212 protein-coding genes and 1 pseudogene (2 of these 213 only partly in view) are annotated in these 227,731 nt (G+C 69.9%); 124 read left to right on the top strand and 89 right to left on the bottom strand.

Annotation, left to right across the window (positions count from 1 at the left end; translation table 11 throughout):
* From JNB61_RS11505 to JNB61_RS11495, 3 genes are all read right to left on the bottom strand, one after another.
* Nucleotides 1–36 carry the start of a cupin domain-containing protein gene (locus JNB61_RS11505; protein WP_220289208.1) on the bottom strand. The gene continues 573 nt to the left of window position 1, outside the view, so only the first 36 of its 609 coding nucleotides appear in the window; it begins with the start codon at nt 34–36; its stop codon lies beyond the left edge, outside the window.
* Nucleotides 33–1,049 (bottom strand): fumarylacetoacetate hydrolase family protein, encoded by a 1,017-nt coding sequence (locus tag JNB61_RS11500; RefSeq protein WP_220339721.1) that lies wholly within the window; start codon nt 1,047–1,049, stop codon nt 33–35. The genes JNB61_RS11505 and JNB61_RS11500 overlap by 4 nt, the downstream gene beginning before the upstream one ends.
* 96 nt (nt 1,050–1,145) lie before the next feature.
* A complete protein-coding gene (locus tag JNB61_RS11495) occupies nt 1,146–2,399 on the bottom strand; it encodes a substrate-binding domain-containing protein (RefSeq protein ID WP_220289206.1) in 1,254 nt (417 codons plus the stop codon).
* Between the two features lie 121 nt (nt 2,400–2,520).
* Here JNB61_RS11495 and JNB61_RS11490 point away from each other — a divergent pair, with 121 nt between their 5' ends.
* From JNB61_RS11490 to JNB61_RS11475, 4 genes are read left to right on the top strand one after another with little or no spacing between them, the layout of a single operon-like run.
* Nucleotides 2,521–4,026, top strand: coding sequence for a sugar ABC transporter ATP-binding protein (locus JNB61_RS11490; protein ID WP_220339720.1), 1,506 nt, complete (start codon nt 2,521–2,523; stop codon nt 4,024–4,026).
* On the top strand, nt 4,023–4,982 hold the full coding sequence (locus JNB61_RS11485) for an ABC transporter permease (RefSeq protein WP_220289204.1): 960 nt from the start codon (nt 4,023–4,025) through the stop codon (nt 4,980–4,982). The genes JNB61_RS11490 and JNB61_RS11485 overlap by 4 nt, the downstream gene beginning before the upstream one ends.
* A complete protein-coding gene (locus JNB61_RS11480) occupies nt 4,979–6,010 on the top strand; it encodes an ABC transporter permease (RefSeq protein ID WP_220339719.1) in 1,032 nt (343 codons plus the stop codon). Before JNB61_RS11485 ends, JNB61_RS11480 begins: the two co-directional genes overlap by 4 nt.
* 51 nt (nt 6,011–6,061) lie before the next feature.
* The gene (locus JNB61_RS11475) at nt 6,062–6,799 is read left to right on the top strand and encodes a glucose 1-dehydrogenase (protein ID WP_220289202.1); all 738 of its coding nucleotides are present in this window, start codon (nt 6,062–6,064) and stop codon (nt 6,797–6,799) included.
* Nucleotides 6,800–6,865: 66 nt separating this feature from the next.
* On the opposite strand, the gene JNB61_RS11470 is transcribed toward JNB61_RS11475, so the two are convergent.
* The 10 genes from JNB61_RS11470 to JNB61_RS11425 form a co-directional block, all read right to left on the bottom strand.
* Entirely contained in the window at nt 6,866–7,606 is a 741-nt protein-coding gene (locus tag JNB61_RS11470) for an EthD domain-containing protein (protein ID WP_220339718.1), read from the bottom strand.
* A gap of 25 nt (nt 7,607–7,631) precedes the next feature.
* Entirely contained in the window at nt 7,632–8,849 is a 1,218-nt protein-coding gene (locus JNB61_RS11465) for an oxidoreductase (protein WP_220339717.1), read from the bottom strand.
* Between the two features lie 18 nt (nt 8,850–8,867).
* On the bottom strand, nt 8,868–10,634 hold the full coding sequence (locus tag JNB61_RS11460) for an FAD-dependent oxidoreductase (RefSeq protein WP_220339716.1): 1,767 nt from the start codon (nt 10,632–10,634) through the stop codon (nt 8,868–8,870).
* Nucleotides 10,631–12,442, bottom strand: a complete 1,812-nt coding sequence (locus JNB61_RS11455; protein WP_220339715.1) for an FAD-dependent oxidoreductase — start codon at nt 12,440–12,442, stop codon at nt 10,631–10,633. The genes JNB61_RS11460 and JNB61_RS11455 overlap by 4 nt, the downstream gene beginning before the upstream one ends.
* A complete protein-coding gene (locus JNB61_RS11450) occupies nt 12,427–13,389 on the bottom strand; it encodes an SDR family NAD(P)-dependent oxidoreductase (RefSeq protein ID WP_220339714.1) in 963 nt (320 codons plus the stop codon). The genes JNB61_RS11455 and JNB61_RS11450 overlap by 16 nt, the downstream gene beginning before the upstream one ends.
* 76 nt (nt 13,390–13,465) lie before the next feature.
* Complete coding sequence (locus JNB61_RS11445) at nt 13,466–14,173, bottom strand: EthD domain-containing protein (RefSeq protein WP_220339713.1); 708 nt, start codon at nt 14,171–14,173, stop codon at nt 13,466–13,468.
* A gap of 10 nt (nt 14,174–14,183) precedes the next feature.
* Nucleotides 14,184–15,473 (bottom strand): oxidoreductase, encoded by a 1,290-nt coding sequence (locus tag JNB61_RS11440; RefSeq protein ID WP_220339712.1) that lies wholly within the window; start codon nt 15,471–15,473, stop codon nt 14,184–14,186.
* 67 nt (nt 15,474–15,540) lie between these two features.
* Nucleotides 15,541–17,109: an MDR family MFS transporter gene (locus tag JNB61_RS11435; RefSeq protein WP_308291256.1), complete on the bottom strand. Its 1,569-nt coding sequence runs from the start codon at nt 17,107–17,109 to the stop codon at nt 15,541–15,543.
* 86 nt (nt 17,110–17,195) lie between these two features.
* Entirely contained in the window at nt 17,196–17,861 is a 666-nt protein-coding gene (locus JNB61_RS11430; protein WP_220339710.1) for a response regulator, read from the bottom strand.
* A complete protein-coding gene (locus JNB61_RS11425; RefSeq protein WP_308291255.1) occupies nt 17,858–19,048 on the bottom strand; it encodes a sensor histidine kinase in 1,191 nt (396 codons plus the stop codon). Before JNB61_RS11425 ends, JNB61_RS11430 begins: the two co-directional genes overlap by 4 nt.
* A 159-nt stretch (nt 19,049–19,207) precedes the next feature.
* On the opposite strand from JNB61_RS11425, the gene JNB61_RS11420 reads away from it, so the two are divergent.
* A complete protein-coding gene (locus JNB61_RS11420) occupies nt 19,208–19,912 on the top strand; it encodes an ABC transporter ATP-binding protein (RefSeq protein ID WP_220339709.1) in 705 nt (234 codons plus the stop codon).
* Nucleotides 19,909–21,213 carry an ABC transporter permease gene (locus tag JNB61_RS11415; RefSeq protein WP_220339708.1) on the top strand — a complete coding sequence of 435 codons (1,305 nt, stop codon included), beginning with the start codon at nt 19,909–19,911 and terminating at the stop codon, nt 21,211–21,213. The genes JNB61_RS11420 and JNB61_RS11415 overlap by 4 nt, the downstream gene beginning before the upstream one ends.
* Nucleotides 21,214–21,245: 32 nt before the next feature.
* On the opposite strand, the gene JNB61_RS11410 is transcribed toward JNB61_RS11415, so the two are convergent.
* The 6 genes from JNB61_RS11410 to JNB61_RS11385 all read right to left on the bottom strand — a co-directional run bounded on the left by JNB61_RS11410 (nt 21,246) and on the right by JNB61_RS11385 (nt 27,997).
* Nucleotides 21,246–22,073 carry an ABC transporter substrate-binding protein gene (locus JNB61_RS11410; protein WP_220339707.1) on the bottom strand — a complete coding sequence of 276 codons (828 nt, stop codon included), beginning with the start codon at nt 22,071–22,073 and terminating at the stop codon, nt 21,246–21,248.
* Entirely contained in the window at nt 22,070–23,071 is a 1,002-nt protein-coding gene (locus JNB61_RS11405) for a fumarylacetoacetate hydrolase family protein (RefSeq protein ID WP_220339706.1), read from the bottom strand. Before JNB61_RS11405 ends, JNB61_RS11410 begins: the two co-directional genes overlap by 4 nt.
* 9 nt (nt 23,072–23,080) lie before the next feature.
* The gene (locus tag JNB61_RS11400; protein WP_220339705.1) at nt 23,081–24,022 is read right to left on the bottom strand and encodes a VOC family protein; all 942 of its coding nucleotides are present in this window, start codon (nt 24,020–24,022) and stop codon (nt 23,081–23,083) included.
* 9 nt (nt 24,023–24,031) lie between these two features.
* Nucleotides 24,032–25,537, bottom strand: coding sequence for a bifunctional 3-(3-hydroxy-phenyl)propionate/3-hydroxycinnamic acid hydroxylase (locus JNB61_RS11395; protein WP_220339704.1), 1,506 nt, complete (start codon nt 25,535–25,537; stop codon nt 24,032–24,034).
* A gap of 123 nt (nt 25,538–25,660) precedes the next feature.
* On the bottom strand, nt 25,661–26,575 hold the full coding sequence (locus JNB61_RS11390; protein ID WP_220339703.1) for a LysR family transcriptional regulator: 915 nt from the start codon (nt 26,573–26,575) through the stop codon (nt 25,661–25,663).
* Nucleotides 26,576–26,620: 45 nt separating this feature from the next.
* Complete coding sequence (locus JNB61_RS11385; protein ID WP_220339702.1) at nt 26,621–27,997, bottom strand: aldehyde dehydrogenase family protein; 1,377 nt, start codon at nt 27,995–27,997, stop codon at nt 26,621–26,623.
* Between the two features lie 108 nt (nt 27,998–28,105).
* Here JNB61_RS11385 and JNB61_RS11380 point away from each other — a divergent pair, with 108 nt between their 5' ends.
* Entirely contained in the window at nt 28,106–29,119 is a 1,014-nt protein-coding gene (locus JNB61_RS11380) for an ornithine cyclodeaminase family protein (protein ID WP_220339701.1), read from the top strand.
* 17 nt (nt 29,120–29,136) lie between these two features.
* Nucleotides 29,137–30,156 (top strand): dihydrodipicolinate synthase family protein, encoded by a 1,020-nt coding sequence (locus JNB61_RS11375; RefSeq protein WP_220339700.1) that lies wholly within the window; start codon nt 29,137–29,139, stop codon nt 30,154–30,156.
* Nucleotides 30,157–30,197: 41 nt separating this feature from the next.
* On the opposite strand, the gene JNB61_RS11370 is transcribed toward JNB61_RS11375, so the two are convergent.
* The 3 genes from JNB61_RS11370 to JNB61_RS11360 form a co-directional block, all read right to left on the bottom strand.
* Nucleotides 30,198–30,599, bottom strand: coding sequence for a PaaI family thioesterase (locus JNB61_RS11370; RefSeq protein WP_220339699.1), 402 nt, complete (start codon nt 30,597–30,599; stop codon nt 30,198–30,200).
* A gap of 2 nt (nt 30,600–30,601) precedes the next feature.
* Nucleotides 30,602–31,819, bottom strand: a complete 1,218-nt coding sequence (locus tag JNB61_RS11365; RefSeq protein WP_220339698.1) for an acetyl-CoA C-acyltransferase — start codon at nt 31,817–31,819, stop codon at nt 30,602–30,604.
* 167 nt (nt 31,820–31,986) lie between these two features.
* A complete protein-coding gene (locus JNB61_RS11360; protein WP_220339697.1) occupies nt 31,987–32,574 on the bottom strand; it encodes a TetR/AcrR family transcriptional regulator in 588 nt (195 codons plus the stop codon).
* 105 nt (nt 32,575–32,679) lie between these two features.
* Here JNB61_RS11360 and JNB61_RS11355 point away from each other — a divergent pair, with 105 nt between their 5' ends.
* The 4 genes from JNB61_RS11355 (at nt 32,680) to JNB61_RS11340 (ending at nt 38,134) form a co-directional block, all read left to right on the top strand.
* Nucleotides 32,680–34,830, top strand: a complete 2,151-nt coding sequence (locus JNB61_RS11355) for a hypothetical protein (RefSeq protein ID WP_220339696.1) — start codon at nt 32,680–32,682, stop codon at nt 34,828–34,830.
* A 174-nt stretch (nt 34,831–35,004) separates the two neighbouring features.
* Nucleotides 35,005–36,297, top strand: coding sequence for an ABC transporter substrate-binding protein (locus JNB61_RS11350; protein ID WP_220339695.1), 1,293 nt, complete (start codon nt 35,005–35,007; stop codon nt 36,295–36,297).
* Nucleotides 36,294–37,226 (top strand): carbohydrate ABC transporter permease, encoded by a 933-nt coding sequence (locus JNB61_RS11345; RefSeq protein WP_220339694.1) that lies wholly within the window; start codon nt 36,294–36,296, stop codon nt 37,224–37,226. The genes JNB61_RS11350 and JNB61_RS11345 overlap by 4 nt, the downstream gene beginning before the upstream one ends.
* Nucleotides 37,223–38,134 carry a carbohydrate ABC transporter permease gene (locus JNB61_RS11340; protein ID WP_220339693.1) on the top strand — a complete coding sequence of 304 codons (912 nt, stop codon included), beginning with the start codon at nt 37,223–37,225 and terminating at the stop codon, nt 38,132–38,134. The genes JNB61_RS11345 and JNB61_RS11340 overlap by 4 nt, the downstream gene beginning before the upstream one ends.
* Here the strand turns inward: JNB61_RS11340 and JNB61_RS11335 are convergent.
* Entirely contained in the window at nt 38,127–38,606 is a 480-nt protein-coding gene (locus JNB61_RS11335) for a MarR family winged helix-turn-helix transcriptional regulator (protein ID WP_220339692.1), read from the bottom strand. The two genes, JNB61_RS11340 and JNB61_RS11335, sit on opposite strands and share 8 nt — an antisense overlap.
* Nucleotides 38,607–38,751: 145 nt before the next feature.
* On the opposite strand from JNB61_RS11335, the gene JNB61_RS11330 reads away from it, so the two are divergent.
* Both JNB61_RS11330 and JNB61_RS11325 read left to right on the top strand, forming a co-directional pair.
* Nucleotides 38,752–40,584, top strand: a complete 1,833-nt coding sequence (locus JNB61_RS11330) for a flavin-containing monooxygenase (RefSeq protein WP_220339691.1) — start codon at nt 38,752–38,754, stop codon at nt 40,582–40,584.
* 32 nt (nt 40,585–40,616) lie between these two features.
* Nucleotides 40,617–41,588, top strand: coding sequence for an SMP-30/gluconolactonase/LRE family protein (locus tag JNB61_RS11325; RefSeq protein ID WP_220339690.1), 972 nt, complete (start codon nt 40,617–40,619; stop codon nt 41,586–41,588).
* 164 nt (nt 41,589–41,752) lie between these two features.
* On the opposite strand, the gene JNB61_RS11320 is transcribed toward JNB61_RS11325, so the two are convergent.
* On the bottom strand, nt 41,753–43,363 hold the full coding sequence (locus tag JNB61_RS11320; RefSeq protein ID WP_220339689.1) for a GH35 family beta-galactosidase: 1,611 nt from the start codon (nt 43,361–43,363) through the stop codon (nt 41,753–41,755).
* Nucleotides 43,364–43,674: 311 nt separating this feature from the next.
* Between JNB61_RS11320 and uxaC the strand changes: the two genes are divergently transcribed.
* The 13 genes from uxaC (at nt 43,675) to JNB61_RS11255 (ending at nt 60,136) form a co-directional block, all read left to right on the top strand.
* Nucleotides 43,675–45,102 (top strand): glucuronate isomerase, encoded by a 1,428-nt coding sequence (uxaC, locus tag JNB61_RS11315; protein WP_374226640.1) that lies wholly within the window; start codon nt 43,675–43,677, stop codon nt 45,100–45,102.
* A gap of 47 nt (nt 45,103–45,149) precedes the next feature.
* Nucleotides 45,150–46,424 (top strand): mannitol dehydrogenase family protein, encoded by a 1,275-nt coding sequence (locus JNB61_RS11310; protein WP_308291254.1) that lies wholly within the window; start codon nt 45,150–45,152, stop codon nt 46,422–46,424.
* 165 nt (nt 46,425–46,589) lie between these two features.
* Complete coding sequence (locus tag JNB61_RS11305) at nt 46,590–48,149, top strand: ABC transporter substrate-binding protein (protein WP_220339687.1); 1,560 nt, start codon at nt 46,590–46,592, stop codon at nt 48,147–48,149.
* A 58-nt stretch (nt 48,150–48,207) separates the two neighbouring features.
* Nucleotides 48,208–49,149 carry an ABC transporter permease gene (locus JNB61_RS11300; RefSeq protein ID WP_220339686.1) on the top strand — a complete coding sequence of 314 codons (942 nt, stop codon included), beginning with the start codon at nt 48,208–48,210 and terminating at the stop codon, nt 49,147–49,149.
* A gap of 20 nt (nt 49,150–49,169) precedes the next feature.
* Nucleotides 49,170–50,966 (top strand): dipeptide/oligopeptide/nickel ABC transporter permease/ATP-binding protein, encoded by a 1,797-nt coding sequence (locus JNB61_RS11295; protein ID WP_223214776.1) that lies wholly within the window; start codon nt 49,170–49,172, stop codon nt 50,964–50,966.
* Entirely contained in the window at nt 50,963–51,784 is an 822-nt protein-coding gene (locus JNB61_RS11290; RefSeq protein ID WP_220339685.1) for an ATP-binding cassette domain-containing protein, read from the top strand. Before JNB61_RS11295 ends, JNB61_RS11290 begins: the two co-directional genes overlap by 4 nt.
* A gap of 55 nt (nt 51,785–51,839) precedes the next feature.
* A complete protein-coding gene (gene uidA, locus JNB61_RS11285) occupies nt 51,840–53,633 on the top strand; it encodes a beta-glucuronidase (protein ID WP_220339684.1) in 1,794 nt (597 codons plus the stop codon).
* Between the two features lie 19 nt (nt 53,634–53,652).
* A complete protein-coding gene (gene manD / locus JNB61_RS11280; RefSeq protein WP_220339683.1) occupies nt 53,653–54,891 on the top strand; it encodes a D-mannonate dehydratase ManD in 1,239 nt (412 codons plus the stop codon).
* The gene (locus JNB61_RS11275; protein ID WP_220339682.1) at nt 54,881–55,432 is read left to right on the top strand and encodes a gluconokinase; all 552 of its coding nucleotides are present in this window, start codon (nt 54,881–54,883) and stop codon (nt 55,430–55,432) included. Before manD ends, JNB61_RS11275 begins: the two co-directional genes overlap by 11 nt.
* On the top strand, nt 55,422–56,480 hold the full coding sequence (locus JNB61_RS11270) for a LacI family DNA-binding transcriptional regulator (protein WP_220339681.1): 1,059 nt from the start codon (nt 55,422–55,424) through the stop codon (nt 56,478–56,480). Before JNB61_RS11275 ends, JNB61_RS11270 begins: the two co-directional genes overlap by 11 nt.
* A 105-nt stretch (nt 56,481–56,585) precedes the next feature.
* On the top strand, nt 56,586–57,575 hold the full coding sequence (locus JNB61_RS11265; RefSeq protein ID WP_220339680.1) for a Gfo/Idh/MocA family protein: 990 nt from the start codon (nt 56,586–56,588) through the stop codon (nt 57,573–57,575).
* Nucleotides 57,572–59,314: a family 43 glycosylhydrolase gene (locus JNB61_RS11260; RefSeq protein ID WP_220339679.1), complete on the top strand. Its 1,743-nt coding sequence runs from the start codon at nt 57,572–57,574 to the stop codon at nt 59,312–59,314. Before JNB61_RS11265 ends, JNB61_RS11260 begins: the two co-directional genes overlap by 4 nt.
* 24 nt (nt 59,315–59,338) lie before the next feature.
* Complete coding sequence (locus JNB61_RS11255) at nt 59,339–60,136, top strand: SDR family NAD(P)-dependent oxidoreductase (protein ID WP_220289157.1); 798 nt, start codon at nt 59,339–59,341, stop codon at nt 60,134–60,136.
* Between the two features lie 34 nt (nt 60,137–60,170).
* On the opposite strand, the gene JNB61_RS11250 is transcribed toward JNB61_RS11255, so the two are convergent.
* Complete coding sequence (locus JNB61_RS11250; RefSeq protein WP_220339678.1) at nt 60,171–61,196, bottom strand: LacI family DNA-binding transcriptional regulator; 1,026 nt, start codon at nt 61,194–61,196, stop codon at nt 60,171–60,173.
* A gap of 36 nt (nt 61,197–61,232) precedes the next feature.
* A complete protein-coding gene (locus JNB61_RS11245) occupies nt 61,233–61,880 on the bottom strand; it encodes a TetR/AcrR family transcriptional regulator (RefSeq protein ID WP_220289155.1) in 648 nt (215 codons plus the stop codon).
* 105 nt (nt 61,881–61,985) lie between these two features.
* Between JNB61_RS11245 and JNB61_RS11240 the strand changes: the two genes are divergently transcribed.
* From JNB61_RS11240 to JNB61_RS11220, 5 genes are all read left to right on the top strand, one after another.
* Nucleotides 61,986–63,338 (top strand): MFS transporter, encoded by a 1,353-nt coding sequence (locus JNB61_RS11240; protein ID WP_220339677.1) that lies wholly within the window; start codon nt 61,986–61,988, stop codon nt 63,336–63,338.
* Complete coding sequence (locus JNB61_RS11235; RefSeq protein ID WP_220339676.1) at nt 63,335–66,040, top strand: alpha-L-rhamnosidase; 2,706 nt, start codon at nt 63,335–63,337, stop codon at nt 66,038–66,040. The genes JNB61_RS11240 and JNB61_RS11235 overlap by 4 nt, the downstream gene beginning before the upstream one ends.
* A complete protein-coding gene (locus JNB61_RS11230) occupies nt 66,037–67,269 on the top strand; it encodes a glycoside hydrolase family 1 protein (RefSeq protein WP_220339675.1) in 1,233 nt (410 codons plus the stop codon). The genes JNB61_RS11235 and JNB61_RS11230 overlap by 4 nt, the downstream gene beginning before the upstream one ends.
* A 29-nt stretch (nt 67,270–67,298) precedes the next feature.
* Entirely contained in the window at nt 67,299–68,126 is an 828-nt protein-coding gene (locus tag JNB61_RS11225) for an SDR family NAD(P)-dependent oxidoreductase (RefSeq protein ID WP_220339674.1), read from the top strand.
* Between the two features lie 94 nt (nt 68,127–68,220).
* Nucleotides 68,221–69,834: a hypothetical protein gene (locus JNB61_RS11220; RefSeq protein ID WP_220339673.1), complete on the top strand. Its 1,614-nt coding sequence runs from the start codon at nt 68,221–68,223 to the stop codon at nt 69,832–69,834.
* Nucleotides 69,835–69,887: 53 nt separating this feature from the next.
* Here JNB61_RS11220 and JNB61_RS11215 read toward each other — a convergent pair whose 3' ends face one another.
* Nucleotides 69,888–70,760, bottom strand: coding sequence for an SDR family NAD(P)-dependent oxidoreductase (locus JNB61_RS11215; protein ID WP_220339672.1), 873 nt, complete (start codon nt 70,758–70,760; stop codon nt 69,888–69,890).
* Nucleotides 70,747–71,565 (bottom strand): sugar phosphate isomerase/epimerase family protein, encoded by an 819-nt coding sequence (locus JNB61_RS11210; RefSeq protein ID WP_220339671.1) that lies wholly within the window; start codon nt 71,563–71,565, stop codon nt 70,747–70,749. The genes JNB61_RS11215 and JNB61_RS11210 overlap by 14 nt, the downstream gene beginning before the upstream one ends.
* Nucleotides 71,566–71,832: 267 nt before the next feature.
* Between JNB61_RS11210 and JNB61_RS11205 the strand changes: the two genes are divergently transcribed.
* Nucleotides 71,833–73,329 carry an MFS transporter gene (locus tag JNB61_RS11205; RefSeq protein WP_220339670.1) on the top strand — a complete coding sequence of 499 codons (1,497 nt, stop codon included), beginning with the start codon at nt 71,833–71,835 and terminating at the stop codon, nt 73,327–73,329.
* A 69-nt stretch (nt 73,330–73,398) separates the two neighbouring features.
* On the opposite strand, the gene JNB61_RS11200 is transcribed toward JNB61_RS11205, so the two are convergent.
* Entirely contained in the window at nt 73,399–74,607 is a 1,209-nt protein-coding gene (locus tag JNB61_RS11200; protein WP_220339669.1) for a helix-turn-helix transcriptional regulator, read from the bottom strand.
* A 140-nt stretch (nt 74,608–74,747) separates the two neighbouring features.
* Here JNB61_RS11200 and JNB61_RS11195 point away from each other — a divergent pair, with 140 nt between their 5' ends.
* On the top strand, nt 74,748–76,991 hold the full coding sequence (locus tag JNB61_RS11195) for a glycoside hydrolase family 2 protein (protein WP_220339668.1): 2,244 nt from the start codon (nt 74,748–74,750) through the stop codon (nt 76,989–76,991).
* 1,020 nt (nt 76,992–78,011) lie between these two features.
* On the opposite strand, the gene JNB61_RS11190 is transcribed toward JNB61_RS11195, so the two are convergent.
* On the bottom strand, nt 78,012–78,995 hold the full coding sequence (locus JNB61_RS11190; protein WP_308291253.1) for a LacI family DNA-binding transcriptional regulator: 984 nt from the start codon (nt 78,993–78,995) through the stop codon (nt 78,012–78,014).
* A gap of 170 nt (nt 78,996–79,165) precedes the next feature.
* On the opposite strand from JNB61_RS11190, the gene JNB61_RS11185 reads away from it, so the two are divergent.
* The 6 genes from JNB61_RS11185 (at nt 79,166) to JNB61_RS11160 (ending at nt 86,547) form a co-directional block, all read left to right on the top strand.
* Nucleotides 79,166–80,101, top strand: coding sequence for a dihydrodipicolinate synthase family protein (locus JNB61_RS11185; protein ID WP_220339666.1), 936 nt, complete (start codon nt 79,166–79,168; stop codon nt 80,099–80,101).
* Between the two features lie 130 nt (nt 80,102–80,231).
* Nucleotides 80,232–81,542, top strand: coding sequence for an Nramp family divalent metal transporter (locus tag JNB61_RS11180; protein ID WP_220339665.1), 1,311 nt, complete (start codon nt 80,232–80,234; stop codon nt 81,540–81,542).
* A 258-nt stretch (nt 81,543–81,800) separates the two neighbouring features.
* Nucleotides 81,801–82,448, top strand: coding sequence for a hypothetical protein (locus tag JNB61_RS11175; RefSeq protein WP_220339664.1), 648 nt, complete (start codon nt 81,801–81,803; stop codon nt 82,446–82,448).
* A 178-nt stretch (nt 82,449–82,626) separates the two neighbouring features.
* A complete protein-coding gene (locus JNB61_RS11170) occupies nt 82,627–84,633 on the top strand; it encodes an ATP-dependent helicase (protein WP_220339663.1) in 2,007 nt (668 codons plus the stop codon).
* Between the two features lie 222 nt (nt 84,634–84,855).
* Nucleotides 84,856–85,242 carry a YciI family protein gene (locus JNB61_RS11165; protein WP_159842013.1) on the top strand — a complete coding sequence of 129 codons (387 nt, stop codon included), beginning with the start codon at nt 84,856–84,858 and terminating at the stop codon, nt 85,240–85,242.
* Nucleotides 85,243–85,302: 60 nt separating this feature from the next.
* Entirely contained in the window at nt 85,303–86,547 is a 1,245-nt protein-coding gene (locus JNB61_RS11160; RefSeq protein ID WP_220339662.1) for an RNA polymerase sigma factor, read from the top strand.
* An 87-nt stretch (nt 86,548–86,634) separates the two neighbouring features.
* On the opposite strand, the gene JNB61_RS11155 is transcribed toward JNB61_RS11160, so the two are convergent.
* Entirely contained in the window at nt 86,635–87,471 is an 837-nt protein-coding gene (locus JNB61_RS11155; RefSeq protein WP_220339661.1) for a hypothetical protein, read from the bottom strand.
* A 180-nt stretch (nt 87,472–87,651) separates the two neighbouring features.
* Nucleotides 87,652–88,647 (bottom strand): LacI family DNA-binding transcriptional regulator, encoded by a 996-nt coding sequence (locus JNB61_RS11150; RefSeq protein WP_220289140.1) that lies wholly within the window; start codon nt 88,645–88,647, stop codon nt 87,652–87,654.
* A 118-nt stretch (nt 88,648–88,765) separates the two neighbouring features.
* On the opposite strand from JNB61_RS11150, the gene JNB61_RS11145 reads away from it, so the two are divergent.
* The 8 genes from JNB61_RS11145 (at nt 88,766) to JNB61_RS11110 (ending at nt 96,531) form a co-directional block, all read left to right on the top strand.
* Nucleotides 88,766–89,899, top strand: coding sequence for a Gfo/Idh/MocA family protein (locus JNB61_RS11145; RefSeq protein WP_220339660.1), 1,134 nt, complete (start codon nt 88,766–88,768; stop codon nt 89,897–89,899).
* Nucleotides 89,896–90,624, top strand: coding sequence for a cupin domain-containing protein (locus tag JNB61_RS11140; RefSeq protein ID WP_220339659.1), 729 nt, complete (start codon nt 89,896–89,898; stop codon nt 90,622–90,624). The genes JNB61_RS11145 and JNB61_RS11140 overlap by 4 nt, the downstream gene beginning before the upstream one ends.
* The gene (locus JNB61_RS11135; protein WP_220339658.1) at nt 90,621–91,682 is read left to right on the top strand and encodes a Gfo/Idh/MocA family protein; all 1,062 of its coding nucleotides are present in this window, start codon (nt 90,621–90,623) and stop codon (nt 91,680–91,682) included. Before JNB61_RS11140 ends, JNB61_RS11135 begins: the two co-directional genes overlap by 4 nt.
* A gap of 33 nt (nt 91,683–91,715) precedes the next feature.
* A complete protein-coding gene (locus tag JNB61_RS11130) occupies nt 91,716–92,744 on the top strand; it encodes an ABC transporter permease (protein WP_220339657.1) in 1,029 nt (342 codons plus the stop codon).
* Entirely contained in the window at nt 92,738–93,667 is a 930-nt protein-coding gene (locus JNB61_RS11125) for a carbohydrate ABC transporter permease (RefSeq protein ID WP_220289135.1), read from the top strand. Before JNB61_RS11130 ends, JNB61_RS11125 begins: the two co-directional genes overlap by 7 nt.
* 60 nt (nt 93,668–93,727) lie before the next feature.
* Entirely contained in the window at nt 93,728–95,404 is a 1,677-nt protein-coding gene (locus JNB61_RS11120) for an ABC transporter substrate-binding protein (RefSeq protein WP_220339656.1), read from the top strand.
* 62 nt (nt 95,405–95,466) lie between these two features.
* On the top strand, nt 95,467–96,174 hold the full coding sequence (locus JNB61_RS11115) for a glycosyltransferase (RefSeq protein ID WP_220339655.1): 708 nt from the start codon (nt 95,467–95,469) through the stop codon (nt 96,172–96,174).
* An 87-nt stretch (nt 96,175–96,261) separates the two neighbouring features.
* Nucleotides 96,262–96,531 carry a hypothetical protein gene (locus JNB61_RS11110; protein WP_159842035.1) on the top strand — a complete coding sequence of 90 codons (270 nt, stop codon included), beginning with the start codon at nt 96,262–96,264 and terminating at the stop codon, nt 96,529–96,531.
* Nucleotides 96,532–96,571: 40 nt separating this feature from the next.
* On the opposite strand, the gene JNB61_RS11105 is transcribed toward JNB61_RS11110, so the two are convergent.
* From JNB61_RS11105 to JNB61_RS11095, 3 genes are read right to left on the bottom strand one after another with little or no spacing between them, the layout of a single operon-like run.
* Complete coding sequence (locus JNB61_RS11105; RefSeq protein ID WP_220339654.1) at nt 96,572–97,033, bottom strand: SRPBCC domain-containing protein; 462 nt, start codon at nt 97,031–97,033, stop codon at nt 96,572–96,574.
* Entirely contained in the window at nt 97,030–97,689 is a 660-nt protein-coding gene (locus JNB61_RS11100) for a dihydrofolate reductase family protein (protein WP_220339653.1), read from the bottom strand. Before JNB61_RS11100 ends, JNB61_RS11105 begins: the two co-directional genes overlap by 4 nt.
* A gap of 1 nt (nt 97,690) precedes the next feature.
* Nucleotides 97,691–98,029: an ArsR/SmtB family transcription factor gene (locus JNB61_RS11095; protein WP_220289130.1), complete on the bottom strand. Its 339-nt coding sequence runs from the start codon at nt 98,027–98,029 to the stop codon at nt 97,691–97,693.
* Between the two features lie 121 nt (nt 98,030–98,150).
* On the opposite strand from JNB61_RS11095, the gene JNB61_RS11090 reads away from it, so the two are divergent.
* The 4 genes from JNB61_RS11090 to JNB61_RS11075 all read left to right on the top strand — a co-directional run bounded on the left by JNB61_RS11090 (nt 98,151) and on the right by JNB61_RS11075 (nt 101,255).
* On the top strand, nt 98,151–98,378 hold the full coding sequence (locus tag JNB61_RS11090) for an RNA-binding S4 domain-containing protein (protein WP_159842043.1): 228 nt from the start codon (nt 98,151–98,153) through the stop codon (nt 98,376–98,378).
* A gap of 42 nt (nt 98,379–98,420) precedes the next feature.
* The gene (locus tag JNB61_RS11085) at nt 98,421–99,506 is read left to right on the top strand and encodes a winged helix DNA-binding domain-containing protein (RefSeq protein WP_220339652.1); all 1,086 of its coding nucleotides are present in this window, start codon (nt 98,421–98,423) and stop codon (nt 99,504–99,506) included.
* Between the two features lie 200 nt (nt 99,507–99,706).
* On the top strand, nt 99,707–100,432 hold the full coding sequence (locus JNB61_RS11080) for a histidine phosphatase family protein (RefSeq protein ID WP_220339651.1): 726 nt from the start codon (nt 99,707–99,709) through the stop codon (nt 100,430–100,432).
* Nucleotides 100,416–101,255: an ADP-dependent NAD(P)H-hydrate dehydratase gene (locus JNB61_RS11075; RefSeq protein ID WP_220339650.1), complete on the top strand. Its 840-nt coding sequence runs from the start codon at nt 100,416–100,418 to the stop codon at nt 101,253–101,255. The genes JNB61_RS11080 and JNB61_RS11075 overlap by 17 nt, the downstream gene beginning before the upstream one ends.
* 54 nt (nt 101,256–101,309) lie before the next feature.
* Here JNB61_RS11075 and JNB61_RS11070 read toward each other — a convergent pair whose 3' ends face one another.
* Nucleotides 101,310–101,474, bottom strand: coding sequence for a hypothetical protein (locus JNB61_RS11070; RefSeq protein WP_220289126.1), 165 nt, complete (start codon nt 101,472–101,474; stop codon nt 101,310–101,312).
* A 105-nt stretch (nt 101,475–101,579) separates the two neighbouring features.
* Between JNB61_RS11070 and JNB61_RS11065 the strand changes: the two genes are divergently transcribed.
* From JNB61_RS11065 to JNB61_RS11055, 3 genes are all read left to right on the top strand, one after another.
* The gene (locus tag JNB61_RS11065; RefSeq protein WP_220339649.1) at nt 101,580–101,948 is read left to right on the top strand and encodes a VOC family protein; all 369 of its coding nucleotides are present in this window, start codon (nt 101,580–101,582) and stop codon (nt 101,946–101,948) included.
* 104 nt (nt 101,949–102,052) lie between these two features.
* Nucleotides 102,053–103,636, top strand: a complete 1,584-nt coding sequence (locus JNB61_RS11060; RefSeq protein ID WP_220339648.1) for an L-serine ammonia-lyase, iron-sulfur-dependent, subunit alpha — start codon at nt 102,053–102,055, stop codon at nt 103,634–103,636.
* Between the two features lie 133 nt (nt 103,637–103,769).
* Nucleotides 103,770–104,222, top strand: a complete 453-nt coding sequence (locus JNB61_RS11055; protein ID WP_220339647.1) for an Hsp20/alpha crystallin family protein — start codon at nt 103,770–103,772, stop codon at nt 104,220–104,222.
* A gap of 58 nt (nt 104,223–104,280) precedes the next feature.
* Here JNB61_RS11055 and JNB61_RS11050 read toward each other — a convergent pair whose 3' ends face one another.
* Nucleotides 104,281–104,865 (bottom strand): thymidine kinase, encoded by a 585-nt coding sequence (locus tag JNB61_RS11050; protein ID WP_220339646.1) that lies wholly within the window; start codon nt 104,863–104,865, stop codon nt 104,281–104,283.
* Nucleotides 104,866–105,040: 175 nt separating this feature from the next.
* Here JNB61_RS11050 and JNB61_RS11045 point away from each other — a divergent pair, with 175 nt between their 5' ends.
* Complete coding sequence (locus JNB61_RS11045; RefSeq protein ID WP_220339645.1) at nt 105,041–105,865, top strand: ABC transporter ATP-binding protein; 825 nt, start codon at nt 105,041–105,043, stop codon at nt 105,863–105,865.
* Nucleotides 105,862–106,596, top strand: a complete 735-nt coding sequence (locus JNB61_RS11040) for an ABC transporter permease (RefSeq protein ID WP_220289120.1) — start codon at nt 105,862–105,864, stop codon at nt 106,594–106,596. The genes JNB61_RS11045 and JNB61_RS11040 overlap by 4 nt, the downstream gene beginning before the upstream one ends.
* A gap of 18 nt (nt 106,597–106,614) precedes the next feature.
* Here the strand turns inward: JNB61_RS11040 and JNB61_RS11035 are convergent, their stop codons facing one another.
* Nucleotides 106,615–107,055 (bottom strand): MarR family winged helix-turn-helix transcriptional regulator, encoded by a 441-nt coding sequence (locus tag JNB61_RS11035; RefSeq protein ID WP_220289119.1) that lies wholly within the window; start codon nt 107,053–107,055, stop codon nt 106,615–106,617.
* 42 nt (nt 107,056–107,097) lie between these two features.
* Here JNB61_RS11035 and JNB61_RS11030 point away from each other — a divergent pair, with 42 nt between their 5' ends.
* Nucleotides 107,098–108,897 carry a DUF2207 domain-containing protein gene (locus JNB61_RS11030; RefSeq protein ID WP_220339644.1) on the top strand — a complete coding sequence of 600 codons (1,800 nt, stop codon included), beginning with the start codon at nt 107,098–107,100 and terminating at the stop codon, nt 108,895–108,897.
* 31 nt (nt 108,898–108,928) lie between these two features.
* Here JNB61_RS11030 and JNB61_RS11025 read toward each other — a convergent pair whose 3' ends face one another.
* Genes JNB61_RS11025 through JNB61_RS11010 form a run of 4 tightly spaced genes read right to left on the bottom strand, consistent with a single transcriptional unit; the run spans nt 108,929 to nt 112,795 of the window.
* Nucleotides 108,929–110,410: a sodium/solute symporter gene (locus tag JNB61_RS11025; RefSeq protein ID WP_220339643.1), complete on the bottom strand. Its 1,482-nt coding sequence runs from the start codon at nt 110,408–110,410 to the stop codon at nt 108,929–108,931.
* Nucleotides 110,407–110,820 carry a hypothetical protein gene (locus JNB61_RS11020; RefSeq protein WP_220339642.1) on the bottom strand — a complete coding sequence of 138 codons (414 nt, stop codon included), beginning with the start codon at nt 110,818–110,820 and terminating at the stop codon, nt 110,407–110,409. Before JNB61_RS11020 ends, JNB61_RS11025 begins: the two co-directional genes overlap by 4 nt.
* Nucleotides 110,817–111,560, bottom strand: coding sequence for a LytR/AlgR family response regulator transcription factor (locus tag JNB61_RS11015; RefSeq protein WP_220289115.1), 744 nt, complete (start codon nt 111,558–111,560; stop codon nt 110,817–110,819). Before JNB61_RS11015 ends, JNB61_RS11020 begins: the two co-directional genes overlap by 4 nt.
* Nucleotides 111,557–112,795 carry a sensor histidine kinase gene (locus JNB61_RS11010; RefSeq protein ID WP_220289114.1) on the bottom strand — a complete coding sequence of 413 codons (1,239 nt, stop codon included), beginning with the start codon at nt 112,793–112,795 and terminating at the stop codon, nt 111,557–111,559. Before JNB61_RS11010 ends, JNB61_RS11015 begins: the two co-directional genes overlap by 4 nt.
* Before the next feature lie 180 nt (nt 112,796–112,975).
* Between JNB61_RS11010 and JNB61_RS11005 the strand changes: the two genes are divergently transcribed.
* The 3 genes from JNB61_RS11005 to JNB61_RS10995 all read left to right on the top strand — a co-directional run bounded on the left by JNB61_RS11005 (nt 112,976) and on the right by JNB61_RS10995 (nt 116,222).
* A complete protein-coding gene (locus JNB61_RS11005) occupies nt 112,976–113,359 on the top strand; it encodes a DUF485 domain-containing protein (RefSeq protein WP_220289113.1) in 384 nt (127 codons plus the stop codon).
* Nucleotides 113,359–114,975 (top strand): solute symporter family protein, encoded by a 1,617-nt coding sequence (locus tag JNB61_RS11000; RefSeq protein ID WP_220339641.1) that lies wholly within the window; start codon nt 113,359–113,361, stop codon nt 114,973–114,975. Before JNB61_RS11005 ends, JNB61_RS11000 begins: the two co-directional genes overlap by 1 nt.
* A gap of 539 nt (nt 114,976–115,514) precedes the next feature.
* The gene (locus JNB61_RS10995) at nt 115,515–116,222 is read left to right on the top strand and encodes a DUF899 domain-containing protein (RefSeq protein ID WP_220289111.1); all 708 of its coding nucleotides are present in this window, start codon (nt 115,515–115,517) and stop codon (nt 116,220–116,222) included.
* Nucleotides 116,223–116,287: 65 nt separating this feature from the next.
* On the opposite strand, the gene JNB61_RS10990 is transcribed toward JNB61_RS10995, so the two are convergent.
* Nucleotides 116,288–117,181, bottom strand: a complete 894-nt coding sequence (locus JNB61_RS10990; RefSeq protein ID WP_220339640.1) for a phospholipase — start codon at nt 117,179–117,181, stop codon at nt 116,288–116,290.
* A gap of 379 nt (nt 117,182–117,560) precedes the next feature.
* Here JNB61_RS10990 and JNB61_RS10985 point away from each other — a divergent pair, with 379 nt between their 5' ends.
* Together JNB61_RS10985 and JNB61_RS10980 are read left to right on the top strand one after the other, a co-directional pair.
* Nucleotides 117,561–119,663: a glucose PTS transporter subunit IIA gene (locus tag JNB61_RS10985; protein ID WP_220339639.1), complete on the top strand. Its 2,103-nt coding sequence runs from the start codon at nt 117,561–117,563 to the stop codon at nt 119,661–119,663.
* Between the two features lie 342 nt (nt 119,664–120,005).
* On the top strand, nt 120,006–120,242 hold the full coding sequence (locus tag JNB61_RS10980; RefSeq protein WP_220339638.1) for a hypothetical protein: 237 nt from the start codon (nt 120,006–120,008) through the stop codon (nt 120,240–120,242).
* A gap of 141 nt (nt 120,243–120,383) precedes the next feature.
* Here the strand turns inward: JNB61_RS10980 and JNB61_RS10975 are convergent, their stop codons facing one another.
* Entirely contained in the window at nt 120,384–122,234 is a 1,851-nt protein-coding gene (locus JNB61_RS10975; protein WP_220339637.1) for a flavin-containing monooxygenase, read from the bottom strand.
* Between the two features lie 122 nt (nt 122,235–122,356).
* Here JNB61_RS10975 and JNB61_RS10970 point away from each other — a divergent pair, with 122 nt between their 5' ends.
* Nucleotides 122,357–123,556 carry a GAF domain-containing protein gene (locus JNB61_RS10970; RefSeq protein WP_222855354.1) on the top strand — a complete coding sequence of 400 codons (1,200 nt, stop codon included), beginning with the start codon at nt 122,357–122,359 and terminating at the stop codon, nt 123,554–123,556.
* 33 nt (nt 123,557–123,589) lie between these two features.
* Here JNB61_RS10970 and pgi read toward each other — a convergent pair whose 3' ends face one another.
* Entirely contained in the window at nt 123,590–125,272 is a 1,683-nt protein-coding gene (gene pgi, locus JNB61_RS10965; protein WP_220339636.1) for a glucose-6-phosphate isomerase, read from the bottom strand.
* A 123-nt stretch (nt 125,273–125,395) separates the two neighbouring features.
* Here pgi and JNB61_RS10960 point away from each other — a divergent pair, with 123 nt between their 5' ends.
* The 3 genes from JNB61_RS10960 to JNB61_RS10950 all read left to right on the top strand — a co-directional run bounded on the left by JNB61_RS10960 (nt 125,396) and on the right by JNB61_RS10950 (nt 127,212).
* The gene (locus JNB61_RS10960; RefSeq protein ID WP_220339635.1) at nt 125,396–126,226 is read left to right on the top strand and encodes a Cof-type HAD-IIB family hydrolase; all 831 of its coding nucleotides are present in this window, start codon (nt 125,396–125,398) and stop codon (nt 126,224–126,226) included.
* A gap of 147 nt (nt 126,227–126,373) precedes the next feature.
* Nucleotides 126,374–126,742, top strand: a complete 369-nt coding sequence (locus tag JNB61_RS10955; protein ID WP_220289104.1) for an HNH endonuclease — start codon at nt 126,374–126,376, stop codon at nt 126,740–126,742.
* Complete coding sequence (locus JNB61_RS10950; protein ID WP_220339634.1) at nt 126,739–127,212, top strand: GNAT family N-acetyltransferase; 474 nt, start codon at nt 126,739–126,741, stop codon at nt 127,210–127,212. Before JNB61_RS10955 ends, JNB61_RS10950 begins: the two co-directional genes overlap by 4 nt.
* Before the next feature lie 73 nt (nt 127,213–127,285).
* Here the strand turns inward: JNB61_RS10950 and JNB61_RS10945 are convergent, their stop codons facing one another.
* On the bottom strand, nt 127,286–128,041 hold the full coding sequence (locus JNB61_RS10945; RefSeq protein ID WP_220339633.1) for an SDR family NAD(P)-dependent oxidoreductase: 756 nt from the start codon (nt 128,039–128,041) through the stop codon (nt 127,286–127,288).
* Between the two features lie 107 nt (nt 128,042–128,148).
* On the opposite strand from JNB61_RS10945, the gene JNB61_RS10940 reads away from it, so the two are divergent.
* The gene (locus JNB61_RS10940; RefSeq protein WP_220339632.1) at nt 128,149–128,730 is read left to right on the top strand and encodes a TetR/AcrR family transcriptional regulator; all 582 of its coding nucleotides are present in this window, start codon (nt 128,149–128,151) and stop codon (nt 128,728–128,730) included.
* A gap of 7 nt (nt 128,731–128,737) precedes the next feature.
* Here the strand turns inward: JNB61_RS10940 and JNB61_RS10935 are convergent, their stop codons facing one another.
* Nucleotides 128,738–129,580: an esterase/lipase family protein gene (locus JNB61_RS10935; protein WP_220339631.1), complete on the bottom strand. Its 843-nt coding sequence runs from the start codon at nt 129,578–129,580 to the stop codon at nt 128,738–128,740.
* A gap of 9 nt (nt 129,581–129,589) precedes the next feature.
* Complete coding sequence (locus JNB61_RS10930) at nt 129,590–130,225, bottom strand: TetR/AcrR family transcriptional regulator (protein ID WP_308289164.1); 636 nt, start codon at nt 130,223–130,225, stop codon at nt 129,590–129,592.
* Between the two features lie 126 nt (nt 130,226–130,351).
* On the opposite strand from JNB61_RS10930, the gene JNB61_RS10925 reads away from it, so the two are divergent.
* Nucleotides 130,352–131,827 (top strand): MFS transporter, encoded by a 1,476-nt coding sequence (locus JNB61_RS10925; protein ID WP_275952227.1) that lies wholly within the window; start codon nt 130,352–130,354, stop codon nt 131,825–131,827.
* Between the two features lie 7 nt (nt 131,828–131,834).
* Here JNB61_RS10925 and JNB61_RS10920 read toward each other — a convergent pair whose 3' ends face one another.
* Nucleotides 131,835–132,968: a helix-turn-helix transcriptional regulator gene (locus tag JNB61_RS10920; RefSeq protein ID WP_220339630.1), complete on the bottom strand. Its 1,134-nt coding sequence runs from the start codon at nt 132,966–132,968 to the stop codon at nt 131,835–131,837.
* A 137-nt stretch (nt 132,969–133,105) separates the two neighbouring features.
* On the opposite strand from JNB61_RS10920, the gene JNB61_RS10915 reads away from it, so the two are divergent.
* The gene (locus tag JNB61_RS10915) at nt 133,106–134,839 is read left to right on the top strand and encodes an FAD-binding oxidoreductase (RefSeq protein ID WP_308291252.1); all 1,734 of its coding nucleotides are present in this window, start codon (nt 133,106–133,108) and stop codon (nt 134,837–134,839) included.
* 146 nt (nt 134,840–134,985) lie between these two features.
* Here JNB61_RS10915 and JNB61_RS10910 read toward each other — a convergent pair whose 3' ends face one another.
* Genes JNB61_RS10910 through JNB61_RS10900 form a run of 3 tightly spaced genes read right to left on the bottom strand, consistent with a single transcriptional unit; the run spans nt 134,986 to nt 138,820 of the window.
* Nucleotides 134,986–136,056 carry a C45 family autoproteolytic acyltransferase/hydolase gene (locus JNB61_RS10910; RefSeq protein ID WP_220339629.1) on the bottom strand — a complete coding sequence of 357 codons (1,071 nt, stop codon included), beginning with the start codon at nt 136,054–136,056 and terminating at the stop codon, nt 134,986–134,988.
* A 2-nt stretch (nt 136,057–136,058) separates the two neighbouring features.
* Entirely contained in the window at nt 136,059–137,789 is a 1,731-nt protein-coding gene (locus JNB61_RS10905; RefSeq protein ID WP_220339628.1) for an amidase, read from the bottom strand.
* Nucleotides 137,786–138,820, bottom strand: a complete 1,035-nt coding sequence (locus JNB61_RS10900; RefSeq protein WP_220339627.1) for an agmatine deiminase family protein — start codon at nt 138,818–138,820, stop codon at nt 137,786–137,788. The genes JNB61_RS10905 and JNB61_RS10900 overlap by 4 nt, the downstream gene beginning before the upstream one ends.
* A gap of 100 nt (nt 138,821–138,920) precedes the next feature.
* Between JNB61_RS10900 and JNB61_RS10895 the strand changes: the two genes are divergently transcribed.
* From JNB61_RS10895 to JNB61_RS10885, 3 genes are all read left to right on the top strand, one after another.
* Nucleotides 138,921–139,550: a TetR/AcrR family transcriptional regulator gene (locus JNB61_RS10895; RefSeq protein WP_220339626.1), complete on the top strand. Its 630-nt coding sequence runs from the start codon at nt 138,921–138,923 to the stop codon at nt 139,548–139,550.
* A gap of 80 nt (nt 139,551–139,630) precedes the next feature.
* Entirely contained in the window at nt 139,631–139,849 is a 219-nt protein-coding gene (locus JNB61_RS10890; protein ID WP_159842105.1) for a hypothetical protein, read from the top strand.
* A gap of 53 nt (nt 139,850–139,902) precedes the next feature.
* Nucleotides 139,903–140,736 carry an aldo/keto reductase gene (locus JNB61_RS10885; protein WP_220339625.1) on the top strand — a complete coding sequence of 278 codons (834 nt, stop codon included), beginning with the start codon at nt 139,903–139,905 and terminating at the stop codon, nt 140,734–140,736.
* Between the two features lie 52 nt (nt 140,737–140,788).
* Here JNB61_RS10885 and JNB61_RS10880 read toward each other — a convergent pair whose 3' ends face one another.
* Nucleotides 140,789–141,535: an SDR family oxidoreductase gene (locus tag JNB61_RS10880; protein WP_220289092.1), complete on the bottom strand. Its 747-nt coding sequence runs from the start codon at nt 141,533–141,535 to the stop codon at nt 140,789–140,791.
* Nucleotides 141,536–141,616: 81 nt separating this feature from the next.
* Entirely contained in the window at nt 141,617–142,360 is a 744-nt protein-coding gene (locus JNB61_RS10875) for an SDR family oxidoreductase (RefSeq protein WP_220289091.1), read from the bottom strand.
* A gap of 126 nt (nt 142,361–142,486) precedes the next feature.
* Between JNB61_RS10875 and sigJ the strand changes: the two genes are divergently transcribed.
* Together sigJ and JNB61_RS10865 are read left to right on the top strand one after the other, a co-directional pair.
* Nucleotides 142,487–143,365, top strand: a complete 879-nt coding sequence (gene sigJ / locus JNB61_RS10870; protein WP_220339624.1) for an RNA polymerase sigma factor SigJ — start codon at nt 142,487–142,489, stop codon at nt 143,363–143,365.
* A 44-nt stretch (nt 143,366–143,409) separates the two neighbouring features.
* Nucleotides 143,410–145,557, top strand: a complete 2,148-nt coding sequence (locus JNB61_RS10865; protein WP_220339623.1) for a S9 family peptidase — start codon at nt 143,410–143,412, stop codon at nt 145,555–145,557.
* Nucleotides 145,558–145,580: 23 nt separating this feature from the next.
* Here JNB61_RS10865 and JNB61_RS10860 read toward each other — a convergent pair whose 3' ends face one another.
* The 3 genes from JNB61_RS10860 to JNB61_RS10850 all read right to left on the bottom strand — a co-directional run bounded on the left by JNB61_RS10860 (nt 145,581) and on the right by JNB61_RS10850 (nt 146,588).
* Nucleotides 145,581–145,766, bottom strand: a complete 186-nt coding sequence (locus JNB61_RS10860; RefSeq protein ID WP_159842117.1) for a DUF1918 domain-containing protein — start codon at nt 145,764–145,766, stop codon at nt 145,581–145,583.
* Between the two features lie 67 nt (nt 145,767–145,833).
* Complete coding sequence (locus JNB61_RS10855; protein WP_159842119.1) at nt 145,834–146,058, bottom strand: hypothetical protein; 225 nt, start codon at nt 146,056–146,058, stop codon at nt 145,834–145,836.
* Nucleotides 146,059–146,171: 113 nt separating this feature from the next.
* Entirely contained in the window at nt 146,172–146,588 is a 417-nt protein-coding gene (locus JNB61_RS10850) for a VOC family protein (protein WP_159842121.1), read from the bottom strand.
* A 467-nt stretch (nt 146,589–147,055) separates the two neighbouring features.
* Here JNB61_RS10850 and JNB61_RS10845 point away from each other — a divergent pair, with 467 nt between their 5' ends.
* Nucleotides 147,056–148,225: an RtcB family protein gene (locus JNB61_RS10845; protein WP_220339622.1), complete on the top strand. Its 1,170-nt coding sequence runs from the start codon at nt 147,056–147,058 to the stop codon at nt 148,223–148,225.
* 62 nt (nt 148,226–148,287) lie between these two features.
* On the opposite strand, the gene JNB61_RS10840 is transcribed toward JNB61_RS10845, so the two are convergent.
* Both JNB61_RS10840 and JNB61_RS10835 read right to left on the bottom strand, forming a co-directional pair.
* Nucleotides 148,288–149,295, bottom strand: a complete 1,008-nt coding sequence (locus tag JNB61_RS10840) for a DNA-3-methyladenine glycosylase family protein (protein ID WP_220339621.1) — start codon at nt 149,293–149,295, stop codon at nt 148,288–148,290.
* A 91-nt stretch (nt 149,296–149,386) separates the two neighbouring features.
* The gene (locus JNB61_RS10835) at nt 149,387–150,136 is read right to left on the bottom strand and encodes a winged helix-turn-helix domain-containing protein (RefSeq protein ID WP_159842125.1); all 750 of its coding nucleotides are present in this window, start codon (nt 150,134–150,136) and stop codon (nt 149,387–149,389) included.
* A 512-nt stretch (nt 150,137–150,648) separates the two neighbouring features.
* On the opposite strand from JNB61_RS10835, the gene JNB61_RS10830 reads away from it, so the two are divergent.
* The 4 genes from JNB61_RS10830 to JNB61_RS10815 all read left to right on the top strand — a co-directional run bounded on the left by JNB61_RS10830 (nt 150,649) and on the right by JNB61_RS10815 (nt 152,408).
* A complete protein-coding gene (locus JNB61_RS10830; RefSeq protein ID WP_159842127.1) occupies nt 150,649–150,942 on the top strand; it encodes a GNAT family N-acetyltransferase in 294 nt (97 codons plus the stop codon).
* Between the two features lie 97 nt (nt 150,943–151,039).
* Complete coding sequence (locus JNB61_RS10825) at nt 151,040–151,279, top strand: hypothetical protein (protein ID WP_159842129.1); 240 nt, start codon at nt 151,040–151,042, stop codon at nt 151,277–151,279.
* A complete protein-coding gene (locus JNB61_RS10820) occupies nt 151,279–151,905 on the top strand; it encodes a hypothetical protein (RefSeq protein ID WP_220339620.1) in 627 nt (208 codons plus the stop codon). Before JNB61_RS10825 ends, JNB61_RS10820 begins: the two co-directional genes overlap by 1 nt.
* A gap of 56 nt (nt 151,906–151,961) precedes the next feature.
* A complete protein-coding gene (locus tag JNB61_RS10815; RefSeq protein WP_220290617.1) occupies nt 151,962–152,408 on the top strand; it encodes a DUF1622 domain-containing protein in 447 nt (148 codons plus the stop codon).
* A 10-nt stretch (nt 152,409–152,418) separates the two neighbouring features.
* Here the strand turns inward: JNB61_RS10815 and JNB61_RS10810 are convergent, their stop codons facing one another.
* From JNB61_RS10810 to JNB61_RS10795, 4 genes are all read right to left on the bottom strand, one after another.
* Entirely contained in the window at nt 152,419–152,637 is a 219-nt protein-coding gene (locus tag JNB61_RS10810) for a hypothetical protein (RefSeq protein WP_159842133.1), read from the bottom strand.
* A 110-nt stretch (nt 152,638–152,747) separates the two neighbouring features.
* Nucleotides 152,748–153,479 (bottom strand): alpha/beta fold hydrolase, encoded by a 732-nt coding sequence (locus JNB61_RS10805; RefSeq protein ID WP_220339619.1) that lies wholly within the window; start codon nt 153,477–153,479, stop codon nt 152,748–152,750.
* 3 nt (nt 153,480–153,482) lie between these two features.
* Nucleotides 153,483–154,043, bottom strand: a complete 561-nt coding sequence (locus tag JNB61_RS10800; protein ID WP_220290591.1) for a hypothetical protein — start codon at nt 154,041–154,043, stop codon at nt 153,483–153,485.
* 101 nt (nt 154,044–154,144) lie between these two features.
* On the bottom strand, nt 154,145–154,618 hold the full coding sequence (locus JNB61_RS10795) for an 8-oxo-dGTP diphosphatase (RefSeq protein ID WP_220339618.1): 474 nt from the start codon (nt 154,616–154,618) through the stop codon (nt 154,145–154,147).
* A gap of 110 nt (nt 154,619–154,728) precedes the next feature.
* Between JNB61_RS10795 and JNB61_RS10790 the strand changes: the two genes are divergently transcribed.
* The 3 genes from JNB61_RS10790 (at nt 154,729) to JNB61_RS10780 (ending at nt 159,927) form a co-directional block, all read left to right on the top strand.
* Nucleotides 154,729–155,877 carry an exonuclease SbcCD subunit D gene (locus tag JNB61_RS10790; protein ID WP_220290587.1) on the top strand — a complete coding sequence of 383 codons (1,149 nt, stop codon included), beginning with the start codon at nt 154,729–154,731 and terminating at the stop codon, nt 155,875–155,877.
* Nucleotides 155,874–158,882, top strand: coding sequence for an AAA family ATPase (locus JNB61_RS10785; RefSeq protein WP_220339617.1), 3,009 nt, complete (start codon nt 155,874–155,876; stop codon nt 158,880–158,882). Before JNB61_RS10790 ends, JNB61_RS10785 begins: the two co-directional genes overlap by 4 nt.
* A 193-nt stretch (nt 158,883–159,075) precedes the next feature.
* Nucleotides 159,076–159,927 carry an SGNH/GDSL hydrolase family protein gene (locus tag JNB61_RS10780; protein WP_220339616.1) on the top strand — a complete coding sequence of 284 codons (852 nt, stop codon included), beginning with the start codon at nt 159,076–159,078 and terminating at the stop codon, nt 159,925–159,927.
* Between the two features lie 3 nt (nt 159,928–159,930).
* Here the strand turns inward: JNB61_RS10780 and JNB61_RS20485 are convergent, their stop codons facing one another.
* On the bottom strand, nt 159,931–160,488 hold the full coding sequence (locus tag JNB61_RS20485; protein WP_220339615.1) for a phosphorylase family protein: 558 nt from the start codon (nt 160,486–160,488) through the stop codon (nt 159,931–159,933).
* A 68-nt stretch (nt 160,489–160,556) separates the two neighbouring features.
* Here JNB61_RS20485 and JNB61_RS10770 point away from each other — a divergent pair, with 68 nt between their 5' ends.
* Nucleotides 160,557–162,107, top strand: a complete 1,551-nt coding sequence (locus JNB61_RS10770) for an MFS transporter (protein WP_220339614.1) — start codon at nt 160,557–160,559, stop codon at nt 162,105–162,107.
* On the opposite strand, the gene JNB61_RS10765 is transcribed toward JNB61_RS10770, so the two are convergent.
* Together JNB61_RS10765 and JNB61_RS10760 are read right to left on the bottom strand one after the other, a co-directional pair.
* Complete coding sequence (locus JNB61_RS10765) at nt 162,076–163,563, bottom strand: lipase maturation factor family protein (RefSeq protein WP_220290579.1); 1,488 nt, start codon at nt 163,561–163,563, stop codon at nt 162,076–162,078. The two genes, JNB61_RS10770 and JNB61_RS10765, sit on opposite strands and share 32 nt — an antisense overlap.
* Nucleotides 163,564–163,567: 4 nt before the next feature.
* A complete protein-coding gene (locus JNB61_RS10760) occupies nt 163,568–165,043 on the bottom strand; it encodes a phytoene desaturase family protein (RefSeq protein WP_220339613.1) in 1,476 nt (491 codons plus the stop codon).
* A gap of 134 nt (nt 165,044–165,177) precedes the next feature.
* Here JNB61_RS10760 and JNB61_RS10755 point away from each other — a divergent pair, with 134 nt between their 5' ends.
* Nucleotides 165,178–165,756, top strand: coding sequence for a hypothetical protein (locus JNB61_RS10755; RefSeq protein WP_220290575.1), 579 nt, complete (start codon nt 165,178–165,180; stop codon nt 165,754–165,756).
* A 48-nt stretch (nt 165,757–165,804) separates the two neighbouring features.
* Here JNB61_RS10755 and JNB61_RS10750 read toward each other — a convergent pair whose 3' ends face one another.
* Nucleotides 165,805–167,883, bottom strand: coding sequence for an NAD(+) synthase (locus tag JNB61_RS10750; RefSeq protein WP_220339612.1), 2,079 nt, complete (start codon nt 167,881–167,883; stop codon nt 165,805–165,807).
* Between the two features lie 164 nt (nt 167,884–168,047).
* On the opposite strand from JNB61_RS10750, the gene JNB61_RS10745 reads away from it, so the two are divergent.
* The 4 genes from JNB61_RS10745 to JNB61_RS10730 all read left to right on the top strand — a co-directional run bounded on the left by JNB61_RS10745 (nt 168,048) and on the right by JNB61_RS10730 (nt 174,130).
* Nucleotides 168,048–171,668 (top strand): TM0106 family RecB-like putative nuclease, encoded by a 3,621-nt coding sequence (locus JNB61_RS10745; protein ID WP_220339611.1) that lies wholly within the window; start codon nt 168,048–168,050, stop codon nt 171,666–171,668.
* Nucleotides 171,669–171,770: 102 nt separating this feature from the next.
* Nucleotides 171,771–172,091: a DUF3467 domain-containing protein gene (locus JNB61_RS10740; RefSeq protein ID WP_159842159.1), complete on the top strand. Its 321-nt coding sequence runs from the start codon at nt 171,771–171,773 to the stop codon at nt 172,089–172,091.
* Nucleotides 172,092–172,310: 219 nt separating this feature from the next.
* The gene (locus JNB61_RS10735; RefSeq protein WP_220339610.1) at nt 172,311–172,871 is read left to right on the top strand and encodes a hypothetical protein; all 561 of its coding nucleotides are present in this window, start codon (nt 172,311–172,313) and stop codon (nt 172,869–172,871) included.
* On the top strand, nt 172,868–174,130 hold the full coding sequence (locus tag JNB61_RS10730; protein WP_220339609.1) for a type III PLP-dependent enzyme: 1,263 nt from the start codon (nt 172,868–172,870) through the stop codon (nt 174,128–174,130). Before JNB61_RS10735 ends, JNB61_RS10730 begins: the two co-directional genes overlap by 4 nt.
* A gap of 7 nt (nt 174,131–174,137) precedes the next feature.
* Here JNB61_RS10730 and upp read toward each other — a convergent pair whose 3' ends face one another.
* Nucleotides 174,138–174,770 (bottom strand): uracil phosphoribosyltransferase, encoded by a 633-nt coding sequence (gene upp / locus JNB61_RS10725; RefSeq protein WP_159842165.1) that lies wholly within the window; start codon nt 174,768–174,770, stop codon nt 174,138–174,140.
* 98 nt (nt 174,771–174,868) lie between these two features.
* Between upp and JNB61_RS10720 the strand changes: the two genes are divergently transcribed.
* The 3 genes from JNB61_RS10720 (at nt 174,869) to JNB61_RS10710 (ending at nt 176,559) form a co-directional block, all read left to right on the top strand.
* Entirely contained in the window at nt 174,869–175,300 is a 432-nt protein-coding gene (locus JNB61_RS10720) for a nucleoside deaminase (RefSeq protein ID WP_220290615.1), read from the top strand.
* 228 nt (nt 175,301–175,528) lie between these two features.
* Nucleotides 175,529–176,254: a DUF2306 domain-containing protein gene (locus JNB61_RS10715; protein WP_220339608.1), complete on the top strand. Its 726-nt coding sequence runs from the start codon at nt 175,529–175,531 to the stop codon at nt 176,252–176,254.
* Between the two features lie 98 nt (nt 176,255–176,352).
* Nucleotides 176,353–176,559, top strand: a complete 207-nt coding sequence (locus JNB61_RS10710; RefSeq protein ID WP_220339607.1) for a hypothetical protein — start codon at nt 176,353–176,355, stop codon at nt 176,557–176,559.
* Between the two features lie 18 nt (nt 176,560–176,577).
* On the opposite strand, the gene JNB61_RS10705 is transcribed toward JNB61_RS10710, so the two are convergent.
* The 5 genes from JNB61_RS10705 to JNB61_RS10685 all read right to left on the bottom strand — a co-directional run bounded on the left by JNB61_RS10705 (nt 176,578) and on the right by JNB61_RS10685 (nt 180,876).
* The gene (locus tag JNB61_RS10705; RefSeq protein ID WP_220339606.1) at nt 176,578–177,504 is read right to left on the bottom strand and encodes an LLM class F420-dependent oxidoreductase; all 927 of its coding nucleotides are present in this window, start codon (nt 177,502–177,504) and stop codon (nt 176,578–176,580) included.
* A 25-nt stretch (nt 177,505–177,529) separates the two neighbouring features.
* A complete protein-coding gene (locus tag JNB61_RS10700; protein WP_220339605.1) occupies nt 177,530–178,495 on the bottom strand; it encodes a cation diffusion facilitator family transporter in 966 nt (321 codons plus the stop codon).
* A gap of 65 nt (nt 178,496–178,560) precedes the next feature.
* On the bottom strand, nt 178,561–179,673 hold the full coding sequence (locus tag JNB61_RS10695; protein ID WP_220339604.1) for an alpha/beta fold hydrolase: 1,113 nt from the start codon (nt 179,671–179,673) through the stop codon (nt 178,561–178,563).
* A 122-nt stretch (nt 179,674–179,795) separates the two neighbouring features.
* Nucleotides 179,796–180,467, bottom strand: coding sequence for an SRPBCC domain-containing protein (locus JNB61_RS10690; RefSeq protein ID WP_220339603.1), 672 nt, complete (start codon nt 180,465–180,467; stop codon nt 179,796–179,798).
* 1 nt (nt 180,468) lies between these two features.
* Nucleotides 180,469–180,876 (bottom strand): ArsR/SmtB family transcription factor, encoded by a 408-nt coding sequence (locus JNB61_RS10685; RefSeq protein WP_220339602.1) that lies wholly within the window; start codon nt 180,874–180,876, stop codon nt 180,469–180,471.
* Nucleotides 180,877–180,982: 106 nt separating this feature from the next.
* Between JNB61_RS10685 and proC the strand changes: the two genes are divergently transcribed.
* A complete protein-coding gene (gene proC / locus JNB61_RS10680) occupies nt 180,983–181,828 on the top strand; it encodes a pyrroline-5-carboxylate reductase (RefSeq protein WP_220339601.1) in 846 nt (281 codons plus the stop codon).
* Here the strand turns inward: proC and JNB61_RS10675 are convergent.
* The 3 genes from JNB61_RS10675 to JNB61_RS10665 are packed head-to-tail and all read right to left on the bottom strand — an operon-like array spanning nt 181,825 to nt 184,342.
* Nucleotides 181,825–182,217: a YybH family protein gene (locus JNB61_RS10675; RefSeq protein WP_220339600.1), complete on the bottom strand. Its 393-nt coding sequence runs from the start codon at nt 182,215–182,217 to the stop codon at nt 181,825–181,827. The genes proC and JNB61_RS10675 overlap by 4 nt on opposite strands.
* 48 nt (nt 182,218–182,265) lie before the next feature.
* Nucleotides 182,266–182,925 (bottom strand): potassium channel family protein, encoded by a 660-nt coding sequence (locus JNB61_RS10670; RefSeq protein WP_374226639.1) that lies wholly within the window; start codon nt 182,923–182,925, stop codon nt 182,266–182,268.
* Nucleotides 182,926–182,929: 4 nt separating this feature from the next.
* Nucleotides 182,930–184,342, bottom strand: coding sequence for a TrkH family potassium uptake protein (locus JNB61_RS10665; protein ID WP_220339599.1), 1,413 nt, complete (start codon nt 184,340–184,342; stop codon nt 182,930–182,932).
* 127 nt (nt 184,343–184,469) lie between these two features.
* Here JNB61_RS10665 and JNB61_RS10660 point away from each other — a divergent pair, with 127 nt between their 5' ends.
* A complete protein-coding gene (locus JNB61_RS10660; RefSeq protein ID WP_159842187.1) occupies nt 184,470–184,880 on the top strand; it encodes an ArsR/SmtB family transcription factor in 411 nt (136 codons plus the stop codon).
* Nucleotides 184,881–184,941: 61 nt separating this feature from the next.
* Here the strand turns inward: JNB61_RS10660 and JNB61_RS10655 are convergent, their stop codons facing one another.
* Nucleotides 184,942–185,727, bottom strand: coding sequence for an ABC transporter permease (locus JNB61_RS10655; RefSeq protein ID WP_220290538.1), 786 nt, complete (start codon nt 185,725–185,727; stop codon nt 184,942–184,944).
* Entirely contained in the window at nt 185,724–186,617 is an 894-nt protein-coding gene (locus JNB61_RS10650; protein ID WP_220339598.1) for an ATP-binding cassette domain-containing protein, read from the bottom strand. The genes JNB61_RS10655 and JNB61_RS10650 overlap by 4 nt, the downstream gene beginning before the upstream one ends.
* A gap of 106 nt (nt 186,618–186,723) precedes the next feature.
* Here JNB61_RS10650 and JNB61_RS10645 point away from each other — a divergent pair, with 106 nt between their 5' ends.
* From JNB61_RS10645 to JNB61_RS10625, 5 genes are all read left to right on the top strand, one after another.
* The gene (locus JNB61_RS10645) at nt 186,724–187,653 is read left to right on the top strand and encodes a TetR/AcrR family transcriptional regulator (RefSeq protein ID WP_220339597.1); all 930 of its coding nucleotides are present in this window, start codon (nt 186,724–186,726) and stop codon (nt 187,651–187,653) included.
* Between the two features lie 109 nt (nt 187,654–187,762).
* Nucleotides 187,763–187,954: a helix-turn-helix domain-containing protein gene (locus tag JNB61_RS10640; RefSeq protein ID WP_019182077.1), complete on the top strand. Its 192-nt coding sequence runs from the start codon at nt 187,763–187,765 to the stop codon at nt 187,952–187,954.
* Between the two features lie 82 nt (nt 187,955–188,036).
* Nucleotides 188,037–188,135, top strand: coding sequence for a 30S ribosomal protein bS22 (locus JNB61_RS10635; RefSeq protein WP_003792170.1), 99 nt, complete (start codon nt 188,037–188,039; stop codon nt 188,133–188,135).
* 88 nt (nt 188,136–188,223) lie between these two features.
* Nucleotides 188,224–188,517 carry a rhodanese-like domain-containing protein gene (locus JNB61_RS10630; RefSeq protein WP_159842195.1) on the top strand — a complete coding sequence of 98 codons (294 nt, stop codon included), beginning with the start codon at nt 188,224–188,226 and terminating at the stop codon, nt 188,515–188,517.
* An 11-nt stretch (nt 188,518–188,528) separates the two neighbouring features.
* Entirely contained in the window at nt 188,529–188,774 is a 246-nt protein-coding gene (locus tag JNB61_RS10625) for a glutaredoxin family protein (RefSeq protein WP_220339596.1), read from the top strand.
* Between the two features lie 246 nt (nt 188,775–189,020).
* Here the strand turns inward: JNB61_RS10625 and aspS are convergent, their stop codons facing one another.
* Nucleotides 189,021–190,361, bottom strand: coding sequence for an aspartate--tRNA(Asn) ligase (gene aspS, locus JNB61_RS10620; RefSeq protein ID WP_220339595.1), 1,341 nt, complete (start codon nt 190,359–190,361; stop codon nt 189,021–189,023).
* Between the two features lie 72 nt (nt 190,362–190,433).
* On the opposite strand from aspS, the gene JNB61_RS10615 reads away from it, so the two are divergent.
* The 7 genes from JNB61_RS10615 (at nt 190,434) to ccsB (ending at nt 196,695) form a co-directional block, all read left to right on the top strand.
* The gene (locus JNB61_RS10615) at nt 190,434–190,883 is read left to right on the top strand and encodes a DUF6264 family protein (RefSeq protein ID WP_220290527.1); all 450 of its coding nucleotides are present in this window, start codon (nt 190,434–190,436) and stop codon (nt 190,881–190,883) included.
* 145 nt (nt 190,884–191,028) lie between these two features.
* The gene (locus tag JNB61_RS10610) at nt 191,029–191,706 is read left to right on the top strand and encodes a DedA family protein (protein ID WP_220290526.1); all 678 of its coding nucleotides are present in this window, start codon (nt 191,029–191,031) and stop codon (nt 191,704–191,706) included.
* A gap of 77 nt (nt 191,707–191,783) precedes the next feature.
* Nucleotides 191,784–192,413 (top strand): histidine phosphatase family protein, encoded by a 630-nt coding sequence (locus tag JNB61_RS10605; RefSeq protein ID WP_220339594.1) that lies wholly within the window; start codon nt 191,784–191,786, stop codon nt 192,411–192,413.
* Entirely contained in the window at nt 192,410–193,021 is a 612-nt protein-coding gene (locus JNB61_RS10600; protein WP_220339593.1) for a TlpA family protein disulfide reductase, read from the top strand. The genes JNB61_RS10605 and JNB61_RS10600 overlap by 4 nt, the downstream gene beginning before the upstream one ends.
* On the top strand, nt 193,018–193,869 hold the full coding sequence (locus JNB61_RS10595; protein ID WP_220290520.1) for a cytochrome c biogenesis CcdA family protein: 852 nt from the start codon (nt 193,018–193,020) through the stop codon (nt 193,867–193,869). Before JNB61_RS10600 ends, JNB61_RS10595 begins: the two co-directional genes overlap by 4 nt.
* A gap of 28 nt (nt 193,870–193,897) precedes the next feature.
* Nucleotides 193,898–195,598 carry a cytochrome c biogenesis protein ResB gene (gene resB / locus JNB61_RS10590; RefSeq protein ID WP_220339592.1) on the top strand — a complete coding sequence of 567 codons (1,701 nt, stop codon included), beginning with the start codon at nt 193,898–193,900 and terminating at the stop codon, nt 195,596–195,598.
* Between the two features lie 5 nt (nt 195,599–195,603).
* The gene (gene ccsB / locus JNB61_RS10585; RefSeq protein ID WP_159842215.1) at nt 195,604–196,695 is read left to right on the top strand and encodes a c-type cytochrome biogenesis protein CcsB; all 1,092 of its coding nucleotides are present in this window, start codon (nt 195,604–195,606) and stop codon (nt 196,693–196,695) included.
* Between the two features lie 9 nt (nt 196,696–196,704).
* Here ccsB and JNB61_RS10580 read toward each other — a convergent pair whose 3' ends face one another.
* From JNB61_RS10580 to JNB61_RS10565, 4 genes are all read right to left on the bottom strand, one after another.
* A complete protein-coding gene (locus JNB61_RS10580; protein WP_220339591.1) occupies nt 196,705–197,649 on the bottom strand; it encodes a hypothetical protein in 945 nt (314 codons plus the stop codon).
* Between the two features lie 154 nt (nt 197,650–197,803).
* Entirely contained in the window at nt 197,804–198,310 is a 507-nt protein-coding gene (locus JNB61_RS10575) for a nitroreductase/quinone reductase family protein (protein ID WP_220339590.1), read from the bottom strand.
* Nucleotides 198,311–198,526: 216 nt separating this feature from the next.
* Nucleotides 198,527–200,620, bottom strand: coding sequence for a YhgE/Pip family protein (locus JNB61_RS10570; protein WP_220339589.1), 2,094 nt, complete (start codon nt 200,618–200,620; stop codon nt 198,527–198,529).
* The gene (locus JNB61_RS10565; protein ID WP_220339588.1) at nt 200,617–203,523 is read right to left on the bottom strand and encodes an MMPL family transporter; all 2,907 of its coding nucleotides are present in this window, start codon (nt 203,521–203,523) and stop codon (nt 200,617–200,619) included. The genes JNB61_RS10570 and JNB61_RS10565 overlap by 4 nt, the downstream gene beginning before the upstream one ends.
* 135 nt (nt 203,524–203,658) lie before the next feature.
* Between JNB61_RS10565 and JNB61_RS10560 the strand changes: the two genes are divergently transcribed.
* Nucleotides 203,659–204,297, top strand: coding sequence for a TetR/AcrR family transcriptional regulator (locus JNB61_RS10560; RefSeq protein WP_220339587.1), 639 nt, complete (start codon nt 203,659–203,661; stop codon nt 204,295–204,297).
* Between the two features lie 4 nt (nt 204,298–204,301).
* Here the strand turns inward: JNB61_RS10560 and JNB61_RS10555 are convergent, their stop codons facing one another.
* On the bottom strand, nt 204,302–205,297 hold the full coding sequence (locus JNB61_RS10555) for an o-succinylbenzoate synthase (RefSeq protein ID WP_308291251.1): 996 nt from the start codon (nt 205,295–205,297) through the stop codon (nt 204,302–204,304).
* Nucleotides 205,298–205,375: 78 nt separating this feature from the next.
* On the opposite strand from JNB61_RS10555, the gene JNB61_RS10550 reads away from it, so the two are divergent.
* From JNB61_RS10550 to metH, 4 genes are all read left to right on the top strand, one after another.
* Nucleotides 205,376–205,720 (top strand): PadR family transcriptional regulator, encoded by a 345-nt coding sequence (locus tag JNB61_RS10550; protein WP_159842227.1) that lies wholly within the window; start codon nt 205,376–205,378, stop codon nt 205,718–205,720.
* Nucleotides 205,721–205,731: 11 nt separating this feature from the next.
* On the top strand, nt 205,732–206,706 hold the full coding sequence (locus tag JNB61_RS10545; protein WP_220339585.1) for a permease prefix domain 1-containing protein: 975 nt from the start codon (nt 205,732–205,734) through the stop codon (nt 206,704–206,706).
* 103 nt (nt 206,707–206,809) lie between these two features.
* Nucleotides 206,810–207,607 (top strand): LLM class F420-dependent oxidoreductase, encoded by a 798-nt coding sequence (locus tag JNB61_RS10540; protein WP_220339584.1) that lies wholly within the window; start codon nt 206,810–206,812, stop codon nt 207,605–207,607.
* 101 nt (nt 207,608–207,708) lie between these two features.
* Nucleotides 207,709–211,341 (top strand): methionine synthase, encoded by a 3,633-nt coding sequence (gene metH, locus JNB61_RS10535; RefSeq protein ID WP_220339583.1) that lies wholly within the window; start codon nt 207,709–207,711, stop codon nt 211,339–211,341.
* A 19-nt stretch (nt 211,342–211,360) separates the two neighbouring features.
* Here the strand turns inward: metH and JNB61_RS10530 are convergent, their stop codons facing one another.
* Both JNB61_RS10530 and JNB61_RS10525 read right to left on the bottom strand, forming a co-directional pair.
* The gene (locus JNB61_RS10530; protein WP_220339582.1) at nt 211,361–214,288 is read right to left on the bottom strand and encodes an ATP-binding cassette domain-containing protein; all 2,928 of its coding nucleotides are present in this window, start codon (nt 214,286–214,288) and stop codon (nt 211,361–211,363) included.
* 1 nt (nt 214,289) lies between these two features.
* Complete coding sequence (locus JNB61_RS10525) at nt 214,290–214,835, bottom strand: hypothetical protein (RefSeq protein ID WP_159842236.1); 546 nt, start codon at nt 214,833–214,835, stop codon at nt 214,290–214,292.
* A 76-nt stretch (nt 214,836–214,911) separates the two neighbouring features.
* On the opposite strand from JNB61_RS10525, the gene JNB61_RS10520 reads away from it, so the two are divergent.
* On the top strand, nt 214,912–215,826 hold the full coding sequence (locus JNB61_RS10520; RefSeq protein ID WP_220339581.1) for a 1,4-dihydroxy-2-naphthoyl-CoA synthase: 915 nt from the start codon (nt 214,912–214,914) through the stop codon (nt 215,824–215,826).
* A gap of 13 nt (nt 215,827–215,839) precedes the next feature.
* Nucleotides 215,840–216,994 (top strand): AMP-binding protein, encoded by a 1,155-nt coding sequence (locus JNB61_RS10515; protein WP_220339580.1) that lies wholly within the window; start codon nt 215,840–215,842, stop codon nt 216,992–216,994.
* Nucleotides 216,995–217,007: 13 nt separating this feature from the next.
* On the opposite strand, the gene JNB61_RS10510 is transcribed toward JNB61_RS10515, so the two are convergent.
* Nucleotides 217,008–217,391 (bottom strand): VOC family protein, encoded by a 384-nt coding sequence (locus JNB61_RS10510; RefSeq protein WP_159842242.1) that lies wholly within the window; start codon nt 217,389–217,391, stop codon nt 217,008–217,010.
* Between the two features lie 88 nt (nt 217,392–217,479).
* Here JNB61_RS10510 and JNB61_RS10505 point away from each other — a divergent pair, with 88 nt between their 5' ends.
* On the top strand, nt 217,480–218,463 hold the full coding sequence (locus JNB61_RS10505; RefSeq protein WP_220290482.1) for a 1,4-dihydroxy-2-naphthoate polyprenyltransferase: 984 nt from the start codon (nt 217,480–217,482) through the stop codon (nt 218,461–218,463).
* Nucleotides 218,464–218,583: 120 nt separating this feature from the next.
* Here JNB61_RS10505 and JNB61_RS10500 read toward each other — a convergent pair whose 3' ends face one another.
* Entirely contained in the window at nt 218,584–218,892 is a 309-nt protein-coding gene (locus tag JNB61_RS10500) for a DUF4229 domain-containing protein (protein WP_220290480.1), read from the bottom strand.
* Between the two features lie 103 nt (nt 218,893–218,995).
* On the opposite strand from JNB61_RS10500, the gene JNB61_RS10495 reads away from it, so the two are divergent.
* From JNB61_RS10495 to JNB61_RS10470, 6 genes and pseudogenes are all read left to right on the top strand, one after another.
* Complete coding sequence (locus JNB61_RS10495) at nt 218,996–219,490, top strand: PLDc N-terminal domain-containing protein (RefSeq protein WP_159842248.1); 495 nt, start codon at nt 218,996–218,998, stop codon at nt 219,488–219,490.
* Between the two features lies 1 nt (nt 219,491).
* Nucleotides 219,492–221,315, top strand: a complete 1,824-nt coding sequence (menD, locus tag JNB61_RS10490) for a 2-succinyl-5-enolpyruvyl-6-hydroxy-3-cyclohexene-1-carboxylic-acid synthase (RefSeq protein ID WP_220290478.1) — start codon at nt 219,492–219,494, stop codon at nt 221,313–221,315.
* Between the two features lie 26 nt (nt 221,316–221,341).
* Nucleotides 221,342–222,205 carry a polyphosphate kinase 2 family protein gene (locus tag JNB61_RS10485; protein ID WP_220339579.1) on the top strand — a complete coding sequence of 288 codons (864 nt, stop codon included), beginning with the start codon at nt 221,342–221,344 and terminating at the stop codon, nt 222,203–222,205.
* Between the two features lie 132 nt (nt 222,206–222,337).
* Nucleotides 222,338–222,691 (top strand): PadR family transcriptional regulator, encoded by a 354-nt coding sequence (locus tag JNB61_RS10480; RefSeq protein ID WP_159842254.1) that lies wholly within the window; start codon nt 222,338–222,340, stop codon nt 222,689–222,691.
* Nucleotides 222,688–222,873 (top strand): annotated as a pseudogene (locus tag JNB61_RS20645) (permease prefix domain 1-containing protein); the annotation flags it as partial. The gene JNB61_RS10480 and the pseudogene JNB61_RS20645, both read left to right, overlap by 4 nt.
* 22 nt (nt 222,874–222,895) lie before the next feature.
* Complete coding sequence (locus tag JNB61_RS10470) at nt 222,896–223,579, top strand: hypothetical protein (RefSeq protein ID WP_220339578.1); 684 nt, start codon at nt 222,896–222,898, stop codon at nt 223,577–223,579.
* Between the two features lie 82 nt (nt 223,580–223,661).
* On the opposite strand, the gene JNB61_RS10465 is transcribed toward JNB61_RS10470, so the two are convergent.
* The gene (locus JNB61_RS10465) at nt 223,662–224,960 is read right to left on the bottom strand and encodes an isochorismate synthase (RefSeq protein ID WP_308291250.1); all 1,299 of its coding nucleotides are present in this window, start codon (nt 224,958–224,960) and stop codon (nt 223,662–223,664) included.
* A 113-nt stretch (nt 224,961–225,073) separates the two neighbouring features.
* Between JNB61_RS10465 and JNB61_RS10460 the strand changes: the two genes are divergently transcribed.
* The 4 genes from JNB61_RS10460 to JNB61_RS10445 all read left to right on the top strand — a co-directional run.
* Nucleotides 225,074–225,712: a DUF402 domain-containing protein gene (locus JNB61_RS10460; RefSeq protein WP_308289209.1), complete on the top strand. Its 639-nt coding sequence runs from the start codon at nt 225,074–225,076 to the stop codon at nt 225,710–225,712.
* 10 nt (nt 225,713–225,722) lie between these two features.
* Nucleotides 225,723–226,457: a demethylmenaquinone methyltransferase gene (locus JNB61_RS10455; RefSeq protein ID WP_220290469.1), complete on the top strand. Its 735-nt coding sequence runs from the start codon at nt 225,723–225,725 to the stop codon at nt 226,455–226,457.
* Between the two features lie 55 nt (nt 226,458–226,512).
* Complete coding sequence (locus tag JNB61_RS10450; protein WP_220290459.1) at nt 226,513–227,568, top strand: polyprenyl synthetase family protein; 1,056 nt, start codon at nt 226,513–226,515, stop codon at nt 227,566–227,568.
* Between the two features lie 86 nt (nt 227,569–227,654).
* Nucleotides 227,655–227,731, top strand: the 5' portion of a protein-coding gene (locus tag JNB61_RS10445) for an FAD-dependent oxidoreductase (RefSeq protein WP_220339577.1). The gene runs 1,297 nt beyond the window's last position; 77 of the gene's 1,374 nt are visible here — the first part of the coding sequence; its start codon is at nt 227,655–227,657; its stop codon lies off the right edge, out of view.

Here is a 227,731-nt window from a genome sequence, read left to right as displayed (position 1 = left end):
GGTGACGACGCGGCGCACCTGGGGGGACGAGGTCATGCGCTCGCGCCTTCCTCGAACGGGAACGGCTGCGGGCTCGGCCACCAGGACGGGGTCTCCTTCTGCGCGGCGATCGGCGAGCGGAGCACGCCGACCTTCTCGAGCTCGAGCTCGAGAAGGTCGCCCGGCTGTAGGAAGCGCCGCAGCTCGGCCCCGGCTCCGAACGCCATCGTCCCCGAGCCGATCAGGTCGCCCGGCTGCAGGCCGTCGAGCTGCGAGACGTACGAGACCGTCTCCTCCGGCGTCCAGATGAAGTCCTCGACGCGCGTGTCCGACCACACCTCGCCGTTCACCCGCACCTGGCCGGTGAGTCCGATGATCGACGGGATCTCGTCCATCGTCACGATCCACGGACCGATGCCGTAAGCGAAGTCCTTCGAGTGCTGCGCGCCCATCCCGATGGGGCTCTCGAGCACCTGCACGTCGCGCAGGCTGAAGTCGTTGAAGATCGTGATGCCGAACACATGGTCGAACGCGTTCTCAGGCGTGATGTTGCGGCCGGGCTTGCCGATGACGTATCCGATCTCGAGCTCGTAGTCCAGCTGCTCGGTGATGCTCGGGTACGGGATCGTCTCCCCGGTGCCGTAGATCGTCGCGGTGGAGCCCTTGAAGAAGCCGGGCCGCTCGTAGACGGCGCGCGTCGGCGTCGTCTTCATGACGTTGCCGAAGAAGTTCTTGATGTGGCCGTTGAAGGTGAGGCTGTCGCGCAGCACCGGCGGCTTGATCGCCGCCACGAAGGAGGCGTCGTCGAGCGGCGCGGACGCGTCGGCGGCTGCCGTCAGCGCGTGGTGGGCGGCGTCGACGAAGAAGTCGCCGGTCGAGATGCCCCGCGTCAGATCGCCGAAGGTCGCCGCGGCCAGATGGCGCGCTCCGTCCTCTGTCGCACCGCCCCGCTGCAGGGCGAGAGCGTACGCCCGCCGCAGGTCGACGACGCGGTTGTTCTCGGGCTCCGCCGCGATGACGCGAATCTGGCGGCCATCGGGGGAGTCGACGGCGATTCGTCCGAACTTCATAGTGTGCTTCCTCCGGTTATGCGATACGCAACGTATTGTATCGGAACGATGGACCGAGAAGGGGTGGTGGACGGCTCTGCCGCCCACCCCTTGTGGTCATTCGGCCGTCTTCGGGCCGAGGTCGGGGTTGGTGAAGAACTCCGCGATCTGGTCGTCAGTGAGGTAGACGCCGTCCACCGTCAGGTCGGTGCCGTCCGACTCGGACCACGACGGGTCGACGACGTCGCCGATGTTGTCCTGGTCGACCACGTAGGGGGCCCACACGATCTGGTTGACCTTCGGGCCCGCGCCCGCGAGCACCTTGAGCCCGATCTGCGCCGCGGCCTTCGCGGCGGGGATCGGCGGGGTCGCGGTGCCGTAGTACGGGTAGTCCGGGTTCGCCGCCGCGTACGCGGCCATGCCCTGCGACGCGTTGATGTCCTGGATCGGCGGCACCGGCAGGCCCGCCTGGGTAAAGGCGTCACGGATCGCCCAGCCCATTGAGCCGGCCTGGAACACGGCGTCCACCCCCGCGGGATTGGTGGCGAGATACTGGACGACGGCCTGCTGGGCGGCCGGGGGCTGGAAAAAGCCCTGCACCTGACCGGCGATCGTCACGTCGGGGCACAGCTCGAGCGCGTTGGCGATGCCGTCCTCCCAGAACAGCTGCGGAGGGATGCCCGGAACGCCGTCGACCTGCAGCACGGTGCCCTTCCCGCCGATCGCCCCGAGGACGCCGGCGGCGGTCTCCATCGCCTGGAGGTTCGAGTTGTTGGCCACGCTGATGGCGTAGGGGGAGTCGAGCGGGACGACGGTCGAGATCACCGGGACGCCTGCGTCGTGCGCCTGGGCGACGAGATCGACCGCGGCCTCCGGCGCCGCCGGGTTGAGGAAGATGATGTCAGGCTTCAGCGAGAGCGCCTGGTTGAACATCTGGATCTGGCCCGGCACATCGGTGGGGTCGTTGGGGGCGAGGTTGGCGACGACCTCGACGTCCTGCGCCTCGAGCGATTCCAGCAGCTGCGCCTGATACGTCGCGATGTACGGGGCGGCCGGGGCCTGCCCGACGATCGCGGCAGTGAAGCCCTCCGTCTTCTCAGACTTCCAGTCCGCCCAGGCCGACTCCTGGATCTCGATGTCGTAGGCGTTGTAGCCGTCCTTCAGCTCGGGGCTGAGGCTGTCCAGGAGACCGTTCGGGTCGTTCGCGCCGAGCTGGGGGATGGAGCCGCAGCCGTCTGCGGCGGGGGTCGATGCGCTGTCGCTGGGCGTGTCGCTCGCGGCGGGCGAGCAGCCGGCGAGGCCGAGTGCTCCGATGGTGACGAGTGCTGTGGCGACGGTCCCCAACCGCGCCGTGCGTGCGGGCTTGAGCATGTGTGCAACTCCTCTTCGAGTGGGCGCATCCGTTGCGCCAGCTCAGGATAGACACATCCGATACGGTTCGTCTAGTATCTGATCACCAACCCCGTGCGGGTGAGCTCGATGAGGAGTCAGGATGTCGGTTGCCGCGAGTGGGCTGAGGCTCACCGGGATCAGCAAGCACTTCGGTGCGACGCGCGCGCTCGTGGATGCGGAACTCGACCTCCGTCCCGGCGAGGTGCACACGCTCCTGGGCGAGAACGGCTCGGGCAAGTCGACGCTCGTCAAGATCATCGGCGGCGTTCACCGCCCCGACTCCGGCTCGCTCACGATGGGCGAGGCCTCGCTTGCGCTCCGCAGCCCCCGACAGGCTCACCGGAGGGGGATCGCCGTCGTGTTCCAGGAGGTGCTCACCGCCACGAGCCAGTCGGTGCTCGACAACATCTGGCTCGGCACCGACGGCGTGTTCGTCCGGCGACTTGCCCGTCCGGCGCAACGCCGCATCGCGACCGAGACTCTCGGACGGCTCATCGACGGGGTCGACCTCGACGCCCCGGCCGGCAGTCTCTCGCTGTCCGAGCGGCAGGCGATCTGCATCACGAGGGCACTCGTGCGCGAGCCCGGCATTCTCGTTCTCGACGAGTCGACGGCCGCGCTGGACGTGCGGACCCGCGACCGGCTCTTCGCCGAGATCCGCCGTCTCACCGCCGACGGGGTCGGGGTGCTCTTCATCTCGCACCGCATGGACGAGGTCCAGGAGATCTCGGACCGCGTCTCGGTGCTCAGGTCGGGGCGCACCGTCTCGACCGTGGACCGTGCCGACGTCGCGGTGGATCGCCTCATCGCCGACATGACCGGATCGAGCGGTGTCGTCCAAGGCCTCGACCACGACCGCCCGATCGGCGACCCGACCTTGCGCGCTGACGGCGTGACGCTCGCCCCCGGCGCGGCGCCGATCGACCTCACGCTCAGGGCGGGGGAACTCGTGGGACTCGCGGGCCTCGAGGGGCACGGTCAGGACGCGTTCCTCAAGCGCCTCGCAGGCGTGACCGAGGGGGAGGGAACCGTGACCCGCGTGCTGAGCCCGGACATCGGCATCCGTCCCGGTAACGGCGCCGAACTCGGGGTGGCCTACCTGCCGCGCGAGCGCCGGGGGGAATCGCTCTTCGAGTCGATGTCCATCCGCGACAACTTCGCCCTCCCGACGCTGCAGCAGGATCGCCGGGGCCCCCTCTTGAGCGCCGGGCGCATGAGGGAGCGGTTCGCGGAGTTCGTCACGGCGCTGAAGGTCCGCCTCGGCACGCAGGAGGACCCGATCTCGAGCCTGTCTGGCGGGAGCCAGCAGAAGGTGGTCCTCGCCAGATGGCTGGCCACCGAGCCGAAGGTGCTGCTGCTGAACGACCCGACGCGAGGAGTGGACATCATGACCAAGCGCGAGATCTACGCGACCCTCGACCGGCTGTGCGCCGACGGCATGAGCATCGTCCTGCTCTCGAGCGAGGTGGAGGAACTGGTCGAGCTCGTCGATCGCGTGCTCGTGTTCCGCGATCAGTCCGTGTTCGCGGAGATCCCCCGGGAGGGCCTCACGAGCGAGGCCGTCGTCGCCGCCTACTTCGGCCAGCGAGCGGGAGCGGTCGCATGAGCCGTGTCCAGGACTTCCTCCAGCGGCGAAGCTGGGCGTTCGCCTTCGTGCTCGCGCTGATCCTGCTCATCGTCAACCTCGTCGTGAGCCCGAGCTTCCTCTCGCCCGAGCGGCTGCCCGCGACGTTCGCGACCCTCGCGCCGTTCGTCCTCGTCGGATTCGCCTCGACGCCGGCGATCCTCTCGGGTGGCATCGACATCTCGGTCGGGCCGCTGGCGACCCTCATCAACTGCCTCTTCATCGCGGTGCTTCTGCCTGCCGGCTGGGGCGAGTGGTACATCGCGGTGCCGATCCTGCTGCTCACCTCGGCTGCCGTCGGCACGGTCACCGGCGTCCTCGTGGCGGTGGTGCGGCTGCACCCCGTCGTCGCCTCGATCGGCGTGTTCTTCGTGCTGGTGGGAGCCGCCGTGACGATCTCGAAGCAACCCGTGTCGGCTCCCGCGAACTGGAGCGACGCGCTCGCCGGTTCGTGGGGCTGGTTCCCCGCCGCTGCCCTCACCATGGGCATCGTGGCGCTCGCCTGGTTCGCTCTGCGGCGGACCGCATTCGTGAGCAACCTGCTCGCCACCGGCGAGAGCGACATCTCGGCGTACGGCTCGGGGGTGGACGTCACGCTCGTCCGCGTTCTCGCCTACACGCTCGGCGGCGTCTTCGCCGGCGTGGGAGGCATCGCGCTCTCGGCGCTCCTGCAGTCGTCGCAGTCCTCGCTTGCCACGACCTACGCGCTGCTGGGCATCGCCGCGGCGGTGCTGGGCGGCGCCAGCCTCGGCGGCGGGCGCGGCGGACTGCTGGGCACCTTCCTGGGTGCCGTCGTCATCTACCTGGTGCAGCAGCTGCTGACGGCGGCCGGCGTGCAGCCCAGCCTCATCCAGGTCACCTACGGACTGGTGCTGGTGCTCGGCGTGCTGCTGGGGGCCACACTCCTCTCCCCGCGACTGAGAAGGAGCCGCGCATGACCGATCCCTCGACGGGCATCACGCGATCCCTGACCGTGCCCCTTCCGCCCGCCCGAGGGTGGGCGCGGATGCGCCGGTGGGCCGTAGACACCCCCTTCGTCCAGATGCTCGTGCTGATCGTGCTCGTCGCGATCCTCGTCGCCCTCATCCCCGCCTTCGTCGCGCGGCCCCAGGCTGCCGTGGCGATCCTGGTGCTCGCTTCTCTCCTTGCGCTCGCCGCGATGGGACAGACGCTCGTGGTCATCCTGGGCGGAATGGACCTCGCCGTCGCCGGCTACATCCTCTTCGGGGCGATGATCGCCTCGAACGCCACCAGCAGGCTCGGCTGGCCGACGTGGTTCGCGCTGCTGGTCACCGTCGTCGTGTGCGGCGGGATCGGGGCGCTGGTCGGCGCGGCATGCCACCGGCTGCACATCCAGCCCTTGGTGTTCACGCTCGGCGTCGGGGCGATCCTCGCCGGGGGAGCGATGTTCCTCGTCAACGGCGACTACAACGGGCAGCCGCCGGCGGACCTGCGGTCGCTGGCTCAGCTCACGGGAACGACGTTCGGCCTCCCGATCCCGCCGATCATCCCGATCGTGGTCCTCCTGGGCATCGTCCTGTGGCTGTTCCTCTCGCGCACCGCCACGGGGCGCCGGCTCTACGCCACGGGCGTCAACCCGCAGGCGGCAGCGCTGACCCGCGTGAACACGGCGGTGATCTGGACCGGCGTGTTCGCCCTCTCGGGCGCGCTGGCCGGCATCGCGGGCATGTTCGTCGCGGCGTTCGGCTCGGGGTGGGCGCAGGGCACGGGCGATCCGTATCTCTTCTCCGGCTTGGCAGCGGTGCTGGTCGGCGGAACGACATTCGGGTCCGTGCGCGGCAGCTTCACCCGCACCGCACTCGGCGCCCTGATCCTGACGGTCGTCGCGACCATCATCACCAGCCGCGGTCTCGCCGAGGCGCAGAGCAGGATCGTGTACGGCATCATCATCCTCGCCGTGGTCGCGCTCTACGGAAGGGAGCGTCATGTGCGGGACCGCTTCTGAGCCGGTGCTCGCGGGCGCGTGCGCCCCGCGGCACCTGCGGAGGGCGGGGTCATGAGCGGGCGGCTGGCCGGAAAGGTCGCGCTGGTGACCGGCGGGTGCGGCGGCATGGGCGTGTCGCACGCACGGGCGATCGCCCGTGAAGGCGGGCGCGTCCTCATCGCGGATCTCGACGAACTGGGCGGCGCGGAGGTCGCCGCCATGCTCGGCGACGCCGTGTCGTACCTCCGCCTCGACGTCACGAGCACGCTCCAGTGGGCGGCCGTGGTTGCCCATATCGAGAACACGTTCGGGCGCCTCGACGTGCTCGTCAACAACGCCGGGATCCTCGACTTCGCGCCGATCGACGAGTACGAGGACGCCGCGTGGGACCGCATCATCGCGATCAACCTGACCGGAGCATTCAAGGGCATCCGAGCGGTGACGCCCCTGATGACGGCCGCCGGTTCGGCATCCATCGTCAACATCTCGTCGACGGCCGGCCTGCGCGGCTTCGCCCGGGTCGCCGGCTACAACGCCTCCAAATTCGGGCTGCGCGGCCTGACGAAGTCGGCCGCGATGGAGCTCGCACCGCGGGGCATCCGCGTCAACTCGATCCATCCCGGCAACATCCAGACGCCCATGATCGACGGCTTCTTCGACAGTTTCCCGCACGTGCCGATGCACCGCGCCGGCCGCCCGGAGGAGATCTCGGAGCTGGTCGTCTACCTCGCCTCAGACGAGAGCTCGTTCGCGACCGGCGCCGAGTTCGTGATCGACGGCGGCGAGACGGCGGGGCTCCCCGCGGAATAGGCGCGGCGGGGCGGTCGGTCGCCGGCACCCGCTTTCATCGCGCACCGTGCGGCCGCGGCATCCGCGTCAGGCGACGATGATCCGCTCGTGCGCGACCAGCGTCGTCGAGCGCCCGGCGTCGACCACGTCGCCCACCAGCAGGCGTCGCGCCGCGTCGGGCTGCGTCGCGAGCGCCTCGCGCATCGCGCGCCCGTCCTGCCACCACAGCTCGTGGACCCCGTCGTACCCTTCGGGATCGGATGCCGCCTCCCGCGCGTCTGGACCGGTCTCGGCCTCGCGCGCCACATGGCCGATCGCCGGGCATCGCACGTGCCGGGTGACGCCCAGTCGGCGTCCGAGGTCCCTGTCGTCGTGGGCGGGCGGTTGCCAGCGGTCCGCGAAGGCGCGCGCGCTCACCTCGGGCCGACGCCGAACGAAGACGAGGAGCTTCACGCCGCGGGTGCGGGGATCGAAGTCGTCCTCATCGATGAGGTGTTCCTCGGACTGGATCAGATGGCGGGGTCGTGTCAGGTCGAGGAAGTTGCGCTCGTCGGCCATCAGCTCCTCGAAGCGCGGCTCGCCGGGCATCGCGAGCACCGAGGCTGGCGTGGCATGCCACGTCTCGGCGCATCCGTCCCATCCGGACGGCTCGAACAGCTCGCCGAGCAGGGCGGGCGTGTCGTCGAGGCGCACGCTCTGCACGTAGCGCGTGATGCGACGGAAGTCCTTGACGATCTCGGCGTGATACGTGATCCAGTGGTGCGAGAACTCGGCGCGCGAGAGGTCTGTGCGACGCGAGAACGGGTCGAAGAGCTTGATGCCGGGCATAGTGCGTCCCGCGGCTGGCCGGCGGTCAGTCCTTCTTGCGCGATTGCGCCACGATCTGCCCCACGTGGATGAAGTGCTCGTCCACACCGGCCAGGTCGCGCGCCTTGCGGAAACTGCGCACGGCGCCGAGTTCACCCGACAGTACCCGCGACACCAGGTCGGGATTGGCGATCTGCGAGCGGCCGGCCCCGATGAGGTCGAACTCGCCGGCCTCCAGGCCGCGCCGGACGCGATCGATGTCATGCTCGGCCTGCGAGCGGGGCTCCTCGTTCTCGAGGATGTCGTGGGCGAAGTCGGTGGACAGGCCCACGCTGCCGATCGCCAGCACGGGGGCGTCGGTGAACGTCTTCACCCAGGCGGGCAAGGTCCGCGTTGCGTCGAGCTCGGGCCACGCGACGGTGTCGAACCGCCGAGTCGAGACGTTGAAGAGATCCACGCCCGCCGTGCGCATCCGCTCGAGGAACGGGCCGAGCTCATCGGGATGCTGCGCGATGCGTGCGGTGTAGTCGACCTCCTTCCACTGCGAGAACCGGAACGAGATGACGAAGTTGGGCCCGGTCGCCTCCCGGATCGCGGCCACGACTTCGGCCGGGTAGGCGGCGCGTTCCGCCAGCGTGGCGCCGCCGTATGCGTCGGTGCGCTTGTTGGTCTCGTGCCAGAGGAACTGATCGAGGAAGTAGCCGTGGCACGCGTGCACCTCGACGCCGTGCGCGCCGAGGTCGCGTGCGATGAGCGCGCTGCGCACGTAGGCGTCGCGCGTCTCGCGCAACTCCTGCGCCGACATCGCGCGCCCGTTGCGCCGCCCCTCCTGCACCAGGCCCGACGGGCTGAGCGTGGGCTGATCGGGGTACGGGTTGCGCATGGCGTCGGTCACGAGCCGGATCGCCCCCGGGTGCCACAGCTGCATGAGGAACAGCACGCCGGGCGTGGCGAGCACGGCGCCCGCCACCTCGCACCACTCGGGCACGGTGTCGTCTCCGATGACGCTGAATACCTGCTGCCAGTAGGCGGCGGGATGATCGGGTGACGAGCCCTCCGAGATGATCAGGCCACAGCCGCCTTCGGCGACCGCGCGAAGAGTAGGCGCCATCCGCGGCGTGGGGCGGAAGTCGAGCGAGGCTCGCTGCATCGCCGGCAGTGCGAACCGGTTGCGGGCGGTGTGCCCGTTGATCGTGATCGGGGTGAACAGCGGGTCGGGCGTGGCGATGCCGTCGAGGACGGGGCTGGCAGCAGGGTCGTGCATGCGTGCTCCTTCGTGGGCTCAGACGAGGACGCGGGCGGTGTCGCGCCCGGCGCCGACGTGCTTCTCGGGTTCGCCGACGATGCTCCGGGCGGCGATGTAGCCGAAGGTCAGGTACGGGCCCCATGTGCAGCCGGCGGACCAGTAGGCCTGGCCAGACGCCGACGCGACGCAGTTGCCGAGCCCGTAGAGACCGGGCACCGGTCGCCCGTCTCCGTCGAGCACCTGCAGTGTGGCGTTCACCTTGGGCCCGCCCTTGGTGTCGAGGACCCCGGGCGCCAGGATGATGCCGTAGTACGGGCCCTCGTCCGCGAGCGGGTGCAGCGTGGGGTCGAGCTGTCCGGCGCTGTCGTCGGGGTCCGCCTCGGCGGGCCGCAGCTGGTTGTCGAGCCCCATGAAGAACTGCTCGATCGCCGTCTGACCCCGGTGGAAGTCGTCGTCGCGCCCCTGGCGCGCGAAGCCGTTGAAGCGCTCGATGGAGCTGCGGAGGCTCTCGGCGAAGTCTTCGGCGAGGCGCGTGCCGGCGGCCTCGTCCGGGTGCTGTGCGAGCCGTTCGGCGAACCGCTCCGCCAGCTCCTCGAGGGTCGCGCCCTCGAGGAAATACGGCGAGGTCTCGCCGACGCGCGGGATGAAGTTGCCGGCCGTGAGGTCGATGAACCCGTCGTAGCCGTATCGATCGCGGCAGCGCTTGTCCATCACGACGAACTGAAGGAAGTTCGGGTACTCGACGAGGGTCGGATCCCACAGGAAGTGCGACCGCGTGCGGTCGTGGTAGGTGACCTTCTCGTTCGCGATCCGGTCGCCGTACTTGTTGACCACCAGCATGCTGTCGCCCGCGCAGTTGAAGTTCGCGATCAACGTCGGGTCGTGCGCGAGCGCCTGCTCCCACACGACCGGCGCCCAGAAGGCCTCGTCCATCTGGTGCAGGGGCAGGCCGAGGCTCTTGGCGATCTGCAGGAAGTCGCCGGTGTTCGTCACGGCCGCGCAGCCGCCGACGATGCGGCCGTTCATGTACTCCCGCGTCAACGGCGTGTTGTGCGTGAAGCCGCCGCTGGCGAACACCACCGCCTTGCGAGCGCGGATCGATCGCGAGGCCGCGCCGTCGTGCCCGCGCACGCCGACGACGGCGCCCGCGTCGTTGACGTAGACGCCGTCGACACGGAATCCGAGCCGCACCTCGACGCCGAGCTCGTCGAGCGTGCGCATCATCCGCTCGATCGCGTTGCGCCCGTTGGACATCTCGCCGGCGTCGTCCTGCGGCACGACGTAGCGCCCGCGCGGCATCCGGTCCTCGGGCACGTCGCTGTAGCTGGGCCAGCCGGCGATGTGCATGACGCGCAGCGCGCCGAGCTCCTCCAGACGTGTGAGCGCTTCCCCGGCGTGGTCGAAGTAGGCCTCGATGAGGTCGTACTCCCACTGCGGCAGACCGAAGGTGGGGTGGGATGCCGAGTAGAGCAGCGGCCGCCCGACCCGGGCGAGGAAGGCGATGAAGTCCTCCTTGGACTCCACGTCGCCGAGGGCGCGCTGGTAGCTGTTGTTGGGCACCATCATGCCGCCGCCGGACTTCGCGCTGGTCCCACCCGGCGCGGCAGACTTCTCGAGCATGATCACGGAGGCGCCGAGGTCGGCGCAATGGATGGCGGTCGTGTCTCCGGCGACGCCGGTGCCGACGACGATGACGTCGGCCTCGGCATCCCATGTCTGATCGTCCGCCGGTCGCAGGACGGCCGGCTCGACGGGGAGGTGTTCGCTCGGGGACATGTCGGTGTGCTCCTGGATGTCGGTCATCGGGTCGCCTCGGCAGCGATGGCGATGGCGACGGCGTCGGCGGCGGCCGACGCGGCGATGTGATGACCGGCCAGCCACGCGAAGGTGATCATGGGGCCGAGCGTGCCGCCGGCACCCCAGTACGCGTGCGCCGAGGGCGATGCCGCGCAGTTGCCGACCGCGTAGAGGCCGCGGATGGGGCGCGAGAGATGGTCGAGCACCCGCCCGTGGAGATCGGTCTTCGGGCCGCCCTTGGTGTCGAGCGTGCCCGGCACCAGCAGGGCGGCGTAGTACGGGCCTTCGTCGGCGAGGGGGGCGAACGTGGCACTCGCGACCCCGGCGCCGGGAACGCGTTCCGCCAGGAGACCCTGCGGCGCCTCCTGGCCGTCGACGGTCCACGACTGCGACTGCAGCGACGAGTTCGCCTCCATGAAGCCTGCGCCCTCGCCGATCGATGCGGCGGCCTCCTGCAGGGACTGCAGGTACTGCTCGATGGGTGCCTCGCCGCGGTGGAAGTCCTCGTCGCGCCCGGCGCGCCCGAACTCGTTGAACCGCTCGATCGTCTCCGCCAGCCGCTCCTCGAAGTCTGCGGCGGGCGAGACGCCGCCGATGTGGCCGGCGTACGTGGCGAAACGCTCGCGGATGCCCTGCGCGAGCTCGTCGAGCGTCGCTCCCGAGATCACGTGCGCGCGCTCGGCCTCGCTCGCGCCCGCGGGCGGCATCATGCCGCCGTCGAGCATCAGGCCGCCGAACTCGTCGGCGTTGGCTTGGTCCCATACCGCGATCAGCGGCAGGTTCGGGTACTCGGCGCGCGTGCCGTCCCACTCGGCGAGCACGGCGTACGACTCGGAGTAGATCTGCTTCTCGTTCGCGACGCGTCTTCCCGCGCGGTTGACGAGCAGGATGCTGCGCCCGACGATCTCGAAGGTAGCCACCATGATCGGGTCGTCGGCGACCGCGTGCTCCAGCAGCACCATCGAGTTCCACGCGTTGTTCATGTTTCGCAGCGGCGCGCCGAGGCTCTCGGCGATCGGGATGAAGTCCCCCTCGTTCGTGGTCACGGCACACCCGCTGAAGACCGGATGAGGCAGGAAGTTGTCGCGCAGCTCGGGGTTGTGCGTGAATCCGCCAGACGCGAAGACCACCCCTTGGCGTGCGCGCAGCGCGACGTCGCCGTCGGGCGTGGCCGCGATCACTCCGACCACCACGTCATCGTCGACGACCGCGCTGACCACCCGATGCGCGACCCGGGTATCGCCGCCGCGCTCATCGAATGCGGTGCTCAGCTGCCGGATCAGCTCGACGCCCTGGCCGGCAGCGCCGTCGGGCTGGATCGGCACGAGCACGCGGCCCGTGGTCAGGTGGCCGTCGACGAGCTGGGGGTAGTAGTCGGGGAAGGCCGGCATCCACATCGTCTGGATCGCGCCCATGTCCTCGAGCGCGTCGAAGGCCCGGCCGGCGTGGTGGGTGAAGGTGTGGAGCAGGTCGTACTCCCACTGCTCCAGTCCGAGGGTCGGGCTCGACGGGGCGAAGCGGTGCGGCCGCGACGTGCGGGCCTGGAACACCAGGCACCGGTCGAGCGGGTCGGCGATGCCGGCCGCGCGCATGTGCCTGTTCGCCGGCACCCACATGCCGGCGCCCGACTTCGCCGACGTGCCGCCGATCGCGTCTGCCTTCTCGAGGAGAAGGACGCGCAAGCCCGCATCTGCGGCGACCAGCCCCGCGGTGAATCCGGAGGCGCCACCGCCGACGACGATGACGTCGGCCTCGTTCATCCAGGGGCCGACCTCCGATGCGGCGACCACGGGCGGGTTCATAGATGCGGGCATGGACGACTCCTCTTCGAGCTGTTCACCGACACGACCTGCGGCGAGCGCCGCGATAGGAAACGATACGTACCGATTATAATTCGCGATCGACCCCGCGCGTCAACCCTCGGACGGGGACAGGAAGGCGTGCACGAGGTCGAGCACATCGCCGCCGCCCGCCCCGGCGTAGATGGACGTCGCGCCCCCGTCGACGGGGAGCACGATGCCGGTGACGAACGTCGAGGCGTCGCTGCCGAGCCACAGCGCGCGGCCTCGGCGATGTCGCTCGGAAGGCCGAGGCGCCCGATGGGCTGCAGCGGCCCGTGGCGTTCGTTGAGGAACTCCGCGAACTCGTCCGCGCGTTCCAGCGGTACCCCGAAGCTGCGCGCCATGATCGGCGTGCGGATGATGCCCGGGGCGATGGCATTGACACGGATGCCGTGGGGCCCGAGTTCGGCGGCCGACTGACGCGTCACGCCGATCACGGCGTGCTTGCCGATGGAGTATCCGGCGGTGCTCCGGCCGCCCTGGAGTCCCGCGGAGCTTGCGGTGTTGATGATCGACCCCGCCGAATCCTGGGCGCGGAACCGCTGCGCCGCGAACCGCGTTCCCAGCAGTGCCGACCGTGCGAGCATCGCAAGGGTGCGGTCGAATCCCGCGGCGGTGAGCTCCAGCACGGGCGCAGGGTCGCCGGGAGCGCCCGCGTTGTTGAACATGATGTCGAGCCGGCCGAACTCTTCCGCGGCGGCGTCGACCACAGCGGCGATGTCGGTCTCACTCGTGACATCGGCGTGGCGATAGCGCAACCGGTCGCCGTGTGCGCCGTCCAGCTCCGCGCCGTGCTCGTCGTCGATGTCGGCGGCGATGACGCGCGCACCCTCCGCCACGAACAGCTCGGCGGTCGCGCGCCCGATTCCGCTCGCCGCCCCGGTGATGACGGCGACCTTGCCCTCCAGCCTTCCAGCCATGGTCCAGCCCCTTCCGGTCGCTGCATCGGCCCGTGGCGCCGCGGGCGACCGCGCGGACACCGGGTTGGAAAGAACGTCAGATCCGGGAGATCTCCCGCGTGAGGATGCCCGCCGAGAACTCCGGTTCGGTGAACACGAGCTCGTCTGCGGCGAGCTTCTCGCGGTAGTGCTCGGTGGCGAACTCTGCCTCCAGCGCGTCGATCGACGCGAAGGTGAGGGCTCCCACGCCGTCGTAGCGGCCGCGCTCGAGGCGGGTGCTGACGGCCAGGGGTGCGGGGGTGTCCTCCAGGCGGAGCAGGCGCTCACGAGTGCCGGGCCCATCGAGCGCGAGCTGCGCGTGAGGGCCGGTCCAGTGCTCGCTGAATTCCGCGAAGCTCAGGCGCCGCCGCGACACCGGCAGCGTGAAGACCTTGACGGCCTGGGGGGGCACCGGCGCATCGCTCTCCCACAGCAACTGCGGTGCTCCTCCGATGCCGGTGGGTCGCACCGCGAGGAGGTCCTGACGTCGCGGGAGCCACTCCTCACTGAACGCGCGGGAGACGACCCAGTCGGCGGCGTCGTTCTTGCGCGCCCACCACGTCTCGAACGCGGCGTCGAACGGCGCGGCGCCGATGTGCGAGATGGGGACGCGGCCGGCGACCGGCGCGTTGAAGGCCGCAGCGACGAGGCCGGATGCCTCGAGCGGGTGTTCGGCATCGAGCCGCGACCAGGCCTGGGTGAAGGCGTCGGCGTCGTGCGCGTCGGACGAGCGCAGCAGCAGCACGAGCTTGAAAGCGGGGGCCATCGCGTCTCCTTCAGTGAGTCCGCTTGGCGGGGAGCATCCGCGCGGTGGTGTCGGCGATCTTCATCAGCACCGCGTTGCCAGCCGCCCAGATGAAGGCGTTCTGAAGCGCGCCCGCCCGCGCCGCGCGCGGATCCTCGCGCCCCATCTCGCGGTTCTTGTGGCACGCGACGGGCACGTTCGTCATCAGGCGCCTGAGGCACGAGTTGGCGTGGTCGCACCACACGATCTCAGACCGGCGGGCGCCGAGCACCTTGATGGCGTAGTCGGGATCTGCCAGCAGCTGGCGCGCGAGCATGGAGGCGTCGGCGTGGCCGGCGGCGATCGCATCGGCGGCCTGCTGCGGATGGGGCGTGCTGGAGAGGAAGAGCGGGATGTCGCCCAATCCGGCGCGGAAGGTCTGGGGCTCGCCGTGCGCGAGCATGGTGCCCGACGTGGAGGGAACGTTGACCCCCATCGACTCGTAGTTTGCCTCGCTCAGCGACACGAAGTCCAGGCCCGCCGGCGCGATATGCGCAACCACCTCGGCGAATCCCTCGGGGCCCTGGCCGCCCGGCATGTGGTCGTTGACGCTCACACGGATGCCGATCGGAAAGTGCGGCCCGACCGCCGCGCGCGTGGCGGCCACCGCATCGCGCAGGGCGCGTGCGCGGTTCTCGGCGCTGCCGCCGTACTGGTCGGTGCGCTGGTTCGCGAGCGGTGAGAGGAACGACGAGTAGAAGTAGCACATGTGGGCGCCGATCTCGACGCCGTCGAATCCCGCTGCTCTGGCCCGCCGCGCGGCGGCGACGGTGTGGGCCTGGATCTCGGCGATGTCGTCGATGGTGGCTTCGTCGGGCACCGGCGTTGTTCGTCCGCCGGGGACGTAGACGTGGTCGGGAAGACCCTGAGCCCCCAGGACGACCGGTTTCGGGCTGGCGGCGACCAGCCTCGCGCCGTCACGCGGCACCCCCATGCGTCCGAAGCTCGGGAAGATCTGCGCGAAGACCTTCGCGCCCGCGGCGTGCACTGCGTCCACGAGCCGCGCGAGGTCGGGAACGAACTCGTCCTTGTCGAAGCGGATGTTGGGCGAGAACGGCGACTCGTTCCAGCCCCGCTCGCTCGCGACGGTTCCGCCGACGATGACGAGTCCGACGCCGCCTCGCGCCCGGCGCTCGAGGAAGGCGATCGACTGGTCGCTCACGCGCCCGTCCTCGGTCGGCCGCAGTACCGCCATCGGGCCGAGGATGATCCGGTTCTTGATCGTCACCGAGTTGATGCGGAGCGGAACTCCGAGAGCATGGGCGATGCCGGCAGACGTCATGGCCATCCCTTCGTCCGGCGTGCGGTCGGTGGGTAAGCATACGCTACGGACCGTGTCGGACCAACCGCTACATCGTGACCTTTGCGCCTGCTTCCTCGGTTGCGTCGAGGGTGGCGCGCAGCGGAACCTCCTTCAGGAACACGACGAGCAGCAGGCCTGCGGCCAGAAGCGGGATCAGCATGGCGAAGACGGGGGTCAGTGCGTCGTTGTAGGCCCCGACGATGATGTCGCGGATCTCATCGGGCAGCGCGCTGACGGCCGCCGGGGTGAACGAGTCGGTGTCGCCCGCGGCCCCTCCCGCCGGCATCCGCTCCGCCAGAAGGCCGGTAAGCCGTGCGGTGAAGAGTGCTCCGACGACGGCACCGCCCAGCGACGCCCCGATCTCGCGGAAGAAGTTGTTCGAGGCCGTGGCCGTGCCGACCTGCGAGTCAGGAAACGAGTTCTGCACGATCAGGACGAGGATCTGCATCGAGAGCCCGATGCCGGCGCCCAGCACGAACAAGTAGGCCATAAGCGCCCACAGCGGGGTATCGACGGTGAGCGTGGACAGCAGCCACAGTCCGACGGCCACGACGATCATGCTCGCGATCGGCATCCACTTGTACCGGCCGGTCCGCGACGCCAGGAACCCGGTTGTGATCGCGGTCGACATGAGCCCCGCGATCATCGGCAGCATGAGCAGACCCGACGAGGTGGCGTTCACTCCGGTCACCATCTGGAGGTATGTCGGCAAGTACGCCAGCGCCCCGAACATGGCGACCCCGAGCACCAGTCCTGCCGCAGTCGCCAGCACGAAGTTGCGGCTGGCGAACAGGGAGAGGGGGATGATCGGCTCGGCCGCGCGATGCTCTGCGAGCACGAACAGGGCGGCGAAGACGACAGCGGTCGCGATGAGGGCGAGCATCGTGGGTGAATCCCAGTCGTATTCGGTGCCGCCCCACGACGCGACGAGGATGATGGCGGTCACCGAGATCGCCATCGTCACCGTTCCCCAGACGTCGAACGTGACCTTGGTCGCGCGCTTCGGGATCTTCAGGAACACCGCAGCGAGGAGGATGGCGACCAGCCCGAGCGGAATGTTGATCCAGAAGGCCCAGCGCCATCCGACGCCTTCGGTGAACCACCCGCCCAGCAACGGACCGGCGATCGACGAGATGCCGAACACGGCGCCCATGATGCCCATGTACTTCGAGCGCTCCCGCACGGGGACGACGTCGGCGATGATCGCCTGCGACAGGATCATCAGGCCGCCGCCGCCCACGCCCTGCACGGTACGTCCGACGATGAGCCATGTCATGTCGGGCGCGGCGCCTCCGATGACCGAGCCGATGAGGAACACCGTGAGCGCACCGATGAACAGCCCCTTGCGCCCGATCAGGTCGCCCAGCTTCCCATAGATGGGCATCATGATGGTCGCCGCGACCAGATAACCGGTCGTCACCCAGAGCATGTGGCTCACGCCGTGGAGTTCGCCGACGATCGTGGGGAGGGCGGTCGAGAAGATCGTCTGATCCAGCGAGGACAGCAGCATCGCCACCAGCAGTCCGGCGAACACCAGCAGGATGCGGCGGCGGTCGGTGGCGGGCGGGTCGCCGGCCTGATCGGCGACGGAAGAGGAGACGGTGTGATCGGTCACCCTGTCATGCTCCTCGCGTGCGCCGCAGTGCGCGTCCTCCTCGCGCGGCATCTTGGCGTACCGCGGGCGCGGTACGCCAAGCGGGGCTACTCTCTGGGCGTATGCAGCCCCGACTCGTAGGCGAGGATCACGAGCTGTGCGCGGTCGTGGGCGTGGACCTTCGTCATGATCCGGTTCACATGCGTCTTCGCGGTGTGCGGGGAGATGAACAGCTCGTCGGCGATCTCCTGGTTGGAGCGTCCCTTGGCCACCATGCGGAGAACCTCCTGCTCCCGCTCGGTGAGTGATGAGATGAGCGGCGACGACTCCAGGCGCGCGGCGGGCGGCGTCGCGACGAATCGGTCGATGAGAGCGCGGGTGGCCAGCGGCGAGAGCAGGGCATCGCCGGCGTGCACGGCGCGGACGGCGCGGACGATGTCGTCCGGCTCGGAGCCCTTGCCGATGAAGCCGCTCGCACCCGCGCGGAGCGCCGCCACGAGGTACTCGTCCTCCTCGAAGGTGGTCAGCACGAGCACCTTCGTGTCGGCCAGGCCGGGGTCGGCGCAGATCGCGGCCGTCGCCTGGATGCCGTCGAGATGCGGCATCCGGATGTCCATCACGACCACATCCGGGTGCAATGCCCGCGCGATCTCGACCGCCTCTTGCCCGTCGGCGGCCTGGCCGACCACGGCGATCTCGTCGTGGTCCGCGAGGATGTCGGCAACCGCCTGGCGGATCAGCGTCTGGTCGTCGACGATGAGCACCGTGATCATGCGGCCCCCTCCCGCGTCAGAGGCAGGCGGGCCTCGACCTTGAAACCGGCCGGAGCGAGACCCGCGTTCACCGCGCCGCGGACCGATGCGACGCGCTCGCGAAGCCCGATCAACCCCAGGCCCGACCCCTGCTCGGCAGGGCTCTCGGGCGCACCCGAGCGGACGGGGTTGGTCACGGTGACGACCACCTCGTCCGTGTCGGTGCGGATCAGCACATGCGCGCGGTGCTGAGCGCCGTGCTTGTGCGCGTTGGTGAGCGCCTCCTGGATCACACGGTAAGCAACCACGTCGACCACACCCGTCACTCGGTCGAGGTCCCCCTCGAGGCGCGTGCGCACCTCGAGTCCCGAGGCGGCGAACTGCGCGACGAGCTCGTCGAGTTGTCTCAGCCCCGGCTGCGGGCTGGGACGGGATCCGTCCGGCACGTCAGCGCGGAGCATCGTGAGGAGGTCGCCGATCTCGCCGAGGACCGTGCGCGCGGCGGAGCGGATCGTCTGCAGCGACTCTTTGGCGCGCTCGGGCCGCGTGTCGATGGCGGAGCTGGCGACGCCGGCGTTCAGGCTGATGACGGCGATCTGGTGTGCGACGGTGTCGTGCAGGTCGCGCGCGATCCGCAGACGCTCCTCGCTGACGCGCCGGCTAGCCTCCGCCTCCCGCGTCTGCACCGCGCGTTCCGCGCGCTCCGTGATCGCAGCGATGTATGCGCGCCGCGACCGTGCCCCGTCGCCCGCGGCCGCACCGAGGGCGACGATGAACCCGAACTGGAGCACGCGCGGATCGACCATGCTGTAGACCGAGGCGAGCAGCGCCAGCAGCATGATCGTCACGGTTGCGCATGCGCCGATGATGAACCCGCGCCGCCGACTGCTGCGCAGCGCGATCTGGAAAGTCGCCACGCCGATCGCGATCGCGATGCCGGGGGAGAGCGTCCCCGCGACGGCGGTGAGCCCGAACACCACCAGCAGCACCACGAGAACGCCCAGCGGCCAGCGCCGGCGCCAAGGCAGGATAACGATCGGAGACAGCACCAGTGCGGTGGTCAGGGGTCCCGTCGGGAGGAACTCCGGGACCGGCGAGGGGATGAACGCGAGAGTGACCACGACCAAGGTCACGAGCGCGTCGGGCAACCAGCGCGGTGCCGGGTGCGGATCCGCGGGCACCTCGGGGAGGTCGGCCTGCTGCGTCACGCCACCAGTGTGCCGGATGGGCCAGGGTGGAGCATCCGGCGGCGGCTGTAGGCGGCATACCGCGGACGCGGTATCGAAGTGTCTCTTCAGGGAGGACGCGGGCGTGGGGGCGCGACGCGAGGCTGGAGGGACGACGATCAGGAACGGAGCGCCCTCGCCATGTCCACCCCCATCCTTCAGGTCTCGGGCTTGCGCAAGACCTACGGCCGCGGCCAAAACCGATTCGAGGCGCTCCGGGGGGTGAGTCTGGATATCGGAGAGGGCGAGTCCCTCGCGATCGTCGGCAAGAGCGGCTCGGGAAAGTCGACTCTCATGCATCTGCTGGCCCTGCTCGACGTCCCCGACTCGGGTCGTATCCTGCTCGAGGGGAACGACACCGCCGGCCTGCGCGGCGCGAGGCTCAATCGGACCCGCAACAAGACCTTCGGCTTCGTGTTCCAGCAGTTCTTCCTCACGGGCAAGGACAGCGTCGTCGAGAACGTCGTCCTGCCGTTGAAGATCGCCGGTGTCGGTCGTCGCGAGCGCCGACGGCGCGGCCTGGCGGCACTCGAGCAACTCGATCTCGCAGACAAGGCTGGGAACAAGGCGCTGGATCTGTCGGGAGGTCAGAAGCAGCGGGTGGTCATCGCCCGCGCACTCGTCAACAACCCGCGGATCATCTTCGCGGATGAACCGACCGGCAACCTCGACACCGCCACGGGCTCCGTGGTCGAGGACATCCTCTTCACGCTGAACCGGGAGCATGGGATCACGCTCGTGATCGTCACTCACGACGACGACCTCGCCGCCCGCTGCGATCGCCGTGTCGTCATCCGTGACGGGATCCTCGTCGAAGAACTCGCGGTGACGGAGGCCCGGGCATGAAGATCTCCGACCTGATCGGCTCTGCCGTCTCCAACACCTTCCGCTCAAAGACCCGCACGATCCTCACGATCCTCGCGATCTTCGTGGGCGCCTTCACCCTCACACTCACCAGCGGGCTCGGCACCGGCATCAACGCCTACATCGACGACACCGTATCGGGGGTGGGCGCCTCTGATGCGATGTCGGTCACCCGTGCCGACGAGAGCGCCGCGGGCCTGCCCGGGGCGAGTTCCGGCGAGCCGCGCGAGTACGACCCCGACGCGATGTCCAGCGGCGTCCCGGGCATCAGCGTGGTCGCGCTCACACCCCACGACATCGCCACCCTCGAGGGGATCGATGGCGTGCTGGACGTCGACGCCGTGCGCACCATCACGCCCGACTACATCCAAGCAGGCGACGGGACTCGCTTCGTCGCTTCCGTGGGCAGCCTCATCCCCGGGCAGACGGTCGTTCTCGCCGAGGGGGCCGAACCCGACCCCGACACTGCCGAGCTCGAGGTGGCGCTCCCGGCGGCCTACGTCGACGCGTTGGGGTTCACCAGCAACACTGACGCCATCGGGGGAGCAGTCACGATCGGGATCACCGACGCGCTGCGCGCCTCCCACACCGTCGACGCCACGATCGTCGGAGTCGTCGAAGATGCGTTGGCCAGTCCCACCGGATCCAGCATCCTCGTCAACGACGCACTCAGCGACGCGCTGTTCGACGCGCAGAGCACCGGTCTGACGGCGGACCAGGCCGACCGCTATGCCTCCGCGACCGTGTGGTTCGATCCCAATGCGACCGCCGCCGAGGTCCAGGCCCTCAAGGACCGCCTCGCCGACGAGGGTTTCACCGGCACCACGGTCGCGGACCAACTCGGCGCGATCACCACCGTCATCGACGGCATCGTGCTCGTGCTCAACGCGTTCGCGGTCATCGCCCTCCTCGCGGCTGCGTTCGGCATCGTGAACACGCTGTTCATGTCGGTTCAGGAGCGCACCCGCGAGATCGGGCTGATGAAGGCGATGGGCATGGGTTCGGGTCGTGTCTTCACGCTCTTCAGCCTCGAGGCCGCGTTCCTGGGTCTCCTCGGCAGTGCGATCGGGGCGGCGATCGCCATGCTCGCCGGCAGCGGGATCAGCGCCGCCCTCGCCGACGGGCTGTTGTCAGATCTGCCGGGACTCACGCTCATCGCCTTCGACCCGGCCTCGATCGCCACGATCGTGCTGCTCGTGATGGTGATCGCCTTCCTCTCGGGGACGCTACCTGCCGCTCGCGCGGCACGAGCTGACCCGGTCGACTCGCTTCGCTACGAGTAGACGGATACGGCTGGCGGCCTGTGCCGAACGACTCACTCCTGGAGGATGCCGGGCACGCACAGGTCAGCCAGCCGAACTCCCGGCGGCAGCATCCCGAGATCCGCGCGGACGCGCGTGATCACGTCGAGGCCGGGGGCCGGCACACGCAGCGTGCGCGGACGGGTCGCCCACGCGGATGCCGCGGCCTTGCCGAAACCCGCGGCGACGAGCATGTCGATCCCTTCCGCGTCTTCGATCCGGTTCGAGATCGTCGTGGCCTCGTGCAGGGCGTCGAGGTACGCCGCGACATCTTCCGATCCGCAAGCGTCGGCGCGGGCGACGAGGCCTTGGCCGGGAAAACCAGGGAGCATCTCCGGCACCCTGCCCAGCAGCACGGCCCCGCTCTCGACCGCCGTGGCGTCGAACGGAGGCCCGAGCAGTGTGGCGTCGACGACGCCGTCGAGCAGCGCACCCAGGCGCTCTCTCACACCGCCCACTTCTGCGTAGTCCACGCCGCCCACCCCGGCGCTCTCCAGAAGCCAGCGCGCTGCCAGCGCGAACCCGTTGCCTGCGGCGTCCACCCCGAAGCGTCGGCCGGTCAGCTGCGCCAGCGACGATGGCCCGCCGATCGCGAAGATCCCGAGGGCTGTGGTGCTCTCCATCTGCGCCACCAGTTGCACGTCGGCTCCGGCAGGAACCCAGGCGAACAGGTTGTCGATCGCCGTCACGGCGAGATCGATGTCTCCGGCGAGCAGACCGGCGAGCTGATGCGGGCTTCCTGTCGTCCGGCGGGCGTCGACGTCCACGCGATCCAGCAGACCGTTGGCCTCGGCGACGATCAGCGGAACCGGCGGGACGAACTGGCTCTGCCGCAGCGTCATCGACTCGCCTGCCAGGGCGGCAGCTCTCCGCTCGCGCCGCGGACGACGGTGCGCTGGGCTCCGAGACCCTCGATCTCGGCATCCATCACGTCACCGTCTGTCAGGAATCGCCCCCAGTGGGAGCCGTTGCCTGCGGGCGACCCGGTGATGAGCAGGTCGCCGGGCTGCAGCACCGCCACCGAGGACGCATAGCTGATCAGCGCGGGGACGTCGAAGGCCAGGTCCGCACTCGAGGAGTCCTGCATCACCTCCCCGTTGAGCCGGAGTCGCATCGCGAGCGCGCCGGGATCGGGCACGAAGCGGGCGGGCACGAGCCACGGCCCGGTCGGGAAGAAGCCGGGCTGATTCTTGGCGCGGAACCAGTCGGTGCCGATCTTCGCCATGTCGTTGCGGGGGACGAGCGAGCGCACGGTCAGGTCGTTGACGATCGTGTACCCCGCGACGTGCCGCAGCGCGTCGTCGGCGCCCACACGGTGCGCGGTGCGACCGAGATAGACGCCGAGCTCGATCTCCCAGTCGACGTCGTGCCCGACATCGGGCAGCACCACGTCGTCGCGGGCGCCGGACACCGCCGATGCCAGGCCCGTCCAGATGTAGGGATCGCCCGTGCGGATGCGCTCGTCCATCTCGGCGGCCGCCTCGGCGCGCAGCTGCTGCGGCGACGCCCCGTCGGAGCCCAGGCCGTGGGCGACGCTCATCTGGATGATGTGCTCTCGGTAATTAGCCCCCGCGGCGATCACAGGACCCACCGGCTGCACAGGTGGCAGCATCCGTCCCCTGCGGTCGGCGAGGAGCGTCTCGATACCGCCGGCGGGAGCGGCACCGCGGTCGAGGTGGTCGGCGAGGAGGTCGAGGTTGCGGTCCCAGTCACCGAACAGGTCGGCGGTGCGTGCGACGGCGGGCAGCGCCGTCCGGATGTCGTACACGAGCTCGTCACGGATGACGGCGGGCACGACCTCTCCGTCGAGCAGGAGCGAAGCGATGGCGAAGGCGGTCATCGTCGTCCGTCACAGCGGCGGGGCGACGAACAGGTGGCGGTCATCGGAGTCGTTGAACATCTCCTTGGTGATGAACTCGTCCATGTCGCCGCCGGTTCCCCACTGGTCGGACGTCTCGGGCTGCTGCACGTCGTAGATGTGCGGGTGCCAGGTGTCTTCGTCCAGCTCCTCCAGCTCGGTCGTCAGCTCCATGGTGTTGCCGTTGGGGTCGATGAAGTATGTGAAGGTGTTGTCGCCGGCGCGGTGACGGCCGGGTCCCCAGATCTTGCGATAGCCGGCGCGGATCATGCGTCCGCTGCCGTACATGTACTCGTCGATGCCGCGCATCTCGAACGACGCGTGCTGCAGCGACGCGTGCGGCCCACGGGCGATGGCCATCGAGTGGTGCTGCGAGCTGCAGCGCATGAAGTAGAAGAGGTCCCCCGCGTGCGGGTGGTTGAGGGTGTCGGAGAGGCGGAATCCGAGGTGCCTCTCGTACCAGGCGCGCATGGCCTCGGGCTGGTTGGAGTTGAGAACGACGTGCGACAGGCGCACCGGGATCGCCTCGCGCTTCTCGATCTTGCGGTGCTGCCGGACCTCGACGTCGGTGGAGACCTCGACCGTGCGCCCCTCCAGGTCGAAGAAGCGGAAGCCGTACCCGCCGCCGAGCGTCTGCAGGTCGGTGGGCTCGAACACGAGCGGCACGCCGGCGGTGGCGAGCTTCTCGGCGAGGCCGTCGACCGCCTCGCGGTCTGCGGCGCCGAAGGCCACGAGGTCGAGGCGCTTGTCGGCGGAGCGGCGGACCCGCGTGATGTACTGCTCGGGCGACCCTTCCGCGGCGAAGTACACGACGTCTCCGTCGTCGTGCTGCACCGTCAGGCCCCAGTGGTTCTTGTAGAACTCGACCTGCTTCTCGAAGTCGGGGACGGCGATGTCGAAATGACGGATATGGGTGATGGGGCTGAACGACATGGTGTGCTCCTAACGCGATTCAGCGGTGAGATCGGCGGTGCCGGTGAGGGAGGGGACCTGCAGCAGCAGCCGCTCGAGCTCTGCGGCGGTCCCGGCCGTGCCGAGGATGTAGTGATCGGGGCGCAGGACCGCGGCGCGGGCGCCGATGGTGGCGAGCAGGGCTGACACCTTGGCCGGGTCCAGCAGTGTGACGACGTCGCCGTCGTCGTCGAGTGCGGCGCGCAGTGCGGGCGCGAGGTCGTCGTAGACGGCGCGCTCGGCGGCGACGAGGAAGTGGGAGCCGACCATGTCGTCCAGCCGGATGCCGTCCGCGAGGATCGGCTGGGGTCCGAGCCTTCCGCCGCGGTCCTGCCCGGCGTGCAGCCCGGGCCCGAGCGCCGGCGGCTCGGGAACCGCCGACGCGCCCGGGTTGGCGCGGATGTACTCGTCGCGACCGTGGGCGACCTGAGGGTCGGTGGTCTGGATGATGACGGCCTGGTTGGCCGCGGTCTCGACCCAGAAGGTCGCGTGCGGCTTCCGCTCGCTCTCGTACGTGTCCAGAAGGCTCTCGTCCGCCACGCCGCGAGCGACCAGGTCCAGCTTCCAGACGAGGTTGGCGGCATCGCGGATGCCGGCGCACAGACCCTGCCCGAAGAGAGGAGGCGCCTGATGAGCGGCGTCGCCGGCGAGGAAGATGTTGCCGCGACGCCACTGACGGGCGATGCGACCGCGGAACGTGTAGATGGCCTGGCGGTCGGGGGTGAACTTGTCGGCCGGAAGTGCGCCCCGGCTGATGCGCTCGACGGCGGCTGGCGTGACGATCTCGGCAGGGTCGTCGTCGGGCATCAGCATGAACTCCATGCGGACGCGGTGGCGGGGCAGTCGCAGCCACAGGGCGGGCCGGGTGTGCCGGCCGAACTGGATCATGTCCGCCTCGTAGCCGGGGGCGTCCACCAGCTGGCCGTCCACGACGAGCCACGGCGTGTCTTCACCGTACTTGTCGCTCTCGATGCCGAGCCGATGGCGGATCTCCGACCGTGCGCCGTCCGCCACGATCGCCCAGCGGGCACGCGTCGTGCGCACCTCGCCCGCGGCGTCGGAGGAGGTGACGACGACGCCGTCGTCCGTGGTCTCGACGTCGGTCACCGTCTCTCCGCAGCGCAGCTCGATGCCCGGGGTCTCGGCGACGACCTCGCGGAGGAGCTGCTCGATGTCGGGCTGGTGGAAGCTGATGTGGTCGTTCCACCCTTGCTCGCCGATCCGATCGGTCGGTGCGTGGACGAGCACCTCGCCCGCCTCGTTCAGGATGGCGACGTTGCGCATCGGGATCGTGACGTGCTGGAATCGCTCGGCGACGCCGAGGCCCTGCAGCGTTCGCATCGTCTCGCCGTCGAAGTGCACGGCGCGCGCGGTCGGCCAGAGCCGGACATCCTTCTCGAAGGCGATCGCGCGAAGCCCCGCGCGGCCGCAGAGGGCGAGCGCGGTAGTGCCGACGGGGCCGCCGCCTACGATGACGACGTCGACATCGTGTGTCACGGAAACACTCCTTCGTGTTCAGTACGAATCGTATCGCATCGCGGATACAAGATCCTGGTCCCCACTATGGAGGCGGCCGCGTCATCGGGGAAGAGCCGGCTGCGCATAACCGTCATCTGATTGTCAGATGATGGTCGCCGCGACCCTTGCCAGCAGTCCGCGCAGCCAGATGTGCTCGGCGTCGTGCTCCCGGTCGGCCAGCCACCAGAAGGCGTCGTGCACCGGCGCGAGGTCCAGCGGCGGCAGCACGACGCGCAGGCGCGGGAACATGGCTACAGCCATCGATGCCAGTCCTTCCGGCACCACCGCCACGCGGTCGGTGCCGACGATCAGGGACGGGATCACCAAGAAATGCGGGGTGACGGCGGCGACGCTGATCTCGATCCCGCGGAACTGCAGCTGCCGGCGCGCCGGATTCATGTCCTCGCGTGCGGCGAGGTTCTGCACCCACGGGCGGGTCAGCAGCTCGTCGGCGGTGGGCGATTCGGAGATCCCGGATGCTGCGTCCACGAGGCACACCCAGCGCTCCAGGGGCAGATCGATATGCGGCTGGTCGACCACGTAACCGTGGGGAAGGATGACGGCGTCGAGTGTGCGCAGGGAGTCCGGGAGCCTGTTGACCAGGCGCGTGTCGACGGGAGGGAACTCGAACCGGATGTTGGGGGCTTCGCGCGTCGCGAGCACGCTCAGCGTCGGGGCGACCCGGGCGACCGCGTAGTCCACGCCGGCGATCGTGAACGTTCGCGAGCTCGTCACCGGGTCGAACCTCGACTGCAGGCGGAAGAACTGCTCGGTCTCGGCGAGCACGTGCGGGAGCGCGGCGAGCAGGCGCTCGGCCAGCGGGGTCAGGCTGTGCTGATTCCCGCGCCGCACGAGCAGCACGTCGTCGTAGTGGGCGCGCAGGCGTGCGAGGTGACTCGACATGACGGGCTGCGACACGTGGAGGCGTGCCGCCGCGCGAGTCACGTTGCGCTCCTCCAGCAGTGCGCGCAGCGGCTTCAGAAGGTTGTAGTCGACGGGCGCCACCACGGCCTCCACCCCCTCATCCGTGTGGGGCCGCGTCGACCCGCACGGGTCTTCAGGCTATGCCTTCCACACCGTCTTCAGATTGCAGAACTCGCGCTGGCCGACCGCGGCGAGTTCCCGGCCGAATCCCGACCGCTTGATTCCGCCGAAGGGCAGTTCCTGGTACGACACCGTCATGCCGTTCACGAAGACGGCGCCGGCGTCGATCCCCGCGATGAAGCGGGCCTCCTCCTCGGCATCCGTCGTCCACACTGCGCTCGAAAGGCCGAATCCGGTCTGATTGGCCAGGCGCAGGGCGTCCTCGTCGTCGCGGGCACGGTAGAGCGAGGCCACGGGGCCGAAGGCCTCTTCCTGGATCAGGCGCGCGTCGTCGGGCAGGTCGGCGATCACCGTCGGCAGGTAGAACCAGCCGTCGAGGTCGGGGGCGCTGCCGCCCGTCAGGATTGAGGCGCCCTTGTCCCGGGCGTCTTCGACAAGCTCGGCGAGTTCGGTGCGTCCGGACTCCGTGGCCAGTGGTCCGACCTCGGTCGCCGCGTCGAGCGGGTCGCCGACGGTGAGACCGGCCATGAGGCGCGTGAACTCCCGCGCGAACTCGTCGTAGACGTCGGTGTGGACGATGAACCGCTTGGCCGCGATGCAGGACTGCCCGTTGTTGTTGATGCGCGCCCGCACCGCCGTCCGCGCGGCTTCCGCCACGTCGGCCGACGCGAGCACGATGAACGGGTCCGATCCGCCGAGCTCGAGGACGGCCTTCTTGATGTGCTGCCCTGCGATTGCGGCCACCGACCGGCCCGCCGGTTCGGAACCGGTGAGCGTCACCGCTGCGATGCGGGGATCGGCGATCACCGGTGCCACCTCGGAACCGCCGATCAGCAGCGTGCGCAAGGAGCCGGCGGGGAACCCGGCATTCTCGAAGAGCGCGTCGAGCGCCATGGCGCACTGCGGCACGTTGGAGGCGTGCTTCAGCACGCCGGCGTTGCCGGCCATGAGGGCGGGCGCGGCGAAGCGGATCACCTGCCACAGCGGGTAGTTCCAGGGCATCACCGCAAGGATGACGCCCAGCGGCTCGTAGCGCGTCCAGGCGCTGCCGGCGCCCACCGCCGCCGGGTCGGCGAGCGGGGCATCAGCCAGGAACTGCTCGGCATGATCGGCGTAGAACCGCATCGCCTTGGCGCATTTCGCTACTTCGGCGACCGACTGCGCGATGGGCTTTCCCATCTCCACGGTGATCAGCTCGCCGAGCCCTTCGGCGTTCTCCTCGAGGAACGCCGCCGCGCGGCGCATCCACTCGGCGCGCTGGGCGAAGGTCGTCTCGCGCAGCGCCGCGGCGGCGCGGTGGGCCTGGCCGATACGGGCGTCGACCTCGCGCGGAGCGTGCGGCTCGAGGATCACCTCGGTCTTGCCGCTGGTGGGATTGACGGTCGCGATCGTCATGCGGGACTCTCCTCCGGTCGGGTGTATCCGCTACCGTACCGCGAATAGATACGAAACGTACCGTGTATGATGAACTCGCCACGACGGCGACCACGAAGGAGTGACGCAATGAGCCACGAGTCCGAAGCCTCCGCGCGCCCCGTGGTGTTCCTCACCGACGCCGATGTGGAGCAGCTCGCAGACCTGCCACGCGCGATCGCTGCGCTGCGCGGCGCGTACAGTGCGCCCGCCGACGAGCGCCGGAATCCGGGCAGGATCTTCGCCGACTCGGGCCGTGAGTGGATGCGGGTCATGCCCTCCGTGCCGGCCAGCGGCCGCCTCTTCGGCGCGAAGTCGATCAACGGCTCCTTCGCCGACGGCCTCCGCGTGAGCTACCTGATCTCGCTGTTCGACAAGGAGACCGCCGACCTGGTGGCTCTTGTCGACGGCAATCGCGTGACCGGGCTGCGCACTGCGGCGACGACCGCGGTGGCGACCGAGCAGCTCGTACGCGGCGGGCCGCTGCGCGTGGGCGTGATCGGCTCGGGTTTCGAGGCGCAGTCGCACGCCACGGCGCTGGCCCTGGTGGCCGACTTCGCGTCGGTGGCGGTGTACAGCCCCACGCCGGCCAATCGCGAGCGGCTCGCGGGGCTGCTGTCGGGGTCGATCGGAGTGACGGCCTCGGCCGTCGCGTCGGCCGAGGAAGCAGTGCGCGGCGCGGACCTGGTGCTGTGCGCCGCGCGCTCGCGCGACGAGAGCCCGACGATCCGGGCCGACTGGGTCGGCGACGACGCGACCGTGGTGTCGATCGGCTCCACCACGCCTGCACAGCGCGAGCTCCCGGCCGAACTGATCGCCCGCGCAGCGGTGATCGTCGCGGACGGCGTGGACGAGGTCGTCCGTGGCAGCGGCGACCTCATCGCCGCGCGCGCCGCGGGAATCGATGTCGACGCGATCACCGTGTCGCTCAACGAAGTGCTGCTCGGCGAGCGATCCGTCGACCGCGGTCGCGGCATCCGTGTCTACAAATCCACCGGTTCCGGCCTGCAGGACATCGTCGTGGCCGAAGCGCTCGTCGATCTCGCGCGCGAGCGCGGCGTGGGCACGCTTCTTCCGGTCGGCATCGTCACCACCCGCAAGTGAGAAGGAGCAACGCACACATGGTCGACTACACGAAGAGCGAGGCGCGCGACTGGGCGCGGGAGCACTGGAAGGGCGCGATCGCCGTCACGATCCCGTCGTACTCGGCGGACTTCGCGCGGATCAACGACGACGCCATCCGTCACGACATCCTCAAGCTCAAGGAGCTCGGCTTCGCCGGGACGCTGCTGGTCACCGAGGTGAACATCACCCCCGAAGAGAACGCGCGTGTCACCGCCGTCGCTCGCGAGGCGGCCGGGCCCGGCTTCCACCTCTTCTTCCACGCCGCCTTCAACACCCTCGAGGAGAACATCCACGCGCTCGCCCTCGCCGAGAAGGCGGGCGTCGACAGCGTCCTGCTCTCGTACCCCACGGCCTTCTGGCCGACCTCGCTCGACGAGGTGTTCGACTACACCAAGCAGCTGGCCGACTCGACCGACCGCGGGGTCATGCTGTTCGGGCTTCCGGCCTGGGGTTTCGAGCGCATCGACAACGCCGGGATGCCGGTGCCGTGGGTGCGCACCGTGCTCGACCAGATCCCCAACATCGTCGCCATCAAGGCCGAGCAGGGCAACCCGGGGATCCCGGGCGTGATGGAGATGTACCACCATTTCCGCGATGAGGTGGTGATCTCGTGCCCCATCGAGGGCGAGACTATCCCGCTCATGTCGGTGCTCGACTTCCAGTTGTCGGGTACCAGCAACACGAACTGGATGAGCGATTACTTCCCCCGCGCCTTCGAGCTCGCCCGCACCGGGCGCTGGGAGGAGGCCATGCGGCTGTGGTGGCAGGTGGCGCCGGCGCGGGCGGCGAACACGGCGATCCTCACCGGATCGGCCATCGGCACCACGGTCATCAACCGCACCGGGTGGAAGTACCAGGAGTGGCTCGCCGGGTTCAACGGCGGCGCGCTGCGTGCCCCGGCTCCTCGCATTCCGGACCGTTTGATGAAGCAGGCGCGCCAGGCGCTGATCGCGTCGGGGCTGCCCGTCACCGACCTGCCCGACAGCGAGTTCGTGCGAGGCCGCACCCCCGCCTGATCCTCGCGCCCTTCCGGGCGGCCCGCGCGCTGCCCGGAAGGCTACGCGCGCCGGGTCGCCCGGGCGGTCCCGCGGTAGATCGCGACGACGCGATCGGCGGCGACGACCTCGACGTCGACCACCGCGCGTCGCTCATCGTGGTACGTCGTGTGTGCGCGCGCGGTGAGCAGGTCGCCCGCGCGGCTCGGAGCGAGGTACTGGATCGTCGCGTCGGCGGTGGCCGCATAGCGCAGCACGGTGTTCGCGGCCATGGCGAACGCCTGGTCGGCGAGGGCGAAGACGACGCCGCCGTGGGCCATGCGGTTGCCGTTCACCTGCTGCGGGTCCACGGTCAGCGTGATCGTCGCCATCCCGGCGTGAGCCTCCACGATCGTCATGCCGAACCATTCGAGCACCGGCTCGTCCGAGGTAAGCTCCCGGATGAAGGGATCGACTCTGCCCATCGTCAGTGGAGCCGCTCGACGACGAGGGCCATGCCCTGCCCGCCTCCGACGCACAGCGTCGCCAGGCCGATCTGACCGTCCCGCTCGCGCAGCGCGTTGATGAGCGTGCCCGTCAGGCGCACACCGGTGGCACCGAAGGGGTGGCCGAGAGCGATCGCGCCGCCGTGGACGTTCACCCGCTCCGGGTTCAGCCCCAGATCGCGCACCACCGGGACGACCTGCGCGGCGAACGCCTCGTTCAGCTCCACCAGGTCGATGTCGTCGACCGTCATGCCGAGCCGTCTCAGCACGCGCTGCGTGGCCGCGATCGGGCCGAGCCCCATGATCTCGGGCGACAGGGCGCTCGCGGCGGCGCCGAGCACCCGCGCCAGCGGTCTGAGCCCCAGGTCCTTCGCGCGCCGTGCGCTCATCACGACTGCCGCCGACGCGCCGTCGTTGAGCGGGCTGGCGTTGCCCGCGGTGACCGTTCCGGACTCGAGGAACGCGGGGCTGAGCGCCGCCAGTTTCTCGAGGGTCGTGTCGGGGCGCGGTCCGTCGTCGTGAGTCACCATGGTGCCGTCGACACGAGCGTGCGGCGCGATCTCATGCTGGAAATACCCGGAGACCACGGCGGCGGCCGCGCGCTGCTGCGAATTCAGCGCCCACTCGTCCTGGTCGGCTCGTGACGTACCGCTGAGGCGGGCGACGAGCTCGGCGGTCTTGCCCATGGCGACGTAGACGTCCGGTTCGAGACCGGACTCCCGCGGGTCCTGCCACGGCGCATCCGAGGCGAGGAGCGCATCGACGCGCGCGGCCGCGGCGTCGCGCCCGGGGTAGGTGTGGTGCGACACCGGCGGAGCGCTGCTGGTCGACTCGACACCGCCCACCAGATACGCGTCGCCGTCGCGTGCGCGGATGGCCCGTGCCGCAGAGGCGAGCGCCTGCAGCGACGAGGCGCAGAAGCGGTTGACGGTCGCCCCCGGAAGGCTGTCGTAACCCGCCAGGACGGCGACCCGACGGGCGATGTTGTCGCCCTGGGCGCCCTCGGGCACGGCCGTGCCCAGCAAGAAGTCGTCGAGGGCCGCGGCATCCACTTCCGGGACGTCGGCGAGGGCGGCCCGCACCGCGGTCAGCGCCAGGTCCTCAGGCCGTTCATCGGCGAAGGAGCCCTTGCGCGCGCGACCGAAAGGGGTGCGCCGGTAGGCGACGATCACCGCGTCGCCCTGTGTCGCGCCGGTCATCAGCGCCCCGCATTCGTCAGCATCATATTCGAATCGTATCGTATCGATGCGCGAGCTCACGAAGATCAGGCGCTCCGGCCTGTCCGTCGGTACGTCGGATGCGTCCACGACCCCGCTCGAGTCGCTCCCCCCGGGCTGCGTTCGGGCGGTACGGCCGCGCCCGGCGCTCAGTCGATCGCGTGCGGACCGAGCAACGCCCGGATGTGAGACTCGATGAGGGCCCGGATATCGAACGGCGGACCTTGCATCCATTGCAGCTGGAGGCCCTCCCATGCCGCCAGCAGCAGATGCGCTGCGTCGTCCGCATCGATGTCCTCGGGCACCCGCCCGAGTTCCTGAAGGCGGCGGATGTCGGCGGCGACCACCGCGACCGAGCGTGACCAGCGTTCGCGGAAGAACGTGTTGGCCGGATGCGCGGGATCGGCCGCGGCGCCGGCGAGCTCGTTGTACAACCGGGCGTAGTTCGTGCGCTGGACGCCCGCCTCGGCGCGACCTCCCATCTCCGCGATGGGCCCCGCCTCGTCACCGCGCGTGCGATTGTTCTCGTCGTCATGCTGCTGGAGCGCCGCGATCAGGAGGCTCTCCTTAGTGGGGAAGTGGTAGTACACGGTCGGCTCGCTCGTCTCGGCGAACTCCGCGATCTCGGAGATGGCGACGTTGCGGTGGCCCTTCTCTCGCACCAGCTCGAGCGCCGCCGCGCTCAGGGAGCGACGTCGCGCATCGGATTTCGCATATGGTCCGCGCTTGGTCGACATCCGGGCTCCCCCTCCGCGCCGGCAGGGCGCCTCGCCAGCAATGTTATGCTCGACCGAAATTAATAGTTGGCTCAGAATTCAGTCTACCGAAGGCGAGGAAGCCGAGTGACCATCGACCGCCGCCGGCTCGTGCGCGCGCACAACCCCGTGTACACCTCCGCCCACCCGACCGCTGTGCTCACGCTAGGCAATGGCGACTTCGCGATGTCCGTCGACGTCTCGGGCCTGCAGACGTTTGCGCGCTTCCATGAGATCGTGCCCGATCCTCGTCGTGTGGTCACGGACGGCGTCTCCGGGTTGCCGGAGCAGCAGGTGCGGGCGTTCGACGTCGACGATTTCCAGATCCCGCTGCGGACGCAGGCAGACTGGGGCTGGTACCGAACTCGGGCGACGCGGGACTTCCGGCTCGAAGAGACCGAGACCGTCTACGACACGAACCGGGGGCCGGTTCCGTACCTGGATCGGATGGGACTGCAGCGCCCCGCAGACCCCATCGCAGAAGAGTTCGAGGCCGGCGCCTGGTTCCACTACAACCCCCGCCGGGCGCACCTGGGACGACTGGCGCTGGTGGGTCCGGACGGGGCGGAGCCGCAGCATCCGTCGCTCCTCGTCGATGTGAGGACGGAACTCGATCTCTGGTCGGCGACGGTGCGGGCGGAGTACTCCCTGGAAGGGGAACGCGTCTCGGTGACCACCGTCGCGGACCCCGCTGGCGACGTGCTGGCCGTGGACGTCGAATCAGGGCTGCTCCAGCGGGGCTGGGGCGTGGCCTGGGTCTTCGACGCGCAGCCGGACGATCTCGCAGCGTTCGAGCTTCCTGTCGAGCATACGACATCGTGGAGTCCGGACGGGACGCGGCGCGGCGTCGCCCAACGCACAGTCGAGTCCACGACCTACGTCGTGCAGATCCAGACGTCCGGTGCGCTCGTGGATGGCGGCGATCGTATCCTCGCGAGCGCGGCCGGCCTGTCCCACCTGGACGTGGTCGTCGCGCTGGCTCCTGGAAAGTCGGCGGCGTCACTCGACCCCGCGTCGTTCGACGAGGTGCGAGCCCGTGCCGAGGGCTGGTGGCAGCGGTACTGGCAGGACGGCGCGGCCGTCAGCTTCGGCGGCAGCACGGATCCTCGAGCGCAGGAACTGGAGCGGCGCGTCGTGCTGTCGCAGTACCTGCTCGCGGTGAACAGCGCGGGATCGACCCCGCCCGCGGAATCCGGGCTCACCTACAACACGTGGACCGGCAAGTTCCACCTCGAGATGCACTGGTGGCACGCGGCGCACTTCCCGCTCTGGGGGCGTGGGCACCTTCTCGAGCGAAGCCTCCCGTGGTATCACCACGCTCTCGAGCGAGCCCGCGAGACGGCTGCGCGGCAAGGGTATCGCGGCGCGCGCTGGCCCAAGCAGACCGATCCGTCGGCGCGCGAGTCGCCGAGCAACATCGGCGTCTTCCTGGTCTGGCAGCAGCCCCACCTGATCCATCTGCTGGAGCTGCTGCGCGAAGAGGGCCGAGACGACGACTTCCTGAGGCGGCACTACCCGCTGATCGAGGCGACGGCCGACTTCATGGCGGACTTCGTCGAGGAACGCGACGGCGCCTATGTGCTGCCGGCTCCGCTGATACCCGCGCAGGAGAGCTATCTGGCCAACCGTGCCACGAGTGAGAGCCCGACCTTCGAACTCGCGTACTGGTCGTGGGCCCTCCTGTGTGCGAATGAGTGGCGGCGGCGCATCGGGCTGGAGCCGCGCGAGGACTGGCAGCGAGTCGCAGCGAACATGCGCCCGCCTCATGTGCTGGCCGATGGCACATACGCGGCGATCGCGACGCCGCCGTATCTCATCCGCAAGGATCACCCGTCGATGCTGATGGCGGCGGGGTGGTTGCCGGATACCGGCATCATCGACCTCGGGATCATGCGCGCGACCCTCGACGCGGTATGGAGCGATTGGGACCTGCAGTCCAGCTGGGGGTGGGACTACCCCGTGATGGCGATGACCGCGACCCGGCTGGGCGACATCCCGCGCGCGCTGGATGCCCTGCTGCACGCGTCTGCGAAGAACGTCTTCCTCCCGAACGGCCACAATCCACAGATGCCCGGCTTTCTGACGCTCTACCTGCCCGCCAATGGGGGCCTCCTCGCTGCGGTCGCCCACGTGGCTGCCGCGGTGCGGGCCGGCGCGGCAATGCCCGAGGGATGGATCGCCGAGAGCGAAGGCGCGTGGGCGGGAGCACCCGCTCCCAATTTGAGAGTTGTCTATTGATTTTGACCGTGCCTTCATGAACAATGGGGCGTGGCAACCGATTGACAGACGGGATGCTGCGCCACGAGGCAATACACATCACCCCATAGCGAAGGCAACCCGGCGGTCTTCCCTCGCTCCGCGACCGAAGCTTCCGGCGGTGCCTTCCCGGCTTTCAAAGATGAGGACCATTCCATGACCGCACTCATGACTAGGGGACGCCGCGGTGCGATTCTCGCCGGCTCGCTCGTGATCGCGACGGCGCTCACTCTCAGCGGATGCTCGCAGGCCGCACCGGAAGCTGACCCCACCGCCGCTGAGGACATCGAACTGACCTTCTTGAATCAGTCACGTGGTCAGGAGGCGGCGCTGAACCAGCTCGCGGAGCAGTACACAGAGCAGACGGGGGTCAAGGTCACGATCGACTCTCCCGGCCCCGCCGACTATCTGCCGAAGCTCCAGGCGCGCGCGCAGTCGGGCGACATGCCCGACATCTACTCGTCGTTCGCCGCAACGGACATGGCGCCCTTCTACAAGGCCGGCTGGGCGATGGACCTCACGGACGAGCTCGAGGGAGGGTGGAGCGAGGACTTCACCTCCGAGGTCATCGAGATGTCCACATTCGAGGACGGCAACAACCTCGGCATCCCGGCGGGTGTCTACAGCGCCCACTGGGAGACGCAGACCTACGGCATGATGGTCAACCCCGCTCTGGCCGACATGACCGTCGACGATTCTCCGGCGACCATGGAGGACTTCATCGACGCGAACGAGGGCGACGGCAGCTTCTCGATCGCCGCATCGCTCACCCCGCAGCTGATTCAGGGGCTCGCCTCGAATTGGCTCACCGACGAGGAGATCGCCGCGACCTTGAACGGTGATGAGAGCTGGGAGAGCGAAGCCTGGCAGAAGGCCTTCCAGTTCCTCGTCGATCTCAAGGAGGCCGGCGTCATCGCGAACGGTGCGCTCCCGGGCGGTCAGGACGACAACCCGACGGTCGAGACGGCCTTCTTCACGCAGACGCTGGGCTCGATCTTCGACGCCTCGCCCGGCGTGTCGGTCGGCTTCCGCACCAACCCCGAGTTCACGGAATACTTCTCGATCGGCATCCTCGGCGCCGAGGATGCGCCGCTGGACCCGCGCTCGCCCGGCATCCCCGGCAAGGGCGCCGTCATCAACCCGAAGGGTGAGCACCCCCAGGCTGCGCTCGACTTCGTCAAGTGGCTCACCGAGCCCGAACAGCAGCAGGTGTTCGCCGAGGTCGGGCTGATCCTCCCGACCAACCCCGAATTGCTCGCCAGCGGCCAGGTGCCCGAGCAGCTGGTCGGCTATGCGGCCGGCGTGGAGTCCCTGCAGGTGATGTCGACCACCTTCAGCACCGACGTCCGCACCGCCATCGTGGCCGAGGCTCAGCGGCTGGTGCTGGGAGAGACGACGGTCGACGACGCGCTGGCGGCGATCCAGGCGGCGCAGGATCGGTCGTCGTGACTGCACAGCTCCACATCCCTGTGCGGCGCCGCCTGTCGGCGCCGCACAGGCGGCGCGGTGTACGCCGCAACATCATCGGCTGGATGTTCCTCGCACCGGCCATCGTCCTGATCGGCGTCTTCACCATCACGCCGTTCGCCCAGGCGATCCTGTTGAGCTTCCAGTCGTGGGACGGCGTCAGTCCCGACACGCCATGGGTCGGGCTCGCCAACTACGAGTTCGTCATGAGCGATCCGGTGTTCTGGGCGTCGATGCGCAACGTCCTCTTCTTCGGCGTCATCGGATTCGTCATCGGCAACGGCCTTGCGCTCGGGCTCGCACTCGCCGTCAACGCCACCACGCGCGGCACGACCTTCTTCCGCACGGTGTTCTACCTCCCGGGCGTCCTGTCGGTGGTCGTCGTCGGGCTCCTGTTCGGGTTCATCCTGGCACCCGGCACGGGTGTGCTGAACCGCCTTCTCGAGTCCGCGGGCCTCGGCGCGCTGGCCCAGAACTGGCTCGGCGACCCGGCCTTCGCCCTCATCTCGGTCGCCGCGGTCTTCGTCTGGTACCACTGGGGCTTCGCGTTCCTGCTGTTCCTGGCGGGCCTGCAGGACGTGCCCAAGGAGCTGTACGAGGCGGCGGAGCTGGACGGCGCGAACCGCTGGACGAAGTTCCGCTACGTCACCTGGCCGCAACTGGCACCCGTGACCTCCATCGTGAGCCTGCTCACCCTGCTCGGAGCGCTGCAGATCTTCGGAACGGTGCAGGTGCTCACCAACGGCGGGCCCGGCTATCACACGATGGTGCCGACGCTCGCGATCTACAACGAGGCATTCGTCAACTGGCGCTACGGCAGCGCGGCCGCGATGTCAGTGATCTTCGGCGGCGCTCTCATACTGTTGTCGCTCATCCAGCTGGCGATCGCGGGACGGAGGTCGCGGGTATGACACTCATCAATGACACGGCCGGAGCCGACGCTCCCCTCGTCACCGAACGCACCGATCGCGGAGGACCGCGCTCGCGGTCACCCCGCCGTCGCGTTCCCGCCCACAAGATCGGCCTCTACGGACTTCTCGGGATCGCCGCGCTGACCGCCCTGCTCCCGCTCCTATGGATGTTGTCCGGATCCTTGCAGTCGCTCACTGAACTGCTCACGAATCAGAGATTCCTCCCGCGCGACCCGCAGTGGGGCAATTACGTCACGGCATGGGTGCAGGGTGATCTCGCCACCTACCTCCGCAACAGTGTGATCTACACCGGTGCGGCCGTGCTCGGAATCCTGCTGGTCTCCAGCCTCGCCGGTTATGCCCTGGCGCGCCTGGAGTTCGCGGGCAAGGGTGCATTCACGTTCGTAATCCTCGCAGTCATGATCATCCCGGCACCGGCGATGTTCCTGGCGCAGTACAAGCTGCTCATCTCGCTGGGGCTCACCAACAACCCCATCGGCTACGTGCTGATCCTCATCACGTCCGGCATCCCGATGTCGACGCTCATCATGCGCAGCTTCTTCGTGAGCCAGCCGCGCGACCTCGAGGAGGCCGCGGCGCTCGACGGCGCGGGACCGCTGCGCGTCTTCTGGAGCGTGATCCTCCCGCTCGCCCGACCCGGCCTCGCCGCCGTCGCCGTCATCCAGGGCCTGGGAGCCTGGAACGAGTACCTCATGGCACTCGTGCTGTTCGACGACAACGAGCTCATGCCGATCCAGCGGGGCCTCACGGCGTTCACGTCGGCCGAGACGCCGCAGCAGCAGATCCTTCTCGCCGCAACGACGATCTCGATCGTGCCGGTGATCGTCTTCTACCTGATGGCGCAGCGGCACATCGTGAAGGGGATCGGCGCGGGCGCGATCAAGTGACCGGCCTGTTCGTCGTCGAGCCGGGGCTGAGCCTCTGGATCTCACGGTTGACTGCCCGCAGGCCAGTCTCGAGTGCTTCCAGCTCCGCGAGGTCGAGCCCGCGCAGGACGTCCGCTCCCATCTCCGGGCGCGCAGCCATCAGCTCTGCGATCACCTGTCGGCCGAGATTCGTCGGCACTAGTCGACGAACCCGGTGGTCCGCCCCGTCGACCACGCGCTCCACGAGCGCCTGGTCCACGAGCCGGTCGACGAGCTTGGACATGGTGGCTTTGGAGACCGCGAAGGACGCCGCCAGTTCGCTGGTGCTGCTGATGTCGGTCACCACCACTCCGGTGAGCACCTTCAGCTGCTGGATGCTCAGATCGGTCTTGAGCAGCGAACCCACCATGAGCGGGAGCGAGCGCACCGAGATCGCCAGCGTCAGCACCTCGATGCGCTGCAGCGCGGAGGTGGCGGGATCGCCGTGGGTCACAAAAGTACCGTAGCGCCCCTCAGCGGATTCCCAGCTCAAGATAGTTAGTTCCGAGCTAACCTTTCCTTGCGTGCATCACCGGCCTCCCGCAGGCCGCGGGTGGACTCCCCACCACCCGACCGCGCGCGAGACGAAAGGACCCGCAATGCCCACAGGCCCGGACCGCATCTCCCCGGCGGAACTGACCGACATCCGGCAGCGCTATGCGGCCGAACGCGCGCGCCGCCTGCGCCCCGACGGCGCTCGCCAGTACCGATCCGCGAACGGACAGTTCGGCTACTACGCGAAGGATCCCTACACCGAGCGCGCGCCACGCGACCCGCTCACCGACCGGGTCGAGGTGCTCGTGATCGGCGCCGGATTCGGAGGACTTCTCACGGCGGCGTTCCTCACCCGCGCAGGCGTGCCATCCGTTCGAATGATGGACGAGGCCGGTGACGTCGGCGGTACCTGGTACTGGAACCGGTACCCCGGCGTACGGTGCGACATCGAGTCATACGTGTACATGCCGCTGCTCGAGGAGACCGGCTACATGCCCACAGAGCGCTACGCGACGGGCGAGGAGATCCGCCGCCACGCGGTCCGGATCGCGGAGCACTACGGCCTGTATCGCGACTTCGTCTCTCATACCCGCGCCACCGCGATGACGTGGGACGAGAGCCTCGACGAGTGGGAGATCACGACCGATCGCGGCGATCGGTTCCGGGCGCGCTACGTCGTGACCTCGTCGGGAACGCTGACCCAGCCCAAGCTTCCCGGAATCCCCGGCATCGAGAGTTTCGCAGGCCACACCTTCCACACCAGCCGTTGGGACTATGGATACACCGGCGGCTCACCGGCGGGGGGACTGTCGGGACTGGCCGACAAACGAGTGGCCGTGGTCGGCACCGGCGCGACGGCCCTTCAGATCGTGCCGGCGCTCGCCGAGAGTGCGGGCGAACTCGTGGTCTTCCAGCGAACCCCGTCCAGCGTCGACGTGCGGGACAACCGCCCGACCGACCCTGAGTGGGCCGCCTCGCTCCGGCCCGGGTGGCAGCGCGAGCGCATGGAGAACTTCCTGTCGGTGCTCTCAGGAGAGCCCGTCCACGAGCTGCTCGTGACCGACGCCTGGACCGCCACCGCCGACCTCCAGCGCAACTATCTCACCGGCGCGGCGGAGCTCGACGACCAGCGCCGGCTGCGCAACGAGCTCGAAGACGCTGCGACCATGAACCGCCTTCGATCCCGTGTCGACGAGATCGTCGCCGATCCGGCAACCGCGGAGGCGCTCAAGCCCTGGTATCGCTACATGTGCAAGCGGCCGGGATTCAGCGACCATTATCTGCAGGCGTTCAACCTGCCCCACGTCAGGCTCGTCGACACCGCTGACACGCATGGGATCACCGCGATGTCCGCGTCCGAGGTCTGCGTCGGCGACGATCGATACGAGGTCGACTGCGTCATCTTCGCGACCGGCTTCGAGACCGGGGTCTCAGGTGTCGTGTCAGGCACCCTCCCCGTCGTCGGCCGCGGCGGCCGATCGCTGCTGGAGACGTGGGCGTTCGGTCCGCGAACGCTGCATGGGTTCTTCACGCATGGCTTCCCGAACCTGTTCCAGCTCGGGGCGGTGCAGAATGCGAACTCGGTGAACTTCGTACACATCCTCCAGGAGCAGGCCGAGCACATCGCCGCGATCGTCGCGAGGGCCGACGCCGAGGGCGCATCCCGCGTCGAGCCGACACGCGAATCCGAGGCCGCCTGGGTGCAGACCGTCCGCGAGTCGTCACGGGATTCCTCCGCGTTCCAGGCGGCGTGCACACCGGGGTACTACAACGCGGAGGGCGTCGGCGTCGCTTCGGGCTTCTCCTACTCGCCGGGTCCCGTAGCCTTCCATCGCCTCCTCGCCGACTGGCGAGAGGGAGACATGGCGGAGGTGCTCGTCCGCAGCGAGGAGGATGCACGCGTCCGTGAAGCCGAGCATGCGGGGGTGGCCGGGTGAGACGTGCGGTACCGGTAGTCGCTGGCACCGCGATGCTGTCCGCCCTGCTCGTCGGGTGCGTCGACACGCCAGATCAACCCGCGCCCGAATCGCTGTCGGTGGGCGGGGTCCAGGTCGCCGAGGAGCTCGTCCAGGTCACCTCGCCGCACGAGGTGACGGGCGGAACGCTCCTGGAAGGACCGACGTTCTCCGCGGATGGCACCTTGCACGTCGTAGACGTGATGGCGCCCGCCGGTGAGCCGAAAGTGCTGAGGATCGATGTGGAAGACAAGACCGTCCAACCGCTCTACACCGACGACGTGAGCGCCTTCACCTCCGCGCAGGTCAGCCCGCTGGACGGTCGGATCTACCTGACCGATTTCCTCGGGAGCCGCATCGTCAGTATCACCCAGGACGGCGAGGACACCCGCACCCACTTCGCAGGACAGGTGGACGGTCGCCCGGTGCTGGCCGATGACATCGCGTTCGATCCGGAGGGGAACATGTTCGTCACGGACACGACGGGGATGGACGGTCCGGGATGGGTGACGCCCGGTCGTGTGATCCGAATCGGTGTGGACGGAGCGGTCAGCGTGCTCGCGGAAGACCTCCCGTCTCCGAACGGGATCGTCTTCGACGAGAACGATGTCGGGCTGTGGGTCGCGCAGTACAACGCGAACCGCATCGACTACTACCAGCTCGATGCGTCGCGAACGAGTGTGCTCTCCGCATTCCCCGCCATCCATGTCGACGCCGGTGCCTCGCGGATCGACTCGACGGCTGTGGACGCGGCGGGCAACGTGTATCAGGCGTTCCACATGAAGCCGGAGATCGCGGTGTACAGCCGTACGGGGGCGCTCGTGGAGACGATCCGGATCCCTGGCGAGGGGCTTCACACGGCCACGAACGTCGCCATCCTCCCTGGGACGACGCGCGGATTCATCACCGTCAGCGGCGCCGCGGGCGGGTTCGACTACACCTTCGAAGCCGCCGCCCGGGGCATCCGCCAGTCCAACGGCGGCTGAGGTCGAGAGCCGAGCGCGGGGAGCGGGCCCGAGGACCGCACTCCGCGCGCAGCCGAACACATCTCAGCGAGCGTGGAGCGGGGCACGGTCAGCGGCGGGCCTCCGACGATCGTGCGGGCCGGCGACCACGCAAGGCACCGATCCCGCCGTCCCCCGGGCGGGCCTCAGTGATGCCCGACGGCGCGGCGCAGCAGCGAGATCCGCACCGTGCGCACGTCATCGCTGCGGAACATGAAGTGCCGCTCGTCTCCGTTGAGCGTCCGCCGCGGCGCCCACGTCCCGTCGCGATAGGTTCCCTCGAGCAGCCGGTCGAACTCGACGACCGCGTCTGCGCGGCTGAAGGTGACCGACGCGTGCCGCGCGACGACGACGAAGTCGTCCGCGTCGACCTGCATGATCAGCCCATAGCCGACGACCTCGTCGGCGGCGGCGCCCGTGCCCTCCCCGAAGAGGCCGAACGTCTGGAACGAGCCGGAGATCGTGATCTCGAAGCCCCCGATCGTCGCCGTTTGCCGTTCCCCGGTCCGGACGCGGAAGCCGTGGATCCGATCGTTCGCCTGTGCCTCGAGAATCAGGTCGGTCATCTCGTTTAGCACCGCGTACGCGCGGAACAGCTCGCTGTCGTCGGGCACGGATTCGATGCCGAACGGGTGGAAGCCGATCGCCTTGTGGGCACCCAAGGCGACGAAGGCGAGAGCGGCGTCGGGGCGCGCCTCAGGGACGAAGATCGGATTCCCGTTGACGTCGTACTGCGCGAGCGTGCCCTCGAAGTCGTCGATGTAGATGTCGGGCGACAGGAACGCCAGGCTCGGCGCGCCGATCTGCCAGACATCGAGCATGCGGGCGACCGGGCCGCCGCTCGGATACTGGCCCGGTGCCTGCGCGTTGGGCTGCGGCCCCAGCCATGCGTTCGTGAACACGGGGAGCCCGTGCGCGGCGACGCCCGCCTGCGCGACGCGGTCCACATAGCGGCTGAAGCCCCAGCTCATGAAGACTTCGTCGCCGTCGCCGTTCGCACCGAACACCTCCGCCCACGTGCCGGCCGTGCGGCCGCCTGCGGCCGTCCAGACCTCGCGCAGCCAGGGGTGCAGCGTATCGCCGCGCCGGCCCAGTCCCTCCAGGAGCTCCTGCGGTACCTGTCGTTCGTATGCGGCGGTCGCGAGGGGCGAGCGGTCGCGGCTGTCGCCCAGGAGCCCGACCTCGTTCTCGACCTGCACCGCGATGACCGTGTGGTCGGTGTCGATCTCGGCGAGATGAGCCATCAGCGCGGTGAACGCACGGGCATCGGCTGCGACAAGGTCCTCGCCGAACACGCTGAGGATCGGAGCGTCGAGCGTGAATCGACCGACCAACAGGTTCTGCTGATCCCGCTCGGCACGGGGGAAACGCGCCTCGTCACGACGCACCCAGGACGGCGCATACGTGGACTCCGCGTTCTTGTACGCGCCGAACCAGATGAGGACGAGTCGGATGCCGCGTGCGCGCGCCTGCTCGATCTGATCGTCGACGGCCGCGAAGTCGAAGCGTCCCTCCTCGGGCTCGACGAGCTGCCAGCTGGCGACGCCGATGACCGTCCGGACACCGTTGCTTGCGAGCTTGTCCCAGATGGGCGCCATGTACTCGGGACTCGACGCGCTGGAGTTGTGCAGCTCGCCGCCCAATGCGAGGTAGGGCTTGCCGTCCACGATGAGCTGACTCGTCTTTCCGGCGCGCCGCAGAAGGGGAAGGGGTCCGGTCGTTCCGCCTGGCTGCTGGTCGTCGATGACCGATTCCATCGTGAGTCCTCCTCGAAAGCGCGCGGCGACGCCGACGACGCCGACACATCCGATGCTCACAGGATGACAACCGATTGTCAAACACTGCTCCCGCATTCGACGCGGCTGGCAAGTCGCAGCCAACGGCGAGTCCCGTCCGCTTGCGGTCGACTTGCGGGCAAAGTAGTGTGCAATCGGTTGCCAGTTTCGTCCGGCCGCCCTGATCACCGAAAGACGACGATGACTTCTGCCCTCCACGATTGTGCGACCGCCCCGGAGCCGGCGGGGGTGGCCCCTTGAATACACGCAGCGGTAATGGTCTGCGCCTCACCGTGATCGATCCGCGCCGCGGCCGCGTCGCGACCAGCGGCGCCCCGACCCGCGATCCGGAGCGCCTGTTCCCCGCCGAGGCCCGCACCCGTGACATCGCGCGAGGTCTGTACGAGCGCGTCGCGACGGCGCCGATCGTCTCACCGCACGGTCACGTACCGGTGGAATGGATCGCGCACGATGAACCGTTCACCGATCCCACAGCGCTGCTCGTCACGCACGATCACTATGTGACCCGACTGCTGCACGCGTCGGGAGTGGATCTGGCCGACCTCGGTGTCGGCGGGCATCCGATCGATCCTCGCGAGGCATGGCGTATCTTCGCCGAGGAGTGGCGTGTGTTCGCGGGCACCGCCATGGGCTACTGGCTCGAGGAAGAGCTGCACTCGGTTCTCGGTATAGATCTCGAGCCGTCTGCTGAGACCGCGGACCTGCTTTTCGACAGCATCCAGGCCAAGCTCGACACACCGCCCTTCCGTCCGCGCGCGCTCTTCGAGCGGTTCGGCATCGATGTGCTCGCCACGACAGACGATCCGCTCGACGATCTGCATCTCCACGCCGAGATCGCCGCGAGTGGCCTCGCCGGGCGAGTGCTGCCTACATTCCGCCCCGACCGTTATCTTGATCCCGACGCGCCGGGCTTCACCTCGGACGTGGGTCGCCTCCTCGGCCACGAGGGACAGGCGACGACCTTCCCCGGATACCTCGAGGCATTGCGCGCTCGCAGGGCACATTTCATCCGCCACGGGGCGACCTCCGCCGACCACGGAGTCGAGGATCCCCACACGGTCGACATGACGCGCGAGGAGGCGGCCAGTCTCTTCCAAGCGGTGGTCGCGGGTCGTGCGGACGCGCGCCAGCGTCGAGCGTTCCGCGGTCACATGCTGCTGCAGATGGCGCGGATGAGCGTCGAGGACGGTCTGGTGATGACGCTCCACGCCGGCGTGGTCCGCAACCACAGCACGGCGACCTTCGAGCGGTTCGGCCCCGACACCGGTCACGACTTCCCGCGGCGCACCGACTTCGTGAGGGGTCTCAGGCCCTTGCTCGAACGGTTCGGATTGGACAAGTCGTTCCATCTCGTGCTGTTCGCCGTCGACGAGACCGTGTACTCGCGCGAGATCGCTCCGATGGCGAGCTTTTACCCGAGCGTCTACATCGGCGCGCCGTGGTGGTTCCTCGACGCGCCCGACGCGATGGCTCGTTTCAGGTCGGCGGTCACCGAGTCTGCGGGCTTCTCGCGCGGCTCCGGCTTCATCGATGACACGCGCGCGTTCCTCTCGATCCCCGCGCGTCACGACACGGCAAGGCGGGCGGATGCCTCGTTCCTTGCGCGTCTCGTCCGAGAGGGCAGGCTCACCGAGGCCGCCGCGGGCTCGATCCTCGATGACATCGTCGGTCCTCAGCCGAAGCGGGTGTTCAAGCTATGACGTGTCCCCATGATGACGAGCCGACGCGCTCGCGGCCCGCACCGCCGGTGCGGATCGTCCACCTCGGGCTCGGGGCCTTCAGTCGGTCGCATACGGCGTGGTACACCAGCCGCGCCGACGACGCGGCGCAGTGGGGGATCGCGGCCTACACCGGTCGAAGCGCCGGTCTCGCCGACGCCCTCACCGCCCAGGACGGCGTGTACTCGCTGGTCACCCGTTCGGCCGCAGGCGACCGTCAAGAGGTGGTTGAAAGCATTGTGCGTGCCCATCCGGGCGACGACATGGCGTCACTTCTCGCAGATCTCTCCGCCCCCGCGACGGTGATCGTGACGCTCACGATCACCGAGGCGGGCTACCGGACGGGCGCCGACGGACTGCCCGACGACCTGGATCCGCTCGTCGTCGCCGACCGCCGGCTGCTGGCGCGCGTCGCGGAAGGTGACGTCGACGCCGCGCGGGGGATGCGGACGGCCCTGGGGCGGCTGGTCGCCGGGCTCGACGCGCGTCGGCGGGCAGGCGCCGGACCGCTGGCGGTCGTCTCGTGCGACAACCTCCCCGACAACGGCGGGCATCTGTCGCGAGCAGTGTTCGGGCTGGCAGCATCCGTTCCTGAGACCGCCCGTTGGTGCGCGGACCAGGTGTCCTTCGTCTCGTGTTCGGTCGATCGCATCACCCCTCGTGTCGAGCCCGCTGAGCTGGCGCGACTCACTGCGCGGTACGGGGATGCTGCTCCCGTCGTCGCGGAGGACTTCAGCGACTGGGTCATATCGGGTGAGTTCCCCGCCGGCCGGCCGGCCTGGGAGACCGCGGGAGCGCGATTCACCGTCGACCTGGAGCCCTGGGAGGCGCGCAAGCTGTGGCTCCTCAATGGGGCGCACACGATCCTGGCGTGCCTTGGCCCGCTGCGGGGCCACGACCTCGTATCCGAGGCGATCTCCGATGAGGTCTGCCGGGATGCGGTGGAACACTTCTGGGACGATGCGCAGCGGAGCCTTCCTGGGGGCCTGGGCCTGCCCGCCTATCGCCACGCGCTGCTCGAGCGCTTCGCGAACCCGCGCATCGCGCACCCGCTGGCGCAGATCGCGCTCGACACCGCGACCAAAGTGCGACTGCGAATCGTACCCGTGGCCGAACGTGAGCGCGCTGCCGGCCGGCCCGCATCGGGCGCAGCTGGGGCGCTGGCCGCATGGCTCGCGAGCGACGGTGCGATCCGAGCTACCGCTACCGGTCTCGCCAGGGTCAGCGCTTCGCTAGCGGAGGACGACGAGTTCGTGGCGGAGGTCACCCGAGCAATCGGTCGTGCCGCCGCCCCGAGCCGCTGAGCGAGGATCACGAAACGGATACGTTTAAAAACAATCTTGGCAATCGGTTGTCACCACGGCAACTGGGTGGTTTACTTGCCTCGACGCACACCGTGTGACTCTTCGCCCGAAGAATCTGTCAAGCGGTTGCACGGCCACCGCATTCATTCAAAGGAGTCTGGATACATGTCGATTTCCCGCCCCGGCCGCATGCCGCGCCGTCTCGCATTCGCGTGCGCTGCGACGCTGACGGCCGTGCTGACCCTGTCGGCCTGCGCCGGCTCCCCGGACGCCGCACCGAGCGGGTCCTCCAGCCCCGTCGTGGAGAAGGACCTCGCCATCGCGGCGGTATCGGGGCCGAACTCGCTCGACCCCGCACAGCTCGTCGACGGGCAGCAGATGTTCGTCTGGTCGTCGATCCTCGACACGCTGCTGGCGAAGGAGAACAACACCGGCGAGCTCATTCCTAACGCCGCCGAGAGCTGGGAGTACAACGAAGACGGCACCGAGCTGACGCTCAAGCTGCGCGAAGGAATGACCTTCAGCAGCGGCGACCCCGTGAACGCCGACGCTGTCGTCACCACGATGCTTCGCAATAAGAACACCCCCGGGATCGTGCAGGTCAAGTACGGCGCCGTCTCCGACGTCACCGCCGAAGACGACCTCACCGTCGTCGTGCACTTCACGCATTTCGACCCCCAGTTCCTCGCCAACCTCGCACAGAGCACGGGCGCGATCGGCGATCCGGCGACGATCGACGACGAGCGCACCGCGACCGATCCCGTGGGCTCCGGTCCGTTCACGCTTGACACGACGAAGACCGTGCCGGGCAGCACCTACGTCCTGAACAAACGCGACGACTACTGGAACGCGGACGCGATCCCGTTCAAGACCTTCACGGTGCGGGTGCTGCAGGACCCGACGGCGTCGTTCAACGCGCTGCAGGCAGGAGAGATCAACGCGGGGACCGTGCAGACGCAGCTGCTGGGCCAGCTCGGCGACGAGTATGCCATCCAGCCGATCGAGGCCCAGGCCGTGGCCTACCTCGACATCCTCGATCGCGGGGGCGAGCAGTGGCCATGCCTCGGCGACCAGCGCGTGCGTCAGGCGATCAACTACGCCATCGACCGCGAGGGCGTGCTCGAAGGTCTCTTTGCCGGCGTCGGCAAGGTGACGGAGCAGGTCTTCAGCCCGTTTGGCCAGGTCTACGACGAGGAGCTCAACGAGACCTACGACTACGACCCCGAGAAGGGCGCCGAACTCGTCGAGGAGGCGGGCTGCGCCGGCGAGAGTTTCCAGATCCCGAGCACGTTCCTGTCGACCTCGCTCGAACCGACCTTCACGCAGGCGTTCGCCGATATCGGTCTGACGCTGGAATGGGTGCCGGTGCCGCCGCAGCAGGCGCAGTCCGCCCACCTGTCGGGCGACTACCCGCTCAGCTTCCAGATCACCGGATTCAATTCGGACCCGGCGGACGCGGCGTCGCACTACAGCACGAGCGGCTACTCCAACCCGCGCGGCTACACCGATCCGACGATCGACGCGCTGTTCGAGACCATCAACACGACGGTCGACTTCGACGCGGCGCTCCCGGCCTACCAGGAGCTCAACGCGTACGCCGTCGACCAGGCCTTCGAGGCGCCGATCGTCTTCGTCGGTGGAACGTGGGCCGCTCGTGACGGCATCGTCGTCATCGACGACGGCCGCTCCGTCCCCACCGTGCGCCAGTTCGGCGTCAGCGAGTAATGCCGTCCGGGGATGGGGGCACCCGCCCGCATCCCCGGACCGATCCCAGGGAACGACGATGACCTCGTACATCCTGCGCCGGCTCGGTGCCGGCCTCGTGCTCGCGGTGCTGGTGACCTTCATCACCTTCCTTCTGCTGAGCACCTCCTTCCAGGACGTCGCGAAGACGATCCTCGGCCAGTCGGCGACCCCCGAGACCACCGAGGCTCTCATGCAGTCCAAGGGGTGGGACCAGCCCGTCGTGGCTCAGTACTTCAACTGGCTCGCGGGAGCCGTCCAGGGCGACTTCGGCACCTCGGTGTACACCTCTCTTCCCGTGGCCCCCACGGTGCTGCAGCGCCTCGCCGTCACACTGTCCGTGATCCTGCCCGCCCTCATCCTGACCGTGATCATGTCGACGATCCTCGGTGTCTGGGCTGCGTCGCGCGGCGGAGCGGCTGACCGCGTGTCCCAGGGGATCTCCCTCATCGGCTACATCATCCCCGGGCTCCTGTTGGCCATCGGCCTGGTGGTGATCTTCGCGGTGCAGCTCAAATGGCTTCCGGCGACCGGCTACACGCCTCCCGGCGAGGATCCGGCCGCCTGGGCGCGCAGCATCACCATTCCGGTGATCGTGCTCACCATCGGCGGCGTGGCGAATATGGCGGCCCAGGTGCGCGGTCGCATGATCGACGAGCTTCGCCGCGACTACGTGCGCACTCTCCGTACCCGCGGAGTGTCGACCACCTCGATCGTGGTCAGGCATGCGCTCCGCAACGCGGCGAGCCCTGCGCTGACGGTCATGTCACTGGAGTTCATCGCCATGTTCGGCGGCGCGCTCATCATCGAGAACGTCTTCGCGCTGCCCGGCTACGGCAGCTTCGCCTTCAACGCGTCGCTCCAGGGCGACATCCCTGTGATCATGGGCATCACCGCCTTCGGCGTGCTGCTCGTCACCGTGGTCAACCTCCTCACGGACCTGGCCAACGGTTGGCTGAACCCGAAAGCGAGAGTCCATTGAGCGACGAACGTGGAACCCTCATGAATGAGATGACGGCGCCCAGCACCGAGCTCATCGTCGCCCTCGAAGACGCGGCGACCGCCTCGCGGACGCCGATGTGGAGGCGGCTGCTCAAGGACCCGCAGTTCGTCATCACGACGGGCATCCTGCTGGCCATCTTCCTGCTCGGCATCCTCACTCCCGTCCTCACCCAGCATGGGCCGAACGACGCGGATCTCGCGATGGTCAACGCGCCCGTCGGCACTCCGGGGTACCCGCTCGGAGCCGACGAGACGGGGCGCGACATCTGGACACGACTGCTGCACTCCATCAACACTGCGGCGATCTCGGCCCTCATCGGCGCCGGCGTCGCGCTCATCGTCGGTGTGGTCGCGGGGCTGGTCGGCGGCTACTTCGGATCGGTCACGCGGGCGTCGACCGAGTGGCTGTTCAGTCTCATCATGACGTTCCCCGGCATCCTGCTGCTGATCATCCTGATGCCCGTCACGGGCGGGGACTACCGCTTCACCATGCTGATCTTCGGTGTGCTGCTGTCTCCGGGGATCTACCGGATCGTCCGCAACCTCGTCGTCGGGGTGAAGAACGAGCTCTACGTCGACGCCGCTCGTGTATCGGGCCTGGGCGATCTGCGGATCCTGGGCCGACACGTCCTGTTCGTCGTGCGCGGGCCGATCATCATCGCCGCCGCCTTCCTCGCCGGCTCCGCGATCGCGGTCCAGTCGGGGCTTGCGTTCCTCGGCGTCGGGTCGCTGCAGATCCCGAGCTTCGGCGCGATGATCTCGTCCGGCTTCCGAAACCTCTATATCGCGCCGACGCAGTTCCTGTGGCCGAGCCTCATGCTCGGCGTCATCACCGCAGCGCTCGTGCTGCTCGGCAACGCCTTGCGCGACACGCTCGAGGGCTCCAAACCCACGCCGGTCAAGGTCGGCGACGGACAGCGCGTGGCAGGTGAGGGGACCGCCGGCCGAGTTGCGGGGACGGGACTGCTCGACATCGCCGATCTCGGCATCGCCTACCGGGGTCCCAGCGGCGACCCCCGCGAGGTCGTCCGAGGCGTGTCGCTGTCGATCGCGCGTGGTCAGGTCGTGGGGCTGGTCGGAGAGTCTGGATCGGGAAAGACCCAGACCGCCTTCGCGAGCCTGGGCGTGCTGCCTCCCGAAGCGGTCATCACCCGCGGCTCGATCCGTTTCGACGGCGAGGAGCTCGTCGGACTGAGCGACGCCGAGATGCGGCCGCTCCGCGGAAAGGCGATCGCGTACATCCCGCAGGAGCCGATGTCGAATCTCGATCCGTCATACCGGGTCGGCGCGCAGCTCGTCGAGGGTGTGCGCGCGGCGCTGAAGATCTCGAAGAAGGAGGCGAAGGAGCGCGTGCTCGCCCTGCTGGAGCGTTGCGGCATCGCCGACCCTCAGCGCACCTTCGACTCCTACCCGCACCAGATCTCCGGCGGCATGGCGCAGCGCGTGCTCATCGCCGGTGCGGTCGCGAGCGGGCCGAAGCTGCTGATCGCCGACGAGCCCACGACGGCGCTCGACGTGACGGTTCAAGCCGAGATCCTCGATCTGCTCCGCGATCTTCAGGCGGAACTCGACATGGCGATCCTGCTCGTCACCCACAACTTCGGCGTCGTCGCCGACATCTGCGACCGCATCGTCGTGATGCAGAAGGGCGCCGTCGTCGAAGCGGGGCCGGCGATGGAGATCTTCCGCAATCCCCAGCACGAGTACACCAGGATGCTGCTCGGCGCGATCCTCGACGAGAGCGTGGTCCGCTCCGACGCGCCGGTCGCTGCGGCATCGGAAGGAGCCGTCGGATGAGCCTCCTCAAGATCGCCGACCTTCGGGTCAGTTTCCCCGGCCGGGGATGGCGCGCGAAGCCCGTCGAAGTACTGCACGGGGTCTCCCTCGATGTCACGCCGGGCGAGACACTCGGTCTCGTCGGTGAGTCGGGGTCGGGCAAGACGACGATCGGTCGCGCGGTGCTCGGTCTGGTCAAGCCTTCAGGTGGTGAGATCTCGTTTCAGGGCGAGACGATCAGCCGCCTCACCCCGCGGGCGCGCCGGCGCCTCAGCAAGGACATCCAGGTCGTCTTCCAAGACCCGTACACCTCGCTGAACCCCTCGCTCACCATCGGGGACATCCTCGCGGAGCCGCTGGTGGTGCAGGGAGCCACCGCGAAGGATGCCCGGGCGAGGGTGCGCACCCTGCTCGACCAGGTCGGGCTACCTGCGGACGCCGCGGATCGCCTGCCGCGCGAGTTCTCGGGTGGGCAGCGCCAGCGCGTCGCCATCGCGCGGGCGCTCGCTCCCCAGCCGAAGCTGATCGTCTGCGACGAACCGGTGAGCGCCCTCGATCTGTCCACGCAGGAGCGCGTTCTCGACCTCTTCATCGAGATCCAGCGATCCACCGGGGTGGCGTATCTCTTCGTGTCGCACGACCTCTCGGTCGTCCGCCACATAAGCCACCGGGTCGCCGTCCTCTACCGGGGCGACATCGTCGAGACCGGTCCCGCCGCGACGGTCACGTCCACACCGCACCACCCCTATACGCAGCGGCTGCTGCTGGCGGCGCCGGTGGCCGACCCGGTCGTCCAGCAGCAGCGGCGCGAGGACCGTCGCCGGCTGCTGGCGGCGTGATCGACCTCTGATCTCCCGAACCGTTACAGCGCAGAGAAGCGCAGGAAGGCCATCGATGCTCAAGCCCACGCCCACCCCCACCCGTGAACTCGTGAGTCTGGACGGCGTCTGGCGGTTCGGGATCGACACGCGACTGGCCGAGCAGCCGTGGATCGCGGCGCTCGACTCGCCGCTCGAGGCCGCCGTGCCCGCGAGCTACAACGATCTGTTCACCGATCCTGAGATTCGCGACCACGTCGGATGGGTTTACTACCAGCGCGAGGTTCGCGTGCCGCGCGGCTGGGGCGGCGAACGCATCCTGCTCCGGTTCGATGCGGCCACGCATGCGGCGCGGGTGTACGTGGACGACGCGCTCGTGGGGGAGCACGTCGGCGGGTACACGCCGTTCGACATCGACATCACCGACGCCGTCGAGGCCGGCGGCGCCTTCCGGCTGACGGTCGCCGTGAGCGCAGATCTCTCGAAGGAGACGATCCCGCCCGGCAAGATCGAGGTCGGCATGACGGGCAAGCGCGTCCAGACGTACTTCCACGACTTCTACAACTACGCCGGGCTGGCGCGATCGGTGTGGCTGTACTCGCTGCCGGCCACGCGCATCGACGACGTCACCGTCGTGACCGGCTTCGAGGGCTCGACCGGCATTGTCGACTACCGGGTCGAGGTCGTGGGCGACGCTGACGTGCGCGTGCGGGTGACGGATGCGGCCGGCGCCGTCGTCGCGGAGGGCTCGGGGCTCGAGGGTGCTCTCCAGGTACCCGACGTCGTGCTGTGGAAGCCGGGGGCCGCCTATCTCTACGAACTGACCGTGGAGGCGGTGCAGCGCGACACAGTCGTGGACTCGTACCCCGTCGTGGTCGGCGTGCGCACCGTGGAGGTGCGCGGCCACGAGTTCCTCATCAACGGCGAGCCGTTCTATTTCACCGGCTTCGGCAAGCACGAAGACACCGCGATCCGCGGCAAGGGCCACGACAACGCCTACATGGTGCACGACTTCCAGCTTCTCGAGTGGTCGGGGGCGAACTCGTTCCGTACCTCGCACTACCCGTACGCCGAAGACGTCCTCGACTTCGCCGACCGGCACGGAATCGTCGTCATCGACGAGACCGCGGCCGTCGGACTCAACATGGGCGTCGTGGGCGGTCTGAGCGGCACGCCGCCCTTTCCCACGTTTTCGGAGCAGTACGCCGGTGCCGCGACGCAGGCCGCGCACGCGCAGCACCTGCGCGAGCTCATCGGCCGCGACAAGAACCACCCGTCTGTGGTCATGTGGTGCATCGCGAACGAGCCGGCGTCGAACGAGGACGGCTCGCGCGAGTACTTCGAACCGCTCGTGAACCTCGCGCGCGAGCTCGATCCGACGCGTCCGCTCACCTACTCGCTGGTCATGTTCGCGACGTTCAAGAACGACCAGATCGTCGACCTGTTCGACGTGGTGAGCATGAATCGCTACTACGGCTGGTACATCAACGCCGGCGATCTCGCGACGGCCGAGCTCTACCTGCAGGGCGATATCCAGGGCTGGGTCGACCGGACGGGCAAGCCCATCATGATGACCGAGTACGGTGCCGACACCATGCCGGGTCTCCACTCCGTCTGGGACCAGGTCTGGACCGAGGAGTACCAGACCGACCTGCTGGAGATGTACCACCGCGTGTTCGACCGCTTCCCGCAGTTCGTCGGCGAGCAGGTCTGGAACTTCTCGGACTTCGCGACGACCAATGGCCTGCACCGAGTGGGGGGCAACAAGAAGGGCATCTTCACGCGGGACCGCAAGCCGAAGTCAGCCGCATTCGCACTGCGCCGCCGCTGGCGCGGGCTCGACGGCCGCAAGCCCGGAACCGAATCCTGACACCGAGCGGAGCATTCCCATGATCATCGACAAAGCCGAAGTCATCGTCACCAGCCCCGACCGTAACTTCGTGACCCTGAAGCTCACGACGTCCGACGGTGTCACGGGATTGGGGGACGCCACCCTCAACGGACGCGAGCTGGCGGTCGTCGCCTACCTCAAGGACCATGTCGCCCAGCTGCTCATCGGGCGCGACGCGTCGCGCATCGAGGACACCTGGCAGTTCCTGTACCGCAGCGCCTACTGGCGCCGCGGCCCCGTCACCATGGCGGCGATCGCCGCCGTCGACATGGCGCTGTGGGACATCAAGGGCAAGGCCGCAGGCATGCCGGTGTACCAGCTGCTCGGCGGCGCGTCTCGCACCGGCCTGCTCGCCTACGGACACGCGTCTGGCAAGGAGCTCCCCGAACTGTTCGACAGCATCCGGTCGCATCAGGAACAGGGCTACAGGGCGATCCGCGTGCAGACCGGCGTGCCCGGCCTGAAGTCGATCTACGGGATCGCCTCGAACGCGACCTTCGAAGCGAATACGGGTGTGCGCTACGACCACGAACCCGCTCAGCGCGGCGCGTTCCCCGCGGAGGAGGACTGGGACACCCGCTCCTACCTGCGCCACATCCCGACCGTGTTCGAGGCGGTGCGCCACGAGTTCGGGTCCGAGCTGCCGCTGCTGCACGACGCCCATCACCGGCTCACGCCGATCCAGGCGGCGAAGCTCGGCAAGTCGATCGAGCCGTACGACTTGTTCTGGCTCGAGGACTGCACGCCCGCCGAGAACCAGGAGGCGCTGCGCCTCGTGCGTCAGCACACCACCACGCCGCTCGCGATCGGCGAGATCTTCAACACCGTCTGGGACTACCAGCAGATCATCCGCGAGCAGCTCATCGACTACGTCCGCTCCGCTGTCACCCACACCGGCGGCATCACGCACCTGAAGAAGGTGCTCGACTACGCGTCGCAGTATCAGATCAAGTCGGGCATGCACGGTCCGACCGACATCTCGCCAGTCGGAATGGCCGCCGCGATGCACCTGGGCCTCGCGATCCACAACTTCGGCATCCAGGAGTACATGCGCCACGGTGAGAAGACCGACCAGACCTTCGAGCAGTCCTTCACCTGGAACGACGGATTCCTGCACCCGGGTGATAAGCCCGGACTAGGTGTCGAGCTGAACATCGACGAGGCCGGCAAGTACCCCTACGAGCAGGCCTACCTGCCGTACAACCGGCTCGCGGACGGCACTGTCCATGACTGGTGAGCTGCTCGTGAGCGCGGGCGAGGACGGACGAGCGGATGCTGCCGCCCGCGCTCGCGTCGTGGTCATGGGTGTCTCGGCGTCGGGGAAGTCGTCGGTCGGCGCCGAGCTCGCGCGTCTGATCGGCGCACGATTCGTGGATGCCGACGACCTGCACCCGGCCGCGAACGTCGCGAAGATGGCGGCAGGCATCCCCCTGGAGGACGAGGACAGATGGCCGTGGCTGGATGCCGTCGCAGCGACGATCACCGACGCCGAGCGGACGGTGGTCGCGTGCTCGGCGCTCAAGCGGTCGTATCGCGACCGGCTTCGAGACGCGGCGCCAGGCGTGGTCTTCGTCCACCTCACGGGGTCTCCCGAACTGCTGGCCGCCCGCGCCGGCGGTCGCGAGGGGCATTTCATGCCGCCTGCCCTGCTGAGCTCTCAGCTCGACACGCTCCAGCCGTTGGGAGACGACGAGGTGGGAGTCGCCCTGGACGTGACTGCGCCGGTCGCCGATCTTGCGCGTGCCGCGCGGGGATGGTTGGACGCGCGTGCACGCTGACGACACCATCACGAGATCGGGCGAGGCGCCGCCTCCCGAACTCGTCGCTCGCATCCGGCGTCGAGGCGGCGCGGCGACGATCTACGACGTCGCCGAGCTCGCCGGAGTCAATCCGTCGACCGTCTCCCGGGCCCTCAGCAAGCCGGGCCGCATCAGCGAGAAGACCGGGGCGAAGATCCGCGACGCCGCCGAGCGGCTCGACTTCAGATTCAACCCGATGGCGCGGGCACTGCCGACCGGACGCAGCCAGACGATCGGGCTGCTGGTCGCCGACATCACCAACCCCGTCGTGTTCGGCATCGTGCGGGGGGCCGAGCACGCTGCCGCGCGCGCGGGCTACACCCTGGTGATCGCCGAGTCGCAGGAGTCGGGGCAGGCGGAGGAGCAGGCGATCTCCCGCATGCTGCCCAGCGTGGACGGCCTGGTGCTGGCCACGACACGTCTGGCCGACGAGAAGATCGGGGCGCTCGCCCAGCGCAAGCCCATGGTGCTCATCAACCGTCGCGTCGGCGCCGTCGAGGAAGTCCTCCCCGACCTCGAAAGCGGTGTCAACGCGATGATGGACCATCTCGTCGAGCTGCGTCACACGTCGATCGTCTACCTGGCGGGTCCCGAGACGTCCTGGATCAGCCGTCGTCGGTGGGAGTCGCTTCTCGACGCCGCTGAGCGCCTCGAGTGCGGAATGGTCGAGATCGGGCCGAACATTCCCACCATCGAGGGAGGCCGTGCGGCCCTGCGCCGAGTGCTCGCCGCGCGCGCGACCGCGGTCATCGCCTTCAACGACCTGATGGCGATCGGCCTCATGCAGGCGGCCGCGTCCGCGGGCGTGGACGTGCCCGGGGCGCTGAGTGTCGCGGGCTTCGACGACATCTTCGGCAGCGAGCTGATCGTGCCGCCGCTGACGACGGTGCAGGCGCAGCTCGAGCGAGCAGGGGAGAGGGCCGTCGAGAAGGTGCTCTCCCAACTCGGCAACGACGTCGATGAGAACGACGACGGCCCGTTGCCGACCCGCCTGATCGTGCGGGGCAGCACCGGACCGCGCGCGTGAGCCGTTGCCGGCTCATCAGCGGGCATCGCAGCACCATCACACACCACTTCGACAATCGGCTATCGCTCGGGTTCCCCTGACGGCGAGACGCCGAGGAAGGCAGACATGCACAGATGGGCCATCATCGGCACCGGCGACATCTCGGATCGGCTCGTGCCGGATCTGCAGGCGGTGGCGCCCGGCGCCATCACCGCGGCCTGGGGGAGGACACCGGAACGGGCGTCGACATTCGCCGCCGCCCACGGCATCCCCTTCTCCACCCACTCGCGCGAGGAGCTGCTGCAGCGCACCGACGTCGACGTCGTCTATATCGCCACGCCGGCGCACACCCACGCCGACATCGCGATCGAGGCGCTCGAAGCCGGCAAACACGTGCTGATCGAGAAGCCCATCGCGACCACTGAGGGCGAAGCGGAGCGCATCTTCGACGTCGCGCGCCGCACGCGGCTGTTCGCGATGGAGGCCATGTGGATGAGGTTCAACCCTCTCCACGTGGAGATCCTCGATCGCATCTCGGGTGGACTCCTGGGCGAGGTCAGCAGCGTGCGTGCGAGCTTCGGCACGCCGTTCCAGGCGCGCGGTCGCACGCTCACCCCGGCGCAGGGAGGCAGCATCCTTCGAGACCGCGGGATCTACCCGGTCGCCCTCGCCCAGTGGTTCCTGGGCGAACCCCGCCGCGTGCAGGCGTCGGGGGAGTTCATGGACGGCACGGATGTCCACGGCTATGCCACGTTCGAGGCCGCGGACGGATTCGCGCAGCTCGCGTGGTCGGGAGTCCGGTTCCTCGACCTCTCCGCGACCGTCAGCGGTGAGCGCGGATGGGTCACACTCGCCCCCATGTTCTGGGCGGGGACCCGCGCCCGCGTGCATGCGGGGTCGGCCGAGCGGATCTTCGGGGCGCCCGAGATCGTCGAGCACCCGCGTGAGGGCAACGGGTACCGGCAGATGCTGGCCGCCGTCATCGGGGCGTTGGACGACGGGCTGCTCGAGCACCCCTGGCACGGCCGCGATGACACCCTGGCGCTGGCGCGGACGATGGATGCGGTGCTCGCCGACATGCACGCCTGCGCGGTGGCCGAGGAGGTGTTCCGGTGAACCGTGTCGTCTGCAATCCGGTCGATCTCGCGTACCGGTACCAGGATGTACGGATGCCGTTCGGTGGGCGCTCCGTCCACCGTGAGGCCGCAGATCCCACCGTCGTGCACTATCGCGGGCGCTACTACATGTTCGCCTCGATGACTCGCGGCTTCTGGCACTCCGAGGACCTGGTCGAGTGGGAGCTGCAGCACAGCGACCGGATCCCGGCGACCGACTATGCGCCCGACGTGCGCGAGGTCGACGGTGCACTCCTGTTCACGGCATCTCGTCGCGCGAAGGGTCGCTTCTTCCGCAGCGTCAACCCGCTCGCCGACGACTTCCAGGAGGTCGCTTCGAGCGAGATCGCCTTCTGGGATCCCGCCACGTTCCAGGACGACGACGGACGGCTGTATCTCTACTGGGGCTGCTCGCACAATCAGCCCATCCGTGGCGTGGAGCTCGACCGCGAATCACTGCAGCAGATCGGTGAGGCGGTGCCCCTCATCGAGGCGGACGCCGCGGTCCGTGGGTGGGAACGCCCCGGCGACGACTATGTACCCGTGGTGCGACGCGGGATCGCAGGCAAGATCATGGATGCCTACATCGGCGACTCGCCCTTCATCGAGGGCGCCTACCTGAACCGCGTCGCCGGGCGCTACCACCTCCAGTACGCGGGCCCGGGCACGCAGTACAACACGTACGCCGACGGCTCCTACACCGGAACGGGGCCGCTTGGTCCCTTCGAGTACGACCAGAACAGCCCGTTCTCGTCGAAGCCGGGAGGGTTCATCACCGGCGCCGGGCACGGCAGCACCTTCCAGGACCGGCACGGAAACTGGTGGCACGTGGCCACGATGCGGATCTCGGTCAATGCCGACTTCGAACGGCGGATCGGTCTGTTCCCCGCGGGATTCGACGACGACGGCGTGCTGTTCTGCAATCAGAACTTCGCCGACTTCCCGATGTCGATTCCCGACCGCGCCTTCGACCCGTGGACCGAGGCGTCTCCCGGCTGGATGCTGCTCTCGTATCGGGCCGAGGCCACGGCATCGTCCTTCCTTGCGGAGCACGAGCCGAAGCTCGCGACCGACGAGTCGGTGCGCACGTGGTGGGTGGCCGGCTCCCGAGAACACGGCGAATGGCTGAGCATCGATCTCGGCGCGGTGATGACTGTTCACGCGCTGCAGGTGAATCTCGCCGACCACAAGCTCGAGCAGCATGCGCCGAAGCTTCGTGATCTGGCGAAGGGCACCGTGAGCAAGCGCGGCATCTTCCCACACTCGTACCCCACGGAGTTCCGCGTCGAGGTCTCGGTCGACGGTGCAGAGTGGACGCTCGTCCACAACACCGCCGACGCGGGGGAAGACAGGCCGCACGCGTTCATCGTGCCGCCCGCGCCCCACGAGGTTAGGTACGTGCGCGTGACCGCCGGCGCCATGCCGTTCGGTGGGCCCTTCGCGCTCAGCGGTCTACGGGTGTTCGGGCACGCCGATGTGGCGAAGCCGGCGGCGGTCACGCCGACGGCGACCCGGCCCGATGCACGCACGGCCGTCCTCGCCTGGGACGCGGTGCCCGGCGCCGTCGGCTACAACATCCGCTACGGCATCGCGCCGGAGAAGCTGTACCACAGCTGGCTGGTCTACGACCGCACGGAGCTCGAGATCGGCTCGCTTAACGCGGACCCCACGTACTGGGCGGCGGTCGACAGCTTCAACGAAGCGGGGGTCACTCCCGGGCCCATCGTGCGGATCGACTGACCGACGAACGAAAGGAAAACGAACATGGACATCCCCAACAAGGTTTTCGTCGTGACGGGAGCCGGCAACGGCATCGGACGCGAAGTGTCCCGGCAGCTACTCGTTGCGGGAGCATCGGTCGCCGGCGTCGACCTCAGCGAGGCTGGTCTGAAGGAGACGGCGCGTCTCGCGAACGCCGGCGGGCGCTTCTCCGCCCATGTGGTCAACATCACCGACCGCGAGGCGGTCGAGGCGCTGCCCCCTGCGGTCGAGACCGTCCACGGTCGCGTCGACGGGCTCATCAATGTCGCCGGTGTGATCCAAAAGTTCGTCAAGGTCAACGACCTGCCGTTCGCGGAGATCGAGAAGGTGATGAACGTCAACTTCTGGGGCACGATCTACATGTGCAAGGCGTTCCTGCCGACGCTCCTCTCGCGCCCTGCCGCCGCCCTCGTGAACATTGCCAGCATGGGCGCCTACGCCCCCGTGCCCGGCCAGGCGGTCTACGGCGCGTCGAAGGCGGCGGTGAAGATCCTCACCGAAGCGCTCTACGCCGAACTGCTCGACACGAACGTCTCCGTCACGGTGGTTTTCCCGGGCGCCATCGGCACCGACATCGCCGCGAACTCCGGCGTGGCCCTGGGGGATGCCTCGGCCGAGGCGCCCGCGTTCAAGACCACTGCACCTGCGGACGCTGCGAAGGTCATCGTCGACGCGGTGCGCAAGGGCAAGTTCCGCGCGACGATCGGCGCCGACGCCGCAACGATGGACCGCCTCTCCCGGCTGAGCCCCAAGCATGCGACGACAATGATCGCGAAGCAGATGGGCGCTCTCCTGAATTGAGCGGGGGCACCGTACCGCCGCCGTTGCTGTGAGCTCAGGCGGCGCCGGGCGGGCCTGTCGACTCCCGGACGACGAGCGAGGTCTCGAGCAGGCCGGCCGCGGCCTCCGCTTCGCGGTCCAGTTCCCCGAGCAGTCGCCGCATGGCGGCCTCGCCCACCTCGGTGGAGGGGGTGCCGATGCTCGTCAGCGTCGGTGTCGTGAGGTCCGCGCCGAAGACGTTGTCGAAGCCGACGATGCTGAGCCCGCCCGGGACGTCGATCCTCGCGGCGCGAGCGGTTCTGAGCAGTCCGAGCGCGACGAGGTCGTTGTAAGTCAGCACCGCGGTGACCCCCGAAGCGAGCACGCGCGGCAGCGCGGCCTCACCGCCGGCCATCGTCGCGTCCCCGATGGGGATCTCGACGACGGTCAGCCCACGCGCGACCGCGCTCTCGAACACGACCTCCCACCGTCGCCTGTTCATCCATGATGTGGCCGGGCCGGACACGTAGCCGATCGAGCGGTGACCCAGACTCTGAAGATGGTCGACCGCCTGGCGTATCCCGACAGTGACTTCGGGCACGATCGCCGGAACTCCCTCGACTTCGCGATTGGCTAGCACGACCGGCTTGATCTCTGCCAGGTCGAGGATCTGGTCGTCGGTGAGGCGCGAGCCGAACAGCAGCATGCCGTCCACCGAGGGCAGCAGGCGGCGCGCCGTCGAGAGCTCGAGTGCGGGATCCTCCTGCGACTCGGCGAAGACGAGCGTCAGCTCACTCGACGTCGCCACGTGTTCGGCGCCGCGGAGGAGCTGCAGGTATACGGGGTTCGTGATGTCGGAGATGAGCACGGCCATCGTGTCGGTGCGCCCGGTCGGCAGCGCCCGCGCCATCGGGTTGAGCTGATACCCGATGCTCGCCGCGGCATCACGGATGCGCTCCTCGGTCTTGGCGTTGATGCGACCCGGCTTGTTCAGCGCTCGCGACACGGTCGACGCGCTGAACCCAGTGAGCTTTGCGACGTCGTAGATCGTCGGGGGTGCCTTGCGTCTGACTGGTCGGGCGTCCGTCTCCGCTTCTTCCACGCGCTCCTCATCCCTGTGTCGCTGCCGCTCATCGTCTCATAGCGGGCCCACCGACACCTTCAGGCGCGTGTGCTCCTCGTCAGCGGGGCCACCGAAGAGCTTCATGAAGAGCTCGAGCAGCGACAGCGCATCGCGGGAGGGATCGAGCAGCCACTGGATGCGCAACCCGTCGACCATCGCGAGCACGAGCGTCGCCTTCTCGTCGGCGGTCGTCTCTCCGGTCTCGCGCGCGAGCGGCAGCGGACCGCTCGTGAAGCGCCCCCGCATGCGCTCGCGGCGGCCCACGAAGAACTCGTGCGCGGGATGAGCGGGGTTCGTCGCGGCGACGGTCAGCGCCATCCAGTTGCGCTGGTAGTCCGGATCCGCAAACTCGTCTTCGAGCACGACGCCGAGGATCTTCTCGGCCGGCATGTTCGACGCCCCGATGCGCGCCGCCATCTCCTCCTCGTCGGCTTCTCGCTGCGCGAGCGCGGCGAGGAGCAGCTCGTCCTTACCCGAGAAGTGGCGCAGCAGGGCGGCGTGCGTGAGGTCGGCGCGGGTGGCGATGTCGCGCAGGGATGCGCGTTCGTAGCCGTGCTCGGCGAAGCTCGCGAGCGCGGCCTTCACGATCTGGCGACGCCGTTCCGGCGTCGAGGCGTGCTCCCGTCGAGGCGTGCGCTCGGCTGCGCGAGGACGCGAAGTCATGCTGTCTCGTTTCTGTACTTGCATTCTTGTTACCACTGTGGTTACCTTTTGTCGATCTTGCAACCGGTTGCCACCGTAGCCCGGGTGAATCACAAAGGAGTCGAAATGAGCGAGAACATGTCAGAGCGGGGGGCCGTCGACGACGTCGCCGCCTCTCTCGCCATCGCCGATGAGACGGGCGCGGCAGCCCCGGACGAGACGACGACGGATGCCGCCGCCTCGGCGATGCCGCGGGTCAGCGGTGGGTACGTCTTCTGGCTGATGGCCGCGAGCTTCGGCGCCTCCATCGCGATGATGGTGCCCTTGGCCTACGGCCTCGCTCTGCGCATCACCGAGCTCGCTCCCGGCCACGAGGAGGTGCTTGGCTACGTCACCGGTTCGGCCCAGCTGGTGTTCCTCATCCTCAGCCCGATGATCGGCATCTGGAGCGACCGCACGCGCTCGCGGCTCGGTCGACGCACGCCGTTCCTCTTCCTCGGAGCGGTGCTCGGCGTGATCGGGGCGCTGATCATCGGCGTCGCACCGAACCTCCTTCTGGTGGGTGCGGGCTGGGCGGTCGCGATGGTCGGCTGGTCGACCGCCGGTGCCGCCATCCAGACCATCCAGGCCGACAAGCTGCCGGAGGAGCAACGCGGCAAGGTGTCCGCGCTGACCGGCGTCATGACGCAGATCGCCCCCGTGATCGGCATCGGCATCGCCTACGCGGTGTCGTCGAGCACCATGCTCGTCTTCCTGGTCCCCGCGATCATCGGCACGGTCCTGCTCGTCCTCTTCCCCGTCTTCAAGCCCGAGGGCAGCTCCAAGGACCTTCCCGTCGACTCGTCGGTGACGCTCAAGAAGATCGTCTCGAGCTACGGCTTCAGCGTGCGCCGCTACCCGGCCTTCGCGTGGAACTGGCTCGGACGGTTCGTCTTCTTCTTCGGTCTGTACTTCAACACCACGTTCGGCACCTTCTTCTACGCGCAGCGCCTGGATCTCCCGGTGCGCGAGGTTGCCGGCGTCGTGGCCACCATCGGCATGCTGGGCATCGTCGCGGCGACCGCCGGTGCGCTCGCCGGCGGCTTCCTCTCCGACAAGCTCAAGCGGCGCCGCCTGTTCGTCATGATCGCAGCCCTGCTCTTCGTCGGCGGCGCCATCACCGAGGCGTTCGCGTGGTCTCTGCCGCAGCTCATCGTCGGCGCCGTGCTCATGCAGATGGCGATCGCGGTCTTCGCGACCGTCGACCAGGCCATCGTCTACGCGATCCTGCCCGACCGCGCCGAGGCGGGACGCTACATGGCGGTGGTCGCCTTCGCACAGAAGATCCCGAGCGCCCTGGCCCCGCTCCTCGCACCTCTCATCATCACGATCGGGGCAGTCGGCGGCGACAAGAACTACACGCTGCTCTACCTCAGCGGTGCGGTGCTCGCCCTCGTAGGCGGACTCATCATCCTGCTCAAGGTCAAGGCCGTCCGATGACCTCGATCGAGACCGTCGCGGCAGCGACGCGGACGGATGCCGCACCCTCAGGCCTGGCGGTCGACGTCGGTGGCGACCAGTTCATCGTGTCCGGCCCCACGCCGCGGCTGTCGTGGCTGCTTCCGCGCGGGGCCACGCACCAGGAGAGGTACGAACTCGAGGCGACGGTCGACGGTGAGCCGGTCGGCATCGTCATCCGTCATACCCGCGAGCACCTGCGTGCGTCGTGGCCCTGGGCGCCCCTGCGAAGCACGCAGCGCGTGCAGTGGCGTGTGCGCACGACGACCGATCTCGGCACATCCGGGTGGTCGGAGTGGTCGCGGTTCGAGGCCGGCCTGTTCGACGAGGACTGGACCGCCCGATGGATCTCGCCGGCCGAGAGCGACCATGCGGGCTACGGTCGCCGCCCCGCGCACGTGCTCGCCACCACCGTCGAGGTCCCCGAGGGTGTCGCCTCGGCCCGCCTGTACGCCACCGCGCTCGGCGTGTACGAGGCGTTCATCAACGGCGAGCGCGTCGGCACGGCAGAACTGTCGCCCGGCGCCACCTCCTACGACCGCACCCTGTACGCACAGGCCTCGGACGTGGGCGAGAGCCTCCGTCCGGGTGCGAACACCCTCGAGGTCGTCCTCTCCGACGGCTGGTTCCGCGGTCAGGTGGGCGCTTTCCGCGAGCCTGCGGGATGGGGCACAGTGCTCGGCGCGCGCGCAGAGCTGCACGTGGACTTCGCCGACGGCTCCACCCGCACCATCGTCACCGACGGGGAGTGGACGAGCAGCCGAAGCGAGATCGTCCAGGCCGACCTCATGGCCGGGCAGATGACCGATTTCTCGTCCGGACACGAAGCCGCAGCATCCGTTCTCGTCGATGTCGTTCACGCGCCGCCGGCGATCAGCTGGTCGCCCGCGCCGCCCGTGCGCATCGTCGACACACGCCCTGCCGTGAGCCTCACCGAGGTGGCCGATGGAACGTGGGTCGCCGACTTCGGGCAGAACGCGTCGGGCTGGATCCGCCTCGCGGACCTCGGCCCCGCCGGCACGCGTACGGTCATCGACTACGGCGAGTTCGTCGGCCCCGACGGCGACCTCTCGACCACCCACCTCGACTCGGTGCGTCCGGGCGAGCCCGCGCGGCCGTTCGTGCAGCGTGACGAGGTCGTCTCGAGCGGGGGTGCGGAGGTCTTCGAACCCCGCCACACGGTGCACGGCTTCCAGTACGCCCGCATCACCCGTGAGGGCGGGACGCTGGATGCCTCGTCCCTCGAGATGCGCGTGGTGCACACCGACTTCCGCCAGACCGGCACGTTCGCCTCGAGCAACGACGACCTCAATCGGCTGCACGAGCTGGCGAGGTGGAGCTGGCTGGGCAACGCCGTCGACATCCCGACGGACTGCCCGACCCGTGAGCGCCTCGGCTGGACCGGCGACTACCAGATCTTCGTGCCGACAGCCACGCGGCTGTACGACGTGCTCGGCTTCAGCCGCAAATGGCTGCAGTCGGTGCGCGACGACCAGCTCGACGACGGGCGCATCGCCAACTTCTCGCCCGACGGCCGTCGCATCAAGCACAACCTGCAGCACCAGCTCGCGATGATGACGGGTTCCGCGGGCTGGGGCGACGCGATCGTCGCCGTGCCGTGGGAGCTGTACCTCTCCTACGGCGACCGGGAACTGCTCGCCGAGAATTGGGACGCGATGGTCCGCTGGGTCGAATGGGCCCTCGGCACCGCGCGGACCGCGCGCCACCAGTCGCGCGTCGAGCGCTCACCGGAGGAGCAGCCGCACGAGCAGTACCTGTGGGACGGCTCCTTCCACTGGGGGGAGTGGATCGAGCCGAAGCCGCGCGCGGCAGACGGCAGTCTGATCGACCTGATCCACTCGAACCCGATGGCCTGGTTCATGTCAGACAAGGGAGAAGTCGGCACCGCCTACCTCTATCGTTCGACCGCCACCCTCGCCCAGATCGCTCAGATCCTCGGACGGGTGACGGATGCTGCGACATATGCCGCGACGGCCGAGAAGGTCCGCGACGCGTGGCGCACCGAGTTCCTGCTTCCGGGCGGTCGCACCGTCGCCGACACGCAGGCCGCGTACGTGCGCGCGCTGTCGTTCGGGCTCATCCCCGACGACCAGCGCCAGGACGCGGCATCCCGTCTCGTCCAGCTCATCCGCGAGGCGGGTCTGCACCTCGGCACGGGCTTTCTCTCGACGGGCGACCTGCTCCCGGTGCTCACCGACCTGGGCCACGCCGACATCGCGTACGCGGTCCTCTTCCAGCGCACCTCGCCGTCGTGGCTCGCGATGGTCGACAGAGGCGCGACGACAATCTGGGAGGACTGGGACGGCATCGACGAGAACGGCGTCGCCCACGACTCGCTGAACCACTACAGCAAGGGCGCCGTCGTGCGCTACCTGCACACTCACGTCGTGGGGCTCCGGCAGGCCGAGAGCAGCGTCGCCTGGACCGACATCGTCGTGCAGCCGATCCCGACCCCCGAGGTGACCTGGGCACGCGGCACGCACGACTCGCCCCAGGGCCTGATCGCGGTCGAGTGGCGGACCGAGGGCGACGAGATCGAGGTCTCGGTCGATGCCCCGGCCAGCGTCGGCGTACGCATCGTGCTGCCCGACGGCACCACCAGCGACGCCCGCGGACCGCACCGCGCGCGAGGACTTCACCGCAACCGAGAGGACGAACGATGACCACCTTCCCCGAGGGCTTCCTGTGGGGCGCGTCCACGGCGCCGCACCAGATCGAGGGCAACAACGTCAACAGCGACTGGTGGGCACAGGAGCAGGTGACCCCCGGCATGGAGCTCTCCGGCGACGCCGTCGACAGCTACCACCGCTGGCGCGAAGACATCACACTGCTCGCCGAGGCCGGTCTGAACTCCTACCGTTTCGGCATTGAGTGGGCGCGCATCGAGCCGCTGCCCGGCCGGTTCTCGAAGGCCGAGCTCGCGCACTACCGGCGCCAGATCGAGTTCTGCTTCGAGCTCGGCATCACGCCGGTGATCACGCTGCAGCACTTCACGACACCGCAGTGGTTCGCAAAGGACGGCAGCTGGTCAGCTCCCGACGCGTCGGACAAGTTCACCCGCTTCGTCACCGAGGCCACCACCATCCTCGACGGCGTCGCGTGGGTCGCGACGATGAACGAGCCCAACATGCAGGCCGCGATCATGACGGCCATGGCCCGCATGGCGGCCCAGGCGGGCGGTCAGTGGCAGAGTCCCACGGTCGAGGCGGAGTACGCGAGCGACGAGGAGCGCGAGCAGGCCGCGCGCAACAACTTCCTCGCTTACGCAGACCCCGAGATCGGGCGGAAGTTCGTCGACATCCACCACGCGGCGCGCGAGATCGTCCGGGCCCGCACCGGCGCGAAGGTCGGCTGGACCATCGCCGCGGGTGCCCTCACCGCACAGCCCGGCGGCGAGGCGAAGCTGGAGGAGATCCGCTACGGCAAGGAGGACATCTTCTGGGAGGGTAGCCGCGGCGACGACTTCGCCGGCGTACAGGCGTACTCGAGCCAGGAAGTCGACGCCAACGGCCTCGTGCCCCACCCGAAGCTCCCCGACAACACCCTCGTCGGTACGACGTTCCGTCCCGACTCGCTCGAGATGGCGGTGCGCCACGCCACCGAGGTCACGCAGGGCGTGCCGATCCTCGTGACGGAGAACGGCATCGCGACCGGCGACGACACCGAGCGCGTCCGCTACACCGATGCGGCGTTGCGCGGCCTCCACAACGCCATCGCCGACGGCATCGACGTGCGCGGCTACCTGCACTGGACCCTGCTCGACAACTTCGAATGGGGCCACTGGGAGCCGACCTTCGGTCTCATCGCCGTCGACCGCGAGACGTTCGTGCGCACGCCGAAGCCGAGCCTCGGCTGGCTCGGCGAGATCGCCAAGCGCAACGGCCTGGCCTGACCCGCACCCCACCCGAAACGGAGACACCGATGTCCTTCCCCTTCGCCGACGTCTCGGCGCAGCCACTGACCGACCTCCTCTCACTCGCCGACCGGCGAGCCGTCGTCACGGGAGGTGCGCAGGGCCTCGGAAAGGCGATCGCATTGCGCCTCGCTGAAGCCGGTGCATCGGTCGCGATCGCGGACCTCGACCAGGCGGCGGCCGCCGCGGCCGCCGCCGACATCGAGCACCATCACGGCGGCCGCGCGGTCGGCGTGGCCATGGACGTGACGGATGCCGGCGCCGTCGCTGCCGCGACCGACGACGTGGTCGCGGCGCTGGGCGGCGTCGACATCTGGATCAACAACGCCGGCATCTTCCCCAGCGCACGCCTGCTCGATATGCCCGACGAGCTCTGGGAGGCCGTGTTCGCGGTCAACACGCGCGGTGTTCGAAACGGCGCCCGCGAGGCCGCACGCCGGATGGACGAGGGCGGTGTCATCGTCAACATCGTCTCGACCGCCGGCTTCCGCGGCGTCGCGCAGGGACTCTCGGCGTACGTCGCCTCGAAGCACGCCGCGCGAGGGCTCACCCGTCAGCTCGCGCTCGAGCTTGCGCCCCGAGGCATCCGCGTCCTGGGCGTCGCTCCGAGCTACGTGCCCACCGAGGGGAACATCGCGGCCGCCCAGGCGGCAATGGCGGCCATGGCCGAAGCGGGCATCAACCCGAGCGGCGTGCCGAGCGCCATGACGCAGAGCCTCATCGGCCGTCTCGGTACGCCGGACGACATCGCCCGAGTCGTGCTGTTCGCCGCCAGCGACCTGTCGATCGTCATGACGGGAAGCACCCTGCTCGCCGACGCCGGCGAAACCCTCTGACGGCGTGCGGGCCCTTCGGGGCCCGCACGCCTCACCCTGGGACGACGTCGTCCCGACCGAACCGCGCAACGCTGCGCGAGGAAGGCACACAGCCATGCGGGAGCCCGCACCCACCTCGGTTCGAACCGGGGAGTTCGGCCGCATCGATATCTCCGACGTCCCGGTTCCCGCCCATGTGCGCACCGGGACAGCCACTTATACGCCGTCGGGCAGGGTGTTCCTGCTCTACCGGCACGACGACGATCCCCACGGCGAGGACTACTACCGCGCGGCGGTCGTGGACGACGACGGCGACGGCTTCCGGGAGATCTTCGCGGGGCGCATCCCGCAGTCGCCCACCGCGAACGGCATCCGTCACATGCCGTTCGTCGACAACCGTCGGGTGCTCCTCGGGGACCACGTGCTCGAGGCGACTCCGGACCTGGACTCCTGCGAAAACGCAGATCTCGTCGGGGTCGAGTACCCGTGGGGTCTCGCGGCCGACCCGCGTGTGTCGCACCACTGGTCGGAGATCATCGTGTCGCCGGACGAGCGCATCGCGTGGACCACGCTGCGCAAGGACTTCACGGCCTTCGCGGCCCTCGGGAGGCTGCGCCGCACCGAGAAGGGCTACGTGATCGACGGGCCGACCGTCATCAGCAGCGCCGAGACGTTCGTACCGGATCCGGCGCGCGCCGGGTTCAGTCGGGTGCGGCCCACTCTCGGCGGCGAGGTGAAGCAGTTCGTCCGCGGGGGCACGGCGATCTCGTCGGTGGGCGATGGTGGGCGCGTGCTGACCGACTCGGTGATCCAGGACCTCACGGAGGAGTTAGTGGTGCCGGTGACACGCGCACCCGGTTACGACGAGACGACGATCCTCTCGCCCGATGAGCAACTGGGCATCGTGATGTCGACGAGGGCATCGGCGACGACCGATCTCGCGGTACTGGGTCTGGTCCCGCGTCCCTACGCGAACCTGATCGGCCGCGAACTCGCGTGGGCCGCCTACATCTATGCCGTGGGCGGGGTGCGGGAGTTCCGGCCCGGGAACGTCGGACCCGTGCTGGTCGACATCGAGCGGTCGTCCACCGATCCCTCATACCTCGGCGTCCCCCTCATCAGCGACGATGACGACTGGGTGTACTGCTCACCGATGTCATGGCACCCCGACGGCACGAAGGTGATGTGGATGGAGATGGTCCGCGGCAGCGGACGCGGCGGGGATCCCACGATGCGCATCCGCGTGGCGCACCTCGTCGACCGCCCCCCGTCCGACCCCGTGCCTGCCGCAGCAGAGGTTCCCGCCGTACCGTATGGCGTGACCGGGACGGATGCCGAGCGCTGGCTCGCCACCGATTCCCGAGATGTGCGCTCCGCTCGCATCGCCGGTCGCCACTCGGGCTACGTCGAGTACGAGCGCGAGCCCGCGGCGCATCCGGAGGTGGCGTCTCGAGCGGAGCTGCACTTCGTGGACTTCAGCGACGATGGTCGGAGTGTCTGCACCGGCTGGGAGCGCGTCACGTCTTCCCCGGTGGACGGCACGGTCTACGAAGCGGACCTGTTGGTGCGTGGCGACGTAGGCGGGGAGATGAAGCTCCGTCTCGAGTGGTCAGGGCTGGCCGACGGCGCCCGGATCCGCTTCGAGCCCGATGAGTCGGGCCGCCCGCGGAGCTCCGGCCACGCCCGCTGCGGCGACCGCCTGATCAGGGTGGAGGACCTCACCGCGTGACCGCTCGGGAGATGCGCTGAGCTGAAGCTCGGCGTCATCTCCCTGAGTCGTTCTCACTGCCTGCGGCGAGAGGAGCCGTCTGCCGCGGTCGCCGCATCCTTCGCCGCCATGTCCAGCCCGATGCGCATCATGCGCTCACTGAGGGAGAGGCCGAGCCGGCGCGGCATCCGTCCGAGCAGGGGAGCGGAGAACGCGTTGCCCCGGCCGGGAACGACCACGAGCGGGGGGCGCGAACGGTCCAGCGCGCGCAGCGTCGCCGAGACGACAACCGCCGGAGTGAGGTAGGCGCTGTCGGGCCCGACCTTGCCGCCGGAGCGGTCGAAGAACTCCGTGCGGGTCGGCCCGGGCAGCACCGTCAGCGCGGCGACTCCGTGCGGACGAAACTCGGCGTCAAGCGCCTGGGTGAAGCTCTGCACGTACGCCTTGGTGGCGCCGTACACAGCCATGTGGGGCGCTGGCAGCAACGCGGTGAGGCTCGCAACGTTGACGACCGCGCCACGTCGGCTGGCAACCATGTCCCCGCCGAAACGGCGCGACAAAGCGGTGAGCGCGGTGACGTTCAGGGCGATCACGTCGTCGAGCGTCGCGGGGTCGGTGTCGACGACGTCGCCCAGCGTGCCGAAGCCCGCGTTGTTGACGAGGAGGTCGACCGCGATCCCGCGGCGCGCGAGCTCGGCGTGCAGCGACTCCGCGGCATCCCGCGGGATGAGGTCGAGGTCGATGCAGGTCACCTCCACGCCCGAGTCGGCACGGACGTCATGGGCAAGCTGTTCGAGCCGTCCGGCACGCCGCGCCACGAGGACCAGGTTCACGTTCCGCGCGCCCAGCTGACGGGCGAACTCGGCCCCGAGGCCCGAGCTGGCGCCGGTGATCAGCGCAGTGCCGCCCAGTACCAGGAAGGGCCCGGCGAGGTCACGACGCGACATCGGGAACTCGCTCCAGGTACGCCAGCGACGCCGCGATCGCCTCGAAGACATCGCCGTCGACCTGGTCGAACTCGATGACGTCGAGGCGATCCGCGGGCGCGGCGTCCATGATCCCGCGGATGTCGAGCTGTCCCTCGCCGAGCGGGCGCTGCGCGAGTTCCTCGGCGGGCAGGCCCGCCGCCGATGCGAACGGATCGCGGTCGAGCGGGCCGTCCTTCAGGTGGAGAGCGACGACGCGATCCCCGAGGCGTCGCAGGAGGGCGGCGACGTCCTGCCCCGCCACCGCCGCCCAGTAGACGTCGACCTCGAGGGCGACGGCGGGGTCCACAAGCGACACGAAGTGCTCGTAGGCGCTGAGCCCCGCGACCTGGTGATGGAACTCGAACGAGTGATTGTGATATCCGACCCGGATGCCGGCGCTCGCCGCCTCGGCTGCGGCGGCGTTGAAACGGTCCGCGGTGCGAGCGATGTCGTCGGGGGTGCGCCACCGTTCAGCAGGCACCATGGGGTCCACGAGAATCTCGATCCCGAGCGCGTCGGCGGCCTGCAGCGTCACGGCGAGCGGAGGTAACGGGACGATCTTGCCCTGGTACTGGATCTCGTCGGACAGGAACGGTGCGTGAGCGCTGGGAGCGCGCAGGCCATGACGTTGCATCGCCGGAATCAGCTCCGTTGTCCGATCGAAGATGGAGAAGGGCTCGACGCGCCGGATGCCGAGGGCGGCGACGCGCTCCAAGGTCCCGTCGAGATCGCTCAGCTGCGTGCGCAGGCTATACAGCTGGAGGGAGGATCGGGGCGCGGACATGAGTTCCTCTCGACGTGACGGATCGCCCGATAAGTAGACCATTCTCTGGAGCCAATGACAATCGATTGCCAACGAGCTCGATGGACATTCGCGACCTCACGCCATGGCGCTGGTGAGCGCGCGGGAAACCTGCTGATCCTCTTCTACTAGTCGCGCTCCGCTTCTACTCGTCGTCCGATTGCCGTCGTAACGTTGCCGTCGTCTCCGGCAGCCTCGAGCGGAATGAGCCGCGGCAGTCGAAGATCGACCCGAAGGAGTGTTGACGCGATGGCGCGTATCCCCAAGCAGACAGCCAGCGAAGCCGACGGTGTGCAGTATCGCCGAGCCCGCACCTGGGAGATCGCATTCTCCCAGCTGAACAACGGCTCGGCGATGGTCTTCTACGTCCTCGTCGGTCTCATGAGCTACTTGCAGAACGCCGGCTACGGCATCGCGGTCGCGGTCGCCGGCATCATCCTCACCGTCACCCGGGTGTTCGACGGTGTGATCGATCCGCTCGTCGGGCTGGTCATCGAGAAGGTGCGGTTCCGGTTCGGCAAGCTGCGCTTCTTCATGCTGACCGGTTGGGCCATCCGCTCTCTGGCCATCCTCATGCTGTTCGTGTGGGGTTCCGATGCGGGGCTCGGCGCTGCGTTCTTCATCGCTCTCTACATCGTCTACATCATCGGCTCGTCGATGAATGACATCGCCGGTCAGATGTCCGGACCTGTGCTCACCAACGACCCTCGCCAACGGCCGACGGTGCAGGTGTGGGCGACGGTGTACGCCTATCTGATCCCCTCGATCTTCACGATCATCTCGACCGTCGTCTTCCTGCCGCGCCATGCCAACGAGTTCACGGTCGGAATGCTCCGCGAGACCGCCATCACCTATGTGGCCTGCTCGCTCGTCTTCCAGATCCTCGCCTGCATCGGCGTGGCGCGTGTCGACAAGCCGGAGAGTTTCGCCCATATTGCGACGACGAAGAAGGGTGCCGAAGTCTCGGTGCGCGACATGTGGAACGTGCTCGCTCACAATGGCCCTTTCTTGCGCTACCTGATCAGCGGTGCATCCGACAAGCTCGCCCAGGTCGTGAAGTCCCAGGCCGTGATCGGAACCCTGATGTGGGGCATCCTCCTCGGCAACATGCAGCTCGGCACCACCCTCAGCCTGGTCGCCATTCTTCCCGGCATCGTGTTCGCGATCTTCGGTGCCCGCTATACAGGCAGGCGCGGTTCGAAAGCCGCGACCGTGACGTGGACATGGATCTGCCTCATGCTCGCCGGCGTGCTTGCCGCGTTCTGCCTGGTGGTGGACCTGCGCGCGGTGCTCGGCAGCCTGCCCCTCACCATCGTCTTCTTCCTCGTGTACCTGCTGCTCAATGGCGCGTCGATGGTGGTCACGGTCGCGGCAGGTGCGATGCGCGCCGACGTCATCGACTATGAGCTCGACCGGTCAGGCAAATTCCTGCCCGCCACGGTCACGGCAACCTATAACTTCGTCGACCAGATCATCTCGTCACTGGGCTCGACGCTCGCGCTCGGTGCGGTTGCGCTCATCGGCTTCTCGACGGTCATGCCACAGCCGACCGACAGTCCAAACACGGCGATCCTTCTCATGACGATCCTGCTGTTCTTCGGTCTGCCGATTTTGGGCTGGATCTGCACACTGATCGCGATGCGCGGCTACAAGCTCGACCGGGTCGAGATGATCGAGGTGCAGAAGCGCGTCGCGAGCCGCAAGACCGAGCTGCAGGCCGAGGCGCCTGCGGAGGCCGTCGCCTGACGGCGTGCCGTCGCCGGCGGACCGGGGCCGCGAAGGCGAGAGGGCAAGCGCTCGCCTTCGCTGCCTCGGTCATCTCGCGTGCAGGTCGCGGTACGCCGTCGGCGTCATGCCGTACTCAGCGCGGAACACCTTGACGAAGTAGTTGGCATCGTCGTACCCGACGAACATCGCGATGTCGCGCACACTCTGCGCGGTCGTGGCGAGCAACCGCGCCGCACGCTCGGCTCGACGCTGCGCGACGTAACCCGAAAGGGTGGTGCCGGTCGCGTCCTTGAACCGCCGTGCCAGCGTCGACGTCGACACGCCGAGGCGCTCGGCAAGATCGGCGGTCGAGGGCTGCCTGCTCAGATGCAGGTCGATCTCGTCGGTCACGCGCCGCACGAGCGGCGGGTACGCCCGCTGGCGATGGCGCCGCACCGCATCGCAGAAGTCGGTGACCAACTGCGACGTGAAGCCCAGGGCGTGGTGGGGGTCGGAGGTATGCCCCACACGATGCAAGCGCTGGGCGTACTCCTGTGAGATCGCGTCGATCGTCACCGGGGGCAGCCCGCCGCGCTGCGCTGCGACCCGCGCCATGACGCGGAGGATCGTCGCCCCGAGAAACGGCGTGTTGAGATAGCCGCTGATGCGCGGCATCCCCGACAGCCCGTGCAGCGCCGCCAGCGCGCGATCTGTGGCGCCGTCTGCGACGGCGTCCATGAAGTCCTGCTCGTGGCGATACCGCTCCTCAATCACCGCGAACGATCCCGATTGTGGGGCGTCGGCCTGGCTGGGCGCAATGGTTCCGCCCTCGGCCTTCACGTGCTGCAGCGAGCCGACGAGATCATCTCGCCCGGCCCCGCGCAGCGCCGCCGAGGCGCTGCGGTGCACGTACTCGGCATCGACGATCGCGTACCGGGTGCGATACAGCTTGTATGCCGACAGGTAGGCGGTCGGGATCGCGAGCCGACTCAGCACCTCTTCGGCGGTACCCGGGTACATTTGCCCGTGCGTGTAGGGGCCGATGAGGAGCAGGCGATCGTCCCACCGCGCAATAGTCACAGCCATGCCCAGCGGCTCTTCGATCTCGTGGACGACCTGAGCCGGCATGCCCTGCACGAACTCGTGCAGGGCAGCCGCGGTGAACGCGGGCTGGATCTGCGGATCGAGGCAGTGCGCCTCCTGGAACGCCGCAAGTGCCTCGGGGACGTTCGATGTGACCAGCACAGGGCAGCTGAGTACCTCCGCGAGCGCGTCGACGATCGTGCCGACGCGGTCAGTTCCGCCCGTCGTCATCATCTCGACCCTTTGGATGTTCGGCAGTTCTGCAGAATGAGTGCTGTTCTTGCTCAACCAGTTCTATCACCCCCCGTCCGGCCGCCCTAGCGTGAGGAGAGTCCGGCGTTCGCCGGTGCGCTGTGCGCCAAAGGAGACCACACATGTCAGAAACCTCCGCCCGCTCCTCCCGCCGGATGACGCCGATCATCGACGACTGGGCGTTCGCGCCCGCGGCGCTTCCCGCTGCGAGCTGGGACGAGGTGGCCGCGGCCGGGTCGACGGTCACTCTGCCGCATACGTGGAACGCGGTCGACGGGCAGGCGGGGGGCGATTACCGCCGTGGCCGGTCGACATATGCCCGGCGGGTGAGCGCCGAGACGGATGCCGCCGAGACGTGGATCGAGTTCGCCGGGGCGAACTCCTCGGCTGAGGTGTTCGTAGGTGGGGAGCTGCTCTCGCGCCACGATGGCGGGTACTCCACGTTCCGGGTGGATCTCACCCCCCATCTCGTGGATGGCACCGCGACCGTGGTGGTCGTCGTCGACAACTCAGCGAATCAGACCGTGTACCCGCAGCAGGCCGATTTCACATTCTACGGCGGCATCTATCGAGAGGTCCGGCAGATCAGTGTGGGCGCAACCCACTTCGTGCTCGACGACCATGGGGGCCCGGGGCTGACGATCACCCCGACACTCTCGGGAGATCGTGCAGAGGTCGCGCTGAATGCGCGCGTCGTCGGTGCGGCGTCCAGCGCGGCATCCGTTCGATTCGTCATTGACGGCCAGGAGTCGAGTGTTGTCCCGGTCACGGCGGGTGAGGCGTCGACCGAGCTCACGATTGTGCAGGTGCGCCGCTGGCACGGCCTGCGGGACCCCCATCTGTATACAGCGCGCGCCGAGCTGCTCGAGGGCGAGACCGTGATCGACAGAGTCGAACTGCGGTTCGGATGCCGCGAGTTCGCGGTCGACCCGGAGCGAGGCTTCCTGCTCAATGGCGAGGAGTATCCACTGCGCGGGGTCTCACGTCACCAGGACTTCGAGGGCGTCGGCAACGCGATCACCGAGGACATGAAGCAAACGGACCTCGCGCTGATCCGCGAGATCGGTGCGACTACCGTGCGGCTCGCGCATTACCAGCACGACCAGCGGTTCTACGACCTGTGCGACGAGGTCGGCCTCGTAGTCTGGGCCGAGATCCCGCAGATCACGGTCTTCCTGCCTGGTGGGGTCGACAACGCCCGTGAGCAGCTCACCGAACTGATCGTGCAGAACCGTCACCACGCCAGCATCGTCTGCTGGGGGCTGTCGAACGAGATCACCCTTGCCGGCGCGGGCGATGACGTGCTCGCGGCCCACCGGGAGCTCAACAACCTCGCGCACCGTCTCGACCCCACGCGGCTGACGGCGATGGCGAACCTGTTCCTGCTCGAGACCGACCACCCGCTCATCACTCTTCCGGACGTCATGTCGTACAACCTGTACTTCGGATGGTACGTCGGTGAATCGGCGGACAACGACAGCTGGCTCGACGACTTCCACAGCTCGTACCCCGATATCGCGATCGGCCTGTCGGAATACGGCGCCGATGCCAACGCGCAGTTTCAGTCCGCCGACCCCACGAAGGGCGACTACACCGAGAGCTACCAGGCGCTGTACCACGAGCACATGGTTGCGATGATCGAGGAGCGGCCGTGGCTGTGGGCTACGCATGTGTGGAACCTCGCCGACTTCGGTTCGGCGGGCCGGGACGAGGGCGGCGTCGCCGGGCGAAACCAGAAGGGGCTGGTGTCGTTCGACCGCTCGCTGAAGAAGGATGCGTTCTACGTCTACAAGGCGGCGTGGGCGACGGAGCCCTTCGTCCACGTAGCGGGCCGGCGGCGCGCCGATCGCGCTGAAGACGTGACGGAGGTGATTGTGTACTCCAACCAGCCGGAAGTGACGCTCCTCGTGGACGGTGCTCCGGTCGGGACGGCCTCCGGCGTCAGGGCGTTCCGATTCGAGATCCCGCTGACCGGCGAGCACGAGATCACCGCCCGCGCCGCCGACGCGACCGACTCGATCCGTCTGCGCAAGGTCGACGAGGTGCCGCCAGCCTCCATCATGCCCACCACCAGCATCGCGAACTGGTTCGACGACGCACCGCTGCCCACTCCCGACGGCTTCTTCTCGATCCATGACTCGCTGGCCGACATTAAGCGCTCGGAGGAGGGTGCCCGCGTGATCGCATCGGTGCTCGAGGCCGTCTCGACCAGCCGGGGTGAAGTCGGCCGAGGCGTCGAGATCCCGCCGGCGATGCACGCGATCGTCGACCGCATGAGCGTCGCCAAACTCATCAAGCAGGCAGGGGGAGTTCCCGTTGAGGAGGTCGCCGCGCTCAACGCCCAGCTCAACCTGATCGCCAAGTGACCTTCGAGGCCCGTGTCGCATCAGCGGCATCGGGGTGGTGCACGGGCTGACCGGGCTGGTCGAGGATCGGACCCGTCTCCGTCCGCCCATTGTCCGAGTCGAACAGGCTCGATCTTGTGGACTCGGACGGCGGGGTGCGGTCTCATAGGGTGGTGTCACTTCCCACGGGGTCCTCGTCGTCTAGATGTAAGGGTGCCATCGTGGGAGACCCGTTGTTTCGGGCAAGAAGCGAAGAAGTGATCCCACGATGGCACGGGATCCGCCTGCCTTGACGACCCTGATTGCCGAGGTCCTTGCCGAGCCGGAGCTCGCGTATTCGGACGTGTTCAGCCGGATGCTGTGCTGACTCCCGTGACTACGGATGACAAAGCGCTGGGAGGACCCCTCGCTTCGGCGGGTGCGTGCGCGGGCTCACAGCGGAACGGCCAAACCACAACGCCACGAAGCTCGAGGCCCGCCCATCCTGCCCACGTCGTGCCCACATCCCTCCCGGATCGAGGGCGAATGGAGAGCATTCATGGCACAGTGCACCACCTCACAGTCGCAGAATTCGCGGACTCCGGTCGAGCCGGATTCAGACGGATCGGGGCGTCCTGGGTTCAAATCCCACCGTCACCGCCAATCATCGATCGTGCACGAGCAACGGGCCCCGAGTGTCATCCGGGCCTGTTGTGTAACGTCGCTCTCAAGCGGGCGAGCTTGCTTCATGCATCGGCCGCTTCACACGCGAGCACCGAGCCGGATAGCACGACTGAGTCGATGACACGCATGTGTGCACCAATGTGTGCACTGAGGGCGTCGATCCCAGTGTCCGCAAGGGCTTCGCGGCACTTCCCGCTTGACTACGGATCAGAAGGTTAGGGGTTCGAGTCCCTTCGGGCGCGCACTGTGTTGAGACAGTAACCTTGAGAAAAGCGCCGGTTTACCGGCGCTTTTCTTGTTTCTGCGTTTTGCGGACCGAGCTCGGATACGTGATGTCGCTGCGGACGATCCCCGATTCTTCGAGGATGTGGCGGACTGTCAACGGGGGAGGGCTGTCGACGCTCGTGGGATCAGGGAGGGAAGGAACCGCCGCAGCTGCCCGGCGGGCGCGTGGGTGAGCAGTTGGTCCACAGCCGATGCGGCGATCTGGTCGAACGGGACGCGCACCGAGCTCAGTGGCACGGGCAGCTGAGCCGCGAGCGGGATGTCGTTGTACCCGACGACGGAGAGGTCCTGCCCGACGATCAGTCCTCGCTTCGTTGCCGCCGTGATGACGCCGAGCGCGAGGTTGTCGTTGGCGGCGAAGATCGCCGTCGGTCGCGTCTTGGCCTCCAGCAGTTCGTGCCCCGCAGTCACTCCCGCCTCGACGCCGTAGCCGGTCGACAGGACGCGGTCATCCGGCAGCGGTGATCCGGTTTCAGTGAGAGCGCGGCGGGCGCCGGCGAGCCGGTCCTGGGCACTGGAGGTGAAGGACGGACCGGTGATCACCGCGATGTCTCGGTGCCCGAGATCGACCAGATGCCGCACCGCGAAGTAGCCGCCCGCGACGTCGTCACCCAGCGACGACGGGCTCACCCCGTCCGTGCGCAGCACCAGTGCGTGCCGGATGTCGCGGGCGCGCAGCGAGGCCGGCAAGGCGTCATCAAGTCGTGCGGTCGCGAGGATCAACCCGTCCACGCCTCGGTCCAGCAGGCGTTCGGTGGCTTCGCGTTCCTCGTCGGGGTCGTCCCCGCAGGTCGCGACGACGGCGAAGTATCCGCGTGATCGGGCGGTTCGCTCGATCGCTTCGAACATCAGCGCCATGACGGTGTCCGCCAGGCGCGGCACGAGCGCCCCGATCGTTCCCGTCTCGCCGCGCCGGAGGCTCGATGCGAAGACATTGCGCCGGTATCCCAGCTCGTCGGCGATCTTGCGCACCTTCTCCGCCGTCGCCGACCGCGAGGGCCGGACCCGCTCGTCGAGCACCCGACTCACCGTCGAAACGCTGACTCCCGCGGCGACGGCGACGTCGCGCAAAGTCACTACCTGAGCTTCGCTCACTCCGCACCTTCCGACCTGTGGTCTGAAACCTGTCTACACGTTCGCTTGACATTCTCTCCCGCGACGCGCGATACTTGCAATCGTTCTTGCAAACGTTCCCGCTAACGTTCGCAAGATCCTTATCACTCAGACGTTCATCAGAGGAGCCACCGATGTCCCTTGATCTCCGCGGCCTGAACCCCGCACCCGTCACCCCGTTCACCACCGAAGGCAACGTGGACTACGACGCCATCCAGCGACTCGGGTCGTGGCTCGGCTCGATCGACGGAGTGAAGAGCCTCGTCGTGCTCGGTCACGCCGGCGAAGGCACCTTCCTCACCGACGAAGAGCAGCTCGACGTCATCCGCGCGTTCGTCGCATCGACCGACGGCCGCGTGCCGGTGATCGCCGGCATCACCAAGGAAGGCAACAAGACCGCCGCCCTCGAGGCGAAGAAGGCCGTCGAGGCTGGCGCCGCCGCCGGCCTCGTCTACCCCTCGCACGGCTGGCTGCGCTTCGGCTACCAGGACGGCGCACCCCAGTCCCGGTACCAGGAGATCTACGAGGAGTCGGGCTTGCCGCTCATCCTCTTCCAGTACCCCGACAACACCAAGGCGTCTTACAACCTCGACACCCAGCTCGAGATCGCCGGCCAGGAAGGCGTGTTCGCCACCAAGAACGGCGTCCGCAACATGCGCCGCTGGTACACCGAGATCCCCGCTCTGCGCGCCGCTTACCCCGAGCTGCAGATCCTCTCGTGCCATGACGAGTACCTGCTGCCGACGATGTTCGACGTCGACGGCCTGCTCGTCGGCTACGGCAACATCGCCCCGGAGGCGCTCATCGAGCTCATCGACGCCGGCAAGGCGCAGGACTACCCCCGCGCACACGCCATCCACGAGCGACTGCTGCCGGTCACCAAGAACGTGTATCACCGCGGCTCGCACATGGAAGGCACCGTCGCGCTGAAGTGGGGCCTCGTCAACCGAGGCATCCTGGACCACGCCACCGTGCGCACCCCGCTGCTGCCGCTGCCCGACGGCGCCGACGCCGAGATCGCCGCGGCGTTCGCCTCCGCGGGCCTGGGCAAAGTCGCCGTTCCCGCGTGATCACCTGCCGGGGTGGGGCGCAACGCCCCGCCCCGGCCCCTGGGGTTCACCCCGCCGCCGCCTCAGCGGCACCCTAGTCAACGAAGACTTCTCGGCTCACGCCGACGCCTCCAATGAAGGAGCACGAACCATGGCTGACCGCACCAACACCCGTCACACCTCCACGACTCCCGGGACCGGCTACGGCCGCGTATCCACCGAGACGATGAAGAGCATCGTCAACGCCCACGGCAAGCGCCGCTCCTTCTGGCAGCAGCTCGCCCTCATCGGCCCCGCCTTCGTCGCCGGCGCCTGGCAGTTCGGCCCCGGGAACCTCACCACCGCCGTGCAAGCCGGAAGCGGCTACCAGTACGCCCTGATCTGGGTCATCGTCATCTCCACGATCCTGATGATCTTCCTCACCGACATGAGCGTGCGACTCGGCATCAAATCGCCCGTCTCGCTCATCGCCTCCATCAAAGCCCACCTCGGCACCTGGGTCGGCGTCCTCGCCGGCATCGGCATCTTCCTGATCACTTTGTGCTTCTCCGTCGGCAACGCCGTCGGGTCCGGTCTCGGACTGTCCATGCTGTTCGGCGGAAACCCTGTCATGTGGACCGTGATCTGCACGGTCGCCGTCGCCGCACTGCTCCTTCTCCGCAACGTCTACCGCGTCATCGAGAAGGTCCTCGTCGCCATCGTCGCGCTCATGGCCATCGCGTTCATCGTCTCGGCCTTCGTGTCGAACCCCGACTGGGCGGCCGCCGCGACCGGATTCATCCCGACCTTCCCTGAAGGTTCATGGCTGCTGATCGTCGCGCTGGTGGGGACGAACTTCTCGATCAACGCCGCGTTTTATACCTCCTACGGCACGAAGGAGCGCGGACGCACCGAGAGCGACTACCGTGACGTCACCATCGTCGACACGATCCCGGGGATCGTCGCGCCCGGCATCATGACCGCGCTCGTCATCGTCGTCGCGGCCGCTGTGCTCGGCAAGACCGGAGAAGCAGCCCCGACCATCGTCGCCCTCGCCGGCATCTTCGAACCCCTCGCCGGGCCGATCGGGTCCACCGTGTTCGCCCTCGGGTTCTTCGGCGCCGCGTTCTCCTCGATGATCGCCAACGCCACCGCGGGTGGGACCATGCTGTCCGACGGCCTCGGGCGAGGTGCCTCGTCGAGTTCGCTCACCGCCAAGATCATCAGCGGCAGCATCCTCGCCTTCGGCGTGATCGTGGCGCTGATCTTCCAGACCTCGCCGGTCCAGCTCATCGTCATCGCGCAGGCGCTCACCGTTCTCGTCGCACCGATCCTCGCCGCCCTGATCATCATCATGGCCAACCGCCGCAGTCTCATGGGGGAGATGCGCAACCGGTGGTGGCAGAATCTGCTGGGCATCATCGGACTCGCCGCCGTTCTCGCACTCTCGGTACGCCTCCTCCTCACCCTGATCGGCGCATAAGAGTGCGATCAGTCGTCAGCGAAGAGGCGCCTAGCCTCTTCGCTGACGGCTACTCGAGGACCCCGACGCGCGACAACGGCGGCGCCTTCCTCGGACGCCGACACAGCACGCTTCCCACTTGATTACGGATCAGAGGGTAAGGGTTCGAGTCCCTTCGGGCGCGCACTGTCTTGAGACAGCAACCATTGAAAACCCGCGGAAGTGCGCGGCTCTTCATGTTTCTGCGGAGATTGCGATGTGAGCGCGAGCTTGCGGGCCGTGGCAGTCTGGCGTCCGGCAACTGAGACGAGGAACGATGACATCGTGAGCACAGCTGGGCATGGCTATCCCGACCTGCTTCGGCGTACCCGCAAGCTGATCGCGGAGATCGATCGTCCGATCATTGTCGCGATCGGCGGTCATGGTGGGGCGGGAAAGTCGACGCTGTCGCTTCGGCTCGCTGATGACCTCGGGGTCAGCCCGCGGCAGGTGGTGCCCACCGACCGGCTGTACGCGGCTGTCGACACTCGGCGAGCTGCCCTGTTCGAGCTTCAGGACTGGCCGGCGATCCTCGATCTCCTCCGTCGAGTGAGAACCGGAGCCGAGTCGCGATTACGGTATCGAGCTCGTGATTACGATGGGCGGGAAGCGCTCGTCGACGAGCCGATGCCCGCCGCGCTCATCGTCGAGGGAATCCGGATCCTTCGACCGGAGACATTGCCGCTGATCGATCTCCCCGTCTGGATCGACCTCGGTCCTCAGCTCGCGGGCGAACGTGCGAAGACCCGGAACCGGGGCCAGGGCGACAGCGCGGCTGAGATCGCCCTCTGGGACACCAAGTGGATCCCCGAGGGAGTGGAGTATGAACAGCAAGTGGGCCCTCAGCGGCTCGCCCACATCGTCTTGCATCCGGCCGATCTCATCTGAGGGGTTCGTCCGCTGAAGAGCCGACGCCATGGTCGACCGTGCAGGCTTCGTTCAGCGGCCAGGACACGGTCGAAGGCTCTGTCCAAGATGGATGCTGCTTTCCAGCCCGAGCGCTCGATCGTCTCCCCAGGGCTCGGATGACGGCTGGATGTCCGGGGGTCTGAGTACCGTCACCTCCGTGGCAATAGGTGATGCGCTTGCCGGGCTGGATCCCGCGCAGCTTGCGGCCGTCGAGCACGGCGACGGGCCGCTGGTGGTCGCGGCGGGGGCGGGCACCGGGAAGACGCGGGTGCTGACGGCAAGGGTGGCGCGGCTGCTGCACGCGGGAGTGGCTCCGGAGCGGATCATGCTGTTGACGTTCACCCGGCGCGCGGCATCCGCGATGCTCTCTCGAGCCGCCGCGATGTGCGGCGATGCGCAGGCTGCGCAGCGGATCGCCGGCGGCACGTTCCATGCCGTCGCGCATCGCATCGTCGCCGAGCACGCACAGCACCTGGGATTGGAGGACGTGACGGTCATCGATCCCGATGACGTCGTCGATCTGATCGACCTGCTGCGCGCGGAGCATGGGCTCGATGGCACCGAGGTGCGGCTGCCCACGACACGTACCATCGCCGACATCGCCTCCCGCGTGATCAACAGCGCCACCCCGGTGCGCGCCGTCATCGAAGAGCAGTTCCCCTGGGCGCTGGAGCAGGCCGACCGGATCGCCGGCCTGTTGCGCCATTACCGTGACCGCAAGCGCGAGCGCGGCCTGCTCGACCTGGATGATCTGCTCGTCGCGTTGCGGGCGCTGGTATCTGATCCCGATGTCGGGGCACGGCTGCGGGCGCGCTGGGACTGGGTGCTGGTCGACGAGTACCAGGACGTCAACCAGCTTCAGGTCGATATCGTGCGCGGGCTCAGTCCCGAAGGCCGCGGACTCACGGTCGTCGGCGACGATGCCCAGGCGATCTACGCGTTCCGTGGCGCGAGCGCCGGGCACTTGCTCGAGCTCATCGAGGCGTACCCCGGCGCGACTCTGGTTCGCCTCGAACGCAACTTCCGTTCCACACAGCCGATTCTCGACCTTGCGAACCAGGTGCGTCCGGGCGAGCTCAGGCTGCGCCTGGTCGCCGACCGTCCGCAGCAGGGCACCCGGCCCACGCTGGTCACCTGCCGCAACGCCGACGATGAGGCCCGCACCATCGCCGACCGCATCCTCGCCGCCCACGTCGATGGCACGCCGCTGCGTTCCCAGGCCGTGCTGATGCGCACCGGATCGCACAGCGCGCAACTCGAGGTCGAGCTCAAGGTGCGGGGGATCCCCTTCCACAAATTCGGCGGGATCGGCTATCTCGAGACATCGCATGTACGCGACCTGCTCGCGAGCTTCCGTGTGGTGCTCAACCCGGCCGACGAGGTGTCGTGGTACCGCCTGCTCATCCGGCACCGCGCGATCGGCAAGGCGAGTGCACGCGGACTCGCGGGCATCCTCGCGGACGGCGGAGCGGATCGCGCGGCCGACGCCGTCGCGGCGGCACCGGCGAAGGCGCGCACCGGGCTCACGTCGACCCTGTCCGTGCTCGGCGCCGTCGACGCCGCGACCGCCGTGCCGGAGCTGGTCGAGGCATGCCGAGGCGCGGTGGATCCGCTGCTGCGCGCGCACTACCCGGATTGGCACCGTCGGGTGAGCGAAGTCGACGCCATCGCGCAGGCCGCCGCAATGCAGCGCGATCTCCGCACGTTCGTGAGCGAGCAGGCGATCGACCCCGTGAACGTCGCCGGCGACTGGGCGAAACAGCCACACCTCGACGAGGACTGGCTGACCCTGTCGACGATCCACTCCGCGAAGGGCCTGGAATGGGACACGGTGCACCTCATGCGGGCGAACGACGGCGCGATGCCCTCGGACATGGCACTCACCTCGTCCGCGGGCCTTGCCGAAGAGCAGCGACTCTTCTACGTGGCGCTGACCCGCGCCCGCGACGCCCTTGACGTGTACGTGCCCTCGCAGCTTCCCACGCATCCCACCGCGTTTCTCGCCAAACATGTCGCCGCCAAGCCCAGCAGGTTCCTGACCGAGCCGGCGCGCGCGCTGATGGAGTCAATCAGCACCGCCGCCGTCATCCCCGAGCCTGCGACCATGCGTGCCGCCGCGGCGCCCCGCGTGCGTACAGACGCGTTCGACGAGCTCTTCGCCTGATTCGCATCAGCCGGTCTCGCCGCGAGTGTCCTGCAACGCCCGCTCCCGCGATCGCTGTCCTCTCGGCGGCGTGAATCCGCACGAACGCCATCGGTTCGAAAATTCTCAGGGATAGTGTCGTATCTGAGCGTTGCTGTTCGTGGATGAGGTGTGCGACCTGATTCGGGTCGCCGGACGGAGGAGTCACGACGTGGCCCCTGGTCCCGACGAGAGGAGACGTCAGTGCCGAAATACCTGATCGCATTCAACGACGAGTGGGTGCCGGAGCACACCCCCGATGAACTGCGCAGCAAGGGCGAGGCCTCGCGGGCCGTGCTCGACGACATGCAGGCAGAGGGCGTGTTCCTCTTCGCCGATGGCGGGATCGATGCCTCGACCGTGGTCTGCAGCGTTGTGAGCAAGGACGGAAAGCCGGTCTTCACCGATGGACCGTTCATCGAGACCAAGGAGCACCTCGGCGGGTTCACCGTCGTCGATGTGGCGGACGATGCGGCCGCTCGCTATTGGGCAGGACGACTGGCGGTGGCACTGGACTGGCCCCAGGAGGTGCACCGATTCCCGTCGGATGTCGGGGAGATCATTGAACGCCAATCGTCTGCGACCGTGTGAGATGGGTCGATCCCTGTTGCCCGAGTCGGAGTCGACATCAGGCCGGGTTCTCCTGGCGTCGTGATCGCGTCCCCGGCCGACCAGGCCATCGTCCGCGCTCACCACGAGGAGTGGGCGCGGGTGGTGGCAGGCCTCACCCGGCGGTTCGGCGACCTGGACCTTGCCGAGGATGCAGCCGCGGAGGCATTCGTTGCGGCGGTGGAGAGGTGGCCGCGCGACGGCGTACCACCGAACCCGGGTGCGTGGCTCACGACCACCGCGGCCCGCAAGGCGATCGACCGGCTGCGTCGTGAATCGCATCGCGAACACAAACATCAGGCGGCTCACATGCTGTCCGACGACACGCCTCCCGAGCCGACCGGACCGGTGGAGGACGACCGGCTCCGGCTGGTCTTCACCTGCTGTCATCCCGCCCTCGCCATGGAGGCCCGGGTCGCTCTGACCTTGCGCATGCTGGGTGGGCTCACCGTCGCGGAGATCGCACACGCCTTCCTGGTGCCGCCGGCCACGATGGCGCAACGGATCACCCGCGCAAAGGCGAAGATCAAGGCAGCGCACATTCCCTTCCGGGCGCCGTCGGCGACCGACATCCGGGAACGGCTCGCCGGTGTGCTCGCGGTGATCTATCTCATCTTCAACGAGGGCTATCTGGCCACCGCCGGGGAGGCCTCGCTGCGCGTGGACCTCACCGAAGAGGCGATCCGCCTGGGCCGCCTCCTGCGGTCGCTCTTTCCCGATGAGGGCGAGGTGACCGGCCTTCTCGCCCTGATGCTGCTCGCTGACGCGAGGCGCGCCGCGCGCTTCACCCGATCAGGTGAGCTGGTGACCCTCGACGAGCAAGACCGCGGCGCGTGGAGCCGTGACCTGATCATCGAGGGTCACGCCCTGGTCCGCGAGCGGATCGCCGCGGTCGCCGCCGGTGCGAAGCCACCAGGGCGATATCAACTCCTGGCGGCGATCAACGCGGTGCACACCGACGCCTCGTCCTCGGGCGATACAGACTGGTCACAGATCGTCGCTCTGTATGACCGTCTGATCGAGATCGAACCCTCCCCGATCGTACGACTGAACCGTGCGATCGCTGTCGCCGAACTGCATGGCCCCGACAAGGCGCTCGCCGAGATCGACGAACTCAGCGAGACCCTCGACAGTTACCACGCCTACCACGCCGCGCGCGCCGATCTCCTCAGGCGGGTCGGACGAAGCGAGGACTCGCGGACGGCGTACGACAGGGCTCTCCGACTCGCGGGCAACCCCGGCGAGCGAGCGTACCTGGATCGCCGCCGCCGCCAACTCGTGTGGTGACGGGTGTCGCAGCGAGGGAAATGGGAAGCTCGACCCCCCTCGATCCGAGCGAGGCTCGGCGTGCCCTGGGCTCGCGGGTGGCGCAGTTCAGTTCTCGGGCACGCCCGAGGCGAGCAGGGGCAGCAGTTGAAGGCCGATGGCGCTTGCGACGAACCGCTGACGCCGATTGCTGGTGAGCTGCGCGACCCAGTCGAAGACGCCGAGGTCGATCCACTCCCGGAGCACCCCGTCCTGACTGTGCACGCCGAAGAGGACCCGGAGGCCGCCGTAGTATGCCGACTCGAGAGGCAGGAGTCGTACCTCGACGTCAGACTGGTCTGCGACGAGCGCAGCCGCGGCGCGGTCCGCCAGTGCAGGGAGCCTGTCATCCGTGTGCACGGAGGCGACCGGTCGATCCCAGACAAGGCCGTTCGTGCGCGTAGCCACGTCCAGGATTCGGCGGTACGCGGCGAGCTGCGCGACGATCGCGTTGACCTCGAACCCGTCGTCGGGAAGACCAGGGCCTGCGTCGGCCAGCGAGAAGAGCCGGAAGTGCCGGGTATGTCCCAGTCCGGGAGGCACCGGCTGCATGCGCACGACCTGGTGCGCGGTGCACAGTCGCACCGGCCGGCGCGGGTCCAGCAGGAGCCGGCGCGCGCATTCCAGCGCAAGGACGTTCGTGGGGTCGGACACCACCTCGCTTCCACGGATGGTGGTGAGCGTACGATCCTGCGATGTCGGCGCGACCACCGAGTTGGTGCCGATGGGAGCCACGGGAGAAAGCAGGATGGCCTCGTAATCCGCAGCGGCCGCCAGGGCGAGCGCATCGTACGCGGTGGAGGTGCGCAGATCCGTCTGCGACGGCTGCACCGTAGCGTCGGCCATCCACTGGGCGATGAGGTCCGACGGACGACGCGACGCGGCCTGATCACGCGCGAGAGACATGAGTTCGCCCCGCCGATCGCTCGGCGACGCCCCGCGTCGGGTCGAACCCCCGTTCATGCTGTCATCCTGCCAGCCTGCTCCGCCGAGCGCGGATCACCGTGGTCACGGTCCCGTCTCACGGACCTGGAAGGTCGACGACGACTGCGACACCGGCTTCTGCGAACCCTCGGCGAGGTGATCTCATCGAGCGCGCGGCGCGGCGACGGATTCCCGCCAGACGACCTTCTGCAGGGCCTCCTCCTGGGCGGGCGGCTCGGTTCCGCGGATCGCGGCGAGAAGTCGCTGCATCGAGGACGACCCGAGGCGGTGGCGATCCTGGAACACGGTGGTGAGGGAGGGGATGAAATGGGCGCTCATGATGAGGTCGTCCCAGCCGGTCACGCTCACATCCCCCGGAACCGTCCAGCCGCGCGAGACCGCACCGCGGATCGCCCCGGCGGCGAGGACATCGTTGGCCGCGATGATCGCCAGCGGGGGTGTGTCGTCGGGCAGATCCTGCACACAGTGATTCGCCGTGAGCCCGCTCCAGTCGCCGCCCACCACACCGAGTGAGTCGAGGCCCAGCCGTTCGACGGTAGTGAGATAGAGGTCTCGGCGAGCGACTGCGGCCGGGTAGTCGGGGGGTCCTGCGATGTGCAGGAACCTTCGGTGGCCGAGTTCTGCGAGCTTCTCCATGATCTCGGCCACGGGACGGGCGTCACTGAACGCACCGGTGGCGTGCATGTTCTCGTCGAATTCGGAGAGGGACAGCAGCACGGGCGCAGAGTCGGTCGACGTCGGCTGGGGCGCCCGGATAGGAGTGAACGAGAGGATGCCCTCGTATTCGCCGGACTCGGCGACCGAAGCGAGATCGTCTGCGCGCTCCTCGGGTGAGGACGAGAGGCTGATCACTTCGACGACGTAGCCGGCGTCTCGCGCCGTGGCAGCAGCCCCTTCGAGCACGGGGAAGAGATTCAGTCCCGAGACAGGGATGACGACGGCGAGCCGTCCTGTCCGATGGGTTCGCATGGATCGGGCGGCAAGATTCGGGCGGTAGTTCAGTTCAGCCGCTGCCGCGAGCACGCGCTCGCGCGTTGCGGCCGAGATGCCGCTGCGGCCCGTGAAGACGAATGAGACCGTCGTCTGCGAGACGCCCGCGCGACGGGCGACATCGTGACTTGTCGGACGTTTCCCCATGTGTTGATCCCCCATCTCCGCCATCCTGCCCCTCGAAAAAGGACTTGACCGTGCGGACGTTGCTTCCATACTATCTACTACGTCTTAGTAATACGTAGTAAAAACTTGAGAGGAAGCAATGCTCAGAATCGGAATCATCGGCACCGGCAGCATCGCCAGTGCCCACATCAGTGGGTATCTGGCCTTCCCCGGGCAATGCGAGATCGTCGCGCTCGCCGATGTCATGCCGGGCAAGGCGGCCGAGAAGGCCGAGGCGTCCGGACTGACGGACGCAATCGGCTACGACGATCCGCTCCGGATGATCGCCGAGGCGCGCCTCGATCTCGTCAGCATCGCGACGCCGCCCTCGTCGCACGCTGCGCTCGCGATCGCCGCTCTGGACGCGGGCGTGAACGTCCTCGTGGAGAAGCCGATGGCGCCCTCTCTGGAGGAGTGCGATGCGATGCTCGCCGCACAGGAGCGTTCGGGAAAGCTGCTCTCGGTCGTCGCGCAGAATCGCTTCCGCGACGACCTCGCCACCCTCAAGAGCGTGGTCGAATCCGGGCTCCTCGGTCCGATCTCCCACGTGCGCGTGGACTCCGCCTGGTGGCGAGGTCTGCCGTACTACGACCTGTGGTGGCGCGGCACGTGGGAGAAGGAGGGTGGCGGCAGCACGCTCAACCACGCCATCCACCACATCGACCTGCTCCTGTGGCTCCTGGGCCGCCCGACGGAGATCACGGCGATGATCGCGAACGCGCAGCACCACAACAGCGAGGTCGAGGATCTCTCCGTCGCGGTGTTCCGGTATGAGCGGGGCCTCGCCCAGCTGACGAGCTCGGTGGTGCATCACGGCGAAGAGCAGGAGATCGTCGTCCAGGGGGAGAGCGCCCGCGTCTCCCAGCCCTGGAAGGTCATCGCGGAGCGAGCGGACGGCGGGGGGTTCCCCGCCGAGGGCGGCGACCCCGACATCGTCGCCGCCATCGAGGCCATCGCCGCGCAGCGAGAGCCCCTGCGCCACCGCGGACACGAGGGGCAGATCGGCGACCTGCTCGCCGCCGTCCGCGACGGGAGGGAACCCCTCGCGGATGGGCGGGACGGCCGCAACGCGATCGAGGTGGTCACGGCGATCTACAAGGCGGGTATCGAGCGCACGTTCGTATCGCTGCCTCTCAAGGCGGACGACCCCTACTACCGTGCCGGCCAGCTCGTTGCGCATGCGCCGCGCTTCTTCGAGAAGCAGACGTCGCTGGTCGAGGTGGCCGCGTCATGAGCGTCTCGTCCTTCCCGGGCGGCACATCACTGTCGCGCCTCGACATCTACGCGGATGCCGCACCGGACGGCGTGTGCGGCGGAAGCCCGCACATGCACCTCGTCTCGACCGAGGCCTACGTCGTGGTCGAAGGGCGTGGCGCCCTGCAGACGATCGACCGCGAGGGGTTCCGTGAGACCGAGCTCCACGCGGGATCGGTCGTATGGTTCACGCCCGGGACGATCCACCGAGCCGTGAACCACGGCGGGTTGCGGGTGATCGTCCTGATGAGCAACGCGGGGCTCCCTGAGGCCGGCGACGCGGTGATGACCTTCCCCGCCGACATCGTGGCCGATCCCGACGCGTACGCTGCGGCTGCGTCCCTCGGCGAGCCGGACGGTCGTGAGGAGCGTGCGTCGCGCCGTCGCGATCTCGCGGTGACCGGCTTCGACGCGATGCGCGACGCCGTCACCGCCGGTGATCGCGGACCTGTTGAGCGCTTCTACCAGGCGGCCGGCGCGCTCGTCCTCGGCAGCGCCACCGGGTGGGTGCAGCTCGTGCAGGAGGGCCCTCTCGCCCAAGCTGAGCGGTCGCTCGCGCTCGCGGAGGCGATCGCGAGCGGCGACGTCATGCACCTCCGCGACGCGCGTGTGCGCGAAGCGCCGGCAGCCGACGAGCGGCGCTTCGGCATGTGCGGACTCATCCGCGCCTATGACGTCACCGACCTCGAGGAGAATCCCCGATGAACCACCCGTACACCTTCGATCCCCTCCCGCAGCCGGTCGTCGCGCCCGGCGAGTTCGCCTTCGCCGCCGTCGGCCTCGACCACGGCCACATCTTCGGCATGACCGACGGCCTCATCGGAGCGGGAGCGACCGTGAAGTGGGTGTTCGACGAGAACCCGGACCGGGTGGCGTCGTTCACCGAACGGTACCCCACCGCCCGCGTGGCATCGTCGGAGCGAGAGGTGCTCGACGATCCCGATGTGCGCCTGGTCGCGACAGCGGCCATCGCCTCGGAGCGCGCACCGATCGGCCTCCGCGCGATCGAGGCAGGCAAGGACGCGTTCGTCGACAAGGCGCCGCTCACCACGTTCGGCCAGCTGGACGCCGTCCGTGAGGCCACAGCGCGCACCGGTCGCAAATACGCGGTCTACTACGGCGAGCGCGTGCATTCGGAAGCCGCGATCCTCGCCGGCCAGCTCATCGAACGCGGAGCGATCGGCACCGTCCTGCAGGTGGTCTGCTTCGGACCGCACCGCATCGGGGGAGGGCGACCGGACTGGTTCTACGACCCGGAGCAGTACGGCGGCATCCTGTGCGACATCGGCAGCCACAACTTCGAGCAGATGCTGTTCTACACGGGTGCCACTGACGGGCGGGTGTCGACCTCGACTGTCGCGAACTACGCGCACTCCGACACCCCCGGGCTGCAGGACTTCGGCGACGCGCACGTCGTGCTCGACAACGGCACGACCGGCTACGTCCGCGTCGACTGGTTCACCCCGGACGGTCTCGGCGTGTTCGGCGACGGGCGCACGCTGCTCTTGGGGACAGACGGCTACATCGAGCTGCGCAAGTACATCGACATCGCAACTGACAACGGCGGCGGCCAGGTCATCCTCGTCAACCAGGAAGGCCAATACCGGTTCGATGCGAACGGCATGACCGGATTCCCCTACTTCGGGCAGCTCGTGCGCGACTGCATCGACCGCACCGAGACGGCCATGACCCAAGCCCACGCGCTCAAGGCCGCGGAACTCAGCCTTCAGGCGCAGGGCGAAGCGCTCGTGCTCGCTCCCTGACAGCCATCTGAACCACGACGATGTGGAGTTCTCATGACGCAGTCCCTTGAAAGACCTCTGTCGCTGGCGGGTGACCCGCCGCCGGGCAACGACACGCGGGTGATCACGACGGCACCGGCCAAGCGACGGCTTTTCCGACGCGACCGCACACCTCGTGCCAAGCAGACGTGGCGCCGAGCTCTCACCCGCGACTGGCGGCTCTACACCTTTCTCATCGCGCCGCTGGTCTTCCTGCTGGTGTTCAGATACGTCCCGATGCTGGGCAACATCATCGCCTTTCGTCGATTCCGTCCCGGAGGATCGATCTTCGGAGACGAATGGGTGGGGTTCTACTACTTCCAGACGTTCATCTCGAACCAGCAGTTCTGGACGGTGTTCTGGAACACCGTGATCCTCGGAGCCCTCACGCTCCTCATCACGTTCCCGCTGCCGATCATCCTGGCGCTCATGCTCAACGAGCTGCGGTCACGGCGGTTCAAGCGGATCGCGCAGACCATCTCGTACCTGCCACACTTCATGTCCGTCGTGATCGTCGCGGGGCTCGTCCTCCAGTTGACGGCACTCAATGGAACGGTCAACCAGGTGGTCGAGGCGATGGGCGCCGACCCCGTGCCGTTCATGCAGAGGCCGGAGTGGTTCCGCGCGATCTACGTGTCCTCCGAGGTGTGGCAGACCGTCGGCTGGGGCACGATCCTCTACCTCGCGGCCCTCACGACGATCGACGACCAGCTCTACGAGGCGGCGCGGATCGACGGCGCGAACCGTTGGCAGCAGACGTGGCACATCACGCTCCCCGGAATCCGCCCGACGATGATGGTGCTCCTCATCCTGAACATCGGCACGTTCATGTCCGTCGGATTCGAGAAGGTGCTGCTGCTGCAGAACCCGCTGATCTACTCAACGGCCGATGTGATCGCCACCTACCTCTACCGCGTCGGGATCCAGTCGGCCCAGTTCTCCTACGGGACGGCCATCGGGCTCTTCGAGGCGCTCATCGGCCTCGTGCTCGTGCTCGGCGCGAACGCGCTCTCTCGTCGAATGGTGGGAACCTCGCTATGGTGACCGAACCCCTGTCGCAGAAGCCGGACATCGCCCATGTCCGGAGGGAAGCCGGAGTCATCCGGGAGTCGCGCGCCAGCCAGGCGTTCCGCGCGGTCAACGTGATCTGCATCCTGCTCATCTGCGCCGTCACGCTGTACCCGTTCATCAACCTGATCGCGAAGGCGTTCTCCTCCGAGGGCTACATCGCGGCCGGCGAGGTCAACCTCATTCCCCTCGGCTTCAACCTCGACACGTTCCGCGTCGTGCTGAGCGATCAGCTGTTCTGGACGAACTACGCGAACACGTTCCTCTACACGATCGTCGGAACGATCATCGCGATGGCGATGACGACCACGTACGCGTACGCGCTCAGCAAGCCCTACCTCAAGGGCCGTACGTTCTTCGTCGGGGTCGCGGTCTTCACCATGTTCTTCGGCGGCGGACTGATCCCGAACTACATCCTCATTGCCAATTACCTCGGCTGGCGCAACAGCATCTGGGCCATCGTCGTGCCGGGTGCTCTGAGCGTGTTCAACCTCCTCGTCATGAAGTCGTTCTTCGAGAACTTCCCCACAGATCTCGAGGAGGCGGCAGCGATCGACGGGTTGTCGACCTACGGCATCTTCTTCCGCATCGTCCTGCCGCTGTCCAAAGCGGTGATCGCGACGATGACGCTCTTCTACGCGGTGAGCCTCTGGAACTCCTGGTTCAGCGCGTTCCTGTTCATGGACGACAAGGCCCGGTTCCCTGTCACGGTGTACCTCCGCAACCTCATCGCCGCGGCGACGGGAACCCAGGACGCGACCGGCGGCGAGGCCGTTCAGATCGCGTCCAACATCCAGGCCGTCACGATGCTGCTCACCATCCTCCCGATCATCTGCCTCTACCCCTTCATCCAGCGCTACTTCGTCTCGGGCGTGATGCTCGGGTCGGTCAAGGGCTGATGAAGCGCCTCTCTCGAATCCCATCCCCCGAACGACGACGTTCAAGAACAGGAGACAATCATGACCATCACTCGCAAAGCGCTCGCGGGCTTCGCGGGCCTCGCCATCTGCGCGGTCGCGCTCGCCGCATGCTCGAACAGCCCGACCGACACTCCCGCCGCGGATGACGGCGGAGTGAGCATCGACGAGGCCCACTCCGTCGGAGCGATGGAGGACTTCGGGGTCGGCGTCACCTTCAGGGCGACGGAGCCCGTCGACTTCTCGATCATGTACCGCGACCATCCGAACTACCCGGTCAAGGACGATTGGTCGATCTTCCAGCATTTCGCGGACGACCAGAACGTCACCTTCTCGCGCACCGACATCCCGATGGCCGACTTCGATCAGAAGAAGGCCTTGCTGATCGGAAGCGGTGAGGCGACCGACATCATCTCGTCGACGTACGCGGGCAGCGAGACGCAATTCGTGTCGGGTGGCGCGCTCCTGCCCGTCTCGGACTACTTCGACTATCTGCCCAACTTCATGCAGAAGATCGAGGAGTGGGGTCTGGAGGACGACCTCGACAACCGCAGGCAGGCCGACGGGAAGATCTACCACCTCCCGGGTCTGCGTGAGGCGCCGGACGTCCAGTACTCGGTGGTGATCCGCGAGGACCTGTGGGAGAAGGCCGGGATCACCGAGGACCCGGCGACGTGGGACGAGTATCTCGAGCAGCTCGAGAAGGTGAAGCAGGCCAATCCCGAGATCGACTACGCGATGTCGGACCGCTGGACGGACTCGCAGCCGCTGGGCTCGCTGCTGAGCGTCATGGCTCCGAATTACGGCACGGCCGCCGGATGGGGCTACTCGAACACCTGGTACGACACCAAGGCCGAGAAGTACGTCTTCACAGGGACGACCGACGAGTACAAGGATGTCGTGACCTACGCCGCGGACCTCGTGGCGGCCGGGGTGCTCGACCCCGAGATCACGCAGAGCGACGACCAGGCGGTCCAGAAGTTCGTCTCCGGGCGATCGGCCGCCATCTCGGGGAACACCCAGGCTCTCGCCGAATACCGCGCCAAGCTGTCGGACGCCGGCCGGGGCGACGTCCCCATCCGCCTGATCTCGGTGCCGGGTGGACCGGCCGGATCCAATATGGCGAGCGGTCGTTTCACATCGGGGCTGCTGATCGGCAGCGAGGCAGCCGACAAGCCGTACTTCAAGGCGCTCCTGCAGTTCATCGACTGGCTCTACTACTCCGACGAGGGACTCGAGTTCGCTCAGTGGGGTGTCGAAGGCGAGACCTTCACCCGTGAGGCGGACGGCACGCGGAAGCTGAACGACGACATCGCCTGGAGCTCGATCAACGCGGGGGCGCCCAAGCTACTCAATGCCGACTTCGGCTACAGCAACGGGGTGTTCCTGCTGGCTAACGGGTCCTCGCGCGACCTTGTGCTCTCGATGATGACCGATGAGATCGCACAGTGGACCGAGGAGCAGCTCGACGCGAAGGAGCAGCTGCCGACAGCGCCCGCTCCGCTTCTGGACGAGATCGAGCTCGAGCAGACGTCGCTTCTGCAGACGCAGCTCACCGACGCGGTGCAGTCCGCGACTGCGTCGTTCATCACGGGTCAGCGATCGATCGAGGACGACTGGGACACGTACGCCAGCGAGATGGAGAGCCTCGGGGCGAGCCAGCTCATCGACACCGTCAACACCGCGCTCGAGCGCGGCCGCAACACGTCCGCAGAGTGAGGATCGGCGGGTCGGCCGGCTCCGTGCCGCCGACCCGCCATCCCTTCCGAAGGAGAGGCGACATGAGCGTCGGTCACCAGCCGCACCGCGCCGTCATGGCAGATGAGATCGGGCGCGGACCGCTCTCCCGCGCCGCCACCGTGGTGTACAGGATGCTGGTGCTCGAGCTCCAGCTCCTGCTCGCGATACTTCCCACCATCGGTGCCGTCATGCTGCTCGACCGCGACCCGTCCAACCTGCCGCTGTTCGTCCTTGCTCTTCTGCCGATCGTTCCGGCGCTCGTCGCCGGGGTGTCGGCTCTTCGCGACGCGGCCCGCTCCGACGACCTCGCGCCGGGGAGGTACTTCTTCCGCGCGTATCGTCGAGACCTCGGTGCGACGCTCGCGTGGGCTGCTCCCGCGAGCTTCGTGCTCGCGATACTGACGTTCAATCTGATCCATCTCGACGACGTCGACGGCGGAGCGGCGCTGCGTCCCGTCGTACTCCTGCTGGCGGCGCTCATCATCGTCTGGGCCGGCCACATGCTCGTCCTCACGGCAGGGTTCCGCTTCCGCGCCCGGGATGCGGCGCGCATCGCGCTCGCCGAGATCGTCCCGCGCTGGAGCTATTCACTCGGCGTGCTGTCGCTCGTCGTCGTCGCCGCGTTCGTCGTTCTTCTCGCGTCGGAAGTGGTCCTGCTGCTCGTGCTGTGGGCGGTCGTCGGTCTCCTCGCGCTGATGGCGCGGCCTGTCTTCCACGATGTCACCGAGAGGTTCACCGACCGTCGCTGACCTTCGATGGCGCGCGCTACCGGGGCTTTTCGCGTTTCTCGTGAGCCGCGCGCCGCAGGTCATCGCACGGCACGACATGATGGGGCTATGTCATCCTCCGTCGAGCGTCAATCCAACCCCACTGCGTGGGCCGCGTTCTGGTTCGCGCTGGCGGGCCTCGTGCTCATGCCGATCCCATTGTTCATCGGGCTGATCCTGGGCGGCGCGCTTTCGATCATCGCCGCCGTGCTCGCCGTCATCGGCCTCTTCAAAGGGCTCGCGCGCAACGGCAAGGGCATCGCGCCGGTCGTCTTCGCCGCGATCTTCATCGCGCTGACGTGGGGCGGCATCTCGATCGGCGGCGGCACCGTCTGGTAGGTCCTCGCAGGCGCCGGGCGCAGCATCCTGCGCGTGATCGCTATTCGAGGTGACGGGCCAGGGCCTCGAGCAGGCCTCGGGTGCCCTCTTCGCGATTCGGGCCGTCGGCCCAGAACTGATCGAAGAAGACCCCGTGTTCGACGTGCGTGAGCCGGGTGCCGCCAGAGATCTCCTCGAACTCGAAGGACGCGACCGACGTGGACATGTGGGTGCCGTCGAGCCACATGTCGTAGGTCGTGACGATCCGGACGTGCTCGACGATGTCGGTGTAGACGGCCTCGTACCGTGAGCGCGGTCCGCCGTGGAACTTCGCCTCGTCGACGTCGCGTCCGCCGACCCGGAAGTCGAACCTCCACTCGCCGGGCTCGAACGCGTCCCCGTCGCTGAGCCAGCGGCGCTTCTGCTCGCCGTCGGCGAAGGCCTGCCAGACGCTGCCGACGGGTACGGGGTAGTCGCGGGTGAGCGTGAATCCGGAGTGGGCGAGGCGGCGATCGATCGTCATGGGGTCTCCTTGCGGGTGAAGGTGACGTGGATCGTGCCGCTCTCGGCGACCCGGGTCTCGACGCTGTGGGTCGATTCGAGGCCTCGCAGGTCGTCCCACACGCGGATGCCCCGACCGAGCACGATCGGTGCGATCGCGACGTGGAGGTCGTCGACGAGTCCAGCGCGGAGGAACTCGCGCGCGGTGCGGACGCCTCCGCCGACCCGCACATCGAGACCGCCCGCGGCGGCGGTCGCCTCGGCGAGCACGTCCTCGATCGCGCCGCTGCGGAACTCGAACGTCGTCCCGCCGGCCATCCGGATCGACGGCCGGGGCGCGGAGTGCGTGAGCACGAAGACGGGGCAGCCGAACGGCGGCTGGTCGCCCCACCAGCCCTTCCACTCCAGGTCGTCCGGATGGGCGTGCAGGCCGAACATCGCGGCTCCCATGATCTCGGCACCCACGCCCTCGAAGAACGCGGCGGCGAACGACTCATCGAGCCCGGTCGTCCCCGCGCCGGTGGTGTCGCCGAAGACCTTCTGCCGGAAGGTGCGGGTCGCCGCGTAGGCCGCGGTCAACGGGCCCCAGTCGTCGCCCATAGGGTTGTCGGCCTCGGGGTCGGGCGCAGACGTGTATCCGTCGAGCGACGAGAACAGGTCGATGCGAACGCGGGTCATTTCAGATCTCCTTCGTGGTCGTGCGGGCGAGGTGCACGCCGAGGCGGTCTGCCTGGCGTTCCGCAGAGGTTCGCTGCTCGCCGAGCCAGAGGTGCAGGACGTCGAGCGCGCCGGGTCGTAAGCTCACGGTCCGCACTCGCCCCTGCTTGCTGGAGGTCACGACTCTGGCGTCCTCGAGGATGCGCAGGTGCTGCAGCAGCGAAGGCAGCGCCATCGAGAACGGTGCCGACAGGTCGGACACGACGGCGGGGGATTTCGCCAGTCGCTCGACGACCGCGCGGCGAGTGGGGTCCGCGAGAGCGCGGAGTACCGCGTCCAGCTCTCCGGAATAGTTAGGCATATGCCTAACTATTCCGGAGAGCGGACAACGCGTCAACCGTCCGTCCGTATCCCGCCGCTGCCCCGAGGAGGCGGGGGAGGCTCTCGATCCGACCGGCCAGGAGGTCGGCTAACATTCGGGGATGACGAATCCGGCGCCGATCGACGACGTCCCGATCGGCGGCGAATCCATACGCCTCGGGCAGTTCCTCAAGTTCGCAGGGCTCCTCGACTCCGGCGGGAACGTGAAGGAAGCCATCATCGACGGCTACGTGCTCGTGAACGACGAGGTCGATCGCCGCCGCGGACGGCAACTGCAGCTCGGCGACGTCGTCAGCTTCGACGGGCGCAGGGTTCGCGTCTGCCCGTAGGTTTCACCGGTCGGACGCGCCTCCACCGCATACGCTCGTCGTGTGCTCACCGATCGTGACATCGCACGCTGGCGACTGCACTCGCAGCATCTGGCGGCACCCGTGGACGGAGCGGAGAACGTCGTGCGGTCGCTCCTGGCCGTGCAGGCGGAGAATCCGTCGCAGTCCGCGTGGGCCGTGGCCACGCGCACGCACGACCCACGCCATGATGACCTCGCCGGCCTGCTGGCGCGCGGACGCGTGCTGAGGACGCATGTCCTGCGTCCGACGTGGCACTACGTCCACGCCGACGACGCCTTGTGGCTGCTGGAGCTCACCCGCGATCGGGTGCTGCCCACGGTGGATCAGCAGCTCGTTCCGCTCGGCGATCGTCTGACCGCCGTCACCGATGCCGTGCTGGCGGCCCTCGCCGAGTCGCCGGACCGCACGCGTGCCGAGCTCGCCGACGCGCTCGCGGCGCGCGGTCACCAGCTGACCGGGATGCAGCTCATGCTGCTGGCAGCCCATCTGGAGCTGCATGCGCTGATCTGCAGCGGCGTCCCGCGCGACGGAGAGCACACGTACGCGCTGTTCTCGGACCGGGTCGGCGCGCCGCGACGACTGTCTCGTGATGAGGCGCTCGTCGAGCTCGCCCTCCGCTACTTCGCCTCGCACGGGCCGGCGACGGCGCGCGATCTCGCCTACTGGGCCACGCTCACGCTCACCGACGTGCGTCGCGGACTCGCGGGCGCTGCGGACCGACTCGAGTCGTTCGATCATGACGATCGCACCTACTGGCACGCGCCCGGGCGGGCCGCAGCATCCGCTTCGCCGAAGGGCCACCTGCTGCAGGTGCTCGACGAGATGTATCGCGGCTATCAGGACTCGCGCTGGGTGCTCGACGCCGAGGGGCTGCTGTCGCGGGGCCGCGAGACCGCGATCGGAATGGCGCTCGTCGACGGTCAGGTGGTCGCGGGCATGAAGCGCACGCTCACGACGCGGGCGGTGACCTTCGAGATCCGCAGGCTCCGGCGGCTCGGTCCCGATGAAGAGAACGCGATCCAGGATGCTGCGGCCCGCTGCGCCCGCTACCTCGAACTCGAGCCGCGACTGGTGTGGCAGGAGCCGCCGGGCGTCGGTCGCGGGTGACGGGCACGGTCGCTGCAGCTGCCGCCCTCGCGTCAGGACGCAGTCCTCGTGCTGCCCGATACCGGAGGGGCGCGCGACGTGTCGGCGCCACCGTGGGGGCGCGACACCGTGCTGGACGATCCCCACGATGTCTCGCGACGCGGGGGCCGGTCGCTGTCAATGGGTACCTGCAGCCGGGTGCGGGTGCCTAGCCTGGGGCGATGGCAGTGAGAGAGCTGTGGCTCGTGCGGCACGGTGAGAGCATCGGGAACATCGCGGCGACGCGGGCCGAGATAGAAGGGCTCGACGTGATCCCGCTCGACGTGCGGGACGCCGACGTGCCGCTGTCGGCGACCGGACAGGAGCAGGCGGCAGCACTCGGAGCATGGCTCGCCGATCACCGTGACGACATCGACCTGTACTGGGTCTCGCCGTATGCGCGCGCACGGGAGACGCTTGCTCTCGCCCTGGGGGATGCGGCGGCGGGTCAGACGATCTTCGTCGACGAACGACTGCGCGACCGCGAGCTCGGCATCCTGGATCTGCTCACGAGACAGGGTGTTGCGCGCCTGCACCCGGAAGAGTTCTCGCGACGTCGCCACCTCGGCAAGTTCTACCATCGACCCCCCGGCGGGGAGTCCTGGGCGGACGTGGCGCTGCGACTGCGGTCATTCCTCCGCGAGGTGCTCGAGAGTGGGGCCGAGACGGCGATGCTCGTCGTGCACGATGCGGTGGTCATGCTGCTTCTGTACATCCTGCTGCCGCTGCGGGAGGACGAACTGCTCGGCTTCGCGGACGATCACACCGTCTTGAACGCCTCGATCACCCACCTGGTGCGGGCGGAGGGCGGTTGGGAGCTGGCCGCCTTCTCGGATGTCGCGCACCTCCAGCGCGAGGGCGCCGATGTCACCGCCCATCCCGGGGATCCCGATGTCCAGCCGCGCTGAACCCGTCACCGAGACGCTCCTGCGGAAGTGGGGCCTGCCCGACCCCGGCGACTCCAAGAAGTCCCGCGGCGACGTCGTGGTCGTCGGCGGATCCCGCACCTCACCCGGGGCCGTGCTCCTCGCCGGGGAGTCGGCGCTGCGGGTGGGTGCGGGCCGCGTGGCTCTGGCGGTGCCGCAGTCGATCGACGCTCAGGTCGGCATCGCGCTGCCCGAAGCCGGCATCCTCGCCCTTCCCGATGATGCCGAGGCGCCGCTGAACGGCGAGCTGGGCGAGCGGATCGCGTCCGCCGACGCCGTGCTCATCGGGCCGGGCTTCAGTGACGCCGACGAGACGCGGGCGACGCTCCTCGCCGTGGCTGGGGCGGGCCCACGTCTCGTCGTGCTCGACGCCTTCGCGCTGGGGGTGCTTCCCGAGATCGACCGGGGCAGCCTTCCCGACGACCTCATCCTGAATCCCAACAAGGACGAGGCGAAGATCCTGCTCGGTCACGAGCTCGCCGACGACGTGGCCGATGTCGGCGAGATCGCCGGGGCCTTCGACGCGGTCGTGAACTGCTACGGCGTGGTGGCTGACCCGGACGGGCACGCGTGGCGGCTCGACGACGGCGACGGCGGATTGGGCACCTCCGGCAGCGGCGATGTGCTCGCCGGCGCCATCGCAGGTTTCGCCGCACGCGGCGTGGATCCCGCTCGTGCCGCGGTGTGGGGATCCTGGGCTCACGCTCGAGCGGGTGTCCGCCTCGGGGAGCGGGTCGGTCTCGGCTACCTCGCGCGCGATCTCGCGCGCGAGCTGACCTCGGCCGTCCATAGCGTCAGGGGATGACGAGCCCACGATCGGCGCGGCATCCCGTGAACCCGGGTGCCGAATCGAGCGTGCTCAGCGCCGCTGTTCGAACGCGCTCGCCGTGATCGGAACAGCCACCGCGGCCGCGATGCAGAGCACGCCCAGCACGAACATGAGTGCGGGCAGAGGCAGGGCGAACGACAGGCCCACGAGGGCCATGCCGCCGACCAACAGGATCAGATAGACCACGAAGAGCATCGTCAACCTCCAGGGATCGCCTCCCTCATTGATACTCCACCGCGCGGGGAGATCGGAAGGACGACATCACTGGCGCGACGTGCAGGTGCGGGCGACAATGACGCCATGAGACTCGTTCAGGTCGCCCAGCATGCCGACGACCTCGATCGCGCGGCCGCCTTCTACTCCACGCTCCTCGACACCGAGCCCATGGCGGTGTTCGATCCACCGGGGCTGTTGTTCTTCGATCTCGACGGGATCCGGCTGCTGCTCGATCGCAATGCGCCCACCGCCCTGCACTACCTGTCCGTCGCCGACGTCGCGGCCGCGCTCGAGCGCATCGGCGACCGCGCGGAGGTCGTCGCGCCGCCGCACAAGATCTTCACGCATGAAGACGACACACTCGGTCCGGCGGGGTACGACGAGTGGCAGGCGTTCGTCAAGGACTCCGAGGGCAACACCGTTGGCCTCGTCTCGTTCCGCCCCGTCTCCTGAGCGCGCCATGATGATCCATCGCGCTCATGCGCGTCAGGCATCTTGCTCATACCGAGTCGGTAACGTCGCTCATATTGCCTGCGGGAGCGGTTAACCTGGTGGCGATGAGCGCCTACGTCTCGGCGTTCGAGCTGTTCTCCATCGGCGTAGGACCCTCGAGCTCCCACACGGTCGGTCCCATGCGGGCCGCCCACGATTTCGTCGTCCGTCTCCGCGAGAGCGGCGTTCTCCCGCGTGTCGGCCGCGTCACCTGCACGCTGTACGGCTCGCTCGGCGCGACGGGCATCGGCCACGGCACTCCCGATGCGGTCGTGGCAGGCCTGCAGGGTCTCGCGCCGGAGACGGTGGATCCGGATGCTGTGCGCTCGGCGTGGTCCGGCTGGCCCGACGGCCGCGCGCTCGAGCTGGGCGGCACGCACGCGGTGCCGTTCGAACGGGGCGACGTCGTGTTCGCTCCCCGCACGCGCCTGCCCGGCCACCCGAACGCGATGACGCTGGAGGCGTGGACCTCACCCGACGTCGGTCCGGCACGCGCCCTCTCGGCGTCCGGCGTACGCGAGACCGGCTCCACGGCGGTGATGGAGCCGGTCGCGGGGACGGATGCCGGACTCCTCGTCCGCGAGACCTACTACTCCGTCGGCGGCGGCTTCATCCGCCGCGACGGCGAGCCGGCACAGGTGCGCGCGCACGCGTTCCCGCTGGAGTACTCGAGCGCCGAGCAGCTGCTCTCCCTGTGCGACGAGCGGGGAATCAGCATCGCCGAGGCCGCACGCATCAACGAGGAGGCGCTGCGCCCCGACGAGGAGATCGCCGAAGGTCTCGACGCGATCTGGGACGCGATGGCGGCGTGCGTCGAGACAGGTCTCCAGTCGGCAGGCGTGCTCCCCGGGGTGCTGGGCGTCAAGCGCCGCGCCGCCTCCATCCGCGAGCAGCTCGAGGCCGCCGAGGCCGACGGCCGCCGAGAGCTCCCCGGGGAGTGGCTGGGCGCCTTCGCCCTCGCGGTGAACGAGGAGAACGCCGCGGGCGGGCGGGTCGTGACCGCGCCGACGAACGGCGCCGCCGGCATCCTGCCCGCCGTCGCGATGTACTGGTGGCGGTTTCTCGCCGACTCGGGTCTCGGCGCCGGCAACGCGGTGACGCCCTACGGCGAACTGGTCGGCAGCGCCCTCCTCGGCTATCACGGACACGCCGCGACGACGGAGGAAGCGGCCGGGTGGGACGACGAGCGGGTCGCCGAGGCGAACCGTCGCCGAGGCATCCGTCGATTCCTCCTCACCGCCACGGCGCTGGGATCGCTGTTCAAGGCGAACGCGTCGATCTCCGGCGCCGAAGGCGGCTGCCAGGCCGAGGTCGGGTCGGCGTGCGCGATGGCCGCGGGCGGACTCACCGCGGTGATGGGCGGCACCAACCGGCAGATCGAGAACGCCGCCGAGATCGCGATGGAGCACCACCTCGGCCTCACCTGCGACCCCGTCGGCGGCCTCGTGCAGATCCCGTGCATCGAGCGCAACGCGATCGCCGCGTCGACGGCGGTGACGGCTGCGCGCCTGGCGCTGCGCGGCGACGGGAGCCATTACGTCTCACTCGACGCGGTCGTCGAGACCATGCGCCAGACCGGCATCGACATGTCGCACAAGTACAAGGAGACGAGCGAGGGCGGCCTCGCGGTGAACGTCATCGAGTGCTGAGCCCCGGCCCTTGAGCGGGGGGAGCTTGTTCGTTCAGGGCGAACGGAAGACCGCTTAGCACTCGGCGTAGGAGAGTGCTAACCTGAACCTAGTTGAGCCGCTGTGGCTCAACTTCGCAAGAGAGGAGACAACCTTGGCAACCTACGACCCCTTCCGGGACCTCGACCGCCTTGCCGCCGGACTCTTCGACACGCGCCGCGGCCCGCGCCGCATGCCGATGGACCTGTACCGCGACGGCGACCACTACGTCCTGACTGCCGACCTTCCCGGCATCGACCCGGGCTCGGTCGACATCGACGTCGACGGCCAGCTGCTGACGATCCGCGCCGAGCGGACGCTGACGAGCGGCGAGGACGTCAAGTGGATCACCCGCGAGCGTGAGGCCGCGAGCTTCCTGCGCCAGCTCAACCTGGGTCAGGGCGTCGACACCGGGCGCATCTCGGCAAGCTACAACAACGGCGTGCTGAGCGTGACGATCCCGGTGAGCGAGAAGGCGAAGCCGCGCAAGATCGAGGTCATGTCCGAGGGCGGCGCGCCCACGATCAAGGCACACGAATCGGACGCGCCCCAGCCGATCGAACAGTAGGGCTGTTCCCGAGCGGATGCCTCGCCCCCACCGAGCGGCGAGGCATCCGCTCTGTCGTCTACGGCCGGGCAGCCCCGGTGAAGTGCCGGCGGCAGCGGGCCTGGTAGGACTCGATCCCGCCGACGTGCGCGGGCGTGGGGACGTCCGCCTCGCCGGCGGCAACCCCGGCGATGCGCTGGTGGAATGCGGCATCCTCGCCACAGATCGCGCAGACCGCCGTGAGCTTGAGGACATCCTCGGCCATCGCCATCAGCGCGGGCAGCGGCTCGAACGGCCTGCCGTCGAACGTGATGCACAGCCCCGACACCACGACGGTCACCCCGCCGGCGACGAGCTCGTCGACCGCCGGGACGAGCCCCGGGCCGAAGAACTGCGCCTCGTCGATCGCGACCAGGTCGAGGCCCCGCGCCTGCACTGCCGCGATGAGGGCGGGCACATCGGGCACCGAGCGCGACGGCACGCTCAGCCCCGAGTGCGAGCTCACGAGTCCGTCGCCGCGACGGTCGTCGAGGGCGTGGCTCACCACCTCCACCTCGAGCCCCGCGATGCGCGCCCGGCGGACGCGGCGCAGCAGCTCCTCCGACTTTCCGGCGAACATCGGACCGGCGACGACCTGCAGCCTGGCCTGGGCGCGCGTGTGCATGGCGCCAGACTACGTCCGCGTCGGATCCACCACCCGACTCGGACCGTCAGCAAGGATGCCGATGGTGGTCTCGTTCGACGGGATCGTGGGCTTCGCCGAGCACGTTCACAACCGCTGGTGATCCCCACCGCGCGGCTCGTTGACGACGAGGTGGCGGGGGCGCCATATTCATCACGTGACGAACAGTGCGGAAACGGATGCCGTGCGCGTGCGTGGTCTGCGCGTCCGGCGGGGGAGGACCGAAGTCTTCAGTGGGCTCGATCTCGACATCCCGCGTGGGCAGATCACCGGGCTCCTCGGCCCGTCGGGGTGCGGCAAGACCACGCTGATGCGCTCGATCGTGGGCGTGCAGAAAGTGGCCGGCGGCGACGTGACGGTGCTCGGCGAGCCCGCGGGCGCGAGCGCGCTGCGCAAGCGGGTCGCGTACGACACCCAGGCGGCGTCGGTCTACGGCGACCTGACGATCCTGCAGAACCTGCGCTACTTCGCGCGACTCGTCGACGCACCCCGCACCGACGTCGACCGCGTCATCGAGCAGGTGGGCCTGGCCGATCAGCGCGACCAGACGATCGACTCGCTCTCCGGCGGACAGGAGAGCCGCGTCTCGCTCGCGGTCGCGATGCTGGGCGTGCCTGAGCTGCTGGTGCTGGATGAACCGACCGTAGGTCTCGACCCGCTGCTGCGGGCGGAGCTGTGGGAGGTCTTCCGCGGCCTCGCCGACGCGGGTGCGACGCTCATCGTCTCGAGCCACGTCATGGACGAGGCCCTCCGCTGCGACCGCCTCGTGCTCATGCGTGCGGGCCGCATCATCGCCGACACGACACCCGACGGACTCTTCGCCGACACCGGGACCACGGATCCGGATGCCGCGTTCCTCACGCTCATCGAGCGAGACGCGCACGCCCGGACGGAGGCCGGGACGCAGCATCCGCTCACCCGCCGCGAAGCGCGCGAACAGGCCGAGCATGGGGAGCACCCCCACCACGGGAGCGCATCGTGAACGGGGTGCTGACCCTCGCGACGGCAGGCCGCGTGCTGCGGCAGCTCAGCCACGATCCGCGCTCCATCGCCCTCATGCTCGTGGCACCGAGCCTGCTCGTCGGACTGTTCGCGTGGCTGTTCAGCGATCAGGAGGGCGTCTTCGACCAGTTCGGCGGGCCGATCCTGGCGCTGTTCCCGTTCATCGTGATGTTCTTGATCACCTCGATCACGACGCTGCGGGAGCGCCGGTCGGGAACGCTCGAGAGGCTCATGACGACGCCGATCGCGAAGGCCGACTTCATCCTCGGGTACGGGCTCGCCTTCGGGCTCATGGCGACGCTGCAGGCGGTCATCACGGTGACCTTCGCGGTGTGGGTGTGCGGGCTCGAGGTCGACGGGCCGCTGTGGCAGCTCGGGCTGGTGGCCGTGGTCGATGCGATCCTGGGCACCGCGCTCGGCCTGCTCGCCAGCGCCTTCGCGCGGACCGAGTTCCAGGCGGTGCAGTTCATGCCGCTGATCGTGTTCCCGCAGATCATCCTGGGCGGTCTGTTCATGCCGCGCGAGGACATGCCCGAGGCGCTGTACCAGATCTCGAAGATCCTGCCGCTCAGCTACGCGATCGACACGATCAACGCGGTGACGGATGGCGACGAGGGCTGGGAGGTCTTCGGGCCGCTGCTCATCGTGGTCGCGTTCGCGGTGGGCGCGCTGATCCTCGCGTCGCTCACGTTGCGCCGCCGGACGCCGTAGCCGCGACCGGGAGAGAGGTCAGCAGCTGGGCTGCTTCTTGCGCAGCTTGGCGGTGAGGTCGCGAAGCTGGCAGAGCTCGTCGTCCGACAGGAGCGACATGCGCTCGGCGATGGCCTTGCCGTGGGCACTGGCGATGCGGCGGAACAGCGACGCCCCGGCATCCGTCGCGTGCACGAGCGCTCCGCGCCCGTCGTCGGGGTCGGCGCACTTGGTGAGCAGGCCCCGCGCGACCATGCGGTCGACGAGGCGCGAGACGCTCGGCTGGCTGATCAGCATGTTCGCCGTCACGTCGCGCAGGCGTGCGGTGAGGTCGTCGGCGCGGGTGACCGTGAGGAGCACGTCGTACTCGGCCTGGCTCAGCGTCTCGTCGTCGAAGTCGTCGTTGATGTCGCCGAACACCTCGTGCTGCGCGCGGAAGAGACTCTCCCACGCGTCGATGGCGAGACGGCGATCGGTCATAGCGTCAAGATTAGAGCCTCGCACCGACCCTAGGCTGGCCCCATGGCGTCTTCTGCAGCCGCGTCATCGCGCGCGCATCGTCTCGGGGTCGTGGGTCTCGTGCTCGCCGTGCTCGCCGGCCTGGCCCTCACGGGGCTCGACCAGGGCCCGGCTCACGCGGGCGTCGACGACTTCTCGTTCGAGAGTCTCGACGTCGAGTACCGCCTCGGCCGCGCCGACGACGGCACGAGCACCCTGACGGTCGTCGAGACGTTCGTCGCGGTCTTCCCCGAATTCGACCAGAACCGGGGCATGCGGCGCATCATCCCCGACAACTACCAGGGGGCGCCCCTGCGCCCCGATCTCGTGTCGATCACCGACGAGACCGGCGCGTCCCGTGCCGAGGAGACCGAGTCCGAGGACGGCTCCTACATCATGACGTCGCGCGCCGACGACTATGTCCACGGCCGCCAGACCTACGTCTTCACGTACACGCTCGAGAACGTCACGCGGTACTTCGCCGACACCGGCGCCGACGAGTTCTACTGGGACGTCAACGGCGTCGCCTGGCCGCAGCCGTTCGGTCGCATCACCGCTCGCGTGAGCATGCCCGACGACCTCACCGACGCGCGCACCGGCACGCAGTCCTGCTACGTCGGCTACCAGGGCTCGACCCAGACGTGCCCCATCGGCGACGCCGACGGCGCGGTCGTGGCATCGGTCCTCGACGTCCAGCCCTACCAGACGATGACCATCGCCATCGGGTTCGAGCCCGACACGTTCGTCCAGTTCGATCCGGGCTTCCTGGCATCGCCGTGGGGCTGGCTGCAGAGCGGCGTCGCGGTGCTCGGACTCGGCACCGCGGTCGTGCTCGCAGCCGTCACGCGGCGGCGCCACCTCCGCGACGCGCCCGGCCGGCCCGTCATCATCGCGGAGTACACGCCGCCGCGTGGCATCGACGCCCTCGAAAGCGCCGTGCTGCTCGGCCGCACCACGAAGGCGATCCCCGCCGAGGTGCTCGAGCAGGCGGTGGTGGGCAGCATCCGTATCGAGGAAGGCCCTCGCAAGTGGTTCGGCGGCACGAAGCTGAAGGCCGTGCTGGTGGACCCGTCACTCGCCGACGGGGACGGACGGATGCTGCTGCCCGGCCTCTTCCCGCAGGGCTACCCGGGTGAGGAGTTCGAGTTCGGCCGCAGCGACACGAGGTTCTCGACGACCGCGCAGAAGGTGCTGAAGGCGGCGTCGGCGGAGCTGTCGGCACGGGGGCTGCGCCGCAAGGTGCCGCTCGGCGCGCGCGCGTGGCCGATGGTCGTCGCGATCGGCTCATCGGCGCTCGTGCTGCTCTTCGGCATCGGCGCGCTCCTGGGTTATGTCACGCCATGGGTGCCGATCCTGCTGATCGTCGCGGCGGTGCTCGTGACCCTCCTCGTCGCCGGGATGGTGTCGCGCAAGCCGCTGACCGCCGCCGGAGCCGAGGCGCGCGACCATCTGCTCGGGCTGAAGCAGTTCATCGAGTGGGCGGAGGCCGATCGCATCCGCATGCTGCAGTCGCCGCAGGGCGCCGAGCGGATCTACGTCGACGTGTCGGACCCGCGCGTGAAGCTGAAGCTGTACGAGACCCTGCTGCCCTACGCGGTGGTGTTCGGCCAGGAGAAGAAATGGGCCGAGGAGCTGGCCGTGCTCTACGGCTCGGGCAACTCGCCGGGCTGGTACGCGGGATCGACCGGCTTCAACGCCGCGGCGTTCTCGTCGGGCATCTCGAATCTGTCGACCTCGGCCTCGTCGTCGTCCTCGTCAGGCGGGTCGTCGGGCGGCGGCTCCGCGGGCGGCGGAGGCGGGGGCGGCGGAGGCGGCGGCGTCTGACGGATGCGGTGACCCGCTGAGAGCCCCGCGCTCACCCCCCGCGGCCGGACGTGGCGGCAGGCTCCGGCACGTGCAGCCGTGTGAGGAACCGGTCGGTGCCACGAGGGATGCCACGGCGATCGCCGAGCGAGACGAGCACGGTGACGAGGACCGCGACCGGGACGGTCCACGCGGCGGGCTGCTCGAGGAACGGCCGCAGGGCGGGCAGCGGCCCGGCGACGAGTCCGCCGCCCAGGATCGCGACGCCGGAGAGCACCGCACCGGTGAGCATGCCGGCGATCGCGCCACGGGCCGTCAGCCCTCGCCACCAGATGCCAAGCAGGAGCACGGGACACAGGGTCGACGCGGTGAACGCGAAGACCAGACCGACGCTGCCGGCGAGTCCCGCGGGCTCGGTGGCCAGTGCGACGATGAGCGGCACGAACGACGAGATCACCGCGGCGATGCGGAAGCCCCGCACGCTGCCGCCGAGCAGGTCCTGGCTGATCACGCCGGCGAGCGACACGACCAGGCCCGACGATGTCGACAGGAACGCCGCGAACGCCCCGGCGATGACGAGGGCGGTCAGCACATCGCCGAGCGGGCCGGAGATCAGCCGCCCCGGCAGCAGCAGGATGAGCGCGTCGGCGTCCCCCGACTGCGCGAGATCGGGCGCGAACGCGCGCCCGAGGAAGCCGAACGCGGTGGGGAACAGATAGAACACGGAGAGCAGCACCAGCACGATGACGGTCGTGCGGCGCGCGGCGACGCCATCGGGGTTCGTGTAGAACCGCACGAGCACGTGGGGGAGCCCCAGGGTGCCGAGCAGCAGCGCCACCATGAGCGACACCGTGCGGTAGACCTCCAGGTCGCCCGGGCCGGCGCTGGGCGGGAACGCCTCGACCGGCGGCAGCGCGGGCGGCACGTCGCCGACGAGGAGCAGGATCGCCACCACCGGGATCGCGAGGGCGGTGAGCTTCAGCCAGAACTGGAACGCCTGCACGAACGTGATCGAGCGCATCCCGCCGGCGGCGACGACCACCGCGACGATGATCGCGACCGCGAGCGAGCCCACCCACGCGGGAAGCCCGGTCGTGATGCGCACCGTGAGGGCGGCGCCCTGCAGCTGCGGCACGATGTAGAACCAGCCGATGACGATCACGAGGGTGCTCGTGACCCGCCGTGCCCACAGCGATTCGAGCCGCGCCTCGGTGAAGTCGGGGATCGTGTACGCGCCCGAGCGACGCAACGGCGCGGCGACGAACAGCAGCAGCATGAGGTACCCGGCTGTGTACCCGATCGGGAACCACAGTGCCGACGATCCCGTGAGCAGGATCAGCCCGGCGATGCCGAGGAACGACGCCGCCGACAGGTACTCGCCGCCGATGGCCGAGGCGTTCCACCACGGCCGCACCGTGCGGCTCGCCACGTAGAAGTCGCTCGTCGTCCGCGAGACGCGCAGCCCGTAGAAGCCGATGAGCGCCGACGCCACCGCCACGCCGGCGATCGCGAAGTACCCGATGGCGGCGTTCACTCGTCCTCCGCGAGCGCCCGGTAGCGCGCCTCGTTGCGCGACGCTGCACGCACGTACAGCCCGCCGACCGTGATCGCGAGCGGGTACACCCCCGCCCCCAGGAGCAGCCACGACAGCGGCACGCCGAGGACGAACGTCGTGTCGAGCTCCGGCACGAGTGCGACGGCCAGCACGAAGAGCGCCGTCGCGACCACGAATCCGAGGGCGAACACGATCCCGAGCCGCAGCTGCGAGCGGATGAGCGAGCGCACGTACACGCCCGCGATGTCGCTCGTGGGCCCCCCGTCCGCCTGAGGCGACGCGGAGCGGACGGATGCTGCGCCCGAGCCCGCCTGCGGAGCGGTCACGCGCACCCGGCCAGGGGCGGGCGGATGACCGTCCGTGTGCACGTCGCCGCCGCCGGCCGTCATGAGCGCGGCCGGATCGTCGCCGACTCGAGCCGTTCCCGCAGCGCCGGCAGGCACCGCCGGCTGACGGGGAGCTCCGCCGCGCCGACCGTGACGCTGGGGTGGTCGCCGGCCAGGCGCAGCCGCGCGAGGTGCGGGATCGCGACGAGGTACGAGCGGTGGATGCGCACGAACGTGTCGGCCCATTGCCGCTCGAGATCCGACATCGGCACCCGCACGAGGTAGCTCGCCTCCTCGGTGTGCAGCCGTGCATAGTCCCCCTGAGCCTGCACGTACCGCACCTCGTCGCGACGGATCATGCGCGTCGTCCCACCGAGGGTCACGGCGATGAGCTCGGCTTGCGCGGCGGCGGCAGCATCCGTCGCGGGCGCGGCCTGCGCTTTCATCGCCTCGATGACGCGCGTGATCGAGCGGTGCAGGCGCTCCGTGCGCACGGGCTTGAGCAGGTAGTCGACCGCGGCGAGGTCGAACGCCTCCAGCGCGCTCTCCTCGTCGGCGGTCACGAACACGAGGGCGGGCCGCCGCTCGAACCGCTGCAGGGCGCGGGCGAGATCGAACCCGCTGAGGCCGGGCATGTGGATGTCGAGGAAGGCGGCGTCGACGCGCTCGCGCGTGAGCAGCCGGATCGCCTCGGCGCCCGACGACGCCTGGTGGATGATGCCGATCCGGGGGTCCTGCCCGAGCAGGAACGCCAGCTCGTCGATCGCGGGCTGCTCGTCATCGGCGATGAGCACGGAGATCACGCCTCGCGCCTCCCCTCGCCGCGCTCGAGGGTCGCCGTCGCGCGGACGGGTCCCGTGGATGCCGCGACCCGTCCGGGCTGCGACTTCGGCACGCGCATCCGCACCAGCGTGCCCGCACCCACATTCGTCTCGACGACGAGGCCGTGCTCGTCGCCGTAGACCTGCCGGAGCCGGGCATCGACGTTGCGCAGCCCCACATGCTGGCCCGGGGCGCCGCCGGCGAGCGCGCGCTCGAGCACGACCGGGTCGATGCCGACGCCGTCGTCCTCGACGCTGATCTCGGCGAACGCCCCCTGATCGGATGCCTCGATCGTGATGCGTCCGCCGCCCTCCTTGCCCTCGAGGCCGTGGCGCACCGCGTTCTCCACGAGCGGCTGGATCGAGAGGAACGGCACCACCGTCGACAGCACCTCGGGGGCGATCTGCAGCGTCACCTTCAGCCGGTCGCCGAACCGGGCGCGCTCCAGCTTCAGGTAGCTGTCGATCGAACGGAGTTCCTCGGCGACGGTCGTGAAGTCCCCGTGCCGGCGGAACGAGTACCGCGTGAAGTCGGCGAACTCGAGCACGAGGTCCCGTGCCTTCGCGGGGTCGGTGTTGATGAACGAGGCGATGGCGTTGAGCGAGTTGTAGATGAAGTGCGGGCTGATCTGGGCGCGGAGCGCCCGGACCTCGGCCTCGGCGAGCGCGGCCCTCGAGGCGTCGAGCTCGCCGAGCTCCACCTGGGCGGCGACCCAGTCGGCCACCTCGCCGGTCGCCCGCACGAGCCCTGCCCGCACGCGCGGCGCGAAGGCGACGATGGCCCCGGCGGGCGCCCCGCCCGCGAGGATCGGTGCGGCCACGGCATCCGTCTCCCGTTCGCCGACCCGGGCCCGTCGCTGCATCTGCGTGCGACCGGACGCGCGGGCCTCGTCGGCGAGGCGGCCGGCGATCTCGCGCAGGGCCTCGTCGCCCTCCATCGTCACCTGCCCGGCAGCGTCTACCAGAGCGAGCGTCTCGCACCCGAGGAGCGCCTTGAGGTGGCGGCCGGCGCGCGTCGCGTCGCCCTCGGAGATGCCGCCGCGCAGGTGCTTCGCAGCGCGGCTCGCGAGGTGAAGCGTCTGATACGTCGCCTGCTCGACGTCGGTGCCGAGCTCCTTCGATGCCACCACGATGCGCCGGAGCAGGATCACGACGCCGACCGCGAGTGCCCCGGCGAGGACGCCGGCGGCAGCGGCGAGCAGCATCGACTCGGGCATGCGGCCAGCGTAGCCGTCGTTCGTCGCCGGGCGGCCGCCGTTCGTCGCACCATGGGCGCCGCTCACCGACGACGAACGGCGACGGCCCCCCGTCCCACCCGCCGAGGACGAGCATGGTCGCACTGTCAACGCAGCGGCGCGGCCGACGGGCGTGCCGACCCCCCTCGAAGGAGAGACGCCATGGGCAACGAGGCCCCGAGCGCCGGGACGAACCTCGCAGAGGTCGACTACGGCGCGGTGCAAGCATCACCCGAATTCCAACGACTCCGGCGCACGCATCGGAGCTTCGTCTTCCCGGTGCTGGGCGCGTGCCTGGCCTGGTACTTCGCGTACGTCCTCCTGGCCAGCTACGCCCACGACTTCATGTCGATCCGGGTGTTCGGCAGCGTCAACGTCGCGATGCTCCTCGGCATGGCGCAGGTGGTCACGACCTTCGCCGTGACCACCTGGTACGTCCACTACGCCAACAAGCGCCTCGATCCGCTCGCGGAGGAGATCCGCGACGAGATCGAGATCGGCGAGTTCGAGACCCGCGAGTTCGAGAAGGAAGAGGAGGCGCGCTGATGCGATCCTTCACGGCAGCGGCGACCACCTCGCCCGGCGAACCCTGGCTCAACATCGCCATCTTCGGCGCGTTCGTCGCGGTCACCATGGTGATCGTGTTCCGCGCCAGCCGCAACAACAAGACCGCGGCGGACTACTACGCCGCGGGGCGCTCGTTCACGGGCGGCCAGAACGGCTCCGCGATCGCGGGCGACTACCTGTCGGCGGCCTCGTTCCTCGGCATCGTCGGGGCGATCGCGATGACGGGCTACGACGGATTCCTCTACTCCATCGGCTTCCTCGTCGCATGGCTGGTGGCGCTCCTGCTCGTCGCGGAGCTGCTGCGCAACACCGGCAAGTTCACGATGGCCGACGTGCTCTCGTTCCGTCTCAAGCAGCGCCCGGTCCGTATCGCGGCGGCGACCACCACCCTCGTCGTGTGCTTCTTCTACCTGCTGGCGCAGATGGCGGGCGCCGGCGGCCTGGTCTCTCTGCTGCTCGGCATCGGCGACCAGCTCGGCCAGGCCGTGGTCATCACGGTGGTGGGCGCGCTGATGATCCTGTACGTGCTCATCGGCGGCATGAAGGGCACCACCTGGGTGCAGATCATCAAGGCCGTGCTGCTCATCGCGGGCGCCGGCGTCATGACGGTGTGGGTGCTCGCACTCAACGGGTTCGACTTCTCGGCGCTCCTCGACAAGGCCGTGGCCGTCGCCGAGAATCCCGCCATCCTCGACCCGGGCATGAAGTACGGGGTGTCCGACACCTCGAAGGTCGACTTCCTGTCACTGGGGCTGGCGCTGGTGCTCGGCACCGCGGCACTGCCTCACGTCCTGATGCGCTTCTACACCGTGCCGACGGCCAAGGAGGCCCGCAAGTCGGTGGTGTGGGCGATCTGGCTGATCGGCATCTTCTACGTCTTCACGCTCGTGCTCGGCTACGGTGCCGCCGCTCTCGTCGGTCCGGCCGTCATCGCGGCAGCCCCCGGCGGCCCGAACTCGGCAGCTCCGCTCCTCGCCTTCTCGCTCGGCGGTCCGCTCCTGCTCGGCCTCATCTCGGCGATCGCCTTCGCGACGATCCTCGCGGTCGTCGCCGGCCTCACGATCACCGCCGCCGCGTCGTTCGCGCACGACATCTACGCGTCGGTCGTGAAGAAGGGCAAGCCCGCACCGGGCGCCGAGGTCAAGGTCGCGCGCCGCACGGTGGTCATCATCGGCATCGTGGCGATCATCGGCGGGATCGGTGCGAACGGTCAGAACGTCGCGTTCCTCGTGGCCCTGGCGTTCGCCGTTGCGGCTTCGGCGAACCTGCCGACGATCGTGTACTCGCTGTTCTGGAAGCGGTTCACCACCAAGGGCGCGTTGTGGAGCATGTACGGCGGTCTCGCCTCGGCGATCGTGCTCATCGTCTTCTCGCCGGTGGTCTCGGGCTCCGAGACGTCGATGTTGAAGACCGACGCGATCGACTTCGCCTGGTTCCCGCTGTCGAACCCGGGCATCGTCTCGATCCCGCTCGCCTTCTTCCTCGGATGGATCGTGAGCGTGCTCGACAAGACCTCGGAAGACCCGAAGAAGCAGTCCGAGATGGAGGTCCGCTCGCTCACCGGGATCGGTGCGGAGAAGGCGGTCAGCCACTAGCGCAGAGGGCAAGAGTAAGGGCCGGTCGGAGAGGCTACCGACCGGCCCTTTTCCCTTGCACCAAGAGTGTCCTGCAATCACATGCCGGTAGCTGCCACAGCAAAACAGCTACCGTGCACGTCACTCTATAACGGTGAGGTAACGCTCACAAGGGTTCGCCGTGATCTTTTCGTGATCTTTTCACGCGCGCTGCCCTCAGGCGCCACGAGGTCGCGGGGCGGCCTCGGGGGCGGGCGGGGGATCGGCCACAGGATCCCCTGGTCGAGGCGGCAAAGTGAAGGGCCGGTCGGAGAGGCTACCGACCGGCCCTTTTCCCTTGCACCAAGAGTGTCCTGCAATCACATGCCGGCAGCTGCCACAGCAAAACAACTACCGTGCAAGCACTCTATAACGGCCAGATAACGCTGGCAAGAGCCCGTTGTTATGTTTTCGTGATCGATCGCCTGGGACCCGCAGGTCGCCGCTTCGCCCGACCTCTTGACCGCGGCACCCAGATGTGTACAGTGTGAACATACGCACTCGCACACTCGGAGGCTCCGATGCAGAGCACGACTCAGAACGCCCTTCCCCCCGTCGTCGATGCCGAGACATGGCGGCGTGAGCTCGCTGAGCTCCGCGTGCGGGAGAAGGCCGCGACGCGGGAGCTCGATGCCATCGCTGCTCAGCGCCGGCGGCTGCCGATGGTCGAGATGCCCGACTACATGCTCATGGGGGAGTACGGTCCGGTGCGGCTCGTGGACGTCTTCGAGGGCAAGTCCCAGCTCATCGTCTACAACCACATGTGGTTCGAGGGCAAGCAATGGCACTGCCCGGGCTGCACCGGCTACACGTCCCAGTTCACCCGGCTCGAATTCCTCGACGCGTACGATGCCCGCTTCGTGATCGTGACGCAGGGGCCGATCGACGAAGCGCTGGAGTACAAGGAGCGCACGGGCAACCGCATGGACTGGTTCTCCACCGCCGGCAGCACGTTCGGCGCCGACGTGGACGCCCCGGCCGGGGGCGGGTTCGCCGTCAACGTGTTCCTGCGCCACGGAGACACCGTCTACCGCACCTGGCACACGAACGGCCGCGGTACCGAGCAGCTGAGCCACACGTTCCCGCTCATCGACGTGCTCCCCTACGGGCGCCAGGAGGAATGGCAGGACTCGCCGGAGGGCTGGCCGAAGCGCGACGCATACGCTGGGTGGTTCACGTCGCAGCAGGTCGCGGAGCTGTACGGGCCGGGCGCTCACACCCATGCCTGACGAACGGATGCCGCACCCCGCGACTGCGGCCGGGGTGCGGCATCCGTGTGGATGAAGGCGACTGATCAGTACCAGTCGGTGGCCTGCGAGTGTCCCCAGGCGGCGCAAGGGGTGCCGTACGAGCCGGCGATGTAGCCGAGACCCCAGGCGATCTGCGTGGCCGCGTTGGTCTGCCAGTCGGCGCCTGCGCTCGCCATCTTGTTGCCGGGGAGCGACTGCGGGATGCCCGTCGCACCGCTGCCGGAGTTGTAGGCCTGGTAGTTCCAGCCCGACTCCTTGGTCCACAGCGACTCGAGGCACGAGAACTGGTCGTCGCCCCATCCGTACTGCGAGGCCGCCATCTGGCGCGCGGTCGCCTTCGCGCCTTCCGGCGTGTTTGCGGCGGCGAGCGCGGCGGCTGCCTCGGCCTGGCGCTGCGCTTCGGCGGCAGCGGCGGCGGCAGCAGCGGCGGCCGCCTCTTCGGCGGCCTTCTTCTCCTTGGCGGCGACGAGGTGCTCGCGGAGCTCGGTCACGCGCGCCTTCACCGTCTCGGTGGCGTCGGTCACGTCTGCGGCGAGTCCCGGAACCAGGAGAACCGGAACCACCTCGAGCTTCGAGAGCTGGTCCGCGGCCTGCTCGAGGTCGGTGGTGTCGACCGACGTGTCGGCGAGGCCGAGGTCGAGGCCTGCGGCCGCGATGTCGGTGGCGATCGAGGCGGCGTCGCTGAGTGCCACGCGGGCCGCAAGGAGGGAGCCCTGCGCGTCGACGCGGATTTCCCGGAAGGAGTCCGCGGTGGCTTCCGGAGCGGCAGCCGCGGCGATGGCCGACGCGGCCAGCGGCGCTGCTGCAGCCAGGGCTGGAGAGGCGAGTGTGAGGCCCGTCGTGAGGAGGACGCCGAGAGCGGCTCCGGTGGCGACGGCGGGCACGAAGAAGCGGCGGCGGGAACGGCGGGCGGGCGTAGGTGACTGGTCTGAATGCATGACGAACGTACGATCCTTCGGGTTTCGCGCCGCGGGTATCGGCGCCCGTGCGCCTTCGGGTCGGACGCACAAGTCCCCGAGTCTGCCTCATCGCGTCTGGACGGTTCCCGGTCGTTTCCTGGACGGAACGTGGGAGAGCTTTTGCGGGAAAGGCCTGATCGGAGAATGAGAAACCTCTCACGAGCGCCACCTGATCAGGCGCTGGATGCCGGTCGGGCGCAGCTGCCGGGCTGCACGCGGCAGGTCGCAGCATCCGTCAGCGAGGCCGTGGCGTGGGTATTCCGCGCGCCGTCGGCAGACCGCTAGCGTTGCGCTCGACGGGCACGGCGTGGTGCGGTGCGTCGTCGATCGCGCACGACACTTGGCGAAGGAGAGACCCATGGCCACATCGTCCGCAGCAGACATCGTGAAGGCCGTCGGCGGCGCCGGAAACATCGAGAGCCTCACGCATTGCGCGACCAGGCTCAGATTCCAGCTCCGCGACGCCTCCGGCGTCGACACGAAGACCGTCGAGGCGATCCCGGGAGTGATGGGGGCCGTGCCGCAGGCCGGCGAACGCTTCCAGGTCGTCATCGGCGGCGGCGTGCAGAACGTCTACAACGACATCATGGCGCTGCCCGAGATGGCGGGCGGCGGGGCCGCAGCATCCGATCCCGACGACATCGACGCCATCAAGGCGCGCGAGCGGGCCAAGGGCGTGCGCGGCAAGGTGGCGTGGATCGACTCGCTGTTCGAGTTCCTGTCGGACTCGTTCCGCCCGATCCTGGGCGCCCTGCTGGGCGCCTCGTTCTTCATCACCTTCATGGCGCTCATGGCGACGCTCGACGTGATTCCGGACTGGAACGCGCCGGGCGTCACGCTCGATCCGTCGTGGGCCTTCATCAACCTGATGTGGCAGAGCGTCTTCGTCTTCCTGCCGCTGATGGTCGCCTACAACGCGACGAAGAAGGTCGGCGCCGACCCGTGGGTCGGTTTCGCGATCATGGCGGTGCTCATGCTCCCGGGCTTCACCGCGCTCGCCCAGGACGTCGAGCCGACGGCGCTGTTCGGGATCGAGGCCGCGCAGGTCGCGATCGTCCCGGTCTTCGGCATCCCGATGCCGATCGCGAACTACAGCTCGCAGGTGTTCCCGCCCCTGCTCATGGCGGCGGTGCTGGGTCCGCTGTACAAGCTGCTGCGGAAGATCATCACCGCCAACCTGCAGCTCATCTTCGTGCCGTTCTTCGCGATGCTCATCATGATGCCGCTCACCGCATTCGTGATCGGGCCGATCGGCGTCTACGTCGGGGCGGTGCTGGCCCAGGCCCTCGCCGCGATCAACAGCTTCTCGCCGTTCATCTTCGCGATCGTCATCCCGCTCGCGTATCCCTTCATGGTGCCGCTCGGGCTGCACTGGCCCATCAACGCGATCATGCTCCTCAACATCCAGACTCTCGGGTACGACTTCATCCAGGGACCGATGGGCGCGTGGAACTTCGCCTGCTTCGGCGCGACCGCCGGCGTGCTCATCCTGTCGCTGCGACACCGCGACACGCAGATGCGGCAGACGGCGACCGGTGCGCTGGCGGCGGGACTCCTCGGCGGCATCTCGGAGCCGTCGCTGTACGGCATCCATCTCCGGTTCAAGCGCATCTACCCGCGCATGCTCGTAGGCTGCTTCGTCGGCGGCCTCACGATCGGCATCGGCAGCCTCCTGATGGGCCTGGAGAACGGCGTCACCACCCAGGCCTTCGTCTTCACGTCGCTGCTGACCATTCCGGCGTTCCAGCCGACGGGGCTGTACGCGATCGCAATCGGCCTGGCGTTCTTCACGTCGATGTTCCTGGTGTTGTGGTCCAACTTCCGCACACCCGAGCAGCAGGCCGAGTTCGAGGCGGCGCGCGACGCGGCCGAGGCCGCCGCGGCCGCCGAGCACGTGGCGCCGGCGGTCGTCGAGGCGAGCGAGCCCCGCGCGATCGATGCGTCCGATGCGGCCCCGGCTGCGGCCGCCGTCCCGATGGCGACCGCGGTGCTCGAGAAGGCGTCGATCGAGGTGCTGTCGCCGCTTGCGGGCAAGGTCGTGCCGCTGTCGGAGGTGCCCGACCCGGTGTTCGCCGGCGGGGTGATGGGGCCGGGGGCCGCCGTCGAGCCGGTGGGCGACACGGTGTTCTCGCCCGGCGCGGGCGTGATCGCGGCGGCCCAGCCGACCGGGCACGCGTTCGGGATCGTGCTGGACGGCGGCGTCGAGCTCCTGATCCACGTCGGCATCGACACGGTCAATCTCAAGGGCGAAGGGTTCGACGTGAAGGTGAAGAACGGTGACCGCGTCGAGCTCGGCACGCCGCTGGTCACCTTCGACCGCGCGGTGATCCAGAAGGCCGGCTACCCGCTCATCACCCCCGTCATCGTGCTGAACGCCGACGACTTCGGCGAGGTGTCGCCGGTGCTCGAGGGCGACATCGCCGTCGGCGGCTCGCTGATCACGGTCGACCAGAAGGAGTAGGAGACGCGGATGCTGCACCCGGCGTTCTCGCCGGGTGCAGCGCATGCCATACCGGGGCGGCATCCCAGTGATGGAACATGCCGCCATCACGCTGACGCGACCCGGTGGCACGCCAGGGCTTCCGCGCTCGGCGACCGGGGACCGCCGCACGTGGCGAGGCAGGCGACGAGTGCCCGGGTCGAGACATCCGCCGGCTCATGACCGCTCGCGGACCGGTGAGCATCGGGATCGCGGTGGATGTCGGAGCCCCCTGGCACACTGGACACATCGATTACCGAGTGCCCGCGGTGCCGATGCTCTCGCCGAGCGGCGAAGAGCACCGCCGATCTGAGGGGCACACCTGTGGACGACCGCGAGCGACAGCTGAAAGAGAACGCGCTCGTCGATGCCATCGCCGACGACTGCGCATCCATTCGCGCTGCCATCGCGGTGGAGGAGTCACGCCTGGTCTGGCGGCTCGCCGACGCATGGGCGCTGGCGGAGGAGCAATCGTCGCGAAGCGCCTCAGCCGACTCGCGACGGCGAGACATGCCGCTCCGATGCATCGCGTCGCAGATCGCGTCCGGCACCACACGATGAAGACCGAGACCGACTGGACCGTGCACCAGTTGCCCGGGGGAGACCTCCAGTGGAGCAGTCCGAGCGGCCGGACCTACCTGGAGCGGGCACCGCGTGTCGTCTTCGTCGCGGAACCCGCCCCATTCTGAGCAGTGCTCAGACTCAGCAGGTGTGGTGCACCTCAGCGAGCCGGTAGACGGGCGTCGGAATTCCCTCGTAGCGGGCCTTGAGCTGGAGCGCGAGGTAAAGCGAGTAGTGACGCGACTGATGCAGGTTGCCGCCGTGAAACCACAGGCCTTCCTGCTGCGTGGGCTTCCACATGTTGCGCTGCTCGCCCTCCCACGGCCCGGGGTCCTTCGTGGTGTCGGAACCGAGGCCCCAGACCTTGCCCACGGTGTCGGCGACTTCGGGACTGACGATGTCGGCGACCCAGCCGTTCATCGAGCCGTACCCGGTGGCGTAGACCACCAAGTCGGCGGGGAGAACGGTCCCGTCGCGCAGCACCACCGCGTCCTCGGTGAGATGGTCGACATCGCCGTGGGCGAGGGCGACGCTGCCGTCGGCGACGAGCTCCGCGGCCCCCACGTCGATGTAGTAGCCCGAGCCGCGGCGCAGGTACTTCAGGAACAGGCCTGAGCCGTCGTCGCCCCAGTCCAGCCGGAACCCGGCGTGCTCGAGACGCTCATAGAACTCGCGGTCCCGCTCGGCCATGCGCTGGTACAGCGGGATCTGGAACTCGTGCATGATCCGGTACGGCAGCGACGCGAAGATGAGGTCGGCCTTCTCGGTGGTCACCCCCGCACGCAGCGCGCGCTCGGAGTATAGGTCGCCGAGTCCGATGTCCATGAGGGTGTCGCTCTTGACGATGTGGGTCGAGGAGCGTTGCACCATGGTCACGTCGGCGTCGGCCTCCCACAATGCGCCGCAGATGTCGAACGCGCTGTTGTTCGAGCCGATCACGACGGCCTTCCTGCCGCGGTAGGCGTCGGGTCCGGGATGGCGACTCGAGTGGTGCTGGTCGCCGCGGAAGACGTCCTGCCCAGGGTAGACCGGCACGTTCGGCTTCCCCGACATCCCGGTGGCAAACACCAGCTGCGTCGGGCGCAGCAGGAGCGGCTCGCCGTCCCGCTCGACGTGGACCATCCATTCCCTCGCCTCGTCGTCGTAGGAGGCCGAGATCGCCGTCGTGCGCGACCAGTAGGGCACTTCCATCACCCGGGTGTAGAACTCGAGCCAATCGGCGATCTTGTCTTTCGGGGCGAACACCGGCCAGTTATCGGGGAACTTCAGATACGGCAGGTGGTCGTACCAGACGGGGTCGTGCAGGGCCAGCGACTTGTATCGCCCGCGCCACTGGTCGCCTGGCCGGTCATGGGCATCGATCACCAGGGCGGGCACGCCGAGCTGTCGCAGTCTCGCGCCGAGCGCGATGCCTCCCTGACCGCCGCCGATCACGAGCACGTAGGGCTGCACGGTCGTGCCGAGCTCGGCCTGCTCGCGTTCACGGCGTTCCGCCCACGTGACGCGCTCGCGGTCTGCGCCGTGCTGCGCGCCGCGCGGGCGCAGGTCGCCACGGGGCTCCTCGTAGCCGGTGAGTTCGAACAGCGTCGTGAGGAAGGTCCAGGCCTTGAACTCCCCGTCCTCCTCGCGCAGGCGCACGAGCCCGCGCCCGCGCCCCACCGAAGTGTCGAAGGTGAACCAGGCCGAGACGACGCCGTCGTCCTGCGCCGGCGGTTCGCTCACCGCGAAGCCCGACGCTGCGACGCGGTCCAGGTTCGCGGCGAGCAGGTCCTCGACACCTGCCGGATCCTCGACGGTCGTGATGTTCCACGTGAAGGCAACGAGGTCGCGCCAGAACGATCGGGCGGCGAAGAGAGCGGCCGCGTCGGCCACCGCCCGTGTGCTCAGGGCGGTCTCGAACCGCTGGAACCATGCCTCTGCGATGGCCTGCGGCGAGACCGTCGGGGTGATGGGTGGGGAAAAGGTCTCGACGTCGTCGATGGTGCGGGTCATGATGGCCTCCTTGCGATCGTCCCGTGACGACGAGTGAACCCCGCCGGCGGACGCGGCGGAACGGTTGCAGCGTGTTGCAGTACGCAAGCCGCCGCGTCTACTCTTCACGGCAGGAGGTACCGATGGCGGCACCCTTCCCCGGGATACGCGCCGACCTCGACGAGAGGGCACGGACCCTTCGCCGCGTTCACGACGCGGTGATCGGCGGCGCTGCTCCGCCCGAGGCGCCGCGGCCGGTGGTGGCGCGATCGTGGCGCCGCGTGATCGGCATGGGGGTGCAGCCCTCGGGCCTCAACGGCCGCTGCGTGTCCGATCTGGGGCAGCTCGAGCGCCTGCGCCAGATGTCGCCACTGCGGCACGTGATCGACGACATCCGCGGCGTTCTCGTGGGGTCCGCGGAAGCCGCCGACTACGTCGTTGTCGTGACGGACGCCGGCGGCACCGTGCTCTGGCGGGACGGCTCACCGCGTGTCCGAGCGACCGCGGACCGGCTGGGATTCGCCGAGGGCGCCCTGTGGACCGAGGAGCAGGTCGGCACCAACGCCATCGGCACCGCGCTCGCAGAGGCGACGCCGGTCGAACTCTTCGCGGGGGAGCACTTCGAGCAACAGCAGCATCCCTGGTACTGCAGTGCGTCACCGATCCACGATCCGCGCACCGGCGAGCTCATCGGCGTCGTCGACGTGAGTGGTCCGGCCCTGACCCTGCATCCCGCGATCGCTCCGCTGGTGACCTCGTCCGCACGGATCGCCGAATCGTCACTGTGGAATCGCCATCAGGCGCAGCTCGAGCGACTGCGCCACGCCACCGCCCACCTGGTCCGCACCGGTCCCGCACTCGTGGTCGACGACGACGGCTGGGTCGCCCATCAGGTCGGCACCACGTCGCGGGCACGCATCGCTGCACCGGCGTCGGGCGTCCCCATCGCGGTGCCCGGAGTGGGCATCTGCATACCCGAGCAGCTACCTCACGGCTGGCTCGTGCGCCCGTCCGGCTCGCGCACCACCCTGCGGGCCGAGCTGCGAGGAACGCTTCTCGAGGTGTACGCCGACGGCGAGCCTTGGCGGCTGGCGCTGACGCCCCGGCACGCTGACATTCTCCGGCTGCTCGCCGCTGCCGGCCCGCCCGGCCTCACCGCCAGGCGGCTCAGCCTCGCCGTTTTCGGCGACCCGGATCACGAGGTGTCGGTGCGTGCCGAGGTGTCACGCCTGCGCCGCGCCGTGGGGGCGGTGATCGCGACGGCGCCCTACCGGATCGCCGATGGCGTGCAGTTCACTGTGGCCGATGCAGAGGACGCCGCGTCGAGGCATCCACCCGCCTGATCGCGGCCGCGAGCGGAGCCCCGGGCGGGACGGCTACGCCTTGCGGTGCGCGGCGTAGTACGCGAGAAGTGCTCGGGTCGAGGCATCCTGTGCCGCGATCGCGGCCTCGTCGCCCTCGATCGCCGGCGCGATCTGGAGGGCCAGCTGCTTGCCGAGCTCGACGCCCCACTGATCGAACGAGTTGACGCCCCAGATCACGCCCTGCGTGAAGGTGATGTGCTCGTACAGCGCCACGAGCTGGCCGAGCACGGCGGGCGTGAGAGCCGGCGCGAAGATCGACGTCGTCGGCTTGTTGCCCGCGAAGGTGCGCGCCGCGACGAGGGCGCCCGTGGTGCCCTCGGCCTCCACCTCAGCGGCGGTCTTGCCGAACGCCAGCGCCTTGGTCTGCGCCAGGAAGTTCGACAGGAACAGCCCGTGCACGTCGCGGCCGCCGTCTTCGAGCGCATACGCGGGGTTCGCGAACGCGATGAAGTCGGCGGGGATGAGCCGGGTGCCCTGGTGGATCAACTGGTAGAAGGCGTGCTGGCCGTTCGTGCCGGGCTCGCCCCAGAACACCTCGCCGGTGTCGGTCGTGACCGGGGAGCCGTCCCAGCGGACGGACTTGCCGTTGGACTCCATGGTCAGCTGCTGCAGGTACGCGGCGAAGCGCGAGAGCTGCTGCGCGTAGGGGAGCACGGCGTGCGACTGCGCGCCCAGGAAGTTGGAGTACCAGACATTGAGCAGGCCCATCAGCACCGGCACGTTGCGCTCGAGCGGCGTGCCCGCCACGTGCTCGTCCACCGCGTGGAAGCCGGCGAGCAGCTCGCGGAACACGTCCGGGCCGAGCTCGATCATGAGCGACAGGCCGATGGCCGAGTCCACCGAGTAGCGGCCGCCCACCCAGTCCCAGAAGCCGAACGCGTTGTCGGTGTCGATGCCGAACGCGGCGACCTTGTCTAGAGCGGTCGACACGGCGACGAAGTGGTGGGCGACAGCATCCGTCTTCGCCGCGTCCGAACCGTCGATCGCGCCCGACTTCTCCAGGGCGGCCCACAGCCAGTCCCGCGCGAGGCGGGCGTTGGTCAGCGTCTCGAGGGTCGTGAAGGTCTTCGACGCGACGATGAAGAGGGTGGTCTCGGGGTCGAGGTCCTTGGTCTTGTTCGCGATGTCGAACGGGTCGATGTTCGACACGAAGCGGGCGTGGATGCCCGCGGTGGCGTAGGGCTCGAGCGCGGCCGAGATCATCACGGGGCCGAGGTCGGAGCCGCCGATGCCGATGTTGACGATGTGCGTGACCTTCTTGCCGGTCACGCCCTTCCACTCGCCCGAGCGCACGCGGTCGGCGAAGGCGGTCATCGCGCTGAGGACCGACTGCACGTCGGCGTCGACGTCCTGGCCGTCCACGACGAGTGCGGGCTGCGCGCCGGCGGGGCGCCGCAGCGCCGTGTGCAGCACCGCGCGGTCCTCGGTGGTGTTGATGTGCTCGCCCGCGAGCATCGCGGCGTAGCGCTCGGCGACGCCGGTCTGTTCGGCCAGTCGCACCAGTGCGGCGAGGATCTCGTCGGTCACGAGGTTCTTCGACAGGTCGACGTGCAGGTCGGCGAGCTCGAAGCTCAGGCGCTCGGCGCGGCGCGGATCGACGGCGAACCAACCGCGCAGATCGGGGGCGAACGAGTCGCGGATCGAGCTGAGCTCGGCCCAGGCGGACGTGGCGGTGGCATCGATGGGAGCTGTCACGCACCCCAACGTACCCGCGCCGGTGACCCTCGTGGTTACGTGTTGCTCACCGGCGGACCGCAGGCATTGTGAGGCGACGGTCCCGCCAGACGCACAGGAAGGCAACCGTAGGGTTGACGCATCATGCCCTTCCCCTCGCCCGACCTGCGCCTCATCGCCGTCGACATGGACGGCACCCTGCTCGACGGCCACGGCCGCATCCCCGACGCCCTCTGGCCGCTGCTCGACCGCCTGCACGCCGACGGCATCCGCTTCGCGCCGGCGAGCGGGCGTCAGCTCGCGACCCTGCAGCGGGCATTCGCCGAGCACCTCGACGACATGGTGTTCATCGCCGAGAACGGCGCATACGTCGTCGAGGGCGACACCGAGATCAGCTCGGACGCGATGGATGCCGCGTTCACGGCGTCCCTCGTCACACGCCTGCGCGCGCTCGCCGCTGAGGGACGCGACCTGGGGGTCGTGGTGTGCGGCAAGCGGTCGGCGTACATCGAGCGCGCCGACGACGCGTTCCTGCCCGAGGCGGCGAAGTACTACGCGCGCCTCGAGACCGTGCCCGATCTGCTCTCGGTCGACGACCAGATCCTCAAGGTCGCGATCTTCGACTTCGCGGATGCCGCGGCCACCGCCCCCGCGCTGGCCGATCTCCGTGCGACACACCAGGTGGTCGTGTCGGGCGAGCACTGGATCGACGTCATGAACCAGGGCGTCAACAAGGGCGTGGCCCTCCGGCGTCTGCAGGCCGCGACCGGCATCACCCCCGCGCAGACGGCGGTGTTCGGCGACTACCTCAACGACCTCGAGATGATGGATGCCGCGTCCCTCTCGTTCGCGATGGCCAACGCGCACCCGGAGGTCGTGGCGAGAGCGCGCTACGGCGCGCCGTCGAACCTGGAGCACGGCGTCATCACGACGATCGAGAAGCTCTTGGACGGCGTCCCCGACCCCGTCGCCTGAGCCCCCTCGCGGCGAGGATACGTTCTCGCCGAGGCGCCCCGCGTGCGTAACCTGTCACCTCGGCGACAACGCACGATGTCGACGCCGGCGGCGGGTCGACGGCGTTGCAGCCGAAGCCGGGGCCGGCGCGAGCAATAGGCTCCGGGTATGGCGGTGAGTCAGACGAGGCGTGCGCGCGCGGCGCGACGCCGTGCCCGCCGGGTGGCCGCCGCCGACAACGATCTGACACCCGATGAATGGGAGGCGCTCGTCGAGGCCTGGGGTGCCTGCGCCTACTGCGGCCTGGCGGCGGGCCCGTTCCAGAAGGACTGCGTGCTGCCGATCTCGCGCGGCGGCCGATACACGTTCGAGAACGTCGTGCCCGCGTGCCGCTCGTGCAACGCGAGCAAGAGCAATGACGAGGTGACAGGCTGGCTGCGCCGTAAGCGGCTCGATGAGCGGGCGTTCCTGCTGCGTCACGTCGAGGTGCTCGCCGCGTGGCGGGGGAGCGCCCCGGTGGGCGGGGAGACACCGTGAGCGTCAGCATCCGTCCCTACGAATCCCGCGACTGGGACGACATCCGGCGCATCCACGATGCCGCCCGGCTCGACGAGCTGCGCGGCGCAGGCCTTCTCGACGCCTATCTCGACCTCGCCGCCACCTATGAGAACGAGGGCCTCTTCGACGACGAGGTCTGGGTCGCCCAGGCCGACGGCGAGGTCGCAGGGTTCATCGCCGGCAGCGTCGGTCCCGACGGCGGCGAGATCACCTGGATCTACGTCGACCCCGACCTCTACCGCCGCGGGATCGGCAGGGCGCTCGTCGAGCACTTCCTCGCGCGGTCCGGCGGACGTGTCGAGCTCGAGGTGCTCGACGGCAACGCCGCGCGCGACTTCTACGAGGCGCTAGGCTTCATGCTCGAGTCGACCACGACCGGCAAGCTCGCCGGTAACGAATCGTTCACCGCGACCGGTCACACTCTCGTCTGGACCCCGCCGCAGCTGTAGACATCGCGCGGAATGGGAAGCGGCCCGCGTGCTTCGGGTGCACGCGGGCCGCTGGTTCTCGGGGCGACGGATGCTACTGCGCGGCGTATCCGCCGTCGACGAGGTGGTAGCTGCCGCTGACGAAGGTGGCGGCGTCCGAGGCGAGGAAGGCCACGAGGTTCGCGACCTCCTGCGCGTCTCCGAGGCGGCCCAGAGCATGCTTGGCGGCGAGCACCGTCTGCGCGTCGGCGTCGAGGTTCGCGTCGACGAGGGGCGTGTGGATGAACCCCGGGCCGACCGCGTTCACGCGCACGCCCTGCGTGCCGTATTCGAGCGCGGCGTTCTTCGTGAGGCCGACGACGCCGTGCTTGGACGCGACGTATGCCGACGACATCGGGATGCCGACCGAGCCGAGCACCGACGAGATGTTGACGATCGATCCGCCGCCGTTCTTCGCGATCGCGGGCGCCTGCGCGCGCGTGCCGTAGAACACCGCGTTCAGGTTGATCTCGATGACCTTCTGCCACGAGTCGACCGGGTACTCGCCGACCGGCGCCGCGGCGCCGCCGATGCCGGCGTTGTTGACCGCGATCCGCAGGGGGGCGAGGGCCTCTGCGGCTTCGACGGCCGCCTGTCCGACAGCCGGGTCCGACACATCGCCGACGAACGCGGCGGCCGTGCCTCCCGCGCCCGTGATCTCGGCGACCACCGCGTCCGCGGTCTCCTGCCGCACATCGGCGACCAGGACGGCTGCGCCGTTGTCGGCGAGGGTGAGGGCGACCGCCCGGCCGATGCCGGATCCTGCGCCGGTGACGATGGCGGAACGCTCCGCGACATCGTACGTAGCCATGATTACCTCCGTTGGTGGCGTCAGCCTGTGGCGCCGATCACTTCTCCGACATCTGTCGGTTATGCATGAGTTAACCTACACCTGTCGAAAAGATTCCCGGAGGCGCGATGGATCCCCGCAAGCGGCGCAGCCGCGATCGCCTGTACGCCGCAGCGCTCGCGCTCGCGGCGGATCAGCCGATCTCGAGCCTCACCGTGACGCAGCTCGCCGACGCGGCCGGCGTCCACCGCTCGACGTTCTACGAGCACGCCGACTCGCCGGCAGGCCTGGTCGAAGCGGCGCTCACCGCGGAGCTCGACGTGCTGCGCAGCGACCTCATGAAGGACGGGGCCGATGCTGCCACCGCTGTCGCGACCGTGACCGAGGGGGTGCTGCACCACATCCTGCGGCACATCGACATCTACCGCCGGGAGCTCGCCGACGGCGGGGGTGCGCTCCACGCGATGCTCAGCAGGCACTTCCGTGGGACCACGGAGAGCCTCCTCGGCCGCGGTCGCATCGCGATCCCCGTCTCGGTCTCGGGCGCTTCCGCGGGGAGTGTGGCGGATGCCGCCGCCCGCTTCCTGGCAGACGGGACCGTGGGGATCATCGACGGGTGGCTGCGGCATCCGTCCCCGCGGGTCGACGATTTCCTCCGCATCTACTTCGCCCTGTTGCCCGACTGGTGGCCGCACCGCCCCGAGGCCTGACCGGGGATCACTCCGTCGCCGGTCGAGCTCCGGTGAGCACGGCGATGCCGTCGAGCACGGCGCGCTCGGTCGAGCGGGCGCCCAGAACGCGGAAATGGCCGGATGTCGGCACCGCGATGTTGGTCGCGCCCTCGAGTGCGCTCCCCTCGGGGATGTGAGGATCCCACGGCCCGAACACCGACACGATGCGGCCGTTGACCGAGGTCTCGCGCCCGAGGGTGAGGATGACCTCGTCCTTGGGGCGGAACGCGCGGATGCTCGGCACCACGAACAGTCGCGCGAGCCGGGAGCCACCGAACGGCGTGGCGACCGCGACGAGGCCGACGAGGCCGAGTGGGCGCCCGGTGTCGGTCGCCGCTGCGGCGGCTTCGGCGGGGTCGCCGCCGGCGGCCGCCTCCGCGGCGGCGCGCGCGGCCGCACCCGACGAGACGAGCAGGTGCTTGCCGATGAGCCCGCCCTTGCTGTGCGCCACGAGCACGCGCCCGGCCTCGGGCGCCGGCGTGCGGGCGAGCAGTTCCCCGAGGCGATCGGCGGTCGAGGGGATCGTGCGCCGGTTCACGCCCAGGCCGTGCACGACGGCGACGCGGTGCCCCGCGGCGGCGAGGGCGTCGCCGAGGGGGCGCAGGAAGGTCCAGTGCTCGTACACGCCCGGGATGAGGTACACCTCCGGCAGCGCGGGGTCGCCCCGGCGCCACGCCTGCGGAAGGGGGCGGGGTCGCCCGATCGTCCAGGGAAGCGACAGCACGGCGAGCTGCCGGCGGGCCGCGTAGACGTAGTCGGCGATCCACGACAGCCCGCGCCTCACCATCGACGGGCGAGGGACGGAGACGGCGGTCGCCTGGTCGGACATGTGCGAAGTCTACGAGGGCGGGGTGGACGTGCCGCGGACGCCGGTGATGGCCGACTCGACGACGGACGCGGCGAGGGCGTCGATGACGGTTGCCGGCTGCCACCGCACCGGACCGTGCACTGCGATGTCGGCGAAGCCGTGGACGGCCGACCAGCATGCCCACTCGGCGTACGGCCGTCGCTCGCGGGCGAGGGCGCCGGCGTCCACCATCGCGTCGAGCGTGTCCATGAGGAGGCGGAAGGGGGCGACGATCTCGTCGTCCAAGGTCACGATGCCGTCGTTCGCGTGGGTGTCCTGTGTGAAGAACGCGGTCTCGAACCACCCCCGCTCGGTGCGTGCGAAGTCGATGTACGCCAGGCCTACGCGCCGCAGCCGCTCGATCGCCGCCTCCGCGGGGGACAGGTCTGCCGGGGTCGCCTCGACGCGTGCCGTGATGGCGCCGGCCAGAGCGAGCTGCGCCTCGCGGGCGACCGCCCGCACCAGGGCGTCGCGATCGGCGAAGTGGCGGTACGCCGCGTTGGGCGAGACCCCGGCGGCGCGGGTCGCTTCGCGAAGGGTCACCGCGCCCGGGCCGCCCGCGCGGGCGAGCTGCAGGCCTTCGCTGATCAGCGCGTGTCGGAGGTGGCCGTGATGATAGGCACGCACCGCTGAAGTCATTGCGTCCTCCCGGCGGGGTGTGTACGGTGTGAACACCGAATGTGAACAGTGTCCACATTCACCTTAGACCCTCGCCCTTCCCCACTCGTCAGCGAACACGCCGAAGGAATCGTCATGAGCCAGTCGAGCCCGGCGGGGCCCGCAGCATCCGAAGATCCGGTCCAGCACCGTCCCGACGCCCGCACGCTGCGCGCGTTCTACCAGGTGCTCGTCAACACCGCACTCGCCAACGTGACGTCGAGCTACCTCTGGTTCGCGCTGACGTTCTGGGTGTACCTCGAGACGAAGTCGGTGCTCGCCACGGCGATCATCGGCGGGTCGTACATGCTTCTCGTCGCGGTGTTCGGCGTGGTCTTCGGCGTGATCGTCGACCACATGAAGAAGAAGTCGGTCATGCTGCTCTCGAGCATCGTGACGGCGTCGGCCTACGTCGTCGCCGGTGCCATGTTCGTGGCGTTCCCCGAGAGCGCCCTGCTCGACTGGACCGGTCCCTGGTTCTGGGCGTTCGCCGGCGTGATCCTCATCGGCGGCGTCGTCGAGAACCTCCGCAACATCGCGCTGTCGACGACCGTCACGCTCCTGGTGCCCGCCGACCGCCGCGACAAGGCGAACGGCCTCGTCGGAGCGGTCCAGGGCATCGCCTTCATGGTGACGAGCGTGTTCTCAGGCCTGTCGATCGGGCTCCTCGGCATGGGCTGGACGGTGGCCATCGCGATCGCGGCCACCGGCGTGGCGCTCATCCATCTGATGTTCGTCCCGATCCCGGAGCGCGGCGTCGCGCACGTCGAAGGGGCCGCGCCGAAGGGCTTCGGGTTCAAGGGCGTGATCCCGGCGGTGATGGCGGTGCCGGGCCTGCTCGCGCTCATCCTCTTCTCGACCTTCAACAACCTCGTGGGCGGGGTCTTCATGGCCCTCATGGACCCGTACGGCCTGACCCTCTTCTCGGTCGAGGTGTGGGGCATCGTCCTCGGCGTGACGAGCTTCGGGTTCATCATCGGCGGGGCGCTCGTGGCGAAGTTCGGTCTGGGCAAGAACCCGGTCCGCACGATGCTGCTCGTGAACATCGGCATCGCCTTGCTCGGAATGGCCTTCGCCATCCGCGAGTGGTGGTGGCTCTACGGGCTCGGCATCCTGATCTTCATGGCGCTCATGCCGATCGCCGAAGCGTCGGAGCAGACGATCGTGCAGCGCGTGGTTCCCTTCGAGAAGCAGGGGCGGGTCTTCGGCTTCGCGGCGAGTGTCGAGTCCGCGGCTGCACCGGTCTCCGCATTCCTCATCGGACCCATCGCCCAGTTCTGGCTGATCCCCTACATGAATTCGGCCGAGGGCCAGGCCGCGTGGGGCTGGCTGCTCGGCGACGGCGAGGCGCGGGGCATCGCGCTCGCGTTCGTCGGCGCGAGCCTCGTGCTCCTGCTCGTCGTGCTGCTCGCCTTCGTGTCGAAGCCCTACCGCGAGCTGTCCGACGCGTACGCGGCCGCACCGCCGTCGCTGCACACCGAGGAAGACGGGACGCATAGTGCAGCCCCGGGCGCGCCGGCGACCTCGGCGATCGGCGAGGCCGGAGAGGATCTGCGCTCCGGGCTGCGCTGACCGCCCGTCAGTCGGCGAACCAGCCGGAGGTGCTGACGGCGGTTCCCAGTCGCGGGACGTACTGGTCGAAGTAGATGCGTGAGATGAGATCGCGGCGGCTGCGCACACCGGCCTTGTCGAACACCGCCTTCAGGTGGTCCTGGACGGTGTAGGCCGAGACGTGCAGGGTCGTCGCGATCTCCTTGGTCTCGACTCCCTGCAGCACGAGTCGGGTCACGTCGCGCTCGCGGGGCGTGAGCCCGAACGCCGCCACCACCAGCTCGACGATCTCGGGCGGCCGCGCCTCCTCGATCGTCACCACGACCTGGCTCGTGGATCCGTCGCGCGCCGCGAGCGGCGCCGCGTGCACGACGAGCCACATCCCCGATGCCGTCCGGATCCGCGCCCGAGGCAACGGCGCGCCGGGCGTGTGAAGGCTCGCCCGAGCCGCGGCCACGAGGGCGTGCACCAGGCCGAGCGGGTCCATGAGGTGTTCCGACGCATGCAGCTGCGCGAGGCGCTCCTCGGCGCCGACGCTGATGTGCGTCACCTCGTCTGCGGCGTCGACGATCACGACGGCCGGGCCGCCGGTCCCCGCGTCCACGAGCGCCGGGCCGGTGAGCCGGGCGAGCACGCCCGCCCGCACGCCTCTGGCCATCGATCCCGAGAGCGAAGCGAGGAACGCGATGTCGTCCTCGGTGAACCACGCGTCGTCGTGGCCGCGGAACAGCGCGAGGCCGCCCCACATGCCCTGTCCGTCGCGGAACACAAGCCGCGCCTCGTCCGAGAAACCGAACTGCGGCCGCATGAGCACGTTCATGCGCTCCGATCGCGCGATGTCGTCGGGCAGGGTGACCCGCATGCCGATCGCGTCGTGGTCGCTGCGCGCCAGCGAGCGGAAGGACGACTGATCGGGCGAGTTGTACTCGAGTGTCGCGAACAGCGCATCGTGCGTGTCACTGCCGACGAGGCTCCCGTACTTGCGGCCGCTCGTCAGCATCGCCGTGGCGGGGTCGTGCGTCCCCACGCACGCGCCCTCCCACGGGACCGCGCGCCGGATGGCCGCGGTGGCCTCGCCCATGAACTCGTCGAGATCGAGTGCCGCGCGCGACAGCACGTCGACATCTCCTCGCGCGCGCTCGGCGGCCAGAATGCTCCCCATCCGCACAGTATGCGCCGCCGGGAGCGCGCGCGGTATCCCAGACGTGTGGGGGGTGGCGCCGGCCATCTCTGTGGGGGCGGAATCTGCCGGGCGATCTGGGATGGTCCGCGTCCGCACCGACGCCCGACGCTGATCGGGTGACCATCACGATCCACACCAGCTCGGTGAGCGAGGACGGCCGGCTCCTGCACGCCGAAGACGCCGCCGCACAAGCGTGCCTGGCGGTCGTCCGCCTGGAGCGCGCCCTCGAGACTCGACGCCTCCCGCCTCGGCGCATCGTGGGCATCGAGGTGCGGACGACGGATGCCTCGATCATCGCCGACATCGTCGGCATCGTCCGCGAGCGGCTCGGCGACCCCGACGTCCCGCTGCACGTCGCGACGGCGGCGAGCCTCGAGCCGTCCGGCGCGATCGTCGGGCTGTGGACCGAGGTGGACGCCGCCCCCGAACTCACCGACCACCCCGACGCCCTGAGCGACGTCACCCACCACACCGAAGGAACCGCCATGTCCACTCCCACCACCGCGCTCGATGCGTCCGCCCTGCGCAGCATCCCCGGGATCCTCCTGCCGGGCGACCCCGGTTACGACGCGGCGCGCACGCCGTGGAACCTCGCCGTCGACCTGCATCCCGCCGCCGTGGCGGTGCCCCGCGACGTCGACGAGGTCGCGGCCGTCGTCGCGGCCGCCTCGGCGCACGGGCTCCGTGTCGCGCCGCAGAGCACCGGGCACCTCGCCCTCTCCCTGCACGGGCTCGACCTCTCGAACACGGTGCTGCTGCGCATGCACAGGTTCACGGGCGTCCGGGTCGACCCGGACGCGCGCACGGCACGGGTGCTCGGGGGCACACTGTGGCGCGACGTCGCAGCCGCTGCCGCGCCGCACGGGCTCGCGGCACTCCACGGCAGCGCCGGCGATGTGGCGGTGGCCGGCTACGTGGTCGGCGGTGGACTGTCGCTGTACGGGCGCCGTCACGGGCTGGCGGCGGGCCACGTGCGCGCGATCGAGGTCGTCACCGCGGACGGCGCGCTGGTGCGGGCGAGCGCCGACGAGCATCGCGACCTGTTCTGGGCGCTGCGTGGCGGCGGAGGCGGCTTCGGCGTCGTCGTGGCGGTCGAGATCGACCTCCTGCCCATCGCCGATGTGGTCGCCGGGATGCTGCTGTGGGACCTGTCGCACGGGCCCGAGGTGCTGCGCACGTGGGTGGAGTGGACGAAGACCGCTCCGGAGTCCGCGACGACGTCGCTCCGGGCGATGCGGTTCCCTCCGATCCCGGAGCTGCCCCCGTTCCTCAGCGGCCGCAGCCTCGTCGTCATCGACGGTGCCGTTCTGGAGGAGGACGAGCGCGCGGCCGAGATCCTCGCCCCGCTGCGGGCGCTGGGCCCCGAGCTCGACACGTTCACGCGCATCCCCGCGATCGACGTGCTCGGCGTCCACATGGACCCGCCGGCCCCGACGCCCGGGATCAGCGACCACCTGCTCCTTGCGGAGCTGCCCGAAGAGGCCGTTGCGGTCTTCCTCTCGGTCGCCGGACCGGATGCCGAGACATCGCTCATGATCGCCGAGCTGCGCCACCTCGAGGGCGCTCTCGCCCGGCCGATCGACGCTGCGCTCGCGACGCTTCACGGCAGGTTCGCGCTGTTCACCCTCGCCGCCGTGCCGGTTCCCCAGTTGTTCGAGCTCGGAATGCAGACCACGGCGGATGCGGCCTCCGCCCTTCGCCCGTGGAGCAGCGGTGTCGCGTACCAGAACTTCTCGGACCGGCGGGAGGAGGCGTCCGCCTTCTTCGACGTCGAGACACGCGACCGCCTGGTCCGGATCCGCGAGCAGTACGACCCCGCCGGTCTCTGGCTCGCCGCCCACGACCTCTGAGCAGCCTGCCCCGAGATCGGACGGACACGGATGCTGCAGCCCCGGGCGGCAGCATCCGTTCCCGTCTCTCCCGGTCTGTCAGGCCGGCGTGGTTCGGGTCACCGGCACACGGAACCGCTTGCGGAACGCGCCCGGAGCGCGCCCGGTCAGACGCGGGTGAGTCCCGCGGCGGCGGCCTCGTCGGGACGGCCGGGGAACACCTCCAGTGCGAATCCCTCGGTGTCGACGGCGACCGTGAGGAGAGTCGTCCACTGATCGAGCGGTGACAGGGTCAGGTCGGGGATCATGCAGATCTCGGCGGCCGAACCCCGGCCGCCGCACGCCGCCAGGGCCCGATCGGTGGACGCCAGGCCCACGAGTTCGCCGCGCACGCGGTCGAGATGCGCCAGGCGGGCGACCGTCGTGGCGTCTTCCATCGTGTCGCCCGCCGACAGCGCGGGATCCAGGAAGTGGTTCGTGTGGAAGAGCCAGCCGTCGGCGCCAGGCTCGACGATGCCGAGTCCCGCCGGTGCGAGTTCGAAGGCGGCGGCCCGGGAACCCGTGGGAGTGGTCTCGAACACCGTGAGCACGGTCGACGCGCTCACTGTCGCGCTCGCCGCGATGCTCTGGGCCTCCTCGATCGAGCGCGCTTCTTCCAGCACCCGGCGCGCGACCGCGTGCACGGGAACGCCGCCGGCGGCGGAGTCCGTCCGGTGCGACAGGATGTTGAAATGCAGCCCGACCCCGGCGCTGTTCACGCCGATCTTTCCCGGTGTTCCGAACTCGGTGAACACCTTCACCCGCAGCCCGCTCGACGCTGTGAGTTCCAGCAGCAGCCCTTCGGGCACCAGGAACTCGTGCCAGTCCCACGTCTGCAGGGTCTCTGCAGCGAGGCCCGGGCCTACGTGCACCGCGGTCGAGCATTCGCCTGCCCGCGGGCGCGGCGCCACGGCGAGGATCTCCGTGCGTCCGCCGACCGCGGCGAGCCGCCACAACTCGAGCTCGGCCCGCACCGCGATGGCCTCGGCCTCGGCGGCGAGGTCCGGTGCCCACGCCTGCAGGGAGGCGTGCGTGCGTTCGGCGAGCGCGCGCACGTCGTCCGCTGGGATGCCCAGTTCGGCGAAGTGCGCGAGATAGAGCTCCGCGGTACGGCGGTACTGCGGGCCGAACGCAGCGCCGAGCTCGCGGCCGCGTGCGACGGCATCGGGAGTGGTGGAGGTGAAGGTGCGCAGTTCCATGGTCAGTCGAGTTCGGGCGTGCGCGGCGGCGCGGTGCGGCGCGGCCGCAGGGCCTCGAACGCCGCGGCCCACGCGAGCAGGTCGGGGTCGCTGTACGCGCGCCCGGCGATCGTCATGCCCACCGGCATGCCGAGGTCTTCCATCGTCCCCATGGGCACGGTGACCGTCGGGATGCCGAGGTGGCGGATCGCGAGGTTGCCGTTGGCGACCCACACGCCGTTGCGCCAGCCGAGGTCGGCAGATGCCTCGTTCACGTCCATGTCGGCCGGACCGACGTCGGCGACGGCGGGGAAGACGACCGCGTCGAGGCCGAGGATCGACATCCAGTCCTCGAGGTCGACGCGCCGGGTCTCTTCGAGGCCGCGGACGCCGTCGGCGATCTCGGGGATGTCGGCGAACGACGCGTACGGGTGCTCGCGCACCTGTGCCGGGTAGGTCGCGATGTCGTCGTCGAAGCCGGTGTAGCGGTCGGGGAGCGCGCCGTCCGGGTGCGGGAAGATCATCGCACCGTCGACGTCGTCGAGCCGGCCGAGTGCGGGATCGCCGTTCGCGCGGAGGAAGTCGTCCCATGCCCACGCGGACAGGTCGACGATCTCGCGCTGGAGGAAGGCCTCGGTCACCAGCCCGCGGGTCTTGATCGTCGGCGCGCCCGGCCGGTCGCCCTCGTAGTTCGTCACCGCCGGGAAGTCGACCTCCACCACCTCGGCGCCGGCGGCCTCGAGGTCGATCCGGGCCTTCTCCCACAGCGCGAGCACCGACGGTCGCGTCTCGATGCGGGTGCCGGTCGGCCCGCCGATGCCGCCGTCCGGGTTCGTCCCGGCCTCGGGGTCGGCGTTGATGTACATCCGCGGCACGCCGAACCGCTTCCCCGCCAGCCTCGCGGCCGCGGCGTCGGCATCGGCGGAGGCGAGCGCCGGGTACGACGCGGGACGCAGGGCCGAGGCATCCGGAATCCCGATCCAGGGCTGCGCGCGCCAGAAGTCGCCGCGGGTCTCCGGGTCGTCGGCCACCATCACGTCGAGGATCTCGAGCAGGTCGGCCATCGTGCGCGTGTGCGGCACGACGACATCCATGGTCGGCACGAGCGGCCAGTTGCCGCGCACCGAGATCACGCCACGCGAAGGGGTGTAGGCGCACAGCGCGTTGTTCGAGGCGGGCGCACGGCCGCTCGACCAGGTCTCCTCGCCGAGCCCGAACGCCGCGAAGCTCGCCGCGGTCGCCGTGCCCGAACCGTTGGACGATCCCGATCCGAAGGCCGACGTCAGGTAGTCGGCGTTGTACGGGCTCTCGGCGCGGCCGTAGAGACCGCGCTGCATCCCGCCGTTGGCCATCGGGGGCATGTTGGTCAGCCCGATGAGCACGGCTCCGGCGTGGCGCAGCCGCTCGATCGAGAACGCGTCGCGCTGCGCGACGAGGTCTGCGAAGGCGGGCGATCCCGCCGCGACGGTGAGGCCCTTCGCCATGAACGAGTCCTTGGCGGTGTACGGGATGCCGTCGAGAGGACCGAGCGTGCGGCCTTCGGTGCGACGGAGATCGGATGCTGCCGCCTCGGCCCGCGCGTCGGGATTGCGCACGATCACCGCATTGAGGGAGGTGGCCGATCCCGGCGCGTCGTACGCGTCGATGCGCGCCAGGTACGCGTCGACGAGTCCGACGCTGGTCACGGCGCCCGATTCGAGCGCTTCGCGGAGCTCGGCGATCGTCTTCTCGACGACCGGGTAGTGGCGGGTCATCGGGCGACCGCCGGCTGCTGCTGGGTGATGCAGTGGATGCCGCCGCCGCCGGCGAAGATCTGGCGGGCGTCGACCGTCACCGCCCGGCGCCCGGGGTAGGCGGCCTCGAGGATGTCGCGCGCCCGCGCGTCGGCACGCTCCTCGCCGAAGCCGCACGCGATGATCCCGCCGTTCACCACGAGATGGTTGACGTAGCTGTAGTCGACGAACCCCTCGTGGTCGCGGAGGGTCTCGGGGGCGGGGAGGTCGATGATCTCGAAGGTGCGGCCCGCGGCATCCGTCTCAGCCGACAGGAACGCGCGCAGTTCGCGCGAGACCTCGAAGTCGGGATGATCGGGATTCTGCTGCGTGTGAAGGAGGACGCGACCGGGCGTCGGGATCGTGGCCACGATGTCGACGTGGCCGTTCGTGCCGAACTCGTCGTAGTCGCGGGTGAGGCCGCGCGGCAGCCAGACGGCCTTGGCGGCGCCGATCGTGCGGGCGAGCTCTTCCTCGACGCGTGCTCTGTCGGCGAAGCGGTTGCGGCGCGGATCGAGCTGCACGGTCTCGGTGACGAGGACGGTGCCCTCGCCGTCGACGTGGATGCCGCCGCCCTCGTTGACGAGCAGCGAGCTCACGACCTCGGCGCCGACGAGGTCGGCGGTGAAGCGCGCGTGCTGCGCGGCCTTCTCCCACGATGCCCACTCCGGCGCGCCCCAGCCGTTGAAGATCCAGTCCACGGCGCCGAGGGCGCCGGGGCGGTCGTCGTCGATGACGAACGTGGGGCCGTGGTCGCGGAACCAGAACTCGTCCACCGGCGTCTCGACGAGGTCGATCGCGGAGTCGAGCATGCGCCGGGCGCGCTCGGCCTTCGACGGATCGACGAGCATCGTCACCGGCTCGAAGTCGGCGACCGCGTTCGCCACCGCGCTCCACGCGGCATAGAAGCGCTCCTGCTCGGCGGGGTCGTCGCCGAGCGTCGGCCCCTCGTTGGGGAAGGCCATCCATGTGCGTTCGTGCGGATCGCCCTCGTGCGGCATCCTCCAGGCCATCGTCGCCCCTTCGTTCGGCGGTGTCGCGACGACGGCGAATGCGCCTCGCGGAGTAATTGATCTAGCGATCAATAGGAAAGATACCTATGCTGGCGAAACCATGTCAAGCACATCGTCCCGCCCCCGCACCCGCAAGGCTCCCGCCGAACGGGCCGCCGAGATCGTCGCGGCGGCGACCGCGATCGCGCGCGACCAGGGACTGAGCGCCCTCACCCTGCGCGCCGTGGCGGAGCGGGCGGGGGTCGCGTCCGGCCTGGTCGCGCACTACCAGCCGTCTATGGACGACCTCGTGGCGCGCGTCTACGCCGACCTCGTCGACGAGGAGGTGAAGGACGTCGAACGGATGGTCGGCGCGGTCGCCGATCCGGCGGCCCGACTCGGGGCCCTCATGGACACGCTCATGAACGGCGGGCGCGAAGAAATGACCGTGGTGTGGGTCGAGGGCTGGGCCATGGCCCGCCGCAACGACGCCCTCGCCCTCGCCGTCCGGGCGCAGATGGAGCGCTGGCAGACGCTGGTCGAGTCGATCATCGAGGACGGATGCCGCACCGGGGCCTTCTCGACGGCCGAGCCGGGCGAGGTGGCGTGGGAGCTCATCGGCATGATCGACGGACTGAACGCGCAGTCCCTCGCCCGCGGCACCGACACCACGCGGTTCGCGGCACGCACGGCCCGGGCAGCGGAGGCACTCGTCGGGGCAAGGCCGGGATCGGTGGCGGTGGCCTCGTAGCCGTGCGGGCACGGCGGCACAAGCCCCTCGGCTCCTCGGGGCGTGCTCACGTACGTTCGGGACAGCGAAAGGAGCAGACCATGACCAATCAGCCTCCGCTCATCCCCGCACCCCTCGGCGACGACGACGATCCGACCATCGCGGACGGCACCGCTGACGACGCGGACGGGATGCTCGATCCGGCACTCGAAGACGACCGCCCGCTGGATCCCGACCTCGACGACGACCGCATCGACAGCGCGGCCGCTGACGAGCGTGCGGCGACCGAGGGCACCCTCGACGTCGACGATCGTCCGTGACGCCGCGTGCACGACGCGGGGAGCGCACGGGGGAACAGGGCCAGGATGGACCTATGAGCGCGATCCCCACTGTCACCCTGAACGACGGCACCTGGTTCCCCGAGCTGGGACTCGGCACCTACAACCTGCGGGGCGAGGAGGGGATCGCCGCCATCGTCGCGGCGATCGATTCCGGATACCGCCTGCTCGACACCGCCGTCAACTACGAGAACGAGCGCGAGGTCGGCGAAGCGGTGCGCCGCAGCGGCGTCGACCGCCGCGAGCTGCTCGTCGCCTCGAAGATTCCCGGACGCCACCACGGCCGGCAGGAGGCGATCGACAGCATCAAGGGCTCGCTCGATCTGCTGGGCATCGACCGCATCGACCTGCAGCTGATCCACTGGCCGAACCCGAGCGTCGGGAAGTACGTCGACACGTGGCGCGGCCTGGTCGAGGCGCGGGAGCAGGGTCTGGTGCGTTCGATCGGCGTGTCGAACTTCACCGAGGACCAGCTCACCGAGCTCATCGAGGAGACGGGTGTCGTTCCCGCCGTGAACCAGGTGGAGCTGCACCCGTACTTCCCGCAGGAGAAGCTGCGCGCATTCCACGCGACCCACGGAATCCGCACCGAGAGCTGGAGCCCGCTCGCGAGACGCAGCGAGCTGCTCACCGAGCAGATCCTCACCGAGCTGGCCGCGGTCCACGACGTCACCCCGACGCAGGTGGTGCTGCGCTGGCACACGCAGCTCGGGAGCACGCCCATCCCGAAGTCCGCCGACCCCGACCGGCAGCGCGAGAACGCCGACGTCTTCGGCTTCACCCTCACCGACGATCAGCTCGCCGCCATCAGCGCGCTCGAACGCGGCCGTCTGTGGGACGGCGACCCGCTCACCCACGAAGAGATGTGATCGACGGATGCTGCCCCCGGCGCACTGCGCCGGGGGCAGCATCCGTCACGGTTCAGGCGTCGGGGAGGGCGTCGAGCCACTCGGCGAACGTCTGGGTGCCGCGCAGCGCGCCGGGACCGGGAAGCAGCGCGCCCGACCGGAGCGCACGGCCGATGGCGCCGGGGGTGTTCACCACGGGAATCGGCGCGCGATGGCCGATCGCGTGCGCGTAGCGGTGCACCATGTCGGCGAGGCTCTCCTCCTGTGGTCCGCCGAGGTCGGTCGTTCGGCCCGCGGGGCCCTGCTCGGCGAGGTCGACGAGGTGCGCCGCGACCTCGCGCGCGGCGATCGGCTGCACCCGGCCGGAGGGTGCGACGTGCGCACCGGCATGACCTCGGTGGTACATCATCGCCGCATACTCGTGGAACTGCGTCGTGCGCAGGATCGTCCACGGCACGTCGCCCTCCGCGACCAGCCGCTCCTGCACCAGCTTCCCGGCGTAGTAGCCGTCCGGAGCGGCCTCGGCACCGACGATGGTCAGCACCAGGTGGTGCGCGACCTGTGCTCGCCGCTCGGCCGCGAGCAGGCTCTTCGTGGCGCCGGCGAAGAACATCACCGACACGTCGGGCTTCGCGGTCGTCACGTTCGTGACGTCGATCAGCGCGTCGACCCCGTCGAGGGTACCGGCCAGGCCCGCGCCGCTCAGCAGCTCCACCCCCGTGCTGCGGGACAGCACGACGATGTCATGGCCGCGACCGCGCGCGATCTCGGTGATGTGCCCGCCGGTCATCCCCGTACCGCCGGCGATGGCGAGTCTCACGAGTCCTCCTGGTGCGTGTGACCCGAACCCCCGCTCAGCGTAGACCCGCCGGGCCCAGCCGCACGATACCCGCCGTGTCGCTCAGGGGAGCTCGGCGAGCCACTCCGCGAAGGTCTGGCTGCCCAGTACCGCCCCCGGCCCGGGGAGGCCGAGCCCCGTCCGCATGCCCTTCATCTGCCCGCCGGGCAGGCTGACCGAGGGGATCCAGCCGCCGTGCCCGGTGCGCCGTGCGTACGCCTTGATCATGTCGTCGAGGCGCTCCTCGCGCGGCCCTGCGAGGTCGGCGGATCGTCCCTGCGGGGCGCCCGCAGCCAGCGCAGCGAGGTGCGTGCCCACCTCGCGGGCCGCGACCGGCTGCACCCGCCCGCGAGGCGCGACGTGGAGGGGGCCGATCTTCGCGCGGTCGAACACCTGGCCCGCGAACTCGTGGAACTGGGTCGCGCGCAGGATCGTCCACGGCACGCCGCCCTCCTCGACCACGCGCTCCTGTGCGAGCTTTCCCGCGAGGTAGTCGTGCGGGATCCGGTCGATCCCCACGATCGACAGCAGCGCGACATGCGCGACGCCCGCCCGGCCTGCCGCCGACACGAGATTGCCCGTCGCCGCTTCGAAGAACCGGGTGGCGACCGCGGCCGACACGGTCGTGACGTTCGCGGTGTCGATCACCGCGTCGACGTCGTCGAGCGCAGCGTCGAGTCCTGCTCCCGTGGTGAGGTCGACGCCCGTGCGACGGCTGAGCACGATCGGGTCGTGCCCATCCGCGCGCAGCGCCTCCACGACGTGGCTTCCGACGACGCCCGTTCCTCCGGCGACCGCGATCCTCATGGCATTGCTCCTTTCGTCCCCAGCCGGGGGCTCTCGATAGTCCGACGACGCGGAGCGCGAGAATGTGAGAGCACGGCTCACATTCCGCTCGCGTGCCTCGTCGAAGATCGAGAGAGAGGACCACGGATGCCCACCGACGACGTCGAGACCGAACGCCGCGCCCTGCTCGGCCTCTGCTACCGCATGCTCGGCACCGTGGCCGACGCCGAGGACGCCGTGCAGGAGACCTACGTCCGCTGGCTGCGACTCTCGGACGCGGAGCGTGCCGCGATCCGCAACCCCGCCGCGTGGCTCACGCGGGTCGCGGGGCGCGTGTGCCTCGACATGCTGGGTTCGGCGCGCGCCCGGCGCGAGCGCTACGTGGGGGAGTGGCTGCCCGAGCCGGTGCCGCAGGACTCGCCGCTCGTGGCATCCGCTCCGATCGACCCGATCGAGCAGGTCACGCTCGACGACTCCGTCTCGATGGCCCTCCTCGTGCTGCTCGAGTCGCTCACGCCCGCGGAGCGCGTCGCGTTCGTGCTGCATGACGTCTTCGGCGTCCCGTTCGCCGAGATCGCGGAGACGGTGGGGCGGAGTCCGGACGCCGTGCGTCAGCTCGCGTCCCAGGCGCGACGGCGCGTGCGCGAGCATCGTGCGGGAGCGGCCTCACCGGAACAGCACGATGCGGTCGCACGCGCCTTCGCCCAGGCGGCGACCACGGGTGATCTCGACGCCCTCGTCACCGTGCTCGATCCCGGTGTCGTGCTCCGCTCCGACGGCGGCGGACGCGTCTCGGCGGCGCTGCGGCCGGTGCGCGGCGCCGACCGGGTCGGACGATTCCTTCTCGGCCTGCCACGTCTGCTTCCTGACGCCGTGCTCGTCCCGGTCCAGACGCCCGACGGCCTCGGCTTCCTCGCGACGGTCCACGACGTGCCCGACGCGCTGGTGACGCTCGAGGTGCGGGGAGCCCGGATCACCGACGTCTTCATCATGCGCAACCCCGACAAGCTCACCCAGTGGTGCTGACGGGGGCGCCTTCCCGGGGCGGACGCGTCGGTTAGCGTGGAGCCATGTCGACCCCCGCGAACTCCACGCCCTTCGACTCGCTCACCGACTACATCGCACTTCCCCGGGTGGAGGCACTCGCCCTCTCGCCCGACGGGAAGACGGCGGTGCTCACCGTCGCGGCGCTCAAGAAGGACGGCACCGGGTACGACCGGTCCCTATGGGCGGTGCCGGCGACGAGCGGAGGCACGCCTCGACGCCTGACGCGGTCGGCGAAGGGCGAGGCCGGTGCGGCCTTCACGGCGAACGGCGACATCCTCTTCGTGTCGGCCCGCCCCGACGCCGATGCCGAAGCCGACGACGAGTCGGGTCAGCTGTGGCTGCTGCCGGCCACCGGCGGCGAGGCCCGGCCGGTGACTCGACTGGCGGGCGGCGTCGACGGCATCGCCGCGACCGCCGACGCGTCCGCACGGCTCGTGATCACGGCATCCCTTCTGCCCGGCGCCGAGACCCTCGAGGGTGAGGCGGCGCTGCGCGCCAAGCGCAAGGAGAAGAAGGTGTCGGCGATCCTGCACGACACCTACCCGGTGCGCTACTGGGACCGCGACCTGGGCCCCGGCGAGCCGCACCTGCTCGCGATCGATATCGACGCCCTCGAAGACACGATCGCGGCCGCCGTGGCGGACGCGGCGGCGCAGGACGCGTCGGAGACCGATGCTGCGGCTCCCGGCGCTGACGGCGAGGGCGCGGCATCCGCGTCCGAAGAGAAGCCGTACCCGCCGACGCTGCCGCGTCCGCGCGACCTGACTCCGAAGCCGGTGCGGTCGCTCGACCACGCCGAAGCCGCGCTCACGCCGGACGGGTCGACGCTCGTCGTGTCGCTCGAGCACCGTGAGCAGCGCGCCGGCCGCCGCGTGATCGTCGCGATCGACACGGCGACGGGCGAGCGCACCACGCTGTTCGACGAGATCGGTGTCGACTACGAGATGCCGGCCATCAGTCACGACGGAACACGCCTCGCGTACCTGCGCACCGTCAAGAGCAGCCCCGCCGCGCCCACGGACTACGAGATCTGGGTCGCGGGCATCGACGGCGGCGACCCACGTCGCGTGGCCGCCGAGTGGGATCGCTGGGCCTCGTCCCTCGCGTTCGCCGCCGACGACGCGGCGCTCATCGCCACCGCCGACGACGACGGCCGTGGTCCGGTGTTCCGTATCCCCCTCGACGCGGGTGCGCCGGCGAAGCTCACCGATGACGACTTCGCCTACTCGAACGTCGTGGTCGACCGCGGAACGGGCGAGATCGTCGCGCTCCGCTCGTCGTGGGGCGTGCCGCCGCACCCCGTGCGCATCGCCCGGGACGGCGTGGTCACCCCGCTCGCGACGCCCGCCCCGGCGCCTGCGGCACCCGGGTCGATCACCGAGGTCGAGACCACCGCCGAGGACGGCGCGCGCGTGCGCGGGTGGCTGCTGCTGCCCGAGGGCGCCTCGGCGGAGGCGCCGGCGCCGCTGCTGCTGTGGATCCACGGCGGCCCGCTCAACAGCTGGAACGCGTGGAGCTGGCGCTGGGCGCCGCTGCTCGCCGTGGCCCGCGGGTACGCCGTGCTGCTTCCCGACCCCGCGCTGTCGACCGGCTACGGCCTCGACTTCATCGCGCGCGGCTGGAACAGCTGGGGCGGAAAGCCCTACACCGACCTGCTCTCGATCACCGATGCCGCCCTGGCGCGCGACGACATCGACGAGGCGCGCACCGCCGCGATGGGCGGATCGTTCGGCGGCTACATGGCCAACTGGGTCGCCGGTCACACCGACCGGTTCCGCGCGATCGTCACGCACGCGAGCCTGTGGGCGCTCGATCAGTTCGCGGGGACGACCGACAGTTCGGAGTACTGGCAGCGGATCTTCACGCCCGAGGCGATGATCGAGCACTCGCCGCACCGGTTCGTGCGCGACATCCGCACCCCCCTGCTCGTGGTGCACGGCGACAAGGACTACCGCGTGCCGATCGGCGAGGGCCTGCGGCTGTGGTCGGAGCTCGCCGAGCACCACGCCGACGAGCAGGGGCGCATGCCGCACCGCTTCCTGTACTTCCCCGACGAGAACCACTGGGTTCTGAAGCCCCAGCACGCCGTCGTCTGGTACGAGACGGTGTTCGCGTTCCTCGGCGAGCACGTGCTCGGCGCAGATCCGTCGCGCTACGAACTGCTGGGCTGAACGGCGCCGGTCCGGCGCGCGGCTCAGGACGCGTGCCGGACTTCGCAGTCGCTTCCTGGCGACAGGATCGCCTCGTGGCCGTCGTCGTAGCGGACCACCAGCAGCGGGTTCTCCGCGCTGCCCCGCACCTCGATGACCTCACCCGCGCGCTCCACGGCACCGACGACGCGGCCGTGGATGATCACGCGATCGCCGACGCTTGCCTGCATGGCGGACCACCTCCTCGCGCTCACGATACGACGCAGCGGCGGCGAGGGGTAGGGGTGAGGGGCTCGGCTACAGCTGTGCGCCGTCGTCGTCGCGGTTCTCGAGCCCGACACTGCGCCCGCGCCACGACTCGTACGCCATGAGCCAGCCGATCGACACGGCCGCGGCGAGTACGACGCCCAGCAGCACGTTGCCCCAGATGAGCCCGAAGACGATCCCCAGCGTGAACATGAGGGCCGTGCCGAGCGCCCAGCCGGAGTGCCCGCGCGTCCAGCCCTTCCGCGTCGTGGTCATGCCGCCAGCCTAGGCGTGCGGCGCTTCACCGTCGTCGACCGCTCCGCCGCGCCGGTGTTCGCCGACGCGCGCGAGCGCGGACCCCGGCGCTTCGCCGGAGTCCGCGCTCAGGCTCAGCCCTGCTGCGCGTTGACCGCCACCATCCAGTCGATGCCGAAGCGGTCGGTGAGCATGCCGAACTTGCCGCCCCACGGCGGCGTGTCGTAAGGCATTGTGATGGTGCCGCCGTCGGCGAGCTTGTCCCAATAGCCCTGCAGCGACGCTTCGTCGTCACCGCTCACCGACACGGAGATGCCGGCCGGCTTCTCGTAGGTCATTCCGGTGGGCGTGTCGGCCGCCATGAGGACGAAGCCGTCGGGGCTCGTGAGCTGCGCGTGCATCACGAGGTCGTTCTCGGAGGGATCCTGCACCATCCCCTCGAACTGGCCGAACGTCGAGATGTCGAGGTCGCCCCCGAACACGCTCTGGTAGAAGGTCATCGCCTCACGGGCTTGGTTCCTGAAGGAGAGATACGGGTTGAGGCTGGGCATGTCGAACTCCTGAAATGGGTGGTGGATGCCGCGCCCGGCCGCGTGGCGCGTCCCAGTGTCGTCGGCACCTCCGACATCCACAAGGGAGGTCCGGCGGCCGGCCCCTTTCGACCCCTTCGCCGCCCCTGCGACCGCGTCATCGCGTGCCGACATCGCGAAGATGCTTGACGCCGCGCTCCGGCCTCCTCTAACGTGGCCTGGCTGCGCCCGCCGGCGCGGCATCACGAGCGAGCCGAGAGGACGACGGATGAACGCCGAGCGCGCACTCCGTTTCGAGGCGGTCCTGGGTCAGCAGCCCAACGACCGCTACGAGTCGTCCCCTCCGGCGCAGGCCGTGTAGCAGCATCCGCTGATCCACGCCCCGCACCGCACAGGTCCGGGGCGTTTCCCTTTCCAGGGGGGAGTCCCGAGCCGACGGCCCGCCCCGCGCACCCGAACGGGTGCGTGAGCACGCAAGGAAAGGAATCATGGAGAGGCTCACAGACCGGCTGCTCTCGTGGGCGAGCCTGATCGACGAGAAGACCGTCGAGCAGGCCCGCACCTCGTCCCGCATGCCGTTCATCCACCCGCATCTGGCTCTCATGCCCGATGCCCACCTCGGGAAGGGCGCGACCGTCGGGTCGGTCATCCCGACGCTCGGGGCAATCATGCCCGCTGCCGTCGGTGTCGACATCGGCTGCGGCATGATCGCCGTGCGCACCCAGTTCACGAAGGCGCAGCTCGCCGAGCGCGATCTCACGCACCTGCGCGAGCAGATCGAGCGGGCCGTGCCGCTCTCGGCCGGGCGCGACAACCGCAAGGTGGTCGCCACCGCCGAGCCGCGAGTCGCGGAGCTGGAGGAGCTCGCCCGGAACGCCGAGTTCGACCCGGCGCGGTACGCCGGCCATTGGCGGCTGCAGCTCGGCTCGCTGGGGTCGGGCAACCACTTCATCGAGGTGTCGGTGGACGAGCTCGACCGCGTGTGGATGTTCCTCCACTCCGGTTCGCGGGGTGTCGGCAACAAGATCGCCATGCACCACATCGGTGTCGCGCAGCGCCTGGCGAAGCAGTGGTGGATCGAGCTTCCCGACCCCGACCTCGCGTACCTCGTCGAGGGCACGCCGGAGTTCCGGGCCTACATCCGCGAGCTGCGGTGGGCACAGCATTTCGCCCTGCTCAATCGTGAGGAGATGATGGACCGCGTCGCGCGTCAGCTCTCGGAGACCATGGGCGCGCCGGTCATCGAGCACGAGCGGATCAACTGCCACCACAACTTCACGGAGTCGGAGAAGCACTTCGGCAAGCAGGTGTGGGTATCCCGCAAGGGTGCGATCCAGGCGGACGCCGGTCGGCCGGGCCTCATCCCCGGTTCGATGGGAACGGCGTCCTACGTCGTGGAGGGCCTCGGCAATCCGCTGTCGCTGAACTCCTCGCCGCATGGTGCGGGTCGGGAGTTCTCGCGGACCGCGGCGCGCCGCACGTTCACACACGAGCAGCTGCGCGCGGCGATGACCGGGATCGAGTTCCGCGACACCGACGCGTTCATCGACGAGATCCCGCAGGCGTACAAGCCGATCGACCGGGTCATGTCCGACGCGGCCGACCTCGTCGTCGTGCGGCACACGCTGCGGCAGCTCGTCAACGTGAAGGGCGACTGAACGGATGCGGCGGCCCGGCAGCTCTTCGCAGCGGCCGGGCCGCCGCATCCCACACGTCGGAGTCAGCGGTCGCGGTGGTCCTCCGGGTGCAGGCGCGCGCCGCGGCGAGGCTCGCGCACACCGCTGGCGCCGATGAGGCGGATGACGCGCTGACGTTGACCCGGCCACGCGGCCAGGAGCCGCAGCATCCCATCGTCGTCCGTCCGGTGGCCCGTCAACGCGTAGCCGACCTCGTGAGCCACGTGGTAGTCGCCGACGCTCACCGCGTCGGGATCGCCGAGGGCCCGGATGCGGGTCTCGGCCGCAGTCCACGGGCCGATGCCGCGCTGACTGATCAGCACACGCTCGACGGCCTCGCCGTCTTCGGCGGCGAGCACGCTTCGGACGATCGCGTCGCCGCGCCGCGCCGCGTGCACGACGGTCATCGACTGCGGCGGCTCGAGCCCCGCGCGGTGCCAGACCCACGACGGAATGTGCTGCCAGCCGTCGATCGTCGGCGGCGCGAACATCGGCGCCGGCGTCGGGCCGGGGGCTCGTGCACCGCACCAGGTCACGATGCGCCGCCACGCGCCGAACGCCTGCATGCCGGTGACCTTCTGCTCGAAGATCGCGCTGGCCAGCGCGTCGAACACGAGATCGGTGCGCGAGAGACGCAGGCCCGGATTGCGGTGGTGGGCGTCGGCGATGAGCGGATGCTGCGATGCGTCGAAGTCGCCGGCGTCGTCGTCGGCGCCGCACAGCGCAGGAAGCTGTGCAAGGGCCCACTCGCGGCCAGGGCCCCAGGCCGCGCCGCGGATGACCCCGGGATGCGTCTCGCGGATGGCGAGCGTCGCGATGCCGGCAGGCGTGCGGCTCACCCGCCAGATCACCGCGCCCGAGACCGCCATCGTCGGGTCGCCGGCTCCGCGCCGCTGGTACAGCACTGTACGGCGCAGATCCAGCGGGTGCCGCGGCCGGTACTCCGTCTCGATCGGTCGGCCGTGATCGGGTCGGGGATCGCGCGTCTGAGCGCGAGGACCGAAGCGCTCGGCATCCCTCGTCCGAGGGATGCGCGAGAGCGAGGTGGTCATGCCGCCCACCCTACGCCCCGGCCTCCGACATCCGTTCCGTGGTGACGTGTAGCGGGCCGTCGCGACCCGCCGCACGCGCGGGCGGCGGGGATCAGAAGCGGTCGGGCGACGGGGTGCCGTGGCCGTAGCGGATGACGACGTCGGCGTGACGGTCGAAGCGGTAGCCGACGCCGCGGACGGTGCGCACGATGTCTTCGTAGCGGCCGAGCTTGGCGCGCAGGCGCCGGACGTGCACGTCGATGGTGCGCTCACCCGGAGCGTCGTCGTCGGTCGCGCCCTGCCAGAGCGAGGTCACGAGCTCCGTGCGCTCGATGGTGCGGCCCTCGCGGAGCACGAGGTACTGCAGCAGCTCGAACTCCTTGAACGTGAAGGCGGCCGACTCGCCGTCGATGAGCACGCGCTTGCGCGAGATGTCGACGACCACGCCACCCGAAGCCGGCTCTTCGTCCTCGGGCTCCTCCTGCTTGGTGCGTGCGACGGCCGAGGGCTCGTGCAGCGCAAGGCGCACCACGTCGACGTCGCGGCCGCCCGAGCCGACGGGCGCGAGGGCGACGGTGGCGTAGGTCTCGGCGGACGGGGCGAGCTCGGCGAGGGTGCGGCGCAGTGCGTCGACGAGCACGCCCAGGTTCACGCCGGAGGCGGCGGCCTTGGCCTCGTCGATGCCGACGTAGAGGGCGAAGCCGCGCGGCGCGGTGCCGGCGGGAAGGGCGCGGCCGCCGGGCTGCGCCGGCTCGGGGGCGGGTGCGGCGGGTGCCTCGACCGGGGCCGGGTGATTCACGGCGCGGAGGTGGCGGACGGGCGCGGCGGTGGCGGGACGGTCGAGGAGGGCGGTGGTCGACATGATGATGGTCCTTGCGGGAGGAACCCGGATGGCGGGTCGATGATGTGCTGCGGCCCTGGTCGTCGGTGGCGAGAAAGGCCGTAGGCCGGGTGAGGCCTGTGCCCGACGTTGGGCGGTGTGCGAAGCGGGTCCGGGTGCGCGTGATCGACGCACGAAACCGGTGCTTCGGGGGACTCTCTGCGATCCGTGTTCAGAAGCGGAGGAGGAGTCCGACGGGGGTCACCGTGCTAGTGGCACATTCGACAACACATGACAATGCGGCCGGCCATCATCATGCCGGCAGTCCTGTTCGCCTCCCGGGCGGACAGATACAGCGCGTTGTCAGTCATGAGCCCGATTATTACCGACTTTGTCCGAAAACGTCAAATCGCACGGGTTCTGAGCCCAGATCGTTTCGGAATGTGACAGATTGCTCAGTTCCACGTCGGGTGACACCGAGTGTCAGCTGAGCGATCACTGCGACATCCCCACAGACGCGTCCGGCTGTCCTACCGCGGGCGTAGCCTGTCCGCGTGACCGAGCTCCGCTTCACGAAAGAGACCGACGCCTCCCGGTACACCCTGCACCGTGGCGACGACCTGGTGAGCGTGCTGGATTATCGCGACGACGGCCGCACCGTTGCCATGACGCGTGCCTACACGATCCCCACCTTCCGCGGGCACGGGTACGCCGGCGAGCTCGTCGAGCGTGCCGTGGAGGAGCTCGAGCAGCGCGGCGACCGCAAAGTCATCCCGGTGTGCTGGTACGTCGCTGACTGGTTCGATGCGAACCCCTCGCGTCGCGGCATCCTGAATCCGCGTCCTTGACGGCGTGACCGCGCCGACACCGTCGTCTCGCCTTGTCAACCCCATATCGCCGACGCCCCGCTCGTCGGAGGGTGGAGGCTGACGAGAGGAGCATGCGATGGGCCGTGAAGGGTCGAACGACCAGAAACTTCCCGAAGGCGTCATCAACGCGGACCCGCCCGGAGGGCGGGATGCGGTGGACGACACGGAATCCCGCGAGCGCAGCGCACAGGCAGCCGAATCCGAGCTGCTCACGGATGCGGCACTGCAGCCGGATGATCCGGTCCAGGGCGAGGCGGCCCGGCGAGGCGCCGATCCCGACATGCTGACCGACAGCGAGAGAGGGGAACAGCCCTGATGAGCACGACAGGCAACGAGTACGAGCAGCCGGGTGTCAACTACCCGGACCGCGAGGATGCGGCCGGTGCCGCGTCGACGCCCGCGCCGGGCGAACCCGTGCGCGAAGACTCTCCCGAACCCGCCCCCACGATGGGCGAGCCCGCTCCGGACGCGCAAGAAGCGCCGGCATGGAATGAGGGCACTCCCGCAGGGGAGCGCGACCCCGCGAGGGAGGGCGACGTCGAGCCTGCGGCCCCGGCAGCGCCGGCGCCGAGCCACGAGGCCGTCGGGATCGGAGTCGTGGATGACGGCATCGACCACCACGGTCAGGACGGCGCCCGCGAGACCCAGACCGCGAGCGAGGCCCAGCGCACTCCCGGTGCTCTCGGCCCGGAGCAGGAGCAGCGGCTTCCGGCGATGGCGCAGAACAACGCGTCCGACATCGACAAGGTCGCGGGCATCGTCGCGCAGACCCGGCAGGATGTCGGCACCCAGCCTCTGGAGGAGGTGGCACACGTGCTGCGCCAACGGCTCACGCAGTCGGGCATCGAGCTCCCGGAGAACGACATCGACGAACTCGCACGGCAGGTGTCGGTGGGCGACACCGACGACCCCGCGCGCCCGCGACGCGGCCCGGCGGGCTGATGCCGCGATTCCGCCGCCGATGTGCACGCGCCCAGCCCTAGGCTGGGCGCGTGCACATGGAGGAGGTGTTCACCGCCGTCGCCGTCGGATTCGAGGCGATCGGCGCCGCCGCCATGATCGTCGGCTTCGTTATCGCCCTCGTTCTCGGAGCGCGGTCGCTCGCCCGCCATGAGGGCGGGCAGCAGGCGTTCACGACGCTGCGCACGACCCTCGGCGCCGCGATCCTCCTCGGGCTCGAAGTGCTCGTCGCGGCAGACCTCATCCGCACGATCACCTCGAAGCCCTCGCTCGAGGATGCCGCGATCCTGGGGCTCATCGTCCTCATCCGGACCATCCTGTCGATCTCGATCCAGATCGAGATCGAGGGCACCCTTCCGTGGCGTCGCGCCCTCCTGCGCAGCGGGGGACAGATGATCGGCGACGCGGTGGCGAAGGATCGCGCGGCCCAGCAGGCCGCCGGCGCGGTGCGCGGATCCGCTCCCGCGGACCCGCGCACGCCCTGACCGTCGTCGGCTACGCGACGGCGCAGACCGCGGGGTCGTTCTCGGCGACGACGTGCAGCCCGATCGGCCGGGCCCACACGACGCGCTGGGGGCGGGCGACCGCGCGGGCCGGGTGGCGCGAGGCGACAGCGGCCTTCCGCTCGTTGATGGAGGCGAGGATCGCGTGATCGCGGTCCCGCGACCAGGTGTCGTGGCGGTACTGCTGTTCGGCGGCGTATACAGCGAACATGGTTTCCTCCGTTGGTTCCGACAATGCAGAACCTACGCGGGGGTTCCGACATTGCCGCTTGCGACGGGGTTGGCAGGATTCCGTGGGGACGAGGCAGTCGCGAGCCTCTCTCACACCGAGCCGGCGAACTCGCGGATGAGGCGTGCGGCGGGTGCGGCATCCCGGATCATCGTCTCGTGGCCGTGTCCTGCGACCTCGGCGAGCCGCCCTTCGGGACGGCCGTCGGCGACCTGGCGGCACCAGTCCGCCGGTGCCACGAGATCGTCCTCGCCGCGCAGCACCAGCGCCGGCACCCGCACTCGCGGGAGCACGTCCTCGGGGCGGTGTCTGAGCATCGCCCGGAACTTCGCCCGCAGTCGCGGCCCCGCCCGCACGTACTCGCGAGCGCCGCGCGCGATCACCACAGGGCTCTCGACGGCGATGTCGCACAGGAGCCGCCACAGCTGACGAGGTGCCGTCCGGGCGCAGGGGTCGACGGTCGGTCCGATGAGCACGATGCGGTCGACGACGGCGGGATCACGCGCCGCCACCTCGACAGCGATCTGTGCGCCCATCGAATGGCCGATGACGACGGCGGGCGTGCGCACGCGGGCCCGGAGGTAGGCGGCCACGAGGTCGGCGGTGCGCTCGATCGTCAGCACGCGCCGCGGCTCGGGGGCTTCGCCATAGCCGGGGAGGTCGAAGGCGATGACCTCGCCGTCGCCCAGATGCCGCTCGAGGTCGGCGAACACCGTGCGCCCCATGCCGATGCCGTGGATCAGCACGTAGACGCGGTCGCCGTGACCGCGCCGCTCGGCGACGAGGGTCGCGCCGGCGTGCGCGAATCTCTCGACGTCCGCCATGGATCAGGCGGCGCCCGGCTGATCGCGCAGCCCTACCCTGTCGGGGATGTCGAACTGCACCCGGGGCAGCCAGGCCGACGGCTCGGGCCACGGACGCGATGCGGGAAGCGAACGCAGCCGGGCTCGCAGCGCCGTGCCGGATGCCTCGACCGGAAGCACGCGCGACGGTGCGCGGTGCGCCAGCGCACCGAGCCACCAGTGGCGCCATGTGCCCTCGATCGCCTCGGGGCCGGCGACGACGTAGTAGTCGGGCATGACCGCCTCCCCCGACGAGAACAGCGCCAGGAGGGCATCGACCTCCGCCTCGAGCGAGCCGAGCGTCGCGCGCTCCTCGTAGAGCTCGACCCAGGCCGATGCGACGTGTTCGAGGGGGTCGGCGTCGTGGACGACGTAGGGCATCGAGACCGAGGCGACGAGGTGCGCCGCGACGGCCGGCTCTGCCTCGCGGAGGGAGAGCGCAACGAGCGCCGGGACATCGGCGAGGCCGGTCAAGAGCTCGTCGCTGTCGGCTCCGACGAGCGCCACCACGGTCGATCGCGGAGCGGTGTCTGCGTTGTGCGCCATGTTCCACGATACGTCCGGCGAGGCGCGCAGGGGAGGGTGCCCCGCCGGAGGAACGCCGGACGCGGGCTGCGCCGGACCGGGCAGCGCGCTCCGGCGGACGGTCACTCCGCGGTCAGCACGACCGTCGCGAGGTCCGCGCCGAAGGTGAAGCGCGCGTCGACGGTGCCGCCGCGGAGCACCCCTGGCAGCCACCGCGAGGCGTCGTCCCACATGCGGGAGTACGGCACGGCGTCGAGCGCGTACCAGTGCGGCGCCATCCCGTCGCTCTCGACCGGCTCGCCGTGCCACCGGCGGCAGACGAAGACGGTCGCCTGCTGCGACCATGCCGGCCGGGTGGGGAAGTGGTACTCGACCGTGCCCGCGACATGGAGATCGGATGCCTCGACCCGCACGCCGACCCCACTGCGGGCCTCGCGCACGGCGGCCTCGGCGGCGCGCTCGCCCGGCTCCACCCAGCCGCAGATGCCCACGACCTTCCCCTGGCCGAGTCCGCTGCGCTTGCGCCCCAGCAGCACCTCCACGCCCTCCGGCCCGCGGCGCAGCAGGAACACCACGCAGACCCCGGGCAAGGACATGGCTCGAGGGTACGCGCCGCACGCCGCGCCGCGGCGCGCGAACCGCGGTGGTTCGCGGGTCCGCGGCCTGCCTCGCCGCCGATGTCAGGAGCCGAACGTACCGTGTTGGCATGCGGATCCTGCACACCTCGGACTGGCACATCGGGCGGTCGTTCCACGGCCACTCCACGCTCGATGCGCTGCGCGGCGTGCTCGAGGCGCTCGTGGCGCAGGTGACCGCGCACGACGTCGACCTGGTGATCGTCGCGGGCGACGTGTTCGATTCCGCGACCCCCGCCGCCGGCGCGTACACGCTCCTCACCGATGCGCTGCGCGGCCTCGCCGACGCCGGCGCGACGGTGGTCGTCACCAGCGGCAACCACGACTCGGCCGCCCGGCTCGGCTTCCAGTCGGGTCTCCTCCGCGAGGGAGTCCACGTCATCACCGACCCGGCGACCGTCGGAACCCCGGTCACCGTCCACGACGAGCACGGCCCCGTCCATGTCTACGGCATCCCGTATCTCGAGCCCGTGCTGCTGCGCGGGGCGTGGCCGGCTGTGCGCACGCAGGCCGATGTGCTCGCGCACGCCATGGATCTGGTGCGGGCGGATGCCGCGGCGCGGGGCGGACGCGCGATCGCGGCCGCGCACTGCTTCGCCGCCGGGGTCGAGCCCACGCCGCACCTCGAGCGGGACATCCAGCAGGGCGGGCTCGACATCGTGCCGCTGTCGACGTTCGACGGCGTGGACTACATGGCTCTCGGGCACATCCATGGGCGCCAGCAGCTCTCGCCCCGCGTGCGGTACGCCGGCGCGCCGCTGCACTACAGCTTCGACGAGGGGCACAAGCCGCGCGGGTCGTGGCTCGTCGACCTCGGTGCCGACGGGCTCGGTGGGGTCGACTGGCTGCCGCTGCCGGTGCCGCGCGCGCTCACCACGCTGACTGCGACCCTCGACGAGCTGCTCACTGACGAGCGGTTCGCGGCCCATGCGGACGAGTGGGTGCGCGCCGAGTACACGGATCCGCTGCCGCAGCGCGATCCGATGCGGCGCCTGCTGTCGCGATTCCCTTTCTGCGCAGAGGTCCGCCACGTGCCGATCGCGACGCGCGCCGACGAGGTGCGCACCTACGCCGAGCGCGTGCGCGCCGCACGCAACGACGCCGAGCTCGTGAACGCGTTCCTCGCGCACGTGCGCGAGGGTGAGGGCGCATCGGCCCGCGAGGCGGAGCTCGTCGGCGAGCTGCTCGAGGAGCGCGCGCGAGTGGAGGCGACCGCGTGAGGCTGCACCGCCTCGAACTCACGGGGTTCGGGCCGTTCCGCGAGAAGCAGAGCGTCGACTTCGAGGCTTTCGAGCACGACGGCATCTTCCTCATCGCCGGTCGCACGGGTGCGGGCAAGTCGAGCATCCTCGACGGCGTCTGTTTCGCGCTGTACGGCAGCGTGCCCCGCTACGAGACGGGCGACAAGCGTCTGCGCAGCGACCACTGCGAACCCGAAGACCCCACCGAGGTGCGTCTGGAGTTCACGGTCGGCGACCGCCGCTGGCGCGTCACACGTGCTCCTGAGTATCAGCGGCCGGCGCGTCGCGGCGGCGGGCTCACGACCGAGCCGACGCGAGCCGAGCTCGAGGAGCTCGTCGACGGCGTATGGATCGGCCGGGCCGCGAAGCCGCGGGACGTCGGGCTGTTCCTCGACGACGTGCTCGGCTTGAATGCGCAGCAGTTCCAGCAGGTGATCCTGCTCGCGCAGAACCGGTTCTCGCGGTTCCTCCTAGCCTCCGGCACCGAACGCCAATCTCTGCTGCGTGCGCTGTTCGGAACCCGCCGCTACGAGGAGTACGCCCGCGAGCTGGGCGAGCGCAGCAAGGCGGCGCAGCACGAGCTCGACGCGCTGGGCGAGCGGGCGCGCACCCTGCTCGATCAGGCCGCGCGCCTGATCGTCGCGCATGAGCTGGTGCCGGCCGACGAGATCGACGGCACGACGGAGCACGACCTCGCCGCACGGCGCGCGGCCGTCGACCTCGGCGAGAGCCGCGCCGCTTACCGCCTCGACACACTGACGCGCGAGCGCGTCGACGCGGATGACGCCCGCACGGCAGCGGAAGCCGCGCATGGGGAACGCGTCGCGCTGGCGAAGGCGCAGGCCGAGCTCGGTCGTGCACGGGAACGACTCGCCGCACTCGAGGCGGCCGGCCCGCAGATCGCCGACGACCGACGGCGACTCGACCGCGGCCGGTCGGCGGAGGTGCTCCGCGCCCCGCTCGAGACCGCTCGCCGAGCCGACCGCACCGCGGCGGCGACGGCCGAGCTGGCTGCGTCCGCCGACGCGGTCTGGGCCCGTGCGGTGTCCGGCACCGACGACGCCGACACGGACGATCTCCCCGCCGTGGTCGAGCGGCTCACCGGCGAGCTCGCCGTGTGGACTGCGGCCCTCGCGCAGGAAGCCGCCCTCGCCGATGGTGAAGCGCAGATGATGGCTGCCGCTGCCGACGCGGCAAGGCTCGAAGCCGACATCGTCGCCCTCGATGCCCAACGTGCGCAGGTGCCGGCAGAGCTCGAACGCCTCGACGCCGAACTCGAGGCGGAGCGCGAGGCGGCTTCCCGGCGCGACCCCGCGCGGGTGCGTCACGATGAGATCAGCGCGCGCCTGACTGCCGCCGTCGAGGCCGAAGGGCTCGCCGACGCGCAGCGGGAGGCCGAGCTCCTGCATCGCGATGCGGCCGCTGCGGCGGCCGCGGCGGCCGCGAAGGTCGCCGCGCTGCTGCAGCTGCGCCTCGACGGCTACGCGGGGGAGCTCGCGAGCACCCTCGTCGACGGCGAGCCCTGCGCGGTGTGCGGGGCGACGGCGCACCCGTGTCCCGCAACAGCCGCTGATGAGCCGGTGACCGACGAGATCCTCGCCACCGCGGAAGCTCGGCGAGACGCTGCCTCCCGCCACGAACGGGCCGCGTCCGACGAGGCGAAGAGTGCGCGCGAGCGCCATGCCGCCGCGGCCGCCCGCTCCGGCGGGGAGAGTGCAGGGCTGCTCCGGGAGCAGCTGGCCGCGGCCGCGGCCGATCTCGCTGCGGCCGAGCGCGCGGTCGAACGGCGTGATGCGCTGGCCGCCCGGCGCACCGGGCTTGCGGCGCTCGATCTCGAGGCCGAGACGTCGCGTGCGGCGCTGGCGGAACAGCTCACCGGCGCGCGCACCCGGATCGCCGCGCTCCAGGAGCGGGTGACCGCGGCCCGCGAGGCGGTCGAGGCGGCCCGTGGCGAGCACGCGAGCGTCGCCGACCGCGTCGCGCACGCCACCTCGATCCGCGACGCCGGCCGCGCGGCTGTCGTCGCCCGCACCGATGCGCAGCGCGCAGCGACGCTGGCCACACAAGCGCGGGCCGACGCTGACGACAGGATCGCGGCATCGGTGTTCGCCGATGCCGCCGACGTGACCGCCGCGCTGATCGCACCCGGTGAGATGGAGGCGCTCACCGAGCGGATCTCGGCGCACGACGCGCAGCTCGCCGCCGCGCGGGCGCGCATGCTCGAGCTCGAGCTCGAACTCGCGGGCGCTCCGGCCGAACCCATCGACACGGAGCAGTCGCAGAACGCGCTCGCCGCGGCGGACGCCGCACGCACCGCGGCGCTGCGCGCCGAGAGCGATGCCCGCACGCTCGTGGCGGGCCTGCGTGATCTCGCGATGCACATCGATCAGGCGTACGCCGGGGTCGCCGCTCGGGCCGCCGACGCCGCCGCCATCGCCCGCCTCGCCGACACCGTGGCGGGCCGCGCCCCCAACACGATGAAGATGGACCTCGAGACGTTCGTGCTCGCCGCCGAGCTGGAAGAGATCGTGACCGCCGCGAATCTGCGGCTCAGCGACATGTCGTCGGGCCGCTACCGGCTGCAGCACACCGACGCGCGGGCGGCCCGCGGCGCCGCCTCGGGGCTGGGCCTCGAGGTCATGGACGCCTTCACCGGTCAGTCGCGTCCGGCCCAGTCGCTGTCGGGCGGCGAGACCTTCCTCGCGTCTCTCGCGCTGGCGCTCGGGCTCGCCGAGGTCGTGACCGCCCGTGCGGGCGGCGTCCGGCTCGACACCCTGTTCGTCGACGAGGGCTTCGGCTCGCTCGACGAAGAGACGCTCGACCTGGCGATGCGCACCCTCGACGAGCTGCGCCAGGGCGGCCGCACCGTGGGCGTCATCAGCCACGTCGCGGCGATGAAGGAGCAGGTGCCCGCACAGCTCGCGGTGGAGGCGACCCCGGCAGGCCCGAGCATCATCCGCCAGGATTCGGGCGTCCGCGTCTGACGCCCGGCTCGGTTGCGGGCCCGACCCGGCGAGCGGCCCGGGAACTTCTCCCACTGTCGCGGGAGCGATGCACGGGTGTATCGTTCGCGGCAGGTCGCATCCTGGGGGATTCGCGATCCCGCCCGACCGCCGGCGCTCGTCCGGCCGCGGCCGTTCGCCGCGCCCTCTCGTTACGACGACGTACGGAGTCGACATGCGTTCCACCTCGGGGGCGCGCCGCGCCCTCGCCGCGCTCGCGGCATCCACTCTCCTCCTCACCGGCACACTCAGCGCCGCCTCCGTCGCGCACGCCGCGCCGGCGCCCGCGACCATCACGCGCATGGCCGCCCTCGGGGACTCGATCACCCAGGCCGCGATGACGTGTTCGAGCCTGACCTCGTGTCCGTCCAACAGCTGGTCGACCGGCTCGACGACGAGCGTCAACTCGCACCTGCTCCGGTTGCGCGCCGCAGGGGCCACCGGCCTCACCAACGTCTTCAACGACGCCAAATCGGGCGCCGGGTCGTCGGCGCTCCTCGGGCAGGGGCAGACCGCCGCCGGTCAGGGAGCGCAGTACGTCACCATCGAGATCGGCGCGATCGACGCCTGCACCCGGACGGTGGCGCAGATGACGCCGGTCGACACCTTCAGGGCGAACGTGCAGACGGCGCTCTCAACCCTGGCCGCCAGTGCAGGCGCACCGGAGATCTTCGTCGCGAGCATCCCGAGCCTGCAGCGCCTCTACGACCTCAACAAGTCGAGTCTTTCTGCCCGTCTCGCCTGGTCGCTGCTCGGCACGTGCCAGTCGATGCTGGCCAACCCGAGCAGCACCGCGTCCGCCGATGTGGCGCGGCGCACGCTGGTGCAGCAACGCGTGACCGATTTCAACAAGGTGCTGGAGGCGGCCTGCGCAGCCACGGCGAAGTGCCGCTTCGACGGCTACGCGGTCGCGAACTACGCCTTCGTGAAGTCCGACATCTCGACGCGCGACTACTTCCACCCATCGCTGTCGGGCCAGGCGACGCTCGCGAACATCACATGGCAGAAGACGCAGTGGGTCTCGTGAGGGTCAGACGCCGTAGTCGGCGCGGATGCGGTCGCGCAGCTGGTGGCTGCAGGCGGTGACGGCGGTGCGCCAGTCGGTGATGGCGCCGTCCTGGGCGCGGTCCGAGACGGCCTTCAGCACGCGGATCGGCACTCCGAACTGCTGCGCGACCCAGATGTATGCGTACGTCTCCATGTCCACGAGGCCCGCGCCGAGCGGGCGGATGACCTCCACCGCCTCGGAGTCGTCGACGAAATGGTCGCCGGTCGCGATCGTGACGCCTTCCGGGTCGATCTCGACGCGCGGCGGCAGCGACACATGCTGGCCGACGATCCCGTCGATGTCGGTGACGTCGTGCTGCAGGGCGGCCGAGATCTCGTAGACGGATGCCTCGAGCCGCGGGTCGATCGCACCCGCGGTGCCGACCACCACGATCTCGTCGTAGGCGGTCGCGTCGAGCGCGCGGGTGAGCGCGTAGGTCGCCTGCAGCTTTCCGGGCCCCGTGACGAGGCAGTCGAATCCGTCGAGGTCGTCGGGGAACGCGACGAGCTCGGAGGCGAGGGCGGCGACGAGGAGTCTCACCCTCCCATCATCTCCCGCCCGACGCCTTCGCGCCCGGCCGGCGGTGGAACGGGGTTAGCCTGGGCAGGATGTCAGAGTCACAGCCGGCGCCGCAGAAGACCTCGAAGAAGGCGCGCGCCGTGCCGGTCACGACGGCGATCATCCCCCTCTCGCACGGAGCCCGCTGGCGGGCCTTCTGGGTGTGCGTCTCGGTCGCGGCGATCACGATCCTCGACATGACGAAGGTCAACGTCGCGCTGCCGTCGATCGGCGAGGTTCTCGGTGCGAGCTCGACCCAGCTGCAGCTGATCGTGTCGGGCTTCGTGCTCACCTTCGGCCTCGTGCTGGTGCCGATGGGGCGCCTGGGCGACCAGCGGTCGCGGCGGACGCTCTTCGTCGTCGGGCTTTCGCTCTACACGGTGACGAGCGTGCTGTGCGCGCTCGCGCCGACCGCGGAGGTGCTGCTGATCGGTCGACTGCTGCAGGGCGTGGCCGCCGGCATCCAGATGCCCCAGGTGCTGGGCATGGCGCAGGAGCTGTTCCAGGGCAAGGAGCGCGCCCGCGCGTTCGGCCTCTTCGGTGCCACGATCGGCATCGCGACCGCCTTCGGCCCGACCCTCGGCGGCCTGCTCATCGCCCTCGGCGGACCCACGAACGGCTGGCGGCTCATCTTCTGGATGAACGTGCCGCTCTGCCTCATCGCGATCGCCCTCGCGCTGTGGCTGCTGCCCGACACGCGCACGCGGTCCGCGCGCAAGGTGCAGCTGGATCCGGTCGGGGTGCTGCTGTTCGGCGCGAGCGTCGTCTCGCTGATGTGGCCCTTCCTCTTCACGACCGGCGCGCCTACGGACAACCCTGCGCGCTGGTGGCTGCTGGTCGCCTTCGCGCTGTTCGCGTCGGCATTCATCGCGTGGGAGCGCCGCTATGCGAAGCGCGGCCGCAACCCGCTCATCCCGCTCGGCCTGTTCCGCATCACCTCGTACCGCAACGGCACGCTGCTGCAGACGGCGTACTTCACCGCGGCGCCGGCGATGTTCCTCGTCACCACGCTGTTCCTTCAGCTGGGCCTCGGGCTCGCGCCGGTGTACGCGGGCATGGTCTCCATCGGATTCGCGCTCGCCTCGGCCGTCACCTCATGGATCGGCGGCAACCTCGTCAGCACGCACGGCCGCGTCGTCGTGGTGTGGGGGCTCGCCGGCATGCTGCTGTGCGTCGGCGGGCTGGTGCTGGCCGCGCTCTACAGCGACCCGGCATGGACCCCGTACATCGCCGCCGCGGTCATGACCGTCGGCGGGGCGGGTGGCGGTCTCGTCATCGCCCCGAACCAGGCGCTCACCCTGGGCGACATCCCGGTCAAGCAGGGCGGGCTCGCCGGCTCCGTCGGCCAGCTCGGCCAGCGCATCGGCGCCGCGGTCGGCACCGCGGTCGCGCTGTCGCTGTTCTACGCGGCCATCTACCGCGAGTCCGGCTCGCACGACAGCCTCGTGGTCTATCACGATGCGTACGCGTTCGGGATGCTGTCGGTCGGGGTCTTCCTCGGGCTCGCGTTCCTCGTGGCGATCGTCGACCTCACGGCCCGCCGCACCGCGCGGGAGCGCCAGGCCGCCGTCAACGGCGGCGCAGGGACGCCGGTCCCATGACGACGCGCCGCCGGTCGCGCGTCCACCGCGCGTGCGACTGGCGGAACTCCGCGCGCGTCGTGAACCGGTAGCGGTACGAGACCGCCCGCACCCATCTCGGCGCAGCGCCGGCGAACGGGTCGTGGGCGAGCAGGCGCAGGGTCGCAGCATCCGCTTCCAGAAGCCGCACCAGGAAAGCCGCGAACCAGTCGTCCAGAGAGCGGCCGAGCGGCAGGAACCACATCAGCCAGTCGAGCCGCAGGTGATACGGCGCGAACTGCCGCGGGATGCGGTGGACGTCGCCCGGCTTGCCCTTGAAGCCGTACTCGTGCCATGTGGCGTTGTCGGGATCCTCGTCCCGCGTGCCCTCGACGACGATCTCGATGCGCTGCTTCGTCACGGTGCCGAATGCGCCGTAGGCGTTGGCGAGCTGCCACCGGTTGAACGACGCGTTCATGAGCTGCCGCCTGGCGAAAAGGTTCTGCAGGGGCCACCAGCTGATCACGACGTACAGCACCCCGACCGCGCACGTGATGACCAGCCAGTACAGCGGGAGCCCGTCGATCACGAAGGGCGGATCGGATGCTGCGCCCCGGTGCTCTGCGCCGATTCCGGGCAGTCCGATGGCCGAGAAGGCGAGCACGATGGTCGCCCAGTTGAGCCACGCGAAGTTGCCGGTGACGACGAGCCAGGCCTGCGTCGCGATGACGATCGCGGCCGCCACGGCGCCGATGATCGCGGGCACCGGTCCCGGGACGAACAGCCCGGCGAGCGGCGCGAACAGGAACCACGGCACCACCAGCTGCGCGAAGTGGTTGCCGATCACCTCGCCCTTGTGGAACCAGCGGGGCAGGAGGTGCGCCTGGCGGCTGAGCGGCCCCGGCATCGGCTGCGTCTCGTGGTGGTAGGTCAACGCCGTGAGGTCGCGCCATTCGCGACCGCCGCGGATCTTGATCATGCCCGCGCCGAACTCCAGCCGGAACACCAGCCACCAGAACAGCACGATCACGACGACCGGCGGAGGCTGGTCGTCCGAGCCCAGGAACGCGGCGAGGAACCCGGCCTCGAGCAGCAGCATCTCCCACCCGAACCCGTAGAAGGTCTGCCCGATCGATGTGATCGACATGTAGCCGAGCCACAGCGCGAGGAAGCACAGCATCGGCACCCACGGCGGACCGAGCTGCGGAAGCCCGGCGACCAGCGTCGCCGCGATCACGATGCCGAACCAGCAGAGGGCGACCAGCCTGCGGTCGGTGTACCGGAGGAAGCGGAAGAGTGTCGGGCGCAGCATCCGTGCCGCCCGTTCGGAGGTGCGCACCCACTCGAGCAGCTCGGGCGCGGGCAGGAGGCCGTGCTCGCCCAGGAGGGGGCGGAACTGGTTCAGGGAGGAGACGAACGCGATGACGAACAGCGCGGCGACGCCCCGCTGCAGCACCTGACGAGCGAACTCGAAGTCGACCGCGGCGAAGGCGTCCACGGTGTCACGCTCCGAAGAGGTCCCCGAGCTCGAGGCGATCGCCGTGGCCGCGACGCGCGCTGTCGTGAAGCGCCTGGCGTGCGGCGTACCAGCCGGGCATCCCGGTGACGCCGGGACCGGGCGGGGTCGACGCCGATGCCAGGTACACGCCCCGCAGCGGCGTGCGCCACGGCGTCGTCGAGACGACGGGGCGACGGAAGGCCTGCGCGAACGTGAACGCGCCACCGAGGATGTCGCCGCCGATGTCGGCGGGGTTGTAGGCCTCGCGCTGGGCGGCGGTCATCGCGTGGCTGGCGAGGATGCGATGCCGGAAGCCGGGGGCGAAGCGCTCGACCTGTCGGACGACGACTTCGGTCGGGTCGAAGGTGGAGCCGGCCGGAACGTGGATGTACGCCCACAGCACCTGCTTGCCCGCGGGCGCGCGCGTGCCGTCGAGCACGCTCGGCTGCACCGCGAGCACGTAGGGGCGGTCGCTGAGGCCGCCCCGCGCGACCGCGTTCTCGCTCGCCTCGATCTCCTCCCGGGTGCCGCCGAGGTGCACCGTGGGGGCGAGGGCGACGTCGGGATGGGCCCAGGGCACGGGACCGTCGAGGGCGAAGTCGACCTTTGCGGCGGCCGGACCATACCGGTACCGCCGCACGGCCTGCGCGTACCGCGCCGGGAGTTCGGGATGCGTGAGGAGCAGGCGCGGTGTGGTGTCGAGCAGCAGCAGGTCACCGGCATCCGGATCGCCCCAATCCAGCCCGTCGAGCGTCTCCACCCGTCTGCCCGTCTCGACCGTGCCGCCGTGCGCCGTCAGGTCGCCGGCGAGGGCGTCGGCGATCGACTGCGATCCGCCGCGCGGGAACGCCCAGCCGTCGGCGGAGTGCGCGTGGGCCGCGAGGAAGAGCCCCGACGCGGCCCCGCCGAGTGACGGCATCGGGGTGTTCGCGTGGGCGAGCACGCCTGCCAGGAGCGCGTTCGCCTCCTCGGTGCGGAACGTCCCGCGCCCGAGCCGCGTGCCGAGCTGCAGGGCGCGGAGCCCGAACCGGACGGTGGTGACCGGATGCCGCGGCCACCGCAGCAGCTGCGAACCGGTGAAGTCGACCAGGCCGCCGAGGTGGCGGCTGAGCGGGCGCAGCACCGCTCGCCACGCGCGGGCGTCGGGGCCGAGGGCATCGGCCGTGCGTTCGATGTCGCGCCACGCGATGGCCGCCCGGCCCTCGTCGAGCGGCTGCGCGTACGAGGCGAGAGGGTGGATCCAGCCGACGCGATCGCCGATGCCGAACGCGCGGAAGAACGGCGACGACAGCGCCGCAGGGTGCACGGCTGAGCACACGTCGTGGCGGAAGCCGGGGAGCGTGAGCGGTGAGGTGCGCACGCCGCCGCCGACGGTCGAGGCCGCTTCGAGCACCCGGACCTCGTACCCGGCGCGCGCGAGCGCGACCGCCGCGGACAGCCCGTTGGGACCGCTGCCGATCACCGTCGCGCGCCTGGCCATGGCCCCATCCTTCCATCGGGCTGCGGCGACGGCAGGGGGTTGACGGCCGGGGACCCTGGCGTGGCGATCTTTCCCAGCGCGGCGGGCGGGGACAGGATGGAACTGCGGACGGGCCGCGGAGAATGAGGTGGATCATGCAATCGGTGCTTCTCGACACTCCGGCGGGGATCACGGCTCGGCTCGGCTGGGATCCCAAGCTCTCGGACCACGATCGCAAGCGCGTCCTCGCGAAGGAGATCGTCGCGACGAAGCTCGGCGTCGACCCCAAGGAGGTGCGCGTCGAGCGCGAGGCGCCCCGCACCTTCGGGTTCCACACGCAGCTGATCGCCGAGGTCGCCGGTTCCGAGCTGCCGCTGAAGATCCGCAACACGAACTTCCGCGCCGCCACGGTCGTCGCCGTCAGCGACCCCGACGTGTCGCTCGGTCTCGACCTGCGCGACGCGCACCCCGACGACGCCGAGCTGCACCTCATGAGGCGGCACTCGCACCTGTTGGACGAGAACGACCTCGGCAAGCTCCTCGCCCACTGGACCCGCGTGCAGGCCGTGCGCGACGCCGACGGCCGCGGCGCCCGCGTCGCCGCGGATCACGTGCGGCTCGACAGCCCGCTCACGAAGGGCTGGATCCCCGACCGCAAGGTCTTCTACCAGCTGGCCGACCTCTCACGCGACAGCTGGATCATCACGCTGGCGTACACGCAGGCGCCCGCCTGACCCCTCACCGGAGGGGACGGATGCTGCGGGCCGCAGCATCCGCGATCCTCAGTCCTTAACGAGATCGGGGAGGGCGGACTTCAGCTCCGCCAGCCACACGCGGGCGTTGCCGTCGGACGGGGCTCGCCAGTCGCCGCGCGGCGACAGCGACCCCGCCGGTGACACCTTCGGGCCGTTGGGGATCGCGGAGCGCTTGAACTGGGCGAACGCGAAGTAGCGCTTCAGGAACACCTGCAGCCATTTCGCGATCGCGGGCAGGTCGTAGACGTAGCGGTCCTCGTCGGGGAAGCCGGGAGGCCACGCGCCGGCGGCCGCGTCGCCCCACGCGTGCGCGGCCAGGTAAGCGATCTTCGAGGGGCGGAACCCGAAGCGCAGCACGTGATACAGCGCGAAGTCGTGCAGGGCGTAAGGACCGATGCGGTCCTCGGTGGACTGCATCTTGCCGTCCTGGCCGGCGGGGACGAGCTCGGGCGAGATCTCGGTGTCGAGCACCGACTGCAGCACGGCGCGGGCCTCGTCGGTGAGATCGGTGGAGCCGCCCTCGTCGCCGCGGTGCGAGATCACCCAGCGGATCACATGCTGGATCAGGGTCTTCGGAACACCGGCGTTGACGGCGTAGTGGCTCATGTGGTCGCCGACGCCGTAGGTCGCCCACCCGAGGGCGAGCTCCGACAGGTCGGAGGTGCCGATCACCATGCCGCCGTGGTGGTTCGCGAGCCGGAAGAGGTAGTCGGTGCGCAGCCCCGCCTGCACGTTCTCGAACGTGATGTCGTGCACGGGCTCGCCGTCGGCGAACGGGTGGTCGAGGCGCTCCAGCATCTCGGTCGCGAGCGGCCGGATGTCGATCGTCTCGATCGAGGCGCCGACCGCCTCGGCGAGGGCTATCGCGTTCGACTTGGTGTGCTCGCTCGTCGCGAACCCCGGCATCGTGTAGGCGAGGATGTCGCTGCGCGGGCGGCCCATGAGGTCCATGGCGCGGGCGACCACGAGCAGGGCATGGGTCGAGTCGAGCCCGCCCGACACGCCGATCACGGGCTTCGGGCCGCCGATCGACCGCATGCGCTGCACGAGCCCCGACACCTGGATGTTGAACGCCTCGTAGCAGTCCTGCGCAAGACGGGCGGGGTCGTCGGGGACGAACGGGAACCGGTCGAGCGCGCGCCGGAGGCCCACGTCGGTGCGGGGCGGGTCGAGCCGGAAGTGCACGGTGCGCAGCGCTGGGTCCGCCCCCGCCGCGCGGCGGTTGTCGTCGAAGGTGCCCTGGCGCAGGCGGTCCTGGCGCAGGCGGTCGAGATCGACGTCGGCGATCGAGCGGCGCGGTCCGTCGGGGAAGCGCTCGGTCTCGACGAGCAGGTTGCCGCCCTCGTAGATCATGGTCTGGCCGTCCCACGAGACGTCGTTCGTGGATTCGCCGCCGCCCGCGGCGGCATATGCGTAGGCCGCGAGGCAGCGCAGCGACTGGGACTGCACCAGGTCTTTGCGGTCCTCCGCGCGCGCGATGGTGATCGGGCTGCCGCTCAGGTTCAGCAGCACAGTGGCGCCCGCGAGCGCCGCACGCGAGGACGGCGGGATCGGCACCCAGACGTCCTCGCAGACCTCGGCGTGCACGACGAGCCCGGGGATGTCGAGGGCTTCGAACAGCAGGTCGGGCCCGAACGGCGCCTCGAGCTCGCCGACGCGGATGTCCTGCCCGGACTGGTCGTCGCCGGGCGCGTACCACCGGCGCTCGTAGAACTCGCGATAGGTCGGCAGGTACGACTTGGGCGCGACACCCAGCAGCTCGCCGCGGTGGATCACGACCGCGCAGTTGTAGAGGCGGTTGCGGTGGCGCAGCGGCGCACCGACGACGAGCAGCGGGAGGAGATCGACGGATGCCGCGACCAGCCCCTCGATCGCGGCGACGACGGCGTCGAGCACCGGGTCCTGCATGACGAGGTCGTCGATCGAGTACCCGGTCAGGCACAGTTCGGGGAAGACCGCCACGGCGACGGCGTCGGCGTCGCACACGCGGGCGGCTTCGAGGACCGCTTCGGCGTTCGCGGCGGGGTCGGCGATCTCCACCGGGATCGTGCACGCGGCGACGCGGGCGAAACCGTGCCGGTACGCGCTGTCGAAGGGCAGGCTCATAGGTCAAGTCTGTCAGGTGCATCGGCCCGGGTTCGAGGCTGTCCGCGCGGCGAGTCCATGCTGCTCACCCGTCGAGAAACGGGGCGGGTGGCATGTCTCGACGGGCGAGCGGGGAGGCGGAGGTGTCGGATGCCGCGGCTATCGTCGTTCAGGAAGGGCGGGGTATGCGATACATCGAGGACGAAGGCCGGATCGTCTGGAGCGCGAGCGATCTCAAGGCTGCGGCGGAGTGCGAATTCGCGTGGCTGCGGGCGATCGATGCGCGGCTCGGGCGCGTGGTCGCGGTCGAAGAGCCCGAGGACCTCACCCTCGAGCGCGCCGGGCGCCTCGGCACGGTGCATGAGCGCCGGGTGCTCGCCGATTACCTCGCGCGCTTCGGCGACCGGGTGATCGAGATCCCCGAGACGCGCTCGTCGGATGCTGCGGCCCTCGCCGATGCGGTCGCCCAGACGAACGCGGCTCTCGCATCGGACGCCGAGGTCGTCTACCAGGCGGCCTTCTCCACCGAGTCGTTCGTCGGTTTCGCGGACTTCCTCGTGCGGGACGAGGCCGGGCGCTGGCTCGTGCAGGACACCAAGCTCGCGCGTCACGCGCGGGTGACGGCGCTCATGCAGCTGGCGGCATACGTCGACCAGCTCGACCGCCTCGGGGTGACGCGCTCCGACCGCGTGCAACTGCTGCTCGGCGACGGCAGCGTCAGCGAGCATGAGGTGGATGACCTGCTCCCCGTCTTCGGATTGCGCCGGGAGCGGCTGACGCGCCTGATCGCCGACCGCCGGCTCGACCTCGGCGCGGCGGGCGAGCCGATCGCGTGGGGAGATCCGCGCGGCGAGCTCGGCGTCGTCGCGTGCGGGCGCTGCGCGACGTGCGACGCCGAGGTCGTGGCATCCCGTGACCTGCTCCTCGTGGCCGGCATGCGCCCGGTGCAGCGCGAGCGGCTGCGCGCTGTCGGCATCCAGACGATCGAGCAGCTGGCCGCGGCGCGGAGCGGGCCGGCCGGCATGAACCCCGACGTGTTCGCATCGCTGCGCACGCAGGCGCGTCTGCAGCTCGAGAGCCCGGCAGGAACCCCGCCGCTCGTCGCGCCGAAGCCCGTTGCGCACGAGGTCGTGGTGGCCGAGAGCGTGATCGCCATGGACGGCGCGTCGGTCGCCCAGACGACGGTGGCCGCGGTGATCGAGGAGGTCCCGGCGCCGCCGATCCCCGTGTTCGAGGTGGTGGCTCCGAAGGCGCTCGGCGCCCTTCCCCGGCCCGACCACGGAGACCTGTTCTTCGACTTCGAGGGCGACCCGCTGCACACCGAGCCCGCGGCGCCGGGGGAGCCCACGCAATGGGGCATCGACTACCTGTTCGGGTGGGTCGACACCCGTGAGCAGTACACCGCGCTGTGGGCGCACTCGTTCGCCGACGAGAAGCGCGCGCTCGAGGCGTTCCTCGACATCGTGAACCTGCGCCGCCAGCAGTTCCCCGGCATGCACATCTACCACTACGCGCCCTACGAGCCGACGCACCTGCTCGCGATGGCAGCCCGCCACGGCGCGCGGGAGGCCGACGTCGACCGGCTGCTGCGGGACGGCGTCTTCGTAGACCTCTACCCGATCGTGCGGCGCGCCCTGCGGGTCGGATCCCGGTCGTACTCGATCAAGAAGCTCGAGCCGCTCTACATGGGCGACGAGGTGCGCACCAGCGACGTGCAGAAAGGCGATGACTCGATCATCCGCTACGTCGAGGCGCGCGCGCTGCAGGCCGACGGGGCCCTGGCAGAGGCCACCCTCGTGCTCGACGACCTCGCCGACTACAACCGCTACGACTGCGTCTCCACCCGGCGCCTGCGCGACTGGCTCGTCGACCGGGCGCGCGAGGCCGCGCTCGTGCCCTCGCCGAACCCCGAGCCGGACGAGCGGGCGTACGAGCCGTCCGTGCGCGCCACGGTGCTCGACGCGCTCGCGCTCGACCACCCCGAGGACTCCGTCGAGGCGCGCTCCCTGCGCCTGGGCGCGGCCGCCATCGACTATTACCCGCGCGAGGCCAAGTCGTTCTGGGCCACGCATTTCCTCCGCCTGCGCGAGCCTGTCTCGTTGTGGGAAGAGACGCGCGACGTCGTCGCGATCGACCCCGCGCGCAGCCGGGTGCGCGAGGACTGGCACTTCCCCGAGAGCGGCAAGGGCGGTGAGCGGCGCATCGTCGAGCTGCGCGGCGACCTCGCCCCGGGCACACGCATCAGTGAGGGCACGAACCCGTTCGCGCTGTACGAGCTGCCGGCGCCGTTCCCGTTCGAGGCGTCGCCGCGCTGGATCCACGCCTACCGCTCGGTCACCGTCGTCGAGGTGCTCGACGACGGCGCCGTGATCGAAGAGACCGCGGTGGACGGCGTCACGTGGAGCGAGCTCCCCGTGGCGCTCACGCCGCAGGCGCCGCCCGCTGCAGGCAACCAGCAGAAGGCCATCGACGCCTGGGCGGACACCGTCATCGCGGCCGCGCCGGAGCTTCCGGCCGACCCGGCCACCGACATCCTGTGCCGCCGCCCGCCGCGCACCCTGTCGGGCTCGCTGCCCGCGCCGGAACACGACCCCGTCGAGGCGATCGCGCGGGCCGTGCGCGACCTCGACCGCAGCTACCTGGCCGTACAGGGCCCACCCGGCACCGGCAAGACCTACGTCGGATCCCACGTGATCGCGCGGCTGGTGCGCGACCACGGCTACAAGGTCGGCGTCGTCGCACAGGGGCACGCAACCATCGAGCACCTCCTCGATCGCGTGATCGCGGCGGGGGTGCCCGCGGTCCAGGTGGGCAAGGCTCCCAAGGACGCCGCGGCCGACCACTCCTTCACGGTGCTGCCGAAGAACGGCGTTGCGGCGTTCACCGCCGAGCACGAGGCATCCGGGTTCGTCATCGGCGGCACCGCGTGGGACTTCAGTCATGAGGGCCGCGTCCCGCGTGGCAGCCTCGACCTGCTCGTCGTCGACGAGGCCGGCCAGTTCTCGCTCGCTTCGACGATCGCGGTGTCGCTCGCCGCGCCGCGGCTGCTGCTGCTCGGCGACCCGCAGCAGCTGCCGCAGGTGAGCCAGGGCACGCACCCCGCGCCGGTCGACACGTCGGCGCTCGGGTGGGTGATGGACGGCGCAGACGTCATCCCGCACGAGTACGGGTTCTTCCTCGCCGAGACGCGGCGCATGCGCCCGGAGGTCGCGGCTGCGGTGTCGACGCTGTCGTATCGCGGCGAGCTCGAAGCACACCCCTCCACGGCACTGCGCCGCATCGACGGCGTGCCCGCGGGCCTCGTGCCGATCGCGCTGCGACACCACGGCAACGCCACGCAGTCCCTCGAAGAGGCCGCGGAGGTCGCACGCCTCGTGACCGACCTCATCGGGCGCGAGTGGACGGACGCCGCCACGGACGACGCCGACGGCTCCTCGGTCGCGGTGCCGCCCCGGCCGCTGGCGCAGCAGGATGTCATCGTCGTCACGCCGTACAACGCGCAGCAGGTCGCTGTCGAGGCGGCGCTCGCCGCAGCGGGATTCCCCGATGTGCCCGTCGGCACCGTCGACAAGTTCCAGGGCAAGGAAGCTGCTGTCGCCATCGTGTCGCTGGCGGCATCGAGCGGACGCGACGCACCGCGGGGGCTGGAGTTCCTGCTCCTGCGCAACCGCCTCAACGTCGCCGTCTCGCGCGCGATGCACACGGCGTTCCTCGTGTACTCGCCCGGCCTCCTCGACGACCTGCCCTACACCCCGGAAGGGGTGGCCCGCCTGAGCGGTTTCGCGCGGCTCGTCGGCCGGGGCTGAGGCCCGCGTAGACTCGCGCTCAGAGTCGAACACGTCGCACACGACAGCCCCGAGCGTCTCGCACCGGTCAGGGACGAGACACCCGCGCGAACAGGAGCACGCATGGCCGACGACGCATCGCAGCAGTTCGAGATCGACCTCCCGCCCGAGCTCATCGGCGGCAGTTACGCCGACTTCGCCAACGTGTGGCACACGCCGACCGTGTTCGTGATGGACTTCCTCACCCTTGCGCAGCCGCCGCGCGAGCAGGTCGATGCCGAGACCGGTCAGCGCCACACGGTCGTGCCGGCACGGGTCGTGAGCCGTATCCGCATCCCACCGGACCAGGTGTTCGAGCTCGCCAAGGCACTGACCCAGCAGCTGGAGTTCTGGGAGCGAGAGACCGGCCGTCGCAACCCGCAGGAGCCTCCGCTCGGCGACTGACTCGGTCCTCGGGCCCGACCTCTCACTCGCGCGCCGGTAGACGGCAGCAGTGGGCAAAGTCAACCCCTTTGGGCGAAAAAATCTCCCCACGTACCCTTGCAACGCGCCGGTCAAAGGCGCAGAGGCGCGGTATCCGTTCGGCGAGGGGCGGATGCCGCGCCGTCGCGTTCGCGGTATCACCGTCGGTGCTTCCTCCTCTGACACACGGAGGAGGACGCCATGAGCACGATCGACCAGCCGCTCGCGACCATCGCGACCACGTCGCCGCCGGCTGACAAAGCCCAGATGGGGACGGATGCTGCGCCCCGGCGCCGCGGAATCGCCTTCTGGGTGGTCCGTTACCTGCCCGCAGAGATCGCCGGGACGGCCGCGATGGTGGTGGGAGGCCTTCTCGCCACACTGTGGACCGACGCCGCAGCGCTCATCGCCATCGCCGCCCTCTTCGGCGAGATCATCGGCTTCTACGCCGTGCTCGCCGTGACGATCTACATCGAGCAGGCGCCGGTGTCGACGACGTGGCGACGCGCCGTCGGGCGCACCGCCGTGCTGCTGGTGGCGGAGTTCGGCGCAGCCGAGCTGCTCGACACCTTCCTGGTGCGCCCCGCCGCACTCGTCCTCGGTGTCTGGCTGCTCCCCGATCCGCTCTGGGGAATGCTCGCAGGCAAGGTCGCCGCCGACATCGTGTTCTACGCCGTCGCAGCCGGCGCGTTCACCCTCACGGCGAAGACCGGACTGCGTGACGGACGACGCCCGACCAGCCTGCAGGCGGTGGTGACGTGAATCTCGCAGCGCTCCGGCGCGAGCCCCGCACGCCCCTGGCGCTCGTGCGCCGGCGACGGGCCGAGGCATCCGCTCTGCTGTCGTCCGTGCCGGCACGCGCGACGATCGCGCTGCACGGCACACCCCTGCTGCTGCTCGACCCGGAGCGTGTGAGCCGCCAGTACCGGCACCTGCGCCGTGCCCTGCCGTTCGTCGGGTTCCACTATGCGATCAAGGCGCTCGCCCACGACGCTGTGCTCGACGTGCTCGACGAGGCGGGCTCCGGGTTCGACGTCGCCACCGGCGAGGAGCTCGCGATGCTCACGCGCCGGGGCGTCCCCGCCTCCCGCATCATCCACACGCACCCGATCAAGAAGCCCGCGGAGATCGCGGAGGCGCTGGCCGCCGGCGTGCGCACGTTCGTCGTCGACAACGACGTCGAGATCGAGAAGTTCCGCGGCGCGCCGCGCGACACCCGGCTGCTGGTGCGGCTCGCCTACCGCAGCCCGCACGCGAAGAGCGACCTTTCCAGCAAGTTCGGCGTCGGCCCTTTCGAAGCCGCGCATCTCGTCGAGCAGGCGCTGGCCGCAGGCATCTCGATCGCGGGCTTCAGCTACCACGTGGGCAGCCAGCTCGACGATCCGACCCGGTTCGCCGCCGCGGCCGCCGACACCCTTGAGCTCATGGGCATCCTCGAGCGGCGACTCAACGTGCAGTTCGACACCCTCGACATCGGCGGCGGATTCCCTGCGTCGTACGACTCGGAGTCGGCGGGGATCGAGGACGTGGCGGCGGTGCTCCGTCCTGTGCTGGAGCCGCACGCGCGGCGGCTCGACATCATCGCCGAGCCGGGCCGTGTGATGGTCGCCGACGCGATGACGCTGGTCACGAGCGTCGTGGGCGTCGCGGAGCGCGGCGACGGCCGCTGGTACTACCTCGACGACGGTCTCTACGGCTCGTACTCGAACGTCCTCACCGAGGACGTGCATCCGCTCGTGTTCTCCGAGCGCGACCTGAGGGGCCGGGATGCTGCGAACCACCGCTGGGCGACCCTCGGCGGCCCGACCTGCGATTCGTCGGATGTGATCGCGCGCGAGGTGCTGCTGCCCGAGCTGCAGGTCGGGGACCTGCTCGTGAGCCCGACGATGGGCGCCTACACGACCGTCACCGCGACGCGGTTCAACGGACGCCCGTTCACGCCGGTCGTCGTGGTCGGGCGAGGTGCGACGACGGGCGAGATCGCCGTGGCGTCGGACGCGCGCCGCGTGGCGATCGTGTGATCGCGGGTCAGACCGTGCCGTACAGCCGGTCGCCCGCGTCGCCGAGCCCTGGCACGATGTAGCCGTGCTCGTTGAGACGCTCGTCGAGCGCGCCCAGCACGAGCGTCACGTCGCGGCCGGCGACCTGCTTCTCGATCGCGGCGACGCCCTCAGGGGCGCCGAGGATGCAGATCGCGGTGACGTCCTGCGCGCCGCGGCTGAAGAGGAACTCGATCGCCGCGCCCAGCGACCCCCCGGTGGCGAGCATCGGGTCGAGCACGAAGCACTGGCGGTCGCTGAGGTCGTCGGGCAGGCGCTCGGCGTACGTCGACGGCTCGAGCGTCTCGTGGTCGCGGACCATGCCGAGGAAGCCGACCTCGGCGGTCGGGATGAGCTTGACCATGCCCTCGAGCATGCCGAGACCGGCGCGGAGGATCGGCACGACGAGGGGGCGCGGGTCGTCGATGCGGACGCCGGTCGTCGTCGTCACGGGCGTCTGGATCTCGATGGGCGCTACGCGGACGCTGCGGGTCGCTTCGTACGCGAGCAGCGTCACGAGCTCCTCGGTGAGCTGACGGAACACCGGCGACGGGGTGCGCTGGTCGCGCAGCACCGTGAGCTTGTGGGTGATGAGGGGGTGATCGGCGACGTGCAGGCGCATAGAGACAGGTTAGTGCGTGGCTCGCCGGAACCCCGGGCGACTTCGGCCCGGGCGACTACGCTCGTGCTGTGCTTCCCGCCCCTGCCGACCTCGCCGCCATGGATCGCGCGCTCGAGCTCGCGGTCGCGGCGGGCGCCGCCGGGGACGTCCCGGTCGGAGCAGTGGTGACGGATGCTGCGGGCACGGTGATCGGCGAGGGCCGCAACCTCCGCGAGCTCGAGCACGATCCGACCGCCCACGCCGAGGTGGTCGCCCTGCGCGCGGCGGCAGCGGTGCGCGGCGGCTGGAACCTTGAGGGCTGCACGCTCGTCGTGACTCTCGAGCCGTGCGTGATGTGCGCGGGCGCCGTGCTTCAGGCGCGCGTCTCGCGGCTCGTCTTCGGGGCATGGGACGAGAAGGCCGGCGCCGCGGGGTCGGTGTACGACGTCGTGCGCGATCGGCGCCTGCCCTATCGAGCCGAGGTGATCGCGGGCGTGCGCGAGGACGAAGCATCCGCTCTCCTGCGCTCGTTCTTCGACGCCCGCCGGTGATGATCATCGCGCGCCGGCTGTCCCGGCAGGGTGTTGACGAGGTTCGAATCTTGCAGTCATCAGACGCAACACACCCCAGGGCGAGAAGGCAACGCTTCTCAGAGGCTTCGCGACGCCGCGCGAGTCCTGCGCAAGGCCGCGTCGTCCGCTGATCCGGGGGGCAGCCCATCCTCTTCGGGGGGACAGCACCCTGCTGGGCGCCCCGAGCGTGGGCCTAGCGTGACGGCCATGACCCGCCTCATCGAACCCGTCTGGACCGCTCCCGTCGTGGCACGGCCGGGCGGGGTCCGCTCCCGCATCGGCTGGACGTTCGTCCTGCTGACGGCGCTCGGAATCGTCGCGTACTCGGCGGTGCCGTACTTCACGGCGTCACTGGCCGACCTCGCCGGGCAGGACGTGGGCCTCGCACCGACCTACGCCGCGACGCCCCTGTTCGTGCAGGGGGCGCTGTACGTCCACATCGTCGGAGGGGCGGTGGCGCTGGTCACCGGTCCGCTGCAGTTCTGGCGCGGTCTGCGCACCCGCGCGCCGCGCGTGCACCGCTGGATGGGCCGCGTGTACCTGATCGGGGTCGCCATCGGCGCCGTCGGCGGCCTCGTCATCGCGCCATCGAGCCCGGCCGGCTACGTCGGATTCTTCGGATTCGGCGCACTCGCCGTCCTGTGGCTCATCACGGGCTGGCGCGCGTACCGCGCGATCCGTCGCCGCGACGTGCCCGGTCACCAGGCGTGGATGATCCGCAACTACGCGCTGACGTACTCCGGCGTCATGCTGCGCATCTGGCTGCCCGTGCTGCTCATGGCGCCGCTCGTGCTCGGGCAGCCGTGGGATTTCGACTCCGCCTTCGCGAACGCCTACGCCGCGGTGCCGTTCCTGTGCTGGCTTCCGAACCTGGTGTTCGCCGAGTGGCTCATCCGCCGCCGCGGCCTGCCGTCGTACCGCCTGCCCGTCTGAGCCCTGCGGAAAGATGCGCCGGACTCGGCGGCGGATCACGACAGCCTCCGGTTGGCAACCCCCTCTGCATTCCCGTGCCGTCGACCGAGTCTCGGTGCATGAGCCACCACCCGGACGACATCAAGCAGCCGCTCGACCACCTGCCGCCGCTGGAGGAGAGGGACAAGGCGATCGAGATCGAAGAGCCGCACTACCCCGGAACCGAGGGCCCCACGGAGTCCTCTTCCATCAGCCCGGTCACCGCCGCCGAGCCGGACCGACCCGGGCGGCACGGCCTCGACAACCCGCCGACCAGCGGAGCGTGAGCGAGGTGCCCCGCGACGTCAGCGGGGCAGGTGGGCAAGCACCTCGCCGAGGTACTCGACGTGCGAGACGTCCTGCAGGTCCATGAGCTGGAAGTAGACGCGCTGCGCGCCGATCGCGACCAGCCGCTCCACCTTCGCGACGATCTCGTCGCGGGAGCCCACGATGTTCACGTCGCCGCGCAGCTCGTCGACGGTCCGGCCGAGGTTCTCGGCGCGGCGCTCGAGTTCGGATGCGGATGCCCCCGCCAGCGTGGGCAGCGCCACGGAGAGCTTGAGCGAGCCGGGGTCACGGCCGACGCGCTCGCAGGCGGCGAGCACACCCGCGAACCTCTCCGCGGACTCCGCCTCGGACCGGAACCCGATGTTGAACTCCGTCGCGAACCGGGCGGCGAGCTCGGGTGTGCGCTTCGGTCCGCCGCCGCCCACGATGACGGGAACCCGGGACTGCACCGGCTTCGGCAACGCCGGGGCATCCGTCAGGCGGTAGTGCTCGCCGGCGAAGCTGTAGGTCTCACCGACCGGGGTCGACCACAGGCCCGTCACGATCGCGAGCTGCTCTTCGAGGAGGCCGAACCGTTTGGCCGGGAACGGGATGCCGTAGGCCTCGTGCTCACGGCCGAACCACCCCGTGCCGAGGCCGAGCTCGGCGCGGCCGCCCGACATCGCGTCGACCTGGGCGACCTGGATCGCCAGCAGCCCGGGTAGGCGGTAGGTCACCGACGACACGAGCGTGCCGAGACGGATGCGGGAGGTCTCGCGGGCGAGTCCCGCCAGCGTCGTCCACGCGTCGGTGGGGCCGGGGAGCCCGTCTCCGTCGCCCATGTGCAGGTAGTGGTCGGAACGGAAGAAGCCATCGAAGCCGAGCCGCTCGGCCGCCTGGGCGAAGGCGAGCTGGTCGTCGTAGCTCGCGCCCTGCTGGGGCTCGGTGAAGATGCAGTATTCCATGTCAGTCGGTGAGCCCGTCGAACCGTCAGTCCGCCGACTTGATGACGAACTCCGACGTGGGCGGAGTGGTGTCGTCGCCGGGCCGGTAGACGTCGGGCTCGAAGTAGATGACGCGCGCAGCGGGCACGGCGGCGCGTACACGTGCCTCGACACGGTCGATGTCGGCAGCGACGTGCACCAGCGGGGCGTCCGACGCCAAACCGAGCTTCGCCGCGACGAGCAGCTCGTCGGGGCCGAGATAGAGCGTCTTGATGTGGATGATCTTCTCGACCTCGGGGCCGTCGACGATGGCGTCGACGATGCGGTCGTGGTCGGCATCCGTCGCGCCCTCGCCCACGAGGAGGCTCTTCGTCTCGACGCCGAGCGTGATCGCCACGAGGATCAGCAGCGTCCCGATCATGAGGGTGCCGATCGCGTCGAACACCGGGTTGTGCGTGATCACGGTCATGCCGACGCCGAAGAGCGCGAACACCAGACCGGTGAGCGCGGCGATGTCTTCGAGCAGCACGACGGGCAGCTCGGGGGCCTTCGCGTGTCGCACGAAGGAGACCCAGGACTGGCCCCTGGCGCGAACGTGGTTGCTCTCTCTGATGGCGGTGCGCAGCGAGAACGACTCGAGCACGATCGCGACGACGAGCACCGCGATCGGGATCCAGGCGTTCTCGAGCTCGTGCGGGTGCGTGAGCTTCTCGACGCCCTCGTAGATCGAGAAGAGCCCGCCGACCGAGAACAGGATGATCGACACCACGAACGCATACACGTAGCGTTCGCGGCCGTACCCGAAGGGGTGCTCGCGGTCGGCCTTCTTCTTCGCCTGGCGTCCGCCGAGCATCAGCAGCAGCTGATTGCCCGAGTCGGCGACCGAGTGGATCGCCTCGGCGAGCATCGACGCCGAGCCCGACAGGAACCACGCGATGAACTTCGCCAGGGCGATGCCCATGTTCGCGAGGAACGCCGCGAGGATCGCCCTGCCGCCGCCGGAAGCACTCATGCGATGAGTCTACGGATGCTGCGACCCGCCCTCCGCACCCCTTGCGCGGCGGCGGCCGCCCTGTCTCAGTCGGACGAGCGGAGGATGATCGCCTCGGTCGGCGGAGCCGGGTCGTGCGGGTGCCCGACGTACCCGATCACCTCGAGCAGAGCGTGGCGGAATTCGGCCGGACGCTCCAGGTGCGGCGAGTGGCCGGTGTCTTCGAGCTCGATCTCCGTGACCTCCCCGCCGGCGTCGGCGTAGCGGGCGAGCACGTCTCGCGTCTGCGACACCATCTCCTGGGGCGGCGCGACGTCGTCGCCCGGCCAGCCCGGGATGATGCCGAGTCTGCCGAGGTGGTTGATGTCGTAGAACGAGGCGTCCGACACGATCGCGTCCACGGCGCCGTGGATCCAGAGAATCGGCGGCTTGTCGGCGATGTCGACGATGCCCGACACGTCGAAGTGCCGGGGCGCCATCGTGTTGAGCACGCCGATGTCGCCGGCGGCGAAGCCGGGCCAGTTCTCGCTCTTCACCGCGTCGCCGGGATAGTTGCCCGTGGCCGTCGAGGTCGTCAGCATCGACTCGACCCACACGTCCTCGTGTTGGGTCTGGAACCCCGCCGCGACGTAGCCGGAGCGGAAGACGCTCCGCGGTGAGGTCGGGGCGTCATCCGTGGTGTCGTGATCGATGAGGCGCTGCACGAAGTCCGGATTGGCACCGCCGCCGCCGCAACCCGCGTCATCGTCGGTGAGGCGCGAGCCGTCGCGCCGGGTTCCGCCGAATCCGAACGGCGAGACCGGAGCCTGCAGGGTGAGGCTCAGCACGGGGTGCTCGAGGGCGTACTGCATCACGACGCCGCCGCCCATCGACCATCCGACGAGGTGGGCGGCCGGAATCTCGAGGGCCTCGAGCGTCGCTCGCACGTCGTCGCTGAAGTCGCGGACACCCCGGGTCGCATCGATCGGTGCGTGCTCGGTGCCGCCGAACCCGCGGAGGTCGATCGCGATGACGCGCAGATCGTGCGGGAGATCCTGCATCATCTCCTGCCAGAACAGCGACGACGACACGTTCCCGTGGATGAACACGACGGTTCGCTCCGGAGGAGTCGCAGGATCGTCCCCGATGCGCTCCAGCACGTTCACCGACAGGTCGGGCGTCTCGACGATGCGCGCGGCGATGCCGTCGAAGAGGGTCATTCCAGGTGCCTCCCACGTCCTGCGGAAGCCCCTGCGCCCCCGCCCACTCACGAGGATAGACCGGCTGCCAGGTCTTGTGAATCAGCTTTCAGGTTACGGATGCCGCGACCCGCGGCATCCGCTCACTCCTCAGTTGATGGCGGCGTCTGGCCGGTGTAGAACGCGTACGTGCTGTCGGCGGCGCGGGAGGCGGCGGCAGGATCCGCGCCGTCGGCGGCGTGCGCGGCACCCCACGCGTCGGCGGCGCCGCGATAGAACGCGCGCCCTTCGTCGGTGTACGCCCAGGTCTCGGCGTCTTCGGGCTTGGGCCCGCCGCCGCCGGTGAGATGCAGGCTGAGACCGAGGAGTGCGCCGTCCCAGCCGACACCGGTCGCACCCGGGCCGTAGAGGTCCCAGAATTCGGCCGGCACGTCGTCGGTGCGGGCGATGTGCTGGAGTTCGAACCGGGTCGAGTCCTCGCCCTCCGCCGTCAGTCGCACCGTGAGCCACGTCACGCCGCCGCCGTACTCCCACGTCGCCTTGTAATGCGCCGCGCCGTCGGCGGGCGGCTGGCACTCCTGGATCTCGCCGCCGGCGTTGCCCTCGATCTGATAGCGGCCGCCGAGCATGAGGGCACCCGAGATCGGCTGGAACCAGCGCGCGATCCGGTCGGCGCTGGTCACCGCGTCCCACACGTCATCGATGGGGGACGGGTATGTCTGCGAGAGCGTCTGCACACGCGACGGGAAGCCGTCGACCTCCTCGCTCCCGATCTCGCGGCTCACCGCGGCGAGCTGGCTCTGTACGTCGACCATGTCATTCCTCCTGAGGTTCGGTCGTGTCGGATTCTTCGGTGTGGGGGTCCTCGATGGCCGCATCCGCCTCCCGCTCGGCCGCAAGGCGACGCGTGCGCCGCCCGCGCGCGAGCTCGGTGCCGAGGGCGTCGAGGTGCGGCTGCCAGAACCGCCGGAACGGGTCGAACCACGCCGCGGCGTTCTCGAGCGGCTCCGGAGCGATGGCGTAGAGGCGGCGCGCCCCCTCCGGGCGCACCGTCGCGAAGCCCGACTCCCGGAGCACCCGAAGGTGCTGCGACACCGCGGGCTGCGAGATACCGAACTCGCGCTGCACCTCGTCGCCGATCTCGCCGGCGCTTCGCTCGCCTTCCGCGAGGAGTTCGAGGATGCGCCGGCGCACCGGGTCGCCGAGGATGTCGAGCGCGTGCATGTGTCTATAGTTGCGTGGGGACTTATATAAGTCAAGGGCTATTTTGACTCGCACACGGTCGGGGTGAAGCCGATGAGAAGGCCGTGCCGCTCGTAGGATCGGAACCATGGCTGCAGACACCCACGACCTCCCGCCCATCGCGATCCTCGGCGCCGGCTCGATGGGTGGAGCGATCGCGCGGGGTCTGTCGCGCTCGGGGCTCGCGGCCCAGGGGGTGACCACGACGAACCGCTCTCTTGCGAAGGCGGCCGAGCTCGACGGCCTCGCGGACGTGACGAGCGTCGCTCTCGAGGCGGATCCCACGGGTAACACGGATGCCGCGGCTGCCGCCCGCGTCGTGCTCGTCGGCGTGAAGCCGGCCATGGTGCCTGATCTGCTGCGCGAGATCGCCCCGGCGCTGCACCCCGGCACCATCGTGGTGAGCCTCGCCGCGGGTGTCACGATCGCGACGTTCGAAGACATCCTCGGCGACGGCGTCGCCGTGCTCCGCTCCATGCCGAACACGCCCGCTCTGGTCGGCCGTGCGGTGACGGGCTTGGCGGCCGGCTCGCACGCCGACGACGCCGCGGTCGCGACGGTCCGCCGCCTGTTCGAGACGGTGGGCACCGTGGTCGAGGTGCCCGAGTCGCAGATCGACGCACTGTCCACGATCTCGGGATCCGGTCCCGCGTACTTCTTCCTCCTCGTGGAGGAGTTCACGAAGGCGGCGATCGGCAAGGGCTTCGCGGAGCCGGAAGCGCGGCTCATGGCCGAGCAGACCTTCATCGGCGCCGCGGCGCTGCTCGAGGCAGCCGGTGACGACCCGGCTGAGCTGCGCCGGCGCGTGACCAGCCCGAAGGGCACCACCGAGCGCGCCATCGCCGTGCTGCAGGAGGCGCGCCTCGAAGCCGTGTTCGCCGAGGCGACGGACGCCGCCCTCGCCCGGGCGAAGGAGCTCGCGGCCGGAGCTTAGTCTCCGGTCGGCTCGCTCGCCTTCGACCGGTCCATGTACCACTCGGTGAAGGCGTCGGCGCGGCCGTCGTCGGCCAGTGTCACCACCCAGAGATTGCTGTAGCTGCGGCCCGACGCGTACGTCGTCTCGCCCTGGATGAAGGCGAGCGGGCCGTCGACGCCGATCACGCGCCCCTCGAAGCTCCAGGAGCCCGGGTCGTCTTGCCGAACCAGCCACGACGCCACGATGGCATCCTGTCCGCGCACGGGATCCCCCCACGGCTCGTACCGGTACTCGGCGTCGTCGGTGAAGATGGCGCGGATGTCGTCGGCGTCATTCGAGGCCCATGCGCGGCGATAGCCGTCGAGCCAGCGCTGGGCATCTGCGATGATGCTCTCTCGATCGCTCATGCCGCCAGTCTGCCTCCGACCGCCGACATCCGCACGGGCTCCCGCGGATCAGCGCTCGAGGGAGGCGAAGCGCTCGATGTCGGAGTTCGTGCCCGAGACGATGATGAGGTCGTGGTTGGTGACCACGGTGTTCGCCTCGGCATAGCGGAACGGCTTGCCCGGGCTCTTCACCCCCACGACGGTGACGTTGTACTTGGTGCGCACGCCCGACTCGTTGAGGCCGACGCCCCGGATGAACTTCGGCGGATACAGCTTCGCGAGGGCGAAGTCGTCGTCGAAGCGGATGAAGTCGAGCATGCGGCCGCTGACGAGGTGGGCGACGCGCTCGCCGGCCTCGCGCTCGGGGTAGATCACGTGGTTCGCGCCCACGCGGGCGAGGATCTTGCCGTGGGACTGCGAGACCGCCTTCGCCCAGATCTGCGGCACCTTGAGGTCGACGAGGTTGGCGGTGATGAGGACGGATGCCTCGATCGACGAGCCGACCGCGACCACGGCGACGGAGAAGTCCTGGGCGCCGATCTGCTTCAGCGCGTCGATGTTGCGCGCGTCGGCCTGCACGGTGTGGGTGACGCGCTCGGACCACTTCTGCACGAGGTCGAGGTTGTCGTCGATCGCCAGCACCTCGCGGTCGAGCCGGTCGAGCTCACCCGCGCACGCGGCTCCGAAGCGCCCGAGTCCGATCACGAGTACGGGCGCATCGCCCCTCATCCGCTCAACCAACGATCGGCCTTTCCACGGGCAGCGAGTACAGCTGCGATCGGGATGACGCGGCCACCGCCGCGGCGAGAGTCACTGTACCAACGCGACCCATGACGATCGTGATGGCCAGGACGTAGATGGCGGGATCGGGCAGCTGCGCCGTGAGGCCCGTCGACAGTCCCACGGTGGCGAACCCCGAGATGACGTCGAAGAGCACGTCGCCGAGGTCGGCCTTCGTGATCTGCGTGATGATGATGGTCGAGATCGCGACGATGGTCGATCCCCATGCCACCACCGACAGCGCGACGCGCAGCACGTCGCTGGGGATGCGGCGACCGAACACCTGGTTCGATGCGCGACCCTTGGCCTCGGAGACCACCGCGAGCGCGATGACCGCGAGCGTCGTGACCTTGATGCCGCCCGCGGTCGACGCCGAGCCGCCGCCGACGAACATCAGCATGCACGCGACGAGCAGGCTCGATTGGTTCAGCTGACCGATGTCGAGGATCGCGAAGCCGCCGGACCTCGTCATCGCCGACAGGAAGAACGCCTGGAAGGTGGTGTCCCACGCGTCGTTGGTGCCGAGCGTCAGCAGGTTGTCGTACTCGAGGACGAGGAACACCACTCCGCCGAGGAAGAACAGCGTGACGGTCGTGATGACGGTGAGCTTCGCATGCAGCGACCACCGCCGCACACGCCAACGCTGCCGCAGCAGCGTGTAGATGACCGGGAATCCGATCGAGCCGAGGAAGACGCCCGCCATGAGCACGGTGAGGAAGAAGTAATCGTGGCGGAAGGGGGCGAGGCCCTCCGCGTTCGGCGTGAACCCCGTGTTCGTGAAGGACATCGCCGCGTAGAACGGCGCCTCCCAGAGCGCGACATGCCAGGGGACTCCGGCGACGATCAGCCCGGGGTAGAGCAGGATCGCGATGATCGTCTCGATGACCAGGGTCGACAGCGCGACCGTCGCGAGCAGGCTGCCGATCTGGCCGAGCTGCACCGTCTGGCCCTCATTGACGGGGCCGGCGTGGGTGCGGAGGGGGTTCGAGTCGCTCGCCGCGATCAGCTTGGCGCGCAGGCCGAGGCGGCGCGAGATGACGAGGCCCAGGATCGAGGCGAGCGTCAGCACGCCGAGGGCGCCGATCTGGACGCCGATGAACACCAGCACGTGGCCGAAGGGCGACCAGTGCGTCGCCATGTCGACCGTGGCGAGTCCTGTGACGCAGATCGTCGACACCGCGGTGAAGAACGCGTCGGCGAAGGGCGTGACCTGACCGTTCGCCGCGGCGACCGGAAGCGAGAACAGTCCGGTGAACACCAGGATCAGCGACAGGAAGATGATGATGGCGAACCGGGCGGGGGAGCGCTGCGTCAGATCGCGGAAGAACTCCATGAACCCGTGGCCGATGGCTCGCAGAGTGCTCATGCCTGAGACGGGGGCGGCGCGCCTGCCATCCGTCATACGGGGTTCCTCCTGTGCGAACGGTCCTCGTGCGGGCGGCCCGGCGGTCTCGCTCATGGTACTCCGCTGGGCTCCCGACTAATCTGAGCACATGGCGGACATCTTCGACGTGATCGCGGACGGAACGCGTCGCGACATCCTGCGACTGCTGCTCGATCGCTCATCCGCCGGAGAGCGCGGCACCAGCGTGTCGCACATCGTGACCGAGCTCGGAGCCAGCCAGCCGACGGTCTCGAAGCATCTCAAGGTGCTGCGCGACGCCCACCTCGTCTCGGTGCGCGAAGAGGGCCAGCACCGCTATTACAGCCTCTCGGCCGCGCCCCTCGACGAGGTCGACGACTGGCTCGTGCCCTTCCTCGACGACTCCGGCGGGCTCGAGCCCGACGGCATCGCCGCGGCGTTGCCCGATTCCGCCGCGCACGCCGCCGAGGTGGTGGGTCGCGCCGCCGCCTCCGCCAAGCACGCCCTCGAGAGCGCCTTCAAGCGCCTCCCCGGTCGCTGACACGCGTGAGGAGGAGACGGATGCTGCGGGCCGCAGCATCCGTCTCCCCGCTGTCGTGCGGTCAGTGTCGCCGGGACTTGCGGCTGAATAGCCACGCGCCCCATACCGCTGAGATCGTGACGATCGCGACGCACCAGCCGATGGCCCACCAGGGCTCGGTGCCCATGTCGGTGCCCATCAGGAGAGCGCGAAGGGTCTCGATGATGGGGGTGATGGGCTGGTTGTCGGCGATCCACTGCAGCCACTCGGGCATCGTCTCGACCGGCACGAACGCGCTCGACAGGTACGGCACGAAGAGGATGATGAACCCGTAGCCCGACGCCGCTTCGGGGCTTCCCGCGGCGAGGCCGATCGAGGCGAACAGATACGTGATCGCGAGGATGTACAGCGCGATGAGTCCGGCCGCGGCGATCCACGCGAGCAGGTCCGCGTGGGGACGGAACCCGACGATCAGGCCGACTCCGATGACGATCGCCGTCGCGACGAGGTTGCGGGCGAGGCTCGCCACGACGTGGCCGGTCAGCACGGCGCCGCTGCGCAGCGGCATGGTGCGGAAGCGCTCGATGATGCCGCTGGACATGTCGCGTGCGACGTAGGTCGCCGTCGTCGCCGCGCCGAAGCCGGCGCACAGCAGGATGATGCCCGGCACGACATAGTCCACGTACGCTCCGCCCGGCTCGATGGCGCCGCCGAAGACGAACGTGAACAGCAGCATGAGCATCACCGGCAGCAGGATCGACATGCTGAGCGATTCGCCGTCGCGCAGCGACTGGGTGAGGCTGCGGCCGACGAACACCGACTCGGCGGTGAAGCCGCGCAGTCGTGGGCGAGGGGCGATGGCGGTCATGCGAGCTCCTTGGCGGCGGGGGCGGCAGAGGCGCCGGTGAGGGAAAGGAAGACGTCGTCCAGGGTGGGGCGTCGCAGGGTCACCTCGGCCCCCGCGACGCCGTCGCCGAGTCGATCCATCGCCGAGCGCAGGCCCTCGATCGATCCGTCGGTGGGGATCTCGCGCAGGACCGCGCCGTCGGCGCCGGTCAGCACGACGGTGTCGGTGCCCACGAGCGCCTTCAGCTCGGAGGGGGTGCCGGTCGCGACGACCCGGCCGCCGTCGAGCACCGCGATGCGGTCCGCGAGCTGGTCCGCCTCCTCGAGGTACTGCGTCGTGAGGAACACGGTCGTCCCGGCGCTCGCCAGGGAGCGGATGACGTCCCACAGGTCGCGGCGGCTGCGGGGATCGACCCCGGTGGTGGGCTCGTCGAGGAAGAGCACCTCGGGCACCACCACGAAGCTCAGGGCGAGGTCGAGGCGCCGTCGCATGCCGCCCGAGTAGGTGCCGACGCGGCGGGTGGCAGCATCCGTCAACGCGAAGCGTTCCAGCAGTTCGGCCGCCCGCAGCTTCGCGGAACGGGGCGACAGGCCCGAGAGGCGCCCGAGCATGACGAGGTTCTCCACGCCCGTGAGCATGTCGTCGACGGCCGCCGACTGCCCCGTGAGCGCGATGCGCCGGCGCACTGCGTCGGGCTCTGTCGCGACATCGTGCCCCGCCACGGAGGCGGTGCCGGCGTCGGGGCGGAGCAGGGTCGTGAGGATCGAGATGGTGGTGGTCTTGCCCGCGCCGTTCGCGCCGAGGAGGGCGAAGATCTCGCCGCGAGCCACCGTGAGATCGAGGCGGTCGAGGACGAGGGTGCGTCCGAAGCTCCTGCCGAGCCCGCGGACGTGGATGGCTGGTGCGCTCATCGCGGCATCCTTCCGTCGAATCGTGTAGGGAAGAAACTGTTTATGCCAGTAACTGTTTATGACGGTAACACACTGTTTACGGAATAAACAGTCCTAGACTGGCGCCATGACCGATGCAGCCGAACCCGAGCTTCCCCGGGGCATCGCGCTCGCGTGGGGCGTGGCGGCCAACCCGCAGCGCGGCCCCAAGCGCGAGATGAGTGTCGAGCGGATCGTCGAGGCGGCAGTGGAGATCGCGGATGCCGAGGGCCTCGGCGCCGTGTCGATGGCTGCCGTGGCGGCGCGCCTGGGGTTCACTCCGATGTCCCTCTACCGCTACGTCAACGCCAAGGAGGACCTCATCCTCCTCATGCAGGAGGAGGCGACGGGCACCCCCTCCGAGGCGACCCGGACGGCGGGAGGCTGGCGCGAGCGCCTCGAGGCGCTCTATCGAGAGCAGCTGCAGCACTACCTCAGGCACCCGTGGGTGCTGGACATCCCCATCTCCGGCGTGCCGGCGACTCCCAACAGCGCGGCATGGATGGATGCCGGTCTGAGCGCGCTCGCCGACACCCCCCTCACGTATAGCGAGCGCCTTGCCGTCATGCTCCTGGTCACCGGCACCGCACACTGGGCCGGCACCGTCCTCGCCGGGTACGCCCGGGTCGAGCGCGAGCGCGGTGTCGACGGCGAGGCCATCAGCCGCAGCGAGGATGCGATGTTCCGAACGCTCATCACCGCGGACGCCTACCCGCAGCTGCGCGCCGCGATCGAGGCGGGTGCCTTTCTCGACGACTCGGATCCCTTCTCGTTCGCGCTCGCGCGCGGGCTCGAGGGGGTCAGCGACTACATCGCCGCGACGGCGGACGGGCGCCGGGAACGCCCGCGGCCGTGGGTCGTTCCGGACGATGCCGACATCGCCGACGACAAGAGGTTCCGGGAGGCCCGAAAGGCGGTGCGCGAGGCCGAGAAGGCGCTGCGCGACGCGCACAGGCTCCAACGACAGGCCGCGCGCGAGGCGCGCGATCGGCGTGCTCGCCAGCGACCGGAGGCGTGATCATCCCAGGAGCACCACAGGTCACAACGGTTCACACCAGTCTCTGTGTTTACACGCGGGTCGCGCGCGTTCTAGAGTGACTGCAGCACTTCTGGGGAAGGGGATCGACATGGCGGAACTGCCGGACGTGCGCTTCCTCACGGTGGCCGAGGTCGCCGAGCTGATGCGCGTGTCGAAGATGACGGTCTACCGCCTCGTCCACTCGGGCGAGCTGCCCGCCGTGCGCTTCGGTCGCAGCTATCGCGTGCCCGAGTCCGCCGTCACCGAAGCCCTGCAACGGCCGATCGCCGACGTCGGCTAGACTGTTCCGAGGCATTTTTCCTTTTGCCCCGTTCCCGGGCGCGGCGAGGCCGCGTCCAGACCCCGATCTAGTGAGGTTTTCCGTGGGTTCTGTCATCAAGAAGCGCCGCAAGCGCATGGCGAAGAAGAAGCACCGCAAGCTGCTTCGCAAGACTCGCCACCAGCGCCGCAACAAGAAGTAAGCGGCATCCGCACCAAGCGCCTGTCTTCGGACGGGCGCTTCGTGTATCCGTGCTCCCATCGGCACAGCCCGCGTCCCGAGAGGCCGTCATGAAGTCCATAACCGTCCAGCAGCTGCGCGACCGCGTCGAGACCCCGCTCATCGACGTCCGCGAGGTCGACGAGTACGCCGCCGGCCACGTGCCCGGCGCGATCAACATCCCGATGTCGGCCATCGGCGGCCGCCTCGACGAGCTGCCCGATGGCGCGTTCGACGTCATCTGCGCGATCGGTGGCCGCTCGGGCCGCGTGGTCGAGGCCCTCGAGGCCCGCGGCTACGACGTGACCAACGTCGATGGCGGCACGAACGAGTGGATCGCCGCCGGCTACCCGGTCGAGGCGTGACGGCGCCGGGCGTGACCACCGTCACCCTCATCGGCAAGCCCGACTGCCATCTGTGCGACGTCGCACGCGAGGTCGTCGAGACCGTCGTGGCGGAGCTGCCCGAGGACGCGGTCGATGTCGAGGAGCTCTCCATCGCCGACGACCCGTCCCTCTATGCGCAGTGGTGGGAGAAGATCCCGGTGGTGCTCATCGACGGCGAGCTGCACGGCCACTGGCGCGTGTCGCCCGACCGCCTGCGGGCGGCGCTGACCGCCTGAGCGGCAGCATCCGTTCTCCAGATCAGGAGATCTGGCGGGGACAGGACGATTCGCGCGCGATCGTCCTGTAGCGGCGAGATCTCCTGATCCGGAGAAGGCTCGGGCGGATGAGAACGGCGGGAAGGCGGATGCTGCGGGCCGCGCGTCAGACGGATGCCGCGGGCCGCAGTTGCCCGAATCGCGAAAGGGCAGATCCCCGCACCGAGCGTGCGAGGGTCTGCCCTTTCGCGAATCCGAGGGGTGCGCTCAGGGGGCGAGGCGCGTCGGGCCCCGGAAAAGATACGTGACCTCGCGGATCGACGACTCGCCGAGCAGCAGCATCAGCACGCGTGCGAGACCCATGCCGAACCCGCCGTGGGGCGGGGCGCCGTAGCGGAAGAAGTCGAAGTAGAAGTCGAGGTGCGAGGCCTCCAGGCCCTTCTCCTTCGCCTGCTCGATCAGCACGTCGACGCGGTGCTCGCGCTGCGCACCGGTCGTGATCTCGACGCCCTTGAAGAGGAGGTCGTACGACTTGGTCAGCCCGGTCTCCTCGTCGCGCATGTGGTAGAACGCGCGGATCTCGGGGTGGTAGTCGGTGATGAAGACGAACTGGTGGCCGTACGTCTCCTCGACGTACGCGGAGATCTGGCGCTCGCCCTCGGGGTCGAGGTCGCCGTCGGTGCGGGGGATCTCGTAGCCGCGGCTCTTCACGATCTCTCGCGCCTCGGCGAGCGGGATGCGCGGGAACGGGATGGCCGGAACCTGCACCTCGAGACCGAAGAGCTCTTCGATCTCGGCGCCGTGCTTGTCCTTGACCGCCTGGAACGCGGTCTGCAGCAGCTCCTCCTGCATCGCGGCGACGTCCTCGTGGGAGTCGATCCAGCTGATCTCGGCGTCGACCGACGTGAACTCGGTCGCGTGGCGCGACGTGAACGACGGGTCCGCGCGGAAGGCGGGCGCGATCTCGAAGATCTTGCCGAAGCCGGCGACCTGGGCCATCTGCTTGAAGAACTGCGGCGACTGCGCGAGGTAGGCGGTCTTGTCCTCGAAGTACTCGAGCGAGAAGAGCTCCGCGTTGGACTCTGAGGCCGATGCCATGAGCTTGGGGGAGTGCACCTCGATGTAGTCGCGCTCGATCCAGTACGAGCGGAAGGCGTGCTCGAGCGTGGTCTGCACGCGGAAGATGAGGTTGTTGCGGCGCTGGCGCAGGTCGAGGAAGCGCCAGTCCATGCGCTTGTCGAGACCCGAGTCCGCCGCGATGGGCGTCTCGGGAAGGGCCGCGGCCGCGATGTCGAGTGCGGCGATCTTGATCTCGACGCCGCCGAGCTTCACGCGCTCGTCGTGCTTGAGCTCGCCGGTCACGGTCAGGAAGGTGCCCGTGGCGAGATTCGAGATGAGGTCGGTGAGGGCCAGGGCCGCAGCATCCTGTTCCGTGCCGTCCTCTGCGGGACGCGTCGCGGGATTGACCAGCTGCACCGCGCCGGACTCATCGCGGAGGATGACGAACTGCACGTTCTTCTGATCGCGGACGGTCTCGACCCACCCGGAGACCGACACCGGGCCGTCGGCGAGACCCTGAAGCTGCTTGACGAGGACGCGTTCACTCACGAGCGACAAGTCTAGGTGACGCGCCGCAGCCGCCTTCTCGCCGAACGGCTCGCCCACCGCTACCATGCGGGCATGACCACGCCGGAACCCGAGCAGCCCGCGCCGGCGGGGACGACGGCTCCGTCGTCCTATCCGGGCAGCCCCGCCTATACGCCGTCCCCGGAGGGCGCGGCGCCGGCGAAGCCGCCCGTGAAGGTCCTCGACCTCGTGATCACGATCGTGCTGCTGGTCGCCGACGCGGTTCTGGCGACGCTGGCCTCGTTCATGGGGATCTTCCTCGTGATGGCGTCGGATTCGTGCGGCGTCCGCGACTGCAACGTCGACCTCATCACGCTCGGGTGGCTGATGGGCATGATCCTGCCGTGGGTGATGCTGGTCGTGACGGTCGTCGTGGCGATCGTGCTGATGGTCAAGCGACGTCTCGCGTTCTGGGTGCCGCTCGTGGGGGCGGCCCTGATCGTGCTGTCGCTCGTCGCCGCGTTCATGGTCGCCTCGGCCGCGGTTCCCGGCTCGACGCTCTGATCCCAGCCGGCCGCCGCGAGGTTCATCGGCTTTCGGGGGTCAGCACCCGGGTTTCGTTCATCTCCCCTCCGTAACGTGGACTCGTCGCGCCGTACGCGGGCGGCCGCCGCCACGAACATGCCACCGACGGACGGGGATCCGACGAATGACGACTGCGACGACGACCGAAGGCTCCTGGCTCAGCGCCCTCGCGGACTGGGCCGTCTCGCTGATGGACGTGATCGGCCCCGCCGGCGCGGGCATCGCGATCGCGATGGAGAACCTCTTCCCGCCGCTGCCCAGCGAGGTGATCCTCCCGATGGCGGGGCTCGCCGCGAGCCGCGGATCGTTCTCCGTGGTCGAGGCGCTGGTGTGGACCACCGTCGGATCCGTCGCCGGCGCGCTCCTGCTCTATGGACTCGGCGCGTGGCTCGGGATCGCACGGCTGCGGGCGATCGCGGCGAAGGTGCCTCTGCTGCATCCTGAGGACATCGACCGCACGGTCGCGTGGTTCGGGCGCCATGGCGGCAAGGCGGTGTTCTTCGGGCGGATGATCCCGATCTTCCGGAGCCTCATCTCGATCCCCGCGGGCATCACGCGCATGCCGGTGTGGCGGTTCACTCTGCTGACCGCGGCGGGAAGCCTGGTGTGGAACTCGATCTTCGTGTTCTCGGGCTTCTTCCTGGGCGAGTCGTGGCACATCGTCGAGCGGTACGCCGACATCCTGCAGTACGTCGTCATCGCGGCCGCCGTCGTCGGCGTGGCGTGGTTCCTCTCCGTGCGGCTCCGCGCCGTCCTCGCCTCCCGCGGCACCTCCGGCGGCCCCGAGCCCGAAGCCGACTGAATTCGCACTCGCCGGGACCGGTGAAGCTGGGAGAACGCTCAGCCGGTCCACAGAACACCGCCACGTAGACTGGGCCGGTGCCCGCCGCTCGCCTTCATCTCGTGCGCCACGGGGAGGTTCACAACCCTGCCCGCGTGCTCTACGGGCGACTCCCGGGGTACGGGCTGAGCGCCGCCGGCCGCCGCATGGCTCGGCAGGCCGCCGAGTACATCCAGTCGCTCGATCGTCCCGTGTCGGCGCTCGTGTGCTCGCCGCTGCAGCGCACGCAGGAGTCGGCCGAGCCGTTCACCGAGCTCTTCGGCCTCGTCTCCGTCATCGACGAGCGGGTCATCGAGCCGACCAACGTCTTCGAGGGCAAGCGGATGGCGCGCGCACTCGTCAATCCCTGGAACTGGCGGCACCTGCGCAAGCCGGCGCTGCCGAGCTGGGGCGAGCCGTACGCGGACGTCGTGGGCCGTATGAACTCGGCGATGACGCACGCTTGGGATGCCGCGGACGCGGGCGATGTCGTCATCGTGTCGCATCAGCTCCCGATCTGGATCACCCACCTCGCGGTCGCCGGGCTCCCGCTCCGGCACGACCCTCGTGCGCGGCGCTGCGCGCTGTCGAGCGTGACGAGCTTCGAGATGGTCGACGGCAAGTGGACCGAGACCGCCTACGCCGAACCGGCGTCGACGGCCGGCGCAGTGGATGTGGGGGCGGTATGACTCAGCGGTTCCAGAAGGTGCGGGCCGCAGCATCCGCTCTCCTCGTCGTCGGAGTGATCGCCGGCCTCGCCGCATGCACCAGCGACCCCCTCGCCGAGCAGTACCGCTCGGGCGACAACAAGGGGTTCGTCGCCGCCGACGGCTTCCGCGTCGTCGAGATCCCGGCCGAGGACCGCACCGAGCCGGTCGAGTTCGAGGGCGTCCTCGACACCGGCGGCTCGACCTCGAGCGCCGACTACGCGGGCGAGGTGCTCGTCGTGAACTTCTGGTACGCCGGCTGCGCGCCGTGCCGTGTCGAGGCTCCGGAGCTCGCCGCGGTCGATGCGGAGTTCGCGGACCAGGGCGTGTCGTTCCTCGGGGTGAACCTGTACGACGGCGCTGCGGCGTCGCAGGCGTTCGCCGAGAAGTACGGGGTGGAGTACCCCAGTGCGCTGGCGACCGAGGACGGCTCGATCAAGCTCGCCTTTGCGGGAGAGACCCCGCTCAACGCCGTGCCGGTCACGATCGTGCTCGACAAGCAGGGCCGTGTCGCCGCGCGCCTGGTCGGCCAGATCGAAGAGGCGTCGATCCTCGAGACGATCGTGCGCGACACCCTGGAGGAGTCGTGAACGTGGGCGCCCTCGTCGCCGACGGGTCGCTCCTGATCGCCGTCCCGATCGCGATCCTCGCCGGAGCCATCTCGTTCCTGTCGCCCTGCGTGCTCCCGCTGGTTCCGGGGTATCTCGGGTTCATCGGCGGTGCGGTGAGCGCTCGCCCGGCTCCCAGGGTTCGCAAGATCGCGCGTTCCTCGGAGGATTCGGCGGCGAACCTGCGTGGCGGTGACGATTCTGCGAAGCCTGTGACGACGACGGAGACGGCCGCTGCGACCGAGGCACCCGCACGCGGCCGCCTCGTGCTCGGCGTGCTCCTGTTCATCGCCGGGTTCACGGTGGTCTTCGTCAGCATGGCGATGCTCGGCGGAACGCTGGGCCGATTCCTGCTCGAGTACCAGGACCTCATCACGCGCATCCTCGGCGTGGTCATCATCGCGATGGGCCTCGTCTTCATCGGGTGGTTCGGCCTCGCGCAGCGCATCGCGCGTCCGCAGGTGCGGGGCAACCTCGGCCTCATCGGTGCGCCGCTGCTGGGGATCGCGCTCGGCATCGGCTGGGCTCCCTGCATCGGACCGACCCTCGCGGTGATCCTGACCATGGCCTTCGACTCGGGCTCCGCCGCGCGGGCGGCGCTGCTGGGCGTCGCGTACTCGCTGGGGCTCGGCATCCCGTTCCTGCTCCTCACCCTCGGGTTCGGCTGGGCGACGCGCTCGGTGTCGTTCGTGCGCCGCCACATCCGCGTGGTCAACCTCATCGGCGGCGCCCTGCTCATCGTGCTGGGCCTGCTCATGGTGACCGGCGTCTGGACCGCCGTGATGGCCCAGCTCCAGGGGGTGTTCGCCAGTGTCCCGGCCCCGCTCTGACGCTTCGGAAGGTTCGACGACCGACGAGATGACCGACCCCCTCCGGCCCTCCGACCACGCGGATTCCGCGGCATCCGACGTCACCCAGCCGGCCCTCGGGGTCGTCGGGTGGCTGCGCTGGGGCTGGCGACAGCTCACGTCGATGCGCACTGCGCTGGTGCTGCTGCTCCTCCTCGCGATCGCCGCCGTGCCGGGCTCGCTCGTGCCGCAGCGCAGCGCCGATCCCAACGGCGTGCGCCAGTACTTCGTCGACAACCCCGACCTCGCGCCGGTGCTCGACAACCTGAGCCTGTTCGACGTGTACACCTCGCCGTGGTTCTCGGCGATCTACATCCTGCTGTTCGTCTCGCTCGTCGGCTGCGTCATCCCGCGCACGAAGCACCACTACAAGGCGATGCGCGCGCAGCCGCCGCGCACTCCCGCGCGGCTGGGTCGGCTGGAGGCGCACCGCTCCGAGATCCTGGAGTACCAGGACGACACGGATGCCGCAGCCGCCGCGGCGCGCGCGATCGAGGCCGCCGAGCAGCAGCTGAAGAAGGCTGGCTACCGTATCGCCCGCTACGACGGAGCGAAGGCGCTCTCGGTGTCGGCGGAGCGCGGATATCTGCGTGAGACCGGCAACCTGGTGTTCCACGCGTCGCTGGTCGGCGTGCTGCTCGCGGTCGGCATCGGCGGCGGATTCACCTACACCGGCCAGACCGTCATCATCGAGGGCCGCACGTGGGTCAACACGATGCTCGACTACACGTCGTTCAACCCCGGCCGGTTCGTCGACGAGGACGCCCTCGAGCCCTACGCCCTCACCCTCGACGACTTCTCGCTCTCGTACGTCACGCCCGGCCAGCAGGGCGCAGGCCAGGCGGGCGACTTCGTCGCGCACCTGACGACGCAGTTCCCGAACGCCGACGCCGCGGAGGGCGAGGTGCGTGTCAACCACCCGCTCCAGATCGCCGGCGACAAGGTCTACCTGATGGGCAACGGCTACGCGCCCACCATCACCATCCGAAACGACGCCGGCGACGTGGTGTTCTCGGAGCCCGTGCCGTTCCTTCCGCAGGACAACAACATGACCTCGCAAGGCGTCGTGAAGGTACCCGACGGCCTGCGTGAGCAGGTGGGCCTCGTCGGCTTCTTCTATCCCACTGCGCAGGAGCTCACGAACGGGGCCTTCACCTCGGTCTACGGCGACCTCGAGTACCCGATGCTCACGTTCTGGGTCTACGCCGGCGACCTCGGCATCGACGGCGGCGTGCCGAAGTCGGTGTACACGCTCGACCCCAGTGAGATGACGCAGCTCGCGGGCGGTGACTCCGGCACGCAGTCGCTGGAGATGAAGCCCGGCGACACCGTGGACCTCCCGGACGGCCTCGGCACGATCACCTTCGAGAACGAGGCCCCCGACGCCGCCGGATTCCAGGACTCGGTCAAGCGGTACGTGTCGCTGTCGATCCACCGCGACGCCGCGGCGACGTGGGTGCTCGTCTTCGCCGTGCTCGCGACGGCGGGCCTGCTCGCCGCGCTCTTCGTCCCACGCCGCCGCATGTGGGTCAAGGCGACCAGGCAGGGCCACACGGTGCACCTCGAGTACGCCGGTCTCGCCCGTGGCGAGGACCCCGCGCTCGATGGCGCCGTCGAGCAGTTCGCCCAGCGTCACCTCGCGTCGCTCGCCGACTCCGCCGCCACCGGCGCGCGGGACACGAAGCCCGGATCCACCCCCGACGTAGACTGAGAGCCATGCCCGACGCCTCCCCCCTCACCCTCGACGACGTCTCGGTGCTGCTGGTCTGGACGGCCATCGCGATCTACGCCCTCGCGTTCATCGCGTACGCGGTCGACCTGGCCCGCCGCGGTGCCGTCGCCGTCGATGCGAAGGATGCTGCCGCGAAGGATGCCGCGGCCAGGACCGCCCGCGAGCGCGAACTCGTGGCAGCGGGCGGTGGGGGTGCAGGCTCGCGCACCGGCATCATCGAGCAGATGCGCGCACAGGAGACCGCGTCGGAGGAGGCGCTCAACGCTCCGGTGGGCAAGCGCGCGCGGCTCGTCTGGGCGCGCATCGGCACGTCGCTGACGGTGCTCGGCTTCCTGTTCCACCTAGGCGGCGACGTCACCCGCGGTATCGCCGCGGGGCGCGTGCCGTGGTCGAACATGTACGAGTTCGCCCTCACCGGCACGCTCCTCATCATCGCGGTCTACCTCGGCGTTCTGTTCCGCTACGACCTGCGGTTCCTCGGAACCTTCATCACCGGACTCGTGGTGGTGCTGCTCGGCGGCACGGCGATCTGGTTCTACACCGACATCGTCCCCCTGATGGACCCGCTGAAGTCCGTGTGGCTCGTCATCCACGTCTTCGTGGCGTCCCTCGCGACGGCGCTGTTCGCCCTCGCGTTCGGACTCTCGGTTCTGCAGCTCATGCAGGCCCGGCGCGAGACGAAGATCGCGGCTCTCGCGAAGGCGGAGGCCGCAGCATCCGGGACCGCCAAGACGGGACCGGGTTTTCTCAAGACCCTCCCGAGCGCCGATGCGCTCGAGTCGCTGGCCTACCGTTTCGCGATCCTCGGCTTCATCTTCTGGACCTTCACGCTCATCGCCGGCTCGATCTGGGCGAACGACGCGTGGGGACGCTACTGGGGCTTCGACACGAAGGAAGTCTGGACCTTCGTGATCTGGGTGCTGTACGCCGGCTACATCCACGCGCGGGCCACGCGCGGCTGGCGCGGCGCCCGCTCGGCGTGGCTGTCGATCATCGGGTTCACGGCCGTGATCTTCAACTTCACGATCGTGAACATGTTCTTCAAGGGCCTGCACGCCTACTCGGGTCTCAGCTGAGCTCACCCGTCACGTTCTGCTGCCGCGAGCAGCTGTTCGCGACACGGGAGCGGGACCTTTGGTCCGCTCACTGGTCGGTGCATCCTTGCGGGGGCTGCGCGCCTTTCTCCACCAGACGATGACGGCGAGCGTCGCCGCGCCGACCGCGCTGCCGATCGTCCAGATGAGCGGCCGGTTCACGTCGACCCAGTAGGCGGCGTGGTGGAGCGCCGAGGCCTTCACGTGCACGTCCGTCGTGAACGACGACACGTTCTTCCCCGCGTACTCGAGATCGCCCGCCGATTCGTCGAGGACGATGGCGGGTCGCAGCTCGAGCCGCAGCTGCTCGTCGACCGGCTTGTGCGCGGTCACCGTCCACGACCACTCGATGACGCCGCTCGGGGTGAACTCCTGCAGCACCCATCCGGCGTCCGTCTCGCTCGCCTGGTCGAGCACCTCCATCGCCTCGCCGACGGCGGTCAGTCGCGCGGCGACTGTGCACTTCACGAGCACGGCTTCGCTGGTCGCTGCGCCGTCCTCGGCCTCGACGACCTCATCGGGGGGAAGCGGCTGTGAACGTGCATCCACGGCCGCGTTGTAGTTGGCGCCGAGCTCGATCGTCACGCTCATTCGAGCGGGGTAGTCGACGAGGGCATCCCGCCATTCCTCGACGCCGCGCGCGCAGCGCTCCTGGAACAGGGCCACGGCATCTTCGGGGCCGCCGCCGATATCCCCGCCCTCGCCGTCGGGGCCGCCGGTCGGGGGCGGCAACGGGGTGGGCTGCGGATCGGCGGGGTCCGGCCCGTCCGGAGGCGTTTCGGGAAACGGCGGGGGAGCGCCGCCATCGACGTCTCCCGGCAGGGGCTCCGGCACCGGCACCGGGTCGGCGGGCGACGCGTCGCCCTGCGCGCCGCATCCGGTCAGGATGGCCAGCACTGCGCCGAGCAGCGCTGTTGAGGCGAGACGTCCTCTCATGTCGGCTCCCACCGATCGACGTCGTCCGGGGTGAACGGTTACTCGTCAGGGGAGAGGGACTCCGGGCGCTCCGAGATACGCCGCAGCGCGGCATCCGCCCGTCCGCAGCGCACCCGCGCACGCGGATGACCGGCGGCGATCCCGCGGATCGCGGTCAGGCCGCGGCGGGCACGGGGCTCAGGACGACCACCGGCGTCTGGCGGCTGCGCAGCGCCGCGTAGGCGTCGAGGTCCGCATCGCCCTCGAGGGTGCGCCACACGGCCCATAGGCGTTCGCGCTCGGCGCCTGTCGCCTCGTGGGCAATGACGTCACGGGTGCCTTCGGGAAGATCGACGGATGCCGCGGGCCGGGCCTGAAGGTTCAGCCACCACGCCGGCGGCGGATCCCCCCACCCGTTCATCGCGAGGGTGACGAGGTCGGGGCCGTCCTCGAAGTACCCGAGGATGGCGACGCGCGGGCTGCCCGACCGGCGGCCGACCGTGTGCAGGCGCATCATCCCGTAGACGGTGGGGGAGGGATGCCGCAGCCCCACGCGTCCGCCGGTCACCCGGTACAGCGCGCGATGAACGACCCACGCGGTGCGGATGAACCAGCGCGGCGGGATCCGGGCCGGGTTCCGCGGCGCCTCGATCGGACGAGGCGAGGGCTCGGGGGCGTTCATGACTCCGATCCTGACGCGCCGCCACCGTGCGGGCAATCGGCCGATCGGCCAGCATGTGCGGCCGATCGGCCGAGGCTACAGTGACGGGTTCGGGGCGTGTGCCGGGCGTTCGGGGCGCGCGCTGTGCGCCCCGAACGTCCGTACTGCGACCCAAACCCCGATCACACGCACAGAGCCCCGGTCGCGAGGCGGCCGGGGCTCCGGGGCCCGACGGGGTCAGGCGGTGACCGGGGCCGTCTTCAGCAGCGCCCGTGCCGACGTGCTGCGTCGGCGCGCGACCGCGAGGATCGTCGCACCCAGGCCGACCAGCGTCCACACCACGAGTCCGGCGATCGCCGCGCCCAGGCCTGGCGCCGAGGTGAGCGCGGCGAGCATGCCGTTGTAGGCGGGGCCGGTCGGCAGCAGCGCCGCGACGCTCGAGAGCACGCCGGGCACCGTCGAGACGACGCCGGTCGCCACCGCGAAGACGCCGATCAACGCCGAGATCCATCGCCCGGCGCCGCCGAACACGGCGATGAGCGCCTGGTTCACGGCGGCGAACGCGACTCCCGCGACAACGCAGACCAGGGCGAACACCCACCAGTCCGCCCACGTGTACGAGGCGGCGAGCTGCACGACGCCCGCGACCAGCATTCCCTGCACGGCGCCGAGCGCGGCCGCCGGGGCGAACGAGCGCAGGGCGAGCAGCGCCGAGGGCTTGCGCGACGTGAGCGCGCGACGCGAAACCGCCTGCAGCGCGACGAATGTGCCGAGGCCGCCGAACCATAAGGCGAGGGTCGCGAGTAGCGGGATCGCCGAGGCGCCGAAGAGCGACGTTCCCACGCCCTCGGCCTCGACGGGGTTCGCCACCACGGTGGCGAGGTCGGTCGCCTCGTCGTCGGTGTACGACGGGAGGGAATCGGATGCCGTGGCCAGGCCGGTCGCGAGCTCGCCGGCGCCGTCCGCCAGCTGGGCCACGCCGTCGGCGAGGCTGGTCGCGCCGTCGGCGGCCTGGGTCGCACCGGAGGCGAGCTGCGACGCGCCGTCGGAGAGGCCGCTCGCACCGCTCTGCAGGCCGGTGACGCCTGTCGCGAGCTGGCCCGCCCCCGCCGCCGACTGGTCGATGCCGCCGGCGAGCTGGGTGATGCCGCCCGCGAGCGCGCCGACGCCGGCGCCGATCTCACGGAACTGCCTGGCGAACTCCGCGGTCACGCCGGTGTTCAGCTGGGCGATGCCGTCCGCCGTGTACTTCGTCAGAGCCACCGCGCCGGGATTCTCCACCGGGTCGGTGCCGTTGAGGATCGCCGACGTCTTGCCGGCCGAGGCCACTGCGGCTCCGAGCTGAGCGCAGAAGTCCCCGGGCTGCGCGCAGGAAGCCGCGAGCTTCTGCAGGTCCTCGAAGTTCGCCTTCGCCTCCGCCGCCGCCGCAGCGGTCGCCGCATTCGCGCCGGTGGCGACCTGCGTGAGCCCGTCGGGCACGACACCCGTCTGCTCCAGCGTCGCCGCGCCCGTGTTCACGCCGTCCGCGATCTGCTGAGCGCCGGCCGCGGCCTCGCGCGTCTTGCCGGCGATGGTCGTCAGCCCCGACTGCAGCGAGGTCGCACCGCCCGCGACCTGGCCGGCGCCGCTCGCGAGCTGCGAGGCGCCGTTCGCGAGCTGCTCGTTGCCGTCCGCGAGCTGCGAGATGCCGTCGGGGAGCTGTGCCGCGCCGTCGGCGGCCTGGGTCGCACCGTCGGCGAGCTGCTGCGCGCCGTCGGCCGCGGTGCCGAGCTGGTCGCCCAGCGTCGTGAAGCCGAGGAAGACATTCTCCAGGTACACGGTCGACAGCTCGGTGCCCATTGTCGATGCCGCGGCGGAGGCGACCTGCGCCGTGATGGCGTCGTCGACGATGAGGCTGTCGGGCGGCGTCGTCACCTCGATCGTGGCCTGCTCGGGCGTCTCACCGGGCCGGGTCGACAGGGCGGCGGCCGTGAAGTTCTCGGGGATCGTGATGACCGCGGCGTACGTGCCGTCGGCGAGACCGGCCGCCGCGTCGTCCGCGTTCGAGAGCGTCCAGGTGAGGTTGCTCTCGAGGTCGTCCGAGCCCTCGACGAGCCCGGCGGTGAGCTGGCGGCCCAGTGGCACCAGCTGCCCGTCGACCGTGACCGGCTCGTCCTCGTTCACGACGGCGGCGGTCAGGCTGTCGAGCCGCTCGACCGGGTTGTACAGCGCGGCCACCAGGATGCCGCCGATCACGACGGGCAGCAGCAGCACGCCGATCAGCGTCACCCACGTGACGGGCCGCGTCGAGCGGGCGCGCTCGACGGCCGTGGTGATCCAGTTCGGGGTCATGCGTTCACCTCTGCGGTGGGGGTGGTCTGGGTGGTGGCGGAACGCAGCGTGATCGAGGTCACGTCGGGGCGGTGCGCGTCCGCGAGGAGGGCGAGGGCGGCGCTCTCGGTGCGGCCCGTCACGACGAGCGTCAGCCGCTGGTCGCCCGCCGCGAGCGCCGCCGCGGCGTCGCGCAGGAGAGCTGCGGCCTGGTCGCGCTCCGCGTGTTCGAGTGCGTCGACGCCTTCGATCACGACGAGGCTCGCCTTGCCGGCGAGCGCGCGGCGCAGCGCCGGCACGCGGTCATCGGCGTCGGCGAGGAGCGCCAAGCCGACGTGCGCACGCACCCAGGCCCCGCGCTCGGGGAGCAGGTGCCCGGCGACGCGCAGGCGTCCGTCGGTGGTGGCGAGCCGCGCCGCGATCGTGAGCGCGAAGGCCCGTGCGGCGCGGGGGTCGCCGGTCGCGATGAGCGTGCCGCCGGGCTCGACCCGGAACGCCGCGTCTTCGAACAGCACGACCTCGCCGGCCGAGCCGCCCGCGTCCGCACGCACGGCGACGCCGTCGCCGACGACCACCGCCGTCGTGTCGGGCTCGGGCCACTCCGCGAGCGACAGCTCGCGCTCCACGGCCTCGCCCTCGATGTCGAAGTGCGGCAGGACCCGCTCGAGCCAGCGCGGCATCCACCACGCCTTGTCGCCGAGCAGGGTCATGACCGCCGGCACGAGCGTCATGCGCACGAGGAACGCGTCGACGGCGATGCCGACGGCGAGGCCGAGCGCGATGGGCTTGATCGACGAGTCGCCCTCGGGCACGAAGGCTGCGAACACCGCGAACATGATGACGGCCGCCGCGGTGACCACACGCGCCGAGGCCGTGAAGCCCGATCGCACCGCGCCCACCGCGATGTCACGGCCGCCGCGCGTCGTGTGGCCGCCGGCGGCGCGGCGGGCGTGAACGTAGTCCTCGCGCATGCGGCTGACGAGGAAGACCTCGTAGTCCATCGCCAGTCCGAACAGCACGCCCATGAGGATGATCGGCATGAAGCTGATCACCGGGCCGGTGCGGTCCACGTGCAGGAGGTCCGCGCCCCAGCCCCACTCGAAGACCGCCGCGACGACGCCGAACGCGGCCATCACCGACAGCAGGTAGCCGAGGGCGGCCTTGATCGGCACCCAGATCGAGCGGAACACGATCATGAGCAGCACGAGCGACAGGCCGACGACGAACACTCCGAACGGCAGCAGGGCGGCGCCCAGGCGGTCCGAGATGTCGATCCCGACGGCGGTGAACCCGGTCACCTTGAGGTCGACGCCGTACTCCTCCTCGAGCTCGGGGGCGAGTGCGCGGAGGTCCCGCACGAGCTGAGCGGTCGCCGGGTCATCGGGAGCGGTCTCGGGCACGATCTGCACCAGCCCGGTGTCGGCCGTCTCGTTCGGCGTCGCGAGTGCGACCTCCTTCACGCCCGGCACCTTCTCGATCTCGGCCTTGAGGTCGGCCATGAGCCCGAGCGGATCCGTCGACGTCACGATCGTGCCGGTCATGATGAGCGGGCCGTTCGACCCCGGCCCGAAGTGCTCGGCCGTGAGGTCGTACGCCTGACGTGCCTGGCTCGACTCCGGCTGCTGACCGGCGTTCGGCAGGGCGAGCGCGAGGCTTGCGGCCGGGATCGCCATGACGCCGAGGGTGACCACCACGGCGACGGTGGTGACGATGGGGTGCCTGGTCACCAGCGTGACCCAGCGGTTGGTCCGCTTCGTCGGCGCGTGGTCCGCGAGTGCCCCTTCGGCGCCGTCGGCCGCCTCGACACCGGAGTCCGGATTCTCGTCAGCGTTCTCGGCCTCGGGCGTCGTGGAACGGCGGGCGCCGGGCAGCGGCATCCCTCTCCGCTTCCTGCCGTGGCCCCAGCCCGCGACGCGGTGCTTCGCGAAGCCGAGGAGGGCCGGCGTCAGCGTGATCGCGACGACGACGGCGATCGCGACGGCCACTGCGGCGGCGATGCCCATCGTGGTGAGGAACGGGATGCCGGCGAAGCCGAGGCCGATGAGGGCGATGAGCACCGTGATGCCGGCGAACACGACGGCGGACCCCGCCGTGCCGGTCGCGCGCGCGGCGGACTCCTCGGGTTCGACGCCCACGCGCACCTGGTCCTGATGTCGCGCGACGATGAACAGGGCATAGTCGATGCCGACCGCGAGCCCCAGCATGATCGCGAGCATCGGGGTGGTCGACGAGACCGAGACGAACGCCGTGGCGACGAAGATGAGCGCGATGGCGAGGCCGACGCCGATCAGCGCCGACACGAGCGGGAACCACGCCACCGCGAACGAGCGGAAGGTCACGATGAGGACGAACAGCGCGATCAGCACGCCGACCGCCTCGATGAGCGACAGTGCGGGTACCGAGCTCGAGAAGAGATCGCCGCCCATGGCGACCTGCGAGCCTTCGGGGAGCGTCTCGCGAAGGTCGTCGGCGACGTCTTCGAGGCCTTGTTTCGTCTCGTCGGAGACGTCGGTGGACTGGCCGTCGAACTGCAGGCGGATGATCGCGGCGGACTCGTCGTCCGACACCATGCCGGTCACCATCTCGTTGAAGGGGTCGGTGACCGCGATGACGCCGTCGAGATCCTCGAGGTGGGCGACGGTGTCCTCGATCGCGCCCGCGTACGGCTCCTCGCCGACCCGGTCGCCGTCCGCGGTCACGATGACCAGCTGCGCGCTCGTGCCGCTCGCCTGCGGGAAGCTGCGGTCGAGCAGCTCGATGCCCTCCTGCGCCTCGGTCCCCGGGATCGAGAACGAGTTGTCGGTGCCGCCCAGGTGCGGAATCGCGAAGCCGAGGGCGATGCCCAGCAGCATCAGCCACGAGACCAGCACCCGCCACGGGTGACGGTAGGTCCAGCGGCCGAGCGCGTACAGAAGAGTCGACAACAGCGCCTCCGGTTACGGGTGGAGAGTTCGGGAACCGTCGATACAGCGCTGTATCGGATACATGAGTGTATCGTAAAGCGGGTTGCCTGCCCGAACCTGTGTAGTGCGTGTGAGACTGGACGAGATGGAGGATCGATGACCGACACCCCCGTGGCCGAAGCGACCAGCACCTCGCCCCGTCGCGAGGCGACCCGGCAGAAGCTGCTGGATGCCGCCGCCCTGGTGTTCGCGGAAGTCGGCCTGGACGCAGCATCCGTCGAAGCGATCTGCGAGCGCGCCGGATTCACGCGCGGCGCCTTCTACTCCAACTTCGAGACCAAGGACGAGCTGATGCTCGCGCTCACCGAGCGGGTCGCCGGTGAGAAGATCGACGAGGTCGCCGAGCGCGTCGCCCAGCTGCAGGAGCGTGGGGAAGACCTCGAGCCCGGCGCCCTGGTGCGCCAGCTGCTCGACGTCGCATTCGACAAGAAGCAGGGCATCCTGCTGACGAGCGAGATCCGCACCCGCGCCATGCGTGATCAGCGGCTGGCCGAGACCTACCTCGCGTGGCAGACCGGCATGGTCGAGCGCGTCGGCTCGTTCATCGAGGAGCTCGCGCTGACCTACCGCTTCCGCCTGCGCGTGCCCGCCCAGGAGTTCGCCGGCGTCATCCTGCAGACCTGGGAAGACACGTCGGCCTACGCCATCATGTCGGGCCTCAGCACACCCGAGATGCAGGCCCTCGTGAACGAGCGCACCGCCCGCCTCGCGACGGCGCTGGTCGACCCCCTCTGACCCGCTAGCCGCGAAGGACCGCGTAGCAGCGGCGCACCCGGTCGAGCCACCACTGGCGGCGGGCGACGGATGCTGCATGCTCGGCGAGCAGCGCCGGGTCGGGGGTGACACGACCCACCGTGAGCAGGCCGGTGCGCGGCGTGAGCGGCGGGTCGACGACGTCGGACGTGAACAGCGACGCGGTGCCGAGCCCGCAGTCGTAGTCCAGCTCGGGGAGGGCGGCCGCCAGCGCCACCCCCATCGAGAGTCCCACGGAGGTGTCGAGGGCGCTCGACACGATGGCGGGGAGCCCGGCCTCCTGCACGATCTCGAGCGCCCGGCGCACGCCGCCGAGCGGCTGCGCCTTGATCACGAGCAGATCGGCCGCCCCGGCCCGTGCGACCGCGAGCGGGTCGGCGGCCTTGCGCACGCTCTCGTCGGCAGCGATCGGGATGCCCATGTACTTCACACGTCGGCGGAGCTCCGCGAGCTCCTCCACGCTCGCGCACGGCTGCTCGACGTACTCGAGGTCGAACTCGGCGAGCGCATGCACCGCGTGCTCGGCTTCGTCCACGTTCCACGCGCCGTTGGCGTCGACGCGGATGCGCCCCTCGGGCCCCATCGCCTCGCGCACCGCACGCACGCGCGCGACGTCGTCAGCGAGCACCTGGCCGGGCTCTGCCACCTTGACCTTCGCCGTCCGGCAGCCGTCGAACCGCGCGAGCACGGACGGGACGGATGCTGCGGCCACCGCCGGCACGGTCGCGTTGACGCCGATGACCTCCCGGCGGGCGGCGGGTCGCGGCATCCGCGAATCCTCGATGGCGGCAGCCAGCCAACTCGAGGCCTCGGCGTCGTCGTACTCGGTGAAGGGCGAGAACTCGGCCCAGCCCTCGGGGCCCTCGAAGAGGAGCGCCTCGCGAACGTCGATGCCGCGGAACCGTGTGGCCAGCGGCAGCGCGACCACGTGCGCGGTGTCGAGGATCTCGGCGAGGTCCGGCCAAGCTGCTGCACTGCTCACCCCTTCATCCTGTCCCAACTCAGCCGAACAGCGATGTGTCATTGACGATAGTGTGTGACACACAGTATGGTGTGATGCATGAGCGAATCCGAGATCCTCGAGACGCACCTGCAGGAGCTGCGGCGCGGCACCATCGTGCTGGCCTGCCTGCGGCTGCTCGAGACGCCGGGGTACGGGTACGGGCTGCTCGAAGAGCTGGGGGAGCGTGGCTTCCCGACCGACGCGAACACGCTGTACCCGCTGCTGCGGCGCCTCGAGAAGCAGGGCTTTCTCACGAGCGAGTGGAATACCGACGAGTCCCGCCCGCGCAAGTTCTACCGCACCAGCGCCGCCGGGCTGCGCCTGGCGGGCGCCCTCACCGACGACTTCCGCGCGATCGCCGTGGCGATCGACGCCCTCCCCGACTCCGACGATCAGCACTGAGGAGAACTGACATGACCTCCACCGCCACCTTCACCGACCGCTACGTCGACGCCGCGATGCGGACCGTCCCCGAGGCGCAGCGCGCCGACCTCGCCGCCGAGCTGCGCGCGTCGATCGACGACCAGATCGAGGCCCGCATCGAGCAGGGCGAGCAGCAGGGCGACGCCGAGCGCGCCGTGCTCATCGAGCTCGGCGACCCCGACAGGCTCGCCGCGCAGTACACCGACCGCCCGCTGTGGCTCGTCGGGCCGCGCTACTTCCTCGACTGGTCGCGGCTGCTGAAGCTGCTGCTGTACATCGTGCCCGCGTGCGCCGCGTTCGGCGTCTCGCTCGCGATGGTGCTCGACGGCGCCACGTTCGGCGAGATCATCGGCGCCCTCGTGCCGCTGGTGCTCTCGGTGGTCGTGCACCTCGCGTTCTGGACGACGCTCGTCTTCGTGATCCTCGAGCGCACCGGCCACGAGACGATCGACGGCCAGCGCTGGACGCCAGACCAGCTGCCCGAGCCGCGCCAGAAGGGTGCCGGTCTCGGCGACATGATCGCGTCGCTGGCGTTCCTCGGGATCATGGCCGGGGTCGTGCTGTGGGATCTGTTCGTCGGATTCGTTCCCACCGAACCAGGGCTCTCCTTCCTCGACCCGGAACTCTGGCCGTGGTGGATCCTGGCGCTGTTCGCCGTCATGGCGCTGGAGGCCGTGCTCGCGATCGTCGTCTATGCGGTCGGACGCTGGACCGTCGGCCTCGCCGTGGTCAACGGCATCCTGAACCTCGTCATCGCGGTGCCGGCACTGTGGCTGCTCTTCGAGGGGCGCCTCATCAACCCCGCGTACTTCCCGACGATCATCTCCGACGGCGCCGCCGAGGTGGGGCAGATCCTCTCGATCATCGGCGGCTTCGTGATCGCGGGCGTCGCGATCTGGGACACGGTGGATGCCGCGCTCAAGGCCGCGCGTGCGCGCGGGGGCTCGTCGCGGGTCCTCAGCTGAGGACGCCTCCCCGGATGCGGACTGCAACCAGGTCTGCGGTCCGCATCCGGGCGCATTCCCTCGAACGAGGCCGACCCCCTCGGGCCGGCCCTACGCTTTCCCCATGCCCCTCCTCGATACTCCCGTGCGCTTCGGCGTGCAGCTGCAGCCCCAGCACGCCCCCTACTCCGCCTTCCGCGACGCCGTCCTCCGCCTCGAGGAGATGGGCGTCGACATCCTCTTCAACTGGGATCACTTCTTCCCGCTGTCGGGCGACCCCGACGGGCTCCACTTCGAGTCGTGGACGATGCTCGCCGCGTGGGCGGAGCAGACCGAGCGCGTCGAGTTCGGTGCCCTGGTCAACTGCAACAGCTACCGCAACCCCGACCTGCAGGCCGACATGGCCCGCACCATCGACCACATCTCGGCGAAGGACGGCGTCGGCCGCTTCATCTTCGCGACCGGCTCCGGCTGGTTCGAGCGGGACTACGAGGAGTACGGGTACGAGTTCGGCACGGCCGGCTCCCGCCTCGACGACCTCGCCGCCGCGCTCCCGCGCATCGAGGCGCGCTGGCAGAAGCTCAACCCGGCGCCGACCCGCGACATCCCGGTGATGATCGGCGGCTCGGGCGAGCAGAAGACGCTGCGCCTGGTCGCCCGTCACGCCGACATCTGGCACAGCTTCGTGCGTCCGGATGGCCTGCCCCACAAGCTCGACGTCATCGAGCGGTGGGCCGAGCGCGAACAGCGCGACACCTCCGACCTGGTGATCTCGAACGAGCTGCAGCGCCGCGACGAGGCCGTCGCCGACGAGCTCTACGAGGCCGGCGTGCGCCTGTTCACCCTCGGCTTCCAGGGCCCCGACTGGGATTACGACCTCATCCGCCGCTGGCTCGCGTGGCGCGACGCCAAGAACGCCTGACCCCTTTCTCTGACGGATGCTGCCGCCCGGCGCACTGCGCCGGGCGGCAGCATCCGTCACGAACCGGACCACAAGACAGGCCCGCGACTAAAATCGCGGGGGTGACCGCAGCACCGCCCGCACCCCGGTTCGCCCTCGACATCGACGGGGTGCCCAGGCCCGAGCGCTCGCAGCTGCTGCTCGACGGCGTGCGCGAGCGGGTCGTGATCGCCGACGGCGCAATGGGCACGATGCTCCAGCGCTACGACCTCTCGATCGACGGCGACTTCCAGGGCCTCGAGGGCTGCAACGAGATCCTCAATGTCTCCCGCCCGGACGTCGTCGGGGAGATCCACGACGCGTACCTCGCGGTGGGCGTCGACGCCGTCGAGACGAACACGTTCGGCGCGAACTGGTCCAACCTCGACGACTACGGCATCGTCGATCGCATCGCCGAGCTCGCCCAGGCGGGCGCGCGGATCGCCCGCGACCGGGTCGAGGCCGCGGAGGCCGCGGACGGCCGCGTGCGCTGGGTGCTCGGTTCGATGGGTCCGGGCACCAAGCTCCCGAGCCTCGGGCACACCACGTACGACAACCTCAAGCAGACGTTCGCGCTGCAGGCCGAGGGACTCATCGACGGCGGCGCCGACGCGTTCCTGGTCGAGACCAGCCAGGATCTCCTCCAGACCAAGGCCGCCATCAACGGCTGCCGTCAGGCGATCGTGAGCCGCGGCATCCGTCTCCCGATCTTCGTCGAGGTGACGGTGGAGACCACCGGCACCATGCTCATGGGGTCGGAGATCGGCGCGGCGCTCACGGCCATCGAGCCTCTCGGGGTCGACGCCATCGGCCTCAACTGCGCCACCGGCCCGACCGAGATGAGCGAGCACCTGCGGCACCTGTCGAAGCACGCGACGGTGCCGATCGCCTGCATGCCCAACGCCGGTCTGCCCGTACTGGGCGCGAACGGCGCGCACTACCCGCTCACGCCCGTGGAGCTCGCGACGGCGCACGAGCAGTTCGTGCGCGAGTTCGGCCTCGGACTCGTCGGCGGATGCTGCGGCACCACGCCCGAGCACCTCGCCGCGGTGGTCGACCGCCTGCGCCCGGTCGGCGGGGCCGAGGCGCGCCGCCCGGAGCTCGACCCGGGCGTGGCGTCGCTGTACCAACACGTGTCGTTCCAGCAGGATGCCTCGTACCTGGCGATCGGCGAGCGCACCAACGCGAACGGCTCGAAGGCGTTCCGCGAGGCGATGCTCGAGGAGCGCTGGGACGACTGCGTCGAGATCGCGCGCGACCAGATCCGGGTGGGCGCGCACCTCCTCGACGTCTGCATCGACTACGTCGGCCGCGACGGTGTCGCCGACATCCGCGAGGTCGTCTCGCGCTTCGCCTCGGCGTCGACCCTGCCCCTCGTGGTCGACTCGACCGAGCCCGCGGTCATCGCCGCCGGGCTGGAGCTGATCGGCGGGCGGCCGGTCGTCAACTCCGTCAACTACGAGGACGGCGACGGACCGACGTCGCGGTTCGGCCGCATCATGCCGCTCGTGAAGGAGCACGGCACCGCTGTGGTCGCGCTCACGATCGACGAGCACGGCCAGGCCCGCACCGCCGACGGGAAGGTGCAGATCGCGTCGCGGCTCGTCGACGAGCTCGTCGGCGAGTGGGGGATGCGCGTCAGCGACATCATCGTCGACTGCCTGACGTTCCCGATCGCGACCGGCCAGGAGGAGACGCGCCGCGACGCGATCGAGACGATCGAGGCGATCCGCCGGATCACGGCGAAGTACCCGGGCATCAACACGACGCTCGGCGTCTCGAACGTCTCGTTCGGCCTCAATCCGGCCGCCCGCAGCGTGCTGAACTCCGCGTTCCTGCACGAGGCGGTCGAGGCGGGCTTGACCTCCGGCATCATCGACGCCGCCAAGATCGTGCCGCTCGCGTCCATCTCCGAGGAGCAGCGCAAGGTCGCGCTCGACCTGGTGTGGGACCGTCGCGAGTACGACGCCGACGGCAATGTCACGTACGACCCGCTGGCACGGATGCTCGACCTCTTCGCCGGCGTCGACACCGCGGCTCTGCGCAACCAGCGCGCCGCCGAGCTCGCCGCGCTGCCGGTGGGCGAACGGCTCGAGCGCCGCATCATCGACGGCGAGGGCAAGGGCCTCGAGGCCGACCTCGACCTCGCTCGCGAGGGCGGGCTCTCCCCGCTGCAGATCATCAACGACCACCTGCTCGAGGGCATGAAGGTGGTCGGCGAGCGCTTCGGCGCCGGTGAGATGCAGCTGCCGTTCGTGCTGCAGTCGGCCGAGGTCATGAAGAACGCCGTGGCGCTTCTCGAACCGCACATGGAGAAGTCGGACGCCTCGGGCAAGGGCCGCATCGTGCTCGCGACGGTCCGCGGCGACGTTCACGACATCGGCAAGAACCTCGTCGACATCATCCTGACCAACAACGGGTACGACGTCATCAACCTCGGCATCAAGCAGCCGATCGCCGACATCATCGCGGCGGCCGAGGAGCACGACGCCGACGTCATCGGCATGTCGGGACTGCTCGTGAAGTCGACGGTCGTGATGAAGGAGAACCTCGAGGAGCTCACCTCGCGGGGGCTCGGCAAGAAGTGGCCGGTGATCCTCGGCGGCGCGGCGCTCACGCGCGCGTACGTCGAGGACGACCTCGCCTCGCTGTTCGACGGCGAGGTGCGCTACGCCCGCGACGCGTTCGAGGGGCTCGCGCTCATGGAGCCGCTCGTCAAGATCGCGCGCGGCGCCGACCCGGCATCCGTCGGGCTGCCGGCGCTGAAGAAGCGCCGCCACGCGGCCGGCTCCAAGCTCACGCTGACCGAGCCCGAGGCGATGCCCGCGCGCTCGGACGTCGCATCCGACAATCCGGTGCCCACCCCGCCGTTCTGGGGCACCCGCATCGTGCGCGGCCTCGCGCTGCACGATTACGCGGCGTTCCTCGACGAGCGTGCGACGTTCATGGGTCAGTGGGGTCTGAAGCCCGGCCGCGGCCAAGACGGTGCCACGTACGAGCAGCTCGTCGAGACCGAGGGTCGGCCGCGGCTGCGGTACTGGCTCGACCGCATCCTCGCCGAGGGCATGCTCGACGCCTCGGTCGCGTACGGGTTCTTCCCTGTCGTGTCGGAGGGCAACGACGTCGTCGTGCTGCACCACGGCGACGACCCCGCAGGGGCGCTGGGCGCCGCCGGCCTCCTCGCGCCCGACGGCGGATCGGGCGGCACGCTCGGCAGCGACCGCCTGCGCTTCCACTTCCCGCGCCAGCGGCGCGACCGGCACCTCTGCCTCGCCGACTTCGTACGCGCGCGCGAGTCGGGCCAGGTCGACGTGATGCCGGTGCAGCTCGTGACGGCGGGTGCCAACATCGACTCGGTGACGGCCAAGCTCTTCGCCGAGGACAAGTACCGCGACTACTACGAGCTCAACGGACTGGTGATGCAGCTGACCGAGGCGCTCGCCGAGTTCTGGCACGCCCGCATCCGGTCGGAGCTCGGCTTCTCGCACGAGGACCCCGCCGACACCGCTGGCCTGTTCAAGCTCGAGTACCGCGGCGCCCGCTTCTCCCTCGGCTACCCCGCGTGCCCCGACATGGAGGACCGCCGCAAGGTCGTGGAGCTCCTCCGCCCCGAGCGCATGGGCGTCGAGCTCAGCGAGGAGCTGCAGCTGCACCCCGAGCAGTCCACGGACGCCTTCGTCTTTCACCACCCCGAGGCGAAGTACTTCTCCGTCTGACGGATGCCGCACGGGCCCTTCACGATAGGGCAGCGGCGTTTTCTCGCCGCGCGCCCGCGGGGCGCGAGCGTGTCGCCAGCGGCTTGGTGCGGCGCAGGGCCGCGAGGATCGGGCGACCGACCACGACAAGTCCGATGACCGTGGTGATCGCGCGGAGCGTGTCCCAGCTGAGGGTCGAGGTGACGAGGGAGTAGAGCAGGAAGCTGGACAGGTTCACCTCCAGCGACGCGCCGCCGTCGTACGAGATGCCGGTTCCGTAGCCGACGGCGAACGGCCAGAACCACAGGTTCATCAGGAGGCCGAACGCGTACGAGGCGACGACGCCATAGACGCTGAGCATCGCGATCTCCCCGGCGCGCGTCGCGCGCCGGGGGAGGACCCCTGCGATCGCGCCGACCCAGGCGCACGCGAACATCTGGAACGGGGTCCACGGGCCGAACGTGCCGGTGATGAGGGTGGACAGGGCGATGGTCGCCATGCCGAGGAGCATGCCGAACCTCGCGCCGTACGCGCGGCCGGCGAGGATCAGCAGGATGAACACCGCCTCGACGCCCCCGACGCCGGTGCCCGCGATGCGCACCGCCGCGCCGATCGCGGCGAGCGTGCCGAGGAGGGCGAGCATGTGCGCTGAGCGGACGCTGCCGTCGAGCGTCGCGACGACGACGAGCGCGGCGAGCGGCACGAGCGCCAGCGCCGCGACCGGCACGGCCGCGGATGCCTGCTCGGGCACCGCCGTCGCGACGAGCGGCCAGCAGAACGCCCCCAGCGCCACGAGGTTCGCGGCCGCGAGCGCGAGGAGCGGCAGACGGCCGCCGAGGCGGAGGCGGGAATCGCCTGAAGCGGTGTCTCCTGTTCGCAATTCAGGGTTGTTCGCAGCATCTGCACCCGCGGGACGACGTTCCCGCCTTTCATCCTGAGTTGCGAACGGGGCGCGCCTCGTCGCCGGCGCGGACAGACCCCGATTCGGGAGGGGGACGGATGCCGCGGCCAGCACTCCCGCCCGCATCGCCAGGGTGCGGTCGGCGCGCGCGCTGAAGTCGGGCTCGTGCGAGGCGACCAGCACGGCGGTGCCGGACGCGGCGAGCGAGGTCAGCGCGGCCCAGACCATGTCGCGGGCGGCGGGATCGAGGCCGCGTGTCGGCTCGTCCACCATGAGAACGCGCGGCGAGCCCGCGAGCTGGATTGCCAGCGCGAGGCAGCGCCGCTCACCCGCGGAGAGGTCGCGCGGGTGCTGCGCCATCCGCGCCGCGAACGCGGGGGAATCGGGGTCGAGCCCGAGGAAACCGGCGAACCGCACCGCAGTCCCCGTCGCCGCGCCGGGGTCGCGGCGATCCGCCCGGCGGTCCGGCCGGCGGTCCGCGCGGCGGTCCGGCCGGCGATCCGCCCGGCGGCACTCCGCCGCGACGGTGTCGGAGACGAACAGGTCGTCCGAGGCATCCGGAACCAGCGCCACGCGTCCGCTCGCCTCGACCGCCATCCCACGCCCGGGGAGCGCGAGCGCGCCGAGGAGGCTCGACTTGCCGGCTCCGTTGGGTCCGACGAGGGCGACGATCTCGCCGGCCCACAGCTCGACGTCGGCATCCGCCACGGCCACCGTGTCGCGGTGGCGCACGGTGACTCCGCGCGCGCGCAGCACGCGCTCCCGGGTTGCTGCCGGTTCGGGGCGCGTCCCGAACGTTCGGGGCGCACGGGACGCGCCCCGAACGTCCGCCATGCGCCCCGAACCTGACAGGGACTCCACGGCACCCACCACGCCGTCGTCGATCCGCAGCACCGTGTCGGCGACCCCGGTGAGCGCCTCGACGCGGTGCTCCGCTACCACGACGCACATCCCGGCCTCGTGCGCGAGAGTGTCGAGCAGCCCGGCGATCCGCACGCGGGCGCCGGCGTCGAGGTCGGCGAGCGGCTCGTCGACCAGCAGCAGAATGGGGTGCTCGACGATCGCGGCAGCGATCGCCACCAGTGTCGCCTCTCCCGCCGACAGCCCCCGCGTGGGGCGATCGAGCAGCGCCGTCACGCCGACGCGTTCCGCGATCTCGGCCACGCGGGAGGCGGCGATCACGGGCGCGACGCCGCGCAGCTCGAGCGAGAGCCCGATCTCATCGCGCACGCGCTCGGTGGCGAACGCGTCGCGCGGATGCTGCAGCACCACGCCCACGCGCTGCGCGAGGTCGCGCGGGGGCACCGCCGCGCGCTCGTGCCCGACGACCCGCATCGACCCGGTGATCCCGCCGCCGTCCGTGTGCGTGTGCAGCCCCGAGATCGCGCGGAGCAGCGTCGACTTGCCCGACCCGGTCGACCCTGCGACGAGCGTCAGCGTGCCCGCCTCGAGCGCGAGCGAAGAGGGAAGACGGATGCCTCGTCCCGCCCCGCCGTCACCGAACCCGATCTCCACCCTCTCGGCCTCGACGGGCGCCTGGCAGTCCCCGTCGAGTCCGCGCCCGGCGAAGCCGCGCAGCTCGAGCGCCGCGGCCACCGCCCCGGCGCGCTCGAGCGTGCGCTCGAGCAGGGGCAGCAGCATCCGTGCCCCGCCGCGCTCGCCGCGGAGGCGCTGGGCGAACCGCACCGCGCGGGCGCCGTCGGCGAGGGAGGGAAGAGTGGCCGCGGCGATCGCGAGCGCTCGGGCGATGCCGCGAAGGGGGCCGCGTCGCGAGGCTCGCGCGAAGACCCGATGCAGGTCGACGACGGCGTTCACGACCCCGAACGCCAGGATCGCCAGGGCGATCGGCAGGGCGCTGGCCGCGGCATCCCACAGTCCGTCGGTCGTGACGGGGCCCAGCAGGACCACATGCGCGAACGGCGACGGCAGTCGCACCGCCGGAAGATCCAGCAGGACGAAGCCGTCGCCGTCGGCGCCGTGGAAGAGGATGCGGTACGCGACCCGGGCTGCCACGAACCCTGCGGCGAGGATCGCCGCGGCTCGCAGGGGACCGGGTCGGAACGTCATGTCAGGATGTCGGCGCTGCCGGCTCGCCGTGCAGGGTGAAGAGCAGCTCGAGCGACTCGCCCGGCTGCAGTTCCAGGGTCGAGATGCCCTCCTGCGCGTAGCCCCACTCGCCGCCGGCCGGCTTGACCCACATCGACCAGTACGCGAACGCCGGAGACATCGCCTCGCACGTCTCGAAGTAGTCCGAGCCGTCCTCGGCCGGGATCGCGACATCTTCGGCGGGCACGCCGTTGACGCGGCACACGGCGTCGTCGCCGAACTCGACGTTGCCCTCGGTCTCGACGCCCACGAGGGTCAGCGCGTCCGCGGCGGCAAGGGTCTCATCGGTCTCGATGCACCACGCCTTGCTGTCCTCTTCGAGGGCCGACGCGTCGACGGCCACCGTGATGCCGGCGTCGTCCGCGCACGCCTCGTCGAGGACCTGGACGGCCTGCGTCTCAGAGGCCGTGGGCGCCGCCGCCGGGGCGTCGGACGAACAGGCGGCGAGGGCGAACAGCAGGGCAGCGGATGCCGCGGCAGCCGCCACGGCGCGAAGAGTCGAAGTCACCGATCCAGGCTAGGCCCCGACCCCGGGTGTCCGGTTGCACATGACGTCCGCGCGGAGGCCGCCGTAGGCTGGCCGGGTGAGCGTTTCGGAACTTTTCGACGACAGCGAATGGCACCCGGCCCCCGGCCAGCCGGACGGCGGCTACACCGACATCACCGCTCATGTCTCAGAGGACGGCCGCATCGCCCGCGTCGCGTTCGACCGGCCGGAGGTGCGCAACGCCTTCCGCCCCCACACCGTCGACGAGCTGCACCGCGCCCTCGACATCGCCCGCCAGGACCCGCGCGTGGGCGTGGTGCTGCTCACCGGCAACGGGCCGAGCCCGAAGGACGGCGGCTGGGCGTTCTGCTCCGGGGGCGACCAGCGCATCCGCGGGCGCGACGGCTACAAGTACTCCGAGGACGAGACGGCCGTCCCCGGCGAGGCTCAGGCACGCGCCGGGCGCCTCCACATCCTCGAGGTGCAGCGGCTCATCCGGTTCATGCCCAAGGTCGTGATCGCCGTGATCCCCGGGTGGGCCGCGGGCGGCGGCCACTCGCTGCACGTCGTGTGCGACCTCTCGATCGCCTCCGCCGAGCACGGCCGATTCAAGCAGACCGACGCCGACGTCGGCTCGTTCGACGCCGGGTACGGCTCGGCCTACTTCGCCCGGCAGATCGGGCAGAAGTTCGCGCGCGAGGTCTTCTTCCTCGCCGAGGAGTATTCCGCCGAGCGCGCCTACGAGATGGGCGCGGTGAACCGGGTCGTGCCGCACGCCGATCTCGAGCGCGAGGCCGTGGCGATGGCCCGGACGATCCTCACCAAGTCGCCCACCGCGATCCGCATGCTCAAGTTCGCCTTCAACGCGGTCGACGACGGCCTGGTCGGCCAGCAGGTGTTCGCGGGCGAGGCGACGCGCCTCGCCTACGGCACCGACGAGGCGGTCGAGGGCCGCGACTCGTTCCTCGAGAAGCGCGACCCCGACTGGTCGCCCTACCCGTGGCACTTCTGATGCGGCGCCCGCGATGAAGCTCGTCCCCGTCGTCGGCGACGACCCCCGCGAGATCCTGCGGGGGCTCCGCGGTGCGCTGCACGGCGCGGGCCCGGCGCTCGCGCTCGGGCTGGTGAGCGGGCTTCCCGGCGAGGTGCGGGCGGGCACCGCCGTGGTCGTGACGACCTCGGGCTCCACCGGGGTCCCGAAGAGCGTCGTGCTCAGCCGCGACGCGCTCACCGCGAGCGCGATGTCGACGGCCGATCGCATCGGCGACGGCGCGTGGCTGCTGGCACTGCCGGCGAGCTACGTCGCGGGGCTTCAGGTGCTCGTGCGCTCCCTGGTCCAGGGCCGCGAGCCGGCGATCCTCTCGGGCGCGTTCACCCCGCACGCGTTCGCGGCCGCCGCGCTCACGATGGTCTCGACCGAGGGCGGGCAGCGCGTGCCCAGCTATACGTCGCTCGTTCCGGCGCAGCTCTCCAAGCTCCTCGACGCTGCTGAGCACGACCCTTCGGTGGTCACCGCGCTGCGCTCGTTCGAGACCATCCTGGTCGGAGGCCAAGCTCTCCCCGCCGCGACGCTCGAGCGCGCCGAGGCTGCGGGGGCGCGCATCGTTCGCACGTACGGCTCCACCGAGACCAGCGGCGGCTGCGTGTACGACGGCGTGGCCCTCGGCAACGTGCGGCTGCGCATCGAGCGCGGCGAGGTGCAGGTCTCCGGCCCCGTCCTGGCCGACGGCTACCTCGGAGACCAAGAACGGACGGATGCTGCGTTCCTCCGCGATCGCGACGGCTCCCGCTGGTACCGCACCGGCGACGCGGGACTCATCGAGGACGGCGTCCTGCGCGTGCGCGGCCGCATCGACAACGTCATCGTGTCGGGCGGGATCAACGTCTCGCTCGACCGGGTCGAGCGGATCGTGCGCGGGATCCCCGGCCTGGCATTCGCCGTCGTGGTCGGGGTTCCCGACGAGCGGTGGGGCGAGGCATCCGTCGTCGTCGCCTCCCGGGGCGAGGCGCTGCGCCGGAGCGAATCCGTCCAGCTCGAGGAGGCGCGCGCCGCCGTGCAGGCTGAGATCGGCGCCCACGCCCGGCCGTCACGGCTCGTGCTGGTCGACGAGCTCGCGACGCTGCCGTCGGGCAAGCCCGACCGTGAGGCGATCCGCCGCGCGGTGATGTCGCTGCGCTGAGGCGGGACGCGCTTCAGCCCAGCGGGTACGGCCCGGTGTCGACGACGCAGAAGCGGTTTCCCTCGGTGTCTTCGAGCACGATCCAGTCGGCGTCATCGGGGTAGTCGTGCCAATCGACCTCGCGCGCGCCGAGGCTGAGCAGGCGCTCGACCTCGGCCGCCTGGTCCTCGGCGTACAGGTCGAGGTGGATGCGCGGCGGATAGTGCTGCGGGTAGCCCGTCACCGACAGCGCGAGGCTCGCGCCGGGAGCCGACCAGTCGGCCTTGCCCGGCGGGTCGAGGATCACCCAGTCGTCGCCCGGCTCGTCGCGGTTCACGTAGCCGAGGGCCGCGCGCCAGAAGTCGCCGGCGCGGGTGATGTCCTCCACGGTGAGGACGGTGGATCCGATGCTCAGCATGGACCCATCCTCGGCCCGGCAGGCGACACCCGACAGGGGCTTGACCGATGCGCGGACTTCATCGGCTCGGCCCCTATGATGTGCATTCGTGGCAGGAACCCCCAGCAAGAAGCGCACCTCCGGCGGACGCAAGAAGCAGCAGCCGCGCGGGAACCCCCAGAAGGCGCACGTCTCGCGAGACCCCGCGCACGTCGAGAAGCCCACCGCCCGCGACTGGATCGGCGCAGCGCGCCTGCGCACCCTGCCGCTCGCGATCACGCCCATCCTCGTCGGCACGGGCGCCGCGATCCTCGTCGTGGACGTCTTCCACTGGGTGATCGCGCTCTTCTGCCTCATCGTGTCGGTGTCGCTGCAGATCGGCGTCAACTACGCCAACGACTACAGCGACGGCATCCGGGGCACCGACGACCACCGCGTGGGTCCTGCCCGACTCACGGCCGGCCGCAAGGTGAAGCCGCGCACCGTGCTGATCGTCGCGCTGGCGTTCTTCGTGATCGCCGCGCTCGCCGGACTCGCGATCACCATCCGCACCCAGCAGTGGTGGCTCATCGCCGTCGGTGCCGTGTGCATCATCGCGGCGTGGTTCTACACCGGTGGCAAGCGCCCGTACGGCTACTACGGTCTCGGCGAGCTCTTCGTCTTCGTGTTCTTCGGCCTCGTCGCGACGCTGGGCACGACGTGGGTGCAGGCGCTCGCCCTCCCGCAGGAGGCCTGGTTCGGCGCCGTCGGCGTCGGCCTCATCGCGTGTGCGGTGCTGCTCGCGAACAACCTGCGCGACATCGACCAGGACCGCAAGGCCGGCAAGCGCACGCTCACCGTGCTGATCGGCCGCACCGCGACGCGCTGGCTGTTCACGGTCTTCCTTCTGATCGCGTTCGCCATCGCCGTGTTCCTCGCGTGGATCGGCTACCCGATCGCCTGGCTGACGCTGCTCGCCCTCCTGGCCGGTGCGCCCGCGATCCTCATCGTGTGGACGTACCGCGACCCGCGGGAACTCGTCGTGGCCCTTGGGCTCACCTCACTGACGTCGGTCGCATACGGCGCGTTCCTCATGTGGGCGTTCATCGGCTGACGGATGCCGCGCCCTCGAGTCCTGCGCCGGACCGAGGAACCGCCTGCGGACGGGAAGCGGAACCGCCTGCGGACGGGAAGCCCCGCCCCGGTGTCTCGGCGTGGCTGAGGTTTCCCGGCGTCAGACGCGGGAGTCCGGCGCTTCGCTCTCGGGCGTCGAGGGGGCGGCGGCGTCGGCCGCCGCATCCTCCGCCTCTTCGTCGCCGGCGGCGGCGCGAGCCTTCGCCCGGCGTTCGGCGAGGCCCGACGTGACGTCGTCGAGGGGCTTGCGCAGGAACAGCACCGAGAGGCTCAGTCCGATGAGGGCGGCGAAGATGGCGGCGAGCCAGTAGTACTCGCGCATGATCGGGAACAGCATCAGGATGCCGAACGGCACGAGGAACGCCAGCAGCCGCAGCACCGAGTAGACGATGGCAGAGCGCGCTTTCACCCATCCATCCTACGTTCCGTCCCTGGGACGGCTTCGGCGACGGTTGCGTCACGGAGCGCCCGCGACCGCCCACTGCGGGTCCGGCCCCGCCTAGGATGGGAAGATGCCTCGGGTGCTGCTGATTCTGGCCCTGGTGGCGACCGCGTTCTGGGTCTTCACCATCGTCGATTGCGCGGTCCAGCCCCCGACCCGCCACCGCGGGGTGAGCAAGCCCGTCTGGATCCTGATCGTCGTGCTGCTGCCCGTGCTGGGCGGCCTCCTCTGGCTGATCGTGGGCCGCGGTCGCGCGTCGTCCGTCGCCACTCGCCGGGCTCCCGACGACGACCCCGAGTTCCTCGGCCGCATCGGCACGATCAGCGACCAGGACGAGCGCATCCGCCGCCTCGAGGAGGAGCTCGCGCAGCTCGACGCCGAGGGCGAAGACCCGCGCTACAACCCCCCGGCCGGCCCCGCGGCATCCGACGACACCGCCGCACCCGGCAGCACCGCCGCCGCGGGCGGCACCGCGACGCCGGGAACCCCTCCGCAGCCGAAGCCGCCGATCCGCCCCGCGGACGGCGACGACGACGCCCGCGGCCAGCGCGGAGTCATCGGCTGACGTGACCGACTCCGACAGCGCCGGCGGCGCGTTCGACTCCGCGCCCGCCACCGACGCCGCCGCCGCGCTCTTGTGCCGGCTCGTCGAACTGGGTGTGCGTCACGTCGTGCTGAGCCCGGGCTCGCGCTCGCAGGCGCTCGCCCTGGTCGCGGCAGAACTCGAGCGGCGCGGCGCCATCCGTCTCCACGTGCGCATCGACGAACGCGTGGCGGGTTTCACCGCCCTCGGCATCGGACGCGAGACACGGATGCCGGCGGCCGTGGTCTGCACGTCGGGCACCGCCGTGGCGAACCTGCTGCCGGCCGCGCTCGAGGCCCATCACGCCGGTGTTCCGCTGCTGCTGCTCACCGCCGACCGGCCGCCCGAGCTGCGCGGCGTCGGGGCGAACCAGACGACGCGCCAGCCCGGGATGTTCGCGCCCAGCGTGCGGCTGGAGGCCGACGTGCCGGTGCCCGAGGACCACGACCCGGACGGCACGCACGAGCAGAGCGCGATGCTGCGGCTCCTCGCCGAGGACGCCGTCTCCGCCGCGCTGGGCGCGGGCACGCGGTCGCCGGGGCCGGTGCACCTGAACCTGCCGTACCGTGAGCCGCTGTCGGGCGCCCTTCCCGCGTGGATGGGCGTGCCCGCCGCGGAGCTCGAGACCGCGGTGGTCGACGACCCCGACGGACCCCCGGTGGAGGCCGACGCCGAGGACGAGGCATCCGGCGCCCTCTATCAGGGCGGTGGGGGAATCGGCGAGGCGGACGTCCCCACCGAGCCGGAGGACGCGCCGTTCGTGCTCGAGCGCGGCCCCCGCACCGTCGTGCTGGCGGGCGCCGACGCTGGTCCCGACGCGGAGGAGCTGGCCCACGTCGGCGCGTGGCCGCTCGTCGCCGAGATCGTCAGCGGTGCGCGCTTCGGGCGCCACCTCGTGCACGGCTACCGCGAGCTGCTGCGCGACCCGCAGCTCGGCGGCCGCATCGAGCGCGTCGTCGTGCTGGGCCACCCGACCCTCAGCCGCGAGACCGCGGCGCTGCTGTCCGACCCCGACATCGAGGTCGTCGCCGTCCGCGGGCCGGGCGAGCCGCTCAACCTCAACGGCGCGACGCTCGCCGCCGACCGCGTCGCCGTCGCCACCGGCGACCCCGACCGCGAATGGCTCGGGGCGTGGCTGCAGGCGTCGCGCGCAGCATCCGTCGACCTCACGCCGCCGGCTCCGGACGCCGACGGCCTCTCGTCGGCGGTGCCGGGGGAGCGGCTCGGCGCGATCGCGGCGGAGCTCGGCGTCATCCGCGCGCCCGTCGACCGTGCCGCGCTCGTCGACGCCGTGTGGCGTGCGACCTGGCCCCACGATCGCCTCGTGTTCGGCTCGTCGCGGCTCGTGCGCGTGGCCGACCAGGTGCTCGGGGGCAAGAAGGTGCCGGTGCACGCCAACCGGGGGCTCGCCGGCATCGACGGGACGATCGCCACGGCGACCGGCATCGCACTCGCGAGCCAGTCGGGCGGGGGCGCGGGCGTCACGCGCGTGATCCTCGGCGACCTCGCGCTGCTGCACGACGCCGGCGCGATGCTGCTGCCGCCGCACGAGGACGAGCCGCGCATCCAGCTCATCGTCGGCAACGACGGCGGCGGCACGATCTTCGACGGGCTCGAAGTGGCGGCCGTCGCGGGCGCCGAGGTCATGGACCGGGTGCTCCTCACCCCCCACACCGTGCGCCTCGAGCAGCTCGCGCTCGCCTACGGCTGGGAGTACCACCGCGTCACGACGCGCGCGGCCCTCGACCAGGCGCTCACATCGCCGGTCAGCGGGCGGCAGCTCATCGAGGTTCCGCTCGAGCGCTGAGCCGAGGCATCCGCCATGATGGCTGAATGATCGCCTCGAGTCAGAAGCACTGGAGCGGCGACGTCGCCGATCTCCTCCGGGTCCGCGAGGGCTTCGTCCTCGCCGACGTCGACACCCGCTCGACACCGGGATACGAGAAAGACAAGGCGCACGCGGCAGACGACCTGCAGGCGGGGGCCGCCGAACTCGACGAGTACCAGGAGCGCCTCTACGCCCGCAGCCGGGTGGACGCGACGAACGCATCCGTGCTGCTGGTGCTGCAGGCGATGGACTCCGCCGGAAAGGGCGGCATCATCCGCCACGTCGTGGGGTCGGTGGACCCGCAGGGCATCGTGCTCTCGGCGTTCAAGAAGCCCACGGAGGAGGAGCTGAAGCACGACTTCCTGTGGCGGGTGAAGCAGCGCCTTCCCGTCTCGGGCATGATCGGCGTCTTCGACCGCTCGCACTACGAGGACGTTCTCATCGCCCGGGTGCGCCGGCTCGCGCCGGAGCAGGAGATCGAGCGTCGCTACGCGGCGATCAACGACTTCGAGCGTCAGCTGACCGATTCCGGCACGAGCGTCGTCAAGGTGATGCTGCACATCTCGCCGAACGAGCAGAAGAAGCGCCTGATGCGCCGGTTGAACCGCCTCGACAAGCACTGGAAGTACAACCCGACCGACGTCGACGAGCGCGCGCTGTGGCCGCAGTACATGGCGGCGTACCAGACCGTGTTCGAGCGCACCTCGACCGAGCACGCGCCGTGGTTCGTCGTGCCCGCCGACCACAAGTGGTACGGCCGCCTCGCCGTCCAGAACCTGCTGCTCGAGGCGCTCGAGGACATCGACCCGCAGTGGCCGAAGGCGACGTTCGACGTCGAAGCCGAGAAGCTGCGACTCGCCGCCACCTGACCCGCTGCCGATCACACCGAACGCCTCCCCGCCGAACCCTCGACGGGGAGGCGTTCATCGTGCCGGTGGCGGGTGGCCGAGCTCGCAGAGTAGTTGATGCCCACAGGTACTTTATCTGATACAGTACTCGACATGACAAAGGACGACGCGTTCGCGGCCGACCTGCTGCGCGGCCACACCGACACGATCGTGCTCGGCGTGCTGCGGCGCGGCGACGCGTACGGCTTCGAGATCTACAAGGCGATCCGCGAAGCGACCGGTGGCGAGCACGAGATCAAGGAGGCGACTCTGTACGCCACGTACCGCCGCCTCGAGAAGGACGGGCTCGTCGAGTCGTACTGGGGCGACGAGTCGCAGGGCGGCCGCCGCAAGTACTACCGCATCACCGACGCGGGCCGCGCCGTCTTCCGCGGCAACGTCGCGGCGTGGACGGCGACCCGGCGCATCATCGACTCACTGCTCGACGTGAAGGAGAGCCAGCAATGAACACCGACATCCATCGCCTTCTCGACGAGGCGTTCCAGGGCATCGACATGACCCCCGACGCGCAGGACCTGAAGGAGGAGGTACGCGCGAACCTCGTCGCCCGCACCGACGAGCTCGAGGCCGCGGGGGTGGCGCCGGCCGACGCCGCGCAGCGGGCGATCGCCGAACTCGGCGACGTGCGGATCCTTCTCGACGAGACGACGGATGCTGCGCCCCCGGCCGAACGCGAACGGCTATGCCGCTCTGCAGCAGCGCCACCGCGTGCGTCCGAAGCCCGGCTTCGTCGTGCGCGCCGTCGTGTGGTCGATCGCCGCGGTGGTCGGCATCACGCTGGGCATCCTCAGCGCCGCGGGCGTGGTTCCCATCGCGCTCGGCGGGCAGATCGCGTTCTTCAGTCTCGCATCGACCGCGCTCGGGCTCCTGGTCGGCGACTCCCTGTCGCAGGAGACCACGACGAACCACCCGATGCCGCAGTCCCGCGCCGCGGGTTTCGCCCTCGCGACCTTCCTGGGCGCGTTCGGCCTCGGCTTCGCCGCTCTCGTGGCGTTCGGCTCCCTGCCGGTGTGGGCCGTCGTGTTCGCGGCGCTCGGGATCATCGCGTCGATCATCCTGTTCGCGTTCCTCGGTGCGAGCCAGACGAATCGCCACAAGGCATGGACGCGGCAGGCTCGCACGAGCGAACCGCCCAACCGCTTCGAGCGCGAACCCGAGGTCGCTGCGCGCTTCGGCATCTACACCGCGGTCATCTGGCTCGTGACGTTCGCCGTCATCGCCGTGCTCGTCTTCACCGTCGGCTGGTGGTGGGCGCCGCTCGCCTTCGTCGGCGGGTTCGCCGTCATGATGCTCGTTCTCGCCCGCATGCTCTTCAGCCCCGACAAGAAGTCCTGAAAACCGGGCGGCGGCGCGCCGCCCGGTCCCTCAACAACCCATCCGCACGAAGGGATGCGAGCGATCGCGACCCGGCGCCGCCTCACGCCAGCGCGTCGACGATCGGTCGGAACTTCACCCGGGTCTCGAGCAGCTCCTTGTCGGGGTTGCTCTGGGCGACGATCCCGGCTCCCGCGTGGGCGACGACCGGGATCGTCGCGCTGTACGCAGCGACGTTGCGCGGCGGCGGCCCGCCGATCTGCGCGCAGCGCAGAGCGATCGCCCACTCGCCGTTCCCGTCGCCGTCGACCCAGCCCACCGGACCGGCGTAGCGGCCCCGGTCGAACGGCTCCAGCCGGTGGATCAGCTCGAGTGCGGCGGCCGTCGGCGTCCCCGCCACCGCTGCGGTGGGGTGCAGCGCGGCGACCAGATCGAGGGCCGACGCGTGGTCGGCGAGGTCACCCGCGACGTCCGTCGCGAGGTGCCACAGGTTCGGGAGCTTCAGCGTGAACGGCTCGGGGTCGGCGCGCAGGTGGCTGACATGCGGGCGCAGCGTCGCGAGCACGCTCTGCACGGCGTAGCGGTGCTCGTCGAGGTCTTTGGTGCTGTGCGCGAGGGCGGTGGATGCCTCGGTGTCGTCGTGCGCGTCGGTTCCGCGCGGGATCGTCCCGGCGAGCACCCGCGCGGTCACGACGCCGCGGGAGGCTGTCACCAGGGTCTCGGGGCTCGCGCCGATGAGTCCGTCGACCGCGAAGGTCCAGGTGTCGGGGTAGTCGTCGGCGAGGGCTCGGACGAGGCGGCGCAGGTCGGCGCCGACGGGGATGGTGCCCACGAGGTCGCGTGCGAGGACGACCTTCTCGAGCTCACCGCGCACGATCGCGGCCACGGCCTCGCGCACTGCGGCCTGGTACCCGGCGGGATCGAGGGTGCCCGGACCGAGCGTGGCCGACCAGTACGGGCCGTACGGCCTGGGCTCCACGACGGCGTCGTCGATCTCGGCCGCGATGCGGCGGATGCGGGTGATCCACGAGCGTCCGCGATGGCGGCCGACCACCGCCTGCGGGATCACGAGGCGGCTCGTGGCCGACGACCTCTCGTCGAAGGCCAGCGCGCCGAACGCGACCAGGCCGGTTCCCGGGAGCCCGACGGGGTCGTCGACCTCCGCGGTCGCGGCGATCTGACGCCAGGTCTCCGCCGCCGACGGCAGGGTGGCCGGATCGATGCCCGGGGCGGAGTGGGGTCCGCGCTCGTACCCGCCCAGCTGGCCGATGCCGACGATGCCGTCGCCGCGGCGCAGCCAGGCGAGAGGCTCGTCAGGTGAGGCGTAGGCGAGGAGGTCGTCGACGTGCTCGATCTCGCGGGTCTCGACCACCAGCTCAGGCGGGCGGTGCGAAGATGTCACGACTCCAGCCTAGACTCGCCGATCCCGCGCGGAGGCCGGTCGCCGTCCGCCATCGGCCGGCGTGCGCACCCTCGACGAGGGCGCGGGGCTGATGCAGCCCTACACTGGGGCGGGTGCCGACCCCGATGCACCGCGCAGGCCGCGCGGATTCCGTCCGCCCCGAGCCCGGAGCCCCGCTCCAGTTCCGGTGGCGCAAGTGGGACGGCGGCCCTCACTGGGTCAACGACTGCATCTACCTGGGGAGCGACCGCTGGGGCGACTGGGTCGGCCAGCCCTCCGGCTGGCGGAACGTCCGCCCGGGGCTGGAGTTCCTCGCCGACGGGCCCAACGTCACCCTCATCCCGCCGACCGGCGACTACGCGATGACGGTGCACGGCACCCCGCGACGCGTGCGCATCTACATCGACATCGCGTGGGACGTCCGGTGGGAAGGCCGAGAGCCCCGCGGGATCGACATGGACCTCGACGTCCTGAAGGCGGTCGATGGGCGCGGGCTGTTCATCGACGACCGCGACGAATGGGACGAGCACCGTGTAGCGTACGGCTACCCGCTCGATCTCGTCGAAAGGCTCGAGGCGCTCGCCGTCGACCTCGAGCGGCGCGTCGCGGCCGCCGAGGCGCCGTTCGACGACGCGACCCCGGACGCGTGGCTCACCCGTCTCGCCGCCCACGACGGTGTGGCACCGCCGCCGCCGGTCTTCTTCGCGGGCGCGGGCGACACCGGCCCCGGCGGAGGCGGAACCGCCGCCTAGACTCGGAGCCGTGGCATCCCACCCCTCCGATCACGAGCCGAACCGCGCCGACCTGCACAAGGACCCGTCGCGCGTGAGCGGCATGTTCGACCAGGTCGCGCCCGGCTACGACCGCACCAACACCGTGCTGAGCATGGGCAACGACCGCTTCTGGCGCGCCGCGACCACGCGCGCGGTGAACCCTCGGCCCGGGCAGCGCATCCTCGACCTCGCCGCGGGCACGGGCGCCTCGAGCGTCGCCCTCGCGGGCCGGGGCGCCACGGTCGTCGCCGCCGACTTCTCGCCCGGAATGATCGCCGAGGGCCGGCGCCGGCACAGCGGGATCCCCCATCTCTCCTTCGTGCAGGCCGACGCGACCGACCTGCCGTTCGGCGACGACGAGTTCGACGCCGTCACGATGTCGTTCGGGCTGCGCAACGTCAACGAGCCGAAGAAGGCGCTCAGCGAGCTGCTGCGTGTCACGAAGCCCGGCGGCCGCCTCGTGGTCTGCGAGTTCTCGCATCCGCCGTCGAAGGCCTTCAACGGCCTCTATCGCTTCTACAACGACCGCGTGCTGCCTGTCGTCGCGAAGACCGTGAGCTCGAACGCGGAGGCATACGACTACCTCAACGAGTCGATCCGCGACTGGCCCGACCAGCGCACGCTCTCGGCGTGGATCCGCCAGGCGGGCTGGACCGACGTCGCCCACCGCAACCTGTCGATGGGCATCGTCGCCCTGCATCGAGCCACGAAACCCCAGGCCTAGCGGCCCTCGTCGCCGGACGGAGCGCGACGAAACGCGCCCCCGGTAGGCTGGGGGCGTGACACCGACAGCGCCGGGCTCGCATATCGCGGGCAAGCTGGGCCTCACCGACCGCATCTTTGCGGGCGCGCGATCGCGCAGCCTGCTCAAGACCGTCGAGGCGGGCCTCAAGCGCGTCGACAGCGCGCTCGAGCGTGAGCTGCGCGTCGCCGACACACTCGCCGACGCCACGAGTCGCTACCTCTACGACGCCGGCGGCAAGCGCATCCGCCCGATGCTGGCGCTCTTGACCGCTCAGCTGGGCGACGGCGCGACGGACGAGGTGATCGACGCCGCGACCGCTCTCGAGATGACGCACCTCGGTTCGCTGTACCACGACGACGTGATGGATGCCGCCGACAAGCGCCGCGGTGTCCCCAGTGCCCACGCCGTGTGGGGCAACAGCATCGCGATCCTCACGGGCGACCTGCTGTTCTCGCGCGCGAGCCAGATCATGGCGCGACACGGTGACGAGGCCATTCAGCTGCAGGCCGACACGTTCGAGCGACTCGTCCTCGGGCAGATGCACGAGACCGTGGGCCCATCGGACGACGACGATCGCGTCGCGTTCTACCTCCAGGTGCTCTCCGACAAGACGGGCTCCCTCATCGCGGCGGCAGCGCAGTCGGGCATCGTCTTCTCGAACGGGCCCAAGGAGTTCGAGCAGCCGATGGTGACGTTCGGCGAGAAGGCCGGCGTCGCGTTCCAGCTCCTCGACGACGTCATCGACCTGTCGGCCGATCCGGACGAGACCGGCAAGGTGCCCGGCACCGACCTCCGCGCGGGCGTGCCGACCATGCCCTACCTCGTGCTCGGACAGCGGACGGATGCTGCGTCCCTCGAACTGCGCGAACGCATCGACGACGGTGTCGCGCGCATCGCCGACGGTGCCGATCCCGCGATCCTCGACGAGCCGCTGGCGCAGCTGCGCGACCACGAGGCCACGCAGGCGACCCTCGACCTCGCCAACGCGTGGTCGACCGAGGCGATAGAGGCGCTCGAGCCCTTGCCCGACGGCGCCGTGCGGGAGGCCCTCACCCGGTTCGCCCAGGCCGTCGCCGACCGCTCCAGTTGATCCCCGTCCGCGTTCCCTTCGCCTCCGCCGCCCCGGCCGTCCCGCGAACGAGGAACGCGCGAGAGAAAACGCCCGAAAGGACCACAATGACCAAGCTCCGGCTGGCGATCGTCGGCGCAGGACCGGCAGGCATCTACGCCGCCGACATCCTGCTGAAGGCCGA

Source organism: Microbacterium ureisolvens, assembly GCF_019511645.1.
In the GTDB taxonomy this organism is placed as follows: Bacteria; Actinomycetota; Actinomycetes; order Actinomycetales; family Microbacteriaceae; genus Microbacterium; species Microbacterium ureisolvens_A.
Note: the sequence above shows the minus strand (reverse complement) of the source record. Positions and strands in the feature narration are given on the sequence as shown.

Bases quoted from the DNA above. Each gene is read 5' to 3' on its own strand.
- JNB61_RS11500 (WP_220339721.1), bottom strand. From the start codon at position 1,049: ATGAAGTTCGGACGAATCGCCGTCGACTCCCCCGATGGCCGCCAGATT.
- JNB61_RS11495 (WP_220289206.1), bottom strand. From the start codon at position 2,399: ATGCTCAAGCCCGCACGCACGGCGCGGTTGGGGACCGTCGCCACAGCA.
- JNB61_RS11490 (WP_220339720.1), top strand. From the start codon at position 2,521: ATGTCGGTTGCCGCGAGTGGGCTGAGGCTCACCGGGATCAGCAAGCAC.
- JNB61_RS11485 (WP_220289204.1), top strand. From the start codon at position 4,023: ATGAGCCGTGTCCAGGACTTCCTCCAGCGGCGAAGCTGGGCGTTCGCC.
- JNB61_RS11480 (WP_220339719.1), top strand. From the start codon at position 4,979: ATGACCGATCCCTCGACGGGCATCACGCGATCCCTGACCGTGCCCCTT.
- JNB61_RS11475 (WP_220289202.1), top strand. From the start codon at position 6,062: ATGAGCGGGCGGCTGGCCGGAAAGGTCGCGCTGGTGACCGGCGGGTGC.
- JNB61_RS11470 (WP_220339718.1), bottom strand. From the start codon at position 7,606: ATGCCCGGCATCAAGCTCTTCGACCCGTTCTCGCGTCGCACAGACCTC.
- JNB61_RS11465 (WP_220339717.1), bottom strand. From the start codon at position 8,849: ATGCACGACCCTGCTGCCAGCCCCGTCCTCGACGGCATCGCCACGCCC.
- JNB61_RS11460 (WP_220339716.1), bottom strand. From the start codon at position 10,634: ATGACCGACATCCAGGAGCACACCGACATGTCCCCGAGCGAACACCTC.
- JNB61_RS11455 (WP_220339715.1), bottom strand. From the start codon at position 12,442: ATGCCCGCATCTATGAACCCGCCCGTGGTCGCCGCATCGGAGGTCGGC.
- JNB61_RS11450 (WP_220339714.1), bottom strand. From the start codon at position 13,389: ATGGCTGGAAGGCTGGAGGGCAAGGTCGCCGTCATCACCGGGGCGGCG.
- JNB61_RS11445 (WP_220339713.1), bottom strand. From the start codon at position 14,173: ATGGCCCCCGCTTTCAAGCTCGTGCTGCTGCTGCGCTCGTCCGACGCG.
- JNB61_RS11440 (WP_220339712.1), bottom strand. From the start codon at position 15,473: ATGACGTCTGCCGGCATCGCCCATGCTCTCGGAGTTCCGCTCCGCATC.
- JNB61_RS11430 (WP_220339710.1), bottom strand. From the start codon at position 17,861: ATGATCACGGTGCTCATCGTCGACGACCAGACGCTGATCCGCCAGGCG.
- JNB61_RS11420 (WP_220339709.1), top strand. From the start codon at position 19,208: ATGTCCACCCCCATCCTTCAGGTCTCGGGCTTGCGCAAGACCTACGGC.
- JNB61_RS11415 (WP_220339708.1), top strand. From the start codon at position 19,909: ATGAAGATCTCCGACCTGATCGGCTCTGCCGTCTCCAACACCTTCCGC.
- JNB61_RS11410 (WP_220339707.1), bottom strand. From the start codon at position 22,073: ATGACGCTGCGGCAGAGCCAGTTCGTCCCGCCGGTTCCGCTGATCGTC.
- JNB61_RS11405 (WP_220339706.1), bottom strand. From the start codon at position 23,071: ATGACCGCCTTCGCCATCGCTTCGCTCCTGCTCGACGGAGAGGTCGTG.
- JNB61_RS11400 (WP_220339705.1), bottom strand. From the start codon at position 24,022: ATGTCGTTCAGCCCCATCACCCATATCCGTCATTTCGACATCGCCGTC.
- JNB61_RS11385 (WP_220339702.1), bottom strand. From the start codon at position 27,997: ATGACGATCGCGACCGTCAATCCCACCAGCGGCAAGACCGAGGTGATC.
- JNB61_RS11380 (WP_220339701.1), top strand. From the start codon at position 28,106: ATGAGCCACGAGTCCGAAGCCTCCGCGCGCCCCGTGGTGTTCCTCACC.
- JNB61_RS11375 (WP_220339700.1), top strand. From the start codon at position 29,137: ATGGTCGACTACACGAAGAGCGAGGCGCGCGACTGGGCGCGGGAGCAC.
- JNB61_RS11370 (WP_220339699.1), bottom strand. From the start codon at position 30,599: ATGGGCAGAGTCGATCCCTTCATCCGGGAGCTTACCTCGGACGAGCCG.
- JNB61_RS11365 (WP_220339698.1), bottom strand. From the start codon at position 31,819: ATGACCGGCGCGACACAGGGCGACGCGGTGATCGTCGCCTACCGGCGC.
- JNB61_RS11360 (WP_220339697.1), bottom strand. From the start codon at position 32,574: ATGTCGACCAAGCGCGGACCATATGCGAAATCCGATGCGCGACGTCGC.
- JNB61_RS11350 (WP_220339695.1), top strand. From the start codon at position 35,005: ATGACCGCACTCATGACTAGGGGACGCCGCGGTGCGATTCTCGCCGGC.
- JNB61_RS11340 (WP_220339693.1), top strand. From the start codon at position 37,223: ATGACACTCATCAATGACACGGCCGGAGCCGACGCTCCCCTCGTCACC.
- JNB61_RS11330 (WP_220339691.1), top strand. From the start codon at position 38,752: ATGCCCACAGGCCCGGACCGCATCTCCCCGGCGGAACTGACCGACATC.
- JNB61_RS11325 (WP_220339690.1), top strand. From the start codon at position 40,617: ATGCTGTCCGCCCTGCTCGTCGGGTGCGTCGACACGCCAGATCAACCC.
- JNB61_RS11320 (WP_220339689.1), bottom strand. From the start codon at position 43,363: ATGGAATCGGTCATCGACGACCAGCAGCCAGGCGGAACGACCGGACCC.
- JNB61_RS11305 (WP_220339687.1), top strand. From the start codon at position 46,590: ATGTCGATTTCCCGCCCCGGCCGCATGCCGCGCCGTCTCGCATTCGCG.
- JNB61_RS11300 (WP_220339686.1), top strand. From the start codon at position 48,208: ATGACCTCGTACATCCTGCGCCGGCTCGGTGCCGGCCTCGTGCTCGCG.
- JNB61_RS11295 (WP_223214776.1), top strand. From the start codon at position 49,170: ATGAATGAGATGACGGCGCCCAGCACCGAGCTCATCGTCGCCCTCGAA.
- JNB61_RS11290 (WP_220339685.1), top strand. From the start codon at position 50,963: ATGAGCCTCCTCAAGATCGCCGACCTTCGGGTCAGTTTCCCCGGCCGG.
- uidA (WP_220339684.1), top strand. From the start codon at position 51,840: ATGCTCAAGCCCACGCCCACCCCCACCCGTGAACTCGTGAGTCTGGAC.
- manD (WP_220339683.1), top strand. From the start codon at position 53,653: ATGATCATCGACAAAGCCGAAGTCATCGTCACCAGCCCCGACCGTAAC.
- JNB61_RS11275 (WP_220339682.1), top strand. From the start codon at position 54,881: ATGACTGGTGAGCTGCTCGTGAGCGCGGGCGAGGACGGACGAGCGGAT.
- JNB61_RS11265 (WP_220339680.1), top strand. From the start codon at position 56,586: ATGCACAGATGGGCCATCATCGGCACCGGCGACATCTCGGATCGGCTC.
- JNB61_RS11255 (WP_220289157.1), top strand. From the start codon at position 59,339: ATGGACATCCCCAACAAGGTTTTCGTCGTGACGGGAGCCGGCAACGGC.
- JNB61_RS11245 (WP_220289155.1), bottom strand. From the start codon at position 61,880: ATGACTTCGCGTCCTCGCGCAGCCGAGCGCACGCCTCGACGGGAGCAC.
- JNB61_RS11240 (WP_220339677.1), top strand. From the start codon at position 61,986: ATGAGCGAGAACATGTCAGAGCGGGGGGCCGTCGACGACGTCGCCGCC.
- JNB61_RS11235 (WP_220339676.1), top strand. From the start codon at position 63,335: ATGACCTCGATCGAGACCGTCGCGGCAGCGACGCGGACGGATGCCGCA.
- JNB61_RS11230 (WP_220339675.1), top strand. From the start codon at position 66,037: ATGACCACCTTCCCCGAGGGCTTCCTGTGGGGCGCGTCCACGGCGCCG.
- JNB61_RS11225 (WP_220339674.1), top strand. From the start codon at position 67,299: ATGTCCTTCCCCTTCGCCGACGTCTCGGCGCAGCCACTGACCGACCTC.
- JNB61_RS11220 (WP_220339673.1), top strand. From the start codon at position 68,221: ATGCGGGAGCCCGCACCCACCTCGGTTCGAACCGGGGAGTTCGGCCGC.
- JNB61_RS11215 (WP_220339672.1), bottom strand. From the start codon at position 70,760: ATGTCGCGTCGTGACCTCGCCGGGCCCTTCCTGGTACTGGGCGGCACT.
- JNB61_RS11210 (WP_220339671.1), bottom strand. From the start codon at position 71,565: ATGTCCGCGCCCCGATCCTCCCTCCAGCTGTATAGCCTGCGCACGCAG.
- JNB61_RS11205 (WP_220339670.1), top strand. From the start codon at position 71,833: ATGGCGCGTATCCCCAAGCAGACAGCCAGCGAAGCCGACGGTGTGCAG.
- JNB61_RS11200 (WP_220339669.1), bottom strand. From the start codon at position 74,607: ATGATGACGACGGGCGGAACTGACCGCGTCGGCACGATCGTCGACGCG.
- JNB61_RS11195 (WP_220339668.1), top strand. From the start codon at position 74,748: ATGTCAGAAACCTCCGCCCGCTCCTCCCGCCGGATGACGCCGATCATC.
- JNB61_RS11185 (WP_220339666.1), top strand. From the start codon at position 79,166: ATGTCCCTTGATCTCCGCGGCCTGAACCCCGCACCCGTCACCCCGTTC.
- JNB61_RS11180 (WP_220339665.1), top strand. From the start codon at position 80,232: ATGGCTGACCGCACCAACACCCGTCACACCTCCACGACTCCCGGGACC.
- JNB61_RS11155 (WP_220339661.1), bottom strand. From the start codon at position 87,471: ATGTCTCTCGCGCGTGATCAGGCCGCGTCGCGTCGTCCGTCGGACCTC.
- JNB61_RS11150 (WP_220289140.1), bottom strand. From the start codon at position 88,647: ATGGGGAAACGTCCGACAAGTCACGATGTCGCCCGTCGCGCGGGCGTC.
- JNB61_RS11145 (WP_220339660.1), top strand. From the start codon at position 88,766: ATGCTCAGAATCGGAATCATCGGCACCGGCAGCATCGCCAGTGCCCAC.
- JNB61_RS11140 (WP_220339659.1), top strand. From the start codon at position 89,896: ATGAGCGTCTCGTCCTTCCCGGGCGGCACATCACTGTCGCGCCTCGAC.
- JNB61_RS11135 (WP_220339658.1), top strand. From the start codon at position 90,621: ATGAACCACCCGTACACCTTCGATCCCCTCCCGCAGCCGGTCGTCGCG.
- JNB61_RS11130 (WP_220339657.1), top strand. From the start codon at position 91,716: ATGACGCAGTCCCTTGAAAGACCTCTGTCGCTGGCGGGTGACCCGCCG.
- JNB61_RS11125 (WP_220289135.1), top strand. From the start codon at position 92,738: ATGGTGACCGAACCCCTGTCGCAGAAGCCGGACATCGCCCATGTCCGG.
- JNB61_RS11120 (WP_220339656.1), top strand. From the start codon at position 93,728: ATGACCATCACTCGCAAAGCGCTCGCGGGCTTCGCGGGCCTCGCCATC.
- JNB61_RS11115 (WP_220339655.1), top strand. From the start codon at position 95,467: ATGAGCGTCGGTCACCAGCCGCACCGCGCCGTCATGGCAGATGAGATC.
- JNB61_RS11110 (WP_159842035.1), top strand. From the start codon at position 96,262: ATGTCATCCTCCGTCGAGCGTCAATCCAACCCCACTGCGTGGGCCGCG.
- JNB61_RS11105 (WP_220339654.1), bottom strand. From the start codon at position 97,033: ATGACGATCGATCGCCGCCTCGCCCACTCCGGATTCACGCTCACCCGC.
- JNB61_RS11100 (WP_220339653.1), bottom strand. From the start codon at position 97,689: ATGACCCGCGTTCGCATCGACCTGTTCTCGTCGCTCGACGGATACACG.
- JNB61_RS11095 (WP_220289130.1), bottom strand. From the start codon at position 98,029: ATGCCTAACTATTCCGGAGAGCTGGACGCGGTACTCCGCGCTCTCGCG.
- JNB61_RS11090 (WP_159842043.1), top strand. From the start codon at position 98,151: ATGACGAATCCGGCGCCGATCGACGACGTCCCGATCGGCGGCGAATCC.
- JNB61_RS11080 (WP_220339651.1), top strand. From the start codon at position 99,707: ATGGCAGTGAGAGAGCTGTGGCTCGTGCGGCACGGTGAGAGCATCGGG.
- JNB61_RS11075 (WP_220339650.1), top strand. From the start codon at position 100,416: ATGTCCAGCCGCGCTGAACCCGTCACCGAGACGCTCCTGCGGAAGTGG.
- JNB61_RS11070 (WP_220289126.1), bottom strand. From the start codon at position 101,474: ATGCTCTTCGTGGTCTATCTGATCCTGTTGGTCGGCGGCATGGCCCTC.
- JNB61_RS11065 (WP_220339649.1), top strand. From the start codon at position 101,580: ATGAGACTCGTTCAGGTCGCCCAGCATGCCGACGACCTCGATCGCGCG.
- JNB61_RS11060 (WP_220339648.1), top strand. From the start codon at position 102,053: ATGAGCGCCTACGTCTCGGCGTTCGAGCTGTTCTCCATCGGCGTAGGA.
- JNB61_RS11050 (WP_220339646.1), bottom strand. From the start codon at position 104,865: ATGCACACGCGCGCCCAGGCCAGGCTGCAGGTCGTCGCCGGTCCGATG.
- JNB61_RS11035 (WP_220289119.1), bottom strand. From the start codon at position 107,055: ATGACCGATCGCCGTCTCGCCATCGACGCGTGGGAGAGTCTCTTCCGC.
- JNB61_RS11030 (WP_220339644.1), top strand. From the start codon at position 107,098: ATGGCGTCTTCTGCAGCCGCGTCATCGCGCGCGCATCGTCTCGGGGTC.
- JNB61_RS11020 (WP_220339642.1), bottom strand. From the start codon at position 110,820: ATGACGGCCGGCGGCGGCGACGTGCACACGGACGGTCATCCGCCCGCC.
- JNB61_RS11010 (WP_220289114.1), bottom strand. From the start codon at position 112,795: ATGCCCGAGTCGATGCTGCTCGCCGCTGCCGCCGGCGTCCTCGCCGGG.
- JNB61_RS11005 (WP_220289113.1), top strand. From the start codon at position 112,976: ATGGGCAACGAGGCCCCGAGCGCCGGGACGAACCTCGCAGAGGTCGAC.
- JNB61_RS11000 (WP_220339641.1), top strand. From the start codon at position 113,359: ATGCGATCCTTCACGGCAGCGGCGACCACCTCGCCCGGCGAACCCTGG.
- JNB61_RS10995 (WP_220289111.1), top strand. From the start codon at position 115,515: ATGCAGAGCACGACTCAGAACGCCCTTCCCCCCGTCGTCGATGCCGAG.
- JNB61_RS10990 (WP_220339640.1), bottom strand. From the start codon at position 117,181: ATGCATTCAGACCAGTCACCTACGCCCGCCCGCCGTTCCCGCCGCCGC.
- JNB61_RS10985 (WP_220339639.1), top strand. From the start codon at position 117,561: ATGGCCACATCGTCCGCAGCAGACATCGTGAAGGCCGTCGGCGGCGCC.
- JNB61_RS10975 (WP_220339637.1), bottom strand. From the start codon at position 122,234: ATGACCCGCACCATCGACGACGTCGAGACCTTTTCCCCACCCATCACC.
- JNB61_RS10970 (WP_222855354.1), top strand. From the start codon at position 122,357: ATGGCGGCACCCTTCCCCGGGATACGCGCCGACCTCGACGAGAGGGCA.
- JNB61_RS10960 (WP_220339635.1), top strand. From the start codon at position 125,396: ATGCCCTTCCCCTCGCCCGACCTGCGCCTCATCGCCGTCGACATGGAC.
- JNB61_RS10955 (WP_220289104.1), top strand. From the start codon at position 126,374: ATGGCGGTGAGTCAGACGAGGCGTGCGCGCGCGGCGCGACGCCGTGCC.
- JNB61_RS10945 (WP_220339633.1), bottom strand. From the start codon at position 128,041: ATGGCTACGTACGATGTCGCGGAGCGTTCCGCCATCGTCACCGGCGCA.
- JNB61_RS10940 (WP_220339632.1), top strand. From the start codon at position 128,149: ATGGATCCCCGCAAGCGGCGCAGCCGCGATCGCCTGTACGCCGCAGCG.
- JNB61_RS10935 (WP_220339631.1), bottom strand. From the start codon at position 129,580: ATGTCCGACCAGGCGACCGCCGTCTCCGTCCCTCGCCCGTCGATGGTG.
- JNB61_RS10925 (WP_275952227.1), top strand. From the start codon at position 130,352: ATGAGCCAGTCGAGCCCGGCGGGGCCCGCAGCATCCGAAGATCCGGTC.
- JNB61_RS10920 (WP_220339630.1), bottom strand. From the start codon at position 132,968: ATGGGGAGCATTCTGGCCGCCGAGCGCGCGCGAGGAGATGTCGACGTG.
- JNB61_RS10910 (WP_220339629.1), bottom strand. From the start codon at position 136,056: ATGGAACTGCGCACCTTCACCTCCACCACTCCCGATGCCGTCGCACGC.
- JNB61_RS10905 (WP_220339628.1), bottom strand. From the start codon at position 137,789: ATGACCCGCCACTACCCGGTCGTCGAGAAGACGATCGCCGAGCTCCGC.
- JNB61_RS10900 (WP_220339627.1), bottom strand. From the start codon at position 138,820: ATGGCCTGGAGGATGCCGCACGAGGGCGATCCGCACGAACGCACATGG.
- JNB61_RS10895 (WP_220339626.1), top strand. From the start codon at position 138,921: ATGTCAAGCACATCGTCCCGCCCCCGCACCCGCAAGGCTCCCGCCGAA.
- JNB61_RS10890 (WP_159842105.1), top strand. From the start codon at position 139,631: ATGACCAATCAGCCTCCGCTCATCCCCGCACCCCTCGGCGACGACGAC.
- JNB61_RS10885 (WP_220339625.1), top strand. From the start codon at position 139,903: ATGAGCGCGATCCCCACTGTCACCCTGAACGACGGCACCTGGTTCCCC.
- JNB61_RS10875 (WP_220289091.1), bottom strand. From the start codon at position 142,360: ATGAGGATCGCGGTCGCCGGAGGAACGGGCGTCGTCGGAAGCCACGTC.
- sigJ (WP_220339624.1), top strand. From the start codon at position 142,487: ATGCCCACCGACGACGTCGAGACCGAACGCCGCGCCCTGCTCGGCCTC.
- JNB61_RS10865 (WP_220339623.1), top strand. From the start codon at position 143,410: ATGTCGACCCCCGCGAACTCCACGCCCTTCGACTCGCTCACCGACTAC.
- JNB61_RS10860 (WP_159842117.1), bottom strand. From the start codon at position 145,766: ATGCAGGCAAGCGTCGGCGATCGCGTGATCATCCACGGCCGCGTCGTC.
- JNB61_RS10855 (WP_159842119.1), bottom strand. From the start codon at position 146,058: ATGACCACGACGCGGAAGGGCTGGACGCGCGGGCACTCCGGCTGGGCG.
- JNB61_RS10850 (WP_159842121.1), bottom strand. From the start codon at position 146,588: ATGCCCAGCCTCAACCCGTATCTCTCCTTCAGGAACCAAGCCCGTGAG.
- JNB61_RS10845 (WP_220339622.1), top strand. From the start codon at position 147,056: ATGGAGAGGCTCACAGACCGGCTGCTCTCGTGGGCGAGCCTGATCGAC.
- JNB61_RS10840 (WP_220339621.1), bottom strand. From the start codon at position 149,295: ATGACCACCTCGCTCTCGCGCATCCCTCGGACGAGGGATGCCGAGCGC.
- JNB61_RS10835 (WP_159842125.1), bottom strand. From the start codon at position 150,136: ATGTCGACCACCGCCCTCCTCGACCGTCCCGCCACCGCCGCGCCCGTC.
- JNB61_RS10825 (WP_159842129.1), top strand. From the start codon at position 151,040: ATGGGCCGTGAAGGGTCGAACGACCAGAAACTTCCCGAAGGCGTCATC.
- JNB61_RS10820 (WP_220339620.1), top strand. From the start codon at position 151,279: ATGAGCACGACAGGCAACGAGTACGAGCAGCCGGGTGTCAACTACCCG.
- JNB61_RS10815 (WP_220290617.1), top strand. From the start codon at position 151,962: ATGGAGGAGGTGTTCACCGCCGTCGCCGTCGGATTCGAGGCGATCGGC.
- JNB61_RS10810 (WP_159842133.1), bottom strand. From the start codon at position 152,637: ATGTTCGCTGTATACGCCGCCGAACAGCAGTACCGCCACGACACCTGG.
- JNB61_RS10805 (WP_220339619.1), bottom strand. From the start codon at position 153,479: ATGGCGGACGTCGAGAGATTCGCGCACGCCGGCGCGACCCTCGTCGCC.
- JNB61_RS10800 (WP_220290591.1), bottom strand. From the start codon at position 154,043: ATGGCGCACAACGCAGACACCGCTCCGCGATCGACCGTGGTGGCGCTC.
- JNB61_RS10795 (WP_220339618.1), bottom strand. From the start codon at position 154,618: ATGTCCTTGCCCGGGGTCTGCGTGGTGTTCCTGCTGCGCCGCGGGCCG.
- JNB61_RS10790 (WP_220290587.1), top strand. From the start codon at position 154,729: ATGCGGATCCTGCACACCTCGGACTGGCACATCGGGCGGTCGTTCCAC.
- JNB61_RS10780 (WP_220339616.1), top strand. From the start codon at position 159,076: ATGCGTTCCACCTCGGGGGCGCGCCGCGCCCTCGCCGCGCTCGCGGCA.
- JNB61_RS10770 (WP_220339614.1), top strand. From the start codon at position 160,557: ATGTCAGAGTCACAGCCGGCGCCGCAGAAGACCTCGAAGAAGGCGCGC.
- JNB61_RS10760 (WP_220339613.1), bottom strand. From the start codon at position 165,043: ATGGCCAGGCGCGCGACGGTGATCGGCAGCGGTCCCAACGGGCTGTCC.
- JNB61_RS10755 (WP_220290575.1), top strand. From the start codon at position 165,178: ATGCAATCGGTGCTTCTCGACACTCCGGCGGGGATCACGGCTCGGCTC.
- JNB61_RS10750 (WP_220339612.1), bottom strand. From the start codon at position 167,883: ATGAGCCTGCCCTTCGACAGCGCGTACCGGCACGGTTTCGCCCGCGTC.
- JNB61_RS10745 (WP_220339611.1), top strand. From the start codon at position 168,048: ATGCGATACATCGAGGACGAAGGCCGGATCGTCTGGAGCGCGAGCGAT.
- JNB61_RS10740 (WP_159842159.1), top strand. From the start codon at position 171,771: ATGGCCGACGACGCATCGCAGCAGTTCGAGATCGACCTCCCGCCCGAG.
- JNB61_RS10735 (WP_220339610.1), top strand. From the start codon at position 172,311: ATGAGCACGATCGACCAGCCGCTCGCGACCATCGCGACCACGTCGCCG.
- upp (WP_159842165.1), bottom strand. From the start codon at position 174,770: ATGCGCCTGCACGTCGCCGATCACCCCCTCATCACCCACAAGCTCACG.
- JNB61_RS10720 (WP_220290615.1), top strand. From the start codon at position 174,869: ATGGATCGCGCGCTCGAGCTCGCGGTCGCGGCGGGCGCCGCCGGGGAC.
- JNB61_RS10715 (WP_220339608.1), top strand. From the start codon at position 175,529: ATGACCCGCCTCATCGAACCCGTCTGGACCGCTCCCGTCGTGGCACGG.
- JNB61_RS10710 (WP_220339607.1), top strand. From the start codon at position 176,353: ATGAGCCACCACCCGGACGACATCAAGCAGCCGCTCGACCACCTGCCG.
- JNB61_RS10705 (WP_220339606.1), bottom strand. From the start codon at position 177,504: ATGGAATACTGCATCTTCACCGAGCCCCAGCAGGGCGCGAGCTACGAC.
- JNB61_RS10700 (WP_220339605.1), bottom strand. From the start codon at position 178,495: ATGAGTGCTTCCGGCGGCGGCAGGGCGATCCTCGCGGCGTTCCTCGCG.
- JNB61_RS10695 (WP_220339604.1), bottom strand. From the start codon at position 179,673: ATGACCCTCTTCGACGGCATCGCCGCGCGCATCGTCGAGACGCCCGAC.
- JNB61_RS10690 (WP_220339603.1), bottom strand. From the start codon at position 180,467: ATGGTCGACGTACAGAGCCAGCTCGCCGCGGTGAGCCGCGAGATCGGG.
- JNB61_RS10685 (WP_220339602.1), bottom strand. From the start codon at position 180,876: ATGCACGCGCTCGACATCCTCGGCGACCCGGTGCGCCGGCGCATCCTC.
- proC (WP_220339601.1), top strand. From the start codon at position 180,983: ATGGCTGCAGACACCCACGACCTCCCGCCCATCGCGATCCTCGGCGCC.
- JNB61_RS10675 (WP_220339600.1), bottom strand. From the start codon at position 182,217: ATGAGCGATCGAGAGAGCATCATCGCAGATGCCCAGCGCTGGCTCGAC.
- JNB61_RS10670 (WP_374226639.1), bottom strand. From the start codon at position 182,925: ATGAGGGGCGATGCGCCCGTACTCGTGATCGGACTCGGGCGCTTCGGA.
- JNB61_RS10665 (WP_220339599.1), bottom strand. From the start codon at position 184,342: ATGAGCACTCTGCGAGCCATCGGCCACGGGTTCATGGAGTTCTTCCGC.
- JNB61_RS10660 (WP_159842187.1), top strand. From the start codon at position 184,470: ATGGCGGACATCTTCGACGTGATCGCGGACGGAACGCGTCGCGACATC.
- JNB61_RS10655 (WP_220290538.1), bottom strand. From the start codon at position 185,727: ATGACCGCCATCGCCCCTCGCCCACGACTGCGCGGCTTCACCGCCGAG.
- JNB61_RS10650 (WP_220339598.1), bottom strand. From the start codon at position 186,617: ATGAGCGCACCAGCCATCCACGTCCGCGGGCTCGGCAGGAGCTTCGGA.
- JNB61_RS10645 (WP_220339597.1), top strand. From the start codon at position 186,724: ATGACCGATGCAGCCGAACCCGAGCTTCCCCGGGGCATCGCGCTCGCG.
- JNB61_RS10640 (WP_019182077.1), top strand. From the start codon at position 187,763: ATGGCGGAACTGCCGGACGTGCGCTTCCTCACGGTGGCCGAGGTCGCC.
- JNB61_RS10630 (WP_159842195.1), top strand. From the start codon at position 188,224: ATGAAGTCCATAACCGTCCAGCAGCTGCGCGACCGCGTCGAGACCCCG.
- JNB61_RS10615 (WP_220290527.1), top strand. From the start codon at position 190,434: ATGACCACGCCGGAACCCGAGCAGCCCGCGCCGGCGGGGACGACGGCT.
- JNB61_RS10610 (WP_220290526.1), top strand. From the start codon at position 191,029: ATGACGACTGCGACGACGACCGAAGGCTCCTGGCTCAGCGCCCTCGCG.
- JNB61_RS10600 (WP_220339593.1), top strand. From the start codon at position 192,410: ATGACTCAGCGGTTCCAGAAGGTGCGGGCCGCAGCATCCGCTCTCCTC.
- resB (WP_220339592.1), top strand. From the start codon at position 193,898: ATGACCGACCCCCTCCGGCCCTCCGACCACGCGGATTCCGCGGCATCC.
- ccsB (WP_159842215.1), top strand. From the start codon at position 195,604: ATGCCCGACGCCTCCCCCCTCACCCTCGACGACGTCTCGGTGCTGCTG.
- JNB61_RS10580 (WP_220339591.1), bottom strand. From the start codon at position 197,649: ATGAGAGGACGTCTCGCCTCAACAGCGCTGCTCGGCGCAGTGCTGGCC.
- JNB61_RS10575 (WP_220339590.1), bottom strand. From the start codon at position 198,310: ATGAACGCCCCCGAGCCCTCGCCTCGTCCGATCGAGGCGCCGCGGAAC.
- JNB61_RS10570 (WP_220339589.1), bottom strand. From the start codon at position 200,620: ATGACCCCGAACTGGATCACCACGGCCGTCGAGCGCGCCCGCTCGACG.
- JNB61_RS10560 (WP_220339587.1), top strand. From the start codon at position 203,659: ATGACCGACACCCCCGTGGCCGAAGCGACCAGCACCTCGCCCCGTCGC.
- JNB61_RS10550 (WP_159842227.1), top strand. From the start codon at position 205,376: ATGAGCGAATCCGAGATCCTCGAGACGCACCTGCAGGAGCTGCGGCGC.
- JNB61_RS10545 (WP_220339585.1), top strand. From the start codon at position 205,732: ATGACCTCCACCGCCACCTTCACCGACCGCTACGTCGACGCCGCGATG.
- JNB61_RS10540 (WP_220339584.1), top strand. From the start codon at position 206,810: ATGCCCCTCCTCGATACTCCCGTGCGCTTCGGCGTGCAGCTGCAGCCC.
- JNB61_RS10530 (WP_220339582.1), bottom strand. From the start codon at position 214,288: ATGACGTTCCGACCCGGTCCCCTGCGAGCCGCGGCGATCCTCGCCGCA.
- JNB61_RS10515 (WP_220339580.1), top strand. From the start codon at position 215,840: ATGAAGCTCGTCCCCGTCGTCGGCGACGACCCCCGCGAGATCCTGCGG.
- JNB61_RS10510 (WP_159842242.1), bottom strand. From the start codon at position 217,391: ATGCTGAGCATCGGATCCACCGTCCTCACCGTGGAGGACATCACCCGC.
- JNB61_RS10495 (WP_159842248.1), top strand. From the start codon at position 218,996: ATGCCTCGGGTGCTGCTGATTCTGGCCCTGGTGGCGACCGCGTTCTGG.
- JNB61_RS10485 (WP_220339579.1), top strand. From the start codon at position 221,342: ATGATCGCCTCGAGTCAGAAGCACTGGAGCGGCGACGTCGCCGATCTC.
- JNB61_RS10480 (WP_159842254.1), top strand. From the start codon at position 222,338: ATGACAAAGGACGACGCGTTCGCGGCCGACCTGCTGCGCGGCCACACC.
- JNB61_RS10470 (WP_220339578.1), top strand. From the start codon at position 222,896: ATGCTGCGCCCCCGGCCGAACGCGAACGGCTATGCCGCTCTGCAGCAG.